Source organism: Vibrio zhugei, from assembly GCF_003716875.1.
In the GTDB taxonomy this organism is placed as follows: Bacteria; Pseudomonadota; Gammaproteobacteria; order Enterobacterales; family Vibrionaceae; genus Vibrio; species Vibrio zhugei.
The window spans coordinates 173,015-403,700 of sequence record NZ_CP033078.1 but is presented as its reverse complement, the minus strand read 5'-3'; the positions used below and the strand labels follow the sequence as shown (position 1 = coordinate 403,700).

Genomic DNA, 230,686 nt, shown 5'->3' with positions numbered 1-230,686 from the left:
AGGCGCTGGCGACCAAGGTATCATGTTTGGTTACGCAACCAATGAAACTGAAGTGCTTATGCCTGCACCGATTACCTACTCACATCGTTTAATGCAACGTCAAAGTGAAGTGCGTAAGAACGGTACTCTGCCTTGGTTGCGTCCTGATGCAAAATCTCAGGTAACGTTCCAATACGACAACAACCAAATTGTTGGTATTGATGCCGTGGTATTATCAACTCAACATGCTGATACCGTAAGCACCGCGGATTTACGCGAAGGCGTCATGGAAGAAATCATTAAACCAATCTTGCCAACAGAATGGTTAACTAAAGACACCAAGTTCTTTATTAACCCAACAGGTCGCTTTGTGATTGGTGGTCCAATGGGTGACTGTGGTCTAACAGGTCGTAAGATCATCGTGGATACCTACGGCGGTGCCGCTCGTCACGGTGGCGGTGCTTTCTCTGGTAAAGATCCATCGAAAGTAGACCGTAGCGCAGCCTACGCGGCTCGTTATGTTGCCAAAAACATCGTTGCGGCAGGACTTGCTGACCGCTGTGAAATTCAATTGTCTTACGCTATCGGCGTTGCAGAGCCAACCTCTATCATGGTTGAGACATTCGGCACCGAAAAAGTAGACATTGAAGTGATTGTTCGTGCAGTACGTGAAAACTTCGACCTGCGTCCATACGGGCTGCAAGAAATGCTGAACTTACTGCAACCAATCTACAAACAAACTGCCGCATACGGTCACTTTGGTCGTGAAGCGTTCCCTTGGGAAGCGACGGACAAAGCCGCAATGCTACGTGAGTTTTCGGGTCTAAAATAAGCGCTTCATCGCGTTGACCATTAAAGATTGAGGCTCTGAAGTATTCAGAGCCTTTTTTTATCGCTCATCATTCTGTTGGATGGATTGCCGTATGCTTACTCCCCATTTAATTGAACGCGCCCAAGACAGTATCCGCGAGTGCTACCAGCAGGTGAATCAGTATTTTTCCACCCAACTTGCTCTGCCTAAATTGAGTTTTAAGCTCCGTGGAAAAGCGGCAGGTAAAGCGTATATGCACCTCAACGAAATACGTCTCAACCCAACACTGTTTAACGAAAATCAGGACGCGTTCATCGAACAGGTCATCCCTCATGAAATTGCTCATTTGGTGACGTATCAACTGTTTGGCCGAGTCAAACCGCATGGCAAAGAGTGGCAAGCCGTGATGAGTCAAGTCTTTGGGCTCGTACCGGATACCACGCATCAGTTTTCGGTACACTCTGTACAAGGCAAAACGTTTGAGTACCGTTGCGCCTGTCAAACCCATGCGTTAACCATCCGGCGTCATAATAAAGTTCAGCGAGGTCAAGCTGACTATCGCTGCCAACGTTGCCATAGCACTCTTTGTTTTACTGGTCGTCAACTGAGCTGATGGATAGGCATGGTCATCACGTCTAAAAGATCGCGCGACAAAAAGAAAAACCCGTAACACAAGTGCGCTGGCCCCTTGTTTTTTCGCTTAAAAGCATCCATGTTAATCGCTAGTTAGAAATCATTTATCGAGAACCCATTAATGCGAATCCCCCGTATTTATCATCCTGACATCATTGAACAATTGGGAGAGCTTTCTCTCGGTGACGATGCCGCTGGTCATATCGGACGTGTGCTACGCATGCAGCCAGGACAAGAAGTGTTACTATTTGATGGCAGTGGCGCTGAGTTTCCAGCCACCATTACGGAAACCACAAAGAAGCACGTCCGCGTGAATGTCACGCAACGTATCGAGTCCAGCTGTGAATCGCCCCTTGATTTGCATTTAGGCCAAGTGGTGTCACGAGGGGATAAAATGGAGTTTACGATTCAAAAATCGGTCGAGCTCGGGGTGAATGTCATTACCCCATTGATCTCTGAGCGCTGTGGCGTGAAACTGGATGCGAAACGGTTTGAAAAAAAACTGCAGCAATGGCAAAAAATAGCCATCGGAGCGTGTGAGCAAAGTGGACGCAATCGTGTCCCTGAAATTCGCCCCATTATGTCATTAGAGCAATGGTGCGCTGAAAATAGCGACGCTTTAAAGCTCAACCTTCATCCGCGAGCTCAGTATTCCATCAATACCCTACCTGAGCTTGCGACGAACAAAATTCGTTTGTTGATTGGTCCTGAAGGCGGGTTATCCGCGGAAGAAATTGCCATGACCCACCAATACCAATTCGAAGAAACATTATTAGGCCCCCGCGTTTTGCGCACAGAGACAGCGGCCTTAACTGCTATCACAGCCCTGCAAGTCCGCTTTGGTGACTTGGGGTAACGGAGAAAAATAATGATCAAACTCGGCATTGTAATGGACCCTATTTCGTCCATAAATATCAAGAAAGACACCAGCTTTGCGATGATGCTTGAAGCCCAAAGTCGTGGTTATGAAATTCACTACATGGAAATGAATGATCTACACTTAGATCAAGGTGTCGCGTTTGCCGATACGAAAACCGTCACCGTAAAACATGATCCCGAAAACTGGTATGAATTTACCTCAGAGCAAACCATACGCTTGTCTGAGCTTGATGCCGTACTCATGCGCAAAGATCCACCGTTTGATACTGAGTACATTTACGCAACGTATATCCTTGAGCGCGCAGAAGAAGAAGGCACGCTGATCGTTAACAAACCGCAAAGTCTGCGTGACTGTAATGAGAAACTGTTTACCGCTTGGTTCCCAGCTCTCACCCCTAATACCATCGTGACACGTAAAGCCGACAAAATTCGCGCCTTCCGTGAAAAACACGGTGATATTATTTTAAAACCACTTGATGGTATGGGCGGCTCGTCCATCTTTCGCGTCAAGGAAGGTGATCCGAACATTGCTGTCATCATCGAAACCTTAACAGAGCAAGGCAATATTTTCTGTATGGCGCAAAGTTTCGTTCCCGACATTAGTAACGGTGATAAACGTATCTTAGTGGTCGATGGCGAACCAATGCCTTATTGTTTAGCACGTATTCCAGCGAAAGGGGAAACTCGAGGCAATTTAGCCGCTGGCGGTCGTGGTGAAGCACGCCCGATCAGTGACACCGATCGTCGTATCGCCGAAACTGTCGCGCCGATTCTGAAAGAGAAAGGGTTGATCTTTGTTGGTCTTGATATTATCGGCGATAAACTGACCGAAATTAATGTGACCAGTCCGACATGTGTTCGTGAAATAGAAAATGCCTTTGATATTTCTATCACAGGTAAACTGATGGACGCGATTGAACGCTACGTCAACGCCTAAACATCTTACTCAGGGGGAGCGATTCCCCCATTGCCTGAGGATACAAACATGAATTTAAGCAATCATTTTCTTGTTGCTATGCCCAACATGCAGGATCCTAACTTCCAAAACAGTGTGATTTATCTCTGTGAACATAATGAAGAAGGCGCAATGGGATTAATCATTAACACCCCTATCGATGTGACAGTGGAAGGCATGTTAAAGCAGGTGGATGTTGAGCCTGCTTACCCGCAATCACAACCCGCAAGCCTCGCAAAACCAGTGATCAATGGTGGACCTATTGCCGAAGATCGCGGCTTTTTCCTGCATCGACCGGGAGATCATTACACCTCCAGCGTTACCATGTCTTCTGATATTGCCATTACCACCTCAAAAGACATTTTATCGGTGTTAGGTACCAGCGCAGAACCCGAGGACTACCTTGTTGCCTTGGGGTATTCGAGTTGGTCTGCTGGACAACTGGAAGCGGAATTAGCCGAAAATGCGTGGCTGACCATTGAAGCGGATGCCGATTTAATTTTTAATACACCGCTCAGTGAAAAGTGGCACAAAGCCATCGCGACATTGGGCATTAGCCCAGCTCACCTTTCTGGTGATAGCGGGCATGCTTAAGCGGCTTTTCTATCGATATTCACGCTAAACAAAGAGCACATTATGTCGCGTACAATTATGGGATTTGATTTTGGGACTAAAAGCATCGGTAGTGCCATAGGTCAAGAAATCACGGGAACCGCCTCTCCTCTCAAAGCGTTTAAAGCCAACGATGGCATTCCTAATTGGGATGATATTGAAAAGCAGATTAAGGAATGGCAACCCGATTTACTCGTTGTTGGTTTACCCACCGATTTATCGGGACGTGATCTTGAAACGATTACTCCTCGTGCAAAAAAATTCGCGAACCGATTGCATGGACGCTTTGGTTTGCCCGTTGAATTGCATGATGAACGTTTATCGACCACCGAGGCACGAGCGTCTTTATTTGAGCGTGGCGGTTATCGTGCTCTGAGCAAAGGGAATATCGATAGCCAATCGGCTGTAGTTATTTTGGAAAGCTGGTTTGAAGCTTTATGGTCCGAGTAGCCAATAATCAAATAAAGCGCTGAGAGTCATAAGAAAGGAGCCCAAATGGGCTCTTTTTTTATGATCAACGCCCCGCCCTCAATCGATATCGATTTTTATGCCATGCAGCGATCCGCTGCTGTCATCGGTCTCTTGTTGACTGTTTATTAATAGGCGTAAATCGTTGGCTCAATCGGCATGATGCATGGCATTTTACTCGGTAATCTTGTTCCGCAGAGTAACTGATCCCATTCCTCATCAAAGGGTTACCTACTCGACTATTTGAAACGCTTCATCGGCTTCAACCACTCCTCTATCTACTAATTGGCGTGCACTTTGCTCTAAAGTCTGCATGCCATGTGCCGCCCCGGTTTGAATCACCGATTGCATTTGCGCGACTTTATCTTCCCGGATTAAATTACGAATTGCAGGGGTGGCCAGCATAATTTCATGACAAGCCACTCGCCCACCTTGCGGTTTTTTCAGTAGATTTTGCGCAATCACGGCACGTAGCGACTCCGATAACATTGAGCGCACCATTCCTTTATCCGCACCGGAAAACACATCAATGATGCGATCAATGGTTTTCGCTGCTGAGCTGGTATGCAAGGTCGAGAGGACGAGATGGCCTGTTTCTGCCGCGGTCAGCGCTAGACTGATCGTTTCTTGATCCCGCAGTTCTCCCACCAAAATGACATCCGGATCTTCACGCAATGCAGAGCGTAATGCCGCTTTAAAGCTGTAGGTATCACGGTGGACTTCTCTCTGATTTATAAGGCATTTATCATTGGTGTGAACAAACTCTATCGGGTCTTCAATCGTCAAGATATGCTTATTCTTGGTTCGATTGATCTCATTGACCATGGCCGCTAATGTGGTCGATTTTCCGGAACCGGTGGGTCCTGTGACCAGCACTAATCCTTTTTCATAATGGCTGATGCGATTAAAGATTTCCGGAGCACCCAACTGTGATAGAGTAGGAATATCAGTCGGAATCGTCCGAAATACTGCCGAACTACCCCGTGATTGATGGAATGCATTCACACGAAAACGGCCGACATTCGCCAACTCAAAAGAAAAGTCGACTTCCAACTTTTCTTCGTATTCCCGTCTCTGGGCATCATTCATGATGTCAAACACCAGACGATGAATGTCGGTATGAGAACAAGCAGGAATGTCGAGTTGTCTAATATCACCATCAATACGGATCATGGGAGGGACACCTGCTGAAAGGTGCAAATCCGACGCATTATGCTTTACACTAAAATCGAGTAGTTCAGCGATATCCATTTATTTTCCTTAATTAAAGTCTAGCTATGAGTATTCAAGAGAACATTGAACACATCACCTCACTCATTGAAAGCGCACAAACTAAGTTTGGACGCAGTCAGGGATCCGTGCAACTGCTTGCCGTCAGTAAAACCAAACCCCCTGAAGCGATCATTGCTGCGACGCAGGCAGGTCAACGAAAATTTGGCGAAAACTATGTCCAAGAAGGTGTTGAAAAGGTTCAGTACTTTAATCAGCACTACCCTGATTTATCGCTCGAATGGCACTTTATTGGCCCCTTACAATCCAATAAAACACGGGCCATTGCTGAGCATTTTGCTTGGGTTCATACCATTGACCGTGCAAAAATCGCGCAACGCTTAAATGATCAACGCCCTGCAACCCTGCCCCCATTGCAAGTGCTTATCCAGATTAACATTAGCGGTGAAGCCTCTAAATCGGGAATACAGGAAAGCGAACTTTTTGAGCTGGCCGAATTGATTTCCACGCTTCCCAACCTCACGTTAAGAGGAGTCATGGCCATTCCTCAAAATGTCCCTGACTATGCTTCACAGCTGGCCGCCTTTCAAAAGCTGGCCAGCTACCAACAAACATTGGCAACACGCTACCCACATATAAATACGCTTTCGATGGGTATGAGTGGCGATATGGAAGCGGCGATTGAGGCAGGAACGACCATGGTTCGAATCGGGACCGCCATTTTTGGCCAACGAGATTACTCTCACGCACATACTGAATGATTCGCATAGATAACCTACGGAGAATAGACTGAAATGGAACAAAGAAAAATTGCCTTTATTGGCGCTGGTAACATGGCTAAAGCGATCATTGCAGGGTTAGTCCGCAGCGGATATCCATCTGATCACATTTTGGTGTCTTCTCCTACCCAAACACGGCGTTTACCGATGGAGCAAGAACTGGGTATTCGTACAACCAGTGATAACTTACGTGCGGTTCAAGAGAGTGATGTTGTCGTGCTTGCAGTCAAACCCCAATTGATGGCCGAGGTGTTTGAACCACTACAGGGGGTCGATGTCAGCAATAAGCTCATTATATCCATTGCCGCAGGCATGCCAGTTGCACGCATCAATGAGATTTTTGCGACGCAATTAAATGTCGTCCGTGTGATGCCAAATACCCCATCATTAATCGGCAAAGGTATGAGTGGCTTGTATGCGACGGAGACAACACCGGCGGCAGATCGTGACTTTACCGAATCCTTAATGAAGGCGGTGGGTGAGATATGTTGGGTAGAACAAGAGTCACAAATCAATGGCATCATTGCTGCGGCCGGCAGTGCACCCGCCTACTTTTTCTTGTTTATGGAAGCGATGCAAAATGAAGCCATCGCACAAGGGTTTGATCGTGACACGGCGCGCTTATTGGTTCAACAATCGGCGCTAGGCGCTGCGCACATGGTCGCCGAGAACGACCAACTATCACTCTCAGAATTGCGTGCTCAAGTCACATCAAAAGGTGGCACAACCGCAGAAGCCATTAATACGTTGCAAGCCTTGAATCTTGAAAAAACGGTTGCTGAAGCAATGCAAGCCGCGGTAACGCGCGCGCAAGAAATGGAAACATTATTCTAACTGTCATTGGCGCCGCATTGCGGTACCATTGACGTAAATTTTTATCATGCCAATTAAAAAGGGCCCTTTATGAATGCACTGACTTTTCTAGTCTCCACAGTACTGGACTTGTATATCATGGTTGTGATTTTACGCATCTGGCTGCAAGCAGCTCGAGCGGACTTTTATAACCCATTTTCTCAATTCGTGGTTAAAGCAACACAACCGGTCGTCGGTCCTCTTCGTCGTATCATTCCATCGATTGGCAGCTTGGATATGGCGACCTTACTGTTTGCGTATGCATTATGTCTATTGAAATTCATTGCATTAGTCGCCATCAGTTCAGGCAGTATGATTTCCGTCAGCCCTTACTTATTTTTCATCTCTGCGCTGGCTTTAGTCAAAGCCGCAGGTGGCTTATTGTTTTGGGTATTGATCATCCGCGCGATTATGAGTTGGGTGAGCCAAGGCCGTAGTCCGATTGAATTTGTATTTCATCAATTAACGGAACCAATGCTGGCGCCGATTCGCCGTATTATTCCGGCGATGGGCGGACTCGACTTAAGCGTACTGGTCCTTTTTGTACTATTGCAATTTGCCAATTACCTCATGGGAGATTTAGTTGGCCCACTGTGGTTCCAATTATAATGTAAATCTGCCGTTGTTAACGTCTCAACACGCCTCATAAATCTCCACCTCCGGTGGAGATTTTCTTTTTCTCGCTAAGACAAACCTCGTTGCTCTTCACAGATTCTGGTATCCTTTCGCCATCAGTCATACCGCCTAATCATCTCCATAAACGCTCGATGTAGACCGTTTCTAATGGGGCAATAGAGAGAATATCCGCATGAATAAAAAGATAGTGTTAGCGACCGGCAACCAAGGCAAAGTCCGAGAAATGGCTGGGCTGCTGGCCGATTTTGGGTTCGATGTCATCGCCCAGAGCGAACTGAACGTGTCATCAGTACCCGAAACGGGGACCACCTTCATTGAAAATGCGATCATCAAAGCACGTCATGCGGCAAAAGAAACTGGGTATGCGGCTATCGCAGACGACTCTGGCCTTGAAGTTGACTACTTACGTGGTGCGCCGGGAATCTACTCCGCCCGCTACGCGGGAGAAGACGCTTCTGACGAAGACAACCTCAATAAATTACTGGAAGCCATGCACGATGTGCCACAAGCGCAACGTACTGCCCGTTTCCACTGTGTTCTTGTCTTTATGCGTCATGCTGAGGATCCTACGCCGCTTGTCTGTCATGGCCAATGGGAAGGTCGTATACTGCAGGAAGCTCACGGTGACAACGGATTTGGTTACGATCCTATTTTTTGGGTACCAGAAGAAAACTGTGCGTCGGCTGAGCTTGAGCCATTACGTAAAAAACAGCTTTCTCATCGCGGACAAGCGCTCACCAAACTTTTTCAAGCGATTAAAGAGCAACAATCTTAATGCTAACGCCACCAGCACTCAGTTTATATATCCATATTCCATGGTGCGTGCAGAAATGCCCGTACTGTGACTTTAACTCGCATGCTTTGAAAAATGACATTCCAGAGCAAGCGTATATTCAGGCTCTACTCGACGATCTCGATCATGATATTGCACGGTATCATCTGGTCAACACTCCACGTCCACTTCATTCTATTTTCATTGGTGGTGGGACACCGAGCTTAATTTCAGCAGAAGGTATTGGCGCATTATTAGAGGGCGTGAAAGCACGGCTAGACATCACGGATAATATGGAAGTCACCATGGAAGCCAATCCTGGCACTATCGAAGCGGAACGCTTTGCCGGCTACCGCAAAGTCGGCGTGAATCGCATTTCGATCGGTGTGCAGAGCTTTGAAGCCGAGAAACTGCAGACGTTAGGCCGTATCCATGGTCGCGATGAGGCACTCCGTGCCGCTAATCTTGCTCACACCATCGGTCTTAATAGCTTTAACCTCGATTTGATGCATGGCTTACCCGATCAAACCCCACAACAAGCCTTGGCCGACTTAGATCAAGCGATCGCACTGAATCCACCGCATCTCTCTTGGTATCAGTTAACGATTGAACCCAATACTTTGTTCTATTCAAAACCCCCACAATTGCCTGATGAAGACGATTTATGGGATATTTTTGAACAAGGTCATGAGAAACTGGCAGCCGCTGGCTATGTACAATATGAAATTTCCGGTTACAGCAAACCGGGGTATCAGTGCCAGCACAATCTCAACTATTGGCGCTTTGGTGATTACCTCGGCATTGGTTGCGGCGCTCATGGTAAAATCAGTTTTGACGATGGTCGTATCGTACGTACCACCAAAGTGAAACATCCGAAAGGCTATTTGGCCGCCTTCAATAATATGGTGAAACCTTACTTGGATCAGGAAACTCTAGTTTCAGACAGCGATAAACCGTTTGAGTTTTTCATGAACCGCTTTCGTTTAATGGAGCCATGTCCAAAACAAGACTTTATCGAAACGACCGGTCTGCCCTTAACGGCCATTGAAAGCACGATTCAATGGGCTGTAAACCAAGGTTACTTGAGTGATAATGCTGACTGTTGGCAAATTACCCATAAAGGTAAATTGTTCTTAAATGATCTGTTAGGGGCATTCATGCCCGAGGATGACGACGAGTCATAAAACGCTCAACATGACGCCTCGGTTTGAGGCGTCATCGCGATGACGGACTCTAACGCGGCATACTCCGCGTCTTTGTTTTAGAAAATAGAACGTCCAATCCGCTCTGAGAGTAATTCTAACGCTCGCGTGCCTGCAAGGGAGTTACCGGATTTATCCAACTCGGGTGACCAGACTGCGATGGTCATTTCCCCTGGAACAATAGCAATAATGCCGCCACCGACCCCTGATTTCCCTGGCATTCCCACACGATAAGCAAACTCACCGGCACCATCATATAACCCACAAGTCGCCAGTAATGCATTCATTTGTTTACTCTGGACATCAGAAATGATCGCTTTACCCGTAATCACTGAGCGACCTTGATTGGCCAAATAGCTGAACGTTTTCGCTAATTCAACACAGCTCATTTCCAGCGCACATGCATGAAAATAATTATTCAGTACAGGAAGCACCTCATTCGAAAAATTATTAAATGAACGCATGAGATAGGCAATCGCCGCATTACGATCACTGTGCATCATTTCAGAGTGTGCGACCTCTTTGTCATAAATGATATGAGGATTACCGGACAGCTCACGTACAAACTCTAATAAACGATGTCGCGGCGCAGACAAACGGCTATACAGCATATCGGCAATCACAATTGCCCCGGCATTAATAAACGGGTTACGCGGTATCCCCTGCTCAACCTCTAGCTGGATCAAAGAGTTAAAGGCTTGACCAGACGGTTCTTTGCCGACTTTTTTCCAGAGTTCGGCGGGTTCATACAGCTCCATCGCGAGGGTTAAGCTCAAAGCTTTCGAGATCGATTGAATCGAAAAACCTTCTTGCGAGTCGCCGGCTTGAATCACTTCGCCTTCGTTTGTGAATACAGCAATCCCTAATTTGTCATTCGGGACACACGCTAACGCGGGAATATAATTCGCGACATGGCCTTGGCCAATTAAGGGACGAACTTCCTCTAAGATGCTGTTTAATATTTCTTGTGTCGGTTTCATCCTCTTTCTCCAAAGGGAAAAAATGCCAACATTAAACAATGTTGGCATTAATGATTCATACTTGATTGAGTGTTATCTTTACTCAGTGCGCTGGAACTTAATATCCCAAACACCATGACCAAGACGATGACCACGAGCCTCAAATTTCGTCAACGGTCGCTCATCTGGACGGGGAATAAACGGGCCATCGGTCGCAATATTTCGATAACCCGGTGCTTGCTCCATCACTTCAATCATATGTTCTGCGTAGTTTTCCCAGTCTGTTGCCATATGGAAAACACCGTCATTGAGAAGCAATTTGTGACGCACCATTTCAGCGAATTCAAGCTGCACAATCCGGCGCTTATGGTGACGCTTTTTATGCCATGGGTCAGGGAAAAATAGCTGAACCGTTGCCAAAGTGTGGTCAGGAATCATATGTGCAAACACTTCGACCGCATCGTGACACATCACGCGCAAATTGGTTACACCTTCTTCTTTCGCGGCGGACAAACACGCTCCCACACCAGGCGTGTGCACTTCGATACCGACGAAATTTTTCTCTGGTGCATTCTTTGCCATTTCAACCAAAGACGCGCCCATACCAAAACCAATTTCTAGTACCACTGGGTTGTTATTACCAAAGACCGCTTGCCAATCGAGCAGTTGCTCTTGGAAATCAATCCCCATTGTCGGCCAACATTCAGCCAAGGCAGTTTCTTGACCTTTGGTTAATCGGCCTTCACGACGGACAAAGCTACGGATTCTGCGCTTTATTTTGCCGTCTTCAGTCAATTCGTTAGTCGTTACTTCACTCATTGGTTTTGCCTGCACATTGATTAATCAGAGCGGGAATTATCCAAAGAATTGCCTTCGGTGCAAGTAATAAACCGAAAAACCTCACTGGTTTTCTTCCCTGCGGTTTAGTCTCAACAACTTATCGACTACACTATGCGGCAATTTTACATCATTATCATCATAAAAAGAGCCTGTCGTGACCCCTTTTGCAAAGTCGATCCTCAATTGGTATGACGCCTACGGACGTAAGAACCTTCCGTGGCAACAGAATAAAACCGCCTACAGCGTATGGCTGTCTGAAATCATGCTACAGCAAACGCAAGTCGCTACGGTGATTCCTTATTATCAGCGGTTCATGGAACGCTTTCCTACTGTGCAAGCGCTAGCAGAAGCGCCGCAAGATGAAGTCTTACACTACTGGACTGGGCTTGGCTATTATGCGCGCGCGCGCAATCTCCATAAAGCGGCTCAAGTTGTGGTTAACGAGCACCATGGCGTTTTCCCGCAAGATCTGGAGGCGATGAATGCCCTACCGGGGATTGGCCGCTCAACGGCCGCCGCCATTTTATCCTCGGTGTACCGACTTCCCCACGCGATTTTAGATGGCAATGTGAAACGGACATTAGCGCGCTATTACGCCATTGAAGGATGGCCGGGGCAAAAACGTGTCGAAAACCAATTGTGGGAATATGCAGAGCTCAATACCCCTGAGACCGATGTCGATCATTACAATCAAGCCATGATGGACATGGGGGCGATGATTTGTACACGTAGCAAGCCCAAATGCTCATTGTGTCCAGTCGCAACGGGGTGTCTGGCCTATCAACAAGGCAATCAAACCGACTATCCGGGCAAAAAACCTAAAAAAACCAAGCCAGTACGTGAAGCATGGTTTGTGATGCTACATCATGATAATGACGTGTGGTTGGAACAACGTCCACAAAGTGGTATTTGGGGTGGTCTATACTGTTTTCCAGAACACAAAAATAGCGCGATTGAGGACCTATTGGATGCTCGCGGAATTCAACCAAAGCACATTGAAAAGACCAGCACATTAAACGCGTTTCGCCACACATTCAGCCATTATCATTTGGATATTACCCCAATTTTGGTTGAACTAACGAGCAAACCTCAGCAAATCATGGAAGCCAATAAAGGCCTTTGGTATAACTTGACGGTTCCGGAACAAATAGGCTTGGCAGCCCCTGTTAAACAGCTGCTAGAAAGTTTACCATTTGAACTAACATCTAATTAAGGGGATAGACTATGAGTCGCACGGTATTTTGTGCACGCCTACAAAAAGAAGCAGAAGGCCTCGATTTTCAACTGTATCCAGGTGAAATCGGTAAACGTGTTTTTGATAACATTTCAAAAGAAGCCTGGGCCGAGTGGCAACATAAGCAAACCATGCTGATCAATGAAAAGAAACTCAACATGATGGATCCCGAGCATCGTAAGTTACTTGAAACCGAAATGGTCAATTTCTTATTTGAAGGACAAGATGTCCACATTGAAGGTTACACACCGCCAAGTGAATAAAACATTAGGCTGGCGAGTGTCGTCAGCCTTCTTTTTTACGTATGGATAAGGGACGAATGAAAAAAACGCTATGCACTTTACTTGTATTATCATTGACGGGATGCAGTCGAGAATTCATCGAAAAAATTTATGATGTCGACTATGAGCCCACCAACCGTTTTGCCAAGCATTTGGCGCAGCTTCCTGGTCAATTCAAGAAAGATACTGCGGCGTTAAACCAACTCATCAACGCCTTTTCAGGCAAAGTAAAAAATAAATGGGGCTCGCGAGAATTCAAAATCGCGGGTAAACGTAACTACGTTAAATATATCGATAACTATCTCAGCCGTGCCGATGTTAACTTTGAATCTGGCAAAATAGTTGTCGAAACGGTCGCCACCACAGAGCCTAAAGAACACTTACGCCAAGCGATCATTACCACGCTACTGACACCCGATGATCCCGCCCAAGTCGATCTTTTTTCGTCGAAAAAGATCACGCTCAAAGGACAACCATTCCTCTATAAACAAGTAGTCGATCAAGACCATCAGCCCATCCAATGGTCATGGCGAGCAAAACGTTTTGCCGATTACCTAATCGCACATCATCTCAAAGTCAAAACCGTTGATTTTAAAAAATCCTACTATGTCGATATTCCAATGGTGGATAATCAGGTCGAAATCCGTAGTTACCAATACGCCAGTATCGTGCGCAAAGCCTCGCGACGCTATGGAATTCCAGAAGACTTAATTTATGCGATTATAAAAACCGAGAGCAGTTTCAACCCCTATGCGGTGAGCTGGGCAAATGCCTATGGCCTCATGCAAATTGTCCCTAAAACAGCAGGACGCGATGTATTTAAGCTTGTCAAAAAACGATCAGGCCAACCCTCTCCGCAATATTTATATAATCCTGCCAATAATATCGATACTGGAACGGCTTACTTTTATCTTCTCAAACATCGATACCTAAAGCAGGTGCAAAATCCGGTCTCGTTACAGTACAGTATGATTTCAGCGTATAATGGTGGCACAGGCGGAGTGTTAAACACCTTCAGTCGTAATCGCGCTCGTGCGCTTCGGGATATTAACCAATTACAACCCAATCAAGTTTATTGGGCCTTAACGAAAAAACATCCGAACCAAGAATCACGCCGTTACCTAGAGAAAGTGACACGTTATAAAAAAGAATTTAATCAGCACTAAAAAGCCTCACTTTGTCTAAAATAACGACAAATAACACCTTTTTTCATTTTTTTTTCAAAAACAAGTTGACGGGAGTACGGAAAATCCGTTTAATAGCGCCCCGTTGCCCGGATAGCTCAGTCGGTAGAGCAGAGGATTGAAAATCCTCGTGTCGGTGGTTCGATTCCGCCTCCGGGCACCATTATTTATAGTCTGGTGTTGGTTTAAAACGTCAGAAACAATGTGAAAGGTTGATGTTAATAGTCATCAACGAGCAATAGATTTAGTGTGCCGACTTAGCTCAGTAGGTAGAGCAACTGACTTGTAATCAGTAGGTCATCAGTTCGATTCCGATAGTCGGCACCATTTATATTGCCTCGATAGCTCAGTCGGTAGAGCAGAGGATTGAAAATCCTCGTGTCGGTGGTTCGATTCCGCCTCGAGGCACCATTATTGTTCCCCCTTAGTTCAGTTGGTAGAACGGCGGACTGTTAATCCGTATGTCGCAGGTTCGAGTCCCGCAGGGGGAGCCACTATTCGAAAAGCCACAGCACTCGCTGTGGCTTTTTTCGTTTCTCCTCCCCTTTCGACTCATGCCCGCTCATCAATACTTACAGACTGATCGGTAAGCTGACCTCATTTTGTGATGACGGCATGAGAATAAGACTTATCGTTGACGTATATTGATACGTTCATGCTGATTTTATCCAACTAATATAACATACCCATCTGTGGCTTATACTTCTGTCGCCCTATTTTCCTCGGCTAACAGGGTGTTATAGATGATTGAGACTCTGATTTTTGCGGTTTTTTAGCCGATTCCCAGTGTATCTTTTTTCGAACACCACCCGAGTTTCTAGTACGCATGCGAATAAAATGGATAAAAACAGCCCATAACGTATAGAAAAACAACAAACGATCATTTTTTTGCAATTTCCTGTTGACGTGAAAAGCGAAAAACCTTTTAATACACCTCGTTGCCCGGATAGCTCAGTCGGTAGAGCAGAGGATTGAAAATCCTCGTGTCGGTGGTTCGATTCCGCCTCCGGGCACCACAAATTTTATGTTGGTGTTCAATAACTTCAACAAAACAAAATTAGTGTGCCGACTTAGCTCAGTAGGTAGAGCAACTGACTTGTAATCAGTAGGTCATCAGTTCGATTCCGATAGTCGGCACCATCTATTCTCTTCATGAGAAGACAATTTGTTCCCCCTTAGTTCAGTTGGTAGAACGGCGGACTGTTAATCCGTATGTCGCAGGTTCGAGCCCCGCAGGGGGAGCCACTTTTTACTCATAAGTCATAAGACTTGTTAGTATCAGTGCCGACTTAGCTCAGTAGGTAGAGCAACTGACTTGTAATCAGTAGGTCACCAGTTCGATTCCGGTAGTCGGCACCATTTCTCTTTAATGAGAAAACAATTTGTTCCCCCTTAGTTCAGTTGGTAGAACGGCGGACTGTTAATCCGTATGTCGCAGGTTCGAGTCCCGCAGGGGGAGCCACTATTCGAAAAGCCACAGCACTCGCTGTGGCTTTTTTCGTTTCTCCTACCCTTTAAAATACCACTGGCGCATGAGCGTTGACGGCGGTGACTTTTCAGCGACGATGTATTGCCTCTCCCCCGCAAGATACTTTGCTGCAAATTGTATAGATAAAAAAATGCGGTACCGACGCACATCGGTACCGCATGGATTCCATCGAAAGAGATCTTACACTTATCGTATATCTTTCTCTTTCTTAATCACATCATAAGCATTTTGAATTTGTTGTGATTTCTGCTTGGCCACATTCATCATTTCTTTCGGCAAGCCTTTGGCCATCAATTTGTCCGGATGATGCTCGTTCATCAGTTTACGATAGGCACGTTTAATGGTTTTTTCATCATCCGATGCCTTAACGCCCAACACCTCGTAGGCATCGGCCAACTGACTGGCTTGAGAAGCCTGTTGCCACCCCCGGCTTTGTTCAGAGCGATGTGACTGCTGCTGTCCTCCAAAACTGCCATTACCACGCTGAAAACGAAACGCCGCTTCTTGCATGCGCAAACGACTTTCTAGGTGGGCGGCGGAAAAGCCTAGCCCTTTAGCAATGGTAAACAACAGCTCTCGTTCACTGGCTTGCAATTCGCCATCAGCAAACGCAGAGGAGATTTGTAAATCCAAGAAGAACTGCAACAAATCACCCCGCCCGGAAATCATTGAGCGAATTCTTTGCAGAGTTTCTTGTAAAGGAAAACTCGACTCTTTGCCTTCTCGAAAGGCGTTTTGCGCGGCCCGCAGCTGCTCGCCGTACAAGCCCATTCGCTCCATCACCTGCGTCGCCAGCTGGATTTCTTGCTGGGTAACGTTGCCTTTGGCTTTCGCTACGTGCCCCATAACCGCAAACGCCGCATTAAAATACTCCTGCTGGAGCTCTTCTTGATTCACTCGCGGACCGCCGCCAAAAGCCTGTCCAAAACCGCCCGCTTGATTGATACTTCTCCCTTTATCAAACTGATGTCCAATAAAAAGTCCTAACGCTGCGCCAATTGGGCCTCCAAATAAGAAACCAAAAAAAGCGCCAAGAATTTTGCCGAAAACCTGCATTATGTGCTCTCACATGTGAATTTTTAACTTGTTAAGCAGTCTGGTAGTGTCTGATACTGCAATTTCCTTTATGATATGACCAACTCATTAATTTTTTGATTTTTGCTTTCGATTCTAGGAATCATTTAAGCTAAACAGGATAGTACAACCCAATGTTACTTTTTTCCCGCACGTTTTTAGCCGCTTCGATTACTGCGGCTCTATTCGCGCCGCAAGTTCTGGCAAAACAAACCCAGTCTTTAGCGGCCATTGACCAATGTGTCATCAATGAACCTGAGCCGGAAAACTCGAAGAGTCAGCCTATCAATGTAGAGGCCGATAAGCTAGAAGCAATTAACGGCAATAAAGCAACGTATTCCGGCAACGTCGTCGTTACACAAGGTAAAAAACATATCAAAGCTGATAATGTCACCTTGCACCAGAAAGAAAATGTGGTGGTTGCCGAAGGTAATGTGCAATTTAATGATGGCCAAGTCAAAACTCGTTCAGACAAAGCAACCAATAATCTTAACACCGATAAGATGACACTGGAAAATACCGACTACAAGTTCTTGTGTCAGCCAGGTCGTGGTAAGGCGGTGTATGTCTCGAGAACCGGTAAGCGTATTTATCAAATTGAAGATGGGTCAATCACCACCTGTCCTGAAGGCGATAATTCATGGCGCTTCGTCGCTTCAAGTATCGATGTCGACCAAGATGAAGAAGAAGCCACGTTCTACAACCCTCGTTTTGAAATCCAAAATGTCCCTGTGATGTATTTGCCGCTTTTGACCGTTCCTATTGGTGATAAACGTAAAACGGGCTTTTTATACCCTAGCGTTTCCTATGGCTCTAAAGAAGGGATGGAGTTAGAGGTTCCTTTTTACTGGAACATTGCCCCAGAATACGATTTAGAATCATCAGTGCATTATATGGAAAAACGGGGCGTGCAGTTGAATAACAAATTCCGTTATTTAACTGAGTTCGGTCAAGGTCAAATCACCTCTGAATATTTACCTGATGATAAAGAATACGATGAGGACTCAGCGCGCTGGGGGGTTCAATATGAACATAGCGGCATTTACAAAAAGAACTGGAAGTTCTCAGTCGATTACTCAAAAGTCAGTGATATTGACTATTTCTCTGATTTAAATTCCAGCATTGGTAACCGTGAAGACGGCCAATTGATGCAGGAAGGCGAAGTGCAATACCGGACGCATAGCTGGGATTCTTCCTTACTTGTGCGAAACTTCCAACTACTGACAGAAAGCACGGATGATTCTCCGTATAAACTTTTGCCTAAGCTGTCATTTAACTATCACGCACCGGAACTCATGCGCTTTTTAGATTTTGATGTGAAAAGTCATGTGGCGCGTTTTGAAACAGATGCGAACAATAAACCATCGGCAACTCGTGTCCATGTTGAGCCTGGCTTGACCATTCCCATTGCCAATACATGGGGCTCATGGACTACCGAAGCTCGCGTTTTAGGCACCTATTACCAGCAAGATTTGAATGGGGTTAACCTGTCCAATCTTCGTGCCGATGGCTATGACCTTAAAGAGAATGCGTCGCGCGTGATTCCTGAATTCCGTTCACATGCTGGCATCACTCTCGAAAGTAATGACAAGTTCATGGGGGAATATACGCAAACACTGGAACCACAAATTCAGTATTTGTATATCCCAGAAGAGAAACAAAACGACATATACTCGTACTACGATACCACGCTACTGCAAACCGATTACTATGGGTTATTCCGCTCGCATCGCTATAGCAGTATCGACTATATTTCATCAGCGAACCAATTGAGCTATGGGGCCAGTACGCGTTTCTTTGACGATCAATACAAAGAGCGTTTCAACTTATCGTTTGGGCAAGTCTTCTACTTCCACTCTGCTTCAACGCCTCCAGATATCGATCAAGACTCAGGGAGTTCCAACTTCTCTGCGTGGGCGTTGGATGCCGACTTTAACTACGATGATTCCATTTTCTATCATGGCGGCTTACAGTTAGACAGTGATAAAAACACCGTTCAAACTGGCAACAGCACGTTGGAATATCGCTTTGATAAAGGGTATGTGCAGGCAAATTATCGTTATGTGAGTTTGGATTATATTCAAGAGCAAGCCAGCTTTATCACCAAAAATAACTATCGTAACTACACCACAGATGGTATTTCACAGGCAGGGCTTCTGGGAGCGTATCAACTGTCACCAAAATGGTATGCGACGGGTCAATACTTTTATGATCTCACAACGGATGAACCTTTAGAGTGGATCGCTGGTCTACGTTATACATCGGATTGCTGGTACTTCGGTATGACATACAGTCGTGAACTGGATCATTGGGAATCAAACTTATATGACTACCCGAATGCCGAGCCTTCGTATGAAAACAACTTTGGCATTAGCTTCGGGATCACTGGTCTTGGTACGAACATGGGCTCAGACCTGATTTCAAGCAGTAGCTCATCGCTCGGTTATGGCCGCCCATTCTTCTTGAATAACTAAATTTTTAGGGGCGAGATTTCGCCCCTCTATTTCAATAGGATCTGAAATGAAATTGTGGAAACACCTATTAATTGGTTTCGTGACCTTAATGACATGCACAGCCGCAGTTGCGAAATCTGTCGAGCTCGATAATGTCGCTGTCGTCGTCAATAATGGCGTCATTTTGCAAAGCGACATTAATAACGCGATGAATCGTATTAAAGCGAACGCGAGCAAAAATGGTAAAACACTACCGAAAACCTCGGTTTTGCGTGATCAGATCGTCGATCAATTGATCATGGAAAAACTGCAAGAGCAAGAAGCGGATCGCATTGGTGTTAAAATCGATGACTCGCGCCTTGATGCAGCGATTAATGATATTGCCAAACGTCAATCACTCACCAAAGCGCAATTAATCAGCTCGGTACAAAAAGAAGGCATTTCGTATGCAGATTTCCGCGCGGAAATTCGCAAAGAGATGAAAATCAGCGAAGCTCGTAACGCTTTAGTTCGTCGCCGAGTGAATATCATTCCCGCTGAAGTCGATAATATGGCGAAGCTGCTAGAAGAAAAAAGCGATGCGACCGTCCGCTACAATATCAGTCATATTCAACTGCGCTATAATGAAGACAACAAAGCAGCCATGATAGCTAAAGCGAAAAAAATCATTGAGCAGTTGAAACATGGGAAAGATTTCTCTCAGTTGGCGATGACCTACTCCAAAGGTCCAAAAGCCCTGAAAGGCGGTGACTGGGGTTGGATGCGTAAAGAAGAAATGCCAACCATTTTTGCTGACCATATCACAGACGAGAAAAAAGGCGATATTATCGGTCCATTCGTCAGTGGTGCTGGTATCCACATCTTAAAAGTGGACGATGTAAAAGGGTTACCTAACGTCTCTGTCACCGAAGTCAAAGCGCGTCATATTTTGATTAAGCCGAGTATTATTTTAAGTGATGATGGCGCGAAAAAAGAACTCAACAACTTCATCAAGCAAATTCAATCCGGCCAAGCTAAATTCGGCGATCTTGCTGAGCAATACAGCCAAGACCCAGGGTCGGCCTCGCAAAAAGGCGACCTAGGCTACCAGACAGTGGATAATTTTGTTCCCGAGTTTAAACACAAAGTGGAAGAGCTACCGATTGGTAAAATCAGTAAACCATTCAAAACGGTACACGGTTGGCATATTGTTGAAGTAATGGCTCGTCGTAATGTTGATAAAACAGACGCCGCGATGAAAAATAAAGCGTATCAAATCTTGTTTAAACGTAAGTTTAATGAAGAAGCCAGCACTTGGCTGAAAGAGCTACGAGCCAGTGCCTATATTGAAAAAATGAAGGATAATAGTAGTGATAGTTAGAAAATTGGTGGTTACGGCCGGTGAACCCGCAGGAATTGGACCGGATCTGGTTCTTGCTCTTTCGCAACATGATTGGCCGCACCAATTAGTCATTTGTGCCGATAAAGCTCTGCTGCAAACACGCGCAGAACAACTCGGTATTGATGTCCAATTACTCGATTACGACGCCACAAGCCTCGCGGTGCCGCAAAAAGCGGGCTCATTGGTTGTCGATCATATCCCGCTAGCAGAACCTGTTGTCGCGGGCCGCTTAAATGAAGCGAACGGCTATTATGTATTAAATACGCTGAAAAGAGCGGCTTTAGGCTGTATGAATGACGAGTTTGATGCTATTGTCACCGGCCCTGTACACAAGGGGATAATTAATCGTGCAGGCGTCGCATTTAGCGGCCATACTGAGTTCTTTGCCGAGATATCAAACACACCATTAGTGGTCATGATGCTCGCAACACAAGGTCTACGTACCGCTCTGGTGACCACACATTTACCCTTAGCGTATGTGTCGAAAGCCGTCACCCCTGAGCGCATAGAGAAGGTCATCGACATTCTCCATCATGATCTAGTGGAACGCTTCGATATCCCCGCTCCTCGTATCTACGTGTGTGGTTTAAATCCACACGCTGGAGAAGGCGGAGTGTTAGGCCATGAAGAAGAAGTAACGATTAACCCAACGCTAGAGCGGTTAAGACAGGAAAAAGGCTACCAATTGATTGGATGTCTCCCTGCTGACACGATTTTTAGCGAGAAAAATTTAAATGATGCTGATGCGGTGTTAGGCATGTACCACGATCAAGTACTGCCTGTACTAAAATATAAAGGATTTGGGCGAGCCGTTAATATTACCTTGGGTTTACCTTTTATACGGACATCTGTAGACCATGGCACAGCATTAGATTTAGCTGGAACTGGCCTTGCTGATTTAGGCAGTTTTCAAACAGCGTTGCAACAAGCCATTGAGCTTGTTGATAAGAAAGCACAATAATTCTGAGAATACTATGAGAAATGATGTCCATATGGGACACAAAGCGCGTAAGCGTTTTGGTCAAAACTTTCTAAACGATCCGTACATTATTGACGGCATCGTCGCTGCCATTAACCCACTCCCAGGGCAAAACTTGGTAGAAATCGGTCCAGGTTTGGGCGCACTGACTGAGCCTGTGGCGCGTGAAATTGATAAAATGAGCGTGATTGAGCTCGACCGTGATTTGGCAGAACGCCTGCGTACTCATCCTGACTTAGCTGAGAAGCTAACGATTCATGAAGGCGATGCGATGCGCTTTGATTTTTCGACGCTCGTGAAGCCGAACGAGCCGCTGCGTATCTTTGGTAACTTGCCCTATAACATTTCGACCCCGTTGATGTTCCACTTATTTGAGTATCATGCGGATATTCAAGATATGCACTTTATGCTGCAAAAAGAAGTGGTGAAACGTCTGGCAGCCGGCCCCGGTAGTAAAGCCTATGGCCGCCTCACGGTTATGGCACAGTACTACTGTAAAGTTGTTCCGGTTCTAGAAGTCCCACCGACCGCATTTGTACCGCCACCAAAAGTGGATTCGGCCGTTGTACGCTTAGTTCCTTATGATGTATTGCCTCATCCAACCACCAATATGAAATGGTTAGAGCGCGTGGTAAGGGATGGATTCAACCAGCGACGTAAAACCGTTCGTAACTGCTATAAAGGCCTCGTCGATGCCGATACGCTCGAGTCTCTGGGGATCACGCCAAGTATGCGCCCTGAAAACTTGACCTTAGAGCAATTCGTGACTCTCGCTAACTTTCTTGATGCGAATCATACTGCTTAAATAACCGATCAATAGGACGGCTTCATGTCGTCCTATTGGTATGTGCTGATCATTCTAAGGAGCCTAAATGGACCACCAACCTGGCATTCAAATTCACGTTCAAACGCGATACATTCCAGAACAATCCACTCCTGAAAACAATCACTACCTCTTCGCGTATTTAATCACCATCAAAAACCTGACCTCTGATACTGTGCAGTTGCTGAGTCGACGCTGGCTGATCACGGACGCCAATGGCAAACAAATTACCGTAGAAGGTGATGGCGTGGTTGGGGAGCAACCGATGATTGAAAGCGGCCAAGAATATAGCTATACCAGTGGCACTGCACTTGAGACGCCTGTTGGCGTTATGCAGGGACATTATGTTATGAATGACCATAACGGTAACGAATTTACGACGAATATTGAGCCCTTTCGTTTAGCAATGCCCAATGTTCTGCACTAAGGAGGAGTGATGGCAACCTATATTGTCGGTGATATTCAAGGCTGTCTAGACGAGCTACAAAGCCTATTAAATCATGTACATTTTGATCGACAACATGACCAACTGTGGCTCGCCGGTGATCTCGTCGCACGAGGCCCAAAATCACTAGAGACATTGCGCTTTGTTCGCTCGCTTGGCGATGCCGCTCAAGTGATTCTTGGTAACCATGATCTGCACCTCTTAGCGGTTTCACTCGGCATTCATTCACCAAAGCCGAAAGATCATACGCAACCCATTTTTTCTGCGCCAGACAAAACCGAGTTACTCAATTGGCTGCGCCAGCAACCACTTCTGGCTGAACACCCAGAATTTATCATGTGTCATGCGGGGATTTCGCCTCAATGGGATCTCGAGACCGCTCGTGCTGCCGCCAAAGAAGTAGAGGACATTCTCCATCATGGCGATTGGCAATGGCTCTTGAAAAACATGTATGAGAATAAGCCTGATTATTGGTGCCATGATCTGACAGGCATTCAACGCTATCGCTATATTATCAATGCGTTTACCCGTATGCGCTTTTGTTACGCTGACGGACGTTTAGATATGCAATGCAAACGACCACCTAAAGATATTCAAGACCCCACGATCATGCCTTGGTTCGAGACACCTGAGCGCGTCTCTGTGGCGAAACCGATTATCTTTGGACATTGGGCTGCCTTGGAAGGATATCGTGGTGAGAACCTTTATGGGCTTGATACTGGCTGTGTTTGGGGAGGATGCCTGACGATGCTTCGCTGGGAAGACCAAACCTTTTTTGAACAGCCCTCGCTCAGCGCCCAATAATCACGCGCCAAAAGCACTCATCCACCGACAACATCAACAAAGCTTGGCCTTGCACCAAGCTTTGTTTTGATTGTTATTACCTAAGACGGCACCGTGCCGCGTTCTAAAATCACGAATTCCATATCATATTGGTTTTTGTCATCCGCAGCATACGGTTGACGATGCGTTTCTCGCCAGTCGCTCCCCCAATCCGGAAAATGCGTATCCCCGATGATATCCGCTTTAATTTCGGTAATATATAAGCGATTGGCACGAGGTAAGCACGCCGCATAAATACTCCCTCCACCAATGACCATCACTTCTTCATAGTCCGCCGCCAATGCCAGTGCTTCATCAATCGAGGTCACTGTCGACACCCCTTCAATCCTCAATTCACTATCACGGCTAATAACAATATTGGGTCGTCCCGGTAGTGGACGTCCAATTGAGTCATAGGTTTTACGCCCCATGATGATGGGTTTTCCTAAGGTGCACTGCTTAAACCAAGCGAAATCAGCGGGCAAATGCCAAGGCATTTGATTGTCCTGCCCTATCACTCGCCCATTGGCCATGGCGGCAATCATACTTATCAACATCGGAACTTCCTGAATCTGGGTGATCAATTAAATAATGGATTTACCGCGGTAGAATAACAGCCCCGGAACAGCAAGACCAATGGCTAAACCCACCAAGATGAACATCGCTTTCAAAAAGTTCTCCATAAGTGATTCCATTAATAACATAGAAAATCCGTCATGATTAATCTGCACTAAAGCAATCATCGCTTTATAGGCATACACCCCTGGCACCATCGGAATGACCCCAGCAACGGTAAAGACTTTGGGATGAGCTAAAAAACGCTTCGACCAATACACACCAATAAAACTGACGATACTCGCCGCGAAAAAGGTCGACCATTCAATCGGCCATCCATAATGCATCATCATATAACGAGAGCCATGGCCAACCGCTCCCAAAATGGCACAATAGCGCAGCGCATGAGACGGCACGTTAAAGACCAGTGCAAACCCAACAGCGGGAATCGAAGCAAAAAACATGTCATTGGCCAGTGCGAGAAGTATCTCCATCATACGACCCATCCCCAAACGCCAGTGACTCTCATCGCCGCAATGATCCCTAAGCAAATCGATAACGTGAGTAGACTGCCAAAGGCAAAGCGAGCAATGCCCATATTGACGTAGCCTTTCAGCATATCCGCGACCGAATTAATCAAGGGAAAACCGGGGACTAACATCAACACAGAAGAGGCCATGACAATATTGGGAGTGTTGCCTAAATCATAGCGCACGGCCTGAGTCGAAATAAGAGACGTCACAAAAGCGGTCGCCGCAAAGTTGAGCAAAGGATTGAAATGTCGAGCCGCCATTTCTTGGCGAAAAAACATGCCCACTGCGGAGGCGAGAAACGTCATAACGAAAACGATCCAGTCCCCTCCTGCGAGACGAGCAAAAGACGCACAAGACAAACCGATCATGACAATCACGATCCAACGGTTATAACGCTTTGGATCTAAATGATCCAATTTATGCTGGGCCATCGTATGATCTAAAATACGGTGCTCCATCATGATACAAATGCGTTGCACTTCCGTGACGATCTGCATATTCAATCCTTTATCCACACAACGCCGCGTCGTCGTAATGCAATGACCTTGATAAACCGTGGTGACGACTAAAGAGCTCGCAGACAAAGAAACTTCCACCTCACTCATGCCTGAGGCAAGACCAATCCTTTTCATAATATCACCGACTAAAGTGCTTTCTGCACCATGGGCCAGTAACATCCTTCCTGCTTGTGCAATTAAGCGAGATATCTCTCTCTGCTTTAACGACATAGTTTCTCTCTCAATAATGATGGCAACTAAGCATACACACGTGTGTGACGCATGATTCAATCTATGAGCATTATTTAGACATAAAAAAGCCGCAATGAGTATTGCGGCTTATCAAGAAAAATTGAGATATCACTCACGAACGTAGATAACGTGACCGTCATCTTCTTCATCGTCCCAGTCATCCCAATCATCTTCTGTCACAACATTATCGCCCTGCATGGCGGATTCATGATAGTCATCCCACATGAAGTCCACTTTAGACTCTTCTGTTGTCACGGTCTGCTCTTCACGCGGCACTGTCTCGATAAATTCGGCCAGTTGCATACACAGATCTTTCGTGCCATTACGGTTGATAGCAGAGATACGATAATAACGATCATCCCAACCTAACGCTTCAATAACGTTATTAATGATCTCATTCGCTTCTTCTTCAGGAAGAAGATCGACTTTATTGAACACCAACCAACGAGGCTTGTTCGCTAACTTTTCACTGTACTGCTCTAACTCAGCGATCACCGTCAGCGCGTTTTGCACAGGATCACTTTGATCCACTGGCATGATGTCGATCATATGTAACAGTACACGACAACGTTCTAGGTGCTTCAAGAAGCGAATACCCAGTCCAGCACCATCGGCAGCCCCTTCAATCAACCCAGGGATATCCGCCACGACAAAGCTTTTCTCGGGTAAGACACTGACGACTCCCAAGCTTGGTACTAATGTCGTAAAGGGATAATCGGCCACTTTCGGTTTCGCCGCTGATACAGAGCGAATAAAGGTCGATTTACCTGCATTTGGCAAACCAAGCATGCCCACATCCGCCAACAATAGTAGCTCTAGACGAAGTTCACGGACTTCCCCTTTAGTACCCATTGTTTTTTGACGTGGCGCACGGTTTACTGACGATTTAAATCGAGTGTTGCCCAGGCCATGCCAACCGCCTTTGGCAATCATAACGCGCTTACCGTGCTCGGCAACTTCACCCACAATTTCATTGGTGTGAATATCGATCGCACGTGTCCCAATCGGCACACGCAGTACTTTGTCATTACCACGCTTACCAGTACAGTTACCGCCACCGCCGTTTTTACCACGGTCGGCAGAATAAAAGCGCTGGAAATGGTAATCGATAAGGGTATTCAGGTTCTCATCCGCTTCGATATAAATATCGCCGCCGTCGCCGCCGTCGCCGCCATCAGGGCCGCCTTTGGCAACAAATTTTTCACGCCAAAAACTCACGATACCGTTACCGCCGTCTCCTGCTTGAACCTTTACTACCGCTTCATCAACGAATTTCATCTCTTACTCCGCATATTTGCGTTGCAATATCATTTACTGACAATGATATAAATAATAGCAGAACTAAGGTCACATGACCGCTGAATTCTACTTACCACATTCAGTATTATTGCGTCTTTCTTATTATTTATACCACGATCATTTATGATCGCTAGATAAATAAAAAACCCCACCTAACGGCAGGGCTTTTAAATTCAGTTAGAAACTAAACTTATTCAGAATCGATGCTAACGAATTTACGGTTCTTAGGACCTTTCACTTCAAATTTAACTTTACCGTCAGATAAAGCAAATAGAGTGTGGTCTTTACCGATACCAACGTTGCTACCAGCGTGGAAACGAGTACCACGTTGACGAACAATGATGTTACCTGCAAGAACAGATTCGCCACCGAAACGTTTAACACCTAGGCGTTTACTTTCAGAATCGCGACCGTTACGAGTAGAACCACCAGCTTTTTTGTGTGCCATTCTTAGACTCTCCTAATAACTTAAGCGTTGATGCCAGTGATTTTCACTTCTGTGAACCACTGACGGTGACCTTGTTGTTGACGAGAATGCTTACGACGACGGAACTTAACGACTTTAATTTTGTCGCCACGACCGTGTTGTACAACTTCTGCAGTCACTTTGCCACCCTCTAAAAGAGGTGCACCAACTTGTACATCTTCACCGTTAGCTACTAGAAGAACTTTATCAAATTCAACAGTTGCACCAGTTTCAACGTCTAATTTCTCTAAACGAAGGGTTTGACCTTCGCTTACACGGTGTTGTTTACCACCAGATTGGAAAACAGCGTACATATTTTACTCCGCTTTTTCCGCACAGCCGTATGCGTAATATTTTGGCATTTTGGGTGTGCGCTAAACTAATCATCAATAGGGCGCAGATTCTACTTGAATGGCATCCCTATGACAAGCCATATTTTAAAAAAATTGGCGAAAAGCTAATCGCCAAAGAAAAGTGACGAGATCATGCCTTTCTGACATATATTAATCAACGTTTTTTAGTGTATTATTCAATAATTACGAAGCACATACACGCTGTCACAGCTACAACTTCAGCCGGATTTACCATGGATTTTAAAGCTATCCAAGCGCTTACTGCCAATGATATGGCAAAAGTGAATGAAAACATTCAAGCGCAATTGAACTCAGATGTCTCTCTCATAAACCAGCTTGGTTTTTATATTGTGAGTGGCGGAGGCAAACGCCTGCGTCCATTACTTGCCATTTTATCGGCGAAAGCACTGGATTATCAGGGTGACAAACATACACTCGCTGCGGCGTTCATTGAATTTATCCACACGGCGACACTTTTACATGATGACGTGGTTGATGAGTCTGATATGCGCCGTGGTAAAGCGACGGCCAATGCCGCCTTTGGCAATGCCGCCAGCGTTCTGGTCGGAGATTATATTTACACCCGTTCATTCCAGATGATGACTCAACTGGGGTCATTAAAAATTTTGGAAGTGATGAGTAATGCCGTCAACGTCATCGCGGAAGGAGAAGTTCAGCAACTGATCAACTGTAATGATCCGGACACGACCGAAGCAAGCTACATGCAGGTTATTTATTCCAAGACGGCACGTCTATTTGAAGCGGCCACGCAAATTGGTGCGCTGTTGGTGGAGGCACCAGAGCCTATCGAAACCGCTTTGAAAGATTACGGACGTTACCTTGGGACCGCTTTCCAGCTGATCGATGATGTGATGGATTATTCATCCAACGGTGAAGAAATGGGCAAGAACGTTGGCGATGACTTGGCTGAGGGCAAACCCACATTGCCGTTACTTCATGCCATGCGCCATGCGGATCCAGAACAAGCACAATTGATCCGCGATGCGATCGAACATGCCAATGGTATGGATCATCTTGATGAGATTCTTGCGGCAATGGATCAAGCCGGATCGTTGACTTACACGTCACAGAAAGCACAAGAAGAAGCGAACAAAGCCATTGAGGCGATCGCGATTCTACCTGACAGTGACTATAAACAGGCCTTAATTACACTGGCCCATATGTCGGTAAATCGCACCAAGTAGGCGTACGTCAGGCCATCGATATTCATGAAAAAAGCCGAGGCATAGGCTCGGCTTCATCATGTAATAGCCTGAGATACAGGCAGTATGGTGGGTTAGTCGTGGATAAAATCGACCCCAGCTTGAATATCGCTGCGTAATATTTCTAGCATCCCATCAAGCGCGTTTTGCTCGTATGCGCTCAGGATCCCGTAATCCAGAACCGTTTCAATCCCCTGCTTCCCTAACTTCAAGGGCTGAGCAAAAAATGTCGCATGAGGGCTACCACTGTCGACATACGCGTATTCAATGACCCCCTCTTTACCTTGTAAGGCATCCACCAGCGATAAAGCAAAACGACAGGCCGCCTGCCCCATTGATAACGTCGCAGAGCCAGCGCCAGCCTTTGCCTCCACCACTTCTGTTCCCGCATTTTGGATACGACGAGTCAGGGCATCGATCTCCTCTTCCGAAAACCCAATGTCGTTCACTTGCGAGAGCAGAGGAAGAATCGTGACACCAGAATGTCCCCCAATAACCGGAACACGCACATCACGAGGATCTTTGTCTTTCAAATCGGCGACAAAGGTCTCCGCTCGAATCACATCCAGAGTCGTCACGCCAAACAGCTTAGTTTTGTCATAGACGCCCGCTTTTTTCATCACTTCAGCAAAAATTGCCACCGTGGTATTTACTGGATTCGTAATAACGCCGACACACGCAGTGGGACAACATTGTGCAACCTTTTCGGCAATCGATTTAACGATCCCAGCATTGACGTTGAATAAGTCGGAGCGATCCATGCCTGGTTTACGTGCAACCCCAGCCGAAATTAAAACCACATCTGCGTCTTGCAACGCTGGAGAGGGATCTTCACCAGAATAACCTTTAATTGAAACAGGCGTAGGAATATGACTTAAATCAGCAGCCACTCCTGGGGTCACAGGTGCAATATCATACAATGCCAAATGGGAATCGGCAGGTAATCGATTTTTTAGTAGTAAGGCTAACGCTTGGCCAATACCACCGGCAGCACCAATAACGGCAACTTTCATGCAATTTCTCCTCAAGACCCTAAGGTCTGCTCAGGCTAGATTCATAAGCTTTGATATACGTCTTTCGATAATGGTCATTTAATATACAACGCAATTACAGTCTATTACCGGACCATTTGCAAAATTGCGCCACTGAGGTTCTGACGTGCTTCACAAAGGGGAGGTGATTATGAAGCGAATATGAGAAATCACCAATAAAACTCGCATTAATAATGTCATTTTTTACAGTTAAAGAGAGCGATCCTCGCACATTTGATGAAGAAGTTGGCGAATTATGCATAGCTATGCGAGAATATGCAGCATCCTTTCCTTTACTAACTGAATTAAGTGACACATGAGAAATACAGATAAACAAGATAGCCTCGTTCGTGCTTTTAAAGCCCTATTGAAAGAAGAGCGCTTTGGCTCGCAAGGCGATATTGTTGAAGCTCTCAAAAATGAAGGGTTCGATAATATCAACCAATCTAAAGTATCACGTATGCTCACCAAATTTGGGGCCGTGCGTACTCGTAATGCAAAAATGGAAATGGTGTATTGTTTACCCGCAGAACTAGGGGTTCCTACGGTATCCAGCTCATTAAGAGAGTTAGTACTGGATGTGGATCATAACCCTGCCCTCGTGGTCATTCACACAGGACCAGGCGCGGCTCAACTCATCGCACGTTTGTTGGATTCACTGGGGAAATCGGAAGGCATTCTTGGCGTGGTTGCAGGCGATGATACCATTTTCATAACTCCAACCGCCGATGTACCGACACAACAACTGTTCGAATCAGTCTGCGAGTTGTTCGAATACGCAGGCTAAAAATCTTCGTTATAGCGCACGGTTATGATGTTCTATCTCATACACAGATGTAAATGTGTGTGAGGTAGATCACATTATAAAGAAAACGCATATCGCGCATACATTATAAATAAGCCCATGATTTATAATTTAATTTTCTCTAATTTACACAATATTTACGAATCTTTATTTTATCTTCAGTAATACAATCACCACCTCCCCCGCATTTTTCTACTCAATTTTTGTTATGATCACTACAATTCCATGCACTTTGCTATGGATATCTTTAGCTCCAACGATGGGGCTGTTTGGTTACCTCAATCAAGCAACGAGAGTGAAAACAAAGGAAAGGAACTCATGAAGTTAAGTAAACTATTTCAAGTTGGTGTGATCGCCACAGCTACTTTTGGTGTTGGTTCGGTCAGTGCACAAGAATTCATTACTATTGGTACGGGTTCTGTGACGGGTGTCTACTACCCTACAGGTGGGGCGATCTGTAAGTTAGTGAACAAAGATCGTAAAAATCACGACATTCGTTGTTCGGTTGAATCCACCGGTGGTTCGATTTACAACGTAAACACCATCCGAGCGGGGGAATTGGATTTCGGTATTGTGCAATCTGATTGGCAATATCATGGCTATAATGGTACCAGCCAATTTAAACAGCAAGGTCCCTACAAAAAACTGCGCGCCATGTTCTCTTTGCATACTGAACCGTTTAACATTATTGCGCGTGCAGACTCCGGCATCAATAATGTCAAAGACTTAGCAGGCAAACGTGTCAATATTGGTAACCCTGGTTCAGGTGACCGTGCGACGATGCAAGTCGTGATGAATGCGTTTGGTTGGACAAAAGACAGCTTTACTCTTGCCTCTGAACTGAAAGGTTCTGAGCGTTCACAAGCACTGTGTGATAACAAAATCGACGCCTTTATCTACATGGTCGGTCATCCAAATGGTTCAATCAAAGAAGCGACCACTTCGTGTGATGCGAAACTGGTTCCTGCCACTGGACCACAAATCGATAAAATCGTTAAAGATCACCCTTACTACACTTACACGAATGTGCCTGCTGGCATGTATCGTGGCACAGACAAAGACGTGAAAAGCTTTGGTGTAGCAGCGACCATGGTGACCAGTACGGATGTGTCAGATGACGTCGCTTACAATGTCGCAAAAGCTGTATTTGAGAATTTCTCAACATTTAAGCGTCTGCACCCAGCCTTTGCTCACTTGAAGAAAGAAGATATGGTGACCGATGGTATCTCCATTCCTCTTCATCCTGGTGCAGTAAAATACTATAAAGAAGTCGGTTTACTTAAATAACAACCGTCCTCACTAATTCGTTACGATTTTGGGCAGGAAGTATGTCTTCCTGCCACTTTTACTAGCACCGCTTCCTTGTGTGCTAGCTTCTGTTTTCAGACCTAGAAAACAATGTTCATTCCAAATATTCAATCGTATTAATAATAAGGAAAAGTACATGTCGCAGACTCAGACTTCGTCTCCTGACGTGCAAGAGATGGTTGCGCAAACCGATACGGGTGCGCGTAATCCTGGCGGACTCTCCGGCAGAATTCTCTGGTTTGTTCCGCTGTGTTGGTCACTGTTCCAACTGTGGTATGCCTCGCCGCTGCCTTTCATTTTTAACTTTGGTGTATTGAACGATACTGAAGCGCGTTCGATTCACTTAATGTTTGCTATTTTCTTAGCATTTACAGCCTATCCTGCTTTTAAAGGCTCTCCGCGGGATCATATCCCCGCCATTGATTGGCTTTTATCTCTGTTAGGTGGATTTTCCGCAGCCTACATCTATCTATTTTATGAAGCGCTTGCCAACCGTTCTGGCGCACCAACGACGCTCGATATTGTCGTTGCCGTTATAGGCATGGTATTGCTCTTAGAAGCGACCCGCCGTGCCCTTGGACCGCCATTAATGGCAGTCGCTGGCGTTTTCCTATTGTACACCTTTGCTGGCCCCTACATGCCAGATGTGATTGCCCATAAAGGGGCGAGCTTAAACAAAGCCATGTCTCATTTGTGGCTCACTACTGAAGGGGTATTTGGGGTAGCACTGGGAGTGTCGACCTCTTTCGTTTTCTTATTTGTGCTCTTTGGTGCCATGCTAGAACGTGCTGGCGCTGGGGCTTACTTCATCCGTGTCGCCTTTTCACTGTTAGGCCACATGCGAGGCGGACCTGCAAAAGCCGCCGTCGTCGCTTCCGGCTTATCCGGGCTGGTATCCGGCTCTTCGATTGCTAACGTTGTCACGACGGGTACCTTCACTATTCCACTGATGAAAAAAGTCGGCTTTCCTGCGCAAAAAGCGGGGGCTGTTGAAGTAGCGGCATCAACCAATGGGCAGCTAACACCTCCCATCATGGGTGCGGCGGCATTTTTAATGGTCGAATACGTGGGAATTTCTTACGTAGAAGTCATTAAAGCAGCGATTTTACCGGCTCTGATCTCTTACATCGCACTACTGTATATTGTTCATTTAGAAGCCTGTAAGGCAGGAATGGTGGGTCTACCTCGCCGTAAAGCTAAGACAGCGTTACAAGGATTTACCTCTTTCCTAACCACATTGCTTGGTCTGTGTGTATTAAGCGTTGCCGTATACTACGGTGTGGGTTGGACCAAACAAGCCTTTGGCGACGCCGCGACGCCTATCATGTCGGGTGCGTTACTGATCGCCTATGTCTTCCTTGTGAAAGTGTCAGCCAAATACCAAGAACACGCACAAGAACTCACTGAAGACATGACGGAAGTTCCTGAAACAGGTCCGACGGTAAAATCGGGACTGCACTTCTTGCTACCGATTGTTGTCTTAGTTTGGTGTTTAACGGTTGAGCGTTTCTCACCCGGTTTATCGGCATTCTGGGCGACGGTCTTTATGATTTTTATCATTTTGACACAACGTCCGTTAATGGCTCACTTTCAGCAAAACAATGCGACAACCCAAGCCTTTAAAACTGGGGTTCAAGACTTGTTAGACAGTCTCGTGTCTGGCGCTCGTAATATGATTGGTATCGGGGTAGCGACAGCCGCAGCTGGTACGGTTGTAGGCGTGGTCACGCTCACGGGAATCGGTTTGGTCATGACTGACTTCGTCGAGTTTATCTCAGGCGGTAGCGTCATCTTAATGCTGCTCTTTACCGCCGTGATCAGTTTGGTGTTAGGCATGGGGCTCCCCACCACCGCGAACTATATTGTCGTGTCCACACTGATGGCGCCCGTTATTGTTACTTTGGGCGCCCAGCATGGATTGATCATTCCACTGATCGCGGTGCACTTATTTGTATTTTACTTTGGTATTCTTGCAGATGACACGCCCCCTGTGGGCTTAGCGGCTTTTGCGGCGGCGGCCATTGCAAAATCGGATCCGATCAAAACCGGGATACAAGGCTTTACCTACGATATTCGTACCGCGATACTGCCCTTCATGTTTGTCTTCAATACCAACTTGTTATTGATTGGTGTCGATACATGGTGGCATCTTGGGTTAACGATCTTTTCCGCCGTTACCGCTATGTTACTGTTTTCCGCGGCAACACAAGGTTTTTGGTTTACCAAGACCAAATGGTGGGAAACGGTCTTGCTGCTTGCTTTAACCTTTACATTCTTCCGCCCCGGTTTTTGGTGGGACATGGTTTACCCTGCAACTCAGACGGTCCCTGGCACGCAACTTGAGCAAGTCGTCGCTAAGGCTCCTGTCGGGCAACCCATCAAGATGCTCGTCTCTGGCGATACGCTCGATGGTGACCACGTTTCCAAAGTGGTGACATTACCGTTTGAAGAGGATGCCAAAACCGCTCAGGCTCGTATCGACTCAATGGGATTAATGCTGAGTCCACAACCCAATGAAATGAAAGTCGATATGGTCACGTTTGGTAGTCCTGCTGAAAAAGCCGGCATCGATTTTGATTGGGAGATCCAAAAGCTGATTGTTGAGAATGAACGTCCTCTTAAAGAGTGGGTGTTCATCCCCGCGCTATTGATTACGCTTTTATTAGCGTGGAATCAAAGAAGACGCGCGAAGAAACAATGATAATACTAATGCCTGACCCCGGTCAGGCATTCTTTTAGGTGTGTAATACAGAGAGAAGTCTATGTACAACAACATTCTTGTTCCAGTTGATCTTAATGAAAAAGGATTTTGCGATAAAGCCGTTGCACAAGCGGTGTGGCTGGCGAAACAAAGCGCAAGCCAAGTGCACCTCCTCACCGTCGTTCCTGGCATTCACCTCTCTATGGTGGCGTCTTATTTCCCCAAAGAAGCCGCCCATAAAATGAAAGTTGAAACCAGTGAACGCTTACAAAGCTTTGCCAAGCAGCATATCGATGACGATATTGCATACCACACGTATGTGGCGGAAGGCCGACCTTACACGACAATCATCGACTATGCCGAGCAGCACGGTATCGATCTGATTGTCATGCCAAGCCATAAACGTTCAACACTGAATCGTGTCGTGCTAGGTTCCGTCGCCAGCAAAGTGGTCGAGCACTCACCGGTCCATGTACTGGTATTAAAACCCACCGCATAAAGGCTCGGCTCGGGCTTTACAAATCACGGCGCTTTCCGGTCACCGCAATGGTGGCCGGAAAGATGTGGTATTACTGGAACCTTGATGAACTCTCATCGCGAGGAGAAAAGCGCACGGGGGTGACTCTCGATTGGCCATCCACGTCCACATATACGTGATACTCTAAAGTGGCATCATCAGGCGAATAATAATGCGGTGCATCCACCTGAAAAATACTTTGTGCCTGTGTTGCACGCATATCTAACGGAACTTGATAGGCCATCCCATTAAACTTAATCGTCGCCGAAATGAGATCTGCTTTTAGCACCTCATAATTCATCGTAACACGTAGCTCACACAAATTATCATAGTGCCACACCTGCTCAACCGTCACCTGCTGTAAACGTACATGCTGAATAAGGTCAATTTTTGGTACTTGCCAAATGCCTATCGCAGCCTGAGCTGGAGCTGATGAAGGGAGCTGACTTGCTTCTCCGAATAAATCCTCTTCTTCCTGCACAAACAGAATCTCAATGCGATTTTTGCCTTGATGGATACAATGCGTGATCTCTTTATGATATTGCAACTGGCTGCGATCACAATCAAACACTGCCACCCCATTGACTCGGATTTGTGCATCATACTCAATCCCTGCAATGACCAAATCATAAGCCATGGTGTTTTGGAAAAGAGCCTCATTAATTTCAAAGTCGTGCATGAGATGCCATTCTTGATTAACAATGGCGCTGTTCGACAGCCTATCAGGCAAAGCATCACTGAGTGGAGCGGGTAAGGTCAAATCACGTTGAGGAAGAGAACGATCCGTTAGAGGAGATAATTGCCAAGGTTCATCCAAGATTAGCTGCATAAATTACTATCATTGAGAATTAGTGCATTCTTTATATCGAACCCAAAATAAAAATGCCAGTGTCCACACTGGCATTCATTAAGAAAGTTGATGTGTATTTCACTTAACGATTCATTCAACACTTGCGAGTCACGTTCTTCACTCTTCATGCCTCACCTTAGAAGAAAAAGGGGAAATGAAAGTGGGTTATCATCGAACTCACCTGTTCCTTTGCTTTATGACACATTTTTAACTTCAATCAATGTCTCGTTTACTGGTGCCACCTCATCAAGACACAAAGTTAATACCTAATGCGATACGGTAATATTTCTTCATGTGCTTCCCCTATGGACTCGACTCAAGCTGAGTATAGGTCCCGCCCTCAAAATAGCCAATGTCGCATGGCTGCCCTTCCCCCACGAGAAGCTAAGCCCTCTTGATCACGCCATATTGAAGACAAAAAAACCTCACCAAAAGGTGTAATGCTTGTAAGTTAAGAGGCATTTAACATCTTTTAGAAGGCCTGGTCGCATAGCGACTGGGCCTTCTTTTTACTGCTCTTGGATAGCTTCGTTCTCTCCTTTCTGGCAGCGTAAAACTCTCAGCCATATCTAAGATGTAATTCATCACCTCCGGGACCCTTCCCGGTGCCACTGACGGCAGTTGCTGTAATTGCCCTATTAAGAACAACGAAGCTTGTTTGAACCCTATCTGGTAAGGCATGACCTTGTTTTGATCGTAAGCCATTTGGCACATCAAGAACCTAAGTAAGTTGTAAGCCAGCAGCATGCCCCATAATTCTTGTTCTACTAGCTCAGGCTTTTTACTTCTTAGGGTTAGGGTGTTTTGCAGCATATATTGCTTCATTTCTCGATAACCAAGTTCGATTTCCCACCGATGGCTATATAGCTCGGCTATGTCTTGCCCTGGGTAACGCAAGGGATCTGTCATTGAGGTTAATAACCGAACTTCCTTCCCCTTTATCGTCTTGGTGATTAATCGAGCCTCGAGTGTTTCTGGTGCATCGTGCCACTTCTTCTTCGCTTGTGGGGATAGCGTTAACTCAACCAGCTCTTGACCACGTCCTAATTGGCGAAGTGTCGTGTATTGCGCCCCTTTACGCATGGGAATTAGCCAATGTCTTTCTGTCCCTGTTGTCTGCCAACGGTGTAAAAGCCCTAGCGCATAAAAACCTCTATCGAAGATAGTCAGGCTATTATCTGGTGATTGCTCTATGAGCTCCGTTGTTAGGTCCACTTCACTTGTTGATGTGGAATCGAACGAAGCGCTATTTAGAAGATGACTAGTCAGTTCCATGTGGCAGACCATGCGCACTTGAGGATATTCGGACGAGCACTTTTGATTCCGAGTCCGACTGAATGTCTCACCGTTTTCTTTCGTATCTGGCGTTCGCCAGACGACGCCGTCGACAGCATGAAGCGTGAGTCCATGCCAGTCTGGATGAGGCGTTTTATCATGCCAAATCTTCTGTGTTTGAGTAAAAACGGATTTCATGACATCGGAGCCCAACCGTTGTCTGGCTTGGATGACGGCACTTGGAGCAACAAATGGCTTCTTACCTGGAAGGAGGATATCCAGTTTCGACATAACTTTCTCCATAGACAAGTGACGATATAAAGACATCCCAACGACACTCCATACCATCATCTCCATAGGCAATCTTCGTCTACGAACTGTGGTAATTCCGGTATCTTCTAAACATTGCGAAATGAGTTCAGGGGAAAGTAGGTCAGATAACCCCGAAAGTTGTTCAGCAGAAAATTTGTGTACTTGGTTAAGTGCTTGTCTTAAAAACATAAAAAAATCCGAGTGCATGAATACACTCGGATTTTGACACGTTAGATGGATCCTTCAACCGATCATTTTAGTCTTAACTGATCGGCATTACACCAAAAGGTGAGGCTTTTTCTCTTCTCGATTTTACTCTTCGTCCATATCATCGTCAGAACCATCAGGATCTTCATAATATGTACCCCAGCCATCGTAGATAATATCGTACTTTTCAGCCAGGTGGACCATTTTTTCTACCTGTGCATCGATCGTTTCTGGATCCAAAGTCGATGACATGGTCGCATCAAAACACAGTAATTTGTGACCATCTTCATCTTCAGTTTCTTCCGCTTCCAGAACCTCAAAGCCCATCTTAAACGCATCAACAGCGGCTTTTTCCAATGTGGCAAATTCTTCAGCAAAAAAATGATGCTCGATATCGTAAAGCGCATCTGGATCACTACCATCTTCCAATAAAGCTTGAATAATATCTCGAGTTTCTTCTTTTTGAATCTCAATTAATTCTTCTACAGATAGATAATCATCTTCGTGAGACATAGTGTGCTCCGGACAGTCAAAATAGGATCGGTTTTCTGGTGCGAAATATGGCACGGATCGCGCTAGATTACCACCCACAAAGCCGATCTTAGTGGATCTTTTTCTGACTGAATCTATCGGTTATCGACAGATCGTTGCAAAACGTCGTTCTCTGCCATTTTTCATGATCCAAGTGTCTGTGGCAGCCAATCTAATCTGATCCAACCCCTTGCAAGTTCTCAGGAAACTTGTCATAACTAATAGAAGGAAAATGTGGAAGGAAATCCAATGAGCCAGCTGTATGTCGGGTCTGAAGTCGGCCAACTACGCCGAGTTTTACTCAATCGCCCAGAACGGGCACTTACTCACCTCACACCATCAAACTGCCATGATTTATTATTTGATGATGTACTCGCGGTTGAAGAAGCCGGAAAAGAGCACGATGTGTTTGCCCAAACGCTACGTAACCAAGGCGTGGAAGTGTTGATGTTGCATGATCTTCTCGAGCAAACGTTAGCCATTCCTGAGGCCAAACAATGGCTGCTCAATACGCAAATCTCCTACTTTCGCTATGGTCCAACCTTCGCGCAAGAGCTCCGGCACTATTTATCAAATCAAGATCATGGCCATCTCGCCACCTTACTCTTAGGTGGGCTGGCTTATTCTGAGCTGCCGCTCACCTCTGCGTCTATGCTACCGAGCATGCATCACCCACTGGATTTTGTTATTGAGCCCCTCCCGAATCATTTATTTACACGGGATACCTCATGTTGGATTTACCAAGGGGTCTCATTAAATCCAATGAGTAAAAAAGCACGTCAACGGGAAACGAATCATCTGCGAGCGATTTATCGTTGGCATCCTACTTTCGCCGGACAAAACTTTATTAAATACTTTGGGGATGACGATTTGCATTACGACAATGCCAACATTGAGGGGGGCGATGTGTTGGTGATTGGTAATGATTCGGTGTTAGTCGGAATGTCTGAACGGACATCTGCGCAGGGTATCGAAAATCTTGCGGCGAATTTATTTCAGCATGGCCAAGCCAAAGAAGTCATCGCGGTCAACTTACCCAAACATCGCTCGTGCATGCACTTAGATACCGTAATTACGCACATGGATAAAAATACCTTTTCTGTGTATCCAGAAATCATGCGTAATGATTTAGAAACGTGGCGCTTAACGCCAAATGCCAATGGCATAGGCCTCCGCGCAGAAGCCTCTCATAACTACATTGGGGCAATAGAAAACGCACTCGGTGTTGATCATCTCAATATTATCACTACTGGCGGCAACAGTTACGAAGCTGAGCGCGAGCAATGGAATGATGCAAATAATGTCTTAACCGTAAAACCGGGCGTGGTTATCGGCTATGAACGTAACGTCTACACCAATGAAAAGTACGATAAAGCAGGGATTGAAGTATTGACCATTCCCGGCAATGAGCTGGGACGCGGACGCGGTGGCGCGAGATGTATGAGCTGTCCGATTGAACGTGATGCGCTGGTACTATAAAAAGTGCCGCTGAGCGACGCAAGGTCGCTCAGCGGATTCCTTTTATTCTGGCGAATTTACTCCGTTCCGCCGACGGTGAGCGCATCCAATTTTAAGGTAGGTTGCCCCACACCAACGGGGACGCTTTGCCCAGCTTTGCCACACACACCCACACCATGATCTAAATCGAGATCATTACCGACCATCGAGACTTGCTGCATAGCTTCAATGCCAGAACCGATTAGCGTTGCCCCTTTGACTGGGGTGGTCACTTTTCCGTTCTCAATCAGGTACGCTTCGGATGCGGAAAACACGAACTTACCTGACGTAATATCAACCTGCCCACCGCCAAAATTAGGTGCATAAATGCCCTTTTCGACCGAAGCGATAATCTCTTCCGGCGTATGCTGACCCGGCAGCATATACGTGTTGGTCATACGTGGCATTGGTAAATGAGCAAATGACTCACGACGGCCATTCCCCGTCGGAGCAACCCCCATTAGACGCGCATTCAGCTTGTCTTGCATGTACCCTTTCAGCACCCCATTTTCAATCAGTATATTGTATTGTCCGGGTACGCCTTCATCATCGACATTCAATGAACCTCGGCGATCTTTCAAGGTGCCATCATCGACAATGGTACAAAGGTCAGACGTCACTTTCTCGCCGACTTTTCCAGAAAATACAGAGGAATCCTTGCGGTTGAAATCCCCTTCTAAACCGTGTCCTAAGGCTTCATGCAATAATATGCCTGGCCAACCGTTACCTAACACAACAGGCATCGTACCCGCAGGGGCTGCAATCGCTTGTAAATTGACCAGCGCTTGGCGAATAGCCTCGTCGGCATAATCAAACGCCACTTGCTGCTTATTAGGAGAGGTTAAAAAGTAGTCATAACTGAAGCGACCACCGCCACCCGCGCTGCCTCGCTCACGACGATCGCCTTTCTCGGCAATCACGGTAATCGATAAACGAACTAAAGGACGAGTATCGCCGGCATACGTCCCATCCGTCGCCGCCACCAGCATTTGTTCATGCACACCACTGATACTAATACTCACTTCTTTCACCAAAGGTTCTTTGGCTCGAATATACGCATCTAACTCTTTTAGCAGCTCTGTTTTCTTTTCTTTTTTCCAAGCGTCTAATGGATTCGTGGCAGCATAGTATTTTTGTGTCTCTTGACGTTTAAACGCTTGTACTTGGGCATTGGTGCCAGCCTGAGCAATACCACGCGCCGCCAATGCACTTTGCTCTAAGCCAACTAAGCCAATTTGATCGGAGTAGGCAAACCCGGTTTTTTCACCACTCACCGCTCGCACACCAACGCCACAGTCAATGTTAAACGAGCCATCTTTGATAATGCTGTCTTCCAACACCAGTGATTCATGCCAACTGGATTGAAAATAAATATCGGCATAATCGATATCACGAGTCGCAATGCTCGATAAAGTATCCGCAATATTTTGCTCAGTCAGCCCTGCGGGTGTAAGTAGTGCTTGTTCGATGCGGTTAATACTCATACTAGCTCTTTATTGATTGAAGTTGATTACAAAATCGAGATTGCTCGATAATCGGCATTGCCTGTCGGATATCAGATAAACGTTGAGTATCGATATCCACCACTAGGCTGCCTGTGTTTTGCTCTAGATGAGACACAATGTGTCCCCATGGGTCGACGACCATCGAGTGTCCCCAAGTTTGTCTTCCACAAGGGTGGGTGCCTGTTTGTCCTGCGGCGATCACCCAACATTGGGTTTCAATGGCCCGCGCTCGTAATAGCGCTTCCCAATGTGCACGCCCGGTTACCGCTGTAAATGCTGCGGGAACAATAATGATTTGAGCCCCTTGTCGTCTTAATTCCGAAAACAATTGCGGAAAGCGCAAGTCGTAACAAATCGAGAGGCCAAGCTGTCCAAAAGGCGTGTCCTTAACCACGATTCGCTCACCGGGCAAAAACGTATCGGATTCACGATAACGATGATGAGCGTCGGCAACGTCGACATCAAACATATGCAGCTTATCATAAGTAGCTTGGCATTGGCCTGTGGAATCCAGTAAAAGCGAAGTGGTGGTCACGCCTTGCTCGCGACGAATCGGAAAACTGCCAATCAGCAGCCAAACACCATAACGTTGTGCCAGTGTCGCCAATTGCTCTTGAACTGGGCCTTTACCTAACCATTCCGCATGCTCATGGTAAGCCGTGGCATCACTCAGTAATAGCACGTTTTCAGGAGTAACTATCCACTGTACTCCCTGCTGAGCCAACTGTGCAACGTGTGTTTCCAACGTCGTTAGGTTTTCCTCCACCGAGGGTCCTGATGTCATTTGTACAACGCCAACCAAGCTCATAATGATTCCTTTCCTTCTAGCTTATGCTCTAGTTTCTGAAGACTTTCGGGCAGTTTATACTCACCTTTGCTGCGCGAAATTTCTTTCACTTTGGGATGATCCAAAGGCCCTTTAATTTCATAGTTTACTTCAGTAAAGACTTCCACGACGGGAGAAATGACTGTCGTTATCGCTAACACATACAACGCCGTTTGTGGCGTTACCGCGAAAGCACTGAGCACGGGGATCCCAGACGTCATATCAGGGACAAATCTGGCTTGCGCGTCCACGGTTCGCTTGGAGAGATTAGCCATTCCTTTGAGAGACAGCTCTCCTGCGACCGCATCCATATCGATATCGTTGGTCACAAATATACCTTGGGATATTTTGCCCGTTCCCGTTATCGAGTTGAAAGCCATTCCTTTATCAAATACGTCACTGAAATCCAATTTCATGCGACGGATTAATGAGTCTAAACTGAATATTCCCAATAAATTGGCCGCGCCACTGACATCGGTAATGACCCCTTTACCAAATTTGGATTTCACTTTTCCCTTAAGAGAGCTGACCCGCATTGACCAAGGCGCACCACGCCACTCTAAATCAGAATGTAGCTCAAAGGGCGCCTTTTGAATACCGGCGGTAATACCAAAGCGATCCATCAAATCACTATTGTTCTCACCTTTCATCGATAAATTCAATGTTGTCGTCGTGGTATCACCGTTTAAAAACCAATCGAGACTGGCATGAACGTCATTAGTGCCACTGTTTATATCGATATTCTTCCAGCTTAGCAGATGCTTTTCACGCACCATATCCATGTCCAGTTCCCCAACTTTATAGCCTTGGAACCAAAAATCATGCACGTTCACTTTCAAACTAGGCAGCAGTTTAAACAAACTGCGATCCATATCGGTCACTAATGGGGTTTGCTTGGGGTTGTCTTCAACAATAATGGGTTTGTCTTGCTTGTACTCGTCGAGCGCTGGAACATAAAGATGTAAACGGTCCAGAACAACCTGCAACTGATTGGAGGGTAGATAAGTCGCATGACCTTGGGCTTCTTGGCTGTTTAGCGTCATCGTCCAATCGTCCGTTTTCTTAACGACCTGAGCGTTCACATCATGCCAATCAATATCCGCCGCTGTAAACGTCTTCACTTTGAGGTTCACTTGTTCTGGCATCGGAATCGTCATGTTTGCCGTCGCCTGACCCTTAGCGTTTGATGCTTTTTTATGCGCCATGGTGTCGTTCAAAAAACCAACCCACTTATCTAAGTTCAGTTTATCGATATTAATGCTGGCGCGATGTCCGACGATGGGCTCCAAAGCAAACTGTCCCTGCCCTAGAATCGCATTGGTGGCCACTAAACGAGGCGTTGGATGACTGATATCAATCAGTGTCTGATACTTCGCATGAGGCAAAGATAAACGAGCATTAACCTGCTGTTGATCGCCAGAAGCTTGTAAATGGGCATTACCTGGACGTTGTAGCGCTTTATTTAATGGGTACGGATAATCACTCGCGATGGTATTCAATCCCGCTTGAACATCCACTTGATAGTTAAAACCCACATCATTTAATTGTAAATTTACGCCCATTTGCCACGGCGCATGTCCGGAGAGTGGAGCGGTCCATTGCTGACCAATGTATTGACCTAATGGTTTGATTTCCCAATCGCCTACCGTATCAATGTGTACGTTGTATCCTCGCGCGGTACTTTCTCCGTTGAAATCTAACGAGATGGGTTGATCGAGTAATTCTGCCGACAATCCCGCCGCCTTGATCACATCGTTATCAAAATTGATGCGCCCTGATACATGATTGAGTTCCATTTGCGGCGCTTTAATCGCTACTGTACTGTCTTTGATATCCGCCCATCCCCACGCTCTTGCTTCTTGGTCGGAGGAAAATGGAATCGTTAAGCGAAAATGAGAGGACACATTTCCTTTAACCTGCACGGCGGTCAGTGCAGCACCAACAGAGTCGACCAACGGCGAGGACGTCATGTAGTTTTTGACATCGTCACCTTGCCCTGAGGCCTTTGCGTCGATGCTAATGTGCCCATCCGGACTGAGAGACGGAATTTCTCCGGTGATACGCTGGGCATGTACGTTTTGTAACGTCGCAGCATGCGAGTCTAAGTACATGGCATCATTTTCAAACAACAAGTTAAGTTGCAAATCTGTCAGAGGTGGCCATGCGGTATCAAAACTAAAGCGCGCATCCTTTAACCCCACCCAAGCTTGAAAAATGCCATTATGCTGCTGATAAGGAAAATCGCTGAGTCGTCCATACCACACAAGCTTCGCCGTATTCACTCGTCCGGCTTGAATGGCGGTAGACAGGTAGTTGGTTAATTCATTCCCCAAGGCGAGACGGGGTAAATAGCGCCAAGTTTGTCCCGCATCTTGCAGGTCAACTTCAGAATAAAATGATAAGAAAGGACTTTCACCATCAGGCATATCCAAACGGAACTGGCCGAGGGCATCAAGATCCGCGGTGGTCACATGCACTTGATCGCTCCATAAAGACCAGCCCTTGGCTTGTTGTTGCCAGACCAAATCCACCTTGCCTTTTGCAATATGCAGTGGCGCTTGAAACACATCACCATACGGCAGTGTGTCATCCACCAGTGATGCTTGAATATGCGCTTGCGTCAATGAGCCAGTGATCTTGGCTTGCAGATGATGGACTTCAGGTAAGAGTTCCCATTGTGACATGGCACCATTAACGAGCTGCGCTGAGTAACGCAATGAATCAGACGTTTGCCCCTGCGCTACGCGAATATCTTCCAGTCGGCCTTGCGGTTGCAGTTGTTGAATCCATTGTTGTGTGCTGGAAGAATCACTAAATAAACGCGCCAACGGGGTGATCGCTTTGATATCTAACTGGGATAAATTTAATCGCCATGATTGCGGGGTCCAATCCATGCCAATATCCAATTCGGGCCACAGCGTCTCATCAGTTCGCACCTTTAGTGAGTGCCCACTTACCTTCCAACCTTTTTCTGTCGGTAAAAGATTGACAATACCTGACTCAATATACAAATGATGCTGTTGCGTATCTTTCCAAGTGAGTTCGGAGGGTTGAAAACGTAAATAGCCACTCTCAGGTTGACTGTGTTTCAATGTCACCCAAGCATTTAGGCTGACTACACCACTGCTAATGCCCGTTTTTGCCTTCGCATATTGGCTTAACCAAGGACCGACTTGAATGTCTTGTCCATCCGCATAAAATTGTCCAGAGACATCACGCAGTGAGCCATAGTCTTCAAATCGCGCCGCGACCGATAATGAATTGATATTGACATCGGCAATGCTGACCACGCCTTCGGCATAATGTTGATTGCCCTTGTTTTTCCAACGTAATTTCTGGATATCCAACTGGCGTTTTTTACCAGACGCGGTTTGATACAACACCGTAGAATTACGCAAAGAAAAGTTATCGAGCTGACGTAAAAATAAACCATCGATACGGTCTAAGACCTCACTTTGCTGAGCACCTTTTGGCTGAGGCTGTGAGTGTGGGCCATTCTGCTGCCATGCAATCGAACTGGTATCTAAATTGAGCTGATCCAACGTCATATCAGCGATAACCGGTTTTTGTTCAAGAATCGATTTCAGTAAATCAAATTCAATCGCTATATGGCCAGCCGAGAAATGAACTTGGCTATTTTCTTCAAATTTAGCCGTGACCCCTTGTAAGACAATCGAAGGGTGGATGTTACGCCAAGATCCATGCACATTCTTCATGGTGAAATGAATGTGTGTGCGTTGATTGACCCACTGTTCAATATCACCTTGAAAACGATTCAAATTGGGAAGTAGTACTCGTAAGGAGGTTACCAGTACTGCCAGTACGACTAAAAGTGTCGTCATTAACCCTATTGTTATCCGTAAGATACGGGGAAATCTCAAGTTCACTCAGTGTCCTATCACATCATCACTACATCAAACTGTTCTTGGATGTAGAGAGGCTCAGCTTTTATGCGCACTTCTTTACCGATGAATACTTCGAGTTCAGCCAACGAATGCGATTCATCACCTTGCAAGGTATCCGCGACCGCAGGAGACGCATAAACAACAAATTTATCAGCATCATAAGCGCGGTTAACACGAGTAATTTCTCGTAGCACTTCAAAACAGACCGTTTCAACCGTTTTCACACTACCGCGCCCTTTACAGGTTGGACAAGAAGAACAAAGAATATGTTCGATACTTTCGCGCGTTCTTTTACGTGTCATTTCAACCAAACCTAAATGAGTAAAGCCATTAATGTTGGTTTTTACTCGATCTTGGCTCAGCGCAGCTTCAAGCGATGTAAGTACTCGCTTACGATGCTCGTTAGAGGTCATATCAATAAAATCAATAATGATAATACCGCCAAGGTTGCGTAAACGCAGTTGTCTCGCAATGGCCTGTGTAGCTTCAACATTGGTATTAAAAATGGTCTCTTCTAAGTTACGACGTCCGACAAAAGCACCAGTATTAATATCAACCGTTGTCATGGCTTCGGTCTGGTCGATAATCAGATACCCACCCGATTTCAGCTCAACTTTGCGTTCCAGAGAACGTTGAATTTCATTTTCTGTATCGTACATGTCAAACAATGGCTTATCACCCTCGTATAACTCAAGCTTGTCATGCAGCTCAGGTACAAATTCAGAAGTAAATTCTTTTAGATTTTCAAATTCTTGACGAGAATCGACCAACACTTTCGTAATATCGGTTGCAACAAAATCACGTAACAAGCGTTGTGATAGCCCCGGCTCTCCATACAAGGTAGAACGCGTTTTGTATTTAGCGCGTCGCTCCATAACTTTAGACCATAAACGCTTCAAAAACGCCGCATCTTGAGCTAACTCTTTCTCACTGGCAGCTTCCGCCGCGGTGCGGATAATGAAACCACCATGCTCATCGCAATAGTCTTCCACCACGTTTTTTAAACGTTGTCGCTGTTTTTCACTTTCGATACGTTGCGAGACGCCGACATGTTTGGCTCCGGGCATGTAGACCAAATACCGTGACGGTAATGTAATATCCGTGGTTAAACGAGCACCTTTCGTCCCTAACGGATCTTTCACCACTTGCACGACCAAATCTTGCCCTTGTCGGACTAATTCAGAAATATTGCGTACTTGGAACTGCTGTTTTTCATTTTCAGACACACATTCAGTGTGAGGGACAATATCGGAAGCGTGCAAAAAGGCCGCTTTATCGAGGCCAATGTCAACAAATGCGGCTTGCATTCCGGGAAGTACCCGACTGACTCGACCTTTATAAATGTTGCCCACAATTCCACGCTTTGCTTCTCGCTCGACGTGGATTTCTTGCAGGACACCGCCTTCAATCATTGCAACACGCGTTTCACTTGGCGTTACATTTAACAGCAACTCTGCACACATGATAAAATCCTAGTTTCGATAAGTGACTCAACCGCGCTCTGATTACACAATAGAATGCTTCGCGATAGGAGCCGTAATAAGATCCATTTTTCTTGATAACGGCCAAATAACCAGACCGTTAAAGAACAATGTTATGGAATAAATTTTTTGATGAGCTGATCCGTTTCGTAAAGCGGCAATCCAACCACGGCGTAATAACTGCCTTCAATACGGGTAACAAACCGCCCACCAAGGCCTTGAATGGCATAGGAACCCGCTTTATCACAAGGTTCCCCTGTCTGCCAGTACGCCAGAATGTCAGTGTCTGACAGGGAACTAAACCAAACATCTGTCACGATGACCTGAGAATAATGTTGTTGAGCGGACATGACCGTTACCGCTGTCATGACTTGATGAACTTGCCCTGATAACATGCGCAGCATCCTTTGCGCATCAGCGAAGTCTTGCGGCTTTTCTAAGACCGTCTCATTAAAAGCGATAATCGTATCGGAACCAATCACTAGGGCATTATCAGCAGACTGCTCTAGCCCTGCCCGTGCTTTATCAAGCGACAGTCTTTCCACATACTGATAGGGCGTTTCTGATTCGCATCGCTTTTCCTCCACATTACTGACAATAATATCAAAGGTATAACCCAGTTGTGTCAGCAGCGCCTTACGACGCGGTGAGGCCGATGCGAGAACTAAGTGATAATGACTCATTTTAAATGCCAATGACGCCTAACACGTCTTAATAAGAGAAACATCCACGGCCACAACACACAGTTAATGGCTCCGCTCCATAGTGACATGGTATTAAAAATGACATCTTGCGTGAGATATTCGCCTAAAAAAATCATGACTTCGAGCGCCATCGATAAAAAACCGATGACGACGGCCTGTTGCCATAACGCCATGTTGCGTAACACTAAAAAATTCATCGCAACAAAATAGATCACCAAAGAGAGCATCATGCCGCGGATCCCTAAGGTGGAACCGAGAAGCAAATCCCAAAGCAGACCCATGACTAATGCCGTCCCCACATTGACACGATGTGGCAATGCAAGCACCCAATAACAAATGACCAACAGCAGCCATGACGGTCGCAATAGATCGAGTATTCCAGGCCAAGGGATCGTTTGCAAAATCAAGGCGGCAATGAAGGTCCCCCAGATAACAAAACGACCTTTCCAGTTACTTGTGAGTGTCACGCTTATCCTCATTTTGCATCTGCTTGATATCCAATTTTAGCGCCTGCTTCTGCGCGTCATTATGCGGCCATATCAACAATAAATAGCGCAAGCGTTCAAAATTCACCACCGGTTTGGCTTTAATGGACGCAAACTCACGTCGAGTATCTTTATCAACGTTGGTAATATAAGCAACAGGGTATCCTTCTGGATACACGCCCCCCAGACCAGAGGTAACAAGCATATCACCGACCCGTAAATCGGTACTGGTTGGAATATGCTCCAACTGCATTTCATCACTTTGACCATTGCCAGAAGCAATAACTCGGATATCGTTGCGTAAATTTTGTACGGGAATGGCATTGTTAGGATCGACCAGCAACAACACACGACTGTTGTGGGCCGCAACAAATGTGATTTGCCCAACAATTCCCTTTTCATTAATCACCGGCTGTCCCTCATAGACGCCATCAGTACGACCTTTATTGATCACCACTTGATGACGGTAATGAGAGGTATCCACTGCCATTACTTCGGCTACTTTTTTCTTTTCATCTCGAACGAACGACGATCCTAGCAGCTTACGCAGACGTTTATTTTCTTCTTTATATTGATTCAATAACAACAAGTCACTTTTCAGTGTGAGAACTTCTTGTTTCAGTTGATTATTTGAATCTAATAAATGTTGATGCGTACTCAACCGCTCGTAAAAACCATCAAACATTGTTCGTGGTAAGTCGGCGGCATACTGGATAGGCGCAACTAAACTGTTCAACAAAAAACGCACATGCGAGAAAGCATCTAAACGGCTATCAGCCAGCATAAGGCTGGCTGATATCATGACAGCGAAGAACAGACGTAGCGGAAGAGATGGTCCTCGACCAAATATTGGCTTCATCTTATTAATCCCAGAGTTGTTGACAGGCTTTGTTGTGGCACAAAGCCTGACCTATAAATTACTCTTCGCTAAAGAGGTCGCCACCATGCATGTCGATCATTTCTAGTGCTTTACCACCGCCTCTCGCCACACAAGTCAATGGATCTTCTGCGATGACCACTGGAATTCCTGTTTCTTCTGTGAGTAAGCGATCTAAATCTTTTAGCAATGCGCCGCCGCCCGTCAGTACCATACCGTTCTCTGAGATATCAGAGGCAAGCTCAGGTGGGCACTGCTCAAGTGCGACCATAACAGCAGAGACAATCCCGGTTAACGGTTCTTGTAGCGCTTCTAAAATTTCATTCGAGTTCAGGGTAAAGCTACGAGGTACACCTTCAGCAAGGTTACGTCCGCGTACTTCAATTTCCAACACTTCATCGCCTGGATACGCTGAACCGATTTCGTGCTTAATTTTTTCTGCTGTTGCTTCACCAATCAAGCTGCCGTAATTACGACGGACATAATTAATGATCGCTTCATCAAAACGGTCACCACCAATACGAACCGATGACGAATACACCACACCATTAAGCGAGATGACAGCAACTTCTGTTGTACCACCACCGATATCCACCACCATCGAACCTGTTGGCTCTGACACACGTAAACCGGCACCGATAGCGGCCGCCATCGGCTCATCAATCAAGTACACTTCACGCGCTCCTGCGCCCAAAGCCGATTCACGAATCGCACGACGCTCAACTTGAGTGGAACCACAAGGCACACACACCAATACACGCGGGCTTGGTTTCAAGACGCTGTTATCATGCACCTGACGGATAAAATGCTGTAACATTTTTTCCGTCACATAGAAATCAGCGATCACACCATCTTTCATCGGTCGGATAGCAGAGATGTTACCAGGCGTACGCCCTAACATTTGCTTCGCTGCGTGACCAACGGCAGCGACTGTCTTTCCACCGCGCCCTTTATCTTGGCGAATTGCAACTACAGATGGTTCATCAAGAACAATGCCTTGTCCCTTTACATAAATTAGCGTGTTGGCAGTGCCTAAATCAATCGATAGGTCATTTGAAAACATGCCACGAAGTTTTTTGAACATATTCTTCGCTCGTCCTGCAAGAATTAATAAGATAAAAATTGCTCTAAATGTACCAATGCGTCGCGATCACAGCAAGTTATTGATGCATAAACATAGAGCGAAATAAGTAATTTCTAACAAATTCCTAACCTCAGCCAGTAAAAAGGCGAAACTTAGTTATTTATTCTGGGCTCTCCACGGTCAATCATTCTATCGTGACCGTGATATACGCCGAAGGTGACCTGTGTCGATGGATCTTCATCGCCAAGCCCTCGCCAATTAAATTGTAGCCACGGTTCACTCAGATGCCCAGCCCCACATGCTACGTCAGTCTCATTTAATTGCACGCTATTATTGGTGATACGCATCCAAAATCGCACTTGCTCACGGCGTAAATCATCACCCGATTGGCCTCAAGCCCCTCGCCGACGCCACCAGCGACGGCGTGAAGGCGACTGGAGAACGCTCATCAAGTGGAACGGTACCACGGGTGTCAGACCAAACCGACTGACGGCATACCGTTGAGTCCGCCTCATTGGCGCTCGCAAATGGGGGCCAGAATTGGCTGTGTTAGTCACAAATCGTTGCTCGTCCCAATATTGAGCCTCTACTGGGACAGCCAGAGTATCACCAGAGTTCCCACCGACATCCGCGAATTGCAAACGCCCATAACGAAAACAGCCTTCCCGCGTAATAACACGGGAAGGCCGTAAAAACCCATGATGAGCATCATGATTCATGCCTAAGCTTACAGAATTAATTATAACAATTCTTCAACACAATATTGGGCTCACTGTCTTTATCGGTCGCTTCATTATACGAGACGTAACAGTCCGAGGTTGTCGGAGAACGACTGGAAGAGTAACCCACTTCTTTCGCACGAGTACCTTTAACAAGGTTCCAATCTGTCCCTAGCCCAGAGACCAATTTACTTAAAGCTGATGAAGTGGCAACTGGATAACCAAATACGATATTGATCGCTTCGCCATCAATCGTGATAGTGGCTGACGATGCGGCTTCTTGCCCCTCAGTGGCCGCCTTACTGTAGACGATTTCTGCCGCCCCTTTCATTGCACTTTTGAAACCTTCTGCTGCGGCCTCACGGGCGTCATCCTGCAAGTTTAAGAATTTTGGTGCAGCAGTAATCGCTAAAATACCTAAAATAACCATGACTATCACTAACTCAATCAGCGTAAAACCGCCTTTTTTTGTCATACTTGTTATTACCTATCTTGTTAAAAATGTTCCATTGTCGCCAAGAACTGTTATCGGTTTATGGTTACTTGGTTTATGGTTACTTGGCTTGTGGCTAATGAGTACATTAATTCCGCTGTAAGATAATGGTAGATTAAATTAAGCGCATCTAGGGGCACCACAACATACACGTTCGCTTGAGCGAATACTTTGCAAGCAGTTGTTGCTTGAATTTCGTCAATATCATTATTTCGTCCGCCACCGGTTACGTCGTCCAAGTTTTACTTTTGATTGCGGTTTCATTTTCTTTACGCGACTGGGAATGAGTGGAATTTCTTCATCAAATAGACGGCCTTGCCCACCATTAACCCCTAAAGATTGTAGCATCTTCCATTCATTTTGCGCTTCAACCCCTAACGCGATCACCTGAATCCCTGTGCCACTGCACACACCCAGCATGCTGCGTAAGAATAATTGATGCTCATGACGTTGATCGATGTTCTTCATCAAACTCCGATGCAGTTTTAAAAAGTCCACAGGCACATCTTTTAAATAATGCGTACTTACAATGGTTCTGCCCGCTTGACCAATCACTATTTTACAACCGAGACTGTGAATCATTTTTAATATAGGGCGCATATAATCAAGATGTTGAACTAAATGCCCTTCAGAAAAATCAAAAGACAACCGCGAGCGCAACGCTGACGTTTGCTGCATTAACTCATCTCGAAACCAACGTACATAGCGTTTATCAGAAAAAGGTAACACACTCAGATTAATCGAAAAATGATCCTGATTAGGCGATGTTTTCAAAAATTGCAACATGCGTCCAATCACAGAGCGATCCATGAATCCCTCATAACCAACCATCTCAATCGCAGCACTAAATCGTGACGCTTTAATAATGCCTTGCTGGGGATCATGAATTCTGGCAAAGATTTCTCGATGAGTCTGCGTCAGGTTTCCTCGACTATCTAACAAGTAACAAGGTTGCTGATACAAAACGATGTTTTCAGGTTTGAGTGCTTCATCCAATAATGAACGCCAGCGTACACTGCCTCGCTCATCATGGGGCTTAACCAGCTTTTTAAAACGACTCCACGAATTAAGGCCTTGTAACTGGGCATTTTTCAACGCCGTTTCTACTTCATTGATAATACGACCGCGTTTTTCTCCCTCGTTGTACATTGTGACTCCAATGTGAAACCAGTTTTCTTTATCAATCGGAGAAGGAGGCGTCAATCTTTCTAAGAGCTTGAGGCATTGCGAGGCAGAGTAAGCCACATCTTTAGAGGATTGGTGAGGAAGAAAAATGGCAAATACACCGTCATAATAACGGGATAAAATCACGTCAGGATAGCGGGCCATCACGTTTGACAGACACTGACCAACATTAATGATCACATTATCGACAACTTGTCTGTCATTCTCTTCTCGAGCAATATCAAGGTCATGAATAGACAACATGATCACACCGCCGTGTGCTCCGTTTTCTTGTAGCGCCGCCTCAAGTTTGTTATCAAACAACACTCGATTGGCAGCCCCTGTCAGTTGATCTAAGAAAGTTTGGCTACGAATAAACGTATCAAACCGGCTTCTTTCTTGGCGAGCATCTTGTAATTCTTCAATCAACTTATCGAGCGCTTCACTCGCGGTATAAGGCCACTCTCTTTCATCGCCCTTCGCAAACTTTTCGACTTGTCCTGCTAACAGCATTCGGCCGCGTTCCTCGAGTAATTCCGATCCCATTAGTTGCTCTTTAAGCCACTTAACCCCGCGCAATAAACAAAACACCACCAGCAATACGGCAAAAGTAATGGAAAACATTGCGCTAAAAGAATAACTATAGCCGTGGTACGGAGGAATAATCTTAAAGCTGACTCGGTAGTCTTTATGCCCCTTAAGCGGAAGAATTTCTGAATAAAGACGTTCTTTCGGAACACGGTTGGATGTGTCCTTAAATCGATAAATCACCCCAGATGGCGATAATAGCTCCATCTCAACAATACTGCTCGCTTGCAGCATCTTTGGCATCCAGCGCTGCATCGAATACACTGCGTCAGGATCATCCATTTCATTATCGAGAACATTCACCACCCCCTCTAAGTAATGGTGAACATATTCTTTACCCAATCGCTGAAAAGACAATGCTCCGCCGACGAATAAGATAAACATGGCACTGATCACGATAACGGTCACAAACGCCACTAAGCGAGTACTTAACTTGAGTGTAGGGGTATACCTCATGAAAATAGCATTCCTTTTCGTTCTTCCATGCACAATCGTGCTCTGTTTAAAATGAACTATTTAGTCAGTATATAATAATTCATTATTTCAATATATTTTCATGACTAAAAACATTTCAAACGACCCAAAATGGGCGCGCTGGCCAATTATAACAGCATAAATTTAACGCAATTTGATATCGCTCCGGTGATTCACACTCTTTATGGCGGAGATTTAAACAATGCATAATGTGAATAAAATTATCCAGACGGAGCAATAACGCTTATCCCATAAAAAAAGCTCGCATAATGCGTAATGCTTGTAAGTTAAGAGGCATTTAACATCTTTTAGAAGGCCTGGTCGCATAGCGACTGGGCCTTCTTTTTACTGCTCTTGGATAGCTTCGTTCTCTCCTTTCTGGCAGCGTAAAACTCTCAGCCATATCTAAGATGTAATTCATCACCTCCGGGACCCTTCCCGGTGCCACTGACGGCAGTTGCTGTAATTGCCCTATTAAGAACAACGAAGCTTGTTTGAACCCTATCTGGTAAGGCATGACCTTGTTTTGATCGTAAGCCATTTGGCACATCAAGAACCTAAGTAAGTTGTAAGCCAGCAGCATGCCCATAATTCTTGTTCTACTAGCTCAGGCTTTTTACTTCTTAGGGTTAGGGTGTTTTGCAGCATATATTGCTTCATTTCTCGATAACCAAGTTCGATTTCCCACCGATGGCTATATAGCTCGGCTATGTCTTGCCCTGGGTAACGCAAGGGATCTGTCATTGAGGTTAATAACCGAACTTCCTTCCCCTTTATCGTCTTGGTGATTAATCGAGCCTCGAGTGTTTCTGGTGCATCGTGCCACTTCTTCTTCGCTTGTGGGGATAGCGTTAACTCAACCAGCTCTTGACCACGTCCTAATTGGCGAAGTGTCGTGTATTGCGCCCCTTTACGCATGGGAATTAGCCAATGTCTTTCTGTCCCTGTTGTCTGCCAACGGTGTAAAAGCCCTAGCGCATAAAAACCTCTATCGAAGATAGTCAGGCTATTATCTGGTGATTGCTCTATGAGCTCCGTTGTTAGGTCCACTTCACTTGTTGATGTGGAATCGAACGAAGCGCTATTTAGAAGATGACTAGTCAGCTCCATGTGGCAGACCATGCGCACTTGAGGATATTCGGACGAGCACTTTTGATTCCGAGTCCGACTGAATGTCTCACCGTTTTCTTTCGTATCTGGCGTTCGCCAGACGACACCGTCGACTGCATGAAGCGTGAGTCCATGCCAGTCTGGATGAGGCGTTTTATCATGCCAAATTTTCTGTGTTTGAGTAAAAACGGATTTCATGACATCGGAGCCCAACCGTTGTCTGGCTTGGATGACGGCACTTGGAGCAACAAATGGCTTCTTACCTGGAAGGAGGATATCCAGTTTCGACACAACTTTCTCCATAGACAAGTGACGATATAAAGACATCCCAACGACACTCCATACCATCATCTCCATAGGCAATCTTCGTCTACGAACTGTGGTAATTCCGGTATCTTCTAAACATTGCGAAATGAGTTCAGGGGAAAGTAGGTCAGATAACCCCGAAAGTTGTTCAGCAGAAAATTTGTGTACTTGGTTAAGTGCTTGTCTTAAAAACATAAAAAAATCCGAGTGCATGAATACACTCGGATTTTGACACGTTAGATGGATCCTTCAACCGATCATTTTAGTCTTAACTGATCGGCATTACGCATAATGCGAGCTTTTTTAGGACTTATCGGCCATCCGTTAAAAAGGTTAACTAAGACAAATAAAATCAAAACAGGGTCAGTACAATTAAAATTTCTATATTAATCAAAAATATAGATATACTGACCCCATTTGAAAAATCAACCTTTAACGAGCTAAACGTGTAAAAACATCCGCATTTTTTACTTAATTCAGCTCTACTTAAGCATTTTTCAACATTTCTGACAAAGCTGTTTTGCGTGTATCCAAAGCACTGCGCTTGTTTATCCCATACTGAAAGTCATACTCCTTACCAATGATATGTACCTTACTTTCGGCTCGTGTTATGGCTGTATAAATCCAACTTCGATCAAGCAACAAGCTTCGCTCCAGCAGCACGATTACATTCTCAGCTTGCGAGCCTTGCAACTTATGTAGCGTTAGTGCGTAAGCCAGCTCTATGTATTCGAATAGCTGCCAATCGACCTTTAAAGATCTTTTGCTTCCATCCTCGCCAATATCCTCTAGCTCAATGACACAAGCATACTCTTCGGTTGCTTCAGCGTTTGTTATCACGCCCAAAGTGCCATTTTGAACATCGTATTTATAGTTTGTCAGGGTTATAACTATTGGATCGCCTTCTCTGAACTCATAGTTTCCTTTAGTGATCGGCATATTTGTTAGATCAAGTAACCGACCATTAGGGTTCACCTCTGCTTGTAACTTGAGGTTAGCATTTCTTACGGTGGCATTCGTCGATGCTACAATCATCGCCCTGTCGTATTTCAAATACACCGACACAGCGTCCTGAAGCAGGTCATCACTTGATTCATGGAACGTAATATCAGACGTCGTTAAAGAAGATGGCTTATTGCCATTGCGTATGTCATTCGAATACGCAGGAATAGAACTAATAGCGCCTTGTCGCTTAACCACATCTAGTTCGACATGATTGATTACCCCACTCTTAATAACATCATGCAAAATTAACCCTGCATTGATCGGAGGTAACTGATTAGGATCTCCCACGAGTACGATCCTTGACTTGTCGGAGAACAAAGTAACCAAACGCCACATAGTGTAAGCGTCTAGCATCGACGCTTCGTCAATCAGTAAAACACTGTTATCTGGAATACTGTCTTTACGTAATAATCGCGCTATCGTCATACAATTAATGCCAATAGACTGCTGAAGGCGTCTAGCTGCTTTTCCTGAAAGCGCTACTGGATAAATACTAAAACCTAATTTTTGATAGGCATCAACGATAAGCTTCGTGGTTGTCGTTTTACCTGTGCCAGCACCTCCAGTGAGAGCAAAAATATGGCTGACTAATGCTGTCCTTACAGCTCTTACTTGAGCTTCCTCAAGTTTCCAACCTTCAGGGATAGAAGTAGTGAACGCAACCTCTAGTTCACTTCGCCAAAGGCTTCCCATCTTGCTGAGTTTGCTGAATCGTTTGGCTATTGTTTTTTCAAAAATATAGTTGCCTGAAGCGTAGTATTTGTCATCGTGTTTTACAAAACCGATGATGTCGCCAGTTAACTGTTTAGCCCTTTCAATAAGTAACTTGTCGTTATTTAAGTAAGTGCGAATCGTATGTTCTATATCACGCCAAAGTGCAACCGTATGCCCTTTGTCACTCCATAGACGCAAAGATTGTTCAATTATAGCTGCAAGCCTTATTTCATCACTTGGTTCAACTTTGAAGTGCTTTTGTGCGATCTCGTCAACCTTGCTAAATCTCATACCCAAAGAGAACAAGCGGTACGGATTCGTTTTCAAAAATCCAATTGCATCCTTACCTGACAATCTAAAAAGTTGACGTTGAATAGGTTCTTCTACCTCCCACTCAACTAACTGGCTCGCATACTTGAGATTGGCATATTTTCTAAAACCTTGATAAAGCGCATTTACCGTCCCATCACTCCTCAAAACATCCTTGATCGCTTGAAAGTTACTTATTGATTTATCATGTTTATATGGTTCATCTTTTTCGCATTCGAGCATGGTGAAAATGTCACTACGGAATTCAGCCCAGAGTAATTGTGCTTTCACCCTGCCAATACCGACAAACTCTTTCTCAGAGCTTAAAAAGTTAACGAAACCAATACCATTGTCAGGCATCACACACTTAAGTTTGGGTTGCATGAAACGCCACACGTCCACATAACCACCCACACTAACTGGCTGTTGTCGCACACTATAGTTATTCTCTTTTAATATCTCCCATTGCTGCCCTACTTGCGGCTTCATATTTAGTTGGTTTTGAGTAGTTAGCAATACGATTCGGTGTGCTCCAGCGTTTTGGTTAACAAACACAGCACCTAACTGAACATTATCAGGATGATATTGATATATCTGGGTAATCCGAACCAAGAAAGTACCGTTACTCATTTCCAAAGCCCCATTTCAATGAGAACTTCTTTAAATTCAGATAGCCTAGCGACTTCGGCGGTAAGTTTTGCATTCTCAGCTTGTAACCGAGCATTGAACCGCTTTAAGTCACGAACCTTGATGCTATCTGTTATACCCTCGTCCATATTGTCCTGGAACACTCCCCTGACTTCAGCGCTCTGTTCTTCCAGTGGCAGATTCTCTTTCCGTTTTTGATACACCCCCTCTGTTGCAAGCTCTTTCTTAAGCTCATCGAATAGTTCGAAGAGTTTTTTGTTTCTAGATGCTTTGAATGCAGACGAATCAAAACCAAGCTCATCTGCTATCTTTTTGGGACTTAAAGTATCACCATGCCAGTAATCCAGCCAATTCGGAGGGTTCTTGGCCTTCATTTCATCAACCCACGCAATGAAGAGATTTCTATTTCTTTGTCCTTTCTCTTTGCTCAACTGGTCTTCTCCTAGATTCTATTTGCACCAATTCCCAAATCCCGATATTTCAAATTAAAGACGCTATTTAAACAGACTCTCTTGTTCCAAATCTGGTGCCGCATCTAGATATCTGTTGAGCGTTGGCCTAGAAATATTGAAGTGCTTAGCCACATCAGATTTTTGTACTGAGGGATCTTGTAGCATCGATTTCGCGAGCTTAATTTGCTTATCTGTGAGTTTTTGCTTCCTGCCACCTTTTCTGCCTCGCGCTCTTGCAGCTTTAAGTCCAGCCTTGGTTCTTTCCACGATAATATCTCGCTCAAACTCAGCTATAGCTCCAATCACGTTAAACACTAGCTTCCCTGTAGATGTTGTTGTATCAATGTTTTCGGACAATGATTTAAACTGAACTCCGTTGCTCTTAAACATCTCAAGCAAAGTAATAAGATCTTTAAGACTGCGTCCAAGCCTATCGAGTTTATAAACTACAACTATGTCATCCTGGCGAAGGGAGTCTAGTAATCTAGTAAGTTCAGGGCGATCTTTGGTCTTAGCTGAAGCCTTTTCTATAAAGATTTTTTCACAGCCAGATTTGGTTAGTTCATCAATCTGATAATCACAGTTTTGATCTGTAGTGCTTACTCTCGCATATCCAATTATCATGAAACACTCCCATACGTTTATGTTACATAGTTTAGTTTACGAGTTTTGTTACGGAAAATGGAAGGATATTCATTAAAATATGATGAGAAAGGAGATGTAACACAAACCTTCGTTTTATTTACATCAAAAACGGAAAGAACTACACGGTACTTGAAACACTTTTCAAAGGGTAAAATTGTTGCCCATGACGATCTCGAACTTCGTAAACAACGCTATTGGTCGAGATTCCATTCCCCTAACATCCAGATAAGCAAAGCCCTTAAATGAAAGAGCTTCGAAAGCATCAGTAACATCCTTGATACTGCGCCCACTCATTTCAGCAAGTTCATCAAGACTGTTTGGCTTCTCGCGAGCAATCAAATTCAACAGTTCAACATTTTCGTTAGACAAGAGTTGTGAAAGCGCAGCCAGTGACTCAAACAAAAATTTTGGGTAAGGTTCTTCAGGCGTCACTTTTCCTTCTGCAATGCGAATCATGCGCTTACGAGCAAGCTCTTCTGATAGAATGCCGATTTTTGCTTTCATACAATCCTCACTCCTAATAGTCGCCATCTAAATCGACTGAATAATCACCGACGATCACATCTAATTCTTTTTTCATTTCTTGGGAAGGAGCAATCAACAGAAGTGGTTCTCACACGAAGTTTCTGTTAGTCCACTGATCTTTTCTTTTTCGCGCTTCATTGCTGGATACTCCCATTTTTTATTGACGCAATCACTTTTAATAAATCGGCCGTGATTGCTGAACATTTGTCATTCATAAAAAACGTTACTTCATCTCCAAATTTCATCGTTACGATACCGCTTTTATCGACACTTAACAGCGCGAAAGACTGCTTCAAGTCGAGAGTCGTGTTACTTCCATTGGTCGTGGTTTCAGCCATATTTCCCCTCACTGCTAACGAGTATGTTTACAACACGGGCAACCATTGTTACACCAGATGTTTACTTAATTGTTCTGTTTAACTTTTCAACGACTTCAGTGGCATGTTGAAATATTGCATCCTTTACCAACGCAAACTCCTGTCCAGGGAATCTTTTGTCTATAGAACTCAGTGCGCTACTAAATTGAGCGAGAAAGGCATAGACGATTTCATGGCAGTTCGCATTGCTGATACCAAACTGACTCGCTGTCTGCTCTATATGCCGTAAGCAAATCTTGCTGATATGGTATTTGTATCCTCGTGATGCTTGCAGTCCCATTGCTAGTTTTAGCTTGCGCTTATTTAAGCCCCTATTACCGACAGCGGGGTAAGCTGATAGCAAATCGTAGAAAGGTGTTAGTTGATAGTGCCCGCCAGGATCAATATGCACGGAAAAATTCTTGAGATGACCGTCTGTAGCACCAAGAAGGCACTGTAAAATCATGAACTTAAAAAAGTTATGATTGTTCGTCTTGCTTTGCGCAGAGAGACTTAAAACATCAACAATTTTGGAGACACTTAGGTTGTTCTCCGATTGATATTTTTGATGTTCAGGTACACCCAAAATCTGGCAGAAATCTTCTTGGTGTCTACGAGTCACAACTCCATCACCAAAACATCGGTCGAACCGTTTTACTGCAAGGGCTTTAGCTCCTGATTCTACGGTTATTATGTCCATATCGGGGACTTTAAAACCAAGTTCCCTCGCTATTTGAGTACAGATGAATTCATTCTCAACACTGCCGCTCATATCTAGTACTGAGTTGCTTTGCGCGATTACATCCATTGGGTATTTGATAATGTGGCTACTTAGAGATTTCTCTTGAGGTACATACCATTTACCGTTCAACCTAGTTAGCGTTGTTTTTCGCTGTGTTCCCGAAATACAAGGTCGATAATCCCCAAAGAATGGAAGAAATGACTTACGCTGGGTAACAAGTTCATTTAATTCACTTGCCGAGATCTCTCGATATTTCCACCCTATCTTTGGCGGCTCCCTACTCTCAGTATATGAAATACCGCCCGTGCAATCGTGACCAATTGTTGAGAGTAAGGTCAATACATCGTTGGATTGCACACCGACCGAGTGAGCTAGGCTTAATCGTTCTTCTTTCAAGTCAGGAAGCAGGTTATGCATAAAATTCAGTGCATTAAATGATGGACATTCTCCCTTTACAAGCGGCAGGCTTAACGAGATCGGGAAAGCAGAATCATATGCTAACCATTGTTCAGAATACGAAAATGACCAGTAGCTCTTCGACTGTTGGACAAACTGCCCCACGAGCATGTTGTTATTTGTGGCATGTGCGTAAACTATAGGATTATGCAAATTAGCTCTCACTTTCTTCTAGTTGGGCTGTGTTTTTGTAGAAGGTAATTGCGTTTTCTACTGCCTGCATTTCGGCTTTGAGATCCAATCTACGATTGTCATACTCGGATATATATTCGTCTAAACACACCCGAAGTTCTGAGTGTTGAGTACACAACCGATTGAAATGCTTCCATGTCCTTTTATGAAGAGAATAGGACTCTGACAGCTCTGACTGTTTATCTTGCAAAATCGTCAAAAGGCTTTCTTTTTTAAGAGAAAAGCAGTTGGTGTCCTCACTGTAGTTGTCGTAATCCACGACCTCCCAGTCGATATGGTTAAACATAAAACCTTTGGAAAATTCTTCATCACCATGCTTATCGAAACCACACGAAAGGACTGCGCCGATAAGCGACATTTCCTTCAATTTTTTTTCGACGTATTCATCTGATAAGTATTCTTTCTCATCACAGTCTATTGGAAACGACGTTAAGTCATTAGCAGAGAAATGTTCATTGTAATAAATGGCGAGAAATAACTCTTTTCTGATCTTTACCTTCATGTGTTCAATAACGGCCTTTATTGATGATTTTGAGGATTATAATCCGTGGAGTTATATGCCGCAACTGTGCAATTGTTCAACAAATTAATTTCATAAATAAAAAACATGAACAAGAAGCTTGCAGCACTTGTGGGCAAACGCATTGCAAAGATGAGGAAATCCAAAGGGTTAACTCAAGATAAGCTCGCGTTGCTCGCAGAGATAGATAGAAGTTATGTGGGACGCATTGAGCGCGGTGAAGTCAATATCACGATTGAGAAGTTGTATGAGATTGCGGAGACTTTGAGCTGTGATGCTAAGGAGCTTCTACCCTAAATTACAGTGAATTTTCATTCAGTTCTGTGTGAATACCATCAATGTCACTTACAAGATTTTTCGGTAGTATTTACTGCACTGTCAGCAATCGGGACAATCTGATTTGTCTTAACTAGGCTATGCGTAATGTGTGGTTTTTGTTAAAGTAATGACTGACTATAGAGTCATCAACTACCCTGTCCTTACGTGTATAACTAAAGTCTATTGAGTGATCTTTAGTTCTTCAATATCAGCGAGGATGAGAACGAGCGTCAGTTTGCCTTGATGCTAACTAGTAAGCTTTAACCCTATTTATACACTTAAATCACGTCAGACAGCACTTACAGGTGATAAATAAATGTCAGAATTAAAAGAATCATTAACTTCCATAGCCATAGAATCATGGCGCTTCAGTAAGGTCTTTGAGCGTATGCTTGAAAAGGTGGAGCCGCACGAACAAGGTCGGTATGCAAACCAATACAAGTGGTTTCAAAAGAAACTCAACGAGAGTTTGAATCAAGCAGATTTGCGATTAGTGAATCTTGAAGGGCAAGCCTATGACATTGGCATGGCTGTAACTGCAATAAATATCGAGGACTTTGATGAAGAAGACGAACTAATCGTTGAGCAAATGATCGAGCCTTTGATTATGAATGAACAAGGGATCGTAAAACCAGGCACAGTTGTTTTGAGGAAAGTATAAAGTGAAACATTTTATAGGAATTGATTTAGGAACGACAAACAGCGCGATATCTTCTTTTGATGGAGTAAATACAAGAGTCTGGAAAAGCCCAATTCAAACAGACGTTACACCCTCGGCAATATATATTGATAGGCGAGGTAGAAAACTAGTCGGACAATCGGCTTATGAGCAGGCGGCTCGAAGTCCAGACAACGCAGCCGTGCTGTTCAAGCGACTAATGGGGACTAGTAGTACACTCCAGTTTAAAGCTGTTGGTGAGTCAAAAACTCCCGTTGAGTGCTCATCAGAAGTACTAAAAACACTATTCGGTTATTTGACTGAAGAAATCAGAGAAAACAAAGATACTGGTGTAGTAATTACTGTTCCAGCCGCATTTAATCAGATGCAAAAAGATGCAACGATGGAAGCTGCTTCCCTTGCAGGCTTTAATAACGTTGCATTAATGCAAGAACCTGTTGCCGCAGTGATGAGTGTTATGAAAAACAATGCATCCGATGGTGTTTTTCTTATCTACGACTTAGGTGGCGGTACACTAGATATCGCAATTGCGGAAAGTCATGCAGGAAAAGTTAATCTCTTATCTCATGGTGGGATCGCGATGTGTGGAGGAAGAGATTTCGATAGAGAAATTTTAGACAATATTGTTCGACCTTGGTTGCGAGAGAATTTTGAATTACCTGATGATTTCGTTACTAACCCTAATTATAAAACGCTTATCCGTATGGCAAATCATGCAGTAGAGAGAGCAAAAATCGAGCTATCTTCAAGAGAGGAGTCAATAATCTCCCTTACAGAGACAGAAGCTCGAACTCAAGATTTGTCAGGAGAAGAAATATATATTGATATTGAGCTTACAAGGGAGATGTTTAACAAGCTTATTGATAAACGAGTTAATGCATCAATCGACGCAGCAAGAGAAGCATTGAGTCAAGCTCACCTAACACCAGACTATATCAATAAAGTAGCGTTTGTCGGTGGTCCAACTAACTATAAACCACTCAGGGATAAGGTTTGTTTCGAGTTGGGGATAGAGGGAGACAATAGCATTAACCCAATGACAGCAGTTGCTGAGGGTGCGAGCATATTTGCAGAGTCCATAGATTGGGATTCACAAGATAGGTCAAGAAAAAGCTCGCGTGGCAAGTTGTCCCTAGAAGGTAACGTCAATCTTTCATTTAATTTTCATGCGAGAACACCGAAGAATATAGCTCGAGTGCTTGTACAACTTTCAGATGCTCACACTCAAGATGAATTAGAGTTTCAAGTTGATTGTATTAATACAGGTTGGACATCTGGTTTACTCAAGCTAAAACATGGTGCAGCACTAAATCTACCATTAAATCAGATGGGTGAGAATTCATTCAAAGTTTTTGTCTTTAACAATCAAGGTCAATCTGTCGATATAGGACAAGATGTTATTACAATAACTAAAACGGCCGCGAGTGTTGAAGCAATCCCTGCATCACATACGATTTCTATTGAGGCGCTTAATCAGCTCGGTGGTAGTTCTGGCTTGGTTCCCTTGGTTAAAGCTGGTGACACTTTACCTGTCAAGGGTAGAGCTAATTTTAAAGCAGCAGAATCTCTAAGGGCAGGAGCAATATCAAGTATTAACATTAAACTTTGGGAAGGAGACATCAAAGAACCAATTAGCGACAACCGACCGATTGGTGTCTTAAAGATTTCGGGAACAGACTTTGAGCAAGGAGTTATTCCAGCGGGTGCGGATATTGAATGTGAATATGAAATATTGGACTCTGGCGCTATAAAATTGGAAGTATCAGTGCCGAGCATTGGAAGTGTATTTGATTCGGGGAAAAACTTCTATTCTCGTCAAGAAGGTCAAGTGGATTATAGTTCTTCACTTGAACTTGTTAAAAGCGAGGGTGAATCATTACTTGCAAGGATTGAAGCTCTTGAAGGGGTTATTGATAGTGAAATGCTACAAAATGCAAAAAATAAAGCTGTAGTAGCAGCAAATCTTGATGCTAACACTCAGCAAGCTGAAGACACACAAGAAGCGATGGAACAGATTTACGAAGCTAAAAAACTATTGTCCAAGACTCGTGACGCGAATCTAGCTCAGATACGTCAAATTGAGGTCGATGACCTAGAAAGCTTTTATACTGACTATTTATATGAACTTGCTTCAGAGTCAGACCGCTCCCTGATAAACCGTTTGTTTAGTTCCGCAAGAAATGCCCTATCAAGTCGTAATGGTGACTTTGAGAATATCGTTGAAGAGATTCGAGGTAAAAACTTCCAGATTCTTTGGAATCAGGACTGGTTTGTTGTCGAGAAGTTCAAGTCTATGGCTACTTCAGCACATCTTTTCTCTGACAGAAGTATGTTTGACCGTTTAGTAAACGAAGGAGTCAATAGGTTAGAAAATGATGATATCGATGGAGTGAAAGAAATCATATTACATCTAAGTCAAATCCAGATTGGTATGATATCGGACAACGAAATTTTGGCAAATGCAAATATTGTGATGGGATGATAATGAACGATCTCTTTTTGCCGAATGGCTATCATTTACCTAGCGGTCATAAAGTTACAAAAAAAATTCAATCAGGGATTGGGTGGCAAATTTTTGTGACTAGCAATGACTCTCGAGTGCTAGTCATAACTGAGGAGTTAGTGAACAATAACTTTGACAATGGTATTTTGCCTCGGAAAGTATTCACAACCTGCTATATAGGCGGAGAGATCTTTTATCTTCATGAATCAGAACCTAGATATGAGCTAAGTCATATAAAATATAGTAACGTTCCCAAGGATTTCTCTGAAGCTAAAGCATTCGCTCATGCTTTTAGAGCCACCAGAAATTTAGCTTCTGATCTTGACCTATCTGATGCTATCTACATAGAGAAATTCTCTCGCCTACTAGTTGTTGGAACTGATACTACAGCACCTAAATCCGATGAATTGGTCTTGGGAAAGTGGTTAACAGGCGGCGTCGGTTTAAGTGCTACCAATACAGATAGAATAAAAAGCTTAAGTGGTATCAATGATCTTAGGCTTCTACACGAAATATTACTTGATTCTGGTGTTATAAAAGAGACTATTTCTGTTGTTGAGATTGAGAAGCCACCTCTCAAGGAGTTCCGTCTTGTAGGTAGGAATCAACTTGAACATTTTCTCATTGAACATGTGGTAGATATTATTGAAAATCCAAGTTTTTACGCTAGTTTAGGTATTAATTTTCCTACTCCTTTTATACTTCATGGCCCTCCTGGTTGTGGAAAAACTTATGCAGTTGAGCAACTAATTGATTATTTAAAGTTACCTTCCTATCATATCGAATCAAGTACTGTAGGCAGCCCTTACATTCATGAAACGAGTAGAAAAATTTCTGAGATATTTGAAGGTGCAATAAATAATTCTCCAGCAGTTATCGTTATTGATGAGATGGAGAGCTTTGTAAGTAGTAGAAGTCATGGTGATATTGGATTACATCGTGTTGAAGAAGTAAATGAATTCCTACGACTTATACCTAAAGCTATTGCCAATAATGTCTTAATTATTGGCATGACCAATCAATTAGACATGCTTGATTCAGCGGTGACCAGAAGAGGACGTTTTGATTTTTGCATAGAAGTTAAAACACCTACTAGAAGTGAGATCGAAGAGCTATTTGATCACTTAGTGATGAACTTTCCCTGTGACTTAGAGCAATGTACAGAGAATATATATAACGGACTTTATGGTCGTCAGCCATCAGATGTTGTGTTTGTTGTTAAGGAAGCGGGACGCATTGCAGCAAGGCGAAGAAACAATTTATTAACAGCCGAGTGTTTTTTGATGGCGATAGAGAAATTACCAAGATTAGATAACAAAAAGAAAAATAAAATAGGCTTTATTTAAAATGAATATAATCGATAACCCTTTTAACTTGCTAAAAGCATCAATTAGAGACAATAAATCCACTCTAGTGGATTTAGCTGAAGATTACTCTCTTATAAATAATGATGATTTGGGAAGCAAATATTTTAATGAACTTACATCTCCAAGAAGAAGGTTAAGGATAGAGGTATCTTGGTTACTAGGTGTTACTGACACAATTATTAAAGATCTAGTTAACAACATTTTTGATATTAATTTTATATTAAAGTCTACAAATCTAAACCCATTATCTAAAGCAAACTTACTAGCTTCTTCTATAGAAAAACAATCATCTATTGATAAAAAAATAGCTATTGAACTACTCCATGAGTTAAGTCAGACTTCTGAAATTATTTATGCAGATGAAACTCAAGTATTGATTAATCAAGAACGTAAACGTTCTAACTTTCTGATGGTCGAGTCTTTGGAAGATATAGAACAAGAATTGGAAGTTAGAAAAAAATATTATAAGGATTCACTAATAGGTTTACTAGACACTCTATCATCGAATGATATTGTTGAAGTGGTAACGGAAGCTACTTTGCTAGAAACAAATAATGGCAAAAAACACTGTAGTAATCTAATAAAAGAGATCGTTGGATACTATGAACTTAAAGCCCAACATTTTTTAAAAGAAGAAGAAAAGAATATAGATACTATATTATCTATCATAGATGACTCTTTAAAAAGTAGTACACCACAGGGTTCTATATCAGTTTATGTTGAAGAGCTTGTTAGAGTATTGAGAAACTGGGATCTTGTTGCACAGCCTATCCAAATATTATACATGAGCCAAGGTCTAAAACATGAAATGAGCAACAATCTTGCTTACAAAGTGCGCAACCTAAGCTTAAAATTGTTTAATGAATATGATTATGTAAAACTAACACAAAGGTTGACTCATGTCTTGCAAGAAATTTTTGAAGAAGACTTTGAGTTTAAGGAGAGATCTGAAAAAGATTTATCCGATATTGATGATATATTACATGATAGAGAATTAGCAGAAGAGTCAAGTAAGAAATTTTCGGAAGAAATAACATACCAAGTTGATATTGGGTTTGCTTTTAAGAATAGGTTCTATATTAACCCTGAGATAATTGAATGGAAAGGTACTGTTATAAAAATCGCAGACATTCAATATATTAGGTGGGGTGCAATTTCAAGAAGCTCTAGTACTGAGTATCATATTTCATTTGGAAACAAGAGAAATATGGAAGAAATAACAATACGCAAGCAATCCACATTCTCGGATATTGTTGACCGTTTATGGAAGACAGCAGGAGTTAATCTACTATTTAGTTTCATGGCAGCTCTAAGAAACGATGAAAACATTTCTATAGGAGGTGTCGTTATTAATGATTATGGTATTCAATTAGAGAAATCAAATTTATTTTCTAAAAATGAACAAGAATTTTTAGGTTGGAATGATATTGAAATATACAGTAACAATGGCAATTTCATTATAAATAAAATTGGGGATAGAAAAATGAATTGCACTCTTTCCTATTTAAGTGTAAATAATGTTCACATTCTTGAATCGATGATTAGAATGAAGTTTAAAAAGCCTGGTGCAAGATTAAGTGATGCACTAATGTCAGATTGAGAAGACCAATATGAATAACAAGAAACCTATGGGCTTTAATGGTATATCTAGTCTTGTATCCAAACTAGATCTGACTGGGCCTGAAATAGCACAAGAACCTATAGACGAGACTGCGTTACACAATAGTATTTCTAAAGAAGAAGCAACACCAAAGTCTTCAACTAGAACAGAAAAAACTATTGAAGAAGAGTCAAATTCAAAATCTGGCTTCAGCCCTTGGGTATGGGTAGCTCTTTTAATAATCATTATTGTTGCAATCGTATCATCTCAAGAAAATCATAATAATAGCTCCTATTCTGAGAGCAAAAATAAGAACATAACACCTGAAAGAATAACAGTTCCTCGAACCGATAAAAACACAATCAATAATAATAACAAGCTCACATTCTCAATGCCTGAGCCTGGTTCAAATAGAGTTCTTAGCGTTTCAGAGTTAAGGTGGTGTTTACGAGAAGAAATAACATTAAATACCTATCAAACTGAATTAAATGTTAATCGCTCTAATGATAGGGTCATTGATAAGTATAATGAACTTGTTGAAAAGTATAATGCTCGATGTGGTAGTTATAAATACTATGAGGATCAATTAAATAGAGCCAAACGAGAAGTATTTTCACTGAAGAATGAAATTGAATATAATGCACTAAAAAATTTCAAATTATTAGATACAAGAACGAACAGCGTCAACTCAAATAAGTACGATGTGCTCGACGTGCAAAATGCCTTAAAAATACGTGGTTATGATGTGGGTACAGTAGACGGACTGATGGGTAATAGGACAAGAGATGCAATAAAGCAATTTCAACGAGATCAGTTGTTAGAAGTCGATGGTAAAATATCACCGAAGCTCTTAAATCGCTTACAGATTCGCTAATTGACTATTGCGTTCATTGATGTCTTTTTTACTGTATGGCGATAAAGGACAATCGGGAGACTCGAAAGTGCTTAATTTTTAAAGATAATGTGATTAGGCTACACATTATCAAACACTTAGCTTACGCGAAGATAGCGATTCCTTAAATTTACTACAAATATACCTTTGTATTCGGGTACATATAGATAAGATCTGTCGTTTGCCCCTCCCCTATGACGAAGATGAGGGGCAAAGGACACATTATTTGGACTTGGCAGGCAGGCCATCATCAAGTGTAGAAACTAACTTATTGAGATCAACGCCATCCATTTTCTGAAGGTTGTATTGCCATCTCGCAAACCTTTCAAGCAACATATCATTTTGAGAATTAAGCCTTTTATTTTCTGAACTAAGCCTTTCATTCTCTTTTTCAAGCTTTTCTACTTGCTTGATTAATTCTGCAATCGCTACGTCATCATTCCCTAGATTAGAGATAAGATCACTTAATTTGTCAGTACTTTCGAACAACGACTTGGCATCTTGGATAGCTTCTGATTTCTTTTGCCTTAGCTGCTCTTTCTTCAAATCAAAAGCATGCTTAATTTCATCATACTTGGTGAATGTGAAACGTGATGGCGGCTTTTTTAGGCCAAGTTCTAACTGTAATTTCTCAGCCAAAAGCTCATAACTAAGTTTGCCAGTCCACCCATCGATGATAGCCAGTATCGTTTCTTTGTTATCTGGAACAAAAGCCATTATGCCTCCCTCATATCAGATAGTGCTAAAGCCATAAGATCAAACCCTTGGATAGCGCTTTGTTCATTTATATTCAGTGAGCGCTTCACAGGAGATGGTGATAGTTCATCAGGTATTCTAACGTGTGCGCCATCCGCTTTTTTTGGATCTTCAAGAAGAAAAATGAGTGTTTTTATCTTAGACAATCGAAAGCCCAGAGCTGTAACCCATCTATCCGCTCCAAAAACCTGATCTTCTGTGGCGGCTTTTGCATGCCTCAATTGCTCTTCATATAGCGCTTCAAGAGTTTTTAACTCATCAAGAGAGTGAGGCATACCTTTAAGGCAAACATGTTCATTACAGACCTCACAGTCACCATTTTTAACACATGGACTTTCGGCATAGTTATGAACACAGAAGCCTAACCCCGTGAACTGAGCAACACCATCCCTATCAACCCCAAGAGCTTTCAGTGAGATGGGAAGTCCAAGGTCATGTAAAACCATTGGCGGTGGCGGCGCTTCGGCAGTGTATGGTTCTAACAACTGGTTAGCTTGAGCAACAGTCATGACACCAGATCCAATCGTAACATGCCCAATACGCTGAGTTAGACGTGACTTTTGCTTTTCAGTTCGTCCGTCGTAAGCTTTGTTTTGCTTGATATCAGCTCGCCCTGACCATTTGGCGATAAGCCAATCAGCTTCACCTGCTAACTTTAATTTCGTGTTTAACCAGTGACGAAATTGGTGACTATTTAGCTTGAGAGGTGTCCCATCTTCATCTGTGATACCTAGCTCATCAAAAATTGATTCTATGCCTCTGTCAGAGCCGATAGCATCACTCAGAGAGCCATGTCCAAGATGAACCCATGAGAAGGGCTTAACCGCGAATTCCTTGTGAAATTCATGATCTCTGACTAATGTGATGCAATCCCATACTTTCATGTCGCCATAATTTGGGAAATCCAGCGTCTTATATTGTTCATCAATAACAGAACGGAGATCCCTGTAACTAGGAAATCGAATGACGATTCCTGTTGGCTTACCAGTGTATCTATTTACGATCTCATTGTTCGGGAGAACGATGTGTCCTTGACACAAGTCCTTTTTCCAATCGTTCACATTGTTCAAGCCGCTAATTAAACGATTTAACCACTTGACGTTGCTACCATACGTCGTCCAAGTGATGTCGGTTCCTCTTTCTGATTTACCTGTTTTAAATCCCATTACTTTCGCGAACTGATTATATGTCAAAGGCTTGTCTTGAGAGCTTTCTGAGTCACTAGCCAACATGAACAGATCAGGATTGTCGTACGCAAATTTTGCAGCAGATCTGGCTGGAGCAGAAATCTCAACAAGTCTTTCAAATGCTTGTTTAACAACGTCTTCTAGCAAAGCTGGCACCCACTTTCGAACGGCATCCCCTCCTTTGGCAGGATGCCACATCAAGTACCAACGACCTTTATCACTTTGCTGTAATGAATTGACAGTCAAACCATTCAATTCGGTATTTCGGCTGGGCTGGCACATCAACATAACGCAAAGACTACTAAAATACTTCTGGCGTGGTGTCTTCGCTTTATGAAAAGCGTCTGCTACTTGCAACATCTGATAATCTGACGGGCATTTATCTTCCATTTCCTTGCGACTTTTTTCGTCTAGTTTTATGCTCGCGTCAGATTGACGAGGAAACGGGTTCGACCAATCTTGTAGATCTAGTTTAAATCGTTTTTCTTTGATGAATTTCAATACCTTTTCGAACGAAAGGCCGATATTGCGTTTGCCGCCAGCGCCTAAATCACTGCTCCGTATCTTCTGCTCTACGCGATCAATTACATTATTGTTGATGTTCATTATATCAACTGAAGATTTATCATTGTGAGCAGCGTGCTCTTCTAATGCTTGATAGAGGAATACAAGTGATGAAGCCCAAGTAGTTGAATCTTTCTTGTTAAGCGATTGCTGGTAGCGAACATATGCTTTCGCAAAGTCAGAAAAAGGAAGCTGGAAAGGTGTATATTTTGAATGATTCTGACTTGCCCCAAAAACAATCGTCAGCTTTTTTCCTTTTTCCGTCTTCCACGACCACTTATCACATTCCCAGCCATTCTGAATAATGCCTTCAGGGGTTTTGAACTGAATGTCTTCAAACAGACTCAGGTCATTTTTTGCAAAAGCGATAAAATCATCATAATTTTTTTGAAAATCAATTTGATGCTTAGGAGTAAACAGCAAAACATTAGACATTTAAGGCTCCTTCATTTTCTAACTCTTGCTTTCTTGCGTTGCACTTTAGAATGACCGCCTTAATAGCATTGATACTGCGGTTATGTCCTTGTAAAACAAACTCACTGGCTCCCATTTCACGCTTTCGATCTCGTTTCAAAACGACGCTTTTCAGCATTTTCTCATGAGGAGCATTTAACCAAGGTTGAAATTTATTGCATGTGTAGCAATGCACAGAGCCATTAGCACAAAAGCCAAATGTTCCACAATTTCCTAAAGGGTTGCCTTCGTCATTATTAATTCTGCTTCGGGGATCGTTAGCTCGAATTGCGTCTTTTTCACTGTCTATTAACGTGCCAGAAAAAGCTTGAGCTAATGGGGTAAGATCGGTAGCTAGCGCCTCGTCGATTCTATCCGCCATCTCTTCATTAAACTCGGTATACACGGTGACCTGTTGAGTATCTTCATGCCCTAACTCCTCAGCTATCGTATGCTCGCTGGCTCCAAGCATAGACATGTTCGTCGCATGAGTGTAACGAAATCGACGTGGATTAATATGCAAATCTCCATAATCCCCACCCACTTTAATTCGGGTTGTTTTTAAGGGGCAAAGCCGAGCTAATCTTCGTGTTATTTCCCCTATGCGTATTTCGGTGATTGCGATCGCTTGTTTCGGTTTATTCCGATCACCTGATCCTGTCATTTTTCTCTCTTCCTATTTTTACTCTAAGTGATCGGATTGCGCCAGTTTTCTCATTGATTCACCTCCCAGTTCTATTCGATGACTATTGTGTACCAGCCGATCCATGAGAGCATCTGCGACGGTGGCGTTGCCGATCATGTTGTACCACTCTTTTACAGGTAATTGGCTGATGACGATTGTGCTGCTGTTTTGGTAACGATCTTCAAGCACTTCTAATAAGTGGCCCGCGTGTTCCTGAGTCAGTTTTTCCATCCCCCAGTCGTCGAGGATCAGTAAGCCTTTCTTAGCCAACGATTGAAGTTGTTTTTGATAGCTGCCATCCAGACGTCCTGCGGTCAGGTCATCAAGCAAGCGAGTTAATCGGTAGTATCTGACCGTTTGTTGTTGGTCGCAGGCACTGGTTGCCAGTGCACAACCAAGATACGTTTTACCTGCTCCTGTTGGGCCTGTGATCAAGATGTTTTGGTGCTTGTGTAGATAACTGCCCGTTAGTAGTTCGCTCATTTGTTTACGGTTGAGGTTTCGTCCCTCCTTGTAGACGAGTTGGCTCGGCTGTGCATCCACTCTTAATTTGGCTTGTCGTTTTAAGCGTTGGATTTTGGTCTGATTGCGATTCAAGATTTCGCTTTCCAGAAGCAGGCTTAGTCTCTCCTCGAAGTCCAGCTCTGCGTAGGTCGTCAGTTGCTCTTGTTGCTGCTCTAACGCTTTCGCCGCATGGCTCAACCGCAGGGTTTTTAGTTGGTTATTGAGTGTGTTCATATCCTTTCTCCTAGTGATAACAGTTCGGGCCACGGACATTGCTATGAACAAGGTTCGGCGTGCTCGTGTTGTCTTTGCTCAGTTGTCCTTCTCGATTGTTTTTCAGTAGATTGTTTATGAAGGTGTAGTTCGGTTTTGTCAGCATCAGCGCATCTTTACAGGCTTGCTCTAAGCGTGATTCACCATGCGCTTTACTCAGATTGAGCAGCCCAAGGCAGGAGCGATACGACTGCTCTGGATGAGGTTTGGAGTTGAGCATCTTATTGATGACTTCTCGTGTAGCCGGGCCGATATTGGCTCCCCAGTTGAGCAAGCGTCCAGGGGACCACTTTTGATGTTGATGGTTACTTGGCATATGCTCTGCGTTGGTGCTATTTCCTCGCTCTCGTTGGCTGCGTGGATGTTGAGCGACCAAGTTACCTTGGTGGTAGATCTGCACCAGACGATTGGTGGCTTCTAGCTCAACATAGTGGCCAACAAGTTGATGGGGAACCGAGTAGTAATGACGGTGATATTCAATGTGATAATCAGGCCCAACTTTGGCTCGCTTGGTTTCGGTATACAGATAACGCTGTTTGGGGAGAGGCTTTAACGCTGGCTTGTCGAGTTTATCGAACAATGATTGACGACTCGCGCCATACTGTTTCATCTCACGTTGGTTTAACTCATTCATGAGTTCTCGGATAGCGAGATTCAGCGCCTTGAAGGTATAGAAGGTTTGGTGTCGCAGCCGCATCATGATCCAGCGTTCCACTAGAAGCACGGCATTCTCTGCTTTGGCTTTGTCTTTTGGTTTGTAGGGACGAGCTGGCATTACGGCGGTTTGATAGTGATTAGCTAGTTTTTGATAGCTGTCGTTAAGTCTCGGCTCATAACGATTGGCTTTGGTGACCGCGCTACGTAGATTATCGGGAACCAAGAGCTGTGGTACACCACCGAAGTGTTCGAACGCATTAGCATGCGCCTCTAACCAGTAGGACTTACCTTGGCTCGGGAAGGCTTCAACATAGGTGTAATTGGATGCGCCTAAGGTCGCGACGAACACTTCCGCTTCACGCACTTCTCCTGTGTCAGGGTTGACCACCTGAAGCCTTGGCCCACAGTAATCGATAAACAGTTTATCACCCGCGACATGAAGCTGGCGCATGCTGCGCTTTTGCGTTTTGAACCAGCGCGTGAAGTGCTCACAGAACTGGGTGTAAGCGTAAGCTTGTTCTTGATATTGCTCATGATATTCCTGCCAGAGCAACATTTTCGTCATACCTTTACGTCTGAGTTCAACAGCGTATTGAGTGAAGTCTGGCATGACTTTATCGCGACTGGTTTTCTTATCGTGATACAGCGCTTGCGTGAGATCAGCATCACTGCAACTTTCGGGTAGAGGCCAGCCAAGCTGGCTTTGTTTAAAGCGAGTAAGGAGTTCTGATATGGTGGACGGGCCGAGTTTAAGGCAAGAAGCGATGCTGCGATTTGAGAGACCGCAGTCGTACTTAAGGCGTAATACCTCTTTGATTTTGTTCATTGGAGTTCTCTTTTTGGCCATTGTCGCTTCCTTACGTTCTTGATTAAGAAGTAAAGAATAACGAGCTATTGATTTAAAAGAGAAAAAATAAGGATTTCGGGCATTCCGATCGCGGTTTTCGCTATTCCGATCACCGATTTCGGAGTTAGGCTAAAAGTGATCGGATAATCGCGGAATCAGTGATCGGTTTAAACCGAAATGGGTGATCGGATAATCCCGAAATGACTGATCGGAATGCTCCGAAATATGCACCCTACTGATGGATTTGCACCTCTCGTCCGTAAGCACAATAAATCAGGCGTTTTCTGTTGTATTTCTTCGAATGCACTAAAGTCAGTGAGATTCGATATCTCTCGCTCATTAATAAAAATGGGGATATGCTTTTTCTGCTGACTAGTAAGGCTAACGTTGAAATGTTCTTCAACCATTTTTATTGATTGTTTTGCCTGTGCAGTCAGCACCAATATTAGGTCTTCACTCACATCTTTTTTGATTTGGTAAGACCCTCTAAACGTTTCATTACGTTTTTTGGCGTTAGGTATTCGTAAATCAAAGTGCTCAATGCCAGCTTCTGTTCTTGTGAGTAGATCCTCATAATACAGATGGGTTAATTGAAGAGACCGAGCACCTGTGTACTGCAATGCCATGATAAATGCATAGTCATATAATGAAATGAGCTGCTCTGTAAATGCATCTACGTACCACGTAATGAATGCGGATTGCTCCTCCAGTGTATAAGCACCGCTAAACGGGCAACCAAGTGCAACCGCTTTCCCTTTTTCATTTCCTGAAATTTTGAGCGCTGAGAGCAAGCCAACAACTTTCTTATCAACACCGTAGATTTCCTTGTCATGCCAATCAAGCAAAAAAGCACGGATACTCCCTAGCTTGTATTCTGTGTTTTTAGTCAAGCTGCTCTTAAAATTGACGACGTGCTTCTCACTGATTTTATTTGTCACACCAAAAGCAAAGAGAGCACGACACTCTCGAAAAATATTGGACGTGTAAGAAGATGAAAACTCAGCAGCGTAGTCCGCTAAAGCAAGTCTGAAACACTCAGAAAACTTAGGAGTAAGACTTAATGGTTCTAAAAGAGTCAAATTCAAACGCACATTGGTATCCAACTGCCAATTATCAGAATAAACGTCAAACTCATAGTTAGCTTTACTTAGTCGCTTGTCTGACTTTGACTTTATATCTCTATAAGCACTGTTTTTTTTTCGTATTAATAGCCATAAACACCTACTTCAGCCTTATGTTTTAAATTTTCATGCATCTTTCTCCGCATCTTATTGGCTTGTTCTATAACTGTTCGTTTCAAGTAAGGTCTGCCAGAGTTTAGGTCGGAATGTCCATTCTTCTCAGCTCTAATCTCTAGCTCACGCTGTTCGGTGATTTTATTTTCATCTGCATATAGTTTGGCTGCTTGGGGCTTCCCTTCGGCTTCTAATCGCTTCACTTCTTCCTCAACCGCTTTTTTTTCTTGGTCAATACATTTGGATAGCTGATGGTTGAAATAATGCCTAAAGCTGTGTGGCGTGATCCCCCAAAAACGTTCAAAATTAACCTTGCGAATACGATTAAAAATATCGTTTATCGTTTGTTTTACAAGCGGTTGACCTGATTCATGGCTTCCACTTTTGGCTTTGTGAGAGACAAATATAAATGGATGTTTTTTGGCCGCCTTTGTATGAAAACGATGTGTTTTAACGTAGATATTTAGCAAATCTCTCAGTTCTTTCGAGATTGGGACGGTTCTACCAAGCGTCTTCGCTGTAGGCTCATCTAAACGAGGATCTTCTTTACTATTATGTCTGCGTACAATTGATAAAGTGGGGTTGTCAGTGTCAGTACCGATGTCACCAATTCTTAGAGCTGCTAGTTCACTGCGTCTAAATCCCGTTTCATACAAGATTTGAACGATGAGGTAATTTCGAAACCGAATGACAGGGTTACGAAAGGGATTGTGTTCAGAGTTGGGTTTGGCCACGGCAACAAAATCTTCAAATACATCATCTGGTATCCCTGATTTATCTAAAGCCATTTGCTTGCTTTTTAAGCGATCCTTCGGCATGTCGCTTTTTAACTGCGTCTTCATTAAATTAAGCGCATCAGATAACTGCACAGCGGAAGGTTTCTTCTTAACTCGCTCTATCCCACAAAAGTGCAGATATTCAGTAATGTGAGCTATGCGAGAGATATACTGAGACTTTGTGACGGTAGGCTTATCTTTTGATTTAGAAAGATGAAATTTACCCATATCGGTAACATTTGTTTTAGTCTGATTTTTGAAGACGCTAGCTCGATAGCTACAATGCTCTTTCAGAGCATTGATATCATCAAGAGTTGGAATGACACCATTGTAAATTTCTTCAAGCAGATCTCTGCCATTTATACTTTCCCAAAGTTTTAAGTGTTTGATGGACTTTAGATACTGCTGAATTGAAGATGTCGTTATATGCTTTCGGAGTTTCATAGTGACAAAGTGCGTTACCCAAAAATCAGGCATGCCGTCATCGTCTAGTAAAAAGACATAACGCTCACCGCTCATAAACTTCTTTATCTCAATCTTCATACCCAATCCAAAAATCAACATAAAAACTTGTAAGTTAATAATATACACGCCCAACCTAAAAAAATAAACACTTTTTTTCAGCCAATAAAAGAAAAGGCCGCTATTAGCGGCCTTTAGTGTATTTTTCAACATTTTTTATTTTGTCTTAGTTCAGAACGGAATGTCGTCATCAAAATCCATTGGTGGTTCATTGTACTGTGGCTGCTGCTGTGCCGGTTGCTGAGCTGGCTGTTGCATCGGCTGCTGACGTTGCTGAGGAGCGGGCTGTTGTGGCTGACCCCATCCCCCTTGCTGAGAAGATTGACCTCCCATGCCTGAGCCTTGCTGAGCTGAACCGCCATTACGTCCACCCAGCATTTGCATCACGCCGTTGAACCCTTGCACAACTACTTCTGTTGTGTAACGGTCTTGACCACTTTGATCTTGCCATTTACGCGTTTGCAGTTGACCTTCAATATACACTTGAGAGCCTTTGCGCAAATACTCACCGGCTACTTCTGCAAGTTTTCCAAACAGAGCCACACGGTGCCATTCGGTTTTTTCGCGTTGCTCACCGGTTGCTTTATCACGCCAGGAATCTGATGTAGCGATAGTGATGTTTGCAACTGCACTACCATTTGGCATGTAACGAACTTCAGGATCGCCACCTAAGTTACCAATTAAAATTACTTTGTTCACACCGCGGCTTGCCATGTTCTGCTCCGTCTTCAACTGTGAGAATGAAATGAAATATAGTGGGCTAGGATATCATGCTTTCGAGTCCTGACCAATCACTGACTATTGTGAATAAAGATGAGAATGCTTCACCTAAATATCAACCAATTTGCGAACTGAATCCAATCCTTCTTCTCGCGTTACATCGTGCGGTAATAAATCGTCCGTGTTGATACGCAAATCAGGCAATCCAGCTTCGTTTCAATGCTCATGCTGACCAATACTATCAATCTTCATTGAGGAGATATGTATGCAATCATCCATCTATTCCGATCACATTACGCTCATTACTCAGAGCCGCTTGCCAGCTCAGTCCTACATGGCCGGCGTATTAGCCGAACTGAACCATCCCTTTGTTTGGTGCTCAGTCGATGAGCTACTGAGCGCCCCCATACAATCACATCGCTGTCTCTTACTCGACTACCAAGATGGCTCAACCATACGACGTGGGCTTTCCCCACAGTCAATTCCCACCACTTCGTGTGATATTGTGATTTATAATGCACCGCAACGAATCCGTACTGAGGCGCTATTATCTCTCGGTCGCCTGCGCGGCATTTTTTACACTGACGATACCCACTCAGTAATTCGGCAAGGTTTGCAACGTATTCTCTGCGGTCAGATCGTCATTCCAAAGACAATTTGCCATCAATTACTGAATTATTATCAAGAGCAGTATCCGGCCCCCATCAATACAGGCACTGCGTTAAGCCCGCGTGAATCACAAGTGTTACGCGAACTATTATCCGGCCATAGTAATCTTAAAATTGCCGATAGGTTTTGTATTAGTGAAGTGACCGTCAAATCTCATTTGCACAATATTTATCGCAAATTAGAGGTAAAAAATCGCCTGCAAGCCATCGCCTGGGCAAAGCGCCATTTATCGACCTGCTAAGACCTTAAGCCGAGCCGAGCGCTCGTCTGCGTCTTGTCATATATCTTTGCTATGCTTAGGGATGACTTTAAAAACAACGTTATAGGTTTTCACGATGATTAGAAAATGTCTTTTCCCTGCGGCCGGCTATGGAACACGGTTTTTACCTGCAACCAAATCAATGCCCAAAGAAATGATGCCTGTCGTTAATAAGCCCCTTATAGAGTACGGGGTCGAAGAAGCGATCCAAGCCGGACTCGATAGCATGTGTATCGTCACTGGCCGGGGCAAATATGCCATCATGGATCACTTTGATAAAAACTATGAGTTGGAGCATCAAATACAGGGAACCAACAAAGAAGAATTATTGGTCGATATTCGTGATGTCATGGATCAAGCCACCTTTACTTTCATTCGTCAACGTGAAATGAAAGGCTTGGGTCATGCCATTTTAACGGGTCGTGAATTAATAGGCGATGAAGCGTTTGCCGTGATACTTGCCGATGACTTATGCGTCAACCCAGATCAAGGTGTGCTCGCCCAAATGGCGGCACTGTATAAGCAATTTCGCTGCTCGATCGTGGCTGTGCAAGAAGTCCCTAAAGATGAAACGCATAAATATGGCATCATCTCTGGCGAAATGATCAAAGATAATATTTATCGCGTTGACGACATGATAGAAAAACCCGATCCAGAACAATCACCAAGTAATCTCGCTATTATAGGACGTTATATTTTAACCCCAGATATTTTTAAGATCATTGAGAATACCGAGCCGGGCAAAGGTGGTGAAATACAAATCACCGACGCACTGCTCAGACAAGCCAAGACAGGCTGCGTGCTAGCTTATAAATTCAAAGGCCATCGTTTTGACTGCGGCAGTGTGGAAGGCTACATCGAGGCCACGAACTATTGCTACGAGAATCTGTACAAAAAAAATGAAAAAACGGTATCACTCAATCAATTCTCAACATTTAGAGAGAAGAGATAGCACGTTACTACACGATGGCTATCGCCATGCCAAACAGTGTCACTCACTGGAATGACACTGTTTTTTTATCCAGTACCACCTTTGCACAAAACTCACTCTATGTAATACTGACACTCTCGGTATCACCTATAGAGTAAACTGATGGATAAAATCGACATACGTGGCGCTAGAACTCACAATCTCAAAAATATCAATCTCACAATTCCTAGAGACAAACTGGTCGTGATCACTGGTTTATCCGGTTCAGGAAAATCATCGCTTGCCTTTGATACGCTCTACGCTGAAGGTCAAAGACGTTATGTAGAATCATTATCCGCCTATGCGCGGCAGTTTCTCTCATTGATGGAAAAGCCCGATGTGGATCATATTGAAGGCTTGTCGCCTGCGATTTCTATTGAGCAAAAATCCACATCTCATAACCCGCGTTCTACCGTTGGCACCATCACCGAAATATACGATTACTTGCGCCTGCTTTATGCGCGTATCGGTGAGCCTCGTTGTCCTGAGCATCAGGTTCCTTTGAAAGCACAAACCGTCAGCCAGATGGTAGACAAAGTGTTAGAGATGCCCGAAGGCGCGAAAGTCATGCTGCTCGCCCCCATTATCCAAGACCGCAAAGGCGAACACGTTAAAACCTTGCAGAATCTAGCCGCTCAAGGATTTATTCGGGCACGGATTGATGGCGACATCTGCGATCTGTCTGATCCACCGACATTAGAACTGCAGAAAAAACATACTATCGAAGTCATTGTCGATCGTTTTAAAGTGCGCGATGATCTACAGCTCCGTTTAGCCGAATCGTTTGAAACCGCTTTAGAGCTGTCAGGCGGTATTGTGATCGCCGCTCCGATGGAAGGTGACGGTGATGAGCACATTTTCTCCGCTAATTTTGCTTGTCCACACTGTGGATACAGCATGAGTGAACTCGAGCCACGTCTTTTTTCCTTCAACAACCCTGCTGGCGCCTGCCCGACCTGTGATGGCCTTGGGGTACAACAGTATTTTGATGCGGACCGGGTTGTACAAGACGAAAAACTTAGCTTAGCCAATGGTGCGATTCGGGGTTGGGATAAAAGAAATTTTTATTATTTTCAAATGCTAACTTCACTTGCTGAGCATTACTCATTCCAACTAACGACCCCATTTAATGAACTGCCGAAAAAGATCCGTGAGGTCATTTTGCACGGTTCAGGACGCACCGAAATTGAATTTAAGTATGTTAATGATCGTGGCGATCTCCGCGTTAAACACCATCCTTTTGAAGGTATCTTAAACACCCTAGAAAGACGCTATCGCGAGACAGATTCGAACTCGGTACGTGAAGAATTAAGCAAATACGTGTCGACCAAGTCCTGTACCACCTGTTCAGGAACCCGCTTGCGCCTTGAAGCTCGTAACGTGTTTGTCAATGATATTACCCTCCCAGAAATCGTCGCACAGAGTATTGCGGGCTCATTAGAGTTTTTTGAGACCTTAAAACTGGAAGGACAAAAAGCGAAAATAGCAGAAAAAATTCTTAAAGAGATCTCAGACCGACTCACATTTTTAGTCGATGTGGGACTCAATTATCTCAACTTATCTCGTAGTGCAGAGACATTGTCTGGCGGTGAAGCGCAGCGTATTCGTCTTGCCAGTCAGATTGGCGCAGGTCTAGTCGGGGTCATGTACGTCCTTGATGAGCCTTCTATTGGCTTACATCAACGCGATAATGAACGCTTACTTGGTACGCTGACACGCTTGCGTGATTTAGGAAATACCGTTCTTGTGGTCGAACATGATGAAGATGCCATTCGTATGGCCGATCATGTGATCGATATTGGCCCTGGTGCCGGGGTGCATGGCGGGAATGTGGTGGCAGAAGGTACTGTTGATGACATCATGAACACGCCTGACTCCCTCACTGGACAATATCTGACAGGCATTAAATCTATTGCCATTCCCGAAAAACGCACCCCGATTGATAAGAAAAAAATGGTGCACGTTTTCGGCGCTTCAGGTAACAACTTACACAATGTGGATTTAGCGATCCCTGTTGGCTTGATGACATGTGTTACCGGCGTTTCTGGCTCAGGTAAATCCACCCTGATTAATGACACTTTCTTCAAAATAGCCCATACCGCGCTAAATGGAGCAACGACCTCGAAGCCGGCCCCCTATAAACGCATTAAAGGTTTGGAACATTTTGATAAGGTTATCGACATTGACCAAAGCCCAATAGGCCGCACGCCACGCTCGAACCCAGCGACCTACACTGGTATCTTTACTCCAATAAGAGAATTATTTGCTGGCACTCAAGAAGCACGTTCTCGCGGTTATAAACCTGGACGCTTCAGTTTTAATGTGCGCGGCGGACGTTGCGAAGCTTGCCAAGGCGATGGTGTAATCAAAGTGGAAATGCACTTCTTACCCGATGTGTATGTACCTTGTGATGTTTGCCAAGGTAAACGCTATAACCGGGAAACATTGGAAGTTCGCTATAAAGGCAAAACGATTGACGAAGTGTTAGAAATGACGATCGAAGATGCGCGTGAATTTTTTGCTCCCGTACCAGCGATCGCGCGTAAATTACAAACGCTCATCGATGTGGGACTCACTTATATTCGCTTAGGGCAAGCAGCGACAACCTTGTCTGGAGGGGAAGCGCAACGGGTAAAACTCGCTCGTGAGCTATCGAAACGTGATACAGGAAAGACACTGTATATCTTAGATGAGCCGACTACCGGCCTGCATTTCCAAGATATCCAGCAACTCTTAGCCGTCTTGCATCAATTACGTGATCGTGGCAATACGGTCGTCGTTATCGAGCACAACCTTGATGTGATCAAAACCGCCGACTGGATAGTCGATTTAGGCCCTGAAGGTGGACAAGGTGGCGGTGAGATCATTGCCCAAGGCACACCAGAGCAGGTCGCAGAAATCGAGGGCTCACACACAGCCCATTTCCTAAAGCCTATGTTAAAATAGTTCAATCATAAAAAAACAACAGACCAGCGTCCTGCTGGTCTGCTTTGGAGATAGCGAGAAAAACATGGCAACAGTGCTACTAGGCGGCACCCAGCTAGAACCTAAGCCCCCCAAGATTCCACTGACAAAACCCTTCCTGTATGCCATTGCATCACTTTATGTCTATGCCATGCATTTTGTCATGTCGAACCCAGGCGGATCAGGATTAGCATTATCATCCAATGATACCTCATGGATTGCCATCAGTTTAGTGCTTGGCATCGGCCTATATCAGCTTGCTAACAATAAAGTGATACGAGTATCTAAGCTGACTCTTGGGCTGTTTATCGCGTGCCTTCTCATGACCGTACCGGTGTTCTACCATAATGCCGCGCCTGAACATTCCACCCTGCGATTAATGGGCTTATGGGCAGGTTTTGTGTTTTTTTGGTTACTCCAGCAATTTCGTTTTTCGAATCGAGAAAAACAACGATTATTATGGTTTATCGTTATTGGTACATTCATCGAAGCCTGTATCGGCCTATACCAATACTTCGTCCTTGCTCCGGAAATCTTAGTTCGCTTCGACCGCTTTACTCGCCCTTTCGGAGTATTTCATCAGCCCAATGTGATGGCCAGCTTTCTCGCCACGGGTTTATTGGTGGCCGGTTATCTATTAGCAAGACAGCCTAAAAAATATGATCAGCATTGGCTACACACCGCCCTGCTCTATACCACCTCTTTGGCCAGCGCTTTCCTATTAACCGTTTTAGCCTCACGTACAGGTTGGTTGGGCTCCTCTCTTGGCATTCTGTGTTTATTACCCTATTTAAAAAAATACGCCTCTAGGCAGCGTTTTATTTTATGGATCATCGCCATCATCACAGGCGTCTGCATTGCCTTATTCTCAATGCAACAACAAGGCGTATCAGGTTTTGTTGCAAATAAAGTCGACTTACAAAGTCCGCGCCGTTATACCTTTCCTCAAACGCTAGACATGATCATTGAAAAGCCATTTACCGGATATGGTTATGGACGATTTGAATCTCAATACATTCTTTATACCGCTCGCCAGCATCAATTAAATCCAAGTTATCCTCCTGGCCTTCCATCGATGGATCACCCTCATAATGAGCTGATGTACTGGGGCGTTGAAGGTGGCGTGGTGCCGGTGCTGGGTATGCTGATTGCGGCAAGCTTAGTCATTATTCGTCTCTTGTCTGCTAAAAAAGGCACTCGTCTTGCTCTACTTGCGCTTCTCATCCCAATTACATTGCACACACAACTGGAGTACCCGTTTTACCACTCAGCCGCTCATTGGATCACCTTTTTAATCTTGCTCTACTGGATAGAACAACGCTCGTTGTCCCATTGGACTTTCTCGTTTCATGCGTCGATAGCCCGGACATTGAGAATATTTTCTTTATTAATCCCTTTGGTGATCAGCTTCTTTATGTTGACCACCTTACAAACAAATTATGTTTTAAATCGCTTTGAACACGATCCAATCAAGCACGCAGATATGATTCACCGTGTGACTAATCTGGCAGTATGGAAAGACCGCTATGACTGGGACGTGTATAGTTTGTATTTACGTAAGGGGTTAAAAACCAAACAACCTGAAGACATCATACCTTTTGTCAATTGGGCACAAACGGTAATTAAACACACCCCTCGCCCCATTTTTTATAAAAAATTGATTCTTTCTTACGAAGCTCTGGGAGAGGCCAGTCGCGCGGAGCAAACCCGCCACGAAGCGGAGTTTTTATTTCCTAACATCGACTTTACTGATTTAACGCCAGATACCGTCTCTGCGGCTTTATCTTCCGCCCGAGTGACGTTAGAAAAAATCAATAAGTAGTATGTAAATAAAAAAACACTTTTAAGCAATATTTATTCAAAGCCATTGACATTAATCTCGTAAACCCGTTCAATGGAAAACATAACAGAAGAGGAGCGCTACCTAGGTAGATGTTTTGTGGAGCCACTACTCCAAGACAAATCATTGAGGGAGAGTAGTGCCGAGGTCATTTTATCAGTGGAATACTATGACCGGGTGAATGGGCTGAATCCCTTCAACTGTCGCACAGATTGTGTGAAGAGCTTCTGAGGTTATGCCAATCATACTGCCTCTTAACGCTTATTCTCCCCCTCTCTTTAATCGTGAAAGCCTAGGTGTTATACCTTTTATTTTAGTTATGGGAGATCTATTGTGAGCACATTTAATGTAGCGAAATTTGGTGGAACCAGTGTGGCAGACTTTACAGCCATGAATCGCTGCGCAGCCATTATCGAACGCAACCCACAGACGAAACTGGTTGTCAGTAGTGCTTGCTCTGGCGTCACTAACTTACTCGTTACTCTATCAAGTGGTATTGAGAACCCTCAGGAGCGTGCGTCTCTGATTGGTCAAATTGCCGCGATTCACCAAACCATCATCGAGCAACTCAATGATCCTAGCAGCGTGGAAGAACATCTCCTTCACTTTATTGATGTCATTACTAGCGCTTCTGAAGCGGCAGCCTACCAAACCAGTCATAAATTAACCGATCACTTAGTCTCATGTGGTGAGCTGATGTCGACACATTTACTCACACAAATACTGCGTGAGCGAGGATTAGATGCCGTACGCTTCGATATCCGCCATGTACTGCGTACCGATGATAATTTTGGTAAGGCCGAGCCGCAATTAGAAACCATTCGTGATTTGGCCTCCGAGCATTTAACCACATTGTGTGAACAGCATATTGTAGTGACGCAAGGATTCATTGGCTCTGATAGTCAAGGGAACACCACCACACTAGGTCGTGGCGGCAGTGATTATTCGGCCGCACTGATCGCTGAATCGGTGAATGCATCAGGCTTGGAAATTTGGACTGACGTACCCGGCATTTATAGTACCGACCCACGTATTGCTCCAAACGCTTCTCCAATTGGAGAGATCAGTTTTAATGAAGCTTCTGAGATGGCCAATTTTGGAGCAAAAATCTTACACCCCTCCACATTACTACCGGCGTTGCGTCAAGGCATTCCCGTTTTCGTTGGCTCATCCAAAGCGCCAGAACAAGGCGGTACATGGATCCGCAAACAAGTTGAGAGTGCCCCGCAATTCCGAGCCCTTGCTTTGCGTGATAATCAAACCATGGTGACACTGCACAGCGAAAAAATGTTCCAATCCTATGGGTTTCTAGCCAAAGTTTTTGAAATACTGGCCAAACATAAACTGTCCATTGACCTTATTACGACCTCAGAAATCAGTGTCTCGCTCACTCTGGATAAAACAGATACCTCAGGGGGCGCCCCAGAATTACCGGCTGCGGTTCAAGAAGAACTGCAATCTCTATGCTCAGTAAAAGTTGAGCATGATTTAAGCTTAATCGCGCTAATTGGTAATCATATGGACAATCAAGGTTATGCAAAAAAGGTATTTGGCGCCTTGGATGACTTCAATGTCCGCATGATTTGCTATGGTGCGAGTGAACATAATTTATGTTTCTTAGTTGATTCCTCATCGGCCAAGCAAGCCATCCAACATCTGCACGAACAATTATTTGAGTAATACCATGAGTGCCCGCCCTTAAACCGTGTTTAAGGGCGGCTGATTACTCGGTATTTCATCCATAATTTCCCCTCTGATAGCGACTCTCATTGATAACAATGATGAGATTCGCTTAATCCGTTATTCACCTCTATTTGCCGCCCCCTATCGTCCTCATGGCTCTCTCATTGTGAGAAAAAAACGGTTGCTATTTACCCAGCATCGAACGACAATTTGCGTTTACAAGTTGTTACATAAGAGAAAACTATGTCGGTTTATTACACTCTGTGTTTCTTGTCTGCTGCAGCAATGATGATTGCCTTCTTCAACAGCAAAATAGGAAACATGCAAACTACGATTGCTATTACTGCCGGTTCCATGTTGTTATCCTTACTCATATTAGTTGCAGGTCAAAACAACTGGTTCCACCTCACACAGATTGCTAGAGAAACAGTAACAAGTATTAATTTTGAAGACTTTCTACTCAAAGGTATTTTAGGGTTCTTGCTCTTTGCCGGAGGACTCGGAATAAAACTTCCCAACTTAAAAGATCAAAAATGGGAAATAGCCATACTCGCCCTAGGAGCCACTCTCTTTTCTACCTTCTTTATCGGCTTTGCTCTCTTCGGGTTATGTCAACTCCTCGGCATCAATCTTGCCCTGATTTATTGTTTACTTTTCGGTGCCCTGATCTCGCCTACCGACCCGATTGCGGTACTGGCTATTGTAAAAAAACTGAACGCACCACGACGTATTTCTACGCAAATCGAGGGGGAATCCCTATTCAATGATGGGTTTGGCCTAGTGATATTTGTGACCATTTTTACTATCGCTTTTGGTAAAGAGGCGCCCACGGTGGGGAGTGTCATCGAGCTCTTTTTACACGAGGCGATTGGCGGAATTATTTATGGCTTAGTTTTGGGATTGATTTTCCACTATCTGATCAGTGCCACGAATGACCACTCGATGGAACTGTTACTGACCATTGGTATTCCAACCGCTGGCTTTGTCTTCGCTGATGTTATCCATGTTTCAGGTCCATTGGCGATGGTGATCTCAGGCATCATGATAGGTAACTGGACACGTTTTATTGGCTTCTCTAAAGAGAGTGAAGAGCATCTTGACCACTTTTGGGAGCTTGTCGATGAGTTTTTAAATGGCGTACTCTTCTTACTGATCGGTATGTCAATGCTCTTGTTCAAATTCCACGTTGAAGACTGGATTGTCATGGCCGTTGCCATACCGTTAGTCCTTTGTGGTCGCTACTTAAGTGTGCTAGTGCCTTATATTTTCTTCAAACGTTATCGTAACTACAACCCATGGTCAGTACGCATCTTAACCTGGGGTGGCTTACGCGGCGGACTCGCTCTGGCCATGGCATTATCGATCCCATCTGGCATTCTCGTCATTCCAGAGAAACTCATCGATGTAAAAGAGTTGGTATTGGTGATGACGTATGCCGTCGTAGTATTCTCGATTTTGGTTCAAGGTTCTACCATTACTCCAATGATAGAAAAAGCCAAAATTGCCGAAAAAGATATGCATTACAAAACAGAATCAAGCGAGCAAGAAGTAACACCGCAGTAAATTCCGTGAGATGAAAAAAGGGGAGCAATGAGAGCTCCCCTTTTTATTGATAATAATGATCCCGCCTTACAACAAGTCGTTCAACGCAATTCCCACACCAATACGCTGAGTATGAACATCGTAATCAATCAAACTTTCTCCATAACCATTAAAATACTGCACATAAGCACGCAAATTATTATGGATAGGGTAGCTCCAAGTCAGCTGTAACGCACCTCGATTATGCTTCTCTAAGTTATCACGAAACATAAAGGTATACCGCTGCTCACCAACGCCGTAAAGACCAGTCACTTCAAAGTTGCCAAGATAGTGAGTGATATTGGGGTTATCATCACCTGTCGCATCTGTCGGATTCTTTTTCTTACTTTCAGGAATACGCCACCACACCTTGGTATTGATTGCTAAAGGACCTTTATCAAAGAGCATGGAGCCATATAGCCGGTTCCAACTGCGTGACAAGCTACCTGAACGGCCATTCGACTGATGTACCGCACCCACCTGCCAAAACGAGTTCGTAAAGCCACCAATTTTCCAATCATTAGGGAATATCATAAAGATATCAGGTTCGTGAACAGTTTCTCTAAAAGGGGAAGAATTATCTCTATTATAAACTTGCCACCATGATTGGTTGGTATAAGCAAAATACAAATCACCATCATCAATTAAATCAATGGCGAGCGGCATTTTAAAAGAAATCTGGAACTTAGCTTCTAACTTATCCAAATCATCTGCGTAAGCACTATCTTTTTTAAACGGTTTATCATTAGGGTGTGGATTGTACGTTACAGGCAACAGATAGTTGGCTTTATATGGCATGATAACAAAAGGGTTATCTATAACTTTACTCTCGTCTTCTACCCGTTCCTCAAGTAATGAATCCGAAGATGCACTTTTTTCTGCTGCGCTTATTGCCTTATTATCAGGTTGTTCCGAATAGGCAACGTTAGCAATAAAACAAGATGTCAAAATAGCTAAGTAAGACAACCTCATTGACTAAAACTCCATTAAAAAATTGGTGCGAGACATTTGTTATTCAAATTAACACTCGGCTTGCAGGAAGAAAAGAAAAACGCTCGTTATTCACAAGGATTTAACAGTACCTCACAAATAGGTCTGACTCTCGTCGTAAACGTGTAAAATTAAGGTGGAGAGTTTAAGGGAAATGTATGAATAACTATCAGAATTCTAGACGAAAAAAAGCCTCGTTCAATCGAACGAGGCTTCAAAACAAATGGCGGAACGGACGGGATTCGAACCCGCGACCCCCGGCGTGACAGGCCGGTATTCTAACCAGCTGAACTACCGCTCCGCAAACTGGTTTTTCCATAACGTTAATCACGCTATGTCTTAATTAAAGCTTGGCGATGACCTACTCTCACATGGGGAAGCCCCACACTACCATCGGCGCTATTTCGTTTCACTTCTGAGTTCGGCATGGGATCAGGTGGGGCCAAAATGCTATGGTCGCCAAGCAAATTCTTTATGACTACCGCTTACGCGATACTCATGCAATCTGGAAAGCTGTTTTTTTGGCTCGTAAGCCGTTCTCACACACTCAAGTACTCTATTGAGTCCGTTACAAAACCTTTTTGGTGTTGTATGGTTAAGCCTCACGGGCGATTAGTACAGGTTAGCTCAACGCCTCACAACGCTTACACACCCTGCCTATCAACGTTCTAGTCTCGAACAACCCTTTAGGACGCTTAAAGCGCCAGGGAGAACTCATCTCAAGGCTCGCTTCCCGCTTAGATGCTTTCAGCGGTTATCGATCCCGAACTTAGCTACCGGGCAATGCGTCTGGCGACACAACCCGAACACCAGAGGTTCGTCCACTCCGGTCCTCTCGTACTAGGAGCAGCCCCTTTCAATTCTCCAACGCCCACGGCAGATAGGGACCGAACTGTCTCACGACGTTCTAAACCCAGCTCGCGTACCACTTTAAATGGCGAACAGCCATACCCTTGGGACCGACTTCAGCCCCAGGATGTGATGAGCCGACATCGAGGTGCCAAACACCGCCGTCGATATGAACTCTTGGGCGGTATCAGCCTGTTATCCCCGGAGTACCTTTTATCCGTTGAGCGATGGCCCTTCCATTCAGAACCACCGGATCACTATGACCTGCTTTCGCACCTGCTCGAATTGTCATTCTCGCAGTTAAGCGGGCTTATGCCATTGCACTAACCTCACGATGTCCAACCGTGATTAGCCCACCTTCGTGCTCCTCCGTTACTCTTTGGGAGGAGACCGCCCCAGTCAAACTACCCACCAGGCACTGTCCTCATTCCCGATAAGGGAACCAAGTTAGAACATCAAAACTACAAGGGTGGTATTTCAAGGACGGCTCCATACAAACTAGCGTCTGCATATCAAAGCCTCCCACCTATCCTACACATGTAGGTTCAATGTTCAGTGCCAAGCTGTAGTAAAGGTTCACGGGGTCTTTCCGTCTAGCCGCGGGTACACTGCATCTTCACAGCGATTTCAATTTCACTGAGTCTCGGGTGGAGACAGCGTGGCCATCATTACGCCATTCGTGCAGGTCGGAACTTACCCGACAAGGAATTTCGCTACCTTAGGACCGTTATAGTTACGGCCGCCGTTTACCGGGGCTTCGATCAAGAGCGTCGACCGAAGTCTAACCCCATCAATTAACCTTCCGGCACCGGGCAGGCGTCACACCGTATACGTCATCTTACGATTTTGCACAGTGCTGTGTTTTTAATAAACAGTTGCAGCCACCTGGTATCTGCGACTCTTTTCGGCTCCAAGAGCCAGTCTCTTCACCTATATAGAGCGTACCTTCTCCCGAAGTTACGGTACCATTTTGCCTAGTTCCTTCACCCGAGTTCTCTCAAGCGCCTTGGTATTCTCTACCCGACCACCTGTGTCGGTTTGGGGTACGATTCCTTACAATCTGAAGCTTAGAGGCTTTTCCTGGAAGCATGGCATCAATGACTTCACACCCTTGGGTGCTCGACGTCGTGTCTCAGCCTTAAGAATATCCGGATTTACCTAAATACTCAGCCTACGCACTTGAACCTGGACAACCATCGCCAGGCCCACCTAGCCTTCTCCGTCCCCCCATCGCAATTGTAAGAAGTACGGGAATATTAACCCGTTTCCCATCGACTACGCTTTTCAGCCTCGCCTTAGGGGTCGACTTACCCTGCCCCGATTAACGTTGGACAGGAACCCTTGGTCTTCCGGCGTGGGGGTTTTTCACCCCCATTATCGTTACTCATGTCAGCATTCGCACTTCTGATACCTCCAGCAGACTTCTCAATCCACCTTCAACGGCTTACAGAACGCTCCCCTACCCAATGCGATAAATCGCATTGCCGCAGCTTCGGTTTATTACTTAGCCCCGTTACATCTTCCGCGCAGGCCGACTCGACTAGTGAGCTATTACGCTTTCTTTAAATGATGGCTGCTTCTAAGCCAACATCCTAGCTGTCTGAGCCTTCCCACATCGTTTCCCACTTAGTAATAATTTGGGACCTTAGCTGGCGGTCTGGGTTGTTTCCCTCTCCACGACGGACGTTAGCACCCGCCGTGTGTCTCCCGGATAGTACTTACTGGTATTCGGAGTTTGCAAAGAGTTGGTAAGTCGGGATGACCCCCTAGTCTTAACAGTGCTCTACCCCCAGTAGTATTCGTCCGAGGCGCTACCTAAATAGCTTTCGGGGAGAACCAGCTATCTCCGAGTTTGATTGGCCTTTCACCCCTAGCCACAAGTCATCCGCTAATTTTTCAACATTAGTCGGTTCGGTCCTCCAATTGATGTTACTCAATCTTCAACCTGCCCATGGCTAGATCACTCGGTTTCGGGTCTATATCCAGAGACTGTGCGCCCAGTTAAGACTCGGTTTCCCTACGGCTCCCCTAAACGGTTAACCTTGCCACTGAATATAAGTCGCTGACCCATTATACAAAAGGTACGCAGTCACCCCACAAAGGAGGCTCCTACTGCTTGTACGTACACGGTTTCAGGTTCTATTTCACTCCCCTCACAGGGGTTCTTTTCGCCTTTCCCTCACGGTACTGGTTCACTATCGGTCAATCAGGAGTATTTAGCCTTGGAGGATGGTCCCCCCATATTCAGACAGGATATCACGTGTCCCGCCTTACTCGATTTCACCACAAATGCGTTGCCGGTTACGGGGCTATCACCCTGTATCGCGTGCCTTTCCAGACACTTCACCTGACGCATAAATGGCTTAAGGGCTAATCCGGTTTCGCTCGCCGCTACTTCCAGAATCTCGGTTGATTTCTTTTCCTCGGGGTACTTAGATGTTTCAGTTCTCCCGGTTCGCCTCATTAACCTATGTATTCAGTTAATGATACCTGCTTATGCAGGTGGGTTTCCCCATTCGGACATCGTAGACTCAAGTGGCTCTTACTGCCTCATCTACGCTTATCGCAAGTTAGTACGTCCTTCATCGCCTCTGACTGCCAAGGCATCCACCGTGTACGCTTAGTCACTTAACCATACAACCCAAAAAAGTTTTGGATTGATGAATCAAATCACCAAGGTTTGTCTGCATAACTCTTTGCTTTCACTTTGAAAAGTGAAGACAAAAAGGACATGTTGCAGACTCGATATTGCCGGACTCAATTTTGAATCTTCACTGAAAAACAGTGAATCCAAGAACACTTGAATGTGTTTTTGTTTACTTCGTCTAGGTAACTAGAAGAAATAAATTGAGAACTTTTACAAATACTCTTCTAAAAGAGTATTTTGTCAGCTTTCCAAATTGTTAAAGAGCAATGTGTATCTTTTTACAAAGACACCATGTTTAAGAACACTGCACAGCAATATGCTTAAAGATGGTGGAGCTATGCGGGATCGAACCGCAGACCTCCTGCGTGCAAGGCAGGCGCTCTCCCATCTGAGCTATAGCCCCATCTTGGTCAATTTCTACGCATGATGCAGAAATTGGTGGGTCTGAGTGGACTTGAACCACCGACCTCCCGCTTATCAGGCGAGCGCTCTAACCAGCTGAGCTACAGACCCACTAAGGTGCTCTTAACGTTCTAAACCATATCAATCTGTGTGAACACTCATCGCAATAATCATTCGTATTAAGGAGGTGATCCAGCGCCAGGTTCCCCTAGCGCTACCTTGTTACGACTTCACCCCAGTCATGAACCACAAAGTGGCAAGCGCCCCCCCGAAGGTTAAACTACCTGCTTCTTTTGCAGCCCACTCCCATGGTGTGACGGGCGGTGTGTACAAGGCCCGGGAACGTATTCACCGTGGCATTCTGATCCACGATTACTAGCGATTCCGACTTCATGGAGTCGAGTTGCAGACTCCAATCCGGACTACGACGCACTTTTTGGGATTCGCTCACTTTCGCAAGTTGGCTGCCCTCTGTATGCGCCATTGTAGCACGTGTGTAGCCCTACTCGTAAGGGCCATGATGACTTGACGTCGTCCCCACCTTCCTCCGGTTTATCACCGGCAGTCTCCCTGAAGTTCCCACCCGAAGTGCTGGCAATCAAGGATAAGGGTTGCGCTCGTTGCGGGACTTAACCCAACATTTCACAACACGAGCTGACGACAGCCATGCAGCACCTGTCTCAGAGTTCCCGAAGGCACCAAAGCATCTCTGCTAAGTTCTCTGGATGTCAAGAGTAGGTAAGGTTCTTCGCGTTGCATCGAATTAAACCACATGCTCCACCGCTTGTGCGGGCCCCCGTCAATTCATTTGAGTTTTAATCTTGCGACCGTACTCCCCAGGCGGTCTACTTAACGCGTTAGCTCCGAAAGCCACGGCTCAAGGCCACAACCTCCAAGTAGACATCGTTTACGGCGTGGACTACCAGGGTATCTAATCCTGTTTGCTCCCCACGCTTTCGCATCTGAGTGTCAGTATCTGTCCAGGGGGCCGCCTTCGCCACTGGTATTCCTTCAGATCTCTACGCATTTCACCGCTACACCTGAAATTCTACCCCCCTCTACAGTACTCTAGCCTGCCAGTTTCAAATGCTATTCCGAGGTTAAGCCTCGGGCTTTCACATCTGACTTAACAGACCACCTGCATGCGCTTTACGCCCAGTAATTCCGATTAACGCTCGCACCCTCCGTATTACCGCGGCTGCTGGCACGGAGTTAGCCGGTGCTTCTTCTGCAGCTAACGTCAAGAATGGTGTCTATTAAACACCACCCCTTCCTCACTGCTGAAAGTACTTTACAACCCGAAGGCCTTCTTCATACACGCGGCATGGCTGCATCAGGCTTGCGCCCATTGTGCAATATTCCCCACTGCTGCCTCCCGTAGGAGTTTGGGCCGTGTCTCAGTCCCAATGTGGCTGATCATCCTCTCAGACCAGCTAGAGATCGTCGCCTTGGTGAGCTCTTACCTCACCAACAAGCTAATCTCACCTGGGCATATCTTGACGCGAGAGGCCCGAAGGTCCCCCTCTTTGGCCCGAAGGCGTTATGCGGTATTAGCCATCGTTTCCAATGGTTATCCCCCACATCAAGGCAATTTCCCAGGCATTACTCACCCGTCCGCCGCTCGTCAGCAAAGAAAGCAAGCTTTCTTTCTGTTACCGCTCGACTTGCATGTGTTAGGCCTGCCGCCAGCGTTCAATCTGAGCCATGATCAAACTCTTCAATTAAAGTTTTTTGTGGCTCAATGAATACTGACTTCAAAACTAAAATTCATCCGAAGATGAACGTAATTTTAAAGCTATTACTATTCCAACAGAATAGTAATGAATTGACTGTGCCGCTATTATTTCTACTCTTGAAAAAGTAAAATCAAAACCGCTCAAGGCTGTTTCTTAATAGCTTTGGTCACTCAGTTCATTGAAACCAATTGTGCTTCCTAAGAAGCTATTGATTATCATCAACGAGTGCCCACACAGATTGATAGGTTTAAATTGTTAAAGAGCGTGGCTTTCTGTACCGAAGTACTCAAGCGAGGTGCGTATAATACGCGTTACACTTTGAAAGTCAACATAAAATTCTAAACATTTAAAACTTTATGGTGACTTGCTTAATTCTTCATCAAGCAAGCGAGATTAAAGCTTGGCGATGACCTACTCTCACATGGGGAAACCCCACACTACCATCGGCGCTATTTCGTTTCACTTCTGAGTTCGGCATGGGATCAGGTGGGGCCAAAATGCTATGGTCGCCAAGCAAATTCTTTATGACTACCGCTTACGCGATACTCATGCAATCTGGAAAGCTGTTTTTATGACTTCTACAAAGCCGTTCTCACACACTCAAGTACTCATTTGAGTCCGTTACAAAACCTTTTTGGTGTTGTATGGTTAAGCCTCACGGGCGATTAGTACAGGTTAGCTCAACGCCTCACAACGCTTACACACCCTGCCTATCAACGTTCTAGTCTCGAACAACCCTTTAGGACGCTTAAAGCGCCAGGGAGAACTCATCTCAAGGCTCGCTTCCCGCTTAGATGCTTTCAGCGGTTATCGATCCCGAACTTAGCTACCGGGCAATGCGTCTGGCGACACAACCCGAACACCAGAGGTTCGTCCACTCCGGTCCTCTCGTACTAGGAGCAGCCCCTTTCAATTCTCCAACGCCCACGGCAGATAGGGACCGAACTGTCTCACGACGTTCTAAACCCAGCTCGCGTACCACTTTAAATGGCGAACAGCCATACCCTTGGGACCGACTTCAGCCCCAGGATGTGATGAGCCGACATCGAGGTGCCAAACACCGCCGTCGATATGAACTCTTGGGCGGTATCAGCCTGTTATCCCCGGAGTACCTTTTATCCGTTGAGCGATGGCCCTTCCATTCAGAACCACCGGATCACTATGACCTGCTTTCGCACCTGCTCGAATTGTCATTCTCGCAGTTAAGCGGGCTTATGCCATTGCACTAACCTCACGATGTCCAACCGTGATTAGCCCACCTTCGTGCTCCTCCGTTACTCTTTGGGAGGAGACCGCCCCAGTCAAACTACCCACCAGGCACTGTCCTCATTCCCGATAAGGGAACCAAGTTAGAACATCAAAACTACAAGGGTGGTATTTCAAGGACGGCTCCATACAAACTAGCGTCTGCATATCAAAGCCTCCCACCTATCCTACACATGTAGGTTCAATGTTCAGTGCCAAGCTGTAGTAAAGGTTCACGGGGTCTTTCCGTCTAGCCGCGGGTACACTGCATCTTCACAGCGATTTCAATTTCACTGAGTCTCGGGTGGAGACAGCGTGGCCATCATTACGCCATTCGTGCAGGTCGGAACTTACCCGACAAGGAATTTCGCTACCTTAGGACCGTTATAGTTACGGCCGCCGTTTACCGGGGCTTCGATCAAGAGCGTCGACCGAAGTCTAACCCCATCAATTAACCTTCCGGCACCGGGCAGGCGTCACACCGTATACGTCATCTTACGATTTTGCACAGTGCTGTGTTTTTAATAAACAGTTGCAGCCACCTGGTATCTGCGACTCTTTTCGGCTCCAAGAGCGAGTCTCTTCACCTATATAGAGCGTACCTTCTCCCGAAGTTACGGTACCATTTTGCCTAGTTCCTTCACCCGAGTTCTCTCAAGCGCCTTGGTATTCTCTACCCGACCACCTGTGTCGGTTTGGGGTACGATTCCTTACAATCTGAAGCTTAGAGGCTTTTCCTGGAAGCATGGCATCAATGACTTCACACCCTTAGGTGCTCGACGTCGTGTCTCAGCCTTGAGTATCCGGATTTACCTAAATACTCAGCCTACGCACTTGAACCTGGACAACCATCGCCAGGCCCACCTAGCCTTCTCCGTCCCCCCATCGCAATTGTAAGAAGTACGGGAATATTAACCCGTTTCCCATCGACTACGCTTTTCAGCCTCGCCTTAGGGGTCGACTTACCCTGCCCCGATTAACGTTGGACAGGAACCCTTGGTCTTCCGGCGTGGGGGTTTTTCACCCCCATTATCGTTACTCATGTCAGCATTCGCACTTCTGATACCTCCAGCAGACTTCTCAATCCACCTTCAACGGCTTACAGAACGCTCCCCTACCCAATACGATAAATCGCATTGCCGCAGCTTCGGTTTATTACTTAGCCCCGTTACATCTTCCGCGCAGGCCGACTCGACTAGTGAGCTATTACGCTTTCTTTAAATGATGGCTGCTTCTAAGCCAACATCCTAGCTGTCTGAGCCTTCCCACATCGTTTCCCACTTAGTAATAATTTGGGACCTTAGCTGGCGGTCTGGGTTGTTTCCCTCTCCACGACGGACGTTAGCACCCGCCGTGTGTCTCCCGGATAGTACTTACTGGTATTCGGAGTTTGCAAAGAGTTGGTAAGTCGGGATGACCCCCTAGTCTTAACAGTGCTCTACCCCCAGTAGTATTCGTCCGAGGCGCTACCTAAATAGCTTTCGGGGAGAACCAGCTATCTCCGAGTTTGATTGGCCTTTCACCCCTAGCCACAAGTCATCCGCTAATTTTTCAACATTAGTCGGTTCGGTCCTCCAATTGATGTTACTCAATCTTCAACCTGCCCATGGCTAGATCACTCGGTTTCGGGTCTATATCCAGAGACTGTGCGCCCAGTTAAGACTCGGTTTCCCTACGGCTCCCCTAAACGGTTAACCTTGCCACTGAATATAAGTCGCTGACCCATTATACAAAAGGTACGCAGTCACCCCATAAAAGAGGCTCCTACTGCTTGTACGTACACGGTTTCAGGTTCTATTTCACTCCCCTCACAGGGGTTCTTTTCGCCTTTCCCTCACGGTACTGGTTCACTATCGGTCAGTCAGGAGTATTTAGCCTTGGAGGATGGTCCCCCCATATTCAGACAGGATATCACGTGTCCCGCCTTACTCGATTTCACCATAAATACGTTGCCGGTTACGGGGCTATCACCCTGTATCGCGTGCCTTTCCAGACACTTCACCTGACGCATAAATGGCTTAAGGGCTAATCCGGTTTCGCTCGCCGCTACTTCCAGAATCTCGGTTGATTTCTTTTCCTCGGGGTACTTAGATGTTTCAGTTCTCCCGGTTCGCCTCATTAACCTATGTATTCAGTTAATGATACCTGCTTATGCAGGTGGGTTTCCCCATTCGGACATCGTAGACTCAAGTGGCTCTTACTGCCTCATCTACGCTTATCGCAAGTTAGTACGTCCTTCATCGCCTCTGACTGCCAAGGCATCCACCGTGTACGCTTAGTCACTTAACCATACAACCCAAAAAAGTTTTGGACTGATGAATCAAATCACCAAGGTTTGTCTGCATAACTCTTTGCTTTCACTTTGAAAAGTGAAGACAAAAAGGACATGTTGCAGACTCGATATTGCCGGACTCAATTTTGAATATTCACTGCAAAGCAGTGAATCCAAGAACACTTGAATGTGTTTTTGTTTATTTCGTCTAGAACACTAGATGAAATAATTGAGAACTTTTACAAATACTCTTCTAAAAGAGTATTTTGTCAGCTTTCCAAATTGTTAAAGAGCAATGTGTCTTTTCTTTACTAATTACTAGCAAATGAAAACACCATTTTTAAGAGCACAAACTGATGCACTTAAAGATGGTATCCCGTAGGGGAGTCGAACCCCTGTTACCGCCGTGAAAGGGCGGTGTCCTAGGCCTCTAGACGAACGGGACACAATAGTTTCTCGCCATCAAAGGAGGGCAGAGGAGTTAACGCGGTGCTCTCTATAACTAAACCGTATCAATCTGTGTGAACACTCATCGCAATAATCATTCGTATTAAGGAGGTGATCCAGCGCCAGGTTCCCCTAGCGCTACCTTGTTACGACTTCACCCCAGTCATGAACCACAAAGTGGCAAGCGTCCCCCCGAAGGTTAAACTACCTGCTTCTTTTGCAGCCCACTCCCATGGTGTGACGGGCGGTGTGTACAAGGCCCGGGAACGTATTCACCGTGGCATTCTGATCCACGATTACTAGCGATTCCGACTTCATGGAGTCGAGTTGCAGACTCCAATCCGGACTACGACGCACTTTTTGGGATTCGCTCACTTTCGCAAGTTGGCCGCCCTCTGTATGCGCCATTGTAGCACGTGTGTAGCCCTACTCGTAAGGGCCATGATGACTTGACGTCGTCCCCACCTTCCTCCGGTTTATCACCGGCAGTCTCCCTGAAGTTCCCACCCGAAGTGCTGGCAATCAAGGATAAGGGTTGCGCTCGTTGCGGGACTTAACCCAACATTTCACAACACGAGCTGACGACAGCCATGCAGCACCTGTCTCAGAGTTCCCGAAGGCACCAAAGCATCTCTGCTAAGTTCTCTGGATGTCAAGAGTAGGTAAGGTTCTTCGCGTTGCATCGAATTAAACCACATGCTCCACCGCTTGTGCGGGCCCCCGTCAATTCATTTGAGTTTTAATCTTGCGACCGTACTCCCCAGGCGGTCTACTTAACGCGTTAGCTCCGAAAGCCACGGCTCAAGGCCACAACCTCCAAGTAGACATCGTTTACGGCGTGGACTACCAGGGTATCTAATCCTGTTTGCTCCCCACGCTTTCGCATCTGAGTGTCAGTATCTGTCCAGGGGGCCGCCTTCGCCACTGGTATTCCTTCAGATCTCTACGCATTTCACCGCTACACCTGAAATTCTACCCCCCTCTACAGTACTCTAGCCTGCCAGTTTCAAATGCTATTCCGAGGTTAAGCCTCGGGCTTTCACATCTGACTTAACAGACCACCTGCATGCGCTTTACGCCCAGTAATTCCGATTAACGCTCGCACCCTCCGTATTACCGCGGCTGCTGGCACGGAGTTAGCCGGTGCTTCTTCTGCAGCTAACGTCAAGAATGGTGTCTATTAAACACCACCCCTTCCTCACTGCTGAAAGTACTTTACAACCCGAAGGCCTTCTTCATACACGCGGCATGGCTGCATCAGGCTTGCGCCCATTGTGCAATATTCCCCACTGCTGCCTCCCGTAGGAGTTTGGGCCGTGTCTCAGTCCCAATGTGGCTGATCATCCTCTCAGACCAGCTAGAGATCGTCGCCTTGGTGAGCTCTTACCTCACCAACAAGCTAATCTCACCTGGGCATATCTTGACGCGAGAGGCCCGAAGGTCCCCCTCTTTGGCCCGAAGGCGTTATGCGGTATTAGCCATCGTTTCCAATGGTTATCCCCCACATCAAGGCAATTTCCCAGGCATTACTCACCCGTCCGCCGCTCGTCAGCAAAGAAAGCAAGCTTTCTTTCTGTTACCGCTCGACTTGCATGTGTTAGGCCTGCCGCCAGCGTTCAATCTGAGCCATGATCAAACTCTTCAATTAAAGTTTTTTGTGGCTCAATGAATACTGACTTCAAAACTGTTATTTACCGAAGTAAATACGTAATTTTAAAGCTATTATCATCATCCCTTATAAATAAGAAGAGAATGATAATGAATTGACTGTGCCAAGATTAACAAGGTTAATCTCGATTGGTCACTCAGCTCATTGAAACCAATTGTGCTTCCTAAGAAGCTATTGATTATCATCAACGAGTGCCCACACAGATTGATAGGTTTAAATTGTTAAAGAGCTATCTTCCAGAGTAACAGACGTTACTGCGAAAGAGGCGGCTATTCTATAGATTTTAAAGTTCGTGTCAAACACTTTTTTAACTCTTTTTTTAGCCTATCGACTTGGCTAACTTTCGTTGAACGCTTGTTGGCGCCTGCCCTGTCGATGGATGTGCATTATAGAGATCTTCATCACGACCGCAAGGCCTTTTTGCAGAAAATTGCAAAAACGATGCTTAAGCGCTTCATTTTCGCTCAAAGGCGTATTTATCCATATTTAAACAGAGGAAGGGAACAGGTTATCCACAGAGTTATCCCATCAACTCCGCTTTTTATCTACCGTCGAATAAAAAAAGCTGTCTTACGACAGCTTTTTATTGTTATCAAAGGCCAATCTCTATTAGCGATTACTCAACATCGTCATGGAGACCACATTCACGTTTCAGCCCAAAGAATCGAGTTTCCTCTTCTAACATTCCCGGTTGCCATTTTTGAGTCGTGTGAGTATCCCCGACAGATAAGTAACCTTCCTCCCATAAAGGATGATAATTCAGACCGTGCTCTTTTAAATAGTAGTGAACATCTTTATTGCTCCAATCCACAATCGGAAGGAATTTGAACACGCCATTCTGAATCGCGAGGATCGGTAATCCGGAACGCGACTGAGATTGCTCACGGCGCAAACCGGAAAACCACGTGCCCACCTGAAGATCTTCCAAAGCTTGGTGCATGGGCTCGACTTTATTTATGCGGTTGTACTTTTCTAGACCCTCGATGCCTTGTTCCCATAATTTGCCATAACGAGCCTCTTGCCAAGCTGGTGACAGTTTTCCTCTATATATATGTAGATTCAAATCTAGCTTGTCAGTCAGCTCATCAATAAAGCGGTACGTTTCTGGAAAGAGATACCCCGTATCCGTTAAAATGATGGGAGTCTCAGCCCTTTCTGTCACCACTAGATGAAGCATGACTGCTGCTTGGATACCAAAACTCGATGTCAAAGCATGCGTATCAGGCAAATGCTCTAAGGCCCACGCTATACGCTGTTGAGCAGACAGAGACTCAAGTGCCGTATTGATTTCAGCAAGGTGTAAACTTTGCTGAGCCTTCGAGAGTGAAAGCATGTCATTCAAGTCTGCCACTGTAAAATTACGCTCAAGCATGAAAATCCCTCTTCGAAACCACCACTTCTTGAATCACATTTGAGCGGATCATGAAATCACCGAAGCCTTCATCCGTTTCACGTTCACTCACCCAACGTGCGATCAACTGATCTAACTCAGCAAGGATTTCATCAACACTGATATTCTCCCGATACATTTTCGGTATGCGCGTTCCCTCTCGATTACCACCGATATGTAAGTTATAACGCCCCGGCGCTTTACCAACTAAACCGACTTCAGCAAGCATCGCACGTGCGCATCCATTCGGGCATCCTGTAACCCTCAAGATAATGGTGTCAGATTTCGGCACCTTATGCTTATCAAGTAATGCTTCCACTTCCGTGACAAACGTCGGTAAAAATCGTTCCGCTTCAGCCATGGCTAAAGGGCAAGTAGGTAAAGAGACGCAGGCCATTGAGTCTTTACGTTGTTGAGAAACGTCATCATTAATTAATCCGTACTGACGAGCAAGATGATCAATCTGCGCTTTCTGCTCTTCTGTCACACGTGCAATGATCAAGTTTTGGTTGGCCGTCATACGAAAATCACCGGTATGAATCTTGGCAATTTCGGCCATGCCCGTTTTCAACGCTTTGTCGGGATAATCTAGCAAGCGACCATTCTCGATAAACAACGCGAGGTGATGAAGCCCGTCAATTCCTTTCGACCAACCAATGCGGTCCCCTCTTTCGGTAAACGTATAAGGACGCACATCTTGGAAATTGACGCCAGCGCGACGCTCAACTTCTTGTTTGAACACATCGATGCCTACTCGATCTAACGTATATTTCGTTTTGGCATTTTTACGATTGGAACGATTCCCCCAATCTCGTTGTGTCGACACCACCGCTTCAGCAATCGCGAGCGTATCCTCCAAGGCAATAAAGCCAAACTCATCGGCACGACGTGGGTATGTCGAAGTATCACCATGAGTCATTGCTAAGCCACCGCCCACTAACACATTAAATCCCACCAGCTTGCCGTTATCGGCAATCGCGACAAAATTTAAGTCGTTGGCGTGCACATCCACATCATTGTGAGGTGGGATAACAACCGTTGTTTTAAATTTTCGTGGTAAATAGTTTGAGCCTAGAATCGGCTCTTTGTCCGTTTCCTCTACTTTCTCCCCATCAAGCCAAATCTCCGCATAGGCATGAGTCTTAGGAAGCAAGTGTTCACTGATTTTTTTGGCCCACTCGTAAGCCTCTTGATGAAGCTCAGACTGCATCGGATTTGCCGTACACAGAACATTGCGGTTCACATCACCAGCCGTGGCAATCGAGTCAATACCAATTTTATTGAGCATTTGGTGCATCGACTTAATATGCGGTTTTAACACACCGTGAAACTGAAAGGTTTGACGCGTCGTTAAACGAATACTGCCATACAGAGTATTTTCTCCAGCAAAGCGATCAATCGCGAGCCACTGCTCTGGCGTAATAATACCGCCAGGCATACGCGCACGCAGCATGACATTATGCAATGGTTCGAGCTTTTGCTTGTTACGTTCAGCACGAATATCACGATCGTCTTGTTGATACATACCGTGAAAGCGGATCAATTGGAAATTGTCTGCGGTAAACCCGCCAGTGATCGGATCCTGCAAATCTTGAGCAATAGTGCCTCTTAAGAAATCACTTTCTCCTTTAAGGCGCTCATTGTCTGAAAGCGGACCTAATTCTTCACCGAGAACCGTTTGGACGACATTGTTATTATTGCTCATTAGTACACATCCCTTTGGTAACGTTTCGCTTTACGTAATTCATTGACAAACTCTTCGGCGTCTTCTCTTGATAATTCGCCTTGCTGCTGAGCCACCAGCACTAATGCTTCATGAACATCTTTTGCCATGCGATTGGCATCACCACACACATAGAGGTAAGCCCCGTCTTGTAACCATTGCCAAACCGTCTCCGCTTGTTCAAGTAAACGATGTTGGACATAGATCTTTTCTTGTTGATCACGACTGAACGCGACATCCATTCGAGTCAATAATCCCGATTTTAAATACTTCTGCCATTCCACTTGATAAAGGAAGTCTTGAGTGAAGGTGCGATCGCCGAAAAATAACCAGTTGGCCCCAGTGGCTTGACGATCATCCCTCTCTTGCAAGAAGCTTCGGAACGGTGCAATGCCAGTACCAGGGCCAATCATGATGACGAGGGTTGTATCATCATCGGGCAATTTGAAATTCGTATTGTGTTCAACAAAGACAGAGAGCGTATCGCCTTCTTCTAAACGCTCAGTCAGGAAGCTAGACGCACCTCCTTGATGAACCTGCCCATCCACATCGTATTCGACCAACCCGACCGTTAAGTGTACTTCCTCTTCGACTTCACTTTGACTGGAGGCGATAGAATACAGACGTGGTGTCAATTGACGTAATGACGCCAGCCATTGTTCAGCATCGACGGTTATTGGGAACTCTTGCAACACTTCGACAATCTGCTTGTTCGCTGCATAATGACGTAGGCCATCCGGATCGGTCACTAACTGATGAAGCTGAGTATTGTCAGTATACTGTGCAATGTGACGAATCCATTGTGGGTTGGATGCCGTCACTTCATACTTAGCGATCAGTGCCTGTCTTAAAGACAGGGATTCACCTTGAACAACGACCGTTTGTTCCCCATCAAGTTGGAGCTCATTTAATATTGTATCAACCAATTGAGGGTCATTTTCATACCATACGCCCAAGGCATCACCGGGTTGATAGTGAATACCCGATCCCTCTAGATCGATTTCAATATGTTTGACCGTTTTATCCGACTGACGTCCCGTGATCTTCTGTTGAGTAAGCAAGGTGGCCGAAAAAGGAGATTGACGAGAATAGTCGGAAGAGTGACTGGTTGCAGCACTCACCGTTGCGGCGCTTGCTGGATGAGTTTGTGATATCTCATCACTCACTTTGTCTAGAATATCCGTGATCCAAGTGTCTGCGGCCTCTTCATAATCCACATCACAATCCACACGTTCGAGAAGACGCGTTGCACCGAGCTTTTCTAGGAAGTGATCAAAGTCTTTCCCTGTTTGACAGAAGAACTCATAACTCGAATCCCCCAAGCCCAATACGGCATATTGCACTCCGTCAAGTTTCGGGGCTTTCTTAGATTGTAGGTACTCATGCAAGATTAGCGCGTTGTCTGGCGCCTCACCCTCACCATTCGTTGAGGCAACAAAGACCACATGCGTCTCTTTCGCTAATTGCTTACCTTTGTAATCATTGGCGTCCACCAACGAGACAGGCAGACCCAGCTGATTCGCTTGCTGCATCAGCTTTTCGGCAACGCCTTTCGCATTGCCCGTTTGCGATGCATAAATGATGGTCAATGTTTGTTGATTAGCACTGCTAGAGACCGGGGCGGCCATAGTGGATATGCCCGATGCTTGCTGGCTCAACGCCCACAAGTAACCACCAGCCCAGGCAAGCTGAGTTGGCGTCATCGTCGATACGGTTTGATTAAGCTGCTGGAAATGGACATCATTTAACGGACTCGTCAGCCCGCCATTATGCTCTGATTGATTATTTCCTGATGACATAGTCACGAATTCCCTCTTCTTTGTATGCCTACAGGGTAACCATTCAAAGAAATAACCAGAAAGAATCAATCAGCATGTTTTATAACTTTTTGGAAGAAATCAGTCACTCGAACTTTTGAGATTCGATCCGGACTTGAGTGAAGCCCACCTTCATCGCCGATTGAGAAGCCCGTTCAGCATTGGGGTAATGTCTCTCTTCACCCAGTTCATCAGTCAATAACACTAATTCTCCACACTGATGACGAAACTCCACAATCCATCCCCCCTCAAGCGACGACGGTTCGATTATCGCTTCAAGCAATTGATGCTCACGATACAGTGTCTGCAGCTCAGTCATTGTCATATTCGCCTCACTTTTTTGGCACTCAGTTCATCACTCAATCTTTACTATATTGAAAAACTGTCGATTAAAACGTCAGCAAAACCCCAAAAAACCAACCGGATATTTTAATTGCCTGAGGATCATCAAACTGCGGAGACAAAGAGAGGTGATTCAGATCGAGCTGACTATTACGATACCCACTCTGCACAGCAAGTTCCCCCGTTTGGATGGGAAGTAACCATTGTAATCCCAATGACCAATCCTGATACTCTAGATCACGGCTTCCATCGAGTTGCGTTTGAATGTCACCAAACAGCGCCCATGGCCAATAAGGTAAGTCAACCTCTCCATAGGCGTATAAAGAAAGAGGATCACCATCAAACTCATACATACGGCCATCTTGCCCTAAATACTCTCCTCGGTTAAAGGAGGTCATAGTGAGACCTATATCAAAGCGAACAAACGGTTGTTGAAGCCATCGATAATACCCTGTGTAAGCCACGGCATCATAGGCCACATCACTCTCATCAAGATTGGTATAACGTATGGAGACATTAGGAAGAATGGGAAAGCCATGCTCTAAAGACAGGGATAAAGAAGGCACGTTCGTAGGCTGGGAACGAGCCCCTGAACCTTGAACTTCACCAAGCCATACCTGAGTGCCGACTTGGGTGGAATAAAAAGGGTCAACAGCGTAAGTAGAAAACGCAACAAAAAATAGTAGGCAGCATCCTAGGATTTTCATAATGGGCATCCACAACTGATAAATCGATCATTTTTATTCAGTATAGTGAATGGTAGCTAAGATGCTGATCTTTTCTCTTCTTCCGTTAACGATACCCATAACGACGGTATAGCCAAATGCCAGCACAGACTAACACCAACCATGGCAGAATCTTAATAACGGTACCCAACATACTGATCAAAAAGACCACACCTAGTGCCACCGCTAAAGACACAACTAAGTTAATTTTACTTAACCCAATGCTCCATAATGTGGCGAAAAAAGAAAATAAAAATACAACTGCGTACATAACTTGCCTCTTAAACGTTAATCGTAAAAAACTTCTCTTGAGTTCTTTTATAAAATGACGCGTCATTCTAAATGAAATGTGTAAAAACACTCGCGCCTTATTCTTTCTCGGAGTTCAAAGGCCGTAAACAGGAATGGATATCACACATCCAACTCTTGGTACGGCACTTTTGCCAAAGCCTGCTCTAGCACTTCAATGCCGGCCCCTTTTTTATGAGCATTCTCGCTAATATAACGTCGCCACTGACGAGCGCCCGGCATATTCTGGAACAGTCCAAGCATATGGCGAGTAATATGCCCCAAATAGCTGCCGTTAGATAAAGCCTGCTCAATATACGGATACATATCTTTTACCACTTGAGAGCGCTTTTTAATCGGTGTATCTAAACCAAAGATCTCACGATCGACCTCAGCCAATAAAAATGGATTTTGATAAGCGGCTCGTCCAATCATAACACCATCAAGGTGCTCTAAATGTTCCTTCGCTTCTTCTAGCGTTTTAATGCCGCCATTAACCGCAATGTTCAAATCAGGAAAGTCTTGCTTAATTTGATAAGCACGCGAGTAATCAAGAGGAGGAACATCGCGGTTTTCTTTCGGGCTCAATCCACTTAACCACGCCTTACGCGCATGAATCGTAAATTGATGACAACCACCTTGCTCAGAAATGATACGCATAAATTCACATAGAAACTCATAGGAGTCCATCTCATCAATGCCAATCCGCGTTTTAACGGTAACCGGAATATCAACCACTGCTTTCATCGCCGCGACGCAATCCGCGACCAATTGAGGTTCCGCCATCAAACACGCACCAAAACGACCATTTTGCACACGATCAGAAGGACATCCCACATTTAAGTTGATCTCATCATAACCGCGCGCTTGCGCTAACTCAGCACACCGTGCGAGATCGTTAGGATTCGAGCCACCCAACTGTAATGCCACTGGATGTTCTTCCTCGTTATAGCCAAGAAAGTCACCTTTGCCATGAATGATAGCGCCCGTTGTTACCATCTCGGTATACAACAAGGTTTGAGAACTTAGCAGGCGGTGGAAATAGCGACAGTGTCGGTCGGTCCAATCCAACATGGGTGCAACGGAAAAGCGCTGCATAGGAAACGGTTTAGCAATATCAGGGATCGACACGAATGTACCTCTACTTGTAACTGATCAATATGTTCCGCTGCTCAATCCACTCATTGTGTGCATATCGAGCATCGGAACCTAACACCTTCTAGGTGACTTCTCACCCAAGACAATGGGCGGATTATACACATTGCTTGGCAAACATACATAGCGACACGAGCCGACTTCCCATCAAATTTAGCCTGATATCCACCATTAGGAGGTAATGACTTTTCGCGACATTTTGTTAAAATCGCAACTTCTTGATAAATGATATTGTTTATCCAATAGAATAAATAATTGGACGTATACATTGAAAGAATCTATGTTAGTGGGACCCGCTCATTTTGGATAATTCTTTGTGAAATCGCTATTAACTGGCGAAGTAGTATATGATTACTAAAGTCCATCTGTAATGGTGATGAAATTGGACAATACGCAAACCCAGCAAATTGAAGAGATATGCGCAGCACGAGGCGTGCGTCTGACCACTCAAAGAAAGCGAGTATTTGAACTCATTTGTGCAAGCAAGAAATCTTTCAGTGCTTATGAGCTCCTTGAAGAACTGAAAAAGAGTGAGCCCCAAGCCAAGCCGCCTACGGTCTATCGTGCGCTAGACTTTTTGATGGAGCAAGGTTTCATTCATCGAGTTGAGTCCACTAATAGCTTCATTTCTTGTGGCTCGTGTAACGGACATGAGCATTTTTCACATCTATTGATATGTGACAAATGCAATAACGTCATAGAACTACAAAGTGATACTCTAGTTTCTCTATTAAAAAATAATGCGGAGCAACACGGTTTTCAGATCCAAACTCATGTCATCGAATCTCATGGGATCTGCCACACTTGTTCCTCTCAATCAATGTGATCAAACGAACAGAAGAAAGGTTATGCGCGCTGAATTTGTGAACCCGTTTTTAGCATCGTTAATGAACGTACTAAAAACCATGGCTTCTTTGGAATTGAAGCCACAAAAGCCTCGCCTAAAAAAAGACGAGATTGCTCGAGGTGACGTTTCCGGGTTAATCGGAATGGTTGGGCCGCAGACACGTGGTTCGATGTCGATTACATTCGATGAAAGCCTCGCCATTGAAATTATGGAAAATATGCTCGGCGAAAGACCCAATGGTATCAATGAAGAAGTCACTGATATGGTCGGTGAAATCACCAACATGGTGACTGGCGGTGCCAAACGCATTCTGGCCGAAAGTGGCTTTGATTTTGATATGGCAACACCTGTAGTCGTTGCTGGTCGCGGCCATACGATCCGCCATAAATGTGAAGGCTCAATTATTCTAATGCCTTTTTCTTCCCAATGGGGAAACGCCTTCATTGAAATTTGTTTCGAGTCTTAAGCGACTCAACCTCATCTCATTGCATAAAAAAGCGGAGGGTACTGAGTACCCTCCGCTTTTTTGTTGGTGTGCAACTGACTGTATTACATTAATCGCGCAACTGCTTAAATGTATTGATCAAACCATTGGTAGAAGAATCATGAGATAGCACGGGTTCTTCGCTTTCAAGTTCAGGCAGGATTTGGTTTGCTAACTGCTTACCTAATTCCACACCCCATTGATCAAACGTGAAAATATTCCAGATCACCCCTTGTACGAAGATCTTATGTTCATACATCGCAATCAAATGCCCCAGAGAACGTGGCGTAATTTCTTTAAGCAGAATAGAGTTAGTAGGACGATTCCCTTCAAACACTTTAAAAGGCACTAACTCATCAATCTCAGCCTGTGATTTACCCGCTTTGACTAATTCATCGGTCACGGTTTCAGCCGATTTACCAAACGCCAATGCTTCAGTCTGGGCAAAGAAGTTCGACATCAACTTCTGATGATGATCGCCTGTCGGATTATGCGTTTTCGCAGGTGCGATAAAATCACAAGGGATAATCTTAGTCCCTTGGTGGATCAATTGATAAAACGCGTGCTGACCATTCGTGCCTGGTTCACCCCAGATGATAGGACCCGTTTGGTAAGTCACTGGATTACCGTTACGATCCACATACTTACCGTTTGATTCCATATTACCTTGCTGGAAGTAAGCGGCAAAGCGGTGTAAATATTGGTCGTAAGGCAAAATCGCTTCGGTTTCACAGCCGTGGAAATTGTTATACCACACACCAATAAGCGCCAAGATCACCGAAATATTATCTTCCAGAGGCGTCTCAACAAAGTGCTGATCCATTTCATGAGCACCGGTCAGTAACTCAACGAAATTATCGTAGCCGATAGAAAGAATGATCGAGAGACCAATTGCAGACCATAGAGAATAGCGGCCGCCGACCCAATCCCAGAACTCAAACATGTTATTGGTATCAATACCAAATTCAGATACCGATTTGGCATTGGTTGATAACGCAGCGAAGTGCTTCGCAACATGTTCTACATCCTTTGCCGATTTCAAGAACCAATCCCGTGCCGTGTGCGCATTGGTCATGGTTTCTTGGGTGGTAAAGGTTTTTGACGCTACGAGGAACAGTGTCGTTTCTGGGTTCAACCCTTTCAGTGTTTCTTCAATGTGCGTGCCATCCACATTCGACACGAAGTGCATATGTAAATGATTTTTGTAAGGAACCAGTGCCTCAGTGACCATATAAGGCCCCAAATCAGAACCACCGATACCAATATTCACCACATCGGTAATGGCTTTGCCTGTGTACCCTTTCCACTCCCCAGAAATCACGCGCTCAGAGAATGCTTTCATCTTCTCCAAGACCTCATTCACAGCAGGCATAACGTCTTTGCCATCCACCATCACAGGTGTATTACTGCGATTACGTAATGCGGTATGCAATACAGCTCGATCTTCGGTGCGGTTAATTTTCTCGCCGTTAAACATGGCGTGAATAGCACTGTTAATGTCGATTTCATTGGCAAGTGCGAACAGATGCTGCATCGTTTCGTCATTGATTAGGTTTTTAGAATAATCAACGAAGAAATCTGGGCCAAAATTCGCCGAGAATTTATTAAAGCGTTCGCTATCTTGGGCGAATAAGGTGTTTAAATCCATGTCCTGTGCGCTTTCAAAATGCGCAGTTAATGCTTTCCAAGCCGCTGTTTGTGTAGGGTTGGTATTTTTCAGCATAATGTCTATCCCGATCTAACAGTTGGTAGTCTACCCCAAGGCGGTATCTCGCCTTAAGGATCCCTGATTACATTGCCATGCCGATAATTGTCACGGCTTTATACATTATTTTTTTAAGCCTAAAATTATGGCTGATATGACGTTAAAACATTTTGAGGTAAATCAGAAACCGTCGTGATGATGCCATATCTTAATGGTTCGACACTCACCATAACGCTATACTGGCCAACAAACAATAGACAAGGAAAGACTTCATTATGTGGCAACAACAACGTATTCAGTTGCGTGCTTATCCACGCGGCTTTCACTTGATAACGCGAAAGATAGAAAAGCAGGTCCCTGATATTGCTTCTATCTCTGTCGGTTTATTGCATGTGTTTATTCAACATACCTCCGCCAGTTTAACCATTAATGAAAATGCCGATCCGACCGTACGCGAGGATCTTGAGCGCCATTTTAACCAATCGGCGCCGGAACGGGCTCCCTATTATCAGCACACCTACGAAGGAGACGACGATATGCCAGCACATATTAAAGCGTCGACGTTAGGCAGTAGTGTGACCATCCCGATTCATCAAGGACGTCTCGCACTGGGGACCTGGCAAGGTATCTATTTAGGTGAGCACCGTAATCACGGCGGAGAAAGAACGTTAATGGTGACTTTGCAAGGGGAAGCGTTATAACGAAGAGACCAAAGGATGGGCTAGCCTGCCCATCCTCAGCATGGTGCTTATGTCGCGCTATTCATCATCGAAGGCGGGACCGGCATAATTATCAAATCGCGAATATTGACCTTGGAAAGTCAAACGCACGGAACCAATCGGGCCATTCCGCTGCTTACCTAAGATAATCTCGGCCGTTCCTTTCAACGCACTATCAGGGTGATAGACTTCATCACGATAGATAAACATGATCAAATCGGCATCTTGCTCAATAGAGCCCGATTCACGTAAGTCCGAGTTGACTGGACGTTTATCGGCACGTTGCTCCAACGAACGGTTCAACTGCGATAACGCGACAACAGGCACATTCAACTCTTTCGCCAAGGCTTTTAAGGAACGTGAAATTTCTGCAATCTCTAACGTCCGGTTATCCGACATCGATGGCACGCGCATCAGCTGTAGATAGTCGACCATTATCATGGAAAGTCCACCATGTTCACGCGCAATACGGCGCGCGCGCGAACGCACTTCCGTTGGGGTTAAGCCGGAGCTGTCATCAATGAACATGTTTTTCTTCTCCATCAAAATCCCCATGGTCGAAGAAATACGCGCCCAGTCTTCATCATCCAACTGCCCCGTACGAATTTTGGTTTGATCCACCCGTGATAACGAGGCCAACATACGCATCATTAACTGCTCAGATGGCATTTCCAACGAGAAAATTAAGACCGGTTTGTCTTGCTCCATCGCCGCATTTTCACACAGGTTCATCGCAAAGGTGGTTTTACCCATGGATGGACGTGCCGCGACAATCACCAAATCCGAACCTTGTAATCCGGCGGTTTTTTTATTGAGATCAGTAAACCCAGTATTCACGCCTGTCACGCCATCCTGAGGCGTTTTATACAACTGCTCAATACGCTCTAGGGTTTTCTCTAAAACGTTATCAACCGCTTGTGGGCCCTCATTTTCACTGGTTTTCGCCTCAGCAATCGCAAAGACTTTACTCTCCGCTAAATCCAACAGATCTTCGGAAGAACGTCCTTGCGGATCATACCCTGCGTCAGCAATCTCATTCGCGACACCGATAAGATTTCGCACCATGGCCCTTTCGGCCACAATATCAGCATAAGCATTGATATTGGCCGCACTCGGCGTGTTTTTCGCGAGATCGGCTAGATACGCAAACCCACCGACATCGTCTAGGTGCTCACGCAGCTCTAAATGCTCAGATAAAGTGATAAGGTCAAGCGGTTTGCTCTCTTCCAGAATGGACTTCACCGCTTCAAAAATTAAACGATGGGGACGACTATAAAAGTCATGCGCAACGACGCGCTCAGAGACCGTGTCCCAGCGCTCATTATCTAGAAGGAGTCCCCCAATAACAGATTGTTCAGCCTCTAAAGAATGAGGCGGGACTTTGATCGCGTCCACTTGTGGATCATACGGTTTACGATTTCGATTTTCGTTTCTGGGTTCAGCCATGACTTCACTCTGTAACACTTAATGACGGCCCATTATAACGGGAATAGAGGATTTGTAATCAAGCAATGAAAACTTTGTTCGACTCCTCATCAGAATTAACTTACGCTTGACCATTATTTGCTTCACGCATTTTATCATTGTTAGTCACCAGTATAACGATCAGAGGTTGTTTGTGTCCCGAATTTGGCTTTTAAGTACCAGTCTATTATTAGCAGGGATGGCTCATGCGGATGAAGCCCCTAAAGTCGATGAAGACCAAATGGATATCAAGATCCCCTCACCTTGGAGTGGACAAGTCGAGTTGGGATACCAAGCTCATTCAGGCAATACCGAAACCGAAGCGCTTAATGGTTTAGTACAAGCCAGCTATACAAAAGGCCGTCACCGGACCACGGGAGAATGGAAGGTTTATAAGCTGGTGCGAGAAAATAAAAAAGATAAGAGACAATCGGCATACTCATTGCAAAGTGACTATAAAACCGGACCGAAAAGTTACCTATATAGCAGCTTTCAAGGCAACCGCTCAAACTACACCGCTTACTACAAAGATTACACGTTATCTTCTGGTTTAGGTTATCAGCTTACCCATACCGATACCGTCACCTTAGAATTTGAGCTTGGCCCTGGCTATCGTTATCAAAAACCGAATGAAGATGAAATCGGCTCGAAGGACATCGTGTTTACGGACACCATTCGCGAGCCGATCTTACGAGCGAAAATTCACAACGAATGGGCTATACGCAAAAATCTCAACTTCTATGCCGATGCGACGGTCGTATCAGGGGAAAGCAATACCACCCTCAATAGTGATGTGGGGATTACCAATAACATTACCGATAATATCGCACTGAAAATCAGCCACAGTTTACAGTATTACGACCGAGTGCCAGAAGGGTTGAAGAAACACGATGGCGTGTTTACTGTCAGTGTGCTCGTCTCATTCTAAGCACTGCACCATGTGCGAATAATAGACATAAAAAAAACACCAGCCGAAGCTGGTGTTTTTTTTCGTTGCTTATCGTAAAGATTAAGCAGCAACAACTTGAATTTTCGCAACAGCGAAAATTTCAGAGTGAGTTTGAACATTGATGTCAAATTCACCAGTTGTGCGTAGCGCACCTTCAGATAGACGAACTTCACTTTTAGCTACGTTAACACCCGCTGCAGTGATCGCGTCAGCGATATCACGAGTACCAACAGAACCAAATAGTTTGCCTTCATCACCTGCTTTAGAGGTGATAACAACAGCTTCAAGAGCTTCGATTTTGTCTGCACGATCTTGAGCGGCTTGAAGTTGCTCAGCAACTTTAGCTTCGTATTCAGCACGACGAGTTTCGAAAACTTCAAGGTTAGCTTTAGTTGCCATTACTGCCTTACCTTGTGGGATAAGGAAGTTACGTGCGTAACCAGATTTAACGTTAACTGAATCGCCAAGGCCACCTAGGTTACCGATTTTATCAAGTAGAATAACTTGCATTGCTTAATTCCTCTTTCTTAATAAACGGTGCCGATTACTGATGCTTGTCAGTGTATGGCAATAGAGCTAGGTAACGAGAGCGTTTGATTGCACGCGCTAGCTGACGCTGATACTTAGCACTTGTACCAGTGATACGGCTAGGTACGATTTTACCAGCTTCAGTGATGTAGTTCTTAAGAGTTGCTACATCTTTGTAATCAATCTCTTGTACGCCTTCTGCTGTAAAACGGCAGAATTTGCGACGACGGAAGAAACGAGCCATGGGCTATCTCCTGATCTAAATTTGAGTAATGTTATCAGCATGCAATACCAATTTTCCGACACCATTTCGGCCGGTTTGGTAGGTCACGAAACCACCTACCATGATATTACTGCCTTGAACTAAATTCTGAGTGAGTAACGTTGACCTTTGCCCGCTGACCACCACAGGCATACGACAGTATACTTGTCTTGGTAAATCAGCTTCGACCACCGTAGAACGATGCTCAAGCCAAAAACGGACATGAGCAACCCCTGCGGGGCTTTGGCTACGAATAGGAGGTTTCGCGACAACGCCACTAATCTCCATTCGATTGGTCATCGTTAAGAATTACTCAGCGTTAGTTTCTGCTGGCGCATCTTCACGCTTAGTACGTTCTTCTTTAGCTTTAAGCATGATAGAAGGTTCAGTAATCGCGTGTTTCTTACGCATGACCATGTTACGTAGAACTGCGTCGTTGAAACGGAAAGCAGTTTCCACTTCGTCGATTGCAGCTTGGTCCGCTTCAACGTTCATAAGAACGTAGTGAGCTTTGTGAAGCTTGTTGATTGGGTAAGCCAATTGACGGCGGCCCCAGTCTTCTAGACGGTGGATAGTACCGCCAGCTTCAGTGATAGAACCAGTGTAACGCTCGATCATGCCAGCAACTTGCTCGCTTTGATCAGGGTGCACCATGAATACGATTTCGTAATGACGCATTGATTGCTCCTTACGGATTATTCAGCTTCCCAAGTTGGCCCGGTCGTCCAGAGGAAGCAAGGAACTAATAAAAAATGACCGAGAATTAAGGAACACGAATTGTACAGAGTTGGTACTAGAGAGGCAAGGGAAATATTCAGCAGGAAGAAAGAAGATCGATTGGGCAAGCCCTTGTGCTACAAGAATCTCCATCGAAGAGGGGTAAGACCGCTCCCCCAAACAAAGTGGCTGATTTTGGGTAGAGATAACCAGTGACATTTAACACGGGCCATAGACAGCAAAAAGGGAAGCCGAGGCTTCCCTTTTTTCAATGCGATGTTCGCACTAAAACGAGGCTAATTAAGCTTCGATTTTAGCAACAACACCAGCACCTACTGTACGGCCACCTTCACGAATCGCGAAACGTAGACCTTCGTCCATTGCGATTGGTGCGATTAGCTCTACAGTCATTTTCACGTTATCGCCTGGCATTACCATTTCTACGCCTGCTGGTAGCTGGATGTCACCAGTTACGTCAGTTGTACGGAAGTAGAACTGTGGACGGTAACCTTTGAAGAATGGCGTGTGACGACCACCTTCATCTTTTGACAATACGTATACTTCTGATTCGAACTTAGTATGCGGTGTGATTGAACCAGGCGCTGCTAGTACTTGACCACGCTCTACTTCGTCACGTTTTGTACCACGTAGTAGTGCACCAACGTTCTCACCTGCACGACCTTCGTCAAGCAGTTTACGGAACATCTCTACACCTGTACATGTTGTTGATGTTGTGTCTTTCATACCAACGATTTGTACTTCATCGCCAACTTTCAAGATACCACGTTCAACACGACCTGTTACTACTGTACCACGACCTTGGATTGAGAATACGTCTTCAATCGGCATTAGGAATGGTTGGTCTACTGCACGCTCTGGCTCTGGAATGTAGTCGTCTAGCGCTTGCGCTAGTTCAACAATTTTCTCTTCCCACTGTGCTTCGCCGTTCAATGCACCTAGTGCTGAACCTTGAATTACTGGTAGGTCATCGCCTGGGAAATCGTATTCTGATAGAAGTTCACGTACTTCCATCTCTACAAGTTCTAGTAGCTCTTCATCATCAACCATGTCACATTTGTTCATGAATACGATGATGTAAGGAATACCAACCTGACGGCCTAGTAGGATGTGCTCACGAGTTTGTGGCATTGGGCCATCTGTCGCTGCTACTACAAGAATACCACCGTCCATCTGTGCAGCACCTGTGATCATGTTTTTCACATAATCCGCGTGTCCTGGACAGTCAACGTGTGCGTAGTGACGGCTTGGAGTATCGTACTCTACGTGTGAAGTCGCGATTGTGATACCACGATCACGTTCTTCAGGAGCGTTATCGATTGACGCGAAGTCACGTGCTGCACCGCCGTAAGTTTTAGCAAGTACAGTACAGATAGCAGCTGTTAGAGTTGTTTTACCGTGGTCAACGTGGCCGATAGTACCAACGTTTACGTGCGGTTTCGTACGTTCAAATTTTTCTTTAGACACGATCGTGTTCCTTCCTAGTTATGATTCACCTTAAGTAACGTACACTCAAGGCGCGCCAGAAATGCTATTTTATGCGCCAACGCTCGTCAGCGCAATAGATTCATGATTAACCGCGCTCTGCAATGATGGCATCAGCCACATTTTTGGACACTTCAGCGTACTCAGAAAACTCCATAGAGTATGAAGCACGGCCTTGTGTTGCAGAACGAAGGGATGTTGAATAACCAAACATCTCCGCAAGTGGAACTTTAGCATGAATGATTTTTAGTCCAGCATGACCATCATCCATACCACCGATGAGACCACGTCGACGGTTTAAATCACCGACCACATCGCCCATCCAATCTTCCGGAGTAGTGACTTCAACTTTCATTAGCGGTTCAAGAATAATAGGGTTTGCTTCAAGCGCACCTTTCTTAAACGCCATCGATCCGGCGATTTTAAACGCCATTTCGTTTGAGTCAACATCGTGGTAAGAACCATCAAACAATGTTGCTTTAACATCCTGCATCGGATATCCAGCAAGCACACCGTTATTCATTTGTTCTTCGATACCTTTCGCTACCGAACTAATGTATTCCTTAGGAATGACACCACCAACGATCTCGTCAACAAAGACAAATCCTTCATCAGGTTCTGACGGCTCAAGCTTAAGCCATACGTGACCGTACTGACCACGACCACCAGATTGACGAACAAACTTACCTTCAACTTCGGTAGTACCGCGAATAGTTTCACGATAAGCAACCTGAGGTTTACCGACGTTACAATCAACACTGAATTCACGTTTCAAACGATCAACAATGATATCAAGGTGAAGTTCACCCATACCAGAGATCAGCGTTTGACCGGTATCCTCATCTGTTTCAACGCGGAAAGACGGGTCTTCTGCCGCTAGTTTACCTAGCGCGATACCCATTTTCTCTTGGTCTGCTTGAGAACGAGGTTCTACGGCAATTTGAATTACAGGCTCGGGAAATTCCATGCGCTCCAACACCACTTTATGGTTTGGATCACATAGGGTGTCACCGGTTGTGACATCTTTCAGACCGATTGCCGCTGCAATATCACCCGCATAGATCTCTTTCAGCTCTTCGCGCTTGTTGGAATGCATCTGTACGATACGACCGATACGCTCGCGTTTTTCTTTTACTGAGTTATAAACGGCATCGCCGGATTTCACGACTCCCGAATATACCCGCATAAACGCCAACGTCCCAACAAATGGGTCTGTCGCAATTTTGAATGCTAAGGCGGCAAATGGTTGGCTATCATCTGCAAGGCGCTCTACTTCATTCTCGCGATCATCAATACCTTTAATTGCAGGTACTTCTACTGGAGAAGGTAAGAAATCGACGACGGCGTCAAGCACGGCTTGCACACCTTTATTTTTGAATGCGCTACCACAAGTAGCCAAAACGATTTCATTATTGAGAGTACGTTCACGCAGACCTTGTTTGATCTCCGCTTCGGTTAACTCGCCTTCTTCCAAGTATTTTTCCATCAACTCTTCATTCGCTTCAGCCGCCGCTTCAACCATATGGTTGCGCCACTCTTCAGCCAATTCGAGCATATCCGCTGGAACCTCTTCGTGAGAGTAAGACATGCCTTGGTCGGCATCATTCCAGTTGATGGATTTCATCTTGATAAGATCAATCACTCCTGAGAACTCTTCTTCTGCACCAATGTTTAATTGGATAGGAACCGGAGTTGCCCCAAGACGATTTTTAATTTGGTCTACAACGCGTAAGAAATCTGCACCTGAACGGTCCATCTTATTAACAAATACCAAACGTGGAACGTGGTACTTATCAGCTTGACGCCAGACAGTTTCAGATTGAGGTTCAACACCTGACGAACCACAGAAAACAACAACTGCACCGTCAAGCACGCGAAGAGAACGCTCTACTTCAATAGTAAAGTCTACGTGTCCTGGGGTGTCGATGATGTTGATGCGGTGGGGTTCAAACTGTTTGTCCATACCAGGCCAGAATGTCGTAGTCGCAGCCGAGGTAATAGTAATACCACGTTCTTGCTCCTGCTCCATCCAATCCATGGTGGCGGCACCATCGTGAACTTCGCCGATTTTGTGAGATAGGCCAGTGTAGAACAGAATACGCTCAGTAGTGGTTGTTTTTCCTGCATCTACGTGAGCACAAATACCAATGTTACGGTAGCGCTCGATAGGAGTTTTCCTAGCCACGATTGTATCCTCTCACTAAGGTTAACCTTAGAAAATAAAAACGTGCTGCGAGAGGGCCTCGCAGCACAAAAGGTCATATTACCAACGGTAATGTGCGAACGCTTTGTTCGCGTCTGCCATACGGTGAACGTCTTCACGTTTCTTAACAGCAGTACCTTTGTTTTCTGACGCGTCTAGCATTTCTGCAGATAGACGTTCAGCCATAGATTTTTCACCACGCTTACGCGCAGCTTCAACCAACCAACGCATAGCAAGTGCGTTACGGCGAACCGGACGAACTTCTACAGGTACTTGGTAAGTTGAACCACCTACACGGCGAGATTTAACCTCTACCGATGGGCGGACATTTTCAAGAGCTTCTTCAAAAACTGCTAGGTGATCTTTACCAGATTTAGCAGCCATAGATTCTAGTGCAGTGTATACAATACGCTCTGCAGTAGATTTTTTACCGTCAACCATAAGGATGTTAACGAATTTTGCCAGCAGTTCAGATTTGAACTTAGGATCTGGAAGGATCTTACGCTGACCAATAACGCGACGACGTGGCATGGATATTCTCCGTTGTCTTCTTCAGGTTATCCAAAACTTTTCAGTTTCTTCAAAATATTAATAATTTAGTGTTTGGCCTTACTTAACGGATACCATTAAGATTTCGGACGTTTCACACCGTATTTAGAACGACCTTTCTTACGGTCATTTACGCCTGCACAGTCAAGTGCACCACGAACAGTGTGGTAACGTACACCCGGAAGGTCTTTAACACGACCACCACGGATTAGAACAACTGAGTGCTCTTGAAGGTTGTGACCTTCACCGCCGATGTATGAAGTAACTTCGAAACCGTTAGTTAAACGAACACGACATACTTTACGAAGTGCTGAGTTAGGTTTCTTAGGTGTAGTAGTGTATACACGAGTACATACACCACGTTTTTGCGGGCACGCTTCTAGTGCTGGCACGTTGCTTTTAACAACTTGCTTTGCACGTGGCTTGCGAACCAACTGGTTAATAGTTGCCATTAAATAGCTCCTGATTTACTTAAAGTAAGCTTTGTGAAAAATCTAGCCCTACCTAAATAGGGACGCAAAATTCTATGCAGCCGATGGAAGAGTGTCAAGAAATATACAGATCTTTTTTACTCGATAGCGTCGTTTTCTTTTTGTACAGAAACCGAAAAATCACCAAGTAATTGATTTTACATACTTAACCGTCAAATCGACAAATCCCTCCATATCCACCACGTGGTATGAAGAATGAATACCTTGAACGCACCCTCTGGCCTCAAGATCTTCTTGCAATACAAACACCAGCATAGGCTGCTCGGTGTGAGTCAACAAGGTACAACCTGTTCGAGCCGCATAAACGGCTTCCTCGATCAGTAAAACACCATCTTCGGGCTGCATGTACGCAAGCGCAAGCGGCAGTTTTGCCATTGTTTTAACAATGTGTAACATGGCACTCCCTAAAAATTCAGAACGCGATCAAACTGATTCATATAAGCGGCAAGTTCTGATCGGCTTACCACTTGGCAATCGATCACAAGCTCTTCTGCAGATAGGCCCCACTCTTTGAGGCTATCAGCACACACATAGCATTGCTCAATCTCGTATAACTCAATTAACTTAAAGGCACTAATATAATTACGGCTCAAAATTTTTTCTGGGGCCTGATGTTTCAATAGTTGGAGCACGCCAGGGCCGAGAAAAAACACCCCAATATCCTCACTGTAGGAGGCGGCCGCTAAAATGGCATCCAACCCTTCTCGTCCCGAGGCCGTGTGATGAGGTGTTGTATGGAAAACAAATGCAATTTTATTCAAAACTGAACAACCCTATCTTGTGTCAACATGGCTTCTGCTAGCGCCCCTAACCCGGACTGTACAAATCCTGATGCTAAGTTATCACCACTTAGTTGGTGCAAACGGGCTTCTTCTGTTGAGATGATGCCACGACGTAAAGCGGCAGCGACACAGGTTTCTAATGCAATATCATGCTCTTTAGCCAACGCTTGCCATGCTTCTACAACATTCACTTCGTCGCTGGCAGGGACAGTCAATGCTGAGCCATTGAGCACGCCGTCTTGATAAAAAAAGACACGCGATAGGGTATGCCCTTTTTTAATCACCGCTTTAGCGAATAACAATGCACTTCGCGACGCTTGCGATCCGTAAGCGCCACCATTGACGACTAACGCGTAACTCAACACCGAACCACTACTCACAGAGCTCTTCCTCGGTCTTACGCTGACGAATATAGAGGTACACCGTATGCTTAGAAATATTCAAACGCTCTGCTACTCGGTTGATCGCATCTTTAATATCGAAAATTCCTTTATCAAACAGCTCAATCACGATTTGACGATTTTTCGTGTTATTCGATACGGATTTATCGGCATTAATTTCTTCGATTGTGCGCTCTACTGTCTGATCAACCAACTCTTCAACGTCACTGGCAAAGTTGACGTTCGATGCTGCGGTTTGTGCCTCTTGACTCGGCAGAAACGAATTCAAGATCTGTGAAAACGGTGCATCTAAATTGACATTCACACACAACAGGCCAATCACTCGATTGTCTCCATTACGAATCGCAACCGTAATCGACTTCATCAGCACGCCACCTTTGGCTCGTGTAAAGTACGAACGCGAAAAGTTGCGCTCAGACCCTTCGATGTCTTTGAGCATTTTTAAAGCAAGATCGGTAATTGGAGAGCCAACCTGACGCCCGGTGTTCTCACCATTGGCAATCTTGATTGCTGACGTATTCAAATCTTCCAATGAGTGCAAAACAATTTCACAAAAAGGACCAATTAAGCTAGCAATACCGTCTACAACCGCTTCGTAAGAGCTCAGAATCACCTTGTCATGCTCCGTAAACGGTTTTACATGCACAGATTCCATATCTAAAAGCAAATCAGAGTGGATGATTTCAGTGGAAGTAGTTGTCACTGTATTCGACCTCAGAACAATAATTCAACAAAGAGTGTTTAGTTTATCAGATATTTTGATGATATTCGTCCGAGTTATGCCATTGCCTATGACTTAACACAAGCATTCACGTGATAACCCCATAAAAAAAGGTTCATCGCGGATTAGCGGGAATTTAAAACAAAAACGGTAGAAAGTGATATGGTTTAGTCGCCAAACAAAAATCATACACAAACTACCGTTTTCATGATGAATCATACTTTTCTATCCTCTTTTTGGGAAGGCTTTCATGTCGTAAAGTCTGCTCAAACGTCTTCTCTTATCACCATTACTCTCAAACCCAGCACAACCGCTCGGTGTTCATGTGGGCAATATGTTCAAGCCATACATGATTATCAGTGGCGAACGATTAAGGAAGCGATGATGCTCGGCGTACCTGTCGAACTATCCGTACAAACAAGGCGTATCAAGTGCCCTGACTGTGGTATCAAAACCGAATCTATTTCTTGGCTTGAACCTTTTGCGCGCCTAACTAACCGCTTACGTAGTTATATTGAACAGTTGCTGCCTCTTCTTCCTATTAAGCATATTTCCCAGATGACGGGCGTTCATTGGCACACGATTAAGGAGATAGATAAGCGCCGACTAAAAAATGGGGTGCCAGAGGTCAACTGGGCCGAGCTGAAACAACTGGTCATGGATGAGTTTGCGCTCTTTAAGGGACATCGTTATGCCACCGTTATCGCGGATGCTAAGACGCATCAAGTGCTGTGGATAGGCGTTGGACGAAGTCGACAAGATATCCGTCCCTTCTTTGAGTTACTTGGTCAGTATTGCCAGAACATAGAGGCGGTTGCGATGGATATGAATACGGCTTTCGACCTCGAAGTGCAGCAACATTGCCCCAACGCTCGCATTGTGTACGACTTATTTCATGTGGTCGCCAAATTTGGTCGGGAAGTGATGGATAGAGTCAGAGTTGATCAAGCGAATCAACTCAAACAAGACAAGAAAGCACGCCAATGGATTAAGCGCTCTCGCTGGATTCTCCTTAAAAACAGAGGCAACTTAGACAGTAAGCAGGAGAGCTACCTAAGTGAGATACTGAGTATGAACAAGGACTTAATGGTGACGTATTTACTTGGCTCTCAGCTTAAAGAGTTATGGCGATGCCAGTCAGAAAGCGAAGCGAGAGACTTATGGGACGTATGGTGGGGGCAAGTTCAAGAAAGCGGGATCAAGCCGCTTATGGACTTCGCAAGAAAGCTCAAACCTTATCTTCATGGCATCGTTGCTTCTGCATGCTATCCACTCAATACCTGTACGCTCGAGGGCATAAACAACAAGATAAAGTTAATCAAGCGAATGGGTTACGGCTATCGAGATACTGATTACTTCTTTTTAAAGATAAAAGCGGCTTTCCCCGGAAAGCCGCGATGAACCTAAAAAAAGGCCTGTTGAACAGGCCTTTTTTCATACGACGCGAGAGTGCCGTTATTTTTTAGATTTTGCTGTGTCGTCTTGTTTATCCACTTTCACCAGTTCCACTTCAAACACTAATGTTGAGTCAGCAGGAATGGTTGGCGTTGCTTGTTTACCGTAAGCAAGCTCTGGTGGGATAACAAATTTGTATTTCGCACCAGGTTTCATCAACTGTAGACCTTCAGTCCAACCTGGGATAACACGGTTAAGAGGGAACTTTGCTGCTTCACCACGATCGTAAGAACTATCAAACTTGGTACCGTCAATCAACGTCCCTTTGTACTGGACTTCAACCGTATCGGTCGCTTTTGGTGCAGTGCCTTTACCCGGAGTTAAGACTTTGTACATCAAGCCAGAATCGGTGACTTTCACGCCGTCTTCTTTCTTGAATTTCGCTCGGAACTCTTCACCCGCTTTGCTATTTTTAGCGGCTTCTTCACCTTGCTTCTCTTTCATTTTCTTCGCAACGCGTTGATCAAGACCTTGCAGTACTTTACGTGCTTCGTCTTCTTTCATACCAGGTTTTCCGGCGAAAGAATCTTTAATTCCTTTTAGGACGATGTCTTTGTCCAAATTCACGCCAATCTCTTTCGGTTTTTCTAGACTGGTGGATAGGTAGTTGGCAAATGATACGCCGATCGCGTAAGCCGCTTTTTCATCGTCTGATTTAAATTGAACGGTGCTTGCTTGTTCCGCTGCTGGTTTAGTCTCTGATTTCGAATCTTCTTTCTGGCATCCAGCGGCTAACATAACGGTAGCGGCAAGCAATGACACTTTAAATAATGATTTCATTCAATTCTCCAATTGTCGGTATTCCTACAAAGGTGAGCCACAGAACTGGATATTCAGTTGGTGTTGCCCTCATAATTGTACCAATATAACTTTATGTTATGCGATTGTCTGTATATCAAACAGGATTATTAAACTTGAAACGAATATTTTCTCACTTCATTCTAAGCTTATTTATCATTTTGACGCTAAATGGGTGTTTTTTCAAAAGTAATTCAGTCGAAGAATGGGATCTTGAGCCCAATGGATCCACCGCTTTTGCTCTTAGCCCTGACGGACGATTCGCATTACTCTATTCAAAAGAACACCAATTAGTGTTGTGGGATCTCCAAAAAAGAACACAACTTGCTGAACTTGGCCCACAAGATCCACAAGCCCACACCGTGAGTCTCATTCGTATTTCAGATAACGATCGCTATGCCGTAACTGCGACGCAAACCAACTTTGCGGTTTGGGATCTCGGGCTCGCCCAGGCCGATGGATTGTGGTCCATTTCCGACGGCACGATTCGAGATATCGACATCTCCAGTGACGGTAAACAAGTCTTGCTCGGGCTGTCTAATGGAAAAGCCATCTATGTCGACTTAGTCAACGGCAGACGGATTGAGTTCCTAGCACACCGAGAAAAAGTGAATACCGTTGCCCTTTCGCCTAACGGTCGCTATGCGCTGACCGGTGGGAATGACCATACCGCTTATCTATGGGATACCCGAAACGCGAGTATCATATTAACGCTACAACATGAACATAGAGTGAATAAAGTCGCGTTGCAGCGTCAAGGGGCCTTTGCATTGACCTCTGATGATGGCAACGATGCCTTTATTTGGAACCTCAAAACAGGTCAAAAACAAAGCCACTTAAAAAGCTTTTCTCGGCAGCTTATTTTCTCTAGTGCGCGCTTTGCCCATAATGGACGTTATTTACTAACGGGCACGCCCGGAAGCCAAGTCGCCATTTGGGATACCACCAGCGGAGAAAAAATTGACCAGTTTAATACCAAGCCACAAAAAGATGCTCGTCCACCCCGAGCCGTAGTGTATGATGTGGCCCTAGATAAACAACAACGTATTATTTCTGCGACTTCCGCAGGTGTCGCTGAAGCTTGGGAGTTTGAAGAATAAAATGAATGACGAGATGAAAAAGCTGCAACAGCGTGTTGATGACCTAGAATATCAAATCTCTTTTCAAGAACAGACCATTAGTGATCTCAACGATGCATTAAGCCAACAGCAGTTCGTGATTGCAGAGATGAAAGATCAAATGAAGTTTGTGGTCGGAAAAATTAAATCGATAAGTCCAAATGAACTTGCCGACCCCTCTGAAGAAACCCCACCGCCGCATTACTAAGTCAGAACGTGCCTAAAGCGCTCAGAGGACAGTTTCGCTATTTTCTACACCGTGATACCACTGACTTAAATTGAGGTCACATTCGCGGTTTGAGCGCGAAAATGGCCAATAAAAAAGGCTCCTTTAAGGAGCCTTTTTAGTGCGCGTCAATCGCAGTTACTTGGTTACTGTGTTGCCTTGCGGGTTTTTCATGTATTTGAAGAAATCACTGCTAGGGTCCAGAACCAGTACATCGTTCTTACTATTAAACGATTTTTTGTAGGCTCTCAGTGAACGCAAGAAACTGAAAAACTCCGGACTTTCGCTATAGGCATCCGCGTAAATCTTCGCGGCTTTGGCATCGGCATCACCACGTGTCACACGTGCTGTCTTGTCAGCTTCAGCAAGAATCGTCGATACTTCTAGCTCAGCTTGAGCTCGAATGACTTCCGCTTTTTCACGACCTTGAGAGCGGTGTTTCCGTGCCACAGATTCACGTTCAGCTCGCATGCGTCGATAAATCGATTCACTGATTTCATCAGGTAAATTGATTTTCTTAATACGGAAATCGACAACCTGTACACCCAAATCTTTCGCAGCGCTTTCACGAGTATCCGTTAAAACGTCGTCCATGATTTGGTCACGTTGACCATCGGTTTTTAATGCTTTTTTCGCCGCTTCCGTCGTCACAACATCCGAATCTGCGCTATCAGGCAAGACTTCTTTATTACGAGGGCCAGACACGATTTGCTTAATCTCACGCTCACCGATTTCTGAACGCAATACGTCCGTCACTTTACGCTCAAGCAAGGCTTCAGCAGTCAGTGAGTTGCCGCCCCCTGTCGCCAGATAAAAACGCCCGAAATCTTGAATACGCCATTTCACGTAAGAATCAATAATCACGTCTTTTTTCTCGGCGGTAACAAAACGATCCGCTTTGCCATCCATCGTTTGAATACGTGCGTCTAAACGCTTAACACGATCAAACAACGGCAACTTAAAGTGTATCCCTGGCTTGTAGATACGAGCCGCGGTACCACCATCGTCTTTATTGATTTTACCAAACCGTACCACGATACCACGCTGGCCTTCAGGAATGACAAACAACGACATCAGTAACAACGCCAATACAACAACCACTGCGGGGATCATTAACTTACGCATTTTTAGTATCTCCCTTGGCGTGAATCGCTAGTACGTGATGCGTCATTGGCAGACTGCTTGATTTTGGTATCTGCATGCTGAGATTCACGCTTAATTTGGTCATACACTGAGATAGAATCCGTATTATCCGTTTGTTTCGGCTTACCAGATTGTTTCATCAGCTTATCCAGAGGCAAGTACATAATATTGCCGCTTGATTTGGTATCTACCATCACTTTGGACGTGTTGGAATACACTTTTTCCATCGTATCAAGGTAGAGACGTTCACGTGTCACTTTCGGTGCGGCTTTATATTCAGGCAAGAGTTTCTCGAACTGAGCGACTTGACCTTGTGCGCCATTAATCACACGCTCACTATACCCTTTCGCTTCTTTCTTCAAACGTTCGGCACGGCCGGTCGCTTTCGGTAAGATTTCATTTTTGTACGCTTCGGCTTCACGGATGAAACGCTCTTCATCTTCTCGTGCGGCAATGGCATCATCAAAAGCATCTTTGACTTGCTCAGGAGGACGAGCGGATTGGAAGTTCACATCCACAATCGAAATACCCATGTCGTACTTATCAATGATTTCATTCAGGGTTTTCTGCGTGGTTTGACGGATCTGTTGACGACCACTGGTCAAAATACTATCCATCAGTGAGTCACCAATGACGGCACGTAATGCAGAATCGGTGGCTTGACGTAAACTGTCATCGGCGTTCGTAACCACATACAAATATTTATACGGGTCAGACACACGGTATTGCACATCCATTGAGACAGTGACAACATTTTCATCTTTCGTCAGCATCAGACCTGATGCGCGTAAAGAACGAATTGCTTGCACGTTAACCGGAGTGACCGTATCGACAAAACGAGGTCGCCAGTTTAGACCAGGATCAACAATACGATCGTATTTCCCTAAACGCAGTACCACACCACGTTCTGCTTCGCCAATCGTATAAAAGCCGGCAAAAAACCAGACTAATACGGCAATTAACGCAACGATACCAATCCCAATGGCACCGCCATTTGAAGACGACCCGTTACTTCCATTGCCTTTTTTGCCGAACTTACCTCCGAGCTTTTGACTAAGTTTGTTAAATACTTCGTCTAAATCTGGAGGACCTTGATCACGACCACCTTTATTCCCGCGATTATTATTACCCCACGGGTCATTATCGCGGCCATTGTTGCCGTTGTTATTACCAGGCTCATTCCACGCCATTAGAAAGCTCCATCATTGATATGACGTTATACTTTAGCAATGATTTAAGTGACTATAAAGTCAGCTAAATCCGCCTCTTCTCTTTTCTCTAGTCTAGACCAATCTACCTGCTGCATACGAACAGTAATCAATAAATTGCCCTCTGGATCATATTCTTCCTGCTTAATACAGTTCATTTGGAAGAAGATACTCCGAATACGTCCTTGGTGTTCAGGTGGAATCAACAGATTATGCTCGACCATTTGGCTGGCAAGACGCTCAGTCAATGCCTCAAATAATAGGTCAATTCCCTCACCAGACATCGCTGACACCCATACCGTGCGAGGAATCCCCTCATCATCGCGTTCAATACGAGGTGTTTGATGTTCTAAACTATCAATTTTGTTCATGACGAGCAGAGTTGGGACTTCGTCTGCATCAATCTCTGCCAATACATCATTCACCGCTTCAATGTTCTCACGAAAACGATCGTCACTAGCATCAATAACATGTAACAAAATGTCAGCTTCTTGCGTTTCTTGTAACGTCGCTTTAAATGCCGCCACAAGATCGTGAGGAAGATGACGAATAAACCCAACCGTATCCGCTAAGATCGCGGTACCAATATCAGCCAATTCTACTTTACGTAGTGTTGGATCCAAGGTCGCAAACAGTTGATCCGCTGCATACACATCGGCTTCCGTAATGCGATTAAATAACGTCGATTTTCCCGCATTGGTATACCCTACCAAGGACAAAGTCGGAATCTCTTTGCGGTTGCGGGCGCGTCGGCCTTGCTCTCGTTGCTTCGATACTTTCTCTAAACGACGTAAAATCGCTTTGATTCTGTCACGCAATAAACGGCGGTCCGTTTCTAGCTGCGTTTCGCCAGGACCACGTAGACCGATCCCCCCTTTCTGACGCTCCAAGTGAGTCCAACCTCGGATAAGGCGTGTAGAAATATGACGCAGTTGTGCCAATTCTACTTGGAGATTACCTTCATGGGTTCTTGCGCGCTGCGCAAAGATATCTAAGATCAAACCAGTACGGTCGATCACTCGACATTGACATAGTTGTTCTAGGTTGCGTTCTTGAGCTGGGGATAAAGCGTGGTTAAAAATGACGATATCAGCTTCATTCGCCGCGACAGCGCTAGCAATTTCTTGCGCTTTGCCTTCGCCAACGAAATATTTAGGGTGAGGAGATTGGCGGCTGCCTGTGATCACTTGTAGCGTAGAAACACCTGCAGATGACACAAGCATTTCACACTCACTAAGATCTTCCCACTCACCCTCTTGCGTGAAGTTGATATGAACAAGTACGGCTCGCTCCCCCGATTCGTAACGGTCAAACAAGCGCTCAACTCCTTAAATATTTTGAAATAATAATTTACTCTTCTGTTTTTTCTGCAGGACGATCCTGCGCTGGACGCTCACCATTGTGATGACTCACTGCGCGAGCAGGAACCACAGTCGAAATCGCATGTTTATACACCATTTGATTCACTGTGTTCTTCAATAGGATGACAAACTGGTCAAAAGATTCAATCTGACCTTGTAGCTTAATGCCATTCACTAGATAGATAGAAACCGGAATACGTTCGCGACGTAGCGCGTTCAAGAATGGGTCTTGTAGAGATTGCCCCTTAGCCATTTTATTTTTCCTTATTTTTGATTTTGTATTAATTATTTAGCTAGTGGTGCACGAATAAGAGTGCGGCCTCATATCTGAGCTAAACGAATGAAAAATACTCTAAGTTCATTATTGAGTCGTATGACTATAACTTCAAGTCATTGATCTTACTTAAAGCACATTACGCAAAAGCGAAAATAATTATACACACCTTATTCAATCAGATGCTATTGCATCCGACATTGTTTCAAAAGCGTGATCAATATCCCCACTATCTAACCAAGTTAGATCATCCCAGCTGCGTAACCAGGTAATCTGTCGCTTGGCCAATTGACGAGTGGCACAGATACCACGAAAAATCGCGTCATCTAATGTACCTTGTCCGTCTAAATATTCCCACATCTGTCGGTAACCGACACAACGGATTGATGGTAAATCGGCATGAAGATCCTCGCGTTGGTACAACGCTCTTACTTCGTCTTCAAACCCCGCTTCCACCATTTTGTTGTATCGTAACTCAATCCGACGATGGAGTTCAGCCCTTTCCTTGGGAACAATGGCAAACTGTTTAATACGATAAGGGATTGCTTCCCCTTTCGTTGCCGTTAACTCTGTTAATGTTTTACCAGTAATTCGGTAAACTTCCAATGCCCGCGATAAACGTTGTGGATCATTCGGGTGAATGCGTTTTGCCGACACAGGATCAATATCTTGCAATTGATCGTGCAGCATTGTCCAGCCATTCGTCAATGCTTCTTGCTCTATTTGTTGACGAATTTTTTGATCGGCGGCCGGTAAAGGTGATAATCCCTCAATGAGCGCTTTGTAATACAACATCGTGCCGCCCACCAGCAAAGGGATTTTTCCTTCGCTCACAATCGCATCCATGGCTAACAAGGCATCACGACGAAAGTCTGCCGCGGAATAAGAGTCACTCGGATCGAGAATATCGATCAAACGATGCGGCGCAAGCGCCTGCTCCTCTGCCGACGGTTTCGCTGTACCGATGTCCATCCCTTTGTAAATCAGCGCAGAATCGACACTGATGATTTCCACAGGAAAGGTCTGGCGCAAACGAATCGCTAAATCGGTTTTACCCGATGCGGTAGGCCCCATAAGAAACAGGGCTAAAGGTAATTGTTTAGTCATGAATTCAAAGCTGCAATAGTCGCGGAAAAATCTACTTTTTGAACAAACTGGCTATCATTTAAAGGCAACTCGCCTTCCCACAGTAACTCTAGTTCAGAAATCAACTGAATACCTTCCGATAAGGAATAATCAGCCTGACCGCTGACCACTTGATCACTTAACCAATAAGCAAAATTATCATGGTTCAGTGTGACATCATGGTGATCAAGCGTCGAAGACGCGTACGATAACAGATCCGGCATCAATTGTTGCAAGTTTTGCTGACGCAATGGCTGCGGAACCCCCATAACGGTAATTGACTGCTTAGATTTTGGCTGTAGATCGATGCCTAATCGAGAAAATTCATGGTGATATTTCTCCAAACTCACCAAATCACTGGGCGTCGATTTAATCGAAAAAGGCACCAGCAAAGGCTGACTTTTTAATGGGGTCTCTTTCGCGTGTAGTTGCCCTCGTACTCGCAGCCATTGTGCTCTTTCTAATGACACCAGCACACACCCGACATTGGAGAGCATCACCAAGTATTTACCATGGACAATATCCAGAGCTTTACCCAGCTCAGTGACCTCTCCTTTCTGGGTCACAGGTTGAGTAACCCTCTTTGGTGTCTTTGGATAGTCAGGAAGCGCAGACGCGATGGGCGTCTCTAATAGGTGCTGATAAACCTGTACCTCTTCGACACTTGGCCCCTCTTCGGCACGTTTTGCCGTTGAAGGCTTTCCTCCACTGGACACCGACGCTTTGTGCGGTGACGTTTGAGTTGGCGATGACCAAGACTTATCCGCCGCAGGCTCTGACACCCCCGACGTCCGCTGATCGCGCTCCGTACTACTGCGATAATCGCTCTGCCCCGGATACGCTGGCACCTTATCCACGGCTTGCCAAACTTGTTGTGATACCGGGCTTAACGATTCTGTCTCTTGCGAGGACACCTGTGGCTCATCAGCATGAGAAAAGGCCGCTTGGTTATGAGTGGGCTCATCAATGTATAACCCTTGTGCTAACGCGCTAGAGAGCGCCTGATAAATGAAATCATGGACAAGGCGCGCCTGCTGAAAGCGCACTTCATGCTTCGCAGGATGCACATTGACGTCAACTTGGTGAGGATCCACTTCGATAAACAACACATATGTGGCGTATTGATCTGGCCGCAGACTTGTTTCGTAACTCTGACGAATGGCATGGTTGATGAGGCGATCTTTCATCATGCGTCCATTCACATAGCAATACTGCAAATCGTTTTGCTGACGAGCTCCCTCTGGGGTTGAGATCCAGCCAGACAATTTCATCCCTTGATGATCCAACGTAACGTGCAGCATATTCTTAACGAAACTGTTACCACAAATAGCGGCGATGCGTTTTTCTTCTTGTGCTGGGGATTTCGCCGCTCGATACTGGCGAACCAGTTTTCCGTTATGACGTAAATTGAAAGTGACGTCAAAACGGCTTAACGCGATCCGTTTGATCAGCTCATCAATGTGAGTAAACTCTGTTTTTTCGGTTCGTAAAAACTTACGTCGTGCTGGCGTATTAAAAAACAAATCGAGGACCTCGACCGAGGTCCCCACTGGGTGTGCTGCTGGCTGAGTTTTCACCGCCATTTCACGCCCTTCACTATGGGCGGACCACGCTTCTTCTTGCGTCGCTGGACGCGAGGTCATCGTCAAACGGGCTACAGAACTGATACTGGCAAGCGCTTCCCCGCGAAAGCCTAAACTCATGATCGCTTCTAAATCATCCAAATTATGTATTTTTGACGTGGCGTGGCGACTCAGTGCTAGCGCAAGCTCATCTTTCGGGATCCCTGTACCATTATCACGAATACGAATGAGCTTCGCGCCACCTTTCTCGATATCAATATCGATGCGTGTCGCACCAGAATCTAAACTGTTTTCTACCAACTCTTTTACTACGGAAGCCGGTCGTTCTACGACTTCCCCCGCGGCAATTTGGTTTGCCAAACGAGCGGGTAAAATTTGAATCGCCATAATCGTTAACGTCTTATTTATTTGGAATAATCAACACTTGCCCGACCGCCAGAGAATCTGTTTTTAGGTGGTTCGCATTGCGAATGCTATTGATGCTCACCCCATACTTACTCGCCAACTTCCCTAGATACTCGCCTCTCGCGACTTTATGCTTTCTCACCGGTTTATCTTTTAAGCTCACCGTGATTTTCAGCTTTTGTCCCAGTGACAACACATTCGATCGCAAATGGTTCTCACGTTTTATGTCATCCACCGACACCTTATAATGGGCGGCGATCTTACCTAAATAGTCACCTTTCACCACTTTATGATAAATGGTCTCCGTTTCGACTTGATGACTGACTTCAGGAACTTGAATCGAGGAACTGCCACGAGGGATGGTCAGCGTCTGCCCAACGGACAGCACATTCCCGCTCATATCGTTTGCCTTCTTGATGTTGGCAACCGAAACACCATAACGCTGTGCGATCACGGATAACGAATCACCGCTTTTCACGGTATAATGGCGGGGTTTACCATGACTAGCAAACATTGTCCCTTGCGGTGGGTTCTCTTTAAAGTACTCAACAATGGCCGTTGCAATAGCGCGGGCAATTTTTTCTTGGTGACTTTGCTGGAACAGTAACCTTTCTTCTGAAGGGTTAGAAATAAAGCCCGTTTCTACCAACACTGAAGGAATATCCGGCGATTTCAATACCGCGAGGCTGGCATTGACCGGTTTACTGCGATGCAAGTGCGCCACTTTTCCAAGCTTGCCAAGAATATCGGACGCGAGCTTGAACCCTTCTTTTTGTGAGTGACTAAATTGCAAATCCAATAAGGTCTGGCTGACATTGCGGTCGCTGTTCTTTTTCGCTAACACCGCACCGGCCCCACCCAGCAATTCAGACTGCTCTTCGTGATTCTCAACCCAACGGCTGATCTCGGTATTCGCTCGACGAGTATTCAATACAAAGACTGACGCTCCACGAGGCTTAGGAGAACGAAAAGCATCGGCATGAATGGAGATTAATAAATACGCGCCATGCTCACGGGCGATTTCCGTACGGCGATTCAAACTGACGTAATAATCCCCTTTACGCGTCATCACCGAATGCATGCCGGGTACACGATCAATCAGATTCGCCAACTTCTTACCAATACTGAGCGTCACATTTTTTTCAAAACGTCGCCCCGGTCCTATCGATCCTGGATCTTCCCCACCATGCCCAGGATCCACCGCGATCACGATATCTTGATTTTTCGGTGGCGGTGCTTTTTTCGTTGACGACGAGTCAGTGTGGGTAATTGGGTTTTGTTGCTTCGCCTTCGCAGCGTCCGGCTTATCACTGTTGGGAAGATCGATCACTAAACGGTGTCCGTACTGCCCCCCAGGGGTTGGCGGTAGCGTAAACACTTTTGGAGAAACACGCTTCTTCAGCTCAAGCACCAGTCGAGTGGTGCCTTTTTCCGGTGGTGAGCTGGCACGGATTTTTTTCAGAATCTGGCTATCGCTGATCGTGATCGGCAAACGCGCGTTACGCGTGGTATCGTGCAAATCCACCACCAAGCGTTCCGGACTCGACAAACGAAAGTAACTGAACGTGACTTTACTTTTCACGTCAATCACCACCCGAGTGTCATCCGGTGATGGCCATACTCGAAGACTTTTTAAGGTATTCGCACTCACCGAGTGCGTAAAGAGAGCAATGAATAACCCTAAGAATACATAGAGAGAACAGGAACGAACGGCGATCAAAATAACTCCAATTGACTTATTAGCGTATTTCCATACTGATTATTGGCCGTCAAGGTGACATGTCTTTGTTCACCATCATAACGTAAATCAACAATAACATCCGCTTGTGGTAATAAGCCGTGACCCTTGTCAGGCCATTCCACCAAACATATCGCATCCGCAGTAAAATAATCACGAATACCCATAAATTCTAATTCCTCAGGATCCGCCAATCGATAGAGATCAAAATGATACACACGCCAATCGCTCAATTCGTATGGCTCCACCAGAGTGTACGTTGGGCTTTTCACTTTACCTTCATGCCCAAGCGAGCGAATAAAACCACGACTGAATGTTGTTTTACCAGCACCGAGATCGCCATATAAAAATAACGTGGTCTGTTGCTGACACAATCCAGCCATTGCAGCGCCTAACGCAACGGTGTCTTGCTCGTTTTTTAACGTAAATGTCTTCGTGGTCATCTAACTGTCATCTCAAATCTATGGCCAAAAGGCGTAAAAAATTTCCCAGTAGAGAATAGTAAACTGTAGTGTAATTAATTAACAAGAACTCTCGTGTAAGCAAACGGAAAAACATCCCTAGTTTCCTGTTAAATTATCCAATAATACAGGCTGGATCCCATGCACGAGATCCGTTAACATTCGCGATCCTCTATACTGACAGAGCTGTTATGGATTATCACGCACTCGTTGAGAATATTAAATCATGGGCCTATGAATTAGGTTTTGCCAAAGTGGGCATCTGCGATGTGGATCTGTCTGATCAAGAAGCCGCTCTGCAACAATGGCTTGATGCTGGCTATCACGGTGATATGGACTGGATGGAGCGACACGGTATGATGCGTGCGCGTCCAGCCGAGTTATTACCGGGGACGGTTCGAGTGATCAGTGCTCGTATGAACTATCTACCGCAAGATGCGCACTTCGCCACAAACCTAAGCGATACGACTCAAGCGTATGTGAGTCGTTATGCGCTAGGTCGAGATTATCACAAGCTTGTGCGTAACCAACTCAAAAAACTGGGCGAAAAGATCAAAGAAGAAGTCGGTGCATTAGGGTATCGTCCATTTGTGGATTCCGCCCCTGTTTTAGAGCGACCACTGGCGCAAAAAGCGGGATTAGGCTGGACAGGGAAACACTCATTGATTCTCGATGAGAATGATGGGTCGTGGTTCTTTCTTGGCGAACTCTTGATTGATCTCCCATTACCAGTCGACACGCCATCAGAAAACCAATGTGGTCAATGCCGAGCCTGCGTGACATCTTGCCCAACCAACGCCATTGTCGCCGATGGGGTTGTGGATGCACGTCGCTGCATTTCTTATCTGACTATTGAATACGCCGGTATTATCCCTGAGGAATTCCGTTCCCTGATGGGAAACCGTATCTACGGATGCGATGACTGTCAATTAGTCTGCCCTTGGAATCGCTTTGCTGATCTCACCACTCAACCTGATTTTCAACGTCGTGAAATGTTTCAGGACCCCGATTTACTCCGTTTATTTTCATGGGATGAAAAAACCTTCTTGAAAAAGATGGAAGGGTCTGCGATTCGGCGAATTGGCCATGAACAGTGGCGTCGCAATTTAATTATTGCCATGGGAAATGCGCCATACTCACAACGCATCATTGATACATTGACGGACACGCTGGGTCAGTCAGAGCTGCTCGATGTCCATATTGAATGGGCACTGCAACAACAAGAAAATCAATTGCCCTTTCAAGATAGGAAAAAAGAGAGATTGATTCGAATTGTTCAAAAAGGCTTACCGCGAGATGCCTAAAAAAACCGTCATTTTGACATCTTGACCCTTGACATTAGTTTATCAATCAAAATGTGGACAAAAATATCACATCCGACTTTTTCCCTAAGCTGCTTAAAGTTAGTCACAACACAAATAAATGATTAGGATCAAGTGTTTTTTAGTTAATGATCTTTTTTTTCTTGTGATTACGCTTTGGAAAACTCAATAAAAACCAACAAAAACATAAAGTTATGAAAAAATAGACTCATAATAAAAACTCAAATCTCAAAAACGATCTTGGACAAGATGCTGATTTTTTCTACTCAAAAACACTTTATGCACCAAGTTATCCACAGATTTATTTTGTGGATAAGTCTGTTAACTATTCGTTTAGAACTCGTGAGCAACGCGAAAAACAGGCCCACCAGTCGGTGTCCTGCAAATTAAGAAAAGAAAGAATGTATGTCAACGCTAATTTAGGAATGATGCTTCACAGCATTAAGAGAACACAATCCGTGTTAGACATTAAAAATAGCACAAATATCGACGGCGATAGCAAATACCATTGTGATCTTAATAACAATCTCGTGATTGCATGATTAGCTCAATCAGACAGACTCAGTTCCATTCATTGACGAATGCAGCTGTCTTCATATTGTGTCAGCACTCAGACCGACGCCATCACTTTATCAGCCTTGTATGAGCGATATAAAACGCATTCAGTGATAATGTTACTCTATCCACATAAACGTGTCTAAAGTCATAACATCACTGTACATGAAAGACATTGAGGAAGAGATTGACTGGTATCAAGCATCCCATCAATGACTTTCGAACCATGCATGTTGCAAAGTAACTACAGACATATATTCGTTTTTAGCCATTGCAGACATGCAATGAATATCGACTTCATAAGAAGTAACTGGAGCGACACACGAGGTTCGAACTCGTGACCTCGACCTTGGCAAGGTCGCGCTCTACCAACTGAGCTAGTGTCGCACAAGAGATGATTATTGAATCGGAACGATCCAATAATTGGATATAAAGTGGTTGCGGGGGCCGGATTTGAACCGACGACCTTCGGGTTATGAGCCCGACGAGCTACCAAACTGCTCCACCCCGCGTCCGATTGTGTCACTGTTAAAGTACAATGAAAACTTGGAGCGACACACGAGGTTCGAACTCGTGACCTCGACCTTGGCAAGGTCGCGCTCTACCAACTGAGCTAGTGTCGCACTCTGTATTACCCGACATAATCATCGAATAATCAAATGTGGTTGCGGGGGCCGGATTTGAACCAACGACCTTCGGGTTATGAGCCCGACGAGCTACCAAACTGCTCCACCCCGCGTCCGATTGTGTCACTGTTAAAGTACAATGAAAACTTGGAGCGACACACGAGGTTCGAACTCGTGACCTCGACCTTGGCAAGGTCGCGCTCTACCAACTGAGCTAGTGTCGCACTCTGCATTACCCGACATAATCACCGAATAATCAAATGTGGTTGCGGGGGCCGGATTTGAACCAACGACCTTCGGGTTATGAGCCCGACGAGCTACCAAACTGCTCCACCCCGCGTCCGATTGTGTCACTGTTAAAGTACAATGAAAACTTGGAGCGACACACGAGGTTCGAACTCGTGACCTCGACCTTGGCAAGGTCGCGCTCTACCAACTGAGCTAGTGTCGCACTCTGCATTACCCGACATAATCACCGAATAATCAAATGTGGTTGCGGGGGCCGGATTTGAACCAACGACCTTCGGGTTATGAGCCCGACGAGCTACCAAACTGCTCCACCCCGCGTCCGATTGTGTCACTGTTAAAGTACAATGAAAACTTGGAGCGACACACGAGGTTCGAACTCGTGACCTCGACCTTGGCAAGGTCGCGCTCTACCAACTGAGCTAGTGTCGCACTCTTAACTGAAAACTCCGTCACCTTTAAAAGGATTTGGAGCGACACACGAGGTTCGAACTCGTGACCTCGACCTTGGCAAGGTCGCGCTCTACCAACTGAGCTAGTGTCGCATACTTAACGTTGTTTCCCGTCGTTAGGGCTGCGAATTATAAGAGCATTTGAGTGTGATGCAAGTCTTTAATTGAAAAAAAAGAGATTTTTTTTGCTTATGATGAAAAAGCGACCAGATAAGTCTTCGTTTTTCAACAGCGTGCTGATAAAACCACCATCACACTCTCACAGACATTCGTCGTTAGATTGAAAACACGTTTTCACGGTAGTATTGCAGCTCAGCGATCGAGTCGCGAATATCATCTAACGCTAAATGACTGCCTTTCTTCGTTACGCCATTGAGCAACTCCGGCTGCCAACGACGCGTCAACTCTTTAATCGTACTGACATCAAGATAACGATAATGGAAATATTGTTCAAGATCAGGCATGTGCTTATACAAGAAGCGACGATCCTGACCAATGCTATTCCCACAGATAGGTGATGCGCCTTTCGGAACCCACTGCTCAAGAAAGGCAATAGTTTGCGCGACAGCTTGCTCTTCCGTGACGGTGGTTTGTCGAATACGCTCAACCAACCCACTCTCGGTATGCGTCGTCGTGCACCACTCATCCATCTTCTCTAGTTCCGCTTCTGGCTGATGAATCGCCAATACAGGACCTTCTGCGAGGATATTCAGCTCAGAATCCGTTACGATGGTGGCAATTTCAATAATTTTATGAACTTCAGGATCCAGTCCAGTCATCTCTAAATCAATCCAGATTAAGTTGTGTTCATTAAAAGACATAGCTAGCCGCCTATTTGGGATTATCATGAAAAAAGGTACTATACCTAAATTCAGAAACCCAAGATACCGTCACCTCTTGGATTTCGTTCTATCTGCTGGTATACATGCAGCCGATATTCTCACTCACTCACGTAAAGAGAAACATAGTGGCAAAGAGAAAAAAGCTGACAAAAGGCCAAGTAAGGCGAGTAAGACACAATCAGCACAAACGACTGCAACAAGAAGAAACCATCCAATGGGATGAGTCGATGCTAGAAAGTGCGCAAAAAGGCTTAATCATTAGCCGATTTGGTCAACATGCTGACGTGGAAGACACCGAAACAGGGATCATCCACCGTTGTAATTTGCGACGCAGTATTGAATCTCTCGTCTCCGGTGATAACGTCATTTGGCGCCCAGGTATCGAAACACTGTCGGGTATTTCTGGGGTGGTTGAAGCGGTTGAAGAACGCCATTCGGTTCTCACACGTCCCGATTATTATGATGGTTTAAAACCGGTAGCCGCCAATGTCGACCAAATGGTCATCATTGCTTCAGTACTGCCAGAGTTGTCACTCAACATCATTGATCGATACTTAATTGCTGCCGAAACGTTGCGTATCACGCCGCTGATCGTCCTCAATAAAATCGATCTTCTCGACCAAACACAACGTGACACCTATCAAGAGTGGCTAACCCTGTACAAAGATATCGGCTATGACGTTGTGTTCGTCAGTAAAGAAACTGGGGAAGGTATCGAGGCACTTTCCTCTTACCTCAGCGATAAAATCAATATCTTTGTTGGGCAATCTGGGGTGGGTAAATCAAGCTTAGTCAATGCATTGATGCCACAAACGACCCCCATCGCCGAAGAAGGCGCTGTATCGAAAAACTCTGGGTTAGGTCAACATACGACGACGGCGGCACGGCTTTATCACATTCCAACCGGTGGCGATTTGATTGATTCTCCTGGGGTTCGTGAGTTTGGTCTCTGGCACTTGGCACCGGAAGATATCGCTCAAGCCTATCGCGAATTCCATCCATTTTTAGGAGAATGTAAGTTTCGCGACTGTAAACATCTTAACGATCCAGGCTGTGCGTTACGGCAAGGTGTGGAAGACGGTAAAATCAGCCAAGTGCGCTTTGAAAACTATCACCGAATCATCGAGAGCATGGGCGAAAACAAAGCCAATCGTCAGTATTCAAGAGATAAAAAATCCGATATTCGTTAACCCATAATTTACCGACAATAAGAACTTTACTGGCTTTTTCACGACCATTCAGTACTATTGTCGCCAAATCAGAGTAAATAATTTTGGAACCTAACACCATGGACAAATTGAAGGTGGGATTACAGTATTGGATCCCACAACGTGCGCTTACCGAACTTTTAGGTAAACTCGCATCGGCACAAGCTGGACGTCTCACTACCGCGGTGATTCGCTGGTTTATCAAGCGTTATCGCGTGGATATGAATGAAGCTCTGCATCCGGATCCGGGTCATTACGCTACATTTAACGACTTTTTCACGCGCGCCCTCAAAGCGGACGCTAGACCTATTGCCGATGATCCTCAAGGCTTGGTACATCCCGCTGATGGCGCGGTTAGCCAATTTGGCTACATCAATGATGGCAAATTGATTCAAGCTAAAGGACACGATTTTTCAGCTCAAGAATTACTTGGCGGCGATGCCGCGCTCGTGGCTCAATTCCAAGACGGTGACTTTGCGACCATCTATCTGTCTCCTAGCGATTATCACCGCGTGCACATGCCTTGCGCGGGGACGCTGCGTCAGATGATTTATATCCCTGGCGACCTTTTTTCCGTTAATCCTCTAACGGCTCAAAATGTCCCGAACTTATTTGCGCGTAATGAACGTGTCGTGTGTATTTTCGATACAGCGCATGGACCGATGGCTCAAGTCTTAGTCGGAGCGACCATTGTCGGCAGTATAGAAGTCGTGTGGGCAGGCACTATCACGCCACCACGCGGTTGCAGTGTGCATCATTGGGACTATCCAGCATCAGGCGACAAAGCGATTCATTTAGACAAAGGCGCAGAAATGGGCCGCTTTAAACTGGGGTCGACTGTCATCAATTTATTTGCCAAAGAACAAATTGAGTTTGATGACACCATGCGCTCAGGCGCGACAACACGTATGGGCACGCCTTACGCCCACACTCGCCCTAGCGTTGATTAAAGACTCGATATCGCGATATGCCGAAGCGCCCCCCTTGCGCTTCGGCATCCACCTCTTCTCTTTTTTGTGCTTTTCTAACACCTCCATACCGCCAACCCCTGACTTTATGGGCAGATCGTTTTGTTCGTAAACCTAGTTTTCACTCATCGCTCACCTCATATAAAACACGGTGAGCCATTTTATGGTATGGTCAGGTTATACACGGTATGGAGGTTAGCGAGCCTTGCGAAAAAATACCAATAACGGACTAGGTCCTATCAAATATACACACCAATGTGTAGAGTAGGATATGCCAAGATCAACAATGGAATTGATAGGCAAAATCATTGATCTGACACTACTGCTAAGCACAAAAAGTGTAGTAAAATTACGCTAATTTCAATAATTTTGAACTGAATGAGGTCTTAAATATGGCAGCGAAAAAGCCAATGGCACTAGTAATTCTAGACGGCTGGGGTCATCGTGATGACAACAGCAGTAACGCCATTAATAATGCAAACACACCAGTGCTTGACGAACTCGCAAAAACTCAGCCAAATACGCTCATCTCTGCGTCTGGTTTAGATGTGGGCTTGCCTGACGGCCAAATGGGTAACTCAGAAGTCGGTCATACAAATATTGGGGCCGGTCGTGTGGTCTACCAAGATTTGACCCGAGTGACCAAGGCCATTGCCGATGGTGAATTTGAGAAAAATGAAACCCTTGTCGCGGCGATCGATTCCGCAGTCAATGCGGGTAAAGCTGTGCATATTATGGGCCTCATGTCTCCAGGTGGTGTTCACTCTCATGAAGATCATATTTATGCCGCGGTAAAAATGGCCGCCGATCGGGGTGCCGAGCGTATCTACTTACACTGCTTCCTAGACGGACGCGATACCCCGCCACGCAGTGCTAAAGGCTCATTAGAGCGCTTTGACGATCTGTTTGCGGAACTCGGTAAAGGCCGCATAGCGAGCTTAATTGGTCGTTACTATGCAATGGACCGTGACAATAACTGGGATCGTGTCCAACAAGCGTATGACTTGCTCTCACAAGCCAAAGGCCAGTTCTCGGCAACAAGCGCGACGCAAGGGCTTGAAGACGCTTATGCTCGTGAAGAAAACGATGAGTTTGTGAAAGCCACGCTTATCCAATCAGACGGTCAAGATTCATCGGCCATGCAAGATGGCGATGCCGTTATCTTCATGAACTACCGTGCTGACCGTGCTCGTGAAATCACACGTACATTTGTACCTGAGTTCGACGGTTTTGAGCGTGAAACATTCCCAAGTGTTAACTTTGTGATGCTAACGCAATATGCTGCGGATATTCCATTGAATACGGCTTATCCACCAGCAAGCCTGACCAATACGTACGGTGAGTGGCTAGCAAAACACGATAAGACACAATTGCGCATTTCTGAAACTGAGAAGTACGCGCACGTGACGTTCTTCTTTAACGGTGGTGTCGAAGACGAGTTCTCAGGAGAAGATCGTCAAATCGTTGCGTCGCCAAAAGTCGCCACTTACGATCTGCAACCAGAAATGAGCTCGGCAGAGTTAACCGATAAACTTGTGGCTGCGATTAAATCAGGCAAGTATGACGCGATCATCTGTAACTACCCGAATGGCGACATGGTCGGCCATACGGGGGATTACGATGCCGCAGTTAAAGCCTGTGAAGCCGTCGATGCGTGTATTGGTCGTATCGTTGAAGCCATCAATGAAGTCGATGGACAGTTATTGATCACCGCCGATCACGGTAATGCTGAAATGATGGTCAACCCTGAAACTGGTGGTGCACACACTGCGCACACCAATCTACCGGTTCCATTAATCTACGTAGGTAGCAAAGACATTGAGTTTAAAGACAACGGTAAACTCTCTGATCTTGCCCCTACCATGCTTGCATTGACCGATACCGAGATCCCTGAAGAAATGTCAGGCCAAGTCCTGTACAAGTAACGGGTATTCAAACGAGCAACGCCTCCCAACTGGGAGGCGTTTTTATTTCCACTCATTTGTGTTCAGAATGACAAACTTTTTGCACAGCATACTCGCCTCAACCTGTGCTTTGGGTATACTGGTCACTCATTGATGTCATTAAAAGCTTATCGATAATGTTAATAAAGTTGTGCCCCTCGTTTTTGAAACGTTCATCCCCTATTGTTCTGAACAGTGCGATCTTATTTGCTAGCGCTCTAGCAATGACCATGCCTCAAACCAGCATGGCGGCGTCGCAGCAGGAATTAACGGGTGTAAAAAATGAAATTCAACGCCAAGAATTATCGTTGTCTCGCCAACGTAAAAAGTTGGATGCGCTACAAAACGACTTAAAACAGCAAGAGCTGCATATCGCGGCTCAGAAAAAACAAATTAACAAGACCAAGAGTAAGCAAGCACAGACGAATCGAAAAATTGCAGCCTTACGTAAAAAAATTGACCACTTGGAACAACAGCGTCAACAACAAACGAAGCAGCTCAAAACACTACTGCAAACCTATTACATTACGGAACGCTCTTTCTCCACTGAACATATCCTCAGTTCTGGGATGGAAGAAGATCGCATTAGCCAATATTATCAACATTTAGCCAAAGCCCGCACTAAAGCCATTAACGAGCTAGAAACCACTCATCGCGAGCTCGATAACAGTGAATCTCAGTTGCATAAAGAACGAGATAAAATAGCGGAGCTCTTAAAACAGCAAACCCAAAAATATCAACAATTAGACCAAAGCCAAACCCAGCGACGTCAGACATTAGCCAAGATCAAGAAAGGCATTTCAGGGGATAAAGTCTATCTTGCTGAACTGCAACAGAATGAGAATCGCCTCAAGGCGGAGATCGCTAAAGCCGAAAAAGCAAAAGCGGCTCGTCAGGCGGCCGCCAGTATTTCCATGGACGGGTTAGCCAAGCAGCGCCACCAACTGCCTTGGCCAATCAAGGGCACGGTCTTGCATCGCTTCGGTGAACATCAGAGCGGACAAATTAACTGGAAAGGCATTGTGATTCAGGCTCATTATGGCGACAAAGTCAAAGCGGTCGCCTCGGGTACGATCGTATTTTCCGATTACTTACGCGGTTATGGCCTCATGGTATTAATCGATCATGGTCAGGGTTATATGACACTCTATGGGTTTAACCAATCCTTGACCAAAAAAGAGGGAGACCGTGTCGCTGCCGGAGAAACCATTGCTCTTGCAGGTGATACCGGCGGACAACAACAAGCCTCTCTCTATTTCGAAGTTCGTCGTAACAGTAAAGCCGAAAACCCACTTAACTGGCTAAAACGCTAACCCCTATAAACGGTATCCGAACGATAAAAATCGGATACCGTTCTGATCAATGCATTAACTTGATCTTTCGCTAAGCGGTTCACGCCACCAGCCCCTTCACGCCCACCGCCAGTGTCAAATTGACTGCATAGCTGCCCGGCGCCTTGCCGATTCTCCAGTGGCGCGCGTAACGACACGATAAAGTTCTGCTCTGCATCCTCTAACGGCGTTAAAATCAACGTGGCTTTCGTCGGCGCTTGATTGGCAAGGTAGTTACCCAGTGCGCCACTAATACGAAATGATACCGCTTGATTGGGAAGTTGAATAACCTGTAGAGCCGGATGATTCTCTCTGGTCTGCTCGAGCGCAAAAGCCATGTCATTGGCATAATGTTGCTGTAAGTGATGAAACGGCGAGGATCGATCACTGATCACCGCATCGGGGGTTCGGTAAGCCAATAGCTGTTCAAACAGCTCTGCCGGTGAATAATGCAAATCCGCGACGCTGCGACCATAGCTATTATAATTGATCAGCGTGCCGAGTTGCTCCAATTGCGAACGTGTTGATTCCGTAAGGTGAGCCCGTTTTGCTTTTTCCGTCGCGACTTGAGACAAATTATCGCCGTAAGCGGCCGCAATCGCCCATTGGTGATAGCGATGTTCCAGCAAGTGATCGATGATCAGTGCGGTACACATTGTTGCCTCGGTATGAATATGACTGATCAAACGAGGGTGCTGTGGGATAGTGCCCGGTAAGTGGTGATCAGCATAAAAGATGGACGCACCTTGTGCCAGTAGCGCCTGTAAGGGCTGATGATTTTTGTCCATAGAAATATCCAGTACGGTCACAGTATCGCCCTCAGCAACACTCAACCCTTCTAATAACTGAATATCTCGTTTTACTCCCGTACGATACAAGGAGTCACAGGGGTATTCTAAACGCAGTTGTAAAAGCGCAATGATGCCATCTGCATCCCCATTAAATACGTCATAATGCATAAGCTCAATCGCATTCTTCTAATCATGATAAAACTAAAACTATCAGTCTTTTTCGATGATAACCAAGTACGAAAAGTTATATCTCATGGCACTAAGCATGCATGGCTTGCACGCCTTCTTCTAATAACTCCAGTTGTTCCAACCCAAGCGGTGTCGCCACCGGTTTGACCAGCGAGATCACCTGTAGCATTCCTTTGTGAATGACTTGCTCGGTAATACGAGTTTGCAATGACATGGCCGATTGATACGCCAGCCAAGTTGAGGCGACTAAGTGCAGCGTCGTCGACATCGTCGGCATTGCCTCGTCACTAATCTCTAACAGTTCCATGTCGACAAACGCGCGTACAATGCCAATTAAATTGGTTTGTAAACGATCTTGTACCGCAATGTAATTCGCATGCAAGACATCATCACGCTGCAAAATTTCCGGCAAATTGGCATAGAAGAAGCGATACTTCCACATCAACGTAAAGATGGAATTAAGGTAGTGCTTTAACAAGGTGAGACTTTCATGAGTCCCCTGTAAGGGAGTAAAGCGATCAATGAGCTCTTCAGAATATAACGAAAAAATGGCTCGGATAATTTCCTGTTTATTCCGGTAATGGTAATACAAATTTCCTAGGCTAATCTCAAGATGCGCCGCAATGTGATTCGTGGTCACATTGCGCTCGCCGTTTTCATTAAACAGCTCCAACGCAGCAAAAATGATTTTGTCTTTGGTTTTCATGTGCTCACTCCCCTTTAGGCCCCTAACGGGTGCTCGCAAAGAGCACCCACGCCTTGCTATGCACCAGACGTATAATAGGGTTTGGATAACTCATGCACCGCATCCACAAAGATACCCGCATTTTCAGGTGGCACATCCAAGTGAATACCATGCCCTAAATTGAAGACGTGGCCTGTTTCATCATGACCATAATCTTCGAGAATGGTACCGACTTCTTGTCGAATACGTTCTGGACTTGCATAGAGGATGGAGGGATCCATATTCCCCTGTAAGGTCACCTTATCGCCAACGCGAGCTTTCGCATCGGCAATATTAATCGTCCAATCCAAGCCAACCGCATCACATCCCGTTGCCACGATTTTTTCCAGCCACATGCCGCCATTTTTCGTAAATAAGGTCACTGGCACGCGACGACCGTCGTTTTCACGGATCAAACCATCGACAATTTTATGCATGTACTGCAATGAGAAGTCTTGATAATCTTGCGGGGTGAGAACACCTCCCCACGTATCAAACACCATCACAGATTGAGCTCCCGCTTTAATCTGCGCATTCAAATAGTCGATCACACTGTCAGCTAACTTATCCAACAATAAATGCAAGGTGGCTGGCTCAGCGTACATCATTTTTTTAATTTTGGTGAACGCTTTCGATGGGCCCCCTTCAACCATATAGGTCGCGAGTGTCCAAGGGCTACCAGAGAAGCCAATCAACGGGACCTCACCTTGTAAATCTTTGCGGATTTGACGCACCGCGTTCATCACATATTGTAGTTCACCTTCCGGATCTGGGTTAGCCAAACGTAACACATCCGCTTTATTCTGGATCGGTAAAGCAAACTTAGGGCCTTCTCCGGCAACAAAGTGCAATCCAAGTCCCATCGCATCTGGAATAGTCAAGATATCAGAGAACAAGATAGCGGCATCCAAAGGGAAACGACGCAACGGTTGTAGAGTGACTTCTGATGCCAATTCCGCATTACGACACAATGACATAAAATCTCCGGCCTGAGCTCGAACTTCGCGGTACTCTGGGAGATAACGACCAGCCTGACGCATCATCCATACTGGAGTACAATCGACTGGCTGTTTGAGCAGTGCGCGTAAATACCGATCGTTCTTTATTTCTGTCATTCCGTCTTCCACTTTTTTCTATCGAATGGGGTAAATGATTATTCTATCATGGTTTATTGGTGAAGACTGTCTCACGAATCGTTCACCCAATACAGTCCGTTTATTCGCCTTGGCGAATTGCGGTGAGTGTTTGCTCTATCAAGGTTCTGGCAATGGTCCCAACAGGCGCTAAATCCGGTAACTCATCCACCCCAAACCATTTGGCATCGCTAAGCTCACTATAATCCGGTTTTATCTCACCGGCCGCATAATCGGCTAAGAAGCCTGTCATGATGTTAGACGGAAACGCCCAAGGCTGACTGGCCTGATAACGAATATTCTTGACCGTTATCCCGGTTTCTTCATAAATTTCGCGTGCAACACAGCCTTCTAGTGTCTCACCGACCTCAACAAATCCAGCGATGATGGTATACATCCCCGTTTTATGACGAGGGTGTTGCGCTAACAGTATCTTATCGCCATTGCGTACCGCCACAATGATACAGCTGTTGATTCGTGGATAATGCATCATACGACAATCTTGGCACTGCATCGCATACTGACTATGATTAAAGTGCGTTCTTCCGCCACATGCAGAGCAAAAACGCTGACTATCGACCATATGGCCATATTGCACCGCTTTACTGACCAAATGAAATAATTCTGTATCCAACATCAGTAAAGTACGCAATGAAACGTACTCAGGCGACCAGTCTAACGCGCTCGAATTGACCCAAAATACCGGAGAATTTTGATATGAACCTATCTGAATACTGTCCGCAAGTGGAATAGAAAAACCCGCGGCCGTTCCAAAAGGAATACCACCATCAAAACTCCAGAGGTCGGAACCAGAAACAATACACCAATAAGCGTTCTGTTCATCACTTTTTTCTAACATATGCATACCTCGTCACTTGCAGTCAATGTGGTTTACTGGCAACCTTAATTTGTATAAGTGTTAACCATTTTATGTCTTGTTCGTATAACAGGGGTGGTTGAATACCAATAGCTAGCACAATCATTATTGTAATAATGAGCCATTGAGGGCGAAATTATGCTGAGACAATTGAAAAAAACACAAGAACAATGGGGCGGTTCCAGCAAGGTGATCGATCATTGGCTCGATAAGAGACAAGAATTGATTATTGCTTACTGTAAGCTTGTCACACTTCAACCCAGTGCTGCAAAGGCTTCTATGGCTGAGCTACCAACGCCCGCAGAACTCCAAGTATTTTGCCAAGATCTGGTTGATTATATATCAGAAGGTCACTTTAAAATCTATGACATGATAATGGATAAGTGGCACGCCACCGGATTTCAGGCGACAACTGAAATAAATGAGACTTATCACCAGATCTCTGACAGTAATGACCCGTTATTGAATTTTACCGACCAATACGCCGATGTCTCAGATGACGATGACTTAGAAGATCTGGACAAAGATCTTTCGGAAATCGGAGAAGTTCTTGAAAGTCGATTCGGCACGGAAGATTACTTAATTCAACTGATCGCTGACAGCTTGGCCTATCCACCAGGTGCTTAGTACCATCAGTAAAACACGAGTTACCCTCTTGGTAGCACTCACCCGTTAGAGACAAAAAAGGCACCCGAAGGTGCCTTTTTTTATAACGCTTTCTTACTCATCCGAAGAGAAGCCTGCATTCAGTAAAGCCGCTAGGTTGTCTGTTGCTTGTTCAACAGATGGCCCTTCTTTCTGTGCTTCACGTCGTGCTTGACGTTCTTGGTGGTAGGCGAAACCCGTACCTGCAGGGATTAGACGACCTACAATCACGTTTTCTTTCAGACCACGTAACTCATCACGTTTACCAGAAACCGCGGCTTCTGTTAGTACGCGAGTCGTTTCTTGGAACGATGCCGCAGAGATGAATGACTCAGTCGCTAGAGATGCCTTAGTAATACCTAGAAGCTCACGTTCAAAACGTGCAGGCTCTTTGCCTTCTTCTTCTAGTTTACGGTTAGAGATCTTAACTTGAGAGTACTCAACCTGTTCACCCGCTAGGAACTCAGAGTCACCAGCATGCGTGATCGTACACTTACGCAACATTTGACGAACAATCGTTTCAATGTGCTTATCGTTAATCTTAACGCCTTGCAGACGGTAAACTTCCTGAACTTCGTTAGTGATGTATTGAGTCACCGCATGAATACCACGTAGACGTAAAATGTCATGTGGTGTTTCTGGGCCATCAGCAATAACGTCACCACGTTCAACACGCTCACCTTCGAACACGTTCAACTGACGATGTTTCGGAATCATCTCTTCGTAAGTGTCACCGCCATCGCGTGTGATCACAAGACGACGTTTCCCTTTCGTTTCTTTACCGAAGGATACTGTACCAGTATGTTCAGCAAGAATTGCCGGTTCTTTAGGCTTACGAGCTTCGAACAAGTCAGCAACGCGAGGAAGACCACCGGTAATATCTTTGTTACCGCCAGATTTCTGAGGAATACGTGCTAATGTATCACCCACGCTTACTTCCGCGCCATCTTCGATGTTAACAATCGCTTTACCCGGTAAGAAGTATTGAGCTGGCATATCCGTACCAGGAATCATGACATCTTTACCTTGCTCATCAACAAGTTTGATAGCTGGACGCATATCTTTACCTGCAGATGGACGTGCAGCTGGTTCAGTCACTTCACTTGAAGATAGACCAGTCAGTTCATCCGTTTGACGAGCGACAGTAACACCATCGATCATATCAACGTATTGGATACGACCAGCTACTTCAGTGATGATTGGCAGCGTATGCGCTTCCCAGTTCGCCACTAGGTCACCGATTGCAACGGCTTCGTTATCACCTTTGGTTAGCTGAGAACCGTAAGGAAGCTTGTGCTTCTCTTTAGTTCGGCCAAATTCATCCACGATTGTCAACTCAGACGCACGTGAGGTGATCACCAGTTTCTTATCTTTGTTGATAACGTACTTGGCGTTATGAAGCTTGATAGAACCGTTGTTCTTCGCTTTAATGCTGTTTTCTGCTGCTGCCGTTGATGCCGCACCACCGATGTGGAACGTACGCATGGTAAGCTGTGTACCCGGTTCACCGATAGACTGTGCAGCGATAACACCCACAGATTCACCTTGGTTAACCAAGTGACCACGAGCCAAGTCACGACCGTAACACTGTGCACAACAACCGAAGTCAGCATCACAGGTTACAACAGAACGTACTTTCACCCAGTCAATGGAGTTTTCATCTAACAGTTCACACAGTTTCTCATCAAGAAGCGTGTTACGTGGTAGTAAGACAGTGTCAGTACCTGGAATCAACAGATCTTCAGCAACAACACGACCTAGCACAAGCTCAGACAATGCAACTTTTACATCACCACCCTCGATATGAGGACGCATGATAACACCTTCGTGAGTACCACAGTCTGTTTGTGTTACCACAACATCCTGAGCCACATCAACCAGACGACGAGTCAGGTAACCTGAGTTCGCTGTCTTCAATGCTGTATCCGCAAGACCCTTACGAGCACCGTGCGTTGAGATAAAGTACTGAAGTACGTTTAGACCTTCTTTAAAGTTCGCAGTGATCGGTGTTTCGATGATGGAACCATCTGGACGAGCCATTAGACCACGCATACCAGCAAGCTGACGAATCTGAGCAGCAGAACCACGTGCGCCGGAGTCGGCCATCATGTAGATGCTGTTAAATGATTCTTGCTCTTCTTCTTCACCGTCACGGTTAATCACGGTTTCAGTCGATAGGTTGCTCATCATTGCTTTCGCAACGCGATCGTTGGTTGATGCCCAAATATCGATCACTTTGTTATAGCGCTCACCCGCCGTCACAAGACCAGATTGGAACTGTTCTTGAATTTCGCGAACTTCTTCTTCCGCTTCTGCGATTTCACGGTATTTCGCATCTGGTACCACCATATCGTCGATACCAACAGAAACACCAGAAAGTGCTGCATAAGCAAAACCTGTGTACATGATTTGGTCTGCAAAGATAACAGTATCTTTCAGGCCAAGCTTACGATAAGCCACGTTCAACAAGTTAGAAATCTGTTTTTTACCAAGTTTTTGGTTGATGATTTCAAATGGCAGACCTTTCGGTACAATTTGCCACAACATCGCACGACCCACAGTCGTATCGACCATCTTCGTTTCTGTTGTGCTATTGCCATCTTCATCAATCACAGTCTCAGTAATACGTACTTTGACTCGTGCATGTAACGTCGCAGACTTAGTACGGTACGCTTTTTCAGCCTCTTCTGGGCCGGCCAAGTACATACCTTCGCCTTTGTCATTAATTTTTGAGCGAGTCATGTAGTAAAGACCCAATACAACGTCCTGAGAAGGTACGATGATCGGATCGCCTGATGCAGGTGACAAAATGTTGTTTGTCGACATCATCAAGGTACGCGCTTCTAACTGAGCTTCCAACGTTAACGGTACGTGTACCGCCATTTGGTCACCATCGAAGTCAGCGTTATACGCCGCACACACCAATGGGTGTAGCTGCATCGCTTTACCTTCAATCAGTACCGGCTCAAATGCCTGGATACCTAGACGGTGAAGTGTTGGTGCACGGTTTAGCATCACTGGGTGTTCACGGATAACTTCATCCAAGATATCCCAAACGACCGCTTCTTCGCGCTCTACCATTTTCTTCGCAGCTTTGATCGTTGTCGCTAGACCACGCGTTTCCAGCTTGCTGTAGATAAATGGTTTGAATAGCTCTAGTGCCATCTTCTTAGGAAGACCACACTGGTGCAGACGCAAGTAAGGACCCACAGTAATTACTGAACGACCTGAATAGTCTACACGTTTACCAAGCAAGTTCTGACGGAAACGACCTTGTTTACCCTTGATCATATCAGCAAGAGATTTCAAAGGACGCTTGTTAGAACCTGTAATCGCACGACCACGACGACCGTTGTCTAGTAGCGCATCAACAGACTCTTGCAGCATACGTTTTTCGTTACGTACGATGATGTCTGGAGCAGCTAGCTCAAGTAGACGTTTTAGACGGTTGTTACGGTTGATCACACGACGATATAAATCGTTCAAATCAGACGTTGCAAAACGACCGCCATCTAGAGGTACTAGAGGACGAAGATCCGGCGGAAGCACAGGCAATACTGTTAGGATCATCCATTCAGGGTTATTACCTGAAGAAATGAAGGCTTCAACCAATTTAAGACGTTTTGTGATTTTCTTACGCTTGGTTTCTGAGTTCGTTGTTTGTAACTCTTCACGCATAAGTTCGGCTTCTTGAGCCAAATCCATAGCACGTAGCAGATCTTTGATCGCTTCCGCACCCATCTTCGCAGCAAACTCATCGCCCCACTCTTCAAGGCGATCAAGGTATTCTTCTTCTGTTAGCATTTGACCTTTTTCTAGGTCAGTCATGCCAGGCTCAGTCACTACATACATTTCGAAGTAAAGAACACGTTCGATGTCACGTAGCGGCATATCCATTAATAGACCGATACGAGATGGTAGTGATTTAAGGAACCAGATGTGAGCAACAGGAGACGCGAGTTCAATGTGACCCATACGTTCACGACGAACTTTAGTCTGTGTAACTTCAACGCCACACTTCTCACAGATCACACCGCGGTGTTTCAGGCGCTTATATTTTCCACAAAGACATTCATAGTCTTTAACTGGACCGAAAATACGCGCACAGAACAGACCATCACGTTCAGGTTTGAACGTACGATAGTTGATCGTTTCAGGTTTTTTCACTTCACCAAACGACCATGAACGAATCATGTCTGGTGAAGAAAGACCGATTTTGATCGCATCAAATTCTTCAGTCTTATGCTGTGCTTTTAGAAAGTTTAATAAGTCTTTCACAATCAGCTCCTGTAAGGAGTTAAAAAGGAGCTCACCCTAAGGCGAGCACCTTCCAACCGAAAACCAATAAGGTTGTCTCAAAGAGACAACCAAACAGTTTACTCTTCGTCTTCTAGCTCGATGTTGATACCTAGCGAGCGAATCTCTTTCAACAATACGTTGAACGATTCAGGCATACCAGGTTCCATAGAATGGTTACCGTCAACCAGATTTTTATACATCTTAGTACGGCCATTCACGTCATCGGATTTCACCGTCAACATTTCTTGTAGAGTGTAAGCCGCACCGTATGCTTCCAGTGCCCATACTTCCATCTCACCGAAACGCTGGCCACCGAACTGAGCTTTACCACCAAGTGGTTGCTGAGTCACCAAGCTGTATGAACCGGTTGAACGAGCGTGCATCTTATCGTCAACTAAGTGGTTCAGTTTCAGCATGTACATGTAACCGACAGTAACAGGACGCTCAAAGGCATCACCAGTACGACCATCAAACAAGGTCATTTGACCTGACTCTGGCAAATCAGCCAGTTTCAATAGCTGCTTGATGTTTGGCTCAGACGCACCGTCGAAGACTGGCGTTGCAATCGGTAAACCACCACGTAGGTTTTCTACCAATGTACGAACTTCGTCATCCGACAAACTTGCGATATCAACAACCTGACGTGTTCCGCCTAGGTTGTACACTTCTTGTAAGAAGTCACGGAGCTTCGCAAGTTCTTGTTGCTCTTTCACCATACGGTTGATCTTGTCACCGATGCCTTTCGCTGCCGCACCTAAGTGAACTTCAAGAATCTGACCGATGTTCATACGTGATGGTACACCCAGAGGGTTCAACACGATATCAACAGGCGTTCCGCTCTCATCGTAAGGCATGTCTTCGATTGGGTTAATCTTAGAAATTACACCTTTGTTACCGTGACGACCGGCCATCTTATCACCAGGCTGAATGCGACGCTTAACAGCCAAGTAAACTTTAACGATTTTCAGTACACCAGGAGCAAGATCATCACCTTGAGTGATCTTACGACGCTTAACTTCGAATTTCTTATCAAATTCAGCACGTAGCTCATCAAACTGTTCTGCTAGTTGCTCAAGCTGAGATTGCAGTTCATCGTTCTCAAGAGTTTGCTCTAGCAATTTCTTAGGTTCGATGCTGGCTACTTTCTCTTCGCTCATACCGCTATTGATTAGCAAAGTACGAACTCGCGCTAATAGACCACCTTCAAGAATTTGGAACTCTTCAGTGAGGTCTTTTTTCGCTTCTTTAAGCTGCATTTGTTCGATTTCAAGGGCACGCTTGTCTTTTTCTACGCCATCGCGAGTAAAGACTTGTACATCGATAACCGTACCAGCCACTGAGTTAGGTACACGCAATGATGTATCTTTCACATCCGATGCTTTTTCACCGAAGATAGCACGCAATAGCTTCTCTTCCGGAGTGAGCTGAGTTTCACCTTTCGGCGTCACTTTACCCACTAGGATGTCACCACCCTTCACTTCAGCACCAATGTAGACAATGCCTGATTCATCTAGCTTGGACAGTGCCGCTTCACCGACATTCGGAATATCAGCGGTGACTTCTTCTGCACCTAGCTTAGTATCACGCGCCACACAAGATAACTCTTGAATATGGATTGTGGTAAAGCGGTCTTCTTTCACAACGTTTTCAGAAACTAAGATAGAATCCTCAAAGTTGTAACCGTTCCAAGGCATGAATGCGATACGCATGTTTTGACCAAGCGCCAATTCACCCAAGTCGGTTGAAGGACCATCAGCTAGAACATCGCCACGTGCAACCAATTCATTTGGCATGACACAAGGACGTTGGTTAATACACGTGTTCTGGTTTGAACGTGTGTATTTTGTCAAGCTGTAGATATCGATACCCGCTTCGCCAGGAATCAACTCTTCTTCATTCACTTTCACTACGATACGTGATGCGTCTACAGACTGAATCACACCGCCACGCGCAGCAACAACCGTTACGCCTGAGTCAACCGCAACGTTACGCTCAATACCCGTACCGACAAGAGGCTTATCAGCAACGATCGTTGGAACCGCCTGACGTTGCATGTTCGCACCCATCAAGGCACGGTTCGCATCATCGTGTTCTAGGAACGGAATCAACGATGCCGCAACAGAAACCACTTGGTTTGTCGCAACGTCCATGTAGTTCACATGTTCGCGCGGGTGAAGACCTGATTCACCACGTTGACGAGCTGTGATCAGTTCATCAGCAAACGTGTGATCTTCTGTCAAGTGAGCGTTCGCCTGAGCGATAACGAATTGACCTTCCTGAATCGCTGACAAATAGTCAATTTCTTCAGTAACCACACCATCAATCACACGACGGTACGGAGTTTCTAGGAAACCATACTCGTTACAACGTGCAAAAGCAGAGAGTGAGTTGATCAAACCGATGTTTGGACCTTCCGGCGTTTCGATTGGACACAAACGACCATAGTGCGTTACGTGTACGTCTCGAACTTCAAAGCCAGCACGCTCACGAGTAAGACCACCTGGACCCAAAGCAGAAATACGACGTTTGTGCGTCACTTCTGATAACGGGTTGTTTTGGTCCATAAACTGAGAAAGCTGTGAAGAGCCAAAGAACTCTTTAACCGCTGCAGAAATTGGTTTCGCATTGATCAAGTCTTGTGGCATCACGTTATCAAGATCGCCTAAACTTAGACGCTCTTTCACGGCGCGTTCAACACGTACTAGACCAACACGGAATTGGTTTTCTGCCATTTCGCCCACGCTACGGATACGACGGTTACCTAGGTGGTCGATATCGTCCACCTCACCGATCCCGTTACGGATAGAAATGAGTTTTTTCATCACTTCGACGATATCAGTTTCGTCAAGAGTGCCTTGCTCACCCGCGTCTTCACGACCGATTGAGCTATTAAACTTCATACGACCGACAACCGATAAGTCATAACGTTCTTCAGAGAAGAACAGACTTTCGAATAAGGCTTCTGCCGCTTCTTTTGTTGGCGGCTCGCCAGGGCGCATCATGCGGTAGATTTCTACCAGCGCCGAGATACGGTCTGTTGTGCTGTCGACACGCAATGTGTCAGACATGAATGGACCGTGATCTAAGTCGTTCGTAAAGAGAACTTCCAGTTTTTTGTAACCTGCTTGTGACAAGTTAGCTAACGACTCAAGAGTTAACTCTTGGTTCGCGGCAACGATAACTTCACCCGTTGCTTCGTCAATGTAATCTTTCGACGATACTTTGCCCACAATGTACTCAACAGGTACATCAATGAACTGAACACCATCTTTTTCTAATTGACGGATGTGACGTGCTGTAACGCGACGACCTTGCTCTACATACACTTTGCCATCAGATTCGATGTCAAAAGAAGCGGTTTCACCACGTAAACGTTCAGGTACAAGTTCCATGTAAAGCGTTTGGTCTTTCACTTCGAAATTAATTTTCTCGAAGAATAGGCCCAAAATCTCTTCAGTAGACTTACCTAGAGCGCGTAAGATGATAGACGCTGGTAGCTTACGACGGCGGTCAATACGTACGTACAGGTTGTCTTTAGGGTCGAATTCAAAATCCAACCATGAACCACGGTAAGGGATTACACGTGCATTATAAAGAACCTTACCTGATGAGTGGGTCTTACCCTTATCGCTGTCGAAGAACACGCCGGGGCTTCGGTGCAGCTGGGATACGATAACCCTCTCAGTACCATTAATTACGAAGGTACCATTTTCAGTCATGAGTGGAATTTCACCCATGTAGACTTCTTGTTCTTTAATATCCTTGACAGTACCTGCTGGCGCGTCTTTATCAAAAATCACTAGGCGCAGTTTAACACGCAGTGGTTTTGAGTAAGTTACGCCGCGGATTTGACATTCTTTAACATCAAATACTGGCTCACCAAGACGGTAGCTAACGTATTGCAGCTCTGAATTGCCGTTATAGCTCTGAATTGGAAATACAGAACGAAAAGCGGCTTCAAGACCGTATTGTCCTTCAGGATCCTGTTCGATGAACTTTTCGAAAGAATCGAGCTGGATCGATAGCAGGTATGGAACGTCCAATACTTGTGGACGCGTACCAAAGTCCTTACGGATGCGCTTTTTCTCGGTATAAGAGTAAACCATGGGGTTCCTCAGCTCGCTGATAAGTGACCCAAACTGTCCGCCTAAACAATATCATCGCAAAGGGGTGGGACAGTAACTATTGGCTGTTTATTGTAGTGACGACTTATTTCGAAAGAATAGATCGTGTTTTGCATGGATACCGGCATCTAAACAGCAGGAAAATACACCAATACCCTACAGCGCAAAAAGGCCGGTGGTTAATTAACCACCAGCCAATAGCCTTACGGCTATGAAATTAAGGAATTACTTAACTTCAACAGACGCACCAGCTTCTTCAAGTTGTGCTTTCAATGTTTCTGCTTCGTCTTTAGAAACGCCTTCTTTAACAGACGCTGGAGCGCCGTCAACTAGAGCTTTAGCTTCTTTAAGACCTAGGCCAGTCGCACCGCGAACAGCTTTGATTACAGATACTTTGTTACCGCCAGCAGCAGTTAGAACTACGTCGAATTCAGTTTGTTCTGCAGCAGCGTCACCGCCGTCAGCACCACCAGAAACAACAGCAGCAGCAGCAGAAACGCCGAATTTCTCTTCCATTGCTTCGATTAGTTCAACAACTTGCATTACAGACATTTCTGCAACTGCGTCTAGGATTTGTTCGTTAGTAATAGACATAACAATTCTCTTTTAAGTCAACAATAAGTTTATTTTGCAATCGGGAAAAAGCAAGCTTAATTATTAAGCAGCTTGTTCTTTTTGATCGCGAATAGCTGCGAAAGTACGTACCAATTTGCCAGCAGAAGCTTCTTTCATGCACATCATCAAGCGTGCGATTGCTTCGTCGTAAGTTGGTAGTTTCGCAAGTACATCTGGGTCAGTAATCGTGCCTTCAAATGCAGCAGCTTTGATCTCAAATTCAGGGTTAGCTTTAGCAAAGTCTTTAAATAGACGTGCTGCTGCACCTGGATGTTCGTTAGAGAAACCGATCAAAGTTGGACCTACGAATTGGTCTGTAAGACATTCGTAGTCTGTGCCTTCTACTGCGCGACGCGCAAGTGTGTTACGGACAACTTTTAGGTAAACACCCTCTTCACGAGCTTGTTTACGTAGAGATGTCATCGCAGCAACTTGTACACCACGAGAGTCAGCAACAACTGCAGAAAGAGCACCACTGGCCGCTTCGTTGACTTCAGCAACAATTGCTTTTTTGTCTTGAAGATTTAAAGCCATGTTTGGATTAACTCCTGGTTGTCGTTACACCACTCTCTACCAAAATGACAGAGAGAGCAAATACGGTGCATTCCCAGAAGAAAGATATAAAATAGAGCTTTCGTCAGTTCGGGCACCATCTACGTAGGAACGATTAAGTCATAAAATGACGCCTACGGTCTTGGACGGAGACTGCTTCACAGTTCAAAAACTGGACAGCCCCAACCACAAATATTAGGCGCAGAATTATACACTAATTTTGCGCCTAAGCAAATGCATTACGCAACAGTAACAAGTGTACCTTGATCAACTGCAACGCCAGCACCCATCGTAGTAGAGATGGTTACTTTCTTAATGTAAACACCTTTAGCTGATGATGGTTTCGCTTTTTTCAGAGCAACGATAAGAGACTCTAGGTTCTCTTTTAGTTGTTCTTCGCCGAAAGACACTTTACCGATAGTGGTATGAACGATGCCGTTCTTGTCGTTACGGTAACGAACCTGACCTGCTTTCGCGTTCTTAACCGCTTCAGCAACGTTAGGAGTTACAGTACCCACTTTAGGGTTTGGCATCAGGCCACGTGGACCAAGAATGGTACCAAGTTGACCGACAACGCGCATTGCATCTGGAGAAGCAACAACAACGTCGAAGTTCATTTCGCCTTTCTTAACTTGTTCAGCAAGATCTTCCATACCCACTAGGTCCGCGCCAGCTTCTTTCGCAGCTTCAGCGTTTGCACCTTGAGTGAATACAGCAACACGGATGTCACGACCAGTACCGTGTGGTAGCACAGTTGCGCCACGAACGTTTTGGTCTGATTTACGTGCATCGATGCCTAGGTTAACAGCAACGTCAACAGATTCTACAAACTTAGCTGTTGCAAGTTCTTTAAGAAGAGCAACGGCTTCGTTGAATTCGTAATCTTTAGTTACATCCACTTTGTCGCGGATATTACGCATGCGTTTAGTTAGTTTTGCCATTGTTCTTAACCCTCAACCACTAGGCCCATTGAACGAGCAGTACCCGCAATTGAGCGTTTCATAGCTTCGATATCAGCACCAGTCATATCAGCAGCTTTAGTTTCTGCGATTTCTTGGAGTTGAGCATCAGTGATTGTACCCACTTTATCAGTGTTAGGACGACCTGAACCAGACTTAACGCCTGCTGCTTTCTTAAGAAGAACGGCAGCTGGTGGAGTCTTAGTTACGAACGTGAAAGAACGATCGCTGTATACAGTAATAACTACTGGGATAGGTAGACCTTTTTCCACAGATTCTGTTTTTGCGTTGAACGCTTTACAGAATTCCATGATGTTCACACCACGTTGACCTAGAGCAGGACCAACCGGTGGACTTGGGTTTGCCATACCAGCTGCAACTTGCAGCTTGATATAAGCTTCAACTTTCTTAGCCATGATATTTCCTAATTAATGGGTTCTAGCGCTGAAATACTTCAGCTCCCCGTACTTTTTTCAACAAAGACCTTATAAAAGGCGCGAAATTATAATCAGATTTCGCACATTTCACAAGGTTAAAAGCTGTTTTTTTAATCAAGTTTTTCGACTTGACCAAATTCCAGTTCCACAGGTGTCGCACGACCAAAGATCGATACTGACACTTTCAGGCGACTTTTCTCATAGTCGACTTCTTCAACCGTACCGTTAAAGTCAGCAAATGGGCCATCGTTAACACGAACCACTTCTCCCGCCTCGAACATTGTCTTAGGACGTGGAGCTTCACTTGCTTTTTCTAAACGATTCAGAATCGCGTCTGCTTCTTTATCTGTGATAGGTGCAGGACGATCTGAAGTACCGCCAATAAAGCCCATTACACGAGGTACGCTGCGTACAAGGTGCCATGATTCATCATTCATGACCATTTGTACTAGCACGTAGCCTGGGAAGAATTTGCGCTCACTTTTGCGGCGCTGGCCAGCACGCATCTCTACGACTTCTTCAGTAGGGACGAGAACTTCACCGAAGTGATCTTCCATACTGTGCATTTTTATATATTCACGTAGTGATTGTGCGACACGACCTTCAAATCCCGAGAAGGCTTGAACGACATACCAACGTTTTTTTGGAGCTTCACTCATCTATTTACCCTCTCTAATTAAATTCCAGTCGCAAAGGCAATAAGACGGACCATAATTCCATCTACACCCCACAAGATTAACGCCATCACTACACAAACCGCGAGAACGATGAGTGTAGTTTGTGTCGCTTCTTGACGAGTAGGCCAAACAACTTTACGAATTTCCATGCGAGACTCACGTGCAAAATCAATCGTGGCCTTACCTTTCGTTGTCAATGCGGCGACGCCTAGCGCGCCAGCAATTAACACGATAACGCCCGCAGCACGGATGACAACAGACATATCATCGTATACGTGATTACCCACAACAGCGGCAGCTAGCAGAGCAAAAGTGATAAGCCACTTAATGAACTCTACGGCACTTGAGCTATCAGGAGTTTCAGCATTTTTTGCTTTCATAAACCAACCTGTCACAAGTCTTTACTTTAAACGACTATAACCCCGCTGCTGCAGGGCGAATCCTTTTTAAATACTGGGTGTTGAATATAACACTTTGGGTTAAGAAATGCTCTCAACACTCAGCATCATGCTTGCAATCGGTTAAAATACAAGCAAATAAAACAACAGCACTTAAAAAGGGCATCAAATGATGCCCTTTTTGCTAGTGTTTCGTCAAATAATTAAAGCAAATTAAGCTTCAATTTTAGCAACAACACCAGCACCTACTGTACGGCCACCTTCACGAATCGCGAAACGTAGACCTTCGTCCATTGCGATTGGTGCGATTAGCTCTACAGTCATTTTCACGTTATCGCCTGGCATTACCATTTCTACGCCTGCTGGTAGCTGGATGTCACCAGTTACGTCAGTTGTACGGAAGTAGAACTGTGGACGGTAGCCTTTGAAGAATGGTGTGTGACGACCACCTTCATCTTTTGACAATACGTATACTTCTGATTCGAACTTAGTATGCGGGGTGATTGAACCAGGCGCTGCTAGTACTTGACCACGCTCTACTTCGTCACGTTTTGTACCACGTAGTAGTGCACCAACGTTCTCACCTGCACGACCTTCGTCAAGCAGTTTACGGAACATCTCTACACCTGTACATGTTGTTGATGTTGTGTCTTTCATACCAACGATTTGTACTTCATCGCCAACTTTCAAGATACCACGTTCAACACGACCTGTTACTACTGTACCACGACCTTGGATTGAGAATACGTCTTCAATCGGCATTAGGAATGGTTGGTCTACTGCACGCTCTGGCTCTGGAATGTAGTCGTCTAGCGCTTGTGCTAGTTCAACAATTTTCTCTTCCCACTGTGCTTCGCCGTTCAATGCACCTAGTGCTGAACCTTGAATTACTGGTAGGTCATCGCCTGGGAAATCGTATTCTGATAGAAGTTCACGTACTTCCATCTCTACAAGTTCTAGTAGCTCTTCATCATCAACCATGTCACATTTGTTCATGAATACGATGATGTAAGGAATACCAACCTGACGGCCTAGTAGGATGTGCTCACGAGTTTGTGGCATTGGGCCATCTGTCGCTGCTACTACAAGAATACCACCGTCCATCTGTGCAGCACCTGTGATCATGTTTTTCACATAATCCGCGTGTCCTGGACAGTCAACGTGTGCGTAGTGACGGCTTGGAGTATCGTACTCTACGTGTGAAGTCGCGATTGTGATACCACGATCACGTTCTTCAGGAGCGTTATCGATTGACGCGAAGTCACGTGCTGCACCGCCGTAAGTTTTAGCAAGTACAGTACAGATAGCAGCTGTTAGCGTTGTTTTACCGTGGTCAACGTGGCCGATAGTACCAACGTTTACGTGCGGTTTCGTACGTTCAAATTTTTCTTTAGACATGAGTTGTCCCTCTAGGTACGGATTTAGGTGGCTCTTGTGTGATGACCACGCAACCAATTATTTATCGGTAGATAAGTATATATTAAAAGGAAATAAATTGCTCAGAGCTGGTGCTGATAGGCAGAATCGAACTGCCGACCTCATCCTTACCAAGGATGCGCTCTACCGACTGAGCTATATCAGCACACTAAAATGGTTGGAGCGGGCAGCGGGAATCGAACCCGCATCATCAGCTTGGAAGGCTGAGGTAATAGCCATTATACGATGCCCGCAACACGTAACTCTTTTACTGCTATTTCCCAATAAATATGGTGGAGGAGGACGGATTCGAACCATCGAAGGCGGAGCCGGCAGATTTACAGTCTGCTCCCTTTGGCCACTCGGGAACTCCTCCAAATTTTTATATCCATTCCTACTACTTGGAAGAAATGGTGCCGACTACCGGAATCGAACTGGTGACCTACTGATTACAAGTCAGTTGCTCTACCTACTGAGCTAAGTCGGCATAAGTGGGGCGAATTCTATTGAATGATCTGAAGGCTTGCAACCCCTATTTAAAAAAAAGCCAAATTTATCGAAGAAATTTGGTGTATTAGATGAATTTTTCATCAATTCTTACACGAATATGAAATATGTTTAAGAATCTGTTTTGCATTCTATCTTGCTTGTTGTATGTTCCTTTCTCTCATTAGCTGAATTGTCGAGAGAAATATGAGTCCATATTTATCTTTTGATCGTACAACGTGGGCAAACCTGCGTAATGCCGTACCAATGACATTATCTGAAGACGATCTAAAAGAACTGCAAGGCATCAACGAAGAGTTGACGATGAAAGAAGTAGCTGAAATCTACCTTCCTCTCGCGCGACTATTGAACTTATATGTGGCCGCGAGACAAAGTCGCAATTCAGTTCTTGAAGAATTCCTCAATAATAAAGAACAAGCTCCCCCTTTTATTATCGGTATTGCGGGAAGTGTGGCAGTGGGAAAAAGTACCACCGCTCGCCTACTCCGTGCTCTACTGGCGCGTTGGGGAAATCACCCAAAAGTTGAGCTCATCACTACCGATGGGTTTTTATACCCTAACGCGGTACTCCAGCAAAAGAACATCATGCATAAGAAGGGCTTCCCTGAATCTTATGACATTAAACGTTTGGTGCAATTTGTCTCGGATGTCAAAGCGGGTGAACCACATGTCGTCGCCCCTGTGTATTCGCACATTACCTACGACATTACTGATGAGCAAAAAGTGGTCGATCGACCTGATGTACTGATCATTGAAGGGCTAAATGTCTTACAAAGCGGCATGGATTACCCCCATGCGCCCCATACGGTTTTCATTTCTGATTTTCTTGATTTTTCGATTTACGTGGATGCGGATAGCTCGCTCATAGAAAATTGGTATGTGGAACGTTTTATGAAGTTTCGCTATGGCGCATTCAAAAAACCCGGCTCTTATTTCAGTCATTACAAAGAGTTATCAACCATCGCTGCCGAAGAGAAAGCACGAACAATTTGGGCGACGATCAACGGAAAAAATCTTGAGCAAAATATTCTCCCCACCAAAAATCGCGCCCATCTTATTTTGAGTAAGACCGACAACCATACTGTAAAAGAAATTCTGCTGCGTAAATAACAAACCACTTTTCTTCTCAATACAAAGAGGCAGTGGCCTCTTTGTATTGAGAAGCGATCATTCATTATTTCTTAGAGAAATCTCACCACCAATATACGTTTCCATACCTTGGTTGGTTTCTAAGACGATGCCGCCATGGTCATCAATGCCCCTTGAGATGCCTGTGACGGTTTTTTGCCCCATAATCAGTTTGACAGGGCGGTTAATAAAATTATCCACGCTATTCCAGCGTTTGACAAAGCCTTGCATTCCCACCTGCTCATAATTACGTAGCGCTTGCTGCCAAGCATGAATAAACGCAATCGATAACTGATTACGGTCAATTATATGATCGTCTGCCATAACCTCATTCAATGTCACCCACGGCTGATCGACTTCCGAATCACGATCCTTCATGGCAATATTCATTCCCATACCAGCAACGATGTTTGCAGCGCCCCCTGCTTGACCAGACATTTCAACTAAGATACCCGCGAGTTTTTTATCCTGATAATAGACATCGTTGGGCCACTTAAGCTTCACTCCCTCAATGCCCAATCCTTCTAGCGCTTCAACAATGGCCACGCCAACCACCAAGCTCAACCCCATGGCCGCCGCCATGCCAGCATCTAAGCGCCAATACATCGATAAGTAAAGGTTCGCGCCAAATGGAGACACCCATTTACGCCCTCGCCGACCTCTTCCTTGCGCTTGGTACTCAGCCAAGCACACGGTTCCGGATTCGAGGGATTCTGTGCGGTCCAGTAAGTATTGGTTGGTTGAATCAATAATCGGGTGCAATTCAACCGGATTCGTCACCTCTTGCTGGATACGTTCGACATCGAGCATGCACAGCGGCTGAGCAAGCTGGTAGCCTTTACCTTGCACGCGAAAAATATCCACGCCCCACAGCTGAATCCCTTTAATGTGTTTACTTACCGCCGCTCTTGAGATGCCTAACACACTGCCCAATGACTCTCCTGAATGAAATGAGCCATCGGATAATATTTTCAATACTGTTAACTTCGCACTATGATCTTTCATTATTTGTCTCTATTGCTTGATCAAGACTGATCTCACTGTGTGATCCCATAAAACGAACTTCATGCTCTAATGTCACACCATACGTTTGCTTTACAACGGCCCGCACCTTCGCTGCCAGTCTCACGATATCTTGTGCAGTGGCTTGTCCTTGTTGATTGACAATGACCAGCGCTTGTTTTGGGTGTACCTGAGCGCCGCCCTCACATGCCCCTTTTAGACCCGCATGCTCAACCAACCAGCCCGCGGCTAATTTCATGCCGCCTGCCACTGGGTAGCCGACAATATCAGGGTATGAATGCTGAAGCTGAGTGAACTGCTCGGTGTCCACCACCGGATTTTTAAAAAAGCTCCCAGCATTGCCCTGTTCGCTAGGGTTAGGTAACTTGTCACGGCGGATCTGACATACTGCGTTAAACACATCGTGGCATGTGGCGTGCTGCCCTAATGCTTTCAATGGCCCATACTGAATCTTAGGTTGCCACTGCTTCTCCAACTTGAAACCAACGGCAACGATAATGGCTTTTCCATACAATGCTTGTTTAAAAATGGAGTCACGATAGCCGAACTGGCACTCACTGTTTGTCAAACGCTGAATGGTATACGTTGACAAGCATAGATAATCCACATACTCACAGACGTCTTTCAACTCGACGCCATAAGCGCCGATATTTTGAATCGGAGCCGACCCGGTGCATCCGGGGATTAAAGCGAGGTTTTCTAAGCCCGCAATATTCTGCGCCACCGTCCACTCTACGAGCTCTGGCCAGTCTTGCCCAGCAGAGACATGCAAGTAGTGATACGAGTCATCCTCACGCTGCTCAAGCCCTTGTATACGATTAACCAACACCATGCCACGATAAGGCGAGGTGAATAACACATTACTCCCCTTCCCCAATATATATTTGGGTAGAGCTTGCCATTGAGGATCACGATACACAGTCATAAGGTCCTCGACAGATTCAACAATCACGAGTTGCTGACATGTCTGATCAATCCCAAACGTGTGATACGGCTTTAGCGATGTATTCAGATAAAATTGCATGGCATTCTTATAATCAATTAAACTTAGGGCATTCTACAACAGATATGAGCCTAGAACAGAAGCAAATGTCTACTCTACATTTCGAAATACTGCCCCCTATCAAAATTACGTTAATAAAACGTTTTTATAAAGAGCATTACACGGGAACTAAACCGAAAAGTGATGATCTAATCGTAACCGCGTATGAATCACATACGATCGTTGGGGTGGTGCGCTTTCGACATGTTGCGACATATCGCTTACTGACCGGGATGGCGGTTGCAGCAGAGAGACGCTATCAAGGTATTGGTTCCCAATTACTACGTTACTGCCGAAAAGAGATCTTAAGCGCTACGGATTACTGTTTTGCGTATCAACACTTAGAATCGTTCTATCAACGGTCAGGCTTCACAACGATTCCTATTGATGAACTGCCAGCGGAACTCAAAACGCTCTATATGCGTTACACTGAACAGGGTAAATCGCTCATTCCTATGCATTACCTCGCTAATAATGCATAGATTGATGGGCTTTTCTAGCCATAAGTTGAATGGATTTGGTAGAATGCTAGGTCCGCAATTTTGCACATATAAGGTAAAGCATCCCTATGATTGCTCGTAGACATCCTGTCAAAAAGCTTCCAGCGATCGCGCTATCTCCAGAAAATTTTCAAGTCCTTTTGTCCGCAAAAGACTATCGCGCGAATCTGATTGAGTTAATACGCCATGCAACTCAACGTATCTATATTGTCGCTCTGTACTTAGAAGACGATGAAGCTGGCCGCGAGATTTTGACAGAAATATATGAGGCAAAGCAGCGTAACCCTGGCCTAGATATTCAAATTTGTGTGGATTGGCATCGTGCTCAGCGTGGACGAATCGGTGCTGGAGCCACGCAAGGTAACTCAGCCATGTATGCCGAGTTTGCCAATCGCTACACTCACAGTATCCCCACCTATGGTGTCCCCGTTCGTGGAAGAGAAGTCTTTGGTGTCCTTCACCTGAAAGGTTTTATCATTGACGATACGGTTCTATACAGTGGCGCCAGTATTAATGATGTCTATCTGCATAAGCAAGACCGCTATCGCTTTGATCGTTACCACATAATAGAGAGCCAACCACTGGCTAACTCCATGGTACGCTTTATTAAAGAAGATATGATTGCCCACCCCGCGGTGCATGATTTAAGCAAAGCAGATAAACCCAAGACCAAAGATATTAAACTCGATATTCGCCAATTTCGCGCCTCTCTAGGCCAATCTTATTACGCCTTTGAGCCTCAAGAGGCCGATGAGTCGCAAATTGGTGTCACCCCACTTGTCGGAATCGGTAAACGTCGTAACTTCTTAAACCAAACCATCATTCAAATGATCGCTCAGGCCAAAGAAGAAATTTTTATTTGCACGCCTTACTTTAATTTCCCTAAAAGTGTCGCGAAAGAAGTCAAAAAAGCGATCCGTCGTGGCGTCAAGGTAGACATCGTCATCGGCGATAAAACCGCCAATGATTTCTATATCAGTCCAGATCAACCGTTTAAAACCATTGGTGGGCTGCCTTATCTCTATGAGATTAATCTCCGTCGCTTTGCCAAAATGAATGAAGCGAATATCGCAAGTCGACAGCTTTCCATTCATTTATGGAAACACGATGACCACAGCTTTCACCTCAAAGGGATGTGGGTGGATAAACGCTATATGCTACTCACAGGCAACAACATTAATCCACGAGCGTGGAAACTCGATTTAGAGAATGGCTTACTGATTAAAGATGAGCATCAACACCTCATCTCACAGTTTGAAGAAGAGAAGCACAATATCCTGCAACACACTCAGTTAATTTGCACCTATAAGCAAATAGAAAAGCTCGAAGACTACCCACTACCGGTGCAGCGCTTGGTTCGTAAGATAACGCGAGTCAAAGCTGATCGAGTGCTCAAACAAATCCTCTAGCCTCACTCAAGCATCACCAATGACGTGATGATTCCGTCATAAAAAAGCCCAGCTCTCATAAAGAGCTGGGCTTTTTTAAACGCGATAACTGACCGTCAAACTCACATAGCCTGTAGAAGAAGGAAAAGTCCCAATCCTCAGTGCCTCTTACGCCCTTTGATGCATCATGCTCGCCATGAATGCCCATAAATACGATCAATATATCGATGACGGCTAATGAATAAATGTCAGAATTCTAGACGAAAAAAAGCCTCGTTCAATCGAACGAGGCTTCAAAACAAATGGCGGAACGGACGGGATTCGAACCCGCGACCCCCGGCGTGACAGGCCGGTATTCTAACCAGCTGAACTACCGCTCCGCAAACTGGTTTTTCCATAACGTTAATCACGCTATGTCTTAATTAAAGCTTGGCGATGACCTACTCTCACATGGGGAAGCCCCACACTACCATCGGCGCTATTTCGTTTCACTTCTGAGTTCGGCATGGGATCAGGTGGGGCCAAAATGCTATGGTCGCCAAGCAAATTCTTTATGACTACCGCTTACGCGATACTCATGCAATCTGGAAAGCTGTTTTTATGACTTCTACAAAGCCGTTCTCACACACTCAAGTACTCATTTGAGTCCGTTACAAAACCTTTTTGGTGTTGTATGGTTAAGCCTCACGGGCGATTAGTACAGGTTAGCTCAACGCCTCACAACGCTTACACACCCTGCCTATCAACGTTCTAGTCTCGAACAACCCTTTAGGACGCTTAAAGCGCCAGGGAGAACTCATCTCAAGGCTCGCTTCCCGCTTAGATGCTTTCAGCGGTTATCGATCCCGAACTTAGCTACCGGGCAATGCGTCTGGCGACACAACCCGAACACCAGAGGTTCGTCCACTCCGGTCCTCTCGTACTAGGAGCAGCCCCTTTCAATTCTCCAACGCCCACGGCAGATAGGGACCGAACTGTCTCACGACGTTCTAAACCCAGCTCGCGTACCACTTTAAATGGCGAACAGCCATACCCTTGGGACCGACTTCAGCCCCAGGATGTGATGAGCCGACATCGAGGTGCCAAACACCGCCGTCGATATGAACTCTTGGGCGGTATCAGCCTGTTATCCCCGGAGTACCTTTTATCCGTTGAGCGATGGCCCTTCCATTCAGAACCACCGGATCACTATGACCTGCTTTCGCACCTGCTCGAATTGTCATTCTCGCAGTTAAGCGGGCTTATGCCATTGCACTAACCTCACGATGTCCAACCGTGATTAGCCCACCTTCGTGCTCCTCCGTTACTCTTTGGGAGGAGACCGCCCCAGTCAAACTACCCACCAGGCACTGTCCTCATTCCCGATAAGGGAACCAAGTTAGAACATCAAAACTACAAGGGTGGTATTTCAAGGACGGCTCCATACAAACTAGCGTCTGTATATCAAAGCCTCCCACCTATCCTACACATGTAGGTTCAATGTTCAGTGCCAAGCTGTAGTAAAGGTTCACGGGGTCTTTCCGTCTAGCCGCGGGTACACTGCATCTTCACAGCGATTTCAATTTCACTGAGTCTCGGGTGGAGACAGCGTGGCCATCATTACGCCATTCGTGCAGGTCGGAACTTACCCGACAAGGAATTTCGCTACCTTAGGACCGTTATAGTTACGGCCGCCGTTTACCGGGGCTTCGATCAAGAGCGTCGACCGAAGTCTAACCCCATCAATTAACCTTCCGGCACCGGGCAGGCGTCACACCGTATACGTCATCTTACGATTTTGCACAGTGCTGTGTTTTTAATAAACAGTTGCAGCCACCTGGTATCTGCGACTCTTTTCGGCTCCAAGAGCGAGTCTCTTCACCTATATAGAGCGTACCTTCTCCCGAAGTTACGGTACCATTTTGCCTAGTTCCTTCACCCGAGTTCTCTCAAGCGCCTTGGTATTCTCTACCCGACCACCTGTGTCGGTTTGGGGTACGATTCCTTACAATCTGAAGCTTAGAGGCTTTTCCTGGAAGCATGGCATCAATGACTTCACACCCTTAGGTGCTCGACGTCGTGTCTCAGCCTTGAGTATCCGGATTTACCTAAATACTCAGCCTACGCACTTGAACCTGGACAACCATCGCCAGGCCCACCTAGCCTTCTCCGTCCCCCCATCGCAATTGTAAGAAGTACGGGAATATTAACCCGTTTCCCATCGACTACGCTTTTCAGCCTCGCCTTAGGGGTCGACTTACCCTGCCCCGATTAACGTTGGACAGGAACCCTTGGTCTTCCGGCGTGGGGGTTTTTCACCCCCATTATCGTTACTCATGTCAGCATTCGCACTTCTGATACCTCCAGCAGACTTCTCAATCCACCTTCAACGGCTTACAGAACGCTCCCCTACCCAATGCGATAAATCGCATTGCCGCAGCTTCGGTTTATTACTTAGCCCCGTTACATCTTCCGCGCAGGCCGACTCGACTAGTGAGCTATTACGCTTTCTTTAAATGATGGCTGCTTCTAAGCCAACATCCTAGCTGTCTGAGCCTTCCCACATCGTTTCCCACTTAGTAATAATTTGGGACCTTAGCTGGCGGTCTGGGTTGTTTCCCTCTCCACGACGGACGTTAGCACCCGCCGTGTGTCTCCCGGATAGTACTTACTGGTATTCGGAGTTTGCAAAGAGTTGGTAAGTCGGGATGACCCCCTAGTCTTAACAGTGCTCTACCCCCAGTAGTATTCGTCCGAGGCGCTACCTAAATAGCTTTCGGGGAGAACCAGCTATCTCCGAGTTTGATTGGCCTTTCACCCCTAGCCACAAGTCATCCGCTAATTTTTCAACATTAGTCGGTTCGGTCCTCCAATTGATGTTACTCAATCTTCAACCTGCCCATGGCTAGATCACTCGGTTTCGGGTCTATATCCAGAGACTGTGCGCCCAGTTAAGACTCGGTTTCCCTACGGCTCCCCTAAACGGTTAACCTTGCCACTGAATATAAGTCGCTGACCCATTATACAAAAGGTACGCAGTCACCCCACAAAGGAGGCTCCTACTGCTTGTACGTACACGGTTTCAGGTTCTATTTCACTCCCCTCACAGGGGTTCTTTTCGCCTTTCCCTCACGGTACTGGTTCACTATCGGTCAGTCAGGAGTATTTAGCCTTGGAGGATGGTCCCCCCATATTCAGACAGGATATCACGTGTCCCGCCTTACTCGATTTCACCACAAATGCGTTGTCGGTTACGGGGCTATCACCCTGTATCGCGTGCCTTTCCAGACACTTCACCTGACGCATAAATGGCTTAAGGGCTAATCCGGTTTCGCTCGCCGCTACTTCCAGAATCTCGGTTGATTTCTTTTCCTCGGGGTACTTAGATGTTTCAGTTCTCCCGGTTCGCCTCATTAACCTATGTATTCAGTTAATGATACCTGCTTATGCAGGTGGGTTTCCCCATTCGGACATCGTAGACTCAAGTGGCTCTTACTGCCTCATCTACGCTTATCGCAAGTTAGTACGTCCTTCATCGCCTCTGACTGCCAAGGCATCCACCGTGTACGCTTAGTCACTTAACCATACAACCCAAAAAAGTTTTGGATTGATGAATCAAATCACCAAGGTTTGTCTGCATAACTCTTTGCTTTCACTTTGAAAAGTGAAGACAAAAAGGACATGTTGCAGACTCGATATTGCCGGACTCAATTTTGAATATTCACTGAAAACAGTGAATCCAAGAACACTTGAATGTGTTTTTGTTTGTCTGACCGTTCTATTAAAAGACAATCAGACAATTGAGAACTTTTACAAATACTCTTCTAAAAGAGTATGTTGTCAGCTTTCCAAATTGTTAAAGAGCAATGTGTATCTTTTTACAAAGACACCATTTTTAAGAACACTGCACAGCAATATGCTTAAAGATGGTGGAGCTATGCGGGATCGAACCGCAGACCTCCTGCGTGCAAGGCAGGCGCTCTCCCAGCTGAGCTATAGCCCCATCTAGATGAAAATTTTCAGGAACTAGGCGTTTATTGAGGACGTGTAGTTCGCTACACGACGAAATAAACAACGCCGTTACTGGAAATTTTGGTGGGTCTGAGTGGACTTGAACCACCGACCTCCCGCTTATCAGGCGAGCGCTCTAACCAGCTGAGCTACAGACCCACTAAGGTGCTCTTAACGTTCTAAACCGTATCAATCTGTGTGAACACTCATCGCAATAATCATTCGTAGTAAGGAGGTGATCCAGCGCCAGGTTCCCCTAGCGCTACCTTGTTACGACTTCACCCCAGTCATGAACCACAAAGTGGCAAGCGTCCCCCCGAAGGTTAAACTACCTGCTTCTTTTGCAGCCCACTCCCATGGTGTGACGGGCGGTGTGTACAAGGCCCGGGAACGTATTCACCGTGGCATTCTGATCCACGATTACTAGCGATTCCGACTTCATGGAGTCGAGTTGCAGACTCCAATCCGGACTACGACGCACTTTTTGGGATTCGCTCACTTTCGCAAGTTGGCTGCCCTCTGTATGCGCCATTGTAGCACGTGTGTAGCCCTACTCGTAAGGGCCATGATGACTTGACGTCGTCCCCACCTTCCTCCGGTTTATCACCGGCAGTCTCCCTGAAGTTCCCACCCGAAGTGCTGGCAATCAAGGATAAGGGTTGCGCTCGTTGCGGGACTTAACCCAACATTTCACAACACGAGCTGACGACAGCCATGCAGCACCTGTCTCAGAGTTCCCGAAGGCACCAAAGCATCTCTGCTAAGTTCTCTGGATGTCAAGAGTAGGTAAGGTTCTTCGCGTTGCATCGAATTAAACCACATGCTCCACCGCTTGTGCGGGCCCCCGTCAATTCATTTGAGTTTTAATCTTGCGACCGTACTCCCCAGGCGGTCTACTTAACGCGTTAGCTCCGAAAGCCACGGCTCAAGGCCACAACCTCCAAGTAGACATCGTTTACGGCGTGGACTACCAGGGTATCTAATCCTGTTTGCTCCCCACGCTTTCGCATCTGAGTGTCAGTATCTGTCCAGGGGGCCGCCTTCGCCACTGGTATTCCTTCAGATCTCTACGCATTTCACCGCTACACCTGAAATTCTACCCCCCTCTACAGTACTCTAGCCTGCCAGTTTCAAATGCTATTCCGAGGTTAAGCCTCGGGCTTTCACATCTGACTTAACAGACCACCTGCATGCGCTTTACGCCCAGTAATTCCGATTAACGCTCGCACCCTCCGTATTACCGCGGCTGCTGGCACGGAGTTAGCCGGTGCTTCTTCTGCAGCTAACGTCAAGAATGGTGTCTATTAAACACCACCCCTTCCTCACTGCTGAAAGTACTTTACAACCCGAAGGCCTTCTTCATACACGCGGCATGGCTGCATCAGGCTTGCGCCCATTGTGCAATATTCCCCACTGCTGCCTCCCGTAGGAGTTTGGGCCGTGTCTCAGTCCCAATGTGGCTGATCATCCTCTCAGACCAGCTAGAGATCGTCGCCTTGGTGAGCTCTTACCTCACCAACAAGCTAATCTCACCTGGGCATATCTTGACGCGAGAGGCCCGAAGGTCCCCCTCTTTGGCCCGAAGGCATTATGCGGTATTAGCCATCGTTTCCAATGGTTATCCCCCACATCAAGGCAATTTCCCAGGCATTACTCACCCGTCCGCCGCTCGTCAGCAAAGAAAGCAAGCTTTCTTTCTGTTACCGCTCGACTTGCATGTGTTAGGCCTGCCGCCAGCGTTCAATCTGAGCCATGATCAAACTCTTCAATTAAAGTTTTTTGTGGCTCAATGAATACTGACTTCAAAACTGTTATTTACCGAAATAAATACGTAATTTTAAAGCTATTATCATTCCAACAGAATGATAATGAATTGACTGTGCCGCTATTATTTCTACTTTTGAAAAAGTAAAATCAAAACCGCTCAAGGCTGTTTCTTAATAGCTTTGGTCACTCAGTTCATTGATACCAATTTTGTTTCCGAAGAAACTATTGATTATCATCAATGAGTGCCCACACAGATTGATAGGTTTAAATTGTTAAAGAGCGTTGCTTTAAAAGAAGTTTTCTTTCAGAGCGGAGGTGCATTCTAAAGATTTAATTGAGCGTGTCAAACACTTTTTCAATTTTCTTTTTTAGGATGTCTTATCCTCATCGACCTTGACTGAAGCCTTGTGGCGTCTGCCGTGTCAGTGGTTGGGCATTATAGAGATAATGCCCAACCGCGCAAGCAGTTTTTATAAAAAAATGGAAAAAAACCGCCATTCGCATGTAAAACAGTCAGAATGGTGAAAAATAGGTCTATTCCTCCACCTTTTGCGGGTTTCTATCAGGACTAATTAGATAAATGCGTAGGCATCTGCAAACATTCTTTCTACCAATGCCTGCTTGTTTTCGACAAATTGGGTTCGTGCAGCTCCGGCCATTTCAAAGCGACCCGCTAAATAAATGTCATAATCGGCTAATGATTCAAAATCGTGATTGACCGCTTGAAGAACATTGCCCGTTTTGCCTTGCCAATCATCATCAGCTAACTCTAATACAGGTACAAACGTGACATTAGTGTATTTTTCTGCCAGCGCCGTCAATTCATCCATCAGATAAAGTTGCTCTTTATCTTTTGCGCCCCAATAAAAATGAATCGCTTGCTGCCACGATTGAGCTAAACACTCATCGAGAATCGAACGTACATAACTAAAGCCCGTACCGCCGGCAATCAATAGTAATGGACGCTCACTCTCTTTAACCCAAGCATCACCATGCGGCGCATCAATATCAATCGATGTATCATCACTCAATGCCGTACGCATCGATTCAATCACTTCCCCTGCATAAGCATTGTGTTCTGCTGCGCCAATGTGCAGCTCCAATATCCCATTCGCCTGACTCGGTGCATTGGCAATAGAGAACGGACGCTTATCCTTAAGCCCCATCACGACCATCAAATATTGACCCGCTTTAAAGTCAACTTTATCTTGTGGTTGTAGCAACACCTTATAAGTATGACTTGCTAACGGCTCAATTGACTTCACTTTACATTGTACAATCATGATTATCCTCTACGCTTACTCTTCAAAAGTAAGGACTATATCGCTTTGTGGTATCGCCAAGCAGGCCAAAGCCCATCCTTCAGAACGTTCACGTTCTGTCAGCATCGGTTCGATCTGATAACTGACGTCACCTTGTAATATTTTACATAAGCATGTACCGCATGCTCCTATCCGGCAACGATTAGGCCACGCTATATCGTGATTCAGCGCAGCGGCATGTATCGTCTGTCCATCTATGACTGTAAACTGCCCCCCATTGGGGCTCATTTGCACAGTATGTCTCATAGAATATCTAACTCATCCCAAATTTCATCAATCTGTGCGACTAATTTAGGATCTTTTTTGATTGGTGTGCCCCACTCACGAGTAATTTCATCTTGGCACTTATTGGTGGCATCGAGACCTAAAGCTGAGCCTTGCCGCTCATTCGCTTCTTGACGGACCGTATCACGAGCAGGATCGATTCGGGTAGTCACCGCCCAAATAATGTCATTCCAGTCACGGATATCCACATCCCCATCGCACAACACAACAAATTTAGCATAAGCGTGATTGTTCAAGGCCGCTAGTATGGTCTGCAGTAATTGACGTGACTCCCCAGCACCTTCTTTCTGCATATAAGCAATAATGAACTGGCCAGCAGACGATTCTGGTATATAGACATCTTTCAGCGCGGGATGAGCGAGTTGTAACTCGTTCATGCACTGCGCCACCGCTTGATAAGAGGTTTCTGGCGCCACTTCATGAGTATGCTGTACTTCAACCTCCCATTTCGTCGTGGCATCCCATCCCATTTTTGCGCCTAAGCCAACAACAGGTGACGCAAAATCGAGGGAATCAATGGGAGTATTCTCAATGAGCAAGACATCAGCAGCAGGAACCATGTTCTTGGTGACGGCCTTAATAACGTCATCCCATTGACGGATATCGACATCGTCATCGACCACCAGCACATATTTGGTGTACATGAACTGACGTAAAAAGGACCAGACCCCCATCATCACGCGCTTTGCATGTCCAGGATACTGCTTTTTCATACTCACAACCGCTAGGCGATAAGAACACCCTTCCGGCGGTAAGTAAAAATCCGTAATCTCAGCAAATTGTTTTTGTAAGATAGGAACAAAAACCTCATTCAAAGCCACACCTAGAATAGCAGGTTCATCGGGTGGACGTCCTGTGTAGGTACTGTGATAAATCGGCTTATTACGCATCGTGACATGCGTTACTGTGAACACTCGGTGCATTTCTACTTCATTATAATAACCGGTGTGATCCCCATACGGTCCTTCTTCCGCGTATTCATGAGGGTCAATGTAGCCTTCCAACACAATCTCAGCACTGGCCGGGACTTCTAAATCATTACTGATCGATTTGACCACCTCTGAACGCCGTCCGCGTAATAACCCTGCGAAGGCATATTCGGACAAACTATCAGGAATCGGCGTCACCGCTGCCAAAATGGTTGCCGGATCAGCGCCAAAAGCGACCGAAACGGGAAAACGCTCATTCGGATGTTCATTATTCCAATCTTGAAAATCCAACGCCCCTCCACGGTGCGCCAGCCAACGCATGATGATTTTATTTTTACCTAACTTTTGTTGGCGATAGATACCAATATTCTGACGTTTTTTCGTTGGGCCTTTGGTTATGGTCAAGCCCCACGTCAGCAGCGGTGCGGCATCGTCTTGCCAACAACTCATGACGGGAATGGCATCTAAGTTCACCTCATCGCCTTCCCATACCACCCGTTGGCAAGGCGCTTGCCGTACTTTTTTCACCGGCATATTTAAGACTTGTTTGAACATCGGTAAGGTTTTCAATGCTTCTTTAAACCCTTTCGGTGGCTCAGGCTCCTTCAGAAACGCGAGCAACTTACCCACTTCACGTAACTCTTTGACCGATTCACGTCCCATACCAATGGCGACACGTTCAGGAGTGCCAAACAAGTTGGTCAGTACCGGTATGTTATAACCTATAGGATTTTCAAACAGTAACGCAGGCCCACCAGCACGCAGCGTACGATCACTGATTTCGGTCATTTCATAATGGGGATCGATCGGACGAGTAATGCGTTTTAACAATCCATGCTCTTCGAGATAATGCAAAAAGTCGGGTAAATCTTTAATACTCATAAGTATATTCTGGCTGGTGAAGATACTCGCAGTATAACAAAAGGGCCGTCTTTCGTGCGGGGTTTTATTCTGTGATGCTTTGGCTTTCTCATAACGCGCTTAACGTTTGCATGATGAGTCGTGTTTTCACGTGCCGATTGGAGTTCATAATCTCTTCTAACCAATGACGGTGACCATAGGTGACCAAGGCTTTCGCCGTTAAAGAAGCGTCCTCACTATTTGAAAGACGTTGCACTAAGAACGTCTCGACGTCTTTATCCATTGGATGAATGCTCACTAATTCGTTGATCGCCAGAGACGTCAACTTAGGATTACGAGCCGCCAACATTAACTGAGCAATCGCAAAAGCATCACGATGCGTAGCTAAACGCGATAATTCACCTTCAATCACATGATCTGAACGCATTAACCACAGCAGTTTATACACTTGAGGATCTCGGGTGATACGAGCCAATTTCACCATAACACGAGAGGAAGGCAACCAGCTGGTCACGTTGGTAGCAGTCAGTTGCTTGGTTAAAAAATCAATCGCTGGCCTCGATAAATTATCAAGCTCTCGTAATAATAACTGCTCATGAGCGCTCTTTTTAGGGCCGGATAACCAAGTTTTGAGATCCAACTCGTGCAGCTCTGAATGCAAGATAAAATCCACGGTCTTTTGATCCTGGTCCCAACGCTTCATTAGCCGAAAGCCGATCGTCGGATAATTGAATGCGGGCACAGAAAATTCGTAATCGTGTCCATATTCCATTAATTGATACGTCGGGGACTGGCGATTTTGCTTTTGCACAAAACCATAGAGGGAGGCTGATAAAGCAATGCCATTATTTTCAAAACGACGAAATAACAAATAACGCGCGGCTTCTTGTTGCGGTAAGGCTAACCGCTCCATGGAAAAATTAAGAGCATTGATCTGATTATTAATCGCGAGCTGATACAAATCGCCCACTTTTTGTTGCAGGGTATGATCGTCAAGTACTTCCTGACGCGTTTGCTTGGAGATAATCACGGCCCAAGACGAACTCGTGAAGAGCACCAATATGAGTAGAAGCGTGTACAACATTCCTTGTCGCATAAATCCTCCAGCACAAACCGTACAAGACCTATCCTTATTCTTGTACGGTTTGCAAATAAAAACACCACCTCTAAGGTGGTGTTTTTATTTATTATGGCTTACTGACGTCGCATTGCGTCAAAGAATTCATTATTGGTTTTGGTCATCGCCAATTTATCAATTAAGAATTCCATGGCATCGGACTCACCCATAGGATGAACAATCTTACGTAAGATCCACATTTTCTGTAGTTCATCACTCTTCGTAAGAAGCTCTTCACGACGTGTACCAGAGCGGTTAAAGTCAATCGCTGGGAATACACGTTTTTCTGCAATTTTACGGTTCAGGTGTAATTCCATGTTACCTGTCCCTTTAAATTCTTCGTAGATAACCTCGTCCATTTTAGAACCGGTATCAACAAGCGCCGTGGCAATAATGGTCAAACTGCCGCCTTCTTCGACATTACGAGCCGCACCGAAGAAACGCTTAGGACGATGCAATGCATTCGCATCCACACCACCAGTCAATACTTTACCAGAGGAAGGAACCACCGTGTTGTAAGCACGCGCAAGACGAGTAATCGAGTCAAGAAGAATAACCACATCTTTTTTGTGTTCAACCAAACGCTTCGCTTTTTCAATCACCATTTCGGCAACTTGTACGTGACGGTTCGCTGGCTCATCGAACGTCGATGCGACCACTTCGCCTTTCACAAGACGTTGCATTTCGGTCACTTCTTCAGGACGCTCATCGATCAGTAGAACCATCAACTCACATTCAGGATGATTGTAAGCAATGCTTTGAGCGATGTTTTGTAGCAGCATGGTTTTACCCGCTTTTGGCGGTGCCACAATCAAACCACGTTGGCCTTTACCGATAGGCGATGCGAGATCGAGAACGCGAGCCGTAATATCTTCGGTCGAGCCATTACCACGTTCCATGACCATACGTTCATTGGCATGTAACGGTGTTAAGTTTTCAAAGAGAATTTTGTTGCGGGCGTTGTCTGGTTTATCGCGGTTAACCGTGTTCACTTTCAATAAGGCAAAGTAACGCTCGCCTTCTTTGGGTGGGCGAATTTTGCCCGCAATAGAGTCACCGGTACGTAAATTAAAGCGACGAATTTGGCTTGGTGATACGTAAATGTCGTCCGGTCCAGCCAAATAAGAGCTGTCTGAGCTGCGTAAGAAACCAAAACCGTCTTGAAGTATTTCCAGCACCCCATCACCAAATATATCTTCACCACTTTTCGCATGCGCTTTAAGGATGGAGAATATAATGTCTTGTTTTCTTAGACGCGCTAGGTTTTCAAGGCCTAAGCTTTCGCCAAGCTTCACAAGATCAGACACGGGTCTGTTCTTCAATTCTGTTAGATTCATTGTGGCGGATTCTTGTTTAGTCAAAATAGGATCTGTTTTCTAGTTAAAGTAAGATGGATTTGGTCTCAGGATTGACCAAGAAGTGAACACTTGTTTAATTTACGTGCGATAAATTAGCACTAAAACTTATTGTAGTCTATAAAATGTTTCTAGAAAAAACAAACCGCACATATTTCTATGTACGGTTTATGTAACGCGATTATAGGTTCGCGTCTAGGAACTCTTTCAGCTGAGTTTTTGATAGCGCACCGACTTTGGTTGCCGCTACATTGCCGTTCTTAAAGAGAAGCAAGGTTGGAATGCCGCGAATACCATATTTTGGTGGTGTTCCCGCATTTTGGTCAATGTTTAGCTTACCGATTGTGAGTTTACCCGCATATTCATCTGCGACTTCTTCTAGAATCGGAGCAATCATTTTACAAGGACCACACCATTCTGCCCAAAAATCGACAAGAACAGGGCCTGCAGCATTAATCACATCAGCTTCGAAACTGTCATCAGTTAGCTGCAAAAATTTATCACTCATCTTCAACTCCAATGTGTTTTTTCTGAACTGGTCGTGTATCACCAGTAAATAGATTCCCCTATTGGAATGTATTTACTTCCGTATTGCAAGCGTAAGCTGATATTCTATAGGAATGAAAAAGACGCATATCACAGAGCACAAGTTCGCCGACTTCGGTTTACAGCCGCAAGTCATTGAAGGATTGGAAAAAAAAGGGTTCGAGTATTGTACCCCTATCCAAGCCAAGGCGTTGCCGGTATTGCTCGCCGGCCGAGACATTGCAGGCCAGGCCCAAACAGGGACTGGTAAAACCCTCGCGTTTCTTACTGCTACATTCAACCACTTACTGACTACACCGGAGAACGAAGGTCGTAAACCGAACCAACCGCGTGCCATTATTATGGCGCCGACTCGTGAGTTGGCTATTCAGATTTACAACGATGCAGAAGGCCTGATTGAAAGCACTGGCATTCAAGCGGCACTGGCTTACGGTGGCGAAAGCTACGATAAGCAATTAGAAAAAATCAACGCTGGCGTCGATATTCTGATTGGCACCACCGGTCGTATTATCGACTTTTTTAAGCAAAAAGCCTTTAATCTGAACCACATCCAAGCGGTTGTCCTCGATGAAGCGGATCGCATGTTTGATTTAGGCTTTATTAAAGACATTCGCTTTTTGTTCCGTCGTATGCCTGAGCCGAAAGATCGCCTCAATATGTTATTCTCGGCAACGCTCTCTTACCGAGTGCAAGAGTTGGCATTTGAACATATGAATGAACCAGAACATGTGGTGATTGAACCGGCACAAAAAACCGCGGCACGGGTACAAGAAGAGCTGTTCTATCCATCAAACGAACACAAAATGGCACTTCTACAAACCATTATTGAAGAAGAATGGCCAGATCGTGCGATTGTTTTCGCCAATACCAAACACCAATGTGAAAAAGTATGGGGTCACTTAGCGGCCGATCAACACCGTGTTGGCCTACTCACCGGTGATGTCCCGCAGAAAAAACGTGAGCGTATCCTTGAGCAATTTACCGCAGGTGAAGTCGACATCTTAGTGGCTACCGATGTGGCTGCGCGTGGTTTGCACATTCCTCTGGTCACACACGTGTTTAACTATGATCTACCGGACGACAGTGAAGATTATATTCACCGCATCGGTCGTACTGGTCGTGCTGGCGAAAGCGGTCTGTCGATTAGCTTTGCGTGTGAAGAGTACGCCATTAACCTGCCAGCCATTGAAGAAACCATTGAACATTCGATCATCGTTTCTGACTATGACCCAACGGCACTGTTAACCGATTTACCTAAGCCATTAACGCTACGTAAATCCAATCAACGTCGCACTAATACGGGTGGTTCTCGTTCAGGCAATAACAATAAGCGTAAGCCTCAACGTCGCCCTCGTCAGAGCAATAACAAGGATTCATAACTGACCCATGCGCCCTAATGTCTCTTCACCGCTCTATGCAGCGATTGATCTAGGATCGAATAGTTTTCATATGCTTATCGTCAGACATATCGATGGCAGTGTGCAAACTATGGCGAAAATAAAACGCAAAGTTCGTCTAGCCGCGGGACTCAATGAAGACAATTCTCTTAGCCACGAAGCCATGCAACGAGGTTGGGATTGTTTAAGTCTGTTTGCCGAACGCTTGCAAGATATTCCTCAAGAGAATATTCGTATTGTCGGCACGGCCACGCTACGCACAGCGACCAATGTGAACGAGTTTCTTGAAAAAGCGAATCAGATTCTGGGACAAGACATCAATGTGATTCCAGGCGAAGAGGAAGCGGCGACAATTTATAAAGGTGTCGCACATACATCGGGAGGAATTGGTCGCCGTTTAGTGGTCGATATTGGTGGCGCGAGTACAGAGTTCATTATTGGAGAAGGTTTTGAAGCGAAGGCACTCACCAGTTTGAAAATGGGATGTGTCACATGGCTTGAACGCCATTTTAAAGATCGCGAGTTGAATCAAACCAACTTTGATCACGCGATCGAAGCGGCCAAGCAGACACTGTCGCCCATTGTGGAACAGTACTGTCAGCTTGGCTGGGATATTTGTGTCGGTGCCAGTGGTACAGTCCAAGCCCTGCAAGAAATCATGTTGGCGCAAGGGATGGATGAGGTCATCACCTTACCAAAACTTAAGCGCCTTCAAAAACAAGCGATGTTGTCTGATCACTTAGAAGAGTTGGAGATTGAAGGCTTAACCTTAGAAAGAGCCTTAGTTTTCCCAAGTGGTTTGTCTATCTTAATCGCGATTTTTGAGTCGTTTGGCATTGAAGAAATGACGCTAGCCGGCGGCGCCTTGCGAGAAGGTCTGGTCTATGAAATGGTCGATGGGTTACGTCAAAATGATATTCGCGCCCGAACGATCACCAGTATCCAACACCGTTATCAACTCGACCAAGCCTATGGCGAACAAGTCGCGGCATTAACCAGCGATCTACTGGCGCAATGTGGCGGAAGTGACTGGGTAGAAGAGCCTCATGCAGAAATGTTGCTACGCAGTGCGGCTCATCTCCATGAAATCGGTTTAAGTATTGATTTCAAAAAAGGGGGCGAGCACAGTGCCTATTTACTGCAACATCTCGATTTGCCGGGCTATACCCGCGCGCAAAAATTTTATTTAGGTGAAATTGCGCGCCGCTATCGAGAGCAGCTCACTTCGTTACCAGAGCAACATGCGTTATCGGCCAGCAGCGCCAAACGTATTTTGCGGTTATTGCGGATTGCCGTGATATTGAGTCATCGCCGCCATCATACGTTGATGCCGGATTTCTCTCTCCACGCTGATGGGGACAACTTAACGCTGACGCTATCGCAAGACTGGCTAGAGCGTAATCCCCTTACCCGCGCAGAATTAGAGTTGGAAGCCAACCGACAAAGCGACATTGGCTGGCCGTTAACCATTAACACGGATTAGCGTCTTCTCACTCGCCATAGACTGAAACGCTCTCTTATTGAGGGCGTTTTTTATTCATGCCCCTCTTTGCGCACATGCTGCATCAGTAAGCTACGTAACTTTAATGGCTTCACTGGCTTTGCAATGAATGAAAAACCATGAGTGTCGACGGTATCGAGAATATCCGGCGTGCGGTCAGCGCTGATCACGACACCGGTAAACCCACTGCCTAAGCGCAAGCGAAATTGCTGTAAGACTTCCAAACCGGTACGCTGATTCTCTAATCGATAGTCGGATAAAATCACATCTGGCACCCAATACTGCTCCAACACTTGCAAGCTACTGACAATGTCCGTCGCCACCCGAACTTCACACCCCCAGCGTGACAGCAATTGTGCCATGCCATCTAGGATGGTCGTATCATTATCAACGCACAGAACCCGCAATCCTGCGACATCATGAGAGGGCGTCGACTCTTGCACGGCTCGCCTCTCCATGGGCGGGGATAACGTGGCTTCCGAGTCATCCCGGTGTAATGTCAAAGAAAACACACTGCCTTTGCCGGGCCAAGAACGCATCTGAATCTTATGTCCCAGTACTTGAGCAATACCTTTAGAAATCGCCAACCCTAATCCTAACCCTTGATCACTGCGGGTCTGCGTACCTCGGGTAAACTCATCAAAGATCACCGCTTGTTTCTCTTCCTCTATCCCCATGCCATTATCCCAGACTTCGACACTGACTCCCTGCGGAACATGACGGACCCCCAGTACGATTTTGCCCTCGGCGGCATAACGGAATGCATTGGTCAAAAAGTTCTGAATCACTCGGCGCAATAATCTCGGGTCGGATTTGACTCGGACACTCGACGGGACCATAACAAACTCAATACCGTGTTGTAGGGCCGATGCGGAAAACTCCGCATTCAAGGGTTGTAACACCTCATTAAGTAAAAAGCCGCGAGGGTGGACAGCCAGCTGACCGGACTCCAAACGAGAAATATCCAAAAGGTCGCTAATCAACTCCTCTGCCGCCAGCAAGGAACGCTCAATATGCTGGGCAAGTTGCGATGCCTCCGCTTGCTTAGCCACATCGGCAAGCGAAGAAGAAAACAATCGCGCCGCATTGAGCGGCTGCATGAGATCGTGACTCACCGCGGCCAAAAAGCGCGACTTCGACCGCGATTCGTGTTCAGCGCGCTGTGTGGCCTGCACCAATTGCTTATTCAAATTTTCTAATTCTTGCGTGCGTCTTAACACGCGCTCTTCAAGGTACTCATTCGCCTCTTTCAAGCGTTGCTCAACCTGCCGAAAGGTGGTGATATCATTGAAACTCATCACGAAACCGCCTCCGGGCATCGGATTGCCTTGCACCTCGATGACTTTACCGTCTGGGCGTTGCCGAGCGGAGGTGTGAGGATGGCCTTGCTGTAAAAAGCGAACCCGCTTGTTAACGTGCTCTTCCACATCCCCCGGACCACAGAAGCCGTGCTCGGCATTAAAACGAATGATATCGGCGATCGGCCGCCCCACCTGAATCAATTCAGGAGGAAACTCAAACAACTCTAAATAACGCTGGTTCCAAGCCACCAAACGTAAATGCTTATCGACAACGGATAGCCCTTGGCTAATATGCTCAATAGACCCTTGTAATAGTCCGCGACTAAAATCATACAATTGTGAGGCTTCGTCGACGATGGTCGCCACATCGTCGACATTCAGATGGCATCCTTGCAGCGCCGAGTTCAACACTAACCGGGCTGAAGACGTCCCAAAGACATCCGCCAGCACTCTTTCCGTATGATCAATCAGCGCTGGTGACGCTGGCATAGACGGTTGACAGCTCTCATCATATTGCGAAAAGGCCGCACGGGCACGTTGCTCGCCAACAAACCGTGCGGTCAGCGCTTCCAGTTCACCCACCGTCACGCGACTTGGGTCCATCGCTCTATGGCTATGACTCCATGGCCACGGGCGACGTAATCCGCCAGTACGTCTCGTCGTATACCACCCCACTACCACAGCGAGCAGACTGAAACAGACAAATAAGACCACGATGCTCTGCCATCCTTGCATGGGTTCCCTTCCATTATGCGACATAAAAAAACCTCACCGATGACGGCGAGGTTTTTAATAAAACGCACATACGCTTGGTAAACAATCGATTAACGAAGGTTCTGTGCGGAAGGTTCGCTTTTTATCATGGAAGATTCATCTAACTGAGATCTTGGTAAATCCAAGCGAATGAATAGCGCGGCAACCCCCATCGCAGCCATCACCCAAAAAACCTGTCCACCCCATTCTTCAAAAGCCCAGCCACTGAAAATCGTCAACAACGCCACACTGCCCCCTAAAGCAATGGCGTTATACAAGGCTTGCATGGCCACCATGCGATGCTCCGATCCCATTTGGATGTATTTCATCCCTGCTAAATGCGCTAAGGCATACGTTAAACTGTGGAGCATTTGAATGACAATCAGCGGTAATAACGCGGTGGTCATGGCCGCTAAGCCCCAGCGAACCGCCACCGCCAAAGCAGCGATGGTAAATAAAGTTTTGACGGGGACATGGGCAAACCATCGACGGCTAAAGGCAAACAGCATGACTTCCATGAGTACGCCCAAGCTCCATAAATAGCCGATGGTTTCTTCCGAGTACCCCGCTTGCTTCCAATAAATTGAGCCAATCGAATAATACGCCGCATGGCTGCCTTGGATAAGCGCTTCCAGCAGTAAAAACTTAACAATGGACCACTCTCGTAATAATGCCAGCAGCTTGGGTCGTGGACGAGTGAGAAATTCCCCCTCGGTTTTGGGCGCGGGGTTAGGCGTACGCAAACTCAAAATAAAGTTCGCTGCCAAGCCTCCTAAACACGAAAACAAAATCCACTGATGCCCCCAATTGGCCGCAAGGTATCCGACCGCCGTCGAGCCAACAATAAACGCAATCGACCCCCAAACTCGGGTCGAACCATAATCGAGTAACTGATGCTTGGCATAATAGTTCGCCATAGAATCAGGCAACGGCATCATCGGGCCCATCGTGATATTAAAGAGCACCGTAATCACCGCTAGTAGCCAAAAATCCCCTCCGGCAACGAAATACAAGGTTCCAAAAATAAGAGTCGCCAATGCAAACCAGCGCAGTGCGGGGACCAAATGTTCCACTTTATGAATGCGAGGCGTCAGAAATACATTGGCTAAACAACGGGCGGCAAACCCTAAACCAATCAGAGTACCAATATGCGCCGCCGAGACACCTTGAGATTCAAACCACAGCGCCCAAAAAGGCAAATACACACCATAAGAGAAGAAAAATCCGAACAGGTATTGGGAAACCCATCCATAGGGCGAAGCGGTGAACATACAACATCCTTATATTAGTACGGCATCAGTAAGTGCTTATTATGTCTGTATCTTTAGTCAAATGATAACGAATTATTCGAGACGCTTTGTTTCCTTTTTATCAACAAACAAGCGCAGATGCTGCTGCGATACACTCAATTACTGCGTAAGTACCTCACCGCATCATCGCATTTTTGCCACCTCCATCACGGCATACAAAGACCTACTCCTAAAGTCTAATTGTACAAACGCTTTCTCTGACTGATGGTTATGAGAACCTATCGGTCGAATTATCCGCGTTCATTCGTTAAGTGAATGAGGTTTCAAGGAGAAGAGTAATGAGTTCAAGCCGTCTATACCCTGTCAAACAAACCATTGCCGACACAACACATGCCGACAACGAAACCTATTTATCCATGTACCAACAATCGATCAATGATCCTGATGCCTTCTGGTCACAACACGGCAAAATAATCGATTGGATCACACCATTCACTCAAGTCAAACAGACATCATTTGATACTGGACATGTCGACATCCGCTGGTTTGGTGACGGAACCCTGAACGTGTCAGCCAACTGTATCGATCGTCACCTCGCCGATCACGGTGACGACATCGCGATCATTTGGGAAGGCGACGATCCAAACGATGATGCCAAGATCACCTTTAATGAACTGCACCAGCGTGTGTGTCGTTTCGCCAATGCTCTCAAAGCGCAAGGGGTCAAAAAAGGCGATGTCGTCTGTTTATATATGCCCATGGTACCGGAAGCCGCCGTTGCCATGCTGGCGTGTACTCGTATTGGCGCGGTGCATACCGTTGTCTTTGGTGGTTTCTCTCCCGATGCACTCGCGGGACGTATCATTGACTCACAAGCCAAAGTCTTGGTGACCGCAGACGAAGGGGTCCGCGCAGGCCGCACGGTGCCATTGAAAAAGAATGTCGACGATGCGCTTACTCACCCAGAGACGAATATCATCGACAGCGTAATTGTCTTCAAACGGACTGGCGCTGATATCGCTTGGCATACAGAGCGCGATGTGTGGTGGCACGACAGCGTAGCTCAAGTCTCCGACGACTGTCCTCCAGAAGCCATGAACGCCGAAGATCCGCTATTTATTCTCTACACCTCCGGCTCGACAGGCAAACCGAAAGGGGTCTTGCACACCACCGGCGGCTACTTAGTCTATGCCGCAATGACGTTTAAATACGTCTTTGATTACCAAAAAAGCGATGTCTATTGGTGTACCGCCGATGTGGGTTGGATCACCGGACACACGTATTTGGTTTACGGTCCCCTTGCAAACGGAGCCACCACCATTATGTTTGAAGGGGTTCCCAATTACCCCAGCTCGCGCCGTATGAGTGAGGTAATAGATAAACATCAAGTCTCGCTACTGTATACCGCGCCAACCGCGATTCGTGCCTTGATGGCAAGAGGCGATGAAGCGGTGCAAGGCACGCAACGGTCGAGCTTACGTGTCATGGGGTCGGTCGGTGAGCCCATCAATCCAGAAGCATGGGAGTGGTACTATCACGCCATTGGTAATGGCAATTGCCCGATCGTGGATTCTTGGTGGCAAACGGAAACCGGCGGCATTTTAATTACGCCGTTACCCGGCGCGACGGCCTTAAAACCAGGCTCCGCTACTCGCCCGTTCTTTGGAGTACAACCGGGGCTCGTCGACAACAGTGGGCAGCTTCTTGAAGGCGAAGCCGAAGGGAACTTAGTCATTCTTGACTCATGGCCCGGCCAAATGCGCTCTATCTATGGCGATCATGACCGATTTGAACAGACCTACTTTTCAACCTTTAAAGGAATGTACTGTACTGGTGATGGCGCCAAACGAGATGAAGATGGGTATTACTGGATCACCGGACGTGTCGATGATGTGCTAAACGTCTCCGGTCACCGTATGGGCACCGCAGAAATTGAATCCGCTTTAGTGGCTTTTGATAAAATCGCGGAAGCTGCGGTTGTTGGCGTGCCTCACGACATCAAGGGCCAAGCGATTTATGCTTATATCACCTTAAATGACGGTGTGTATCCTGACGCAAACCTACATAAAGAAGTCAAAGATTGGGTGCGCAAAGAAATCGGGGCCATCGCGACACCGGATATCATGCACTGGACTGATGCCTTACCCAAAACACGCTCAGGAAAAATCATGCGTCGTATTTTACGTAAAATTGCGACAGGTGATACGGGCAATCTTGGCGATACTTCAACCTTGGCCGATCCTAGCGTAGTTGATACGCTGATGTCTGAGAAAGCGCTCTACCAATAAGAGCATGCCTCATTTTTTCGTCAAACCGCACGAAATACGTTCGTATTTCGTGCCTTCTTGCTACATCCACTATCACGTTTTTACGGTGTGATATTCATTGTCCTATCAAGAAACATGAAGAATGGTCGCTAAATGAATTAGGGTGTTAATTTTACTCATTTAGAAATAAACTATGTCATTAGACCAGTAAATTGCTGCCATTTGCTGTGAATTAGCTATAATCATGGTCAACTTTTGAAAGACGGCGTAGTTTTGACAAAAAATTGGCGTCAAAACTACACTTATAAAGGTATAGTTTACGTTCCAGCGACTATATAGGAAGATAACTGCACAATGACTGCAAAATTACGCATTCTTGTACTCAATGGACCAAACCTAAATTTATTAGGTTTACGAGAACCCGCTCATTATGGCTCAGCGACACTCGAGCACATTGTCACACAATTACGTGACCAAGCGGATCAAGCAGGCATAGAGCTCGAGCACCTTCAATCAAACCGTGAGTACGAATTGCTCGAGGCGATTCACAATGCTTACGGTCAAGTAGACTTTATCATTATCAATCCGGCAGCGTTTACACATACCAGTGTGGCACTGCGTGATGCACTACTTGGGGTTAACATTCCGTTTATTGAAGTGCATCTTTCTAATATACATGCACGTGAAGCGTTCCGTCATCACTCCTACTTGTCTGATAAGGCTCAAGGGGTGATTTGTGGATTAGGCGCACAGGGCTACCAATTCGCTTTGTCTGCAGCCATCAACACTCTGCAAGCAAAGTAAAGAATCACTCTGCAGTGCCACATGGCACTGTCTTACACACAGATAAAGAGAAAGAAACAATGGATATTCGTAAAATCAAGAAGCTTATTGAACTCGTTGAAGAATCTGGCGTTGCTGAGCTAGAAATTTCTGAAGGCGAAGAATCAGTACGAATCAGCCGTAACACAGCAGCACCTGCGCCTGTACATTACACCGCCGCTCCTGCGCCAGCACCAGTGGCTCAAGCTGCACCTGCAGCTCAACCTGCTGCGACGCCTGCGCCAGCCGCTCAACCTGCTGGTCACCAAGTGCTTTCTCCAATGGTCGGTACCTTCTACGGCGCACCAAGCCCTGATGCAAGCCCATTTGTCACTGTGGGTCAAAGCGTTAACGTTGGTGACACACTATGTATCGTTGAAGCGATGAAAATGATGAACCAAATCGAAGCGGATAAAGCGGGCGTTGTGACAGCAGTTCTACTTGAAGATGGTCAACCGGTCGAATTTGATCAGCCACTCATCATCATCGAGTAAGCGAGGCTGTCCCTATGTTAGACAAAATTGTCATCGCTAACCGAGGCGAGATCGCACTACGTATTCTTCGCGCCTGTAAAGAACTCGGTATTAAGACAGTCGCCGTACACTCAACCGCTGACCGCGATCTTAAGCACGTACTGCTCGCAGACGAAACCATTTGTATCGGTTCAGCACGCAGTATCGATAGCTACTTAAATATTCCGCGCTTGATCTCAGCTGCAGAAGTCAGTGGCGCAGTCGCGATTCACCCAGGCTACGGTTTCTTATCTGAAAACGCGGATTTTGCAGAGCAAGTGGAACAATCCGGTTTCACCTTTATCGGTCCACGTGCAGAAACCATCCGCATGATGGGCGACAAAGTGTCGGCAATCAATGCGATGAAACGCTCTGGCGTGCCTTGTGTTCCGGGTTCAGATGGCCCACTAGACAATGACGCTGCGAAAAACAAAGCACACGGTAAGCGTATCGGCTACCCTGTCATCATCAAAGCCTCTGGTGGCGGCGGTGGTCGTGGTATGCGCGTTGTACGTCGTGAAGAAGACCTAATTGAAGCCATTGATATGACTCGTGCTGAAGCGAAAGCCGCTTTTGATAACGATATCGTATACATGGAAAAATACCTTGAAAACCCACGCCACGTGGAAGTTCAAGTATTAGCTGACGGTCAAGGTAACGCGATTCACCTAGGTGAACGTGATTGCTCAATGCAACGTCGTCACCAAAAAGTTGTGGAAGAAGCGCCAGCACCGGGTATCACTGATGAAATGCGTAAATACATCGGTGAACGTTGTACGCGTGCTTGTATCGAAATCGGCTACCGCGGTGCCGGTACATTCGAATTCTTGTACGAAAATGGTGAATTCTTCTTTATCGAAATGAATACTCGTGTTCAAGTCGAGCACCCAGTGACTGAAATGGTGACTGGTGTGGATATCATTAAAGAACAATTGCGCATTGCAGCCGGTCAACCTTTGTCATTTACTCAAGATGATATTAAGATTCGTGGCCACGCTGTCGAGTGTCGTATTAACGCGGAAGATCCAGAACGTTTCCTACCCTCTCCAGGTAAAATTGAAATATTCCACTCTCCAGGCGGTATGGGCGTTCGTTGGGAATCTCATATTTACTCTGGTTACACGGTTCCACCGTACTACGACTCAATGATTGGTAAGTTGATCACTTACGGTGAAAATCGCGATGTTGCTATCGTTCGTATGCGTAATGCACTGAACGAAATGATTGTTGAAGGGATTAAAACCAATATCTCATTACAACAATCCATCATGTTGGATGAACACTTCCAACGTGGCGGTACTAACATCCATTATTTAGAGAAGAAGCTAGGCTTGTAATTCCCCCTACGCTCTCTTTATAAATCACAAAGGTCACCTCATCGGTGGCCTTTTCATTTATCTGCCTTATTAACAGGAGTACGCATGACTAAGCTTGCTGATTTATACCGTCAGGCGCACAAAGAAGCGATTCTCGCGCTGGCCTTAGCGGGATTGTATTTTATTTGGTGGTATGCGACTGCCTATGGCTTTGCTCCCGATGAACAAGACACGCAATTACCCACGTTAGTCATGGGATTCCCTGTCTGGTTTTTCTTATCCTGCGTTGTCGGGCCGGTTCTGTTTTGTGGCTTATGCTACCTCATGGTGAAAATGTTCTATAAAGACATCCCACTCGACCCAACTGAGGAGGAAAACAACGATGAACAGTGAACTGCTCATTCCTTTAGTGGTTTACCTTGTAGCGGTCTTTGCTTTGGCAGCCTTTACTCGACGCTTCAAAAGCAAAAATCACTTCCTCAATGAATACTTCGTGGGTGGACGCAGTATGGGCGGCTTCGTCCTTGCGATGACCCTGGCAGCAACCTATGCCAGTGCGAGTAGCTTCATTGGCGGACCTGGCGCTGCCTATAAAATGGGATTAGGCTGGGTACTACTCACCATGATCCAATTGCCAGTAGCGTGGCTAACACTGGGAGTATTGGGTAAAAAATTCGCCATCGAAGCGCGCCGCCATAACGCTGTGACAGTCAACGATATTCTCTACGCCCGCTTTCAAAGTCGCGCTGTCGTGATCATCGCCTCGCTGTCTTTATTACTCGCTTTTTTTGGCATCATGGTGGTGCAATTTGTCGGTGGAGCTCGCTTGTTGCAAACCGTCACGGGGCTACCTTATGAACAGGGTTTGTTTATTTTTGCACTCACCGTCGGTCTTTACACAACCATTGGTGGGTTCCGCGCGGTCGTGCTCACCGATGCAGTACAAGGTATCATGATGCTCATTGGTACTGGCGCGTTACTCGCCGGTGTCATTCATGCCGGTGGCAGCTTTAGCGATTTAGTGATTAAGTTGCACGACATCGATCCAAGCTTGATTACGCCCTATGGCCCTCACCACTTCTTGAGCCAACCTTTTATTCTCAGTTTTTGGATGCTGGTGTGTTTTGGCGTGATAGGACTTCCCCATGCGGCGGTGCGCTGTATGTCTTACCGCGACAGCCGCTCCGTGCATAAAGGGATCATCATCGGCACCATCGTTGTGGCGCTGCTGATGTTTGGCACCTCGCTTTCTGGCGCATTAGGCCGTGCATTAATCCCACATGTGAACAGTCCGGATCAAATCATGCCAACGCTCATGATGACCGTATTGCCTCCGGTGGTGGCAGGAATCTTTCTCGCGGGCCCAATGGCGGCGATCATGTCAACCATTGATTCACAGCTCATTCAAGCATCAGCAACGATATTGAAAGATCTCTACCTGAATTACATCAATCCATCACTGGCTGACAAACCGAACAGCGAACGCAAACTCAATCGTCTGTCATTGTGGGTGACCGCCATTTTTGCGCTGCTAGTTTTTTGTGCCGCGACCAACCCTCCAGATATGATCATTTGGCTTAACCTGATGGCTTTTGGTGGCTTACAGGCGGCTTTCTTATGGCCATTAATGTTGGGGTTATATTGGCAACGAGCATCCGCGACTGGGGCGCTGTGCTCTATGATCAGTGGAATCGGACTGTTCACGGTGCTAAGCTGGTTTAAGCCGGATCTAGGGGGCGTTCACCCCATCGTTCCCACCCAAGTCGTCAGCTTACTTGTGTTTGTGATCATGAGCCGACTCAAACCAAGCTCTCCCCGCAAACTCGCCGCTCAAACCGCCGAATAATACTACTGATATGCACAACGGAGTCGCTGGCTCCGTTGTGCATTTTATCGACAATGATACAGATGCCATTATGGTAAGGATCTGCTAAACTTCGCGCCAAATGTCATAATGAGAGTCATGTAAAATGCCTTGGATTCAAATTAAACTGAACGCGACCAATGAAAACGCCGAAGCCATTGGCGATATGCTCATGGAAGAAACGGGAGCGCTATCTGTGACGTTTCTCGATGCAAAAGACACACCGGTGTTTGAGCCGCAACCAGGAGAAACTCGTCTGTGGGGCGATACGGACGTATTAGCCCTCTACGATGCCGAAGCCGATACCACACTGGCCATCAGTCAAATCCAAGCCAGCGGCCTTGTGGCAAAAGATTTTGCTTACAAGGTTGAACAAATCGAAGACAAAGACTGGGAACGTGAATGGATGGATAACTTCCACCCAATGCAATTTGGTGAGCGACTATGGGTCTGCCCAAGCTGGCGTGATATTCCCGATCCAAGTGCCGTGAATGTGATGTTAGACCCTGGACTGGCTTTTGGGACTGGTACCCACCCAACCACCGCCCTATGTCTAGAGTGGCTGGATGGTTTAGATTTAAAAGGCAAAACCGTGATCGACTTTGGATGTGGCTCCGGTATTTTAGCCATTGCCGCCGTTAAACTGGGCGCCGAAAAAGTCATTGGTATCGATATTGATCCACAAGCATTACAAGCGACACAAGACAATGCAGAACGCAATGGCATCAAAGACCAAATCGAAGCATACCTTCCCCAAGATCAACCACAAGGTTTAGTGGCCGATGTCGTCGTCGCCAACATCTTAGCGGGTCCGTTACGAGATTTATCCCCTGTTATCAAAGGGCTTATCAAGCCAAACGGTCTCCTTGCCATGTCCGGTGTATTGGATACTCAAGCCGAAGATGTCGCGAGTTATTACCGTGATGAATTGGCGATTGACCCAATAAAAGAGATGAAAGAGTGGTGTCGCATCACAGGACAGAAATTGAGTTAATGATAAGTTTTTCATTTAATTGATTGAAAAACATACAATTTACAAAAACAAATTGTAAATGCTCAAATATTAGGCTTTTCACGCAGTAAAAAAATGCGTAAAATGCGCGCCCTTGCTGGTACAGAACTGTGAAGACGTTTTGAAAATCGGAAACTATCAACTCAAGAACAAACTTATCGTTGCCCCTATGGCAGGAGTTACAGACAGACCGTTTCGTGAGTTGTGTCTACGCTATGGAGCGGGAATGGCCGTCAGTGAAATGATGTCTGCTAATCCGGCTGTATGGGGAACGTCGAAGTCAAAAAATCGCATGGTGCACGCGGGCGAATCGGGCATTCGTTCTGTGCAAATCGCTGGAAGTGACCCACAGCTTATGGCCGAGGCAGCTCAATTTAGTGTTGAAAATGGTGCGCAAATCATCGATATCAACATGGGCTGTCCTGCAAAGAAAGTGAATAAGAAACTGGCTGGTTCCGCATTGCTGCGCTCACCAGATGTCGTTAAAGATATTCTGGCAACGGTGGTTAATGCAGTGGATGTCCCTGTGACATTAAAAACACGCACTGGCTGGGATACAGAGAATAAGAACTGTGTCTACATCGCTAAATTAGCCGAAGACTGCGGCATACAAGCTTTAGCTCTTCATGGAAGAACCAAGGCCTGTATGTACAAGGGAGAGGCGGAATATGACAGCATTAAGGCCGTCAAACAGGCGATTACGATTCCGGTTATCGCTAACGGTGATATCGATACACCGGAAAAAGCCAAGTTTGTACTGGAGTACACCGGTGTTGACGCTTTAATGATTGGACGCCCTGCCCAAGGTCGTCCTTGGATTTTCCAGGAAATCCAACACTATTTGGAAACCGGCACCACGATGCCTGCGCTGCCCTTAGGGGAAGTCAAAGACATCATGCTTGGCCATGTACAAGCTCTGCACCTGTTTTATGGTGATTATCTTGGCCCTCGTATTGCGCGTAAGCATGTCGGGTGGTATCTGAAAGAACATGGGCATGCGAGTGAGTTTCGCCGCACCTTTAACGCCATCGAATCCGCGTCGCTGCAACTAGAGGCGCTCGAAGGTTATTTTGATAACGTTGCATAATATTAAGAGAAGAGCTAGACCGAATATGTTCGAACAAAATCTGACTTCAGAAGCTTTAACAGTAACAACCGTAACTTCACAAGATCAAATCACGCAGAAACCATTACGTGATTCAGTTAAAGCATCTCTTAAAAATTACCTTGCTCAATTAAACGGTCAAGAAGTAACAGAACTTTACGAATTAGTTCTAGCTGAAGTTGAACAACCATTACTAGACACTATCATGCAGTACACTCGCGGTAACCAAACTCGCGCAGCGACGATGATGGGTATCAACCGTGGTACACTTCGTAAGAAGCTAAAGAAATACGGCATGAACTAAGAAGAAATTCTAAGTTACTGAATCAAAAGGACTTGCTATAAATTTAGCAGGTCCTTTTTATATAGAACCCACAAAAGAACCCACATTATCTTGCTAAAAGCACCTGATACCCCATCAGTATTTCTCATGTGAAAAAGTCAAAATCCCCACCTTTAAAATTTCTACAGAAAAATAAGAAAAAACTTAGCCACTTGGGACATTAGGACAAATAACTGAATATATAGTAATTTTTCTATACTAAGTGAAATGTGTGTCCTAAGTGATTTAGGACAGATTAAAGGGAATATCTGAAAAATGCGATAAATGGATAGATTTGATGGACAGTAACGCTTTAGGGGAGAGGTTTACGATTAAGAGTCTATCAACATACGGCCTTTGAAGGCTTTCCTTTGTTGTGCAGACATACTCAACCAGAGCAGCTCCTGAGATGCTTTTTCCATGCAAAAAAGCTGATAATGACTGTAGGTGCTTCTTAAGTTCACCGAATACCGACTGGGTTCAAACACAATTGAGTTCCTAGTCATAAGGGTGAACAGATACAGAAGTTCATCAGGTTGAGGGGCCTTACCTGATTTGATACTCACAGCGATATACTCAATTCGATACCTCTGCTCTCGTTCTTGTTTCCAAAGCTCTCGAATAGGTTCTAAGGCAAGATCTATTTGTTTGGCCTTTAGGGCCTTATCCAGAGCCCTTTTGCGCTCTTTGCTGTCTGTTATCATTCTCTGTTCTTCATCGAGAATGATAATGTCTTCAAACCGTAAGATACATGAAGAGCCAACCCAAATTTTTTTCAAATTGAACTGATTAGCGATACAAAAGTGATACCGTAGTTCATCATGTTCACATAGCTCGCATCGTTCTCTCGCACCACCATGGTCAATCACTTCGCCAGTAAACGACCACTCTTTGCAAGCTACCTTAAAGTCATCTGATTGACTTAGCGGAACGAGATTGTGTATTGACTTTTGAAGCCATGGATTAGTTTTAGGGCTCATTGTCTTATCTTGTTATATAACCGCTACATAAGCCAACTCTACTTAAAATAAAATTTATCAGCGCTACCCTTACCAAAGTATTTTTCATACTCTTGAGCTGCATATGAGTCCATCATGCCAGAGATGTAATCTGTAACTAAACGAGTTTTGCAGTCGTTAATAGAGCGTAATTCTGGTGGCAACAATATATTGTCTTTATTGTATTTTTCATCTGAATAGACCTCGAAAAGACCTCGAATAATCTGCTCACCACGTCGTTCATAAAGTTGAATATCTTTTTTACGAAGAATCGCTTTAAACAATAATTTTTTAAGTCCCTCAGCTAGTTTTGCATGTTCTTTGTAGCCCAAACAGCCATTCACCAAACTAATGTCCGAGCACAAAATATTAACTATTTTTGAGGTCAATTCTTTCTTTAATATAATTGCATATTCTTCTGATGTACCGCTCCTAGTGGCTTTCATTGCGACGCCTTTTGCATCTTTCGCAATATTAACCATTGTAGGGTATGCATCTTTAAACTTGTCACTAATGCTAAACTCATGAACAATTTCTCCTAAGCTTATCATCCCAAAGCTTAGTGCATCCTCTAAGTCATGTGCTGCGTAAGCAATTTCGTCAGCTAAATCCATTATTTCAGCATCGATACTCTTAGTAACAGTGATTTCTTTACTATCAAGTTCAGCTTTTAAAAAGTCATAATCCGCATCGTATAAAAACTTTCTATTGTTCTGTTGTTTGTTGAAGAAGTATTTAGTTATAGCCATTAAAGTACGTACATTGAGATTTAACCCTGGATACGCATAGTGCTTTTTCTCCAAAGTACGCAAGATTCGGAATGCTTGTGCATTACCCTCATAACCACCACATCCTGCGCTCAAATCATTAAGTACTACTTCACCATAATGCCCAAAAGGCGGGTTACCTATATCATGGGCAAGCGATGCTGTTTCAGTTACGACCGTATGATTCAGGTCTAGATCATAAGCAATTGAGCGAGCAATTTGTGCTACTTCCAAACTATGAGTGAGTCGATTTCGATTAAACTTATTAGCGTCTACTCCTAGTAATTGCATCTTACCTTGTAAACGTCGAAATGATGATGAATACAAAACTCGTGCATAATCACGCATTAAGTCTTGGCGATTTTCAGATCGCCCATCGTCGTGATCATAAACGCGATACTCTAGTTTAGAGATAATATTCTCTTGCTCTTTTGCATATTCAATGACTTCTTTATCGTACATATTTTTCTCTTTATTATTTTCTGACTAGGCCCGATTTCAGATAATAAGTGCGACATTCATGGAAATATGTAGAAGAGGAAGCCAACTGCTGAAAGTGGTACGCTCTTCTCGCCAAAGAAACAAGCAGTACTACCATGAATTATCAACAGTTGACCGAAGGCAGAAGATACCAGATTTCTGCTCTTTTGGAACGGGGAATTTCGGTTCCTGAAATAGCTAAAACAGTTCAGTGCCACCGCTCGACGGTATACCGTGAGCTTAAACGCGGTCGGAAGGGAGAGCATTATTGCCCTAACGAAGCCCAGATGTCGTCTACCAAAAAGCGCAAAACAGCACGTAAATACCGAATACCAAAGGAACGTGTCGATTTTATCCGCCTTCTTTTAGAAACAGATTGGAGTCCAGAGCAGATTTCTAATGTATTAACGAAAATTGGTGCATCTGTCAGTCATGAGTGGATCTATCGCTTTGTTGCTCAAGATAAACGCTTGGGCGGTAAGTTATATCGTCACTTGAGACAAGGTCATAAGCGGTATCGCCGAGGTAAACAAGAGAAAGCTCCAGCGATAAAAAATGCCGTTTCGATTGATGATAGACCAAGCATCGTTGACAGTAAGGAGCGGTTTGGTGACTGGGAAATCGACACTGTGCTAGGTAAGCATGGTACAGGTGCAATGGTGACTATTTTAGAGCGTAAGACTCGATTTTACGTGGTAAAGAAAGTGCCATCTAAGTCAGCGGATGATGTCACCAAAGCGACAATAGAGCTACTGAAGCCCTATAAGAAACATGTCCATACCATTACGGCAGATAACGGGCGAGAGTTTGCAGGTCATGAAACCATCGCAAAAGAATTAAAGGCTGATGTGTACTTTGCTCATCCGTACAGTTCTTGGGAGCGTGGTGCTAATGAGAATGCGAACGGTCTTTTAAGGCAATATGTGAAGAAAGGAACCGATCTAACGACAGTGACGGACATCGATATAGAGTTCGCTTTATCGCGGATAAATTACCGTCCGAGAAAGTGTTTAGGCTTCAAGCAGGCAGCCATTATATTTGAGGAGATGGCTTTAGCTTCTTGATATCGGCGTTTTTCAAGCTAGTTGTCACTACTTGCTTAATTATCAAGCAGCTTTTTTTTCTGGGTTCAGATGAACCTCTCCGATCGGCTCACAGTTCCTAATTTTCCCTGACCAGCGTTCTGGTCTTTTCTGACGATGTTCTATCAACACCTTTGCCCGATGCTCCAAGATCTGTTTGTCTTTTCCACTATGGCGCTCTGACGGTGTGACAAAGTTTAAGCGGCTATGTTTGTGTTCTGTGTTATACCAGACAACGAAGTCTGCTACCCAAGCTCGACATATGTCTAGACCACTAAAGCCTTTCGATGGCCAATTCGGCACGTATTTCAATGTGCGGAATAAGGATTCCACATACGGATTGTCATCGCTGACTCGTGGGCGACTGTAGGATGAGATAATGCCCAGCTCTTCCATCTTGGCTTTGAACATCAATGATTTCATTGGAGCGCCATTATCTGAATGCAAAACCAGAGACTGATTGAAGCATTGCTCTCGCATCAAGGTTCGTTGCAGTAACTGAGCGGCCAACTCTCCGCACTCTCGGTCATAGACGTCATACCCAACGATTTTTCGGCTATAAATATCTTCGATCATGTACAGATAATAATGCTGACCACGAACCCCAGACGGCATGTACGTAATATCCCAAGTGAAAACCTGATTCGGCCCTGTAGCGGTGTAACTTGTTGGTCTCGATGACTTTTTTCGACTACGTTGGCGACCTCGACGGTTAAGTTGACCTTCTGCTTTCAAAACCCGATAAAAACTCGATTCCGATGCGATATATTCACCTTTATCCAGTAAGGTTGGGACGATTTGACTCGGTGGTAGACTCGCGTATTCAGGCGCGTTACTGACTTCAACGATCAACTGTCTTTCTTGCTTTGAGAGCTTGTTTACTGGCTCTGGTCGTGTCGCTATCGGCCGTTGATCTTCCTGTATTTCACCGCTCTGATACCAGCGACGGTAAGTCCGTAAATCGATCTCAGCTTCATGACAGGCACTCTCTAATCGACAGCCGTTTTGGCGAGCCTCATGGATGAGTGCAACCAAGCTTTGCCTTTCATCGGTTGAGGTTAATCGTCCTCGGGCTCTTCCCCGTAAAAGGCTCTGAGCTTTTTTCTCAGCACCAGAAGCGCGGTGGTTTCTGCCAGCGCTTTTTCTTTGTAACGGAGTTCTTTCTTCAACTCTTTTATTTCATGTTTGTCCGCTTTTGCCTGTTTCTTGGCTTCCGCTTCTCGTTCTTTTTGAGTCATGAAGCCGTGCATACATTCGCTGCGCCACTCTTTGAGCTGCTCAGGATAAAGCCCCTTTTCACGACAATACTGACTTAGCTCATGCTCTGTCATGGAAAAGGTTTCAGCAACCACAGCTAACTTAGTTTGCGCTGACCACTGATCGGAGGAAGTATTACTATCTGGCACAACGGCTCCTGACTGTCTTAATGCGTTACGCCAATTATACAGGGTTGCTTCACTGATGCCTTCTTCTTTTGCGACTTCCGCCACTGAGCGAGAGTATGGAGGTAATAGTTTTTTCAATATAGCGTCTTTTCTTTCCTGCGGATAACGAGACATGATTTACTCTGTTACCGCCCCTAACTGGTTAAATTTTAACAGTGACAACTATCCTGCCAGAGGGGGATATTGGAGAGTGTCGCACTTCGCAGTTGAATTCGGGGCTAACCTTGGCTTATAACAGTGTCTTTTCAGCAGACATTGTCTTTATAATCTTTTTAGAAAATAAAGACACTAGAACAGTAACATCCTGTTCCATACACCTTACCCCCCCTTACACTTACAAATTACAGAACAAGTCTATCTAGTTGCAAATGCTCAACTGGGCTCATAATCTGCTATTGAGAAAATCGGGTCAAGAAGTGACGCGAGAAAGTTGTCCATGATGTGAGGAAAGAAGAGAATCCACTGTCACCACACTCAAACGTTTTAGCTCCATAAAAACAAAGCCAACCTTCTGGTGGTTGGTTTTATTGTGATGATTAATCCACTGAAGTGATTACTTATAACTGTAATGCTGTTCAAACATCGCGGCAATGTTGCCATCAAGCAAACAACCTTCATCGAAAACACCTTTAAGCCACATTCTGATCGCTCCATCAAACTTTATCACCACCTCATGTGTCATCGCTTACTCACCATATAAGTAGAATTGTTAACATAGAAAACCAGCGACAAATCCATCCATCTCATACAACTAGACCGAGAGTAAAAGAGCCTAGCCTCATTATCATTTGTAATGAATATGGAATTGCGCACTCATTTTTACGCTTACTTACACTTTTTTCTGGCTCGATCTTTTACACTACCACCTATAAGTTATGCCGTAATCAGCCAGTACTTAATGTGGTAGTGATTTGATGACAAGATAACCACTCAGTCAGTTAGCTAAATAAAAAGATGTTAGACCATGTTTGATGAAATTTATCGATGTCCGATGGGAAGCTTTAATCCAGAAACATGCCGTTGTGGTTCATGTGAGTTTGAGCGCCAATTTAACGCCAGCCAAGCAGCTTTAGACAAAGCCTATCAAGCGGATATTACTGGCGGCTCGACGATTCCGGGTATTGGAAGTCATTATAAAGAGGATATACCTAAAGAATCGATCAAAGAGAAGGTCTCAAGACAGCGCAAAGAAAGAATTGAACAGTCAGATAAGGATTGGAATAAAAGACAACAAGAGCAAGCACAAGAGTTCATTTTGGGCTGGATGTCCAGCCCTAAGACGCAACCTAAGTCGTCGTTATGGTTAGAGTTATTTACACCTGATACCTCAGAAGAACAGCGTAGGTTGATCAAGCAGTGCAACATACACTTAAATGACCCAGTTAGAGAAGGTGAAATAGTAATTTTGCCTTCAACGCGACCGACTGACTCCAAAAGCAAGCAACTGCTAGCTGATCTTCAGGAAGAGGCGAAAGCAGCGAGTATTGAGCTCGGAAAACTGACTGAAGATTTGGTTTCATTGGCTAATCGTCATTTTGAATTGTTAGATCACTACGCTAATAATGCATGGAATCATATTAAATCAGATGGACTCCCTAGTGATCAATACGCCTATGCGTCTTTAGGAGTCGGTGTAGCGGCTTCAACGGTTGAGCAGCATTTGAAAAATATCAATGGCGTACTACTAGAAATTAATAACTTGTATGCAGAACAAGTTGCTATGGCAAGCCGTACAGGCGGAATTAACTATGGTACCTTTGTAGCCCAGAGAGCTCATTTATTCAATAAGTTAGATGGTTCTTTTGCTCGGTTATCAAAAAGGAGTGTACAACTTCCCGTTTACCAGCAAATACGTCGAAATTTAAATTTATCAACCAAATCGATTGTTCATAATGCAGAGCATATTTTGGAGAAAGGTTTTATTCCTAATCTAGGGAAGAGAATGGCAAATGTCGCCATGGGAGTCTCTGCTGCAAAAGGGGTGGGTTACGTCGGGTTAACTCTAGGCGCTGCTAGTGGGGTTAAAAGTACCTACGAAGCATGCAATGTTAATAGGGATGGTCACTGTGCAAAAACGGCTACTAGAGAAATCATGGGGTTTTTAGGTGGTTTATACGGTGGCGGTGTGTTGGCAAATTTAGCTGTTGGCGGAACACTTTTGGTTTTGGGAACTGCTAGTGCGGTAGGTATTACAGTTAGTGCCCCAGTTATTGCAGTTGCATCGATATCTGCTTTTGTTGCTGGCGGTGCTATCGGTGGTACGGTTAGTTCTACGGCGGGGAAAGCACTAGGCGACGTATTATATGAATCTGCTGTGGATATGCTAGAGGAAATTCAATCATGGTAGAAGAAATTATCAATAATATAAAGATAGTTTTTCTAGGTACATATTCAGTTTATATTATCATATGGGCTTTACCAGCAGTACTATTTGGTGCGGTGCTATCTTTAGGAGACTCGAAAAGAATTATTTTTATTGATAATATTTTATCCAAAGATGTAAAAAAGCTCCATTCAAATCATACTAGTATGTTATCATCGAGTATTATATCTAGATTTTTGCGTTATTGTATAGTTTATCCTTTTATCAAGAAAAGAGCTATAAATACTAATATTAAATTTAAGATATTTATGTGGGTAAATAGTATTGGATGGTGGGGGGTGATTTTATTTGGTTTTTATGCACTATTAAGGTAGAAAGAATGTAATCATCACTAAAAATCATGGCAATCAGTTTAATTTTTTTGGTGACATAATTATTTATAATTGATACACGTTACTTATACTCTAATATAAAAACCAGACTTATATACACATTAAACTTAAAAAAACCTAAATAAATATTTAATAACAATCGATTAGAAAAATCATCTTGACATCATATTTATACATTAAAGATGATAGAATTGAAAATACGGCATGAACTAAACATCATATCGTAACCAATAGAATCAAAAGGACTTGCCATGAATTTGGCAGGTCCTTTTTAATTCTGGCCTACATTCCGATCAACGTCATGGTATCTGGAATATCTGGAGGCAGTTGTTGCATAAGAAAGGCCTGTAATTGTACGATACTTTCTTGGTGGTGGCTGTCTGTTGGCCACACAAGATAATACCCATCACCAGTACAAGTGGCCGTTGAAAAAGGGAATTCAAGCAGCCCTGCTGTCACTAACGGAATCGATAGTCTTAAATCACTAATAGAAACACCATGACCGCCCATCGCCGCCATATTGCCTTGCTCTAACGTATCAAAAACGATTCCCCTGCCTACATCGGGTCGCGGGGTATGATGCGTTTTTCCCAGCCAATACTGCCAGTCACGACGATCTCCGGTCGGATGAATCAAATGACAATCCGCCAGATTGCTCTGCGCATCGTTCACCACCCCCGGTGCACATACAGGAATCAACCACTCCTCAAACAGCAAAGCCGATGTCGTATTGTCACCAAAATCGCCGTTCCCCAACAAAATGGCGCAATCATAAGGTTCCACTCGAAAATCCACGTGGTCAACCTCCATCCATACACTGGAAAGCTGAACCTGCAATGATGAGTTTTTCTCATCTAAGTATTTTAATGCATTGAGTAACCAACGAATGGTAAGGGTCGATGGTCCCTTTAAGCGTAAATCATAACGCTGAGTTTTTAATTGCTCACAAGCGGTTTCAAGTTGTAAAAAACCTTGTGTAATTTGTTGAGCAAATAGATCCCCCTGTTCAGACACCGTTACTTTGGGTCCATTTCGAACAAACAACGGGGCGCCAAACCACTCTTCTAATGTTTTAATATGACGACTCACCGCTCCAGGTGTGACATGTAAGACTTCTGCGGCCTGACGAAACGAGCCATAACGCACAGCCACCTCAAATGCCCGTAATGCGTATAAAGGAGGTAACGAAACCATCTGCGCCTCTATATTGAGTTTTACTCACATTAAACAGCAGTTTATTTCGTTTTTCAACGCAGCCCTATCCATGAATAATATCAAGCAACAAGTCGCTAATTTCACTTTCAATACTCACAACATCCGTTGTACTTCGAATAAAAAGTTAAGCGATAAACACAAGGAGCCGTTCCCGTGAAGCGTGATAACACCATCCTACAACGCGCATTTGCCAAACCGATCTTGCCTGAAAAGCGGGTTTCACAAATGATTCAATTTCAATGTATTGGTCATCAAACAGGTTATCTGCTATTCGATGATCTGGATATTGGCCCCATCCCGCCAACACCAAAGAGTCGCCTTTGCTTAAATACACCCGATGACATGCGTGTCTGTCATTGAAACTCGGAGTGATGCCATGCTCTATCTGACGTTCGCGATTTCAGTTGCTTTACTGATTGTTTCCCCGGGACCGATGGTCAGCTTGATTATTGCAGAATCACGCAACCAACTCCCTAAAGCCACCATCCTTGGAGCTCTGCTGTCTGCACAGATTTTGCTGCTTCTCAGCTTAACCGCGATTATTAACGCCTTTTCATTCAATGAAAATCTGTTAAAAATAGGACAATTAATTGGAGGGGGGTATCTGATCTATGTTGCGGTGATGTCTTACTTTTCGTCTTTGGACACGGAGCAAGTCGATAACGTCAAAAGCCGCTTTTTCAAAGCAATCAAGATTGGTCTATCCAATCCCAAAGATATTCTGTTCTTTATCGCCTTTCTGCCCAATTTTATTTCATTGAATGATAACTACGTTCTGCATTCAGCAACGCTCATGGTGATATGGCTCATTATTGATCTCTCTATCATGCTGGGGTACAGCTATTTTGCACGCAAGATTTTTGCTTACCAATTCGGCCAAATGTTTATCAGCAAGGTTCCCTGTGTCACGATGATATTATTTGGACTGATGGCGGTATACACGGGCGCTCATTCGCTCCTTTTTTAAAAAGGTATGTCGTGAGTTGATCGTGAGTTGAGTGCCCAGCCAATCAATCTATTTTGCTTTTATTTTTGGCTTACTCATCAAGTTTTTACATCTTGAATCATAAAATGTCATGGAGATCAGCGACACTAGTCGTATTGGATTCAAGTGAATGACATTATCGGGCACGCCACACGACACCGCGAAATAGGGAGAGAAAGCGAATGAAGATATACCATGGCTACATGATAACGCTGTTGGGATTGTGGTCTAATCTCTCTTTGGCTACACCACTCAACACCCCCCTCAGTCAATTACAGCATCAGTGGGCCGTGTGTGAATATCAAATCAAGGGCGAAGACTCTAAACAGTCTTGCTTTCAAGACCTGGTTGATGAAGAGCAACAACATCTCACTTTGCATCCTAATAATCCCGATCTCAACATCGCATTCGCGATCAACCTCGCCTCTTTAGCAAACGTATCAAGCACTTCGGACGCTTTATCTCTTATCAAGCAAGCGAAAACACGGCTGGAAGCACTGAAAAACACCACCAGCGGACAACGACATACGGCGGTACTCGTCACGTTAGGCGCCCTATATTATCGTGCGCCCGGTTGGCCAATCAGTTTTGGGGATGATGATAAAGCGGGGGTGTTACTCGCAGAAGCGATAAAACTCAGTCCTGACGATATTACGGCGCATTATTTTTATGGTGACTTTCTTGCTGAGCAAGGCCAAACGCAGCAAGCCATTAATGTGTTAAAACAAGGGCTTCAGATCGAGACTCATCATGTGCAGCCATTAGTGGTGCAAGGGAGAAAACAAGATATTCAGCGTTTACTCAGCACGCTGCAAGATTGACGCTTGAATCCCTCAGCTTGAATACCTCATAGGCGCTTGATACTGTTGATAAGCGCATTCAAAAAGGGTTGGCGAGCGCTTTGATGTACGCGTTATTGATGGTAAGCAGCCCATTTCAACAGCCCGTGTGGGCAGCATTAATCACCATTTCTTAGGGCAACACAACGATAACCTATTTACTTAAGCCCACCAAAGATCTCACCTATCCTTAGCCTCAGTTAAACATAATTCCTTCGAGATTGCATAAGTACGACTCGAATAATGAAGTGATACTTTACGAAGAGAAGAACACTCAACATAACCGGCGATATCTGTATGCACTTTTGCGTATGTAACCACTGTCAGTAAAGGAGATAATATTACTCCAATCACGACTATTACTTTAGTAAAGTTACCTATCGGGAAAGGTAATTCAATAATCTGCCCTAACCAGTACATTAATCCATAAAGACCAATTAAGAATAAACCGTATGTCCCCCAAATATTAAGTACACCATCTACTTTCACTATATCTGAGATATCAAAAGCTCTTTCAACTATATCCAAACTGAGAAAGCCACTTCCCAATATCACTAATACAGTGATAATTATACGTAAGAAAATCATTCAAAAATTTCCTTTACAGCTGTTGTAAAATCTTTTGTATAACCGTTAAGTTCGTCAGCATAATCGATACCCGCTCCCAGACCAAAGGAAGCAATTGCAAATACAATTCCAGTAGCTAACACTCCAGCGGAAGCAGGAACTAATGCGGTAGTAATAGCCGCAGCACCAACCAAAGAAAGCACGCCTTTAACAATATCTCCTGACGAATTACCCACAAATTCACTTAATGTCGCATCATCTCTCAGTATGTAATCTGCCGCATTCACTCCCGCGGCAAAAGCGACTTCAATCCCAACATTAAACTTTACATAACGAACTGCACCTTTCATATCATTCAAGCCCAGTCCGATTTTGATGACTTTCGGATTATTTGCCCCCCACTTATTCCCTTTCATTAGCGTCTGTTGATGTCGTCGAAAATTTTCTATGATGATCCAATCTTTACCATTGATGTTTTTAGTTCGAGCTTTGACGCCTAAACCGCCTAATCCTTTTGCACTGCTGTACGCTTCTATTCCTCCTTTAGCGAGATCGGTGTAAGTTTTAAAATCTCCTACTGATTTTTTTCCGCCAAGACTTTGGTAAAATTCTTGAGCTTCTTCAAGAGACAGAACTGCAATACTCGTAATGCCTTTTACGTATTGAACTTTAATATCTTTCTCTCCCTCTTTGGCGAGAGGGTTATACGGTGGCCAATACATATTATCCGGATCCACCTTCTGCAGTTCTTGATACCTTTCTTTTCTTTGTCTTTCGTATTTCTCTTTGGTCGATTCTTTCTGCACATTCTTTTGAGTCTGAAAAGCGTTGATTGGCATTGAAGAGCCCGTTGGTGCAAAATTTTTCATCGTTGCAGCATGCAATGCCTCACTCGAGGTTCTCCATTGCCTCGCTTCATAACAACTTGAGCAAGTACATGTCTCCGTATCAAGGCTCCCAATCGGACATTGATGCACTTTATTTTGCTCAAATATGTCATACAACATAACGCTTCGTATCCCATTCAACGAAATAAAAACAGAATATGACAAAAAAATAAGGGGCAAAAACTTGCTCGCTAAAAATTCCCAAAGGGTCACATTATCCCAGTGGTGTACAGAACGGGTAATGCGTCACAAATCATAGACAGCTCAAATATTGGATGCAGATAAGCAGGGAATAAGCGAATGAAAATATACTATGGTTACATGCTAGCGCTGTTGGGATGATACATCATGTGCAGCCATTGGTTGTACAAGGGAGAAAACAAGATATTCAGCGTTTACTTAGCACGCTGCAAGATTGACGCTTGAATCCCTCATAGGCGCCTGATACTGTATATTAATACAGATAAAGGAATTTACATCATGTCAGTCATTCATATTGAGTTTTATAAACACCCGTATGCTGAGTTCGTCCTCGGCAGTTATCAAAACCAACTGTGTTTGTGTGATTTTCGTTATCGTAAATTACGGGATACCGTCGATAACCGAATCAAACAAGGCTTGAATGCTGAGTTCATTGAACAAACTGATGAGATCTTGGAAATCACCAAACAGCAACTTTGTGAATATTTCCAAGGAGAACGCACCAACTTTAACTTGCCATTGCTCACCGTCGGAACCCCTTTTCAGAAATCGGTCTGGCAAGCGCTACAAAACGTCCCGTACGGGCATACCACCTCTTATGGCGATCTTGCCAAGCAACTAGGTCAACCCACTGCCTTTCGAGCCGTTGCCAACGCCAATGGCGCGAATGCACATGCCATTATTATTCCGTGTCACCGTGTGATTGCCAGCAATGGCGGTCTAGGCGGTTATGGTGGTGGCGTGCCGCTGAAACAAAAACTGCTCGCATTGGAAACCCGTTTACTCTAACTCGTCTCATTCTATGATCAAAAAGGCTAGCCATTTGGCTAGCCTTGATTGCTCATCTTCAGAGAGTTCCTCTCTTTTTGCTATCCTTATAGACGAGGCGATTGTACCGCCGAGTGCTCGCCAAGCTTGTCATCGGAAGAAATTCCAATATCTCTCAGCTTTTTACCAGACATCAAATTGGCTTCAATCGATTCCAATGTAATCCCTTTGGTTTCCGGAACCATTAATACGGTCACCAGTACAAACACGATATTGCAGCCCGCATATAACCAGAATGTTTGGGCGGTACCAATGCCGTTCAATAAGCTTAGGAAGGTTGCACCTAACACCATGTTAGCAATCCAGTTCATGGTCGTAGAACAAGCAATCCCAAAATCACGTCCTTTCAATGGCTGCACTTCTGAACACAAAATCCACACCATCGGCGCGGCGCTCATGGCATAACCACAAATACAGACGATTGACGTCAACACGGCCAGGTAAGAGAAATAGACCGGAGCATCGCCAGTTAACACAAATTTCAGTAATAAACCTAGGCAAAACATGCCCGCACCCATCACGGTAAAGCCAATTTTCAAGGCCGGTTTACGACCCCAGCTATCGGCCATACCAATGGCAATGAAGGTCGCAAGAACAAATGCTACCCCAACCAAAACCGTACTGAACATTTGTTCCATCTTGCTGGTAAAGCCCGCCATTTCGAAGATTTTTGGCGAGTAATACATCAAAATATTCATACCGGTAAATTGCTGCATGAACTGAAGAATCAGGCCAAGTCCCACACTGCGGCGGAAGTTTTTATTGGCTTTAAATAAGGCAAAACCGGATTGTTTGATCTTAAGGCTCGCCACAATTTCTTGATATTCTTGGCTTGCTGCACGTTCATCGATACGCAGGGATAACAGAACCTTTTGTGCTTCTTGCACATAGCCACGCGAAGCCAACCAGCGAGGCGAGCGCGGCATAAAATATACCGAGATCACCAAGATCGCAGTCGGAATCAACAAGACAGCAAACATCATGCGCCAGTTACCCGTTTGCGCAAACCAAGTATCGGAAAGAAATGCCGCCAAAATGCCAACCGTCACCATTAATTGATAGGTCGCGATGCGGCGGCCACGTACCGCTTTATCAGACATTTCCGATAAATATAACGGCGCAGCAAAAGACGCGATACCAATAGCAAAACCTTGTACGACACGGAAAACCAACATCACGTCAATATTGGTGGATAGCGTACAACCGATGGTGCCAATGGCAAAAATCAGTCCACCCCACATCAAACTGCGTTTACGTCCGAGAAGAGAAGACAACCAGTTATTCGAAATAGAGCCCAAGGTCGCACCTAACATCATGGTGCTGACAATCCACTCTTGCTGATGAATCGAAATCCCCCACTCTGAGGTAATAAAGGGCAGCGCGCCAGAGATGAGTCCAATGTCTAAACCAAATAACAGTCCAGCTAAGGAAGCTGCCACCGTAATCAGAATATTGTAATTTAACATAGTTATTCTTATTCCTTATTTATAGGGTAGGCCCATCATAAGGATCGAAATAGAATTAACAGATAGTTAAATCTCACCCACGAAAAGTGAGCGCTTTTCTATATTTTTTTAGCAGAATAATACATATTCATAAGGTCAATAATTAGAAGTTAAGCCAAATATAATGATAACTGCATGAATTTATTGGTCAAAAAATCATAAATAAAAACATAACCGTAACAACTTACTACATATATCCACATCACATCGCAAGACATCTCCCCCCAGTATTCATGGCCGTGTGGGGAAACAACCCCCGTTGAGACAGGCAAGCGGTGGACTACTCTAACGCCGCCAAAATCGAACAATGACTCGCATCCTGCTCAGTTTTTCCGCAGCATGCATCATTAATTTTTTTTAAGGCATGACGAATACGCTCAAGCTCTTGCAACTTATGGTCGATCAACTGAAGCTTCGCCGTCGTGATGGCTTTCACTTCTGCGCAGCTGTGTTCCGTCACCTCTAAACGGATATCCAATAACTCTTTAATGTCATCCAAACTCAGCCCTACGGCCTTCGCTTTTAAAATAAACAAGACTTGATGTTGATTCTCCTCGTTATACAAGCGATATCCTGATTCACTGCGCCCAGCTGGCACGATCAAACCGTGCTTTTCGTAGAACCTCAGCGTGTCGGTCGACACATCGCACCGTTTTGCTAATTTACCAATCTGAAACATGGCTAACCTCAATATTAATTCAATGGCATTTTTCACTTGAAAAATTGCGTAATTGCGATTATTTTCGCATGCCAAACGATTGCGCGAGATCTTTAGTAGGAAATTAGTTAGAATACGCGCATAAAAAATTCTGGGTTGAAGGTGTTTACCAAAACAACGTCGCACCACTTTGCGACCTATCACTGAACGTTTTGGCAAATATCTTTCATCATAAACTCCATGAATTTGAGGAAAAGGGAAGCATGAAGAACGCTCGTCCAATCCGTCGTGCACTCATTAGCGTATCAGATAAAACTGGTATTGTTGAGTTTGCTCAAGCGCTAGTAGAGCGCGGTGTTGATATCTTGTCGACTGGTGGCACCGCCCGCCTACTGACCGAACAAGGCATTGCAGTTACAGAAGTCTCTGACTATACCGGTTTTCCAGAAATGATGGATGGCCGAGTGAAAACACTTCACCCGAAAGTCCATGGTGGCATCTTAGGGCGCCGTGAACAGGACGAGTCAATCATGGAACAACATGATATTCGCCCTATCGATATGGTGGTTGTCAATCTCTATCCCTTCGCTGACACCGTCGCGAAAGCAGGCAGCACACTCGAAGATGCCGTGGAAAACATCGATATCGGCGGACCGACCATGGTGCGCTCAGCCGCTAAAAACCACAAAGACGTCACCATTGTCGTCAACGCTGATGATTATTCCCGTGTAATCGAAGAAATGGACGAAAACGACGCCTCGCTGACCCTCAACACGCGTTTTGACCTTGCGATTGCCGCCTTTGAACATACCGCGGCTTACGATGGGATGATTGCGAACTACTTCGGGACAATGGTGCCCTCGTACGGTGACAATAAAGAAGGCGACGAAGATTCCTCTTTCCCTCGCACCTTCAACATGCAGTTCGAGAAGAAGCAAGACATGCGCTATGGTGAAAACAGTCACCAATCTGCGGCCTTCTATGTCGAACGCCATCCAGAAGAAGCCTCCGTGGCCACCGCAAAACAGCTGCAAGGTAAAGCGCTCTCTTATAACAACATCGCCGATACGGATGCCGCACTCGAATGCGTCAAAGAATTCACCGATCCGGCCTGTGTGATCGTCAAACACGCCAACCCATGCGGTGTGGCAATAGCAGACACGATTCTAGAGGCCTATGACCGTGCCTTTAAAACCGACCCGACGTCGTCATTTGGTGGCATTATTGCCTTCAACCGCGAACTGGATGCGGACACCGCCAAAGCGATTGTTGATCGCCAATTTGTCGAGGTCATCATTGCGCCGAGTATCGCAGCGGAAGCAATTGAGATTGTGGCCGCGAAGAAAAATGTCCGTCTGCTTGAATGTGGTCAATGGACCACGAAAACCACCGGGCGCGAAGTCAAACGCGTGAACGGCGGCCTATTAGTGCAAGATCGTGACCAAGGGATGGTCGCTTTAGACGATTTGACTGTCGTGACCCAGCGTCAACCCAGTGAACAAGAAATGCAAGACGCCCTCTTCTGCTGGAAAGTGGCTAAATTCGTGAAATCGAATGCCATTGTCTACGCAAAAGACCATTCCACCATCGGGGTTGGTGCAGGCCAAATGAGCCGCGTGTACTCAGCAAAAATCGCCGGCATAAAAGCGGCCGATGAAGGGCTGGAAGTCGCCGGAAGCGTGATGGCATCCGATGCCTTCTTCCCATTCCGTGACGGCATTGATGCCGCTGCAGAAGCGGGGATTACGTGTGTCATTCAACCGGGCGGCTCTATTCGCGATCAAGAAGTCATCGAAGCGGCAGATGAGCACGGTATGGCGATGATTTTCACTGGCATGCGCCACTTCCGCCATTAATATTGGCGTCGTCACTCTCAGGGGGCAACCTCTGAGAGTGTCCCGTTTTAATAAAGCATAAATAAAAGAGCTGCAAGTCCTCACTGCACAAGGATTGAAAGATGAATGTATTGATAATTGGTTCCGGCGGCCGTGAGCACGCTTTAGGATGGAAAGTGGCACAAAACCCCGCGGTCGACACCGTTTACATCGCCCCTGGGAATGCCGGTACGGCTCTCGAGCCAAAACTTCACAACGTCAATATCGCTGTTGATGACATCGATGGCCTCGTCGCTTTTGCCAAACAACACCCTCTAGCCATGACGATTGTTGGCCCAGAGGCTCCATTAGTTCTTGGCGTTGTGGATGCTTTCCGAGCGGCAGACCTGCCGATTTTTGGCCCGACGCAAGCAGCGGCCCAGTTGGAAGGCTCTAAAGCGTTCACCAAAGACTTTCTTGAACGTCACCACATTCCAACGGCGGCCTACGCGAATTTCACCGAGATTGAACCGGCCTTGGCCTACGTTCGTGAGCAAGGCGCCCCCATTGTGATAAAAGCCGACGGTCTCGCCGCGGGCAAAGGCGTGATTGTGGCGATGACATTGTCGGAAGCGGAAGAGGCAATTAAAGACATGCTGGCAGGCAATGCCTTTGGCGAAGCGGGAAGCCGCGTCGTCATTGAAGAGTTCTTGCAAGGCGAAGAGGCCAGCTTCATTGTGATGGTCGATGGCCAACATGTGCTGCCTATGGCCACCAGCCAAGATCACAAACGTGTCGGTGATAATGATACCGGCCTGAATACGGGAGGCATGGGAGCCTACTCTCCCGCCCCTGTCGTGACCGATGAGATATACGCTCGCATCATGAAGGAAGTCATTTACCCAACCGTAGAAGGCATGGCGGCCGAAGGCGCTCCTTATACTGGCTTCCTGTATGCCGGGCTAATGATTGATGCCTCAGGCACACCGAAAGTCATTGAGTACAACTGTCGCTTTGGGGATCCAGAAACGCAACCGATTATGATGCGCCTGCAATCGGATCTGTTGGAACTGTGCCAAGCGGCGCTGGATGGCAAACTTGACCAAGTCGAATCACAATGGGATGAGCGTGCCGCCGTAGGGATTGTCCTTGCCGCTGGGGGTTACCCTGGGAGCTATCAAAAAGGCGATGTTATCACTTTGCCTGACAATGACGCTCAAGAGCAAAAAATCTTCCATGCAGGAACGAGCACCAACAATGATGGGCAGGTTGTGACCAATGGCGGGCGTGTTTTATGTGCCACCGCGCTAGGCAACAGTGTACAAGACGCCCAGCAGCGGGCTTATACCCTAGCCAAACAGGTTTCATGGGATGGCATGTTCTATCGCACCGATATTGGCTTTCGCGCTATTGCTCGGGAACAGCAGTAAAACAGTAGAGTCATGTCGTTTAATTCACTCATGACTCTACCAAGAAAAAAGGACGCGACCGATGGTCGCGTCCTTTTTTATCATTAACCTTTTATCATTAATCTTCGTCTTCTGGGTCACTGAGTGGCGTCACACATTCATGATGGCTATCTTCGAACATCAGCATCGTCTCTATGCGGACGGCCTCTTTGCTTCTTTTACCAACAAACGCGATATAGCTATCTGAGGTCGCCAAGCGTTCTATCACCGAGGCTGGCACAGTATGATTATACGTTAGTGTGTGCGATACCTGTCCGTCACAACTTTCAAAGGTTTGTCCGTTCCAATACCCCTGAATCAAACTGACCCCTTGCTTGTGATCGCTGGTAGTAACTTTTAAAACACTACGGGCTTGTTGCCGGTATTGATCAATTTGCTTTTGCGATAACGGGAATACTTTCCCATCGACTCGATAACGCTGATAAATCGCATCACCGTGAGTATCGAAGCGCAATAATGTTTCGAAAGGAACCACTTCACCTTGTTGGAGCTGTTCGCCATGACGCGACACTTCTCTCACAACATCATCAGTCCACTCATACGTTGTTTTATAATGGTCGCCATTGTCGGCTGCCACATAATCTGCAGCATGACTGACCCCGTTTTTATTTTGCGTCACCCAAAACAACTGCGCCGTATGGTCACCACGCTCTCCTCCGCTTATTACCTGCTCTGAGTTCGATGCATTAGAATCACTCAAACTGCTGCACCCAACTAACAAGGTCAACACCGCACAGCAAGTCAGGGGAAAACGATATTTTTTCATATAATTAACTACGTCGGAAGAATGACGCCGAGAACCTCGGCGTCAACAAGACCAATTTATTTCACAGAGTCTTTTAGTGCTTTACCAGCAACGAAAGCGGGAACGTTCGCGGCTGCAATTTGGATCTCATCACCCGTTTTAGGGTTACGGCCAGTACGTGCTGCGCGGTGATTAACTTTGAATGTACCGAAGCCGATAAGTTGAACTTGGTCGCCTTCTTTTAGAGCGCCTTCTACTGCGCCTAAAGTAGCTTCAAGAGACGCTTTTGCTTGTGCTTTTGTTAGGTCTGCTTTTTCTGCGATAAAATCGATCAATTGAGTCTTATTCATTAGGTTTCCCTTCTTTATAGGTTATCGAGTTAGGTTCACTCTAAAACATAAATAGCCCGTATGGCAAAGGTTTGTCGACTAAGATCAGTGACTCTGACGCACTTTTGACCATAATATGAGTGGGATCTCACAAATTGGTAATCCTTGACCATTTTTCTTGGCTAATTTTGACGCAATAAATGGCGAGGTGACCCAACTCGACTGTCGGTTCAGCCCAATAATGGCCTGTGATTTCATCCATTTCCTAGCGAAAAATGATGACAATTGGATGACACAACTCATGGCATTATCGACCAAGAGAAAATAGGTAAAACGTGCGTTATATCGCGCATCTCATGCAAACACCAGAAAAGTACCACTCACGCCCAAACACGCTCTCATGACGGGTCAAACCGAGTGAATATACGATCAAAGACTGGGCCTCGAAAGACCACAAACACAACAATAGGAAAACAGAAGGGGTTCCCCCGTCGCACACCGGAAGGGGGAAATAACGCGGGACGGTTAGACGCTCATACCAATATTGCTCACGCCTTCATCGCGGAGCTCTTGGCGTAAATCTTTAATCAGCTCAATATCGCGCTCTTTGGCATCTTTTAAAGGACGGAAAATGGCCCATTGCACATCCCACTCCGCACAGACCGTCTCATTCTGTTTTTGATTATCATTGGTGATGACCTCAGAACCTTGCGCTTCTTCCAGTTGTACCACCGTGCGCAAAGACACTTGGCTGACATTCATCACCGCATCAAGCAACCCATCACGATCCAATAAACCATGCAGTAAACCGGCTAAGGCTTCACAGGCATCGATCGCCGGATAGACCGCATAAAAATCGTATTCTTGAGAGTCAGGAATAATATCTTCCAGCTTCTCCAATTGGCGTTCAAAGTTGATTTTGGCATTTTTCACCGTCAACAATTCCCACACACTGTCTAGTATCTCGCGGTACACCCGAGCGCCAGAAAAATCAGTGTGATGACAAAAAACGGCGTAGTTTGGATACATGCGTTCACATAAGCTCGCCATAAAGGTAATCTGTTGCCAAGGTTCGAACTTCTCAAGGCGAAGCTGCAAAGGGTTTTGTAGCATAATCACTCAATTCATAATCAAAAATAGACAGCGGCAGTTTACTGGATAACCAGTAGGGAAAAAAGCAATAAACCGACCATTTGTTCTCGGTGTCGCGTTTTCTTTCTGCGCTTTCATGGCTAAGGAGACTCTATGTCTGACCTCATTCCCACTTACCCGGAAACGTTCAACGAGCTTTTAGAGCGAATTACGCACTGCCAACGATGCGCAGCATCTTTACCTCTAGGTCCGCGCCCAGTGATTCAAGCTCATCAACAAGCACGTATTCTTATCGTCGGTCAGGCTCCGGGACTGAAAGTACATAAGAGCGGCATTCCGTGGGACGATGCCAGTGGTGATCGCCTCAGACATTGGATGGGGACCGATAAAGACACGTTCTATAACCCACAAAAAGTGGCCATTTTACCGATGGGATTTTGCTATCCGGGCCGAGGGAAAAGTGGCGACTTACCCCCTCGTAAAGAGTGCGCGCCACAATGGCACCCAGCCTTGCTGGAGCATATGCCCAACATCGAAATTACGTTATTGGTGGGCCAATACGCGCAAAACGCGTATTTACCAACCCCCCATCCGAAAACCGTAACAGACACAGTAAAACAATGGGAAACCTGGGCGCCGACGATCATACCGCTACCGCATCCATCGCCGCGTAATAATATCTGGCTGAAGAAAAACCCTTGGTTTGAACAAGAACTGGTGCCATTTCTTGCTCAAACCATTCACCAGTCACTTGCGTAAAGCGAAGAAACACTTGATTAGAAGATGGTTCAGGGTTAAAACTATATCGTGCTTATTCTATCAATAATAACTAACCGCACATCATGCAGTATTGTTCGTCTCGCGTATTTATCGTCTATTCCTTTTTAAAGCTTGGTTATTCTCAGCTCTCTTTACCTATTTAACACAATATGAACACCCATCAGGTAAAGTAGTCGATATGGGTGTCAATAAACCACTAGAATGGGATTTTCCAATATGTTTCAAGAATTAGCACTGGGTGGTTTATTATTTAGCCCCTTGGTTCTATTTGCGCCGCTGGCCTTTATTCTGTCTTGGGTAACGCGCTTTACCCTGTATAGAACCGGCCTTTACACAAAAATTTGGCGAGTCGCTTGGTTTGAAGTCGGCTTGTATATTTGCTATTTCGCACTCATTGTTTACTTACTCGGGAGCTAACCACCACCATGATGAAAAAACCTTTACGTATCTCCCTGACTATCATCACTATCCTTGTTGCGATACTCGCTGGCCATTGGGTCTGGCAACATTATCTCTACTCCCCTTGGACTCGTGACGGCAGAATTCGTGCGGACATCATCACCATTGCGCCAGATGTCTCCGGCTGGGTGACGCATCTCAACGTCAAAGACAATCAACATGTGCAGAAGGGCGATGTTATTCTCACCATTGATGACACCCGCGCAAAAGCCACGCTAGCGCAACTTGAAGCGCAAGTCGAAGGCAATCGCTATGCGTTTGAACTCGCCAAGCACAAATATCAACGCCGAGTGGAACTTAGCAAACAAGGCAAATTGATCTCTGATGAAACCATCGAAAGTGCGCGTATTCAAGCCAAACAAGCAGAAGCGACACTCAAGCTGAGCGAAGCCAAATTGCAATCGGCTCAAATCGACGTAGAACGCTCGGTGGTCAAAGCGCCACAAGAAGGCTCCATCGTCAATTTATCCCTGCGTGAAGGCAACTACGTAAGCAAAGGCAAATCGGTTCTGTCTTTGGTTCAAAAAGGCAGTCTTTACGTCACCGGCTACTTTGAAGAAACCAAAGTACCAATGATTCATGTCGGACAAAAAGCCACCATCACATTAATGAGCGGTGGTAAACCCTTAACAGGCAAGGTCACCAGTATTGGCAAAGCCATTGCCGACTCCAACACACAAGGCAATAGCCAGCTACTACCTCAAGTACAACAAACGTTTAACTGGGTGCGCTTGGCTCAGCGTATTCCTGTCGACATTCAACTGGATCCGACCCCAGATGATGTCAATCTCAGCGCAGGCATGACCGTTTCTATCCAGTTAAAACAGTCTAAATAAGCGATATTAGTATGCAGGCGTTGTTTAACAGTATCTTCTTTCCCGAATCTCATTCGGTTAGATTTGCCATAAAAGGCGTCATTGCGATGGCGCTTTCTCTTTACCTCGCAATGTTCCTAAACCTTGACAGACCTTATTGGGCATTAATCGGGGCGATTTTTTTGCAAATCCGTCCAGAAAGCGGACTGGTCATCGAAAAAGGGCTGTACCAAATTTTGGGCACCATTGTCGGGGGGATATTTGCCATTGTCCTTTTAGAGCACTTCTCCGCCTATCCCTATATTTCTATTGGCTGCTTAGCTGTCTGGCTCGGTATTAACTCAGGCCTATCTGCGCTCGTGCGCCGCGTTAACCTGATTTATGCTTTTGCCATGGCAGGCATGACCGCGTGTTTGATTGTACTCTTAGTGATGATCCAACCGTCCCAAGCCAGCAGCACGATGATCTTCGCCACAGCGCAAGCTCGTATGAGTGAAATCATCGTCGGGGTGATTTGTGCGGCTTTAGTGAGTACCTTGATCTGGCCGATCAGCGTCAGTTCCGTGTTACGAGGCCATGCGCGGACCACCATCAATAAAACTTTGCATTACCTTTGCATTGAACTGGATCCCAAAGGCTCACACGAAGCACGCCATGAAGCCATCGATAGTATTTTAGAATCCCTGACCGCACTCAATGATGATTCCACCGCCGTCACCTATGAGGGACCACTCGGTCCCGGACGCAGTCGAGCCTCGAATCTGCTGTCCAATAAGATCCTGTCGTTGCTGTCACTCATCCAGATTTTCGGGCGGGTACAACGCAACCATCCCGAATTAGTCTCGGAAAACTTATCGCATATCATCGATAACATGCACAGCTACTTCGTGCGTATTTCTCAGGCCGATAACTTTACAACCTGCCACCAGCTGGTACAAGAACTGCGCCGCGAGCAAGTGTATTATTCGAATAAGTCGACGGGGAAATCGGCCTTAGAAGTTCGCTTACTCAAAATTGCGTTAGAGCTCACCGCCGATTTAATCGTCATTCTCAAAAGCTATGACTCACTGACCAGTGATCGCCAAATTCTCTTAAACGCACCGCGTATCAAACCGCACCACGATCCACTCGTCGGTGTGACGACAGGATTACGCAGTGCCATCATGTTTTTGGTCGGTGCCAGCTTGTGGATAGGCACAGGATCGAGCGCCGTGTTAATGATGATGATTCTGCCCGTCGTGTTCTCCATCATGATGGCGCGTTTACCCATGATGATTTTGACCTTGGTGCTGCGCCGTATATTGGTCGGATTATGTTTTGCACTGCCGTTAGCGATTTTCTATGCGCTTCCCTTATTAGCCGAAAGCTCTGGTGATTATGAACTGTTAGTTCTCATTCTCTCCGCGCCATATTTTGTCGGTTTACTCGCGCTCTCTAATCGGCCGACCTTGCCTTATGGGTTAGGTATTTTAATTCCTTTCACCATTTTTGTTCGTCCAAGCCCGGGGATGTCACTATCATTTCAGATCGATTCGACCGTCAGTTACGCGCTCGCGATTTTTGTGGGGGTCAGTTTATTGTATTGGCTGTTTAAACTGATTACGGGCCCGAGCTTACAATTGATGATGAACCGACTCATCAACAACACGTATCACGATTTAATACAACTGCCACAACAAACCAAAGGCGATATTTGGTTTAACTCACGCATGGGCGACCGATTGCTACGGATTTCAACGTATGAAAAAGGGATGACGAAAACCCGCAATATTACGGATTTGGCGCTGACTGCGCTCAATATCGGGCATGTGTCATTACGGTTAAGAAAAGTGATTCAGGGAAACTGTAGTCACCGCTTTGATGAGAGCCTTGATGAGCTCCAGCAAGCGCTGGCCGATGCGTTTTATCGTTGCTATCACGGCTTGCATACCAGTGACTTTACCGAAGCAACCGAGTATCTGTTTAGCAAACTGCCGCAAGAAGAGTTTACCGAAGAACAATACGAACTGATTCGTGGCAGCTTTGAGCGCTTGTCCTTAACGCTTGCTCGCACATCGGAAAACATTGCCCAAGACTCAGGTCATCAACACAACGCCTAAGCGCCGACGCAACCAAAGCACGCTAACATTCCTCTCCCAGCTCTCTCCTTTTTAGGGGAGAGCTGGAGAGGTCACCATGCCAGCACGACGACAGTCAATATACAGTACCGCAGCGCACCATAACCTTACTCATCAGTGGGACTGACTGAGGATGAGTTATCCATTTCATTGGGTAACCAGAAGGCAGGTGCGACAACGCCATGATCTAAAATTCCCGCCATATGCTCAATGATGGGACTGACTTCCCCTTGTGCATTAGTAAGAAAATAGGTATGCCCTTTGGAATCAAATCGAGAATTAAACGCATCACAATCAATACTGAAGACGCGCTGAGATGGCAGCAATTGAGGTTGGGCGGGACCGGTCATACCGAGTCGGCGACTCGCTATCCGGTTTTTAAGGTTGGCGACTTTCGAGGCCGACATCGCCCAATCATCGCTGGCATAATAAATCACGACATTTTTAGCACTGTCAGGCACGTACTCACCTTTGTGGCCGCGTTCTAACACGCGATTATTCACATCGGCCGCAATCATGAAGACATTTTTAAACAGCATGGGCATGCCACCGTAACCATGGAAATCCACCCAATAATGCAGCGTATTGACTAACACGCGATTGCCCATGGAATGCGCCAGGACATTCATGCGTCGTAAACAAGGCTTCGCTTGCTGCTCAGGCGCATGCCGCCATTCATCGAACATATCAAGTAAACGACTAAAGGCAATCCCACTGAAATCCGCCGAGCGTTGATCATCCCAATAATCATCTAAAATTTGTAGCGGAGCATCATCATCACAAGGCCAAATTAACGGAATCACACACACTCGCTGACGACCATCACTATTGAGTAGCGCTTGTAAGGTTTCCGCTTGGCTAAAAACATCCGGCTCCATGTTGCAATTGAAACCATGGATATAAAAAAGTAATTGCGAGGAATCCGGCAAGTGTTTGAGGCGAGAAAAGAACGCGTCAGACATGATTTCTTGATACTCATCCACGCCATGACGTTCACAAAAATACAGCCACTTCGACACATCCGTATTTTTGTAATCAAAATCAATCCGCCGCCCCGCGCGCGAACGTGCCGACTGCTTCGGCATGCGGTTAGTAATAAATAACATGTCCTTTCCCTAAAAAATCCCTATACATCAGATAGTAAAGCGAAAAATAGCCATGTCATCCGTTTCAACGTATTTTGCGAGCCAGCCTCCAAAATCGCCAGGCCTGTCATGCATCATTGCACAGTGTCGGTTTGCTCGACATTAAAAAAGGAGCCTAACGGCTCCCTTTACAATCGTTCAATACCACTTGGCATTACGCTTTGTTATAAATATTGTCATAACAGAAGTTTGTGGCTTCAATGTAGCCCTCAACACTGCCGCAGTCGAAACGCTCGCCTTCGAATTTATAAGCCAATACACATCCCGATTTGGCTTGTTTTAATAACGCATCCGTTATTTGGATTTCGCCGCCTTTACCCGGTTCGGTTTGTTCGATCAAATCAAAAATATCCGGAGTCATAATATAACGACCGATGATCGCCAAATTACTTGGCGCAGAGCCTGGATCCGGCTTCTCGACCATATCATCCACACGGAAGATATTATCTTTAATCATTTCACCGGAAATCACACCGTATTTGTGAGTTTCAGACTCTGGCACTTCTTGTACCGCTACAATAGTACAACGGAACTGGTTATACAGCTCAGACATTTGCGCCAACACGCCTTTTTCTTCATTGACACACAAGTCATCGGCCAATACCACCGCAAACGGGTTATCTCCGACTAACGGCTTGCCAGTAAGAATCGCGTGTCCTAAGCCTTTCATTTCACGCTGACGAATGTAGGTAAAATTCGCCGAGTTCATCAAACCGCGGATATCACCCAATAATTCTTCTTTCTTAGTACCAGCAATCTGCTGCTCTAGTTCGAAGTTCATATCAAAATGATCCATAATCGCATGTTTTCCGCGACCGGTCACAATACACATATCTGTCATGCCTGCATGAATGGCTTCATCCACACCATATTCAATGAGCGGTTTATTCACGACCGGCATCATTTCTTTGGGCATCGACTTGGTCGCTGGAAGAAAACGTGTTCCGTAACCCGCAGCCGGGAAGAGACATTTCTTAATCATTCGTTATCACCTTAATTCTGACGTGACCGCATTATTGCGAACTTTTGTTAGCAAAACAAACGCTTCATGTAATCTTTTTGCTATTTTCTCAACAAATCAACACCAGTGCATCGAATCGAATATGACATTTTTTTAGGTGTATCATTGATATTTGGATTAAATATCACATCTTGCCATTTACCAACTTAATGATGACATTTCTCGGTGACCATACACCTACCCTAAATAGGTAGGCTATCGTGTCTCATATTTGAGAATGGTCAAGAATAAAGCAGATAGGTACCTGAAGGAAAAGGAACTCGCTTTCTTCCCCGACCTAATCGATATAGAATAACGTACTACTACAAAAGGGGCAGAAGCCCATTAACAAATAACTTACGTTGGCTAATATTATGATTATGGAAATAGTGATAGTGTTCTTTTTATCATTTACTTCCCTGTTTATCACAAGGAAGATTGCTAAAAAGATAGGATTGGTAGATAAACCCGATTTTCGCAAACGTCACAAAGGCGCAGTACCACTCGTTGGTGGTGTCGCACTGTACCTCGTTACCTCATTATATTTATTCTTCAACCCAAACTCACTCGCTCACACCGGTCTGTATTTCTTTTCCATTACCAGTTTGATCATTGTGGGCGTACTGGACGATAAGTTTGATATTAGCTTTAAGTTACGCTTAGGGGTGCAAGCAGGACTCGCGATTTTGCTGATGACACAAACTGGGCTGAGTCTTGATAACCTGGGTAACCTGTTCGGTTACGGTGACATCACTCTGGGATACTTTGGTTATCTGTTTACCATTTTTGCGGTTATTGGCGCAATCAACGCTTTTAATATGGTTGACGGTATTGATGGGCTTCTAGGCGGTTTATCAGTAGTAACCTTTAGCGCACTCGCGATTATGTTAAGCCTTTCTGATCAGCATTGGGCCATGGGGTTATGCTTCGCCATCATCGTAGCAATGGTGCCGTATATTTGTATGAACTTAGGCATTCTAGGGCATACCCGCAAAGTGTTTATGGGAGATGCTGGCAGTATGATGATTGGTATGACCGTAATTTGGTTGTTAATTGGGGCCAGCCAAGATAACGGCCATGCCTTGATGCGCCCGATTACTGCAGTATGGGTTATCGCGATTCCGCTGATGGATATGGCAGCCATCATGATCCGCCGCCTACGTCGTGGCCACTCACCGTTCAAACCAGATCGTGGACACTTACACCATATTTGCCAACGCTTAGGATTAAGTCCGCACCAAACGCTCGCATTTATCTGTACTATCGCGGCAGTATTTGCGGGTTTTGGTATTTACGGAGAAATTGCCAACATCAGTGAGCAAGGCATGTTTATCACTTTTGTTATTTGCTTCCTTATCTACGCATTCACTTTGGCATATATCTGGCGAATCACTGCGTTTATCAAACGCCTAAAAGGCAAAGAAAAAGAAGTGTATATCGAGAGCCAACAAGGTATGTAATTTTTCGTGTTATCTAATAAAAACGCCCCATCCTAGGATGGGGCGTTTTTATATATAATGCTATGGAGCTTCATATCTTGTAAGCGCCCCATGAACCCACGGGGCGTTTTAGTGTGAGAAGTTCCACGGAAGAAGTGATTCGATGTCAGGCTCTGCTTTCGCCAGCTCTTTCATGCACTTGACCATGTAATCGTAGAGAATGAGTCCATTGGCTTTAGCCGTCTCGATGATGCTATAGAGTAACGCACTGGCATCAGCACCTTTTGATGTGTTGGCGAAGAGCCAGTTCTTTCGGCCAATGACCATCGATTTGATTGCACGTTCTGCTCGATTGTTGTCGATGGATAAGTGCCCATCATCCACATAACGCACCAACTTCGGCCATTGACCCAAGGTGTATTTAATCGCTTTACCCAGTGGGCTGGATTCGAACACCTTTTGTGTCGTGAGCCATTGATACAGGTCGTCCAATATCGGTTTGGCGTGTGCTTGTCTCTCTGACCAACGCTCTTCGGCTGATGACTGTTTTAAGCGAGCTTCAAGCGCATAGAGTTTTTGGATTTTCGCCAGCGCGATATCCACTTTCCCAGTCTTGCCTTTTCCCTGGAGCTTTTTTGCCTCCATGAACTTACGGCGAGCATGAGCGAAGCAACCGACGTTCGTCACTTGAGTGAGACCATCGTACGCGGCATAACCATCGGTTTGCAGGTAACCCGAGTAATTTTCCAAGAAGTCCATTGGGCACGCTCTCGCGCGACTGTTTTGATAGTCGTACAAGACGATGTTTTTCATATCCGGTAAACACGCTTGCGGAGAGTCAGCGCCTGAGCAATACAGCCACATGTAACTGCGCTTCTCTTCTTGCAGCACATTCAATGGGGTTTCATCGGCATGCACCACCACTTGCTCAAGTAAGTGCGTTTTTAAGGCTTGGTACAAGGGTTGGAACTTCTCGCTCACTTGGATAACCCAGCGAGCCATGGTCGTTCGTGATAAGTCGATGCCCGATTGCGTGAACAAGGTTTCTTGTCGATACAGCGGCAAGGCGTACTGGTATTTACCTAAGATGATATTGGCCAGCAAGCTTTCTGTGGCGAAGCTTTTGGGGATGATGCTTTCGGGTACTGGCTGTTGGTGAACTGGGTTAGTCTCACTGTGTTGCTCACAATGACGGCACGCGTATTTAGGACGAACGTAGTCGATAACGTTGAGTATCGCAGGCGTGAACTCCAGTTTCTCGCTACGGTCTTCCCCGATTTGATGCAGAGAATGTTGGCAGCAAGGACACTGTTTATCGTGCTCGTCCAGGTCAAGAACCACGGTTTCGCGAGGTAAGTCTTTCGGTAATGGCTGGCGTTTACCACGGCGCTTTGTTGTGGTCGTCGTGGTCACCACGTCTTCGTCGACGTTCTCCGCTTCGCATTCCACTTCATTAAAGAAGTCGCCCTGAGCTTCGTTATACGGTTTTAACGCTTCAGAGCGTTTGGCGAACTGGCGGTCAAGTGCCAGTTTGAACTGCTCAATCAAGGATTGGCGTTCTTGTTGCCATTGTGATTCTTTTTGCTGCCAAGCTTCTTGCTCAGACATCAACGCCTTCACCATCGCTTGAAGTTCCGCGATGTTTTGGCTGTCTGGATTGATGTCGGGGGTCGTCTTTTTCATGGTATTCATTGTACTGAATACCGATAAAAAAGGCTTGGTTTATCTGACTTTTATTGCCATTAACCCATTGTAAAACTGTCGATTTTTACCGATTTATGGCCGATTATTGTGAAGCCAGAAAGCAGTCTGTCGAGGTCAAATTGCGTTAAGGTAAACACCGTATTTTTCTCTTGCGTGGGCCACTTAAACTTGGCTTTTTCGAGGCGTTTATACCAGAGCGCATAACCCGTTTGGTCCCAATACAACACTTTTATTTTATCGCGTTGTTTATTGGTGAAGAGGAACAATGCCCCTGAGCCTAGCTCAAGTTCGGTGTCGGATTCAATCAACAGTGCCAGACCATTGATAGACTTTCTGAAATCGACAAACTCGCGATATAAATACACCACTGGCGCGGTCATCATGCGTTTCATGATAAGGCTCCAATCAACTCAGCAAGATAGTATGGTGGCGTGCCTTGAGGAATACTCAATTCGACGTTATTTGCTATCAAAGTCATGTTCGCCAACGACGTCTGGGTCACCTTGCGACACGTAGTCTTTTCAATAATGTCGGCCTTAACGAAGCCACTCTGAGTTTGGGATGGGCTAACACTCAGCTGCTGCCGCTTGGCGTAAAATGTCGATACGCTAATGTCGTGTTTTTGGCAAAAAGCGTGTTGTGTGAGCGAACTGGCTTGGCATTGCTCAATCAGAGAAAGCCATTCTTGGTCGGTGCGTCGTTTGTACATATCACATCTCCTTTGGATTGGAGATGTGATCATAGAGTGGGCAACGCGTGATTAGAATGTGTGGTTTGTGGTGCGCTTACTTTCCAGTTGTAATAAGTGGCATCAGATATTCCGTATTCTCGGCAGACTTCCTTGATAAGGCGACCACCTTCGACTTCTTTCAAAATCTTCACGATCTGTGTTTCGGTATAGCGTGATTTTTTCATAGCGAGTTCTCCCTGATTCATTCAGTGTATGCTGAAGAACTCCAAAATGGTATGCCACTATTTTAGGGGATGGTTACAAACTCGCTCCTGAGGTGTTCGGTATTTACGCGCTGATATGCATTTTATTGATTGAGAATACCTGAGCTTCGCTTGGGCAATAATGACTGCCTTTACTGCCCCGTTTAAGCTCCTGATATAACGTAGAGAGACGGCAGCAAACGGTTTTAGCTATTTCAGAAACCGAAATTCCCCGTTTCAAAAGAGCAGAAATCTGGTGTATTCTGCCGTCGGTCAACTGTCGATAATACTTCATGGTAGTACGGCTTGTTTCTTTGGCGAGAAGATCGTACCACTTTCAGCAGTTGGCTTCCTCTTCTATACCCGTGATCATTGAAGATGCTTGATTTTCAGAGTAATGAGGATCATGCTACGCCCCATGAAGATAAGGCTGACCAAAGAACAAAAGCAAGCACTCGATATCCAGCACGATAAAACGCGTGATGGTCGAGTCCGTGACCGTATAAAAGCGGTATTGCTAACGTCTGAAGGTTGGAGTACTGCAATGATTTCTCAAGCTTTGCGTATTCATGAAACCACCGTTCTGCGCCATCTTCAGGACTACCAGCAATCAGAGAAGCTAAAGCCCGAAAATGGTGGCTCCAGTAGTCGATTATCCGCTTCCCAAACTATGGCGCTTATCGAGCGCCTCACTGAGGTGACCTACCACCACTCTCATCAGATTGTGGCCTATGTCCTAGAGCAGTTTGGTGTGAGCTATACAGTCGCAGGTATGAACAAGTGGCTGCACCACAATGGCTTTAGCTACAAGAAGCCTAAAGGTGTCCCCCATCGATTTAGTGAAGCTAAACAGCAGGAGTTTGTTGAGGCCTACAAGGCACTCAAATCCCGCTGCGGCAGGGACGAACCCATCTTGTTCATGGATGCGGTTCACCCGACTCAAGCTACAAAAATCACTCATGGGTGGATACGTACCGGGCAGGGTAAACCTATAGAGACAACAGGAAGCCGCAGCCGCCTCAACATTGTTGGCGCACTGAACCTCTTAGATATTGGCAATACGGTTATTAGCGCTTATGAAAGCATCAACAGCGAAAATATCGTTCGGTTTTTCTGTAGACTGAGAGAGAGCTACCCACTAAATCAAAAGCTTCACCTCATCTTAGATGGAGCGGGGTATCACCGTACAGATTTGGTAAAAGATGCGGCTTTTGTGTTGAACATAGAACTTCACTATCTGCCACCTTATAGCCCCAACCTCAACCCAATAGAACGGTTATGGAAGGTAATGAACGAGCAAGTAAGAAACAACGTTTACTTCAAAAGTAAGCGTGACTTTGAAGCTGCTATCCGGCGATTTTTCACTGTGTCTCTTCCGGAGATTGCAGGCTCTCTAGCGTCACGTATTAACGATAACTTTCAAATGTTAAATCCTGCATCTTCAAGTTGAACAGGTATACATCTTTCCATGAATGTCGCAATTGAATTCAGGATCATTTAAATTTTAAATAAAAGTCATAAACTTTAGGTAGCTTAGATTTTAAAATGCCAAAAAAAGCATAATTAAAAAAATAAAACAAAGAAGAAATCATTCCCATATTTTCAACATTACGGTATATTTTCCACTGATAATATGCTGCTGACTTTTTATTAGCAGAAATAGAATCTGCTCTAACTCTATAATAAGATTTAACTTTCCCAAAATCATAAGCATAGTTAATGTCCTTTAATATTTTCAACCAAAGACCAAAATCTTGCCTTTTTCTAATTAACGGCATATATACTTTACCTAATTTCTTCGTGTCATACATAACTGTTAAACAACCAATTGAACATGTTTTAAGTATATCCCTATATTTCACATACTTAGGAACGTTAACAAGCCCTATTTCTTTTCCTTGTTCATCAATTAAATAATAAGCAGAAAAGCTAAAGTCTTTATTATTTTTCAACATGAATTCAACTTGAGATGCTAATTTATCCTTAGCCCATAAATCATCACTATCTAAAAAAGAAATAAATCTACCATTTGCTTTCTCTATACCTAAATTTCTGGCAACAGCGGCACCAGAATTTTTATCAAGCTGAAAAACTTTTATCCTTTCGTCTAAATCAGAATAACGTTTAATAATATCAAAACTTGAATCGTGAGAACAGTCATCAATAATTATAAGTTCCCAATATATATATGTTTGCTCAAGAACAGACCTTATCGTTTCTTCTATAAATTTTTCTGAATTATGCGTAGGAGTAATAATTGAAACTAATGATGCCATACTAATAACCTTTTAATAACTCAACATATCCAGAAAAAAGATCTATAAACTCCTTCACTAGGCTTTTCCTATCTTTATAGAGACTATATTTTTTTATTGCAAAATAAACTATAGCAAATACACCTTTCCAGCCAAAAATCCTAGCAAAACCTGCACCTCTAGCTTTTTCTATATGAGAATCAAATTTGACCCCCGTCCTTACGATATCTAAAGGATGTCTTACAACTACTTTAGGAATATATAATAAAGACAAACCATTTTTAAAACAGTCGGTTAAGAAAATTTGATACTCACACAATGGGTACTTACATCCTAAGCCAAAATTACTATCAAACTTTATCAATTTATTTTCGATAGACTTTTTTCTAAAAAAAATCTCCCAATCACCAGTTTTCATTAGGGAATGAAATGTGTGATTAAATGATTCTTCTCTATAATTCTTAATACTTTTGTCATTTTCTATAAAATTTGTCTTAAATGTTATAATATCTGAATCGTTCTCTAAAAAACTTTTTTCAATAATATCTAACACCTTACTATCATATATTAAATCATCATCTGTAAAAGTACAAATATCACCAGACATGTTTTCCATCGCTAAATTTCTACTATTAGATGTTCCTTTATCTTTTACAGAAATAATCTTTATATTATCATGTGGCACATGGATCATTTCTGGTAAGTCGATATTTATACATTGATTTATTATAACAGCGTTAATATTTTCTATATCTAAATTCTTGAACATTCTATATATAAAATCAACGTTGTTTCTATCCACAGTTGATATTAAAAATTCTATTTTCATATACTATTGCCTTTATTTACGTAAATGTTTAGTTTTTAGTATTAACTGGAATGGAAATAATAAATTTAATTTAAAAACATTATACGCGTGTGAATTATTCATTAAATAACATTTTTAATATAGTATATGTTATTTAAAATTCCTCTCCTAAAACTTTTTTCAAAAGTCCATCCCACGACTTAGATAATACAAAATCATTAAACTCAATTTTATTAAACTCAGCTTTTGTCGACAAAATCAACTGTTTTGATAATGATTCAGGATCCATACTGTGACAAAAATTGACTAAACTAGGATAATTTTCATAAATTTCTCGTGTAGCAGTATCCACTCCATCACAAGATTGATTATCGAATGCTACAATAGGTAGTCCAGAAAATGTAGCCTC

Annotated in this window: 194 protein-coding genes, 30 tRNA genes, 9 rRNA genes, 4 pseudogenes and 1 riboswitch (2 of these 238 cut by a window edge); of the genes and pseudogenes, 89 read left to right on the top strand and 148 right to left on the bottom strand. The window is 45.2% G+C overall.

Annotated elements, in window-relative coordinates:
• The 6 genes from metK to ruvX all read left to right on the top strand — a co-directional run.
• Positions 1 to 811, top strand: the 3' portion of a protein-coding gene (gene metK, locus EAE30_RS07035) for a methionine adenosyltransferase (RefSeq protein WP_123015304.1). Its footprint begins 344 nt before the window's first position; 811 of the gene's 1,155 nt are visible here — the last part of the coding sequence; its start codon lies beyond the left edge, outside the window; it ends in the stop codon at positions 809 to 811.
• 91 nt (positions 812 to 902) lie between these two features.
• Positions 903 to 1,403, top strand: a complete 501-nt coding sequence (locus EAE30_RS07030) for a SprT family zinc-dependent metalloprotease (RefSeq protein WP_123015303.1) — start codon at positions 903 to 905, stop codon at positions 1,401 to 1,403.
• Positions 1,404 to 1,544: 141 nt separating this feature from the next.
• The gene (gene rsmE / locus EAE30_RS07025; protein WP_123015302.1) at positions 1,545 to 2,279 is read left to right on the top strand and encodes a 16S rRNA (uracil(1498)-N(3))-methyltransferase; all 735 of its coding nucleotides are present in this window, start codon (positions 1,545 to 1,547) and stop codon (positions 2,277 to 2,279) included.
• A gap of 12 nt (positions 2,280 to 2,291) precedes the next feature.
• Positions 2,292 to 3,239 (top strand): glutathione synthase, encoded by a 948-nt coding sequence (gene gshB / locus EAE30_RS07020; protein ID WP_123015301.1) that lies wholly within the window; start codon positions 2,292 to 2,294, stop codon positions 3,237 to 3,239.
• A gap of 48 nt (positions 3,240 to 3,287) precedes the next feature.
• The gene (locus EAE30_RS07015) at positions 3,288 to 3,851 is read left to right on the top strand and encodes a YqgE/AlgH family protein (RefSeq protein ID WP_123015300.1); all 564 of its coding nucleotides are present in this window, start codon (positions 3,288 to 3,290) and stop codon (positions 3,849 to 3,851) included.
• Between the two features lie 42 nt (positions 3,852 to 3,893).
• Positions 3,894 to 4,319, top strand: a complete 426-nt coding sequence (gene ruvX, locus EAE30_RS07010) for a Holliday junction resolvase RuvX (RefSeq protein ID WP_123015299.1) — start codon at positions 3,894 to 3,896, stop codon at positions 4,317 to 4,319.
• 249 nt (positions 4,320 to 4,568) lie between these two features.
• Here the strand turns inward: ruvX and EAE30_RS07005 are convergent, their stop codons facing one another.
• Positions 4,569 to 5,588 carry a type IV pilus twitching motility protein PilT gene (locus EAE30_RS07005; protein ID WP_123015298.1) on the bottom strand — a complete coding sequence of 340 codons (1,020 nt, stop codon included), beginning with the start codon at positions 5,586 to 5,588 and terminating at the stop codon, positions 4,569 to 4,571.
• Between the two features lie 26 nt (positions 5,589 to 5,614).
• On the opposite strand from EAE30_RS07005, the gene EAE30_RS07000 reads away from it, so the two are divergent.
• The 5 genes from EAE30_RS07000 (at position 5,615) to hemW (ending at position 9,790) form a co-directional block, all read left to right on the top strand.
• Positions 5,615 to 6,328: a YggS family pyridoxal phosphate-dependent enzyme gene (locus tag EAE30_RS07000; protein ID WP_123015297.1), complete on the top strand. Its 714-nt coding sequence runs from the start codon at positions 5,615 to 5,617 to the stop codon at positions 6,326 to 6,328.
• A gap of 33 nt (positions 6,329 to 6,361) precedes the next feature.
• Complete coding sequence (gene proC, locus EAE30_RS06995; RefSeq protein WP_123015296.1) at positions 6,362 to 7,180, top strand: pyrroline-5-carboxylate reductase; 819 nt, start codon at positions 6,362 to 6,364, stop codon at positions 7,178 to 7,180.
• Between the two features lie 69 nt (positions 7,181 to 7,249).
• Positions 7,250 to 7,807 (top strand): YggT family protein, encoded by a 558-nt coding sequence (locus EAE30_RS06990; protein WP_123015295.1) that lies wholly within the window; start codon positions 7,250 to 7,252, stop codon positions 7,805 to 7,807.
• A gap of 199 nt (positions 7,808 to 8,006) precedes the next feature.
• Positions 8,007 to 8,609 carry an XTP/dITP diphosphatase gene (locus EAE30_RS06985; RefSeq protein WP_123015294.1) on the top strand — a complete coding sequence of 201 codons (603 nt, stop codon included), beginning with the start codon at positions 8,007 to 8,009 and terminating at the stop codon, positions 8,607 to 8,609.
• A complete protein-coding gene (hemW, locus tag EAE30_RS06980) occupies positions 8,609 to 9,790 on the top strand; it encodes a radical SAM family heme chaperone HemW (RefSeq protein ID WP_123015293.1) in 1,182 nt (393 codons plus the stop codon). Before EAE30_RS06985 ends, hemW begins: the two co-directional genes overlap by 1 nt.
• 77 nt (positions 9,791 to 9,867) lie before the next feature.
• On the opposite strand, the gene glsB is transcribed toward hemW, so the two are convergent.
• Both glsB and trmB read right to left on the bottom strand, forming a co-directional pair.
• A complete protein-coding gene (gene glsB, locus EAE30_RS06975; protein ID WP_123015292.1) occupies positions 9,868 to 10,788 on the bottom strand; it encodes a glutaminase B in 921 nt (306 codons plus the stop codon).
• Between the two features lie 78 nt (positions 10,789 to 10,866).
• Complete coding sequence (gene trmB / locus EAE30_RS06970; protein ID WP_123015291.1) at positions 10,867 to 11,586, bottom strand: tRNA (guanosine(46)-N7)-methyltransferase TrmB; 720 nt, start codon at positions 11,584 to 11,586, stop codon at positions 10,867 to 10,869.
• 175 nt (positions 11,587 to 11,761) lie between these two features.
• Between trmB and mutY the strand changes: the two genes are divergently transcribed.
• From mutY to EAE30_RS06910, 12 genes are all read left to right on the top strand, one after another.
• On the top strand, positions 11,762 to 12,820 hold the full coding sequence (gene mutY / locus EAE30_RS06965) for an A/G-specific adenine glycosylase (protein ID WP_123015290.1): 1,059 nt from the start codon (positions 11,762 to 11,764) through the stop codon (positions 12,818 to 12,820).
• A gap of 11 nt (positions 12,821 to 12,831) precedes the next feature.
• The gene (locus EAE30_RS06960) at positions 12,832 to 13,104 is read left to right on the top strand and encodes an oxidative damage protection protein (protein WP_123015289.1); all 273 of its coding nucleotides are present in this window, start codon (positions 12,832 to 12,834) and stop codon (positions 13,102 to 13,104) included.
• A 56-nt stretch (positions 13,105 to 13,160) separates the two neighbouring features.
• On the top strand, positions 13,161 to 14,288 hold the full coding sequence (mltC, locus tag EAE30_RS06955) for a membrane-bound lytic murein transglycosylase MltC (RefSeq protein WP_123015288.1): 1,128 nt from the start codon (positions 13,161 to 13,163) through the stop codon (positions 14,286 to 14,288).
• A 105-nt stretch (positions 14,289 to 14,393) separates the two neighbouring features.
• Positions 14,394 to 14,469: transfer RNA gene (locus EAE30_RS06950), tRNA-Phe, on the top strand.
• Between the two features lie 88 nt (positions 14,470 to 14,557).
• Positions 14,558 to 14,633: transfer RNA gene (locus EAE30_RS06945), tRNA-Thr, on the top strand.
• Positions 14,634 to 14,641: 8 nt separating this feature from the next.
• Positions 14,642 to 14,717: transfer RNA gene (locus EAE30_RS06940), tRNA-Phe, on the top strand.
• Positions 14,718 to 14,724: 7 nt separating this feature from the next.
• Positions 14,725 to 14,800, top strand: a tRNA-Asn gene (locus EAE30_RS06935).
• A 446-nt stretch (positions 14,801 to 15,246) separates the two neighbouring features.
• Positions 15,247 to 15,322: transfer RNA gene (locus tag EAE30_RS06930), tRNA-Phe, on the top strand.
• A gap of 48 nt (positions 15,323 to 15,370) precedes the next feature.
• Positions 15,371 to 15,446 (top strand) — tRNA-Thr (locus EAE30_RS06925).
• Between the two features lie 29 nt (positions 15,447 to 15,475).
• A tRNA-Asn gene (locus tag EAE30_RS06920) sits at positions 15,476 to 15,551 on the top strand.
• Between the two features lie 38 nt (positions 15,552 to 15,589).
• A tRNA-Thr gene (locus EAE30_RS06915) sits at positions 15,590 to 15,665 on the top strand.
• A 27-nt stretch (positions 15,666 to 15,692) separates the two neighbouring features.
• A tRNA-Asn gene (locus EAE30_RS06910) sits at positions 15,693 to 15,768 on the top strand.
• Between the two features lie 213 nt (positions 15,769 to 15,981).
• Here the strand turns inward: EAE30_RS06910 and djlA are convergent.
• Positions 15,982 to 16,851, bottom strand: coding sequence for a co-chaperone DjlA (gene djlA / locus EAE30_RS06905; RefSeq protein ID WP_123015287.1), 870 nt, complete (start codon positions 16,849 to 16,851; stop codon positions 15,982 to 15,984).
• Between the two features lie 152 nt (positions 16,852 to 17,003).
• Here djlA and lptD point away from each other — a divergent pair, with 152 nt between their 5' ends.
• The 6 genes from lptD (at position 17,004) to apaH (ending at position 23,754) form a co-directional block, all read left to right on the top strand.
• Positions 17,004 to 19,343: an LPS assembly protein LptD gene (gene lptD / locus EAE30_RS06900; RefSeq protein WP_123015286.1), complete on the top strand. Its 2,340-nt coding sequence runs from the start codon at positions 17,004 to 17,006 to the stop codon at positions 19,341 to 19,343.
• A 46-nt stretch (positions 19,344 to 19,389) separates the two neighbouring features.
• A complete protein-coding gene (surA, locus tag EAE30_RS06895) occupies positions 19,390 to 20,682 on the top strand; it encodes a peptidylprolyl isomerase SurA (protein WP_123015285.1) in 1,293 nt (430 codons plus the stop codon).
• Complete coding sequence (pdxA, locus tag EAE30_RS06890; RefSeq protein WP_199287095.1) at positions 20,675 to 21,664, top strand: 4-hydroxythreonine-4-phosphate dehydrogenase PdxA; 990 nt, start codon at positions 20,675 to 20,677, stop codon at positions 21,662 to 21,664. The genes surA and pdxA overlap by 8 nt, the downstream gene beginning before the upstream one ends.
• A 13-nt stretch (positions 21,665 to 21,677) precedes the next feature.
• The gene (gene rsmA, locus EAE30_RS06885; protein WP_123015283.1) at positions 21,678 to 22,487 is read left to right on the top strand and encodes a 16S rRNA (adenine(1518)-N(6)/adenine(1519)-N(6))-dimethyltransferase RsmA; all 810 of its coding nucleotides are present in this window, start codon (positions 21,678 to 21,680) and stop codon (positions 22,485 to 22,487) included.
• Between the two features lie 67 nt (positions 22,488 to 22,554).
• Positions 22,555 to 22,932, top strand: coding sequence for a Co2+/Mg2+ efflux protein ApaG (gene apaG, locus EAE30_RS06880; RefSeq protein WP_123015282.1), 378 nt, complete (start codon positions 22,555 to 22,557; stop codon positions 22,930 to 22,932).
• Positions 22,933 to 22,941: 9 nt separating this feature from the next.
• A complete protein-coding gene (gene apaH, locus EAE30_RS06875; RefSeq protein ID WP_123015281.1) occupies positions 22,942 to 23,754 on the top strand; it encodes a bis(5'-nucleosyl)-tetraphosphatase (symmetrical) ApaH in 813 nt (270 codons plus the stop codon).
• Positions 23,755 to 23,834: 80 nt separating this feature from the next.
• Here the strand turns inward: apaH and folA are convergent, their stop codons facing one another.
• From folA to rplU, 6 genes are all read right to left on the bottom strand, one after another.
• Positions 23,835 to 24,329 (bottom strand): type 3 dihydrofolate reductase, encoded by a 495-nt coding sequence (gene folA, locus EAE30_RS06870; RefSeq protein WP_123015280.1) that lies wholly within the window; start codon positions 24,327 to 24,329, stop codon positions 23,835 to 23,837.
• Between the two features lie 27 nt (positions 24,330 to 24,356).
• Positions 24,357 to 24,824 carry a threonine/serine exporter family protein gene (locus EAE30_RS06865; RefSeq protein ID WP_390258878.1) on the bottom strand — a complete coding sequence of 156 codons (468 nt, stop codon included), beginning with the start codon at positions 24,822 to 24,824 and terminating at the stop codon, positions 24,357 to 24,359.
• Positions 24,821 to 25,588 (bottom strand): threonine/serine exporter family protein, encoded by a 768-nt coding sequence (locus EAE30_RS06860; RefSeq protein ID WP_123015278.1) that lies wholly within the window; start codon positions 25,586 to 25,588, stop codon positions 24,821 to 24,823. Before EAE30_RS06860 ends, EAE30_RS06865 begins: the two co-directional genes overlap by 4 nt.
• Positions 25,589 to 25,717: 129 nt before the next feature.
• On the bottom strand, positions 25,718 to 26,887 hold the full coding sequence (cgtA, locus tag EAE30_RS06855; RefSeq protein ID WP_123015277.1) for an Obg family GTPase CgtA: 1,170 nt from the start codon (positions 26,885 to 26,887) through the stop codon (positions 25,718 to 25,720).
• A 211-nt stretch (positions 26,888 to 27,098) separates the two neighbouring features.
• Positions 27,099 to 27,356 (bottom strand): 50S ribosomal protein L27, encoded by a 258-nt coding sequence (gene rpmA / locus EAE30_RS06850; protein ID WP_123015276.1) that lies wholly within the window; start codon positions 27,354 to 27,356, stop codon positions 27,099 to 27,101.
• 20 nt (positions 27,357 to 27,376) lie between these two features.
• Complete coding sequence (gene rplU, locus EAE30_RS06845; protein WP_123015275.1) at positions 27,377 to 27,688, bottom strand: 50S ribosomal protein L21; 312 nt, start codon at positions 27,686 to 27,688, stop codon at positions 27,377 to 27,379.
• A 272-nt stretch (positions 27,689 to 27,960) separates the two neighbouring features.
• On the opposite strand from rplU, the gene ispB reads away from it, so the two are divergent.
• Complete coding sequence (gene ispB / locus EAE30_RS06840; protein WP_123015274.1) at positions 27,961 to 28,932, top strand: octaprenyl diphosphate synthase; 972 nt, start codon at positions 27,961 to 27,963, stop codon at positions 28,930 to 28,932.
• Between the two features lie 92 nt (positions 28,933 to 29,024).
• On the opposite strand, the gene mdh is transcribed toward ispB, so the two are convergent.
• Positions 29,025 to 29,963 carry a malate dehydrogenase gene (gene mdh, locus EAE30_RS06835; RefSeq protein WP_123015273.1) on the bottom strand — a complete coding sequence of 313 codons (939 nt, stop codon included), beginning with the start codon at positions 29,961 to 29,963 and terminating at the stop codon, positions 29,025 to 29,027.
• Positions 29,964 to 30,297: 334 nt separating this feature from the next.
• Between mdh and argR the strand changes: the two genes are divergently transcribed.
• From argR to EAE30_RS06815, 4 genes are all read left to right on the top strand, one after another.
• Positions 30,298 to 30,768 carry a transcriptional regulator ArgR gene (gene argR, locus EAE30_RS06830; RefSeq protein WP_123015272.1) on the top strand — a complete coding sequence of 157 codons (471 nt, stop codon included), beginning with the start codon at positions 30,298 to 30,300 and terminating at the stop codon, positions 30,766 to 30,768.
• A 336-nt stretch (positions 30,769 to 31,104) separates the two neighbouring features.
• Complete coding sequence (locus EAE30_RS06825; protein ID WP_123015271.1) at positions 31,105 to 32,073, top strand: TAXI family TRAP transporter solute-binding subunit; 969 nt, start codon at positions 31,105 to 31,107, stop codon at positions 32,071 to 32,073.
• Positions 32,074 to 32,230: 157 nt separating this feature from the next.
• The gene (locus EAE30_RS06820) at positions 32,231 to 34,795 is read left to right on the top strand and encodes a TRAP transporter permease (RefSeq protein ID WP_123015270.1); all 2,565 of its coding nucleotides are present in this window, start codon (positions 32,231 to 32,233) and stop codon (positions 34,793 to 34,795) included.
• 61 nt (positions 34,796 to 34,856) lie between these two features.
• Positions 34,857 to 35,294, top strand: coding sequence for a universal stress protein (locus EAE30_RS06815; RefSeq protein ID WP_123015269.1), 438 nt, complete (start codon positions 34,857 to 34,859; stop codon positions 35,292 to 35,294).
• A 70-nt stretch (positions 35,295 to 35,364) separates the two neighbouring features.
• Here EAE30_RS06815 and EAE30_RS06810 read toward each other — a convergent pair whose 3' ends face one another.
• From EAE30_RS06810 to rraB, 3 genes are all read right to left on the bottom strand, one after another.
• Entirely contained in the window at positions 35,365 to 36,141 is a 777-nt protein-coding gene (locus tag EAE30_RS06810) for a glycosyl hydrolase 2 galactose-binding domain-containing protein (protein WP_123015268.1), read from the bottom strand.
• A gap of 483 nt (positions 36,142 to 36,624) precedes the next feature.
• Positions 36,625 to 37,938: an IS4 family transposase gene (locus EAE30_RS06805; protein ID WP_123017285.1), complete on the bottom strand. Its 1,314-nt coding sequence runs from the start codon at positions 37,936 to 37,938 to the stop codon at positions 36,625 to 36,627.
• 123 nt (positions 37,939 to 38,061) lie between these two features.
• Positions 38,062 to 38,469 carry a ribonuclease E inhibitor RraB gene (gene rraB, locus EAE30_RS06800; RefSeq protein WP_123015267.1) on the bottom strand — a complete coding sequence of 136 codons (408 nt, stop codon included), beginning with the start codon at positions 38,467 to 38,469 and terminating at the stop codon, positions 38,062 to 38,064.
• Between the two features lie 267 nt (positions 38,470 to 38,736).
• Here rraB and arcA point away from each other — a divergent pair, with 267 nt between their 5' ends.
• Positions 38,737 to 39,966: an arginine deiminase gene (arcA, locus tag EAE30_RS06795; protein ID WP_123015266.1), complete on the top strand. Its 1,230-nt coding sequence runs from the start codon at positions 38,737 to 38,739 to the stop codon at positions 39,964 to 39,966.
• Between the two features lie 56 nt (positions 39,967 to 40,022).
• On the opposite strand, the gene tldD is transcribed toward arcA, so the two are convergent.
• The 20 genes and pseudogenes from tldD to EAE30_RS06705 all read right to left on the bottom strand — a co-directional run bounded on the left by tldD (position 40,023) and on the right by EAE30_RS06705 (position 62,251).
• Positions 40,023 to 41,468 carry a metalloprotease TldD gene (gene tldD, locus EAE30_RS06790; RefSeq protein WP_123015265.1) on the bottom strand — a complete coding sequence of 482 codons (1,446 nt, stop codon included), beginning with the start codon at positions 41,466 to 41,468 and terminating at the stop codon, positions 40,023 to 40,025.
• A 1-nt stretch (position 41,469) separates the two neighbouring features.
• Positions 41,470 to 42,297: a carbon-nitrogen hydrolase family protein gene (locus tag EAE30_RS06785; protein ID WP_123015264.1), complete on the bottom strand. Its 828-nt coding sequence runs from the start codon at positions 42,295 to 42,297 to the stop codon at positions 41,470 to 41,472.
• Positions 42,294 to 46,202 carry a YhdP family protein gene (locus tag EAE30_RS06780; RefSeq protein WP_123015263.1) on the bottom strand — a complete coding sequence of 1,303 codons (3,909 nt, stop codon included), beginning with the start codon at positions 46,200 to 46,202 and terminating at the stop codon, positions 42,294 to 42,296. Before EAE30_RS06780 ends, EAE30_RS06785 begins: the two co-directional genes overlap by 4 nt.
• An 11-nt stretch (positions 46,203 to 46,213) precedes the next feature.
• A complete protein-coding gene (rng, locus tag EAE30_RS06775) occupies positions 46,214 to 47,683 on the bottom strand; it encodes a ribonuclease G (protein WP_123015262.1) in 1,470 nt (489 codons plus the stop codon).
• 131 nt (positions 47,684 to 47,814) lie between these two features.
• Positions 47,815 to 48,384, bottom strand: coding sequence for a Maf family protein (locus EAE30_RS06770; protein WP_123015261.1), 570 nt, complete (start codon positions 48,382 to 48,384; stop codon positions 47,815 to 47,817).
• Positions 48,381 to 48,872 carry a rod shape-determining protein MreD gene (gene mreD / locus EAE30_RS06765; RefSeq protein ID WP_241967727.1) on the bottom strand — a complete coding sequence of 164 codons (492 nt, stop codon included), beginning with the start codon at positions 48,870 to 48,872 and terminating at the stop codon, positions 48,381 to 48,383. The genes EAE30_RS06770 and mreD overlap by 4 nt, the downstream gene beginning before the upstream one ends.
• A complete protein-coding gene (gene mreC / locus EAE30_RS06760; protein ID WP_123015259.1) occupies positions 48,856 to 49,749 on the bottom strand; it encodes a rod shape-determining protein MreC in 894 nt (297 codons plus the stop codon). The genes mreD and mreC overlap by 17 nt, the downstream gene beginning before the upstream one ends.
• Positions 49,750 to 49,807: 58 nt before the next feature.
• The gene (locus EAE30_RS06755) at positions 49,808 to 50,851 is read right to left on the bottom strand and encodes a rod shape-determining protein (RefSeq protein WP_123015258.1); all 1,044 of its coding nucleotides are present in this window, start codon (positions 50,849 to 50,851) and stop codon (positions 49,808 to 49,810) included.
• Positions 50,852 to 51,003: 152 nt separating this feature from the next.
• The gene (locus tag EAE30_RS19235; protein ID WP_390258035.1) at positions 51,004 to 51,210 is read right to left on the bottom strand and encodes a DUF6701 domain-containing protein; all 207 of its coding nucleotides are present in this window, start codon (positions 51,208 to 51,210) and stop codon (positions 51,004 to 51,006) included.
• Positions 51,211 to 51,243: 33 nt separating this feature from the next.
• Complete coding sequence (locus EAE30_RS19230; RefSeq protein WP_390258037.1) at positions 51,244 to 51,570, bottom strand: DUF6701 domain-containing protein; 327 nt, start codon at positions 51,568 to 51,570, stop codon at positions 51,244 to 51,246.
• A gap of 16 nt (positions 51,571 to 51,586) precedes the next feature.
• Entirely contained in the window at positions 51,587 to 52,045 is a 459-nt protein-coding gene (locus EAE30_RS06750; protein WP_123015257.1) for a type II secretion system protein, read from the bottom strand.
• 225 nt (positions 52,046 to 52,270) lie between these two features.
• Positions 52,271 to 54,271 carry an RNase E specificity factor CsrD gene (gene csrD, locus EAE30_RS06745; RefSeq protein WP_123015256.1) on the bottom strand — a complete coding sequence of 667 codons (2,001 nt, stop codon included), beginning with the start codon at positions 54,269 to 54,271 and terminating at the stop codon, positions 52,271 to 52,273.
• Positions 54,272 to 54,587: 316 nt separating this feature from the next.
• Positions 54,588 to 55,900 (bottom strand): annotated as a pseudogene (locus EAE30_RS06740) (IS4 family transposase).
• A gap of 291 nt (positions 55,901 to 56,191) precedes the next feature.
• Entirely contained in the window at positions 56,192 to 58,363 is a 2,172-nt protein-coding gene (locus EAE30_RS06735; protein WP_123015255.1) for an ATP-dependent DNA helicase, read from the bottom strand.
• The gene (locus EAE30_RS06730) at positions 58,360 to 58,812 is read right to left on the bottom strand and encodes a hypothetical protein (RefSeq protein WP_029854401.1); all 453 of its coding nucleotides are present in this window, start codon (positions 58,810 to 58,812) and stop codon (positions 58,360 to 58,362) included. The genes EAE30_RS06735 and EAE30_RS06730 overlap by 4 nt, the downstream gene beginning before the upstream one ends.
• Positions 58,813 to 58,875: 63 nt before the next feature.
• Positions 58,876 to 59,457 carry a recombinase family protein gene (locus tag EAE30_RS06725; protein ID WP_029854399.1) on the bottom strand — a complete coding sequence of 194 codons (582 nt, stop codon included), beginning with the start codon at positions 59,455 to 59,457 and terminating at the stop codon, positions 58,876 to 58,878.
• Positions 59,458 to 59,619: 162 nt separating this feature from the next.
• Positions 59,620 to 59,982, bottom strand: a complete 363-nt coding sequence (locus EAE30_RS06720) for an HVO_A0114 family putative DNA-binding protein (RefSeq protein WP_123015254.1) — start codon at positions 59,980 to 59,982, stop codon at positions 59,620 to 59,622.
• A gap of 155 nt (positions 59,983 to 60,137) precedes the next feature.
• On the bottom strand, positions 60,138 to 60,341 hold the full coding sequence (locus tag EAE30_RS06715; protein ID WP_000852434.1) for a hypothetical protein: 204 nt from the start codon (positions 60,339 to 60,341) through the stop codon (positions 60,138 to 60,140).
• A 61-nt stretch (positions 60,342 to 60,402) separates the two neighbouring features.
• Complete coding sequence (locus tag EAE30_RS06710; RefSeq protein ID WP_241967725.1) at positions 60,403 to 61,710, bottom strand: HipA domain-containing protein; 1,308 nt, start codon at positions 61,708 to 61,710, stop codon at positions 60,403 to 60,405.
• 1 nt (position 61,711) lies between these two features.
• Positions 61,712 to 62,251, bottom strand: a complete 540-nt coding sequence (locus EAE30_RS06705; RefSeq protein WP_123015252.1) for a hypothetical protein — start codon at positions 62,249 to 62,251, stop codon at positions 61,712 to 61,714.
• Positions 62,252 to 62,356: 105 nt separating this feature from the next.
• On the opposite strand from EAE30_RS06705, the gene EAE30_RS06700 reads away from it, so the two are divergent.
• The 6 genes from EAE30_RS06700 (at position 62,357) to EAE30_RS18865 (ending at position 69,610) form a co-directional block, all read left to right on the top strand.
• The gene (locus tag EAE30_RS06700; RefSeq protein ID WP_123015251.1) at positions 62,357 to 62,566 is read left to right on the top strand and encodes a helix-turn-helix domain-containing protein; all 210 of its coding nucleotides are present in this window, start codon (positions 62,357 to 62,359) and stop codon (positions 62,564 to 62,566) included.
• 337 nt (positions 62,567 to 62,903) lie between these two features.
• Positions 62,904 to 63,248: a hypothetical protein gene (locus EAE30_RS06695; protein ID WP_078558794.1), complete on the top strand. Its 345-nt coding sequence runs from the start codon at positions 62,904 to 62,906 to the stop codon at positions 63,246 to 63,248.
• A 1-nt stretch (position 63,249) separates the two neighbouring features.
• Positions 63,250 to 65,748 carry an Hsp70 family protein gene (locus EAE30_RS06690; RefSeq protein WP_078558793.1) on the top strand — a complete coding sequence of 833 codons (2,499 nt, stop codon included), beginning with the start codon at positions 63,250 to 63,252 and terminating at the stop codon, positions 65,746 to 65,748.
• A 2-nt stretch (positions 65,749 to 65,750) separates the two neighbouring features.
• A complete protein-coding gene (locus EAE30_RS06685) occupies positions 65,751 to 67,115 on the top strand; it encodes an AAA family ATPase (RefSeq protein ID WP_123017284.1) in 1,365 nt (454 codons plus the stop codon).
• A 1-nt stretch (position 67,116) separates the two neighbouring features.
• Entirely contained in the window at positions 67,117 to 68,736 is a 1,620-nt protein-coding gene (locus tag EAE30_RS19025; RefSeq protein ID WP_241967723.1) for a hypothetical protein, read from the top strand.
• A gap of 10 nt (positions 68,737 to 68,746) precedes the next feature.
• Positions 68,747 to 69,610 carry a peptidoglycan-binding domain-containing protein gene (locus EAE30_RS18865; RefSeq protein WP_199287078.1) on the top strand — a complete coding sequence of 288 codons (864 nt, stop codon included), beginning with the start codon at positions 68,747 to 68,749 and terminating at the stop codon, positions 69,608 to 69,610.
• A gap of 240 nt (positions 69,611 to 69,850) precedes the next feature.
• Here the strand turns inward: EAE30_RS18865 and EAE30_RS06670 are convergent, their stop codons facing one another.
• From EAE30_RS06670 to EAE30_RS06635, 8 genes are all read right to left on the bottom strand, one after another.
• Complete coding sequence (locus EAE30_RS06670) at positions 69,851 to 70,345, bottom strand: hypothetical protein (RefSeq protein WP_089518581.1); 495 nt, start codon at positions 70,343 to 70,345, stop codon at positions 69,851 to 69,853.
• Entirely contained in the window at positions 70,345 to 72,570 is a 2,226-nt protein-coding gene (locus EAE30_RS06665; protein WP_123015250.1) for a hypothetical protein, read from the bottom strand. Before EAE30_RS06665 ends, EAE30_RS06670 begins: the two co-directional genes overlap by 1 nt.
• The gene (locus tag EAE30_RS06660) at positions 72,563 to 73,252 is read right to left on the bottom strand and encodes a site-specific integrase (protein ID WP_199287077.1); all 690 of its coding nucleotides are present in this window, start codon (positions 73,250 to 73,252) and stop codon (positions 72,563 to 72,565) included. The genes EAE30_RS06665 and EAE30_RS06660 overlap by 8 nt, the downstream gene beginning before the upstream one ends.
• An 18-nt stretch (positions 73,253 to 73,270) precedes the next feature.
• Positions 73,271 to 74,011, bottom strand: a complete 741-nt coding sequence (gene istB, locus EAE30_RS06655) for an IS21-like element ISVch3 family helper ATPase IstB (RefSeq protein WP_123014102.1) — start codon at positions 74,009 to 74,011, stop codon at positions 73,271 to 73,273.
• A 10-nt stretch (positions 74,012 to 74,021) separates the two neighbouring features.
• Complete coding sequence (gene istA, locus EAE30_RS06650) at positions 74,022 to 75,554, bottom strand: IS21 family transposase (RefSeq protein WP_123015249.1); 1,533 nt, start codon at positions 75,552 to 75,554, stop codon at positions 74,022 to 74,024.
• 167 nt (positions 75,555 to 75,721) lie between these two features.
• The gene (locus EAE30_RS06645; protein WP_199287076.1) at positions 75,722 to 76,645 is read right to left on the bottom strand and encodes a hypothetical protein; all 924 of its coding nucleotides are present in this window, start codon (positions 76,643 to 76,645) and stop codon (positions 75,722 to 75,724) included.
• A 113-nt stretch (positions 76,646 to 76,758) separates the two neighbouring features.
• Positions 76,759 to 78,240 carry a tyrosine-type recombinase/integrase gene (locus tag EAE30_RS06640; RefSeq protein ID WP_241967722.1) on the bottom strand — a complete coding sequence of 494 codons (1,482 nt, stop codon included), beginning with the start codon at positions 78,238 to 78,240 and terminating at the stop codon, positions 76,759 to 76,761.
• An 18-nt stretch (positions 78,241 to 78,258) separates the two neighbouring features.
• A complete protein-coding gene (locus tag EAE30_RS06635) occupies positions 78,259 to 78,801 on the bottom strand; it encodes a single-stranded DNA-binding protein (RefSeq protein ID WP_123015248.1) in 543 nt (180 codons plus the stop codon).
• A gap of 271 nt (positions 78,802 to 79,072) precedes the next feature.
• On the opposite strand from EAE30_RS06635, the gene EAE30_RS06630 reads away from it, so the two are divergent.
• The 6 genes from EAE30_RS06630 to EAE30_RS06605 all read left to right on the top strand — a co-directional run bounded on the left by EAE30_RS06630 (position 79,073) and on the right by EAE30_RS06605 (position 88,755).
• Positions 79,073 to 79,717: a helix-turn-helix transcriptional regulator gene (locus EAE30_RS06630; RefSeq protein ID WP_123015247.1), complete on the top strand. Its 645-nt coding sequence runs from the start codon at positions 79,073 to 79,075 to the stop codon at positions 79,715 to 79,717.
• A gap of 94 nt (positions 79,718 to 79,811) precedes the next feature.
• Entirely contained in the window at positions 79,812 to 80,687 is an 876-nt protein-coding gene (gene galU, locus EAE30_RS06625; RefSeq protein WP_123015246.1) for a UTP--glucose-1-phosphate uridylyltransferase GalU, read from the top strand.
• A gap of 141 nt (positions 80,688 to 80,828) precedes the next feature.
• The gene (uvrA, locus tag EAE30_RS06620) at positions 80,829 to 83,651 is read left to right on the top strand and encodes an excinuclease ABC subunit UvrA (protein ID WP_123015245.1); all 2,823 of its coding nucleotides are present in this window, start codon (positions 80,829 to 80,831) and stop codon (positions 83,649 to 83,651) included.
• Positions 83,652 to 83,715: 64 nt separating this feature from the next.
• Positions 83,716 to 85,491, top strand: a complete 1,776-nt coding sequence (locus EAE30_RS06615) for a PglL family O-oligosaccharyltransferase (protein WP_123015244.1) — start codon at positions 83,716 to 83,718, stop codon at positions 85,489 to 85,491.
• An 80-nt stretch (positions 85,492 to 85,571) separates the two neighbouring features.
• Positions 85,572 to 85,744: riboswitch (Lysine riboswitch) on the top strand.
• Between the two features lie 98 nt (positions 85,745 to 85,842).
• Positions 85,843 to 87,189, top strand: coding sequence for a lysine-sensitive aspartokinase 3 (lysC, locus tag EAE30_RS06610; protein WP_123015243.1), 1,347 nt, complete (start codon positions 85,843 to 85,845; stop codon positions 87,187 to 87,189).
• A 246-nt stretch (positions 87,190 to 87,435) separates the two neighbouring features.
• On the top strand, positions 87,436 to 88,755 hold the full coding sequence (locus EAE30_RS06605; RefSeq protein WP_123015242.1) for a cation:proton antiporter: 1,320 nt from the start codon (positions 87,436 to 87,438) through the stop codon (positions 88,753 to 88,755).
• A gap of 66 nt (positions 88,756 to 88,821) precedes the next feature.
• Here EAE30_RS06605 and EAE30_RS06600 read toward each other — a convergent pair whose 3' ends face one another.
• The 18 genes from EAE30_RS06600 to dusA form a co-directional block, all read right to left on the bottom strand.
• On the bottom strand, positions 88,822 to 89,745 hold the full coding sequence (locus tag EAE30_RS06600; protein ID WP_123015241.1) for a phospholipase A: 924 nt from the start codon (positions 89,743 to 89,745) through the stop codon (positions 88,822 to 88,824).
• Positions 89,746 to 89,987: 242 nt separating this feature from the next.
• Positions 89,988 to 90,064, bottom strand: a tRNA-Asp gene (locus EAE30_RS06595).
• A 47-nt stretch (positions 90,065 to 90,111) separates the two neighbouring features.
• Positions 90,112 to 90,227, bottom strand: a 5S ribosomal RNA gene (rrf, locus tag EAE30_RS06590).
• 127 nt (positions 90,228 to 90,354) lie between these two features.
• Positions 90,355 to 93,246 (bottom strand): 23S ribosomal RNA (locus EAE30_RS06585).
• 340 nt (positions 93,247 to 93,586) lie between these two features.
• Positions 93,587 to 93,662, bottom strand: a tRNA-Ala gene (locus EAE30_RS06580).
• A gap of 33 nt (positions 93,663 to 93,695) precedes the next feature.
• Positions 93,696 to 93,772 (bottom strand) — tRNA-Ile (locus EAE30_RS06575).
• A 69-nt stretch (positions 93,773 to 93,841) separates the two neighbouring features.
• Positions 93,842 to 95,385 (bottom strand): 16S ribosomal RNA (locus tag EAE30_RS06570).
• A 410-nt stretch (positions 95,386 to 95,795) separates the two neighbouring features.
• Positions 95,796 to 95,911, bottom strand: a 5S ribosomal RNA gene (gene rrf / locus EAE30_RS06565).
• A gap of 130 nt (positions 95,912 to 96,041) precedes the next feature.
• Positions 96,042 to 98,931, bottom strand: a 23S ribosomal RNA gene (locus EAE30_RS06560).
• 352 nt (positions 98,932 to 99,283) lie between these two features.
• Positions 99,284 to 99,359: transfer RNA gene (locus EAE30_RS06555), tRNA-Glu, on the bottom strand.
• 106 nt (positions 99,360 to 99,465) lie between these two features.
• Positions 99,466 to 101,009 (bottom strand): 16S ribosomal RNA (locus EAE30_RS06550).
• Together the 16S, 23S and 5S rRNA genes with 4 tRNA genes alongside form the textbook arrangement of a ribosomal RNA operon.
• Positions 101,010 to 101,646: 637 nt before the next feature.
• The gene (locus EAE30_RS06545; RefSeq protein ID WP_123015240.1) at positions 101,647 to 102,402 is read right to left on the bottom strand and encodes a phosphoadenylyl-sulfate reductase; all 756 of its coding nucleotides are present in this window, start codon (positions 102,400 to 102,402) and stop codon (positions 101,647 to 101,649) included.
• Positions 102,395 to 104,125: an assimilatory sulfite reductase (NADPH) hemoprotein subunit gene (gene cysI / locus EAE30_RS06540; protein WP_123015239.1), complete on the bottom strand. Its 1,731-nt coding sequence runs from the start codon at positions 104,123 to 104,125 to the stop codon at positions 102,395 to 102,397. Before cysI ends, EAE30_RS06545 begins: the two co-directional genes overlap by 8 nt.
• The gene (locus EAE30_RS06535; RefSeq protein WP_123015238.1) at positions 104,125 to 105,942 is read right to left on the bottom strand and encodes an assimilatory sulfite reductase (NADPH) flavoprotein subunit; all 1,818 of its coding nucleotides are present in this window, start codon (positions 105,940 to 105,942) and stop codon (positions 104,125 to 104,127) included. The genes cysI and EAE30_RS06535 overlap by 1 nt, the downstream gene beginning before the upstream one ends.
• A gap of 103 nt (positions 105,943 to 106,045) precedes the next feature.
• Complete coding sequence (locus EAE30_RS06530) at positions 106,046 to 106,279, bottom strand: hypothetical protein (RefSeq protein ID WP_390258242.1); 234 nt, start codon at positions 106,277 to 106,279, stop codon at positions 106,046 to 106,048.
• Between the two features lie 70 nt (positions 106,280 to 106,349).
• A complete protein-coding gene (locus EAE30_RS06525; RefSeq protein ID WP_164711811.1) occupies positions 106,350 to 107,009 on the bottom strand; it encodes a TIGR04219 family outer membrane beta-barrel protein in 660 nt (219 codons plus the stop codon).
• 85 nt (positions 107,010 to 107,094) lie between these two features.
• Positions 107,095 to 107,298, bottom strand: a complete 204-nt coding sequence (locus EAE30_RS06520) for an envelope stress response protein PspG (protein ID WP_164711810.1) — start codon at positions 107,296 to 107,298, stop codon at positions 107,095 to 107,097.
• Positions 107,299 to 107,438: 140 nt separating this feature from the next.
• Positions 107,439 to 108,413 carry a tRNA dihydrouridine(20/20a) synthase DusA gene (dusA, locus tag EAE30_RS06515; RefSeq protein ID WP_123017280.1) on the bottom strand — a complete coding sequence of 325 codons (975 nt, stop codon included), beginning with the start codon at positions 108,411 to 108,413 and terminating at the stop codon, positions 107,439 to 107,441.
• Positions 108,414 to 108,840: 427 nt separating this feature from the next.
• On the opposite strand from dusA, the gene zur reads away from it, so the two are divergent.
• Together zur and EAE30_RS06505 are read left to right on the top strand one after the other, a co-directional pair.
• Positions 108,841 to 109,296, top strand: coding sequence for a zinc uptake transcriptional repressor Zur (zur, locus tag EAE30_RS06510; RefSeq protein ID WP_123015234.1), 456 nt, complete (start codon positions 108,841 to 108,843; stop codon positions 109,294 to 109,296).
• A 22-nt stretch (positions 109,297 to 109,318) separates the two neighbouring features.
• A complete protein-coding gene (locus EAE30_RS06505; protein ID WP_123015233.1) occupies positions 109,319 to 109,783 on the top strand; it encodes a chemotaxis protein CheX in 465 nt (154 codons plus the stop codon).
• An 88-nt stretch (positions 109,784 to 109,871) separates the two neighbouring features.
• Here the strand turns inward: EAE30_RS06505 and pgi are convergent, their stop codons facing one another.
• Complete coding sequence (pgi, locus tag EAE30_RS06500; protein ID WP_123015232.1) at positions 109,872 to 111,524, bottom strand: glucose-6-phosphate isomerase; 1,653 nt, start codon at positions 111,522 to 111,524, stop codon at positions 109,872 to 109,874.
• A gap of 257 nt (positions 111,525 to 111,781) precedes the next feature.
• On the opposite strand from pgi, the gene EAE30_RS06495 reads away from it, so the two are divergent.
• Positions 111,782 to 112,207, top strand: coding sequence for a secondary thiamine-phosphate synthase enzyme YjbQ (locus tag EAE30_RS06495; RefSeq protein WP_123015231.1), 426 nt, complete (start codon positions 111,782 to 111,784; stop codon positions 112,205 to 112,207).
• 57 nt (positions 112,208 to 112,264) lie between these two features.
• On the opposite strand, the gene EAE30_RS06490 is transcribed toward EAE30_RS06495, so the two are convergent.
• The gene (locus tag EAE30_RS06490) at positions 112,265 to 113,671 is read right to left on the bottom strand and encodes a replicative DNA helicase (RefSeq protein ID WP_123015230.1); all 1,407 of its coding nucleotides are present in this window, start codon (positions 113,669 to 113,671) and stop codon (positions 112,265 to 112,267) included.
• 172 nt (positions 113,672 to 113,843) lie between these two features.
• On the opposite strand from EAE30_RS06490, the gene EAE30_RS06485 reads away from it, so the two are divergent.
• Complete coding sequence (locus EAE30_RS06485; protein ID WP_164711809.1) at positions 113,844 to 114,617, top strand: DUF481 domain-containing protein; 774 nt, start codon at positions 113,844 to 113,846, stop codon at positions 114,615 to 114,617.
• 81 nt (positions 114,618 to 114,698) lie between these two features.
• Here the strand turns inward: EAE30_RS06485 and rplI are convergent, their stop codons facing one another.
• The 12 genes from rplI to EAE30_RS06425 form a co-directional block, all read right to left on the bottom strand.
• Positions 114,699 to 115,148 (bottom strand): 50S ribosomal protein L9, encoded by a 450-nt coding sequence (gene rplI / locus EAE30_RS06480; RefSeq protein WP_123015228.1) that lies wholly within the window; start codon positions 115,146 to 115,148, stop codon positions 114,699 to 114,701.
• A gap of 34 nt (positions 115,149 to 115,182) precedes the next feature.
• Positions 115,183 to 115,410, bottom strand: coding sequence for a 30S ribosomal protein S18 (rpsR, locus tag EAE30_RS06475; protein ID WP_000090472.1), 228 nt, complete (start codon positions 115,408 to 115,410; stop codon positions 115,183 to 115,185).
• A 15-nt stretch (positions 115,411 to 115,425) separates the two neighbouring features.
• Positions 115,426 to 115,728 (bottom strand): primosomal replication protein N, encoded by a 303-nt coding sequence (gene priB, locus EAE30_RS06470; protein ID WP_123015227.1) that lies wholly within the window; start codon positions 115,726 to 115,728, stop codon positions 115,426 to 115,428.
• Between the two features lie 9 nt (positions 115,729 to 115,737).
• The gene (gene rpsF / locus EAE30_RS06465) at positions 115,738 to 116,106 is read right to left on the bottom strand and encodes a 30S ribosomal protein S6 (RefSeq protein WP_123015226.1); all 369 of its coding nucleotides are present in this window, start codon (positions 116,104 to 116,106) and stop codon (positions 115,738 to 115,740) included.
• A gap of 339 nt (positions 116,107 to 116,445) precedes the next feature.
• The gene (tuf, locus tag EAE30_RS06460) at positions 116,446 to 117,630 is read right to left on the bottom strand and encodes an elongation factor Tu (protein ID WP_123015191.1); all 1,185 of its coding nucleotides are present in this window, start codon (positions 117,628 to 117,630) and stop codon (positions 116,446 to 116,448) included.
• Between the two features lie 106 nt (positions 117,631 to 117,736).
• A complete protein-coding gene (gene fusA / locus EAE30_RS06455) occupies positions 117,737 to 119,833 on the bottom strand; it encodes an elongation factor G (protein WP_123015225.1) in 2,097 nt (698 codons plus the stop codon).
• Between the two features lie 78 nt (positions 119,834 to 119,911).
• Positions 119,912 to 120,382: a 30S ribosomal protein S7 gene (rpsG, locus tag EAE30_RS06450; protein WP_123015224.1), complete on the bottom strand. Its 471-nt coding sequence runs from the start codon at positions 120,380 to 120,382 to the stop codon at positions 119,912 to 119,914.
• A 95-nt stretch (positions 120,383 to 120,477) separates the two neighbouring features.
• On the bottom strand, positions 120,478 to 120,852 hold the full coding sequence (gene rpsL, locus EAE30_RS06445; RefSeq protein ID WP_005417208.1) for a 30S ribosomal protein S12: 375 nt from the start codon (positions 120,850 to 120,852) through the stop codon (positions 120,478 to 120,480).
• Between the two features lie 159 nt (positions 120,853 to 121,011).
• Complete coding sequence (tusB, locus tag EAE30_RS06440; RefSeq protein ID WP_123015223.1) at positions 121,012 to 121,287, bottom strand: sulfurtransferase complex subunit TusB; 276 nt, start codon at positions 121,285 to 121,287, stop codon at positions 121,012 to 121,014.
• An 8-nt stretch (positions 121,288 to 121,295) separates the two neighbouring features.
• The gene (gene tusC / locus EAE30_RS06435; protein ID WP_123015222.1) at positions 121,296 to 121,652 is read right to left on the bottom strand and encodes a sulfurtransferase complex subunit TusC; all 357 of its coding nucleotides are present in this window, start codon (positions 121,650 to 121,652) and stop codon (positions 121,296 to 121,298) included.
• Positions 121,649 to 122,053 (bottom strand): sulfurtransferase complex subunit TusD, encoded by a 405-nt coding sequence (gene tusD, locus EAE30_RS06430; RefSeq protein WP_241967720.1) that lies wholly within the window; start codon positions 122,051 to 122,053, stop codon positions 121,649 to 121,651. Before tusD ends, tusC begins: the two co-directional genes overlap by 4 nt.
• Positions 122,046 to 122,729 (bottom strand): helix-turn-helix transcriptional regulator, encoded by a 684-nt coding sequence (locus tag EAE30_RS06425; RefSeq protein WP_123015221.1) that lies wholly within the window; start codon positions 122,727 to 122,729, stop codon positions 122,046 to 122,048. Before EAE30_RS06425 ends, tusD begins: the two co-directional genes overlap by 8 nt.
• A gap of 276 nt (positions 122,730 to 123,005) precedes the next feature.
• Between EAE30_RS06425 and EAE30_RS06420 the strand changes: the two genes are divergently transcribed.
• Entirely contained in the window at positions 123,006 to 124,196 is a 1,191-nt protein-coding gene (locus EAE30_RS06420) for an ISL3 family transposase (protein ID WP_123016684.1), read from the top strand.
• 54 nt (positions 124,197 to 124,250) lie between these two features.
• On the opposite strand, the gene fkpA is transcribed toward EAE30_RS06420, so the two are convergent.
• A complete protein-coding gene (fkpA, locus tag EAE30_RS06415; RefSeq protein WP_123015220.1) occupies positions 124,251 to 125,030 on the bottom strand; it encodes an FKBP-type peptidyl-prolyl cis-trans isomerase in 780 nt (259 codons plus the stop codon).
• 134 nt (positions 125,031 to 125,164) lie between these two features.
• On the opposite strand from fkpA, the gene EAE30_RS06410 reads away from it, so the two are divergent.
• Both EAE30_RS06410 and EAE30_RS06405 read left to right on the top strand, forming a co-directional pair.
• Positions 125,165 to 126,148, top strand: coding sequence for a WD40 repeat domain-containing protein (locus EAE30_RS06410; RefSeq protein WP_199287075.1), 984 nt, complete (start codon positions 125,165 to 125,167; stop codon positions 126,146 to 126,148).
• Positions 126,149 to 126,161: 13 nt separating this feature from the next.
• Positions 126,162 to 126,374 (top strand): SlyX family protein, encoded by a 213-nt coding sequence (locus tag EAE30_RS06405; RefSeq protein WP_390257936.1) that lies wholly within the window; start codon positions 126,162 to 126,164, stop codon positions 126,372 to 126,374.
• 156 nt (positions 126,375 to 126,530) lie between these two features.
• Here EAE30_RS06405 and hflC read toward each other — a convergent pair whose 3' ends face one another.
• From hflC to tsaE, 8 genes are all read right to left on the bottom strand, one after another.
• On the bottom strand, positions 126,531 to 127,517 hold the full coding sequence (gene hflC, locus EAE30_RS06400; protein WP_123015217.1) for a protease modulator HflC: 987 nt from the start codon (positions 127,515 to 127,517) through the stop codon (positions 126,531 to 126,533).
• A 2-nt stretch (positions 127,518 to 127,519) separates the two neighbouring features.
• Positions 127,520 to 128,725 (bottom strand): FtsH protease activity modulator HflK, encoded by a 1,206-nt coding sequence (hflK, locus tag EAE30_RS06395; protein ID WP_123015216.1) that lies wholly within the window; start codon positions 128,723 to 128,725, stop codon positions 127,520 to 127,522.
• Between the two features lie 44 nt (positions 128,726 to 128,769).
• Positions 128,770 to 130,059 carry a ribosome rescue GTPase HflX gene (gene hflX / locus EAE30_RS06390; RefSeq protein ID WP_123015215.1) on the bottom strand — a complete coding sequence of 430 codons (1,290 nt, stop codon included), beginning with the start codon at positions 130,057 to 130,059 and terminating at the stop codon, positions 128,770 to 128,772.
• Positions 130,060 to 130,093: 34 nt separating this feature from the next.
• A complete protein-coding gene (gene hfq, locus EAE30_RS06385; protein ID WP_123015214.1) occupies positions 130,094 to 130,357 on the bottom strand; it encodes an RNA chaperone Hfq in 264 nt (87 codons plus the stop codon).
• Positions 130,358 to 130,552: 195 nt separating this feature from the next.
• Positions 130,553 to 131,485 carry a tRNA (adenosine(37)-N6)-dimethylallyltransferase MiaA gene (gene miaA, locus EAE30_RS06380; protein ID WP_123015213.1) on the bottom strand — a complete coding sequence of 311 codons (933 nt, stop codon included), beginning with the start codon at positions 131,483 to 131,485 and terminating at the stop codon, positions 130,553 to 130,555.
• A complete protein-coding gene (gene mutL / locus EAE30_RS06375; RefSeq protein WP_123015212.1) occupies positions 131,482 to 133,473 on the bottom strand; it encodes a DNA mismatch repair endonuclease MutL in 1,992 nt (663 codons plus the stop codon). Before mutL ends, miaA begins: the two co-directional genes overlap by 4 nt.
• 13 nt (positions 133,474 to 133,486) lie before the next feature.
• Positions 133,487 to 135,214, bottom strand: a complete 1,728-nt coding sequence (locus tag EAE30_RS06370; RefSeq protein WP_390257939.1) for a LysM peptidoglycan-binding domain-containing protein — start codon at positions 135,212 to 135,214, stop codon at positions 133,487 to 133,489.
• A complete protein-coding gene (gene tsaE / locus EAE30_RS06365) occupies positions 135,208 to 135,672 on the bottom strand; it encodes a tRNA (adenosine(37)-N6)-threonylcarbamoyltransferase complex ATPase subunit type 1 TsaE (protein ID WP_123015210.1) in 465 nt (154 codons plus the stop codon). The genes EAE30_RS06370 and tsaE overlap by 7 nt, the downstream gene beginning before the upstream one ends.
• A gap of 209 nt (positions 135,673 to 135,881) precedes the next feature.
• Here tsaE and queG point away from each other — a divergent pair, with 209 nt between their 5' ends.
• On the top strand, positions 135,882 to 136,994 hold the full coding sequence (gene queG / locus EAE30_RS06360; protein WP_123015209.1) for a tRNA epoxyqueuosine(34) reductase QueG: 1,113 nt from the start codon (positions 135,882 to 135,884) through the stop codon (positions 136,992 to 136,994).
• An 884-nt stretch (positions 136,995 to 137,878) separates the two neighbouring features.
• Here the strand turns inward: queG and EAE30_RS06355 are convergent.
• The 11 genes from EAE30_RS06355 to orn all read right to left on the bottom strand — a co-directional run bounded on the left by EAE30_RS06355 (position 137,879) and on the right by orn (position 139,712).
• A tRNA-Gly gene (locus tag EAE30_RS06355) sits at positions 137,879 to 137,954 on the bottom strand.
• 48 nt (positions 137,955 to 138,002) lie between these two features.
• Positions 138,003 to 138,079 (bottom strand) — tRNA-Met (locus tag EAE30_RS06350).
• A gap of 35 nt (positions 138,080 to 138,114) precedes the next feature.
• A tRNA-Gly gene (locus EAE30_RS06345) sits at positions 138,115 to 138,190 on the bottom strand.
• 39 nt (positions 138,191 to 138,229) lie between these two features.
• Positions 138,230 to 138,306, bottom strand: a tRNA-Met gene (locus tag EAE30_RS06340).
• Between the two features lie 35 nt (positions 138,307 to 138,341).
• A tRNA-Gly gene (locus EAE30_RS06335) sits at positions 138,342 to 138,417 on the bottom strand.
• Positions 138,418 to 138,456: 39 nt separating this feature from the next.
• Positions 138,457 to 138,533 (bottom strand) — tRNA-Met (locus tag EAE30_RS06330).
• Positions 138,534 to 138,568: 35 nt separating this feature from the next.
• Positions 138,569 to 138,644, bottom strand: a tRNA-Gly gene (locus tag EAE30_RS06325).
• A gap of 39 nt (positions 138,645 to 138,683) precedes the next feature.
• Positions 138,684 to 138,760 (bottom strand) — tRNA-Met (locus EAE30_RS06320).
• Between the two features lie 35 nt (positions 138,761 to 138,795).
• Positions 138,796 to 138,871, bottom strand: a tRNA-Gly gene (locus EAE30_RS06315).
• Between the two features lie 37 nt (positions 138,872 to 138,908).
• Positions 138,909 to 138,984 (bottom strand) — tRNA-Gly (locus tag EAE30_RS06310).
• A gap of 182 nt (positions 138,985 to 139,166) precedes the next feature.
• Positions 139,167 to 139,712, bottom strand: coding sequence for an oligoribonuclease (gene orn / locus EAE30_RS06305; RefSeq protein ID WP_123015208.1), 546 nt, complete (start codon positions 139,710 to 139,712; stop codon positions 139,167 to 139,169).
• 146 nt (positions 139,713 to 139,858) lie between these two features.
• Between orn and rsgA the strand changes: the two genes are divergently transcribed.
• From rsgA to EAE30_RS06285, 4 genes are all read left to right on the top strand, one after another.
• Entirely contained in the window at positions 139,859 to 140,923 is a 1,065-nt protein-coding gene (gene rsgA / locus EAE30_RS06300; protein WP_123015207.1) for a small ribosomal subunit biogenesis GTPase RsgA, read from the top strand.
• 98 nt (positions 140,924 to 141,021) lie between these two features.
• The gene (gene asd, locus EAE30_RS06295; RefSeq protein WP_123015206.1) at positions 141,022 to 141,891 is read left to right on the top strand and encodes an archaetidylserine decarboxylase; all 870 of its coding nucleotides are present in this window, start codon (positions 141,022 to 141,024) and stop codon (positions 141,889 to 141,891) included.
• 410 nt (positions 141,892 to 142,301) lie between these two features.
• Complete coding sequence (gene gpmM / locus EAE30_RS06290) at positions 142,302 to 143,834, top strand: 2,3-bisphosphoglycerate-independent phosphoglycerate mutase (protein ID WP_123015205.1); 1,533 nt, start codon at positions 142,302 to 142,304, stop codon at positions 143,832 to 143,834.
• 155 nt (positions 143,835 to 143,989) lie between these two features.
• Positions 143,990 to 145,165, top strand: a complete 1,176-nt coding sequence (locus EAE30_RS06285) for a murein hydrolase activator EnvC family protein (RefSeq protein ID WP_123015204.1) — start codon at positions 143,990 to 143,992, stop codon at positions 145,163 to 145,165.
• Here the strand turns inward: EAE30_RS06285 and EAE30_RS06280 are convergent.
• The 4 genes from EAE30_RS06280 to nudC form a co-directional block, all read right to left on the bottom strand.
• Positions 145,162 to 146,142, bottom strand: coding sequence for a DHH family phosphoesterase (locus EAE30_RS06280; RefSeq protein ID WP_123015203.1), 981 nt, complete (start codon positions 146,140 to 146,142; stop codon positions 145,162 to 145,164). The genes EAE30_RS06285 and EAE30_RS06280 overlap by 4 nt on opposite strands.
• Before the next feature lie 91 nt (positions 146,143 to 146,233).
• Complete coding sequence (locus EAE30_RS06275; protein WP_123015202.1) at positions 146,234 to 146,869, bottom strand: TetR/AcrR family transcriptional regulator; 636 nt, start codon at positions 146,867 to 146,869, stop codon at positions 146,234 to 146,236.
• A 56-nt stretch (positions 146,870 to 146,925) separates the two neighbouring features.
• Entirely contained in the window at positions 146,926 to 148,002 is a 1,077-nt protein-coding gene (gene hemE / locus EAE30_RS06270) for a uroporphyrinogen decarboxylase (RefSeq protein ID WP_123015201.1), read from the bottom strand.
• A gap of 100 nt (positions 148,003 to 148,102) precedes the next feature.
• Positions 148,103 to 148,879, bottom strand: a complete 777-nt coding sequence (gene nudC, locus EAE30_RS06265; protein ID WP_123015200.1) for an NAD(+) diphosphatase — start codon at positions 148,877 to 148,879, stop codon at positions 148,103 to 148,105.
• A 156-nt stretch (positions 148,880 to 149,035) separates the two neighbouring features.
• Here nudC and rsd point away from each other — a divergent pair, with 156 nt between their 5' ends.
• On the top strand, positions 149,036 to 149,524 hold the full coding sequence (gene rsd, locus EAE30_RS06260) for a sigma D regulator (RefSeq protein ID WP_123015199.1): 489 nt from the start codon (positions 149,036 to 149,038) through the stop codon (positions 149,522 to 149,524).
• A gap of 93 nt (positions 149,525 to 149,617) precedes the next feature.
• Here rsd and rpoC read toward each other — a convergent pair whose 3' ends face one another.
• The 13 genes from rpoC to EAE30_RS06195 all read right to left on the bottom strand — a co-directional run bounded on the left by rpoC (position 149,618) and on the right by EAE30_RS06195 (position 163,506).
• Positions 149,618 to 153,820: a DNA-directed RNA polymerase subunit beta' gene (gene rpoC / locus EAE30_RS06255; RefSeq protein WP_123015198.1), complete on the bottom strand. Its 4,203-nt coding sequence runs from the start codon at positions 153,818 to 153,820 to the stop codon at positions 149,618 to 149,620.
• A gap of 98 nt (positions 153,821 to 153,918) precedes the next feature.
• A complete protein-coding gene (rpoB, locus tag EAE30_RS06250) occupies positions 153,919 to 157,947 on the bottom strand; it encodes a DNA-directed RNA polymerase subunit beta (protein WP_123015197.1) in 4,029 nt (1,342 codons plus the stop codon).
• Positions 157,948 to 158,190: 243 nt separating this feature from the next.
• Complete coding sequence (gene rplL / locus EAE30_RS06245) at positions 158,191 to 158,559, bottom strand: 50S ribosomal protein L7/L12 (RefSeq protein ID WP_123015196.1); 369 nt, start codon at positions 158,557 to 158,559, stop codon at positions 158,191 to 158,193.
• A 63-nt stretch (positions 158,560 to 158,622) separates the two neighbouring features.
• Entirely contained in the window at positions 158,623 to 159,114 is a 492-nt protein-coding gene (rplJ, locus tag EAE30_RS06240) for a 50S ribosomal protein L10 (protein WP_123015195.1), read from the bottom strand.
• A gap of 257 nt (positions 159,115 to 159,371) precedes the next feature.
• Entirely contained in the window at positions 159,372 to 160,073 is a 702-nt protein-coding gene (rplA, locus tag EAE30_RS06235; protein WP_123015194.1) for a 50S ribosomal protein L1, read from the bottom strand.
• 5 nt (positions 160,074 to 160,078) lie between these two features.
• The gene (gene rplK / locus EAE30_RS06230; RefSeq protein WP_123015193.1) at positions 160,079 to 160,507 is read right to left on the bottom strand and encodes a 50S ribosomal protein L11; all 429 of its coding nucleotides are present in this window, start codon (positions 160,505 to 160,507) and stop codon (positions 160,079 to 160,081) included.
• Positions 160,508 to 160,638: 131 nt separating this feature from the next.
• Positions 160,639 to 161,187: a transcription termination/antitermination protein NusG gene (gene nusG, locus EAE30_RS06225; protein ID WP_077315789.1), complete on the bottom strand. Its 549-nt coding sequence runs from the start codon at positions 161,185 to 161,187 to the stop codon at positions 160,639 to 160,641.
• Between the two features lie 17 nt (positions 161,188 to 161,204).
• The gene (gene secE / locus EAE30_RS06220) at positions 161,205 to 161,585 is read right to left on the bottom strand and encodes a preprotein translocase subunit SecE (RefSeq protein ID WP_123015192.1); all 381 of its coding nucleotides are present in this window, start codon (positions 161,583 to 161,585) and stop codon (positions 161,205 to 161,207) included.
• A gap of 231 nt (positions 161,586 to 161,816) precedes the next feature.
• Positions 161,817 to 163,001 (bottom strand): elongation factor Tu, encoded by a 1,185-nt coding sequence (gene tuf, locus EAE30_RS06215; RefSeq protein WP_123015191.1) that lies wholly within the window; start codon positions 162,999 to 163,001, stop codon positions 161,817 to 161,819.
• A 108-nt stretch (positions 163,002 to 163,109) separates the two neighbouring features.
• Positions 163,110 to 163,185, bottom strand: a tRNA-Thr gene (locus tag EAE30_RS06210).
• 13 nt (positions 163,186 to 163,198) lie between these two features.
• Positions 163,199 to 163,273, bottom strand: a tRNA-Gly gene (locus tag EAE30_RS06205).
• Between the two features lie 37 nt (positions 163,274 to 163,310).
• Positions 163,311 to 163,395, bottom strand: a tRNA-Tyr gene (locus tag EAE30_RS06200).
• 35 nt (positions 163,396 to 163,430) lie between these two features.
• Positions 163,431 to 163,506, bottom strand: a tRNA-Thr gene (locus EAE30_RS06195).
• Between the two features lie 206 nt (positions 163,507 to 163,712).
• On the opposite strand from EAE30_RS06195, the gene coaA reads away from it, so the two are divergent.
• Positions 163,713 to 164,636, top strand: a complete 924-nt coding sequence (coaA, locus tag EAE30_RS06190; RefSeq protein WP_123015190.1) for a type I pantothenate kinase — start codon at positions 163,713 to 163,715, stop codon at positions 164,634 to 164,636.
• Positions 164,637 to 164,693: 57 nt separating this feature from the next.
• On the opposite strand, the gene birA is transcribed toward coaA, so the two are convergent.
• Both birA and murB read right to left on the bottom strand, forming a co-directional pair.
• Positions 164,694 to 165,659, bottom strand: a complete 966-nt coding sequence (gene birA, locus EAE30_RS06185; protein WP_123015189.1) for a bifunctional biotin--[acetyl-CoA-carboxylase] ligase/biotin operon repressor BirA — start codon at positions 165,657 to 165,659, stop codon at positions 164,694 to 164,696.
• Entirely contained in the window at positions 165,646 to 166,701 is a 1,056-nt protein-coding gene (gene murB / locus EAE30_RS06180) for a UDP-N-acetylmuramate dehydrogenase (RefSeq protein ID WP_123015188.1), read from the bottom strand. The genes birA and murB overlap by 14 nt, the downstream gene beginning before the upstream one ends.
• Before the next feature lie 65 nt (positions 166,702 to 166,766).
• Between murB and EAE30_RS06175 the strand changes: the two genes are divergently transcribed.
• Both EAE30_RS06175 and pssA read left to right on the top strand, forming a co-directional pair.
• Positions 166,767 to 167,201, top strand: a complete 435-nt coding sequence (locus tag EAE30_RS06175) for a GNAT family N-acetyltransferase (RefSeq protein WP_164711808.1) — start codon at positions 166,767 to 166,769, stop codon at positions 167,199 to 167,201.
• An 86-nt stretch (positions 167,202 to 167,287) separates the two neighbouring features.
• A complete protein-coding gene (pssA, locus tag EAE30_RS06170; protein ID WP_123015186.1) occupies positions 167,288 to 168,628 on the top strand; it encodes a CDP-diacylglycerol--serine O-phosphatidyltransferase in 1,341 nt (446 codons plus the stop codon).
• A gap of 282 nt (positions 168,629 to 168,910) precedes the next feature.
• Here the strand turns inward: pssA and EAE30_RS06165 are convergent.
• From EAE30_RS06165 to trxA, 12 genes are all read right to left on the bottom strand, one after another.
• Positions 168,911 to 168,987: transfer RNA gene (locus EAE30_RS06165), tRNA-Asp, on the bottom strand.
• A 47-nt stretch (positions 168,988 to 169,034) separates the two neighbouring features.
• A 5S ribosomal RNA gene (gene rrf, locus EAE30_RS06160) occupies positions 169,035 to 169,150 on the bottom strand.
• Between the two features lie 130 nt (positions 169,151 to 169,280).
• Positions 169,281 to 172,170: ribosomal RNA gene (locus EAE30_RS06155) — 23S ribosomal RNA — on the bottom strand.
• Positions 172,171 to 172,513: 343 nt separating this feature from the next.
• Positions 172,514 to 172,589 (bottom strand) — tRNA-Ala (locus EAE30_RS06150).
• Between the two features lie 90 nt (positions 172,590 to 172,679).
• A tRNA-Ile gene (locus tag EAE30_RS06145) sits at positions 172,680 to 172,756 on the bottom strand.
• A 69-nt stretch (positions 172,757 to 172,825) separates the two neighbouring features.
• Positions 172,826 to 174,369, bottom strand: a 16S ribosomal RNA gene (locus EAE30_RS06140).
• A gap of 567 nt (positions 174,370 to 174,936) precedes the next feature.
• Positions 174,937 to 175,647 carry an NAD(P)H-flavin reductase gene (fre, locus tag EAE30_RS06135; protein WP_123015185.1) on the bottom strand — a complete coding sequence of 237 codons (711 nt, stop codon included), beginning with the start codon at positions 175,645 to 175,647 and terminating at the stop codon, positions 174,937 to 174,939.
• 15 nt (positions 175,648 to 175,662) lie between these two features.
• On the bottom strand, positions 175,663 to 175,932 hold the full coding sequence (locus EAE30_RS06130) for a 2Fe-2S iron-sulfur cluster-binding protein (protein ID WP_123015184.1): 270 nt from the start codon (positions 175,930 to 175,932) through the stop codon (positions 175,663 to 175,665).
• The gene (gene ubiD, locus EAE30_RS06125) at positions 175,929 to 177,782 is read right to left on the bottom strand and encodes a 4-hydroxy-3-polyprenylbenzoate decarboxylase (protein WP_123015183.1); all 1,854 of its coding nucleotides are present in this window, start codon (positions 177,780 to 177,782) and stop codon (positions 175,929 to 175,931) included. Before ubiD ends, EAE30_RS06130 begins: the two co-directional genes overlap by 4 nt.
• An 88-nt stretch (positions 177,783 to 177,870) precedes the next feature.
• A complete protein-coding gene (locus EAE30_RS06120) occupies positions 177,871 to 178,857 on the bottom strand; it encodes a hypothetical protein (RefSeq protein WP_241967718.1) in 987 nt (328 codons plus the stop codon).
• 98 nt (positions 178,858 to 178,955) lie between these two features.
• Positions 178,956 to 180,215 (bottom strand): transcription termination factor Rho, encoded by a 1,260-nt coding sequence (gene rho / locus EAE30_RS06115; protein ID WP_123015182.1) that lies wholly within the window; start codon positions 180,213 to 180,215, stop codon positions 178,956 to 178,958.
• Positions 180,216 to 180,414: 199 nt separating this feature from the next.
• On the bottom strand, positions 180,415 to 180,741 hold the full coding sequence (gene trxA, locus EAE30_RS06110) for a thioredoxin TrxA (protein ID WP_123015181.1): 327 nt from the start codon (positions 180,739 to 180,741) through the stop codon (positions 180,415 to 180,417).
• A gap of 112 nt (positions 180,742 to 180,853) precedes the next feature.
• Between trxA and rhlB the strand changes: the two genes are divergently transcribed.
• Together rhlB and gppA are read left to right on the top strand one after the other, a co-directional pair.
• Complete coding sequence (rhlB, locus tag EAE30_RS06105; protein WP_123015180.1) at positions 180,854 to 182,158, top strand: ATP-dependent RNA helicase RhlB; 1,305 nt, start codon at positions 180,854 to 180,856, stop codon at positions 182,156 to 182,158.
• A 7-nt stretch (positions 182,159 to 182,165) separates the two neighbouring features.
• Entirely contained in the window at positions 182,166 to 183,659 is a 1,494-nt protein-coding gene (gene gppA, locus EAE30_RS06100) for a guanosine-5'-triphosphate,3'-diphosphate diphosphatase (protein WP_123015179.1), read from the top strand.
• Between the two features lie 50 nt (positions 183,660 to 183,709).
• Here the strand turns inward: gppA and EAE30_RS06095 are convergent.
• Both EAE30_RS06095 and EAE30_RS06090 read right to left on the bottom strand, forming a co-directional pair.
• A pseudogene (locus EAE30_RS06095) lies at positions 183,710 to 185,572 on the bottom strand (hybrid sensor histidine kinase/response regulator); the annotation flags it as partial.
• Positions 185,573 to 185,802: 230 nt separating this feature from the next.
• On the bottom strand, positions 185,803 to 187,002 hold the full coding sequence (locus EAE30_RS06090; RefSeq protein WP_123015177.1) for a 3-phenylpropionate MFS transporter: 1,200 nt from the start codon (positions 187,000 to 187,002) through the stop codon (positions 185,803 to 185,805).
• 317 nt (positions 187,003 to 187,319) lie between these two features.
• Here EAE30_RS06090 and acs point away from each other — a divergent pair, with 317 nt between their 5' ends.
• The 9 genes from acs to fis all read left to right on the top strand — a co-directional run bounded on the left by acs (position 187,320) and on the right by fis (position 196,183).
• Positions 187,320 to 189,269 (top strand): acetate--CoA ligase, encoded by a 1,950-nt coding sequence (gene acs, locus EAE30_RS06085; RefSeq protein WP_123015176.1) that lies wholly within the window; start codon positions 187,320 to 187,322, stop codon positions 189,267 to 189,269.
• Positions 189,270 to 189,602: 333 nt separating this feature from the next.
• Complete coding sequence (gene aroQ / locus EAE30_RS06080) at positions 189,603 to 190,052, top strand: type II 3-dehydroquinate dehydratase (protein WP_123015175.1); 450 nt, start codon at positions 189,603 to 189,605, stop codon at positions 190,050 to 190,052.
• A gap of 59 nt (positions 190,053 to 190,111) precedes the next feature.
• Positions 190,112 to 190,564, top strand: coding sequence for an acetyl-CoA carboxylase biotin carboxyl carrier protein (gene accB, locus EAE30_RS06075; RefSeq protein ID WP_123015174.1), 453 nt, complete (start codon positions 190,112 to 190,114; stop codon positions 190,562 to 190,564).
• Positions 190,565 to 190,578: 14 nt separating this feature from the next.
• Positions 190,579 to 191,919 carry an acetyl-CoA carboxylase biotin carboxylase subunit gene (accC, locus tag EAE30_RS06070; RefSeq protein ID WP_123015173.1) on the top strand — a complete coding sequence of 447 codons (1,341 nt, stop codon included), beginning with the start codon at positions 190,579 to 190,581 and terminating at the stop codon, positions 191,917 to 191,919.
• A gap of 84 nt (positions 191,920 to 192,003) precedes the next feature.
• Entirely contained in the window at positions 192,004 to 192,291 is a 288-nt protein-coding gene (locus EAE30_RS06065) for a YhdT family protein (RefSeq protein ID WP_123015172.1), read from the top strand.
• Entirely contained in the window at positions 192,281 to 193,744 is a 1,464-nt protein-coding gene (gene panF / locus EAE30_RS06060) for a sodium/pantothenate symporter (RefSeq protein ID WP_123015171.1), read from the top strand. Before EAE30_RS06065 ends, panF begins: the two co-directional genes overlap by 11 nt.
• A 124-nt stretch (positions 193,745 to 193,868) precedes the next feature.
• A complete protein-coding gene (gene prmA / locus EAE30_RS06055; RefSeq protein WP_123015170.1) occupies positions 193,869 to 194,756 on the top strand; it encodes a 50S ribosomal protein L11 methyltransferase in 888 nt (295 codons plus the stop codon).
• Between the two features lie 139 nt (positions 194,757 to 194,895).
• Complete coding sequence (gene dusB, locus EAE30_RS06050; RefSeq protein WP_164711807.1) at positions 194,896 to 195,861, top strand: tRNA dihydrouridine synthase DusB; 966 nt, start codon at positions 194,896 to 194,898, stop codon at positions 195,859 to 195,861.
• Positions 195,862 to 195,886: 25 nt separating this feature from the next.
• Positions 195,887 to 196,183, top strand: a complete 297-nt coding sequence (fis, locus tag EAE30_RS06045; RefSeq protein WP_000462885.1) for a DNA-binding transcriptional regulator Fis — start codon at positions 195,887 to 195,889, stop codon at positions 196,181 to 196,183.
• Between the two features lie 350 nt (positions 196,184 to 196,533).
• On the opposite strand, the gene EAE30_RS06040 is transcribed toward fis, so the two are convergent.
• Positions 196,534 to 197,181 carry a hypothetical protein gene (locus EAE30_RS06040; RefSeq protein ID WP_123015168.1) on the bottom strand — a complete coding sequence of 216 codons (648 nt, stop codon included), beginning with the start codon at positions 197,179 to 197,181 and terminating at the stop codon, positions 196,534 to 196,536.
• Positions 197,182 to 197,219: 38 nt separating this feature from the next.
• Positions 197,220 to 198,428: a deoxyguanosinetriphosphate triphosphohydrolase family protein gene (locus EAE30_RS06035; RefSeq protein WP_123015167.1), complete on the bottom strand. Its 1,209-nt coding sequence runs from the start codon at positions 198,426 to 198,428 to the stop codon at positions 197,220 to 197,222.
• A gap of 134 nt (positions 198,429 to 198,562) precedes the next feature.
• On the opposite strand from EAE30_RS06035, the gene EAE30_RS06030 reads away from it, so the two are divergent.
• Positions 198,563 to 199,510 carry an IS30 family transposase gene (locus tag EAE30_RS06030; protein ID WP_123014135.1) on the top strand — a complete coding sequence of 316 codons (948 nt, stop codon included), beginning with the start codon at positions 198,563 to 198,565 and terminating at the stop codon, positions 199,508 to 199,510.
• Positions 199,511 to 199,552: 42 nt separating this feature from the next.
• Here EAE30_RS06030 and EAE30_RS06025 read toward each other — a convergent pair.
• Positions 199,553 to 201,087, bottom strand: a protein-coding gene (locus tag EAE30_RS06025) for an IS3 family transposase (RefSeq protein ID WP_390903962.1) whose coding sequence is annotated in 2 segments (ribosomal slippage) — positions 199,553 to 200,616 and positions 200,616 to 201,087 — 1,536 coding nt in all. Because the reading frame shifts where the segments join, the coding sequence is not laid out codon by codon here.
• An 850-nt stretch (positions 201,088 to 201,937) separates the two neighbouring features.
• On the opposite strand from EAE30_RS06025, the gene EAE30_RS06020 reads away from it, so the two are divergent.
• Both EAE30_RS06020 and EAE30_RS06015 read left to right on the top strand, forming a co-directional pair.
• Complete coding sequence (locus EAE30_RS06020) at positions 201,938 to 203,320, top strand: hypothetical protein (protein ID WP_199287074.1); 1,383 nt, start codon at positions 201,938 to 201,940, stop codon at positions 203,318 to 203,320.
• Positions 203,314 to 203,670, top strand: a complete 357-nt coding sequence (locus tag EAE30_RS06015) for a hypothetical protein (RefSeq protein WP_123015165.1) — start codon at positions 203,314 to 203,316, stop codon at positions 203,668 to 203,670. The genes EAE30_RS06020 and EAE30_RS06015 overlap by 7 nt, the downstream gene beginning before the upstream one ends.
• Positions 203,671 to 203,970: 300 nt before the next feature.
• Here the strand turns inward: EAE30_RS06015 and EAE30_RS06010 are convergent, their stop codons facing one another.
• Positions 203,971 to 204,882 carry a LysR family transcriptional regulator gene (locus EAE30_RS06010; protein WP_123015164.1) on the bottom strand — a complete coding sequence of 304 codons (912 nt, stop codon included), beginning with the start codon at positions 204,880 to 204,882 and terminating at the stop codon, positions 203,971 to 203,973.
• Positions 204,883 to 205,056: 174 nt separating this feature from the next.
• Here EAE30_RS06010 and EAE30_RS06005 point away from each other — a divergent pair, with 174 nt between their 5' ends.
• The 3 genes from EAE30_RS06005 (at position 205,057) to EAE30_RS05995 (ending at position 206,709) form a co-directional block, all read left to right on the top strand.
• The gene (locus EAE30_RS06005) at positions 205,057 to 205,263 is read left to right on the top strand and encodes a hypothetical protein (RefSeq protein ID WP_123015163.1); all 207 of its coding nucleotides are present in this window, start codon (positions 205,057 to 205,059) and stop codon (positions 205,261 to 205,263) included.
• Positions 205,264 to 205,279: 16 nt separating this feature from the next.
• The gene (locus tag EAE30_RS06000) at positions 205,280 to 205,870 is read left to right on the top strand and encodes a LysE family translocator (protein WP_206750452.1); all 591 of its coding nucleotides are present in this window, start codon (positions 205,280 to 205,282) and stop codon (positions 205,868 to 205,870) included.
• 200 nt (positions 205,871 to 206,070) lie between these two features.
• The gene (locus tag EAE30_RS05995) at positions 206,071 to 206,709 is read left to right on the top strand and encodes a tetratricopeptide repeat protein (protein WP_123015161.1); all 639 of its coding nucleotides are present in this window, start codon (positions 206,071 to 206,073) and stop codon (positions 206,707 to 206,709) included.
• A 198-nt stretch (positions 206,710 to 206,907) separates the two neighbouring features.
• Here EAE30_RS05995 and EAE30_RS05990 read toward each other — a convergent pair whose 3' ends face one another.
• Positions 206,908 to 207,315, bottom strand: coding sequence for a hypothetical protein (locus tag EAE30_RS05990; RefSeq protein WP_123015160.1), 408 nt, complete (start codon positions 207,313 to 207,315; stop codon positions 206,908 to 206,910).
• Positions 207,312 to 208,163: a hypothetical protein gene (locus tag EAE30_RS05985; RefSeq protein ID WP_241967716.1), complete on the bottom strand. Its 852-nt coding sequence runs from the start codon at positions 208,161 to 208,163 to the stop codon at positions 207,312 to 207,314. The genes EAE30_RS05990 and EAE30_RS05985 overlap by 4 nt, the downstream gene beginning before the upstream one ends.
• 498 nt (positions 208,164 to 208,661) lie before the next feature.
• Here EAE30_RS05985 and EAE30_RS05980 point away from each other — a divergent pair, with 498 nt between their 5' ends.
• Positions 208,662 to 209,171: a methylated-DNA--[protein]-cysteine S-methyltransferase gene (locus EAE30_RS05980; protein ID WP_123015159.1), complete on the top strand. Its 510-nt coding sequence runs from the start codon at positions 208,662 to 208,664 to the stop codon at positions 209,169 to 209,171.
• An 86-nt stretch (positions 209,172 to 209,257) separates the two neighbouring features.
• Here the strand turns inward: EAE30_RS05980 and EAE30_RS05975 are convergent, their stop codons facing one another.
• On the bottom strand, positions 209,258 to 210,676 hold the full coding sequence (locus EAE30_RS05975; RefSeq protein ID WP_123015158.1) for a sugar porter family MFS transporter: 1,419 nt from the start codon (positions 210,674 to 210,676) through the stop codon (positions 209,258 to 209,260).
• Positions 210,677 to 210,995: 319 nt separating this feature from the next.
• Positions 210,996 to 211,394 (bottom strand): Zn(2+)-responsive transcriptional regulator, encoded by a 399-nt coding sequence (zntR, locus tag EAE30_RS05970; protein ID WP_123017275.1) that lies wholly within the window; start codon positions 211,392 to 211,394, stop codon positions 210,996 to 210,998.
• 242 nt (positions 211,395 to 211,636) lie between these two features.
• On the opposite strand from zntR, the gene purH reads away from it, so the two are divergent.
• Positions 211,637 to 213,229 (top strand): bifunctional phosphoribosylaminoimidazolecarboxamide formyltransferase/IMP cyclohydrolase, encoded by a 1,593-nt coding sequence (gene purH / locus EAE30_RS05965; protein WP_123015157.1) that lies wholly within the window; start codon positions 211,637 to 211,639, stop codon positions 213,227 to 213,229.
• Positions 213,230 to 213,330: 101 nt separating this feature from the next.
• Positions 213,331 to 214,617 carry a phosphoribosylamine--glycine ligase gene (gene purD / locus EAE30_RS05960; protein WP_123015156.1) on the top strand — a complete coding sequence of 429 codons (1,287 nt, stop codon included), beginning with the start codon at positions 213,331 to 213,333 and terminating at the stop codon, positions 214,615 to 214,617.
• Between the two features lie 97 nt (positions 214,618 to 214,714).
• Here the strand turns inward: purD and EAE30_RS05955 are convergent, their stop codons facing one another.
• From EAE30_RS05955 to EAE30_RS05945, 3 genes are all read right to left on the bottom strand, one after another.
• Positions 214,715 to 215,422 carry a DUF1481 domain-containing protein gene (locus tag EAE30_RS05955; protein WP_123015155.1) on the bottom strand — a complete coding sequence of 236 codons (708 nt, stop codon included), beginning with the start codon at positions 215,420 to 215,422 and terminating at the stop codon, positions 214,715 to 214,717.
• Between the two features lie 56 nt (positions 215,423 to 215,478).
• Positions 215,479 to 215,751 carry a nucleoid-associated protein HU-alpha gene (gene hupA, locus EAE30_RS05950; protein ID WP_077313765.1) on the bottom strand — a complete coding sequence of 91 codons (273 nt, stop codon included), beginning with the start codon at positions 215,749 to 215,751 and terminating at the stop codon, positions 215,479 to 215,481.
• 504 nt (positions 215,752 to 216,255) lie between these two features.
• Positions 216,256 to 216,843 (bottom strand): YjaG family protein, encoded by a 588-nt coding sequence (locus EAE30_RS05945; protein ID WP_123015154.1) that lies wholly within the window; start codon positions 216,841 to 216,843, stop codon positions 216,256 to 216,258.
• A 132-nt stretch (positions 216,844 to 216,975) separates the two neighbouring features.
• Here EAE30_RS05945 and EAE30_RS05940 point away from each other — a divergent pair, with 132 nt between their 5' ends.
• The 4 genes from EAE30_RS05940 to EAE30_RS05925 all read left to right on the top strand — a co-directional run bounded on the left by EAE30_RS05940 (position 216,976) and on the right by EAE30_RS05925 (position 220,975).
• Positions 216,976 to 217,581, top strand: coding sequence for a uracil-DNA glycosylase family protein (locus EAE30_RS05940; RefSeq protein WP_123015153.1), 606 nt, complete (start codon positions 216,976 to 216,978; stop codon positions 217,579 to 217,581).
• A gap of 237 nt (positions 217,582 to 217,818) precedes the next feature.
• The gene (locus tag EAE30_RS05935; protein ID WP_123015152.1) at positions 217,819 to 218,019 is read left to right on the top strand and encodes a DUF1656 domain-containing protein; all 201 of its coding nucleotides are present in this window, start codon (positions 217,819 to 217,821) and stop codon (positions 218,017 to 218,019) included.
• Positions 218,020 to 218,027: 8 nt separating this feature from the next.
• Positions 218,028 to 218,897, top strand: a complete 870-nt coding sequence (locus EAE30_RS05930) for an efflux RND transporter periplasmic adaptor subunit (protein WP_241967714.1) — start codon at positions 218,028 to 218,030, stop codon at positions 218,895 to 218,897.
• An 11-nt stretch (positions 218,898 to 218,908) separates the two neighbouring features.
• A complete protein-coding gene (locus EAE30_RS05925) occupies positions 218,909 to 220,975 on the top strand; it encodes an FUSC family protein (RefSeq protein ID WP_123015151.1) in 2,067 nt (688 codons plus the stop codon).
• A 125-nt stretch (positions 220,976 to 221,100) separates the two neighbouring features.
• On the opposite strand, the gene EAE30_RS05920 is transcribed toward EAE30_RS05925, so the two are convergent.
• A complete protein-coding gene (locus EAE30_RS05920; protein ID WP_123015150.1) occupies positions 221,101 to 222,099 on the bottom strand; it encodes an alpha/beta hydrolase in 999 nt (332 codons plus the stop codon).
• Between the two features lie 193 nt (positions 222,100 to 222,292).
• Positions 222,293 to 223,120, bottom strand: a complete 828-nt coding sequence (galU, locus tag EAE30_RS05915) for a UTP--glucose-1-phosphate uridylyltransferase GalU (protein ID WP_123015149.1) — start codon at positions 223,118 to 223,120, stop codon at positions 222,293 to 222,295.
• A 392-nt stretch (positions 223,121 to 223,512) separates the two neighbouring features.
• On the opposite strand from galU (EAE30_RS05915), the gene wecA reads away from it, so the two are divergent.
• Positions 223,513 to 224,598 carry a UDP-N-acetylglucosamine--undecaprenyl-phosphate N-acetylglucosaminephosphotransferase gene (gene wecA, locus EAE30_RS05910; RefSeq protein WP_123017273.1) on the top strand — a complete coding sequence of 362 codons (1,086 nt, stop codon included), beginning with the start codon at positions 223,513 to 223,515 and terminating at the stop codon, positions 224,596 to 224,598.
• A gap of 108 nt (positions 224,599 to 224,706) precedes the next feature.
• On the opposite strand, the gene tnpC is transcribed toward wecA, so the two are convergent.
• The 5 genes and pseudogenes from tnpC to EAE30_RS05885 form a co-directional block, all read right to left on the bottom strand.
• On the bottom strand, positions 224,707 to 226,260 hold the full coding sequence (tnpC, locus tag EAE30_RS05905; RefSeq protein WP_123015148.1) for an IS66 family transposase: 1,554 nt from the start codon (positions 226,258 to 226,260) through the stop codon (positions 224,707 to 224,709).
• A gap of 59 nt (positions 226,261 to 226,319) precedes the next feature.
• Positions 226,320 to 226,673 carry an IS66 family insertion sequence element accessory protein TnpB gene (gene tnpB / locus EAE30_RS05900; RefSeq protein WP_164711805.1) on the bottom strand — a complete coding sequence of 118 codons (354 nt, stop codon included), beginning with the start codon at positions 226,671 to 226,673 and terminating at the stop codon, positions 226,320 to 226,322.
• Positions 226,670 to 226,990, bottom strand: coding sequence for an IS66 family insertion sequence element accessory protein TnpA (gene tnpA, locus EAE30_RS05895; protein WP_123015147.1), 321 nt, complete (start codon positions 226,988 to 226,990; stop codon positions 226,670 to 226,672). The genes tnpB and tnpA overlap by 4 nt, the downstream gene beginning before the upstream one ends.
• 80 nt (positions 226,991 to 227,070) lie before the next feature.
• Positions 227,071 to 227,196, bottom strand: a pseudogene (locus EAE30_RS05890) (transposase); the annotation flags it as partial.
• A 78-nt stretch (positions 227,197 to 227,274) separates the two neighbouring features.
• Positions 227,275 to 227,509 (bottom strand): annotated as a pseudogene (locus EAE30_RS05885) (helix-turn-helix domain-containing protein); the annotation flags it as partial.
• Between the two features lie 123 nt (positions 227,510 to 227,632).
• On the opposite strand from EAE30_RS05885, the gene EAE30_RS05880 reads away from it, so the two are divergent.
• Positions 227,633 to 228,664, top strand: a complete 1,032-nt coding sequence (locus EAE30_RS05880; RefSeq protein ID WP_123017271.1) for an IS630 family transposase — start codon at positions 227,633 to 227,635, stop codon at positions 228,662 to 228,664.
• Between the two features lie 43 nt (positions 228,665 to 228,707).
• Here EAE30_RS05880 and EAE30_RS05875 read toward each other — a convergent pair whose 3' ends face one another.
• The 3 genes from EAE30_RS05875 to EAE30_RS05865 all read right to left on the bottom strand — a co-directional run.
• Positions 228,708 to 229,490: a glycosyltransferase family 2 protein gene (locus tag EAE30_RS05875; protein WP_123015146.1), complete on the bottom strand. Its 783-nt coding sequence runs from the start codon at positions 229,488 to 229,490 to the stop codon at positions 228,708 to 228,710.
• A 1-nt stretch (position 229,491) separates the two neighbouring features.
• Positions 229,492 to 230,298, bottom strand: coding sequence for a glycosyltransferase family A protein (locus EAE30_RS05870; RefSeq protein ID WP_123015145.1), 807 nt, complete (start codon positions 230,296 to 230,298; stop codon positions 229,492 to 229,494).
• 133 nt (positions 230,299 to 230,431) lie between these two features.
• Positions 230,432 to 230,686: the end of a glycosyltransferase family 4 protein gene (locus EAE30_RS05865; RefSeq protein WP_123015144.1), read on the bottom strand. Its footprint extends 873 nt past the window's final position; only the last 255 of its 1,128 coding nucleotides appear in the window; the start codon falls outside the window, past its right edge; the stop codon is at positions 230,432 to 230,434.

Coding starts and splice junctions, on each gene's coding strand:
- mutL (WP_123015212.1), bottom strand. CDS start 133,473: ATGGCGATTCAAATTTTACCCGCTCGTTTGGCAAACCAAATTGCCGCG.
- mltC (WP_123015288.1), top strand. CDS start 13,161: ATGAAAAAAACGCTATGCACTTTACTTGTATTATCATTGACGGGATGC.
- EAE30_RS06015 (WP_123015165.1), top strand. CDS start 203,314: ATGGTAGAAGAAATTATCAATAATATAAAGATAGTTTTTCTAGGTACA.
- prmA (WP_123015170.1), top strand. CDS start 193,869: ATGCCTTGGATTCAAATTAAACTGAACGCGACCAATGAAAACGCCGAA.
- EAE30_RS06490 (WP_123015230.1), bottom strand. CDS start 113,671: ATGGCTGAACCCAGAAACGAAAATCGAAATCGTAAACCGTATGATCCA.
- EAE30_RS06785 (WP_123015264.1), bottom strand. CDS start 42,297: ATGAGCTTGGTTGGCGTTGTACAAATGACATCAGGACCCTCGGTGGAG.
- rpsL (WP_005417208.1), bottom strand. CDS start 120,852: ATGGCAACTATTAACCAGTTGGTTCGCAAGCCACGTGCAAAGCAAGTT.
- EAE30_RS05985 (WP_241967716.1), bottom strand. CDS start 208,163: ATGAAAAATTTTGCACCAACGGGCTCTTCAATGCCAATCAACGCTTTT.
- EAE30_RS06405 (WP_390257936.1), top strand. CDS start 126,162: ATGAAAAAGCTGCAACAGCGTGTTGATGACCTAGAATATCAAATCTCT.
- csrD (WP_123015256.1), bottom strand. CDS start 54,271: ATGAGGTATACCCCTACACTCAAGTTAAGTACTCGCTTAGTGGCGTTT.
- priB (WP_123015227.1), bottom strand. CDS start 115,728: ATGACCAATCGAATGGAGATTAGTGGCGTTGTCGCGAAACCTCCTATT.
- gppA (WP_123015179.1), top strand. CDS start 182,166: ATGCGCCCTAATGTCTCTTCACCGCTCTATGCAGCGATTGATCTAGGA.
- hupA (WP_077313765.1), bottom strand. CDS start 215,751: ATGAATAAGACTCAATTGATCGATTTTATCGCAGAAAAAGCAGACCTA.
- EAE30_RS06090 (WP_123015177.1), bottom strand. CDS start 187,002: ATGTTCACCGCTTCGCCCTATGGATGGGTTTCCCAATACCTGTTCGGA.
- EAE30_RS05975 (WP_123015158.1), bottom strand. CDS start 210,676: ATGTTAAATTACAATATTCTGATTACGGTGGCAGCTTCCTTAGCTGGA.
- miaA (WP_123015213.1), bottom strand. CDS start 131,485: ATGACTAAACAATTACCTTTAGCCCTGTTTCTTATGGGGCCTACCGCA.
- EAE30_RS06615 (WP_123015244.1), top strand. CDS start 83,716: ATGGCAACAGTGCTACTAGGCGGCACCCAGCTAGAACCTAAGCCCCCC.
- EAE30_RS06670 (WP_089518581.1), bottom strand. CDS start 70,345: ATGGCTTTTGTTCCAGATAACAAAGAAACGATACTGGCTATCATCGAT.
- dusA (WP_123017280.1), bottom strand. CDS start 108,413: ATGCAGCGCTTTTCCGTTGCACCCATGTTGGATTGGACCGACCGACAC.
- EAE30_RS06525 (WP_164711811.1), bottom strand. CDS start 107,009: ATGAAAATCCTAGGATGCTGCCTACTATTTTTTGTTGCGTTTTCTACT.
- accC (WP_123015173.1), top strand. CDS start 190,579: ATGTTAGACAAAATTGTCATCGCTAACCGAGGCGAGATCGCACTACGT.
- EAE30_RS06605 (WP_123015242.1), top strand. CDS start 87,436: ATGTCGGTTTATTACACTCTGTGTTTCTTGTCTGCTGCAGCAATGATG.
- rsd (WP_123015199.1), top strand. CDS start 149,036: ATGCTGAGACAATTGAAAAAAACACAAGAACAATGGGGCGGTTCCAGC.
- EAE30_RS06545 (WP_123015240.1), bottom strand. CDS start 102,402: ATGCTTGAGCGTAATTTTACAGTGGCAGACTTGAATGACATGCTTTCA.
- rplU (WP_123015275.1), bottom strand. CDS start 27,688: ATGTACGCTGTTTTCCAATCTGGTGGTAAACAACACCGTGTAAGCGAA.
- EAE30_RS06505 (WP_123015233.1), top strand. CDS start 109,319: ATGCGCGCTGAATTTGTGAACCCGTTTTTAGCATCGTTAATGAACGTA.
- arcA (WP_123015266.1), top strand. CDS start 38,737: ATGAGCCAGCTGTATGTCGGGTCTGAAGTCGGCCAACTACGCCGAGTT.
- rplK (WP_123015193.1), bottom strand. CDS start 160,507: ATGGCTAAGAAAGTTGAAGCTTATATCAAGCTGCAAGTTGCAGCTGGT.
- istA (WP_123015249.1), bottom strand. CDS start 75,554: ATGGCCAAAAAGAGAACTCCAATGAACAAAATCAAAGAGGTATTACGC.
- EAE30_RS06630 (WP_123015247.1), top strand. CDS start 79,073: ATGCAATCATCCATCTATTCCGATCACATTACGCTCATTACTCAGAGC.
- EAE30_RS06000 (WP_206750452.1), top strand. CDS start 205,280: ATGCTCTATCTGACGTTCGCGATTTCAGTTGCTTTACTGATTGTTTCC.
- queG (WP_123015209.1), top strand. CDS start 135,882: ATGGATTATCACGCACTCGTTGAGAATATTAAATCATGGGCCTATGAA.
- ispB (WP_123015274.1), top strand. CDS start 27,961: ATGGATTTTAAAGCTATCCAAGCGCTTACTGCCAATGATATGGCAAAA.
- rplA (WP_123015194.1), bottom strand. CDS start 160,073: ATGGCAAAACTAACTAAACGCATGCGTAATATCCGCGACAAAGTGGAT.
- EAE30_RS06695 (WP_078558794.1), top strand. CDS start 62,904: ATGTCAGAATTAAAAGAATCATTAACTTCCATAGCCATAGAATCATGG.
- EAE30_RS06805 (WP_123017285.1), bottom strand. CDS start 37,938: ATGTTTTTAAGACAAGCACTTAACCAAGTACACAAATTTTCTGCTGAA.
- rplJ (WP_123015195.1), bottom strand. CDS start 159,114: ATGGCTTTAAATCTTCAAGACAAAAAAGCAATTGTTGCTGAAGTCAAC.
- trmB (WP_123015291.1), bottom strand. CDS start 11,586: ATGAGTGAAGTAACGACTAACGAATTGACTGAAGACGGCAAAATAAAG.
- EAE30_RS06725 (WP_029854399.1), bottom strand. CDS start 59,457: ATGATAATTGGATATGCGAGAGTAAGCACTACAGATCAAAACTGTGAT.
- EAE30_RS07015 (WP_123015300.1), top strand. CDS start 3,288: ATGAATTTAAGCAATCATTTTCTTGTTGCTATGCCCAACATGCAGGAT.
- EAE30_RS05940 (WP_123015153.1), top strand. CDS start 216,976: ATGTCTGACCTCATTCCCACTTACCCGGAAACGTTCAACGAGCTTTTA.
- rpsR (WP_000090472.1), bottom strand. CDS start 115,410: ATGGCTCGTTTCTTCCGTCGTCGCAAATTCTGCCGTTTTACAGCAGAA.
- asd (WP_123015206.1), top strand. CDS start 141,022: ATGGACAAATTGAAGGTGGGATTACAGTATTGGATCCCACAACGTGCG.
- fis (WP_000462885.1), top strand. CDS start 195,887: ATGTTCGAACAAAATCTGACTTCAGAAGCTTTAACAGTAACAACCGTA.
- ubiD (WP_123015183.1), bottom strand. CDS start 177,782: ATGAGTATTAAAGATTTACCCGACTTTTTGCATTATCTCGAAGAGCAT.
- fre (WP_123015185.1), bottom strand. CDS start 175,647: ATGATTGTACAATGTAAAGTGAAGTCAATTGAGCCGTTAGCAAGTCAT.
- tusB (WP_123015223.1), bottom strand. CDS start 121,287: ATGTTACACATTGTTAAAACAATGGCAAAACTGCCGCTTGCGCTTGCG.
- galU (WP_123015246.1), top strand. CDS start 79,812: ATGATTAGAAAATGTCTTTTCCCTGCGGCCGGCTATGGAACACGGTTT.
- orn (WP_123015208.1), bottom strand. CDS start 139,712: ATGTCTTTTAATGAACACAACTTAATCTGGATTGATTTAGAGATGACT.
- EAE30_RS18865 (WP_199287078.1), top strand. CDS start 68,747: ATGAATAACAAGAAACCTATGGGCTTTAATGGTATATCTAGTCTTGTA.
- EAE30_RS06820 (WP_123015270.1), top strand. CDS start 32,231: ATGTCGCAGACTCAGACTTCGTCTCCTGACGTGCAAGAGATGGTTGCG.
- rsmE (WP_123015302.1), top strand. CDS start 1,545: ATGCGAATCCCCCGTATTTATCATCCTGACATCATTGAACAATTGGGA.
- EAE30_RS06720 (WP_123015254.1), bottom strand. CDS start 59,982: ATGAAAGCAAAAATCGGCATTCTATCAGAAGAGCTTGCTCGTAAGCGC.
- acs (WP_123015176.1), top strand. CDS start 187,320: ATGAGTTCAAGCCGTCTATACCCTGTCAAACAAACCATTGCCGACACA.
- gpmM (WP_123015205.1), top strand. CDS start 142,302: ATGGCAGCGAAAAAGCCAATGGCACTAGTAATTCTAGACGGCTGGGGT.
- EAE30_RS06520 (WP_164711810.1), bottom strand. CDS start 107,298: ATGTACGCAGTTGTATTTTTATTTTCTTTTTTCGCCACATTATGGAGC.
- tuf (WP_123015191.1), bottom strand. CDS start 163,001: ATGTCTAAAGAAAAATTTGAACGTACGAAACCGCACGTAAACGTTGGT.
- gshB (WP_123015301.1), top strand. CDS start 2,292: ATGATCAAACTCGGCATTGTAATGGACCCTATTTCGTCCATAAATATC.
- EAE30_RS06750 (WP_123015257.1), bottom strand. CDS start 52,045: ATGACAAAAAAAGGCGGTTTTACGCTGATTGAGTTAGTGATAGTCATG.
- EAE30_RS06130 (WP_123015184.1), bottom strand. CDS start 175,932: ATGAGACATACTGTGCAAATGAGCCCCAATGGGGGGCAGTTTACAGTC.
- coaA (WP_123015190.1), top strand. CDS start 163,713: ATGAGTCCATATTTATCTTTTGATCGTACAACGTGGGCAAACCTGCGT.
- tldD (WP_123015265.1), bottom strand. CDS start 41,468: ATGAGTATTAACCGCATCGAACAAGCACTACTTACACCCGCAGGGCTG.
- EAE30_RS06425 (WP_123015221.1), bottom strand. CDS start 122,729: ATGGAATCTGTGCATGTAAAACCGTTTACGGAGCATGACAAGGTGATT.
- EAE30_RS06865 (WP_390258878.1), bottom strand. CDS start 24,824: ATGATGGAGATACTTCTCGCACTGGCCAATGACATGTTTTTTGCTTCG.
- EAE30_RS06175 (WP_164711808.1), top strand. CDS start 166,767: ATGTCTACTCTACATTTCGAAATACTGCCCCCTATCAAAATTACGTTA.
- EAE30_RS19230 (WP_390258037.1), bottom strand. CDS start 51,570: ATGAATCATGATGCTCATCATGGGTTTTTACGGCCTTCCCGTGTTATT.
- EAE30_RS06640 (WP_241967722.1), bottom strand. CDS start 78,240: ATGTTGAAAAATACACTAAAGGCCGCTAATAGCGGCCTTTTCTTTTAT.
- rpoB (WP_123015197.1), bottom strand. CDS start 157,947: ATGGTTTACTCTTATACCGAGAAAAAGCGCATCCGTAAGGACTTTGGT.
- EAE30_RS06990 (WP_123015295.1), top strand. CDS start 7,250: ATGAATGCACTGACTTTTCTAGTCTCCACAGTACTGGACTTGTATATC.
- EAE30_RS05990 (WP_123015160.1), bottom strand. CDS start 207,315: ATGATTTTCTTACGTATAATTATCACTGTATTAGTGATATTGGGAAGT.
- rpmA (WP_123015276.1), bottom strand. CDS start 27,356: ATGGCACACAAAAAAGCTGGTGGTTCTACTCGTAACGGTCGCGATTCT.
- aroQ (WP_123015175.1), top strand. CDS start 189,603: ATGACTGCAAAATTACGCATTCTTGTACTCAATGGACCAAACCTAAAT.
- hflC (WP_123015217.1), bottom strand. CDS start 127,517: ATGCGTAAGTTAATGATCCCCGCAGTGGTTGTTGTATTGGCGTTGTTA.
- EAE30_RS05955 (WP_123015155.1), bottom strand. CDS start 215,422: ATGAAAAAATATCGTTTTCCCCTGACTTGCTGTGCGGTGTTGACCTTG.
- EAE30_RS05945 (WP_123015154.1), bottom strand. CDS start 216,843: ATGCTACAAAACCCTTTGCAGCTTCGCCTTGAGAAGTTCGAACCTTGG.
- EAE30_RS05930 (WP_241967714.1), top strand. CDS start 218,028: ATGATGAAAAAACCTTTACGTATCTCCCTGACTATCATCACTATCCTT.
- EAE30_RS06030 (WP_123014135.1), top strand. CDS start 198,563: ATGAATTATCAACAGTTGACCGAAGGCAGAAGATACCAGATTTCTGCT.
- tsaE (WP_123015210.1), bottom strand. CDS start 135,672: ATGACCACGAAGACATTTACGTTAAAAAACGAGCAAGACACCGTTGCG.
- mdh (WP_123015273.1), bottom strand. CDS start 29,963: ATGAAAGTTGCCGTTATTGGTGCTGCCGGTGGTATTGGCCAAGCGTTA.
- EAE30_RS19025 (WP_241967723.1), top strand. CDS start 67,117: ATGAATATAATCGATAACCCTTTTAACTTGCTAAAAGCATCAATTAGA.
- hemE (WP_123015201.1), bottom strand. CDS start 148,002: ATGACAGAAATAAAGAACGATCGGTATTTACGCGCACTGCTCAAACAG.
- rpsG (WP_123015224.1), bottom strand. CDS start 120,382: ATGCCACGTCGTCGCGTTATTGGTCAGCGTAAGATCCTTCCAGATCCT.
- panF (WP_123015171.1), top strand. CDS start 192,281: ATGAACAGTGAACTGCTCATTCCTTTAGTGGTTTACCTTGTAGCGGTC.
- EAE30_RS06700 (WP_123015251.1), top strand. CDS start 62,357: ATGAACAAGAAGCTTGCAGCACTTGTGGGCAAACGCATTGCAAAGATG.
- cysI (WP_123015239.1), bottom strand. CDS start 104,125: ATGAGCAATAATAACAATGTCGTCCAAACGGTTCTCGGTGAAGAATTA.
- glsB (WP_123015292.1), bottom strand. CDS start 10,788: ATGAAACCGACACAAGAAATATTAAACAGCATCTTAGAGGAAGTTCGT.
- EAE30_RS05870 (WP_123015145.1), bottom strand. CDS start 230,298: ATGAAAATAGAATTTTTAATATCAACTGTGGATAGAAACAACGTTGAT.
- EAE30_RS06275 (WP_123015202.1), bottom strand. CDS start 146,869: ATGAAAACCAAAGACAAAATCATTTTTGCTGCGTTGGAGCTGTTTAAT.
- EAE30_RS06020 (WP_199287074.1), top strand. CDS start 201,938: ATGTTTGATGAAATTTATCGATGTCCGATGGGAAGCTTTAATCCAGAA.
- EAE30_RS06280 (WP_123015203.1), bottom strand. CDS start 146,142: ATGCATTATGACGTATTTAATGGGGATGCAGATGGCATCATTGCGCTT.
- rsmA (WP_123015283.1), top strand. CDS start 21,678: ATGAGAAATGATGTCCATATGGGACACAAAGCGCGTAAGCGTTTTGGT.
- tnpB (WP_164711805.1), bottom strand. CDS start 226,673: ATGAAACGCATGATGACCGCGCCAGTGGTGTATTTATATCGCGAGTTT.
- EAE30_RS06705 (WP_123015252.1), bottom strand. CDS start 62,251: ATGAAGGTAAAGATCAGAAAAGAGTTATTTCTCGCCATTTATTACAAT.
- EAE30_RS06065 (WP_123015172.1), top strand. CDS start 192,004: ATGACTAAGCTTGCTGATTTATACCGTCAGGCGCACAAAGAAGCGATT.
- djlA (WP_123015287.1), bottom strand. CDS start 16,851: ATGCAGGTTTTCGGCAAAATTCTTGGCGCTTTTTTTGGTTTCTTATTT.
- EAE30_RS06735 (WP_123015255.1), bottom strand. CDS start 58,363: ATGAGTAACGGTACTTTCTTGGTTCGGATTACCCAGATATATCAATAT.
- EAE30_RS06860 (WP_123015278.1), bottom strand. CDS start 25,588: ATGTCGTTAAAGCAGAGAGAGATATCTCGCTTAATTGCACAAGCAGGA.
- rng (WP_123015262.1), bottom strand. CDS start 47,683: ATGTGTGCAGAGTTGCTGTTAAATGTAACGCCAAGTGAAACGCGTGTT.
- surA (WP_123015285.1), top strand. CDS start 19,390: ATGAAATTGTGGAAACACCTATTAATTGGTTTCGTGACCTTAATGACA.
- apaG (WP_123015282.1), top strand. CDS start 22,555: ATGGACCACCAACCTGGCATTCAAATTCACGTTCAAACGCGATACATT.
- EAE30_RS06985 (WP_123015294.1), top strand. CDS start 8,007: ATGAATAAAAAGATAGTGTTAGCGACCGGCAACCAAGGCAAAGTCCGA.
- birA (WP_123015189.1), bottom strand. CDS start 165,659: ATGAAAGATCATAGTGCGAAGTTAACAGTATTGAAAATATTATCCGAT.
- fkpA (WP_123015220.1), bottom strand. CDS start 125,030: ATGAAATCATTATTTAAAGTGTCATTGCTTGCCGCTACCGTTATGTTA.
- EAE30_RS05995 (WP_123015161.1), top strand. CDS start 206,071: ATGAAGATATACCATGGCTACATGATAACGCTGTTGGGATTGTGGTCT.
- EAE30_RS06960 (WP_123015289.1), top strand. CDS start 12,832: ATGAGTCGCACGGTATTTTGTGCACGCCTACAAAAAGAAGCAGAAGGC.
- EAE30_RS06010 (WP_123015164.1), bottom strand. CDS start 204,882: ATGGTTTCGTTACCTCCTTTATACGCATTACGGGCATTTGAGGTGGCT.
- EAE30_RS06040 (WP_123015168.1), bottom strand. CDS start 197,181: ATGAGCCCTAAAACTAATCCATGGCTTCAAAAGTCAATACACAATCTC.
- EAE30_RS07000 (WP_123015297.1), top strand. CDS start 5,615: ATGAGTATTCAAGAGAACATTGAACACATCACCTCACTCATTGAAAGC.
- nudC (WP_123015200.1), bottom strand. CDS start 148,879: ATGTTAGAAAAAAGTGATGAACAGAACGCTTATTGGTGTATTGTTTCT.
- EAE30_RS07005 (WP_123015298.1), bottom strand. CDS start 5,588: ATGGATATCGCTGAACTACTCGATTTTAGTGTAAAGCATAATGCGTCG.
- istB (WP_123014102.1), bottom strand. CDS start 74,011: ATGAACACACTCAATAACCAACTAAAAACCCTGCGGTTGAGCCATGCG.
- purD (WP_123015156.1), top strand. CDS start 213,331: ATGAATGTATTGATAATTGGTTCCGGCGGCCGTGAGCACGCTTTAGGA.
- EAE30_RS05980 (WP_123015159.1), top strand. CDS start 208,662: ATGTCAGTCATTCATATTGAGTTTTATAAACACCCGTATGCTGAGTTC.
- lptD (WP_123015286.1), top strand. CDS start 17,004: ATGTTACTTTTTTCCCGCACGTTTTTAGCCGCTTCGATTACTGCGGCT.
- EAE30_RS06285 (WP_123015204.1), top strand. CDS start 143,990: ATGTTAATAAAGTTGTGCCCCTCGTTTTTGAAACGTTCATCCCCTATT.
- nusG (WP_077315789.1), bottom strand. CDS start 161,187: ATGAGTGAAGCTCCAAAAAAACGTTGGTATGTCGTTCAAGCCTTCTCG.
- EAE30_RS06600 (WP_123015241.1), bottom strand. CDS start 89,745: ATGAGGTTGTCTTACTTAGCTATTTTGACATCTTGTTTTATTGCTAAC.
- EAE30_RS06715 (WP_000852434.1), bottom strand. CDS start 60,341: ATGGCTGAAACCACGACCAATGGAAGTAACACGACTCTCGACTTGAAG.
- hemW (WP_123015293.1), top strand. CDS start 8,609: ATGCTAACGCCACCAGCACTCAGTTTATATATCCATATTCCATGGTGC.
- EAE30_RS06635 (WP_123015248.1), bottom strand. CDS start 78,801: ATGGCAAGCCGCGGTGTGAACAAAGTAATTTTAATTGGTAACTTAGGT.
- EAE30_RS06660 (WP_199287077.1), bottom strand. CDS start 73,252: ATGACAGGATCAGGTGATCGGAATAAACCGAAACAAGCGATCGCAATC.
- rplI (WP_123015228.1), bottom strand. CDS start 115,148: ATGCAAGTTATTCTACTTGATAAAATCGGTAACCTAGGTGGCCTTGGC.
- purH (WP_123015157.1), top strand. CDS start 211,637: ATGAAGAACGCTCGTCCAATCCGTCGTGCACTCATTAGCGTATCAGAT.
- secE (WP_123015192.1), bottom strand. CDS start 161,585: ATGAAAGCAAAAAATGCTGAAACTCCTGATAGCTCAAGTGCCGTAGAG.
- rplL (WP_123015196.1), bottom strand. CDS start 158,559: ATGTCTATTACTAACGAACAAATCCTAGACGCAGTTGCAGAAATGTCT.
- EAE30_RS06770 (WP_123015261.1), bottom strand. CDS start 48,384: ATGAGTCATTATCACTTAGTTCTCGCATCGGCCTCACCGCGTCGTAAG.
- EAE30_RS06665 (WP_123015250.1), bottom strand. CDS start 72,570: ATGTCTAATGTTTTGCTGTTTACTCCTAAGCATCAAATTGATTTTCAA.
- EAE30_RS06530 (WP_390258242.1), bottom strand. CDS start 106,279: ATGACTGAGCTGCAGACACTGTATCGTGAGCATCAATTGCTTGAAGCG.
- pgi (WP_123015232.1), bottom strand. CDS start 111,524: ATGCTGAAAAATACCAACCCTACACAAACAGCGGCTTGGAAAGCATTA.
- rho (WP_123015182.1), bottom strand. CDS start 180,215: ATGAATCTAACAGAATTGAAGAACAGACCCGTGTCTGATCTTGTGAAG.
- EAE30_RS06815 (WP_123015269.1), top strand. CDS start 34,857: ATGTACAACAACATTCTTGTTCCAGTTGATCTTAATGAAAAAGGATTT.
- EAE30_RS06755 (WP_123015258.1), bottom strand. CDS start 50,851: ATGTTCAAAAAACTTCGTGGCATGTTTTCAAATGACCTATCGATTGAT.
- EAE30_RS06535 (WP_123015238.1), bottom strand. CDS start 105,942: ATGTCATCAGGAAATAATCAATCAGAGCATAATGGCGGGCTGACGAGT.
- EAE30_RS06035 (WP_123015167.1), bottom strand. CDS start 198,428: ATGTACGATAAAGAAGTCATTGAATATGCAAAAGAGCAAGAGAATATT.
- murB (WP_123015188.1), bottom strand. CDS start 166,701: ATGCAATTTTATCTGAATACATCGCTAAAGCCGTATCACACGTTTGGG.
- argR (WP_123015272.1), top strand. CDS start 30,298: ATGAGAAATACAGATAAACAAGATAGCCTCGTTCGTGCTTTTAAAGCC.
- zur (WP_123015234.1), top strand. CDS start 108,841: ATGGTGATGAAATTGGACAATACGCAAACCCAGCAAATTGAAGAGATA.
- wecA (WP_123017273.1), top strand. CDS start 223,513: ATGATTATGGAAATAGTGATAGTGTTCTTTTTATCATTTACTTCCCTG.
- EAE30_RS06420 (WP_123016684.1), top strand. CDS start 123,006: ATGAATCATACTTTTCTATCCTCTTTTTGGGAAGGCTTTCATGTCGTA.
- hfq (WP_123015214.1), bottom strand. CDS start 130,357: ATGGCTAAGGGGCAATCTCTACAAGACCCATTCTTGAACGCGCTACGT.
- EAE30_RS06810 (WP_123015268.1), bottom strand. CDS start 36,141: ATGCAGCTAATCTTGGATGAACCTTGGCAATTATCTCCTCTAACGGAT.
- EAE30_RS06825 (WP_123015271.1), top strand. CDS start 31,105: ATGAAGTTAAGTAAACTATTTCAAGTTGGTGTGATCGCCACAGCTACT.
- EAE30_RS05935 (WP_123015152.1), top strand. CDS start 217,819: ATGTTTCAAGAATTAGCACTGGGTGGTTTATTATTTAGCCCCTTGGTT.
- cgtA (WP_123015277.1), bottom strand. CDS start 26,887: ATGAAATTCGTTGATGAAGCGGTAGTAAAGGTTCAAGCAGGAGACGGC.
- rpsF (WP_123015226.1), bottom strand. CDS start 116,106: ATGCGTCATTACGAAATCGTATTCATGGTGCACCCTGATCAAAGCGAG.
- tnpC (WP_123015148.1), bottom strand. CDS start 226,260: ATGAAAAAGACGACCCCCGACATCAATCCAGACAGCCAAAACATCGCG.
- EAE30_RS05880 (WP_123017271.1), top strand. CDS start 227,633: ATGAAGATAAGGCTGACCAAAGAACAAAAGCAAGCACTCGATATCCAG.
- accB (WP_123015174.1), top strand. CDS start 190,112: ATGGATATTCGTAAAATCAAGAAGCTTATTGAACTCGTTGAAGAATCT.
- EAE30_RS07030 (WP_123015303.1), top strand. CDS start 903: ATGCTTACTCCCCATTTAATTGAACGCGCCCAAGACAGTATCCGCGAG.
- pssA (WP_123015186.1), top strand. CDS start 167,288: ATGATTGCTCGTAGACATCCTGTCAAAAAGCTTCCAGCGATCGCGCTA.
- rraB (WP_123015267.1), bottom strand. CDS start 38,469: ATGTCTCACGAAGATGATTATCTATCTGTAGAAGAATTAATTGAGATT.
- hflK (WP_123015216.1), bottom strand. CDS start 128,725: ATGGCGTGGAATGAGCCTGGTAATAACAACGGCAACAATGGCCGCGAT.
- uvrA (WP_123015245.1), top strand. CDS start 80,829: ATGGATAAAATCGACATACGTGGCGCTAGAACTCACAATCTCAAAAAT.
- galU (WP_123015149.1), bottom strand. CDS start 223,120: ATGATTAAGAAATGTCTCTTCCCGGCTGCGGGTTACGGAACACGTTTT.
- rhlB (WP_123015180.1), top strand. CDS start 180,854: ATGAAAAAGACGCATATCACAGAGCACAAGTTCGCCGACTTCGGTTTA.
- EAE30_RS05920 (WP_123015150.1), bottom strand. CDS start 222,099: ATGTTATTTATTACTAACCGCATGCCGAAGCAGTCGGCACGTTCGCGC.
- ruvX (WP_123015299.1), top strand. CDS start 3,894: ATGTCGCGTACAATTATGGGATTTGATTTTGGGACTAAAAGCATCGGT.
- EAE30_RS05925 (WP_123015151.1), top strand. CDS start 218,909: ATGCAGGCGTTGTTTAACAGTATCTTCTTTCCCGAATCTCATTCGGTT.
- proC (WP_123015296.1), top strand. CDS start 6,362: ATGGAACAAAGAAAAATTGCCTTTATTGGCGCTGGTAACATGGCTAAA.
- EAE30_RS05875 (WP_123015146.1), bottom strand. CDS start 229,490: ATGGCATCATTAGTTTCAATTATTACTCCTACGCATAATTCAGAAAAA.
- trxA (WP_123015181.1), bottom strand. CDS start 180,741: ATGAGTGATAAATTTTTGCAGCTAACTGATGACAGTTTCGAAGCTGAT.
- tnpA (WP_123015147.1), bottom strand. CDS start 226,990: ATGTACAAACGACGCACCGACCAAGAATGGCTTTCTCTGATTGAGCAA.
- apaH (WP_123015281.1), top strand. CDS start 22,942: ATGGCAACCTATATTGTCGGTGATATTCAAGGCTGTCTAGACGAGCTA.
- zntR (WP_123017275.1), bottom strand. CDS start 211,394: ATGTTTCAGATTGGTAAATTAGCAAAACGGTGCGATGTGTCGACCGAC.
- EAE30_RS06685 (WP_123017284.1), top strand. CDS start 65,751: ATGAACGATCTCTTTTTGCCGAATGGCTATCATTTACCTAGCGGTCAT.
- EAE30_RS06495 (WP_123015231.1), top strand. CDS start 111,782: ATGTGGCAACAACAACGTATTCAGTTGCGTGCTTATCCACGCGGCTTT.
- EAE30_RS06120 (WP_241967718.1), bottom strand. CDS start 178,857: ATGCGACAAGGAATGTTGTACACGCTTCTACTCATATTGGTGCTCTTC.
- mreC (WP_123015259.1), bottom strand. CDS start 49,749: ATGAAGCCAATATTTGGTCGAGGACCATCTCTTCCGCTACGTCTGTTC.
- folA (WP_123015280.1), bottom strand. CDS start 24,329: ATGTTGATAAGTATGATTGCCGCCATGGCCAATGGGCGAGTGATAGGG.